The sequence below is a fragment of the Martelella lutilitoris genome, from assembly GCF_016598595.1.
Taxonomy (GTDB): domain Bacteria; phylum Pseudomonadota; class Alphaproteobacteria; order Rhizobiales; family Rhizobiaceae; genus Martelella; species Martelella lutilitoris_A.
This window is the reverse complement of record NZ_CP066786.1, coordinates 1064689-1295374: the sequence shown is the minus strand read 5'-3', so window position 1 is coordinate 1295374 and position 230686 is coordinate 1064689. Positions and strand designations below refer to the sequence as shown.

221 protein-coding genes and 1 pseudogene (2 of these 222 running past the window's edge) are annotated in these 230686 nt (G+C 62.0%); 85 read left to right on the top strand and 137 right to left on the bottom strand.

The window, feature by feature from the left end:
- Positions 1-523 carry the 5' portion of a transcription termination/antitermination NusG family protein gene (locus JET14_RS06000; RefSeq protein WP_200337240.1) on the bottom strand. It extends 35 nt beyond the left edge of the window, so the window shows 523 of its 558 coding nt (coding positions 1-523); it begins with the start codon at positions 521-523; its stop codon lies off the left edge, out of view.
- A gap of 65 nt (positions 524-588) precedes the next feature.
- Complete coding sequence (locus JET14_RS05995) at positions 589-1071, bottom strand: hypothetical protein (RefSeq protein ID WP_200337239.1); 483 nt, start codon at positions 1069-1071, stop codon at positions 589-591.
- An 852-nt stretch (positions 1072-1923) separates the two neighbouring features.
- On the opposite strand from JET14_RS05995, the gene JET14_RS05990 reads away from it, so the two are divergent.
- Genes JET14_RS05990 through JET14_RS05980 form a run of 3 tightly spaced genes read left to right on the top strand, consistent with a single transcriptional unit; the run spans position 1924 to position 5631 of the window.
- Positions 1924-3909 carry an AAA family ATPase gene (locus JET14_RS05990; protein WP_200337238.1) on the top strand — a complete coding sequence of 662 codons (1986 nt, stop codon included), beginning with the start codon at positions 1924-1926 and terminating at the stop codon, positions 3907-3909.
- Entirely contained in the window at positions 3906-4553 is a 648-nt protein-coding gene (locus tag JET14_RS05985) for a hypothetical protein (protein WP_200337237.1), read from the top strand. Before JET14_RS05990 ends, JET14_RS05985 begins: the two co-directional genes overlap by 4 nt.
- Complete coding sequence (locus JET14_RS05980; RefSeq protein WP_200337236.1) at positions 4546-5631, top strand: hypothetical protein; 1086 nt, start codon at positions 4546-4548, stop codon at positions 5629-5631. The genes JET14_RS05985 and JET14_RS05980 overlap by 8 nt, the downstream gene beginning before the upstream one ends.
- On the opposite strand, the gene JET14_RS05975 is transcribed toward JET14_RS05980, so the two are convergent.
- The 11 genes from JET14_RS05975 to JET14_RS05925 all read right to left on the bottom strand — a co-directional run bounded on the left by JET14_RS05975 (position 5612) and on the right by JET14_RS05925 (position 16009).
- Entirely contained in the window at positions 5612-6925 is a 1314-nt protein-coding gene (locus JET14_RS05975; protein ID WP_200337235.1) for a hypothetical protein, read from the bottom strand. The two genes, JET14_RS05980 and JET14_RS05975, sit on opposite strands and share 20 nt — an antisense overlap.
- Positions 6926-7225: 300 nt before the next feature.
- Positions 7226-9466: a bifunctional DNA primase/polymerase gene (locus tag JET14_RS05970; RefSeq protein ID WP_210342052.1), complete on the bottom strand. Its 2241-nt coding sequence runs from the start codon at positions 9464-9466 to the stop codon at positions 7226-7228.
- A gap of 2 nt (positions 9467-9468) precedes the next feature.
- Complete coding sequence (locus tag JET14_RS05965) at positions 9469-9669, bottom strand: hypothetical protein (RefSeq protein ID WP_200337233.1); 201 nt, start codon at positions 9667-9669, stop codon at positions 9469-9471.
- Positions 9670-9813: 144 nt separating this feature from the next.
- A complete protein-coding gene (locus tag JET14_RS05960) occupies positions 9814-11436 on the bottom strand; it encodes a DEAD/DEAH box helicase (protein ID WP_200337232.1) in 1623 nt (540 codons plus the stop codon).
- Complete coding sequence (locus JET14_RS05955) at positions 11433-12371, bottom strand: hypothetical protein (RefSeq protein ID WP_200337231.1); 939 nt, start codon at positions 12369-12371, stop codon at positions 11433-11435. The genes JET14_RS05960 and JET14_RS05955 overlap by 4 nt, the downstream gene beginning before the upstream one ends.
- Entirely contained in the window at positions 12371-13081 is a 711-nt protein-coding gene (locus JET14_RS05950) for a ribonuclease H-like domain-containing protein (RefSeq protein WP_200337230.1), read from the bottom strand. The genes JET14_RS05955 and JET14_RS05950 overlap by 1 nt, the downstream gene beginning before the upstream one ends.
- 95 nt (positions 13082-13176) lie before the next feature.
- Complete coding sequence (locus JET14_RS05945; protein WP_200337229.1) at positions 13177-13737, bottom strand: DUF669 domain-containing protein; 561 nt, start codon at positions 13735-13737, stop codon at positions 13177-13179.
- Entirely contained in the window at positions 13737-14564 is an 828-nt protein-coding gene (locus JET14_RS05940) for an ATP-binding protein (protein WP_200337228.1), read from the bottom strand. Before JET14_RS05940 ends, JET14_RS05945 begins: the two co-directional genes overlap by 1 nt.
- The gene (locus tag JET14_RS05935; protein ID WP_200337227.1) at positions 14524-15096 is read right to left on the bottom strand and encodes a RusA family crossover junction endodeoxyribonuclease; all 573 of its coding nucleotides are present in this window, start codon (positions 15094-15096) and stop codon (positions 14524-14526) included. Before JET14_RS05935 ends, JET14_RS05940 begins: the two co-directional genes overlap by 41 nt.
- Before the next feature lie 2 nt (positions 15097-15098).
- Positions 15099-15554, bottom strand: a complete 456-nt coding sequence (locus JET14_RS05930; RefSeq protein ID WP_200337226.1) for a hypothetical protein — start codon at positions 15552-15554, stop codon at positions 15099-15101.
- Positions 15555-15682: 128 nt separating this feature from the next.
- Positions 15683-16009, bottom strand: coding sequence for a helix-turn-helix domain-containing protein (locus JET14_RS05925; protein WP_200337225.1), 327 nt, complete (start codon positions 16007-16009; stop codon positions 15683-15685).
- Between JET14_RS05925 and JET14_RS05920 the strand changes: the two genes are divergently transcribed.
- From JET14_RS05920 to JET14_RS05905, 5 genes and pseudogenes are all read left to right on the top strand, one after another.
- The gene (locus JET14_RS05920; RefSeq protein WP_200337224.1) at positions 16003-16695 is read left to right on the top strand and encodes an XRE family transcriptional regulator; all 693 of its coding nucleotides are present in this window, start codon (positions 16003-16005) and stop codon (positions 16693-16695) included. The two genes, JET14_RS05925 and JET14_RS05920, sit on opposite strands and share 7 nt — an antisense overlap.
- Positions 16696-16772: 77 nt before the next feature.
- Positions 16773-17399 carry a type VI secretion system-associated protein TagO gene (locus JET14_RS05915; RefSeq protein WP_200337223.1) on the top strand — a complete coding sequence of 209 codons (627 nt, stop codon included), beginning with the start codon at positions 16773-16775 and terminating at the stop codon, positions 17397-17399.
- 207 nt (positions 17400-17606) lie between these two features.
- The gene (locus tag JET14_RS05910) at positions 17607-17840 is read left to right on the top strand and encodes a hypothetical protein (RefSeq protein ID WP_200337222.1); all 234 of its coding nucleotides are present in this window, start codon (positions 17607-17609) and stop codon (positions 17838-17840) included.
- Positions 17841-17954: 114 nt separating this feature from the next.
- Positions 17955-18107: pseudogene (locus JET14_RS23030) on the top strand (hypothetical protein); the annotation flags it as partial.
- A 68-nt stretch (positions 18108-18175) separates the two neighbouring features.
- A complete protein-coding gene (locus tag JET14_RS05905; protein ID WP_200337221.1) occupies positions 18176-19309 on the top strand; it encodes a tyrosine-type recombinase/integrase in 1134 nt (377 codons plus the stop codon).
- 210 nt (positions 19310-19519) lie between these two features.
- On the opposite strand, the gene JET14_RS05900 is transcribed toward JET14_RS05905, so the two are convergent.
- From JET14_RS05900 to JET14_RS05855, 10 genes are all read right to left on the bottom strand, one after another.
- Positions 19520-22114, bottom strand: a complete 2595-nt coding sequence (locus JET14_RS05900) for a cation:proton antiporter (protein ID WP_200337220.1) — start codon at positions 22112-22114, stop codon at positions 19520-19522.
- A gap of 158 nt (positions 22115-22272) precedes the next feature.
- Positions 22273-22581 (bottom strand): hypothetical protein, encoded by a 309-nt coding sequence (locus JET14_RS05895; RefSeq protein ID WP_210342051.1) that lies wholly within the window; start codon positions 22579-22581, stop codon positions 22273-22275.
- Positions 22582-22682: 101 nt separating this feature from the next.
- Positions 22683-23516 carry a polyphosphate kinase 2 family protein gene (locus JET14_RS05890; protein ID WP_200337218.1) on the bottom strand — a complete coding sequence of 278 codons (834 nt, stop codon included), beginning with the start codon at positions 23514-23516 and terminating at the stop codon, positions 22683-22685.
- 73 nt (positions 23517-23589) lie between these two features.
- Entirely contained in the window at positions 23590-26139 is a 2550-nt protein-coding gene (locus JET14_RS05885; protein ID WP_200337217.1) for a plasma-membrane proton-efflux P-type ATPase, read from the bottom strand.
- Positions 26140-26657: 518 nt separating this feature from the next.
- Positions 26658-27182, bottom strand: a complete 525-nt coding sequence (locus JET14_RS05880; protein ID WP_024709612.1) for a MerR family transcriptional regulator — start codon at positions 27180-27182, stop codon at positions 26658-26660.
- Between the two features lie 103 nt (positions 27183-27285).
- Positions 27286-27630, bottom strand: coding sequence for an integration host factor subunit alpha (locus JET14_RS05875; RefSeq protein ID WP_024709611.1), 345 nt, complete (start codon positions 27628-27630; stop codon positions 27286-27288).
- A 104-nt stretch (positions 27631-27734) separates the two neighbouring features.
- Entirely contained in the window at positions 27735-28703 is a 969-nt protein-coding gene (locus JET14_RS05870) for a beta-ketoacyl-ACP synthase III (RefSeq protein ID WP_200337216.1), read from the bottom strand.
- Between the two features lie 57 nt (positions 28704-28760).
- Entirely contained in the window at positions 28761-29807 is a 1047-nt protein-coding gene (gene plsX, locus JET14_RS05865; RefSeq protein WP_200337215.1) for a phosphate acyltransferase PlsX, read from the bottom strand.
- A 169-nt stretch (positions 29808-29976) separates the two neighbouring features.
- Positions 29977-30561, bottom strand: coding sequence for a YceD family protein (locus tag JET14_RS05860; RefSeq protein WP_246750535.1), 585 nt, complete (start codon positions 30559-30561; stop codon positions 29977-29979).
- Positions 30554-31108 carry a ubiquinol-cytochrome C chaperone family protein gene (locus JET14_RS05855; RefSeq protein WP_200337214.1) on the bottom strand — a complete coding sequence of 185 codons (555 nt, stop codon included), beginning with the start codon at positions 31106-31108 and terminating at the stop codon, positions 30554-30556. The genes JET14_RS05860 and JET14_RS05855 overlap by 8 nt, the downstream gene beginning before the upstream one ends.
- A 307-nt stretch (positions 31109-31415) precedes the next feature.
- Here JET14_RS05855 and JET14_RS05850 point away from each other — a divergent pair, with 307 nt between their 5' ends.
- Positions 31416-31931 carry an outer membrane protein assembly factor BamE gene (locus JET14_RS05850; protein WP_200337998.1) on the top strand — a complete coding sequence of 172 codons (516 nt, stop codon included), beginning with the start codon at positions 31416-31418 and terminating at the stop codon, positions 31929-31931.
- 103 nt (positions 31932-32034) lie between these two features.
- Here JET14_RS05850 and JET14_RS05845 read toward each other — a convergent pair whose 3' ends face one another.
- Entirely contained in the window at positions 32035-34170 is a 2136-nt protein-coding gene (locus JET14_RS05845) for a sodium-translocating pyrophosphatase (RefSeq protein ID WP_200337213.1), read from the bottom strand.
- Positions 34171-34614: 444 nt separating this feature from the next.
- Here JET14_RS05845 and JET14_RS05840 point away from each other — a divergent pair, with 444 nt between their 5' ends.
- On the top strand, positions 34615-35256 hold the full coding sequence (locus JET14_RS05840) for a TetR/AcrR family transcriptional regulator (protein WP_200337212.1): 642 nt from the start codon (positions 34615-34617) through the stop codon (positions 35254-35256).
- A 9-nt stretch (positions 35257-35265) separates the two neighbouring features.
- Positions 35266-36117 carry a DUF6920 family protein gene (locus JET14_RS05835; protein WP_200337211.1) on the top strand — a complete coding sequence of 284 codons (852 nt, stop codon included), beginning with the start codon at positions 35266-35268 and terminating at the stop codon, positions 36115-36117.
- Between the two features lie 34 nt (positions 36118-36151).
- Here JET14_RS05835 and nusB read toward each other — a convergent pair whose 3' ends face one another.
- The 5 genes from nusB to JET14_RS05810 all read right to left on the bottom strand — a co-directional run bounded on the left by nusB (position 36152) and on the right by JET14_RS05810 (position 40572).
- Positions 36152-36619, bottom strand: a complete 468-nt coding sequence (gene nusB, locus JET14_RS05830; RefSeq protein WP_200337210.1) for a transcription antitermination factor NusB — start codon at positions 36617-36619, stop codon at positions 36152-36154.
- A 150-nt stretch (positions 36620-36769) separates the two neighbouring features.
- Positions 36770-37252, bottom strand: coding sequence for a transcriptional regulator NrdR (gene nrdR / locus JET14_RS05825; RefSeq protein ID WP_024709601.1), 483 nt, complete (start codon positions 37250-37252; stop codon positions 36770-36772).
- Positions 37252-38556, bottom strand: coding sequence for a serine hydroxymethyltransferase (gene glyA / locus JET14_RS05820; protein ID WP_200337209.1), 1305 nt, complete (start codon positions 38554-38556; stop codon positions 37252-37254). Before glyA ends, nrdR begins: the two co-directional genes overlap by 1 nt.
- 183 nt (positions 38557-38739) lie before the next feature.
- Positions 38740-40035, bottom strand: coding sequence for a L,D-transpeptidase family protein (locus JET14_RS05815; RefSeq protein WP_200337208.1), 1296 nt, complete (start codon positions 40033-40035; stop codon positions 38740-38742).
- Positions 40036-40164: 129 nt separating this feature from the next.
- Positions 40165-40572 carry a DUF6163 family protein gene (locus tag JET14_RS05810; RefSeq protein WP_246750534.1) on the bottom strand — a complete coding sequence of 136 codons (408 nt, stop codon included), beginning with the start codon at positions 40570-40572 and terminating at the stop codon, positions 40165-40167.
- 143 nt (positions 40573-40715) lie between these two features.
- Between JET14_RS05810 and hemB the strand changes: the two genes are divergently transcribed.
- From hemB to JET14_RS05785, 5 genes are all read left to right on the top strand, one after another.
- A complete protein-coding gene (gene hemB, locus JET14_RS05805) occupies positions 40716-41738 on the top strand; it encodes a porphobilinogen synthase (protein ID WP_200337206.1) in 1023 nt (340 codons plus the stop codon).
- Between the two features lie 123 nt (positions 41739-41861).
- The gene (locus JET14_RS05800; RefSeq protein ID WP_200337205.1) at positions 41862-42326 is read left to right on the top strand and encodes an RDD family protein; all 465 of its coding nucleotides are present in this window, start codon (positions 41862-41864) and stop codon (positions 42324-42326) included.
- 77 nt (positions 42327-42403) lie between these two features.
- The gene (locus tag JET14_RS05795; RefSeq protein ID WP_200337204.1) at positions 42404-43156 is read left to right on the top strand and encodes an arginyltransferase; all 753 of its coding nucleotides are present in this window, start codon (positions 42404-42406) and stop codon (positions 43154-43156) included.
- Between the two features lie 104 nt (positions 43157-43260).
- Positions 43261-43713 (top strand): large conductance mechanosensitive channel protein MscL, encoded by a 453-nt coding sequence (gene mscL, locus JET14_RS05790; RefSeq protein WP_200337203.1) that lies wholly within the window; start codon positions 43261-43263, stop codon positions 43711-43713.
- A gap of 31 nt (positions 43714-43744) precedes the next feature.
- Complete coding sequence (locus JET14_RS05785) at positions 43745-44290, top strand: GFA family protein (RefSeq protein ID WP_200337202.1); 546 nt, start codon at positions 43745-43747, stop codon at positions 44288-44290.
- Between the two features lie 73 nt (positions 44291-44363).
- Here the strand turns inward: JET14_RS05785 and JET14_RS05780 are convergent, their stop codons facing one another.
- The 3 genes from JET14_RS05780 to JET14_RS05770 all read right to left on the bottom strand — a co-directional run bounded on the left by JET14_RS05780 (position 44364) and on the right by JET14_RS05770 (position 46549).
- Positions 44364-44681: a DMT family transporter gene (locus tag JET14_RS05780; RefSeq protein WP_024709095.1), complete on the bottom strand. Its 318-nt coding sequence runs from the start codon at positions 44679-44681 to the stop codon at positions 44364-44366.
- 154 nt (positions 44682-44835) lie between these two features.
- On the bottom strand, positions 44836-45744 hold the full coding sequence (locus JET14_RS05775; protein WP_200337201.1) for a sensor domain-containing diguanylate cyclase: 909 nt from the start codon (positions 45742-45744) through the stop codon (positions 44836-44838).
- A 130-nt stretch (positions 45745-45874) separates the two neighbouring features.
- Complete coding sequence (locus JET14_RS05770) at positions 45875-46549, bottom strand: spermidine synthase (protein ID WP_200337200.1); 675 nt, start codon at positions 46547-46549, stop codon at positions 45875-45877.
- A 294-nt stretch (positions 46550-46843) separates the two neighbouring features.
- Here JET14_RS05770 and rpmG point away from each other — a divergent pair, with 294 nt between their 5' ends.
- Positions 46844-47011: a 50S ribosomal protein L33 gene (gene rpmG / locus JET14_RS05765; RefSeq protein WP_018066542.1), complete on the top strand. Its 168-nt coding sequence runs from the start codon at positions 46844-46846 to the stop codon at positions 47009-47011.
- Positions 47012-47067: 56 nt separating this feature from the next.
- On the opposite strand, the gene JET14_RS05760 is transcribed toward rpmG, so the two are convergent.
- Entirely contained in the window at positions 47068-48288 is a 1221-nt protein-coding gene (locus tag JET14_RS05760; protein WP_200337199.1) for an MFS transporter, read from the bottom strand.
- Between the two features lie 144 nt (positions 48289-48432).
- Positions 48433-49890: a cation:proton antiporter gene (locus JET14_RS05755; protein ID WP_200337198.1), complete on the bottom strand. Its 1458-nt coding sequence runs from the start codon at positions 49888-49890 to the stop codon at positions 48433-48435.
- Between the two features lie 121 nt (positions 49891-50011).
- Here JET14_RS05755 and JET14_RS05750 point away from each other — a divergent pair, with 121 nt between their 5' ends.
- Together JET14_RS05750 and JET14_RS05745 are read left to right on the top strand one after the other, a co-directional pair.
- Complete coding sequence (locus tag JET14_RS05750) at positions 50012-50269, top strand: hypothetical protein (protein ID WP_200337197.1); 258 nt, start codon at positions 50012-50014, stop codon at positions 50267-50269.
- 195 nt (positions 50270-50464) lie between these two features.
- Positions 50465-50779: a hypothetical protein gene (locus JET14_RS05745; RefSeq protein ID WP_200337196.1), complete on the top strand. Its 315-nt coding sequence runs from the start codon at positions 50465-50467 to the stop codon at positions 50777-50779.
- 60 nt (positions 50780-50839) lie between these two features.
- Here the strand turns inward: JET14_RS05745 and JET14_RS05740 are convergent, their stop codons facing one another.
- Positions 50840-51571 (bottom strand): hypothetical protein, encoded by a 732-nt coding sequence (locus tag JET14_RS05740; protein ID WP_246750533.1) that lies wholly within the window; start codon positions 51569-51571, stop codon positions 50840-50842.
- A 370-nt stretch (positions 51572-51941) separates the two neighbouring features.
- On the opposite strand from JET14_RS05740, the gene JET14_RS05735 reads away from it, so the two are divergent.
- Complete coding sequence (locus JET14_RS05735; RefSeq protein ID WP_200337195.1) at positions 51942-53078, top strand: glycosyltransferase family 4 protein; 1137 nt, start codon at positions 51942-51944, stop codon at positions 53076-53078.
- Between the two features lie 7 nt (positions 53079-53085).
- Here JET14_RS05735 and JET14_RS05730 read toward each other — a convergent pair whose 3' ends face one another.
- Positions 53086-53550, bottom strand: coding sequence for an Lrp/AsnC family transcriptional regulator (locus tag JET14_RS05730; RefSeq protein ID WP_024709087.1), 465 nt, complete (start codon positions 53548-53550; stop codon positions 53086-53088).
- A gap of 208 nt (positions 53551-53758) precedes the next feature.
- Here JET14_RS05730 and trxB point away from each other — a divergent pair, with 208 nt between their 5' ends.
- The 4 genes from trxB to JET14_RS05710 all read left to right on the top strand — a co-directional run bounded on the left by trxB (position 53759) and on the right by JET14_RS05710 (position 58672).
- On the top strand, positions 53759-54736 hold the full coding sequence (trxB, locus tag JET14_RS05725) for a thioredoxin-disulfide reductase (protein WP_200337194.1): 978 nt from the start codon (positions 53759-53761) through the stop codon (positions 54734-54736).
- Between the two features lie 20 nt (positions 54737-54756).
- Entirely contained in the window at positions 54757-55653 is an 897-nt protein-coding gene (locus tag JET14_RS05720) for a LysR family transcriptional regulator VtlR (protein ID WP_024709085.1), read from the top strand.
- A 764-nt stretch (positions 55654-56417) separates the two neighbouring features.
- Positions 56418-57533, top strand: coding sequence for an alkene reductase (locus JET14_RS05715; protein ID WP_200337193.1), 1116 nt, complete (start codon positions 56418-56420; stop codon positions 57531-57533).
- Positions 57534-57577: 44 nt separating this feature from the next.
- Positions 57578-58672, top strand: coding sequence for a calcium:proton antiporter (locus JET14_RS05710; RefSeq protein WP_200337192.1), 1095 nt, complete (start codon positions 57578-57580; stop codon positions 58670-58672).
- Positions 58673-58676: 4 nt separating this feature from the next.
- Here JET14_RS05710 and JET14_RS05705 read toward each other — a convergent pair whose 3' ends face one another.
- On the bottom strand, positions 58677-59699 hold the full coding sequence (locus JET14_RS05705) for an NAD(P)H-binding protein (RefSeq protein ID WP_200337191.1): 1023 nt from the start codon (positions 59697-59699) through the stop codon (positions 58677-58679).
- Positions 59700-59798: 99 nt separating this feature from the next.
- Between JET14_RS05705 and JET14_RS05700 the strand changes: the two genes are divergently transcribed.
- The gene (locus JET14_RS05700; RefSeq protein WP_200337190.1) at positions 59799-60683 is read left to right on the top strand and encodes a LysR family transcriptional regulator; all 885 of its coding nucleotides are present in this window, start codon (positions 59799-59801) and stop codon (positions 60681-60683) included.
- A gap of 3 nt (positions 60684-60686) precedes the next feature.
- On the opposite strand, the gene JET14_RS05695 is transcribed toward JET14_RS05700, so the two are convergent.
- Positions 60687-61826: a transporter substrate-binding domain-containing protein gene (locus JET14_RS05695; RefSeq protein WP_200337189.1), complete on the bottom strand. Its 1140-nt coding sequence runs from the start codon at positions 61824-61826 to the stop codon at positions 60687-60689.
- A 126-nt stretch (positions 61827-61952) separates the two neighbouring features.
- Positions 61953-63155, bottom strand: a complete 1203-nt coding sequence (locus tag JET14_RS05690) for a pyridoxal phosphate-dependent aminotransferase (RefSeq protein ID WP_200337188.1) — start codon at positions 63153-63155, stop codon at positions 61953-61955.
- Between the two features lie 345 nt (positions 63156-63500).
- Between JET14_RS05690 and JET14_RS05685 the strand changes: the two genes are divergently transcribed.
- The 4 genes from JET14_RS05685 (at position 63501) to JET14_RS05670 (ending at position 69585) form a co-directional block, all read left to right on the top strand.
- Positions 63501-63869, top strand: a complete 369-nt coding sequence (locus tag JET14_RS05685) for a hypothetical protein (protein ID WP_200337187.1) — start codon at positions 63501-63503, stop codon at positions 63867-63869.
- 141 nt (positions 63870-64010) lie between these two features.
- Positions 64011-65372, top strand: coding sequence for an NAD(P)-dependent oxidoreductase (locus JET14_RS05680; RefSeq protein WP_200337186.1), 1362 nt, complete (start codon positions 64011-64013; stop codon positions 65370-65372).
- Positions 65373-65384: 12 nt separating this feature from the next.
- A complete protein-coding gene (preA, locus tag JET14_RS05675) occupies positions 65385-66698 on the top strand; it encodes an NAD-dependent dihydropyrimidine dehydrogenase subunit PreA (RefSeq protein ID WP_200337185.1) in 1314 nt (437 codons plus the stop codon).
- A 280-nt stretch (positions 66699-66978) separates the two neighbouring features.
- Positions 66979-69585: a bifunctional diguanylate cyclase/phosphodiesterase gene (locus JET14_RS05670; protein ID WP_200337184.1), complete on the top strand. Its 2607-nt coding sequence runs from the start codon at positions 66979-66981 to the stop codon at positions 69583-69585.
- A 4-nt stretch (positions 69586-69589) separates the two neighbouring features.
- On the opposite strand, the gene rutR is transcribed toward JET14_RS05670, so the two are convergent.
- On the bottom strand, positions 69590-70237 hold the full coding sequence (rutR, locus tag JET14_RS05665; protein ID WP_200337183.1) for an HTH-type transcriptional regulator RutR: 648 nt from the start codon (positions 70235-70237) through the stop codon (positions 69590-69592).
- A 257-nt stretch (positions 70238-70494) separates the two neighbouring features.
- Between rutR and JET14_RS05660 the strand changes: the two genes are divergently transcribed.
- From JET14_RS05660 to JET14_RS05600, 13 genes are all read left to right on the top strand, one after another.
- Entirely contained in the window at positions 70495-71748 is a 1254-nt protein-coding gene (locus tag JET14_RS05660) for a Zn-dependent hydrolase (RefSeq protein WP_200337182.1), read from the top strand.
- Between the two features lie 40 nt (positions 71749-71788).
- Positions 71789-71995: a hypothetical protein gene (locus tag JET14_RS05655; RefSeq protein WP_200337181.1), complete on the top strand. Its 207-nt coding sequence runs from the start codon at positions 71789-71791 to the stop codon at positions 71993-71995.
- Between the two features lie 33 nt (positions 71996-72028).
- Positions 72029-72241, top strand: a complete 213-nt coding sequence (locus JET14_RS05650) for a hypothetical protein (protein WP_200337180.1) — start codon at positions 72029-72031, stop codon at positions 72239-72241.
- A gap of 55 nt (positions 72242-72296) precedes the next feature.
- The gene (hydA, locus tag JET14_RS05645) at positions 72297-73751 is read left to right on the top strand and encodes a dihydropyrimidinase (protein WP_200337179.1); all 1455 of its coding nucleotides are present in this window, start codon (positions 72297-72299) and stop codon (positions 73749-73751) included.
- 3 nt (positions 73752-73754) lie between these two features.
- Positions 73755-74408, top strand: coding sequence for a LysE family translocator (locus tag JET14_RS05640; RefSeq protein WP_200337178.1), 654 nt, complete (start codon positions 73755-73757; stop codon positions 74406-74408).
- 4 nt (positions 74409-74412) lie between these two features.
- Entirely contained in the window at positions 74413-74841 is a 429-nt protein-coding gene (locus tag JET14_RS05635) for an NUDIX hydrolase (protein ID WP_200337177.1), read from the top strand.
- On the top strand, positions 74838-75629 hold the full coding sequence (locus tag JET14_RS05630; RefSeq protein ID WP_200337176.1) for an ABC transporter ATP-binding protein: 792 nt from the start codon (positions 74838-74840) through the stop codon (positions 75627-75629). Before JET14_RS05635 ends, JET14_RS05630 begins: the two co-directional genes overlap by 4 nt.
- 275 nt (positions 75630-75904) lie before the next feature.
- Positions 75905-76774: an ABC transporter permease gene (locus JET14_RS05625; protein WP_200337175.1), complete on the top strand. Its 870-nt coding sequence runs from the start codon at positions 75905-75907 to the stop codon at positions 76772-76774.
- The gene (locus JET14_RS05620) at positions 76771-77640 is read left to right on the top strand and encodes an ABC transporter permease (protein ID WP_200337174.1); all 870 of its coding nucleotides are present in this window, start codon (positions 76771-76773) and stop codon (positions 77638-77640) included. The genes JET14_RS05625 and JET14_RS05620 overlap by 4 nt, the downstream gene beginning before the upstream one ends.
- Before the next feature lie 32 nt (positions 77641-77672).
- Complete coding sequence (locus tag JET14_RS05615; protein WP_200337173.1) at positions 77673-78668, top strand: ABC transporter substrate-binding protein; 996 nt, start codon at positions 77673-77675, stop codon at positions 78666-78668.
- Between the two features lie 344 nt (positions 78669-79012).
- Positions 79013-80200, top strand: coding sequence for an efflux RND transporter periplasmic adaptor subunit (locus JET14_RS05610; RefSeq protein ID WP_432443066.1), 1188 nt, complete (start codon positions 79013-79015; stop codon positions 80198-80200).
- 10 nt (positions 80201-80210) lie between these two features.
- Positions 80211-83495, top strand: a complete 3285-nt coding sequence (locus JET14_RS05605; RefSeq protein WP_200337172.1) for an efflux RND transporter permease subunit — start codon at positions 80211-80213, stop codon at positions 83493-83495.
- A 445-nt stretch (positions 83496-83940) separates the two neighbouring features.
- Positions 83941-84627 (top strand): Crp/Fnr family transcriptional regulator, encoded by a 687-nt coding sequence (locus JET14_RS05600; RefSeq protein ID WP_246750532.1) that lies wholly within the window; start codon positions 83941-83943, stop codon positions 84625-84627.
- A gap of 75 nt (positions 84628-84702) precedes the next feature.
- Here JET14_RS05600 and ureG read toward each other — a convergent pair whose 3' ends face one another.
- The 6 genes from ureG to JET14_RS05570 form a co-directional block, all read right to left on the bottom strand.
- Positions 84703-85314, bottom strand: coding sequence for an urease accessory protein UreG (gene ureG / locus JET14_RS05595; RefSeq protein WP_200337171.1), 612 nt, complete (start codon positions 85312-85314; stop codon positions 84703-84705).
- Positions 85315-85338: 24 nt separating this feature from the next.
- Positions 85339-85971 (bottom strand): urease accessory protein UreF, encoded by a 633-nt coding sequence (locus tag JET14_RS05590; protein ID WP_246750609.1) that lies wholly within the window; start codon positions 85969-85971, stop codon positions 85339-85341.
- Between the two features lie 37 nt (positions 85972-86008).
- Positions 86009-86539: an urease accessory protein UreE gene (gene ureE / locus JET14_RS05585; RefSeq protein ID WP_200337169.1), complete on the bottom strand. Its 531-nt coding sequence runs from the start codon at positions 86537-86539 to the stop codon at positions 86009-86011.
- Positions 86540-86633: 94 nt separating this feature from the next.
- Positions 86634-87827: an osmoprotectant NAGGN system M42 family peptidase gene (locus JET14_RS05580; RefSeq protein ID WP_200337168.1), complete on the bottom strand. Its 1194-nt coding sequence runs from the start codon at positions 87825-87827 to the stop codon at positions 86634-86636.
- Positions 87828-87830: 3 nt separating this feature from the next.
- A complete protein-coding gene (gene ngg, locus JET14_RS05575) occupies positions 87831-89654 on the bottom strand; it encodes an N-acetylglutaminylglutamine synthetase (RefSeq protein ID WP_200337167.1) in 1824 nt (607 codons plus the stop codon).
- 10 nt (positions 89655-89664) lie between these two features.
- The gene (locus tag JET14_RS05570) at positions 89665-91440 is read right to left on the bottom strand and encodes an N-acetylglutaminylglutamine amidotransferase (RefSeq protein WP_200337166.1); all 1776 of its coding nucleotides are present in this window, start codon (positions 91438-91440) and stop codon (positions 89665-89667) included.
- 214 nt (positions 91441-91654) lie between these two features.
- Here JET14_RS05570 and JET14_RS05565 point away from each other — a divergent pair, with 214 nt between their 5' ends.
- Complete coding sequence (locus tag JET14_RS05565) at positions 91655-92137, top strand: MarR family winged helix-turn-helix transcriptional regulator (protein ID WP_200337165.1); 483 nt, start codon at positions 91655-91657, stop codon at positions 92135-92137.
- Positions 92138-92148: 11 nt separating this feature from the next.
- Here the strand turns inward: JET14_RS05565 and JET14_RS05560 are convergent, their stop codons facing one another.
- Entirely contained in the window at positions 92149-92421 is a 273-nt protein-coding gene (locus JET14_RS05560) for a DUF7218 family protein (protein ID WP_200337164.1), read from the bottom strand.
- Between the two features lie 87 nt (positions 92422-92508).
- Positions 92509-92763 carry a hypothetical protein gene (locus JET14_RS05555; RefSeq protein WP_024706403.1) on the bottom strand — a complete coding sequence of 85 codons (255 nt, stop codon included), beginning with the start codon at positions 92761-92763 and terminating at the stop codon, positions 92509-92511.
- Positions 92764-92912: 149 nt separating this feature from the next.
- On the opposite strand from JET14_RS05555, the gene JET14_RS05550 reads away from it, so the two are divergent.
- A complete protein-coding gene (locus JET14_RS05550) occupies positions 92913-93518 on the top strand; it encodes an exopolysaccharide biosynthesis protein (RefSeq protein WP_200337163.1) in 606 nt (201 codons plus the stop codon).
- Between the two features lie 18 nt (positions 93519-93536).
- Here the strand turns inward: JET14_RS05550 and JET14_RS05545 are convergent, their stop codons facing one another.
- Positions 93537-93995, bottom strand: a complete 459-nt coding sequence (locus JET14_RS05545; protein ID WP_200337162.1) for an Lrp/AsnC family transcriptional regulator — start codon at positions 93993-93995, stop codon at positions 93537-93539.
- A 112-nt stretch (positions 93996-94107) separates the two neighbouring features.
- Here JET14_RS05545 and putA point away from each other — a divergent pair, with 112 nt between their 5' ends.
- Positions 94108-97518, top strand: a complete 3411-nt coding sequence (putA, locus tag JET14_RS05540; RefSeq protein ID WP_246750531.1) for a bifunctional proline dehydrogenase/L-glutamate gamma-semialdehyde dehydrogenase PutA — start codon at positions 94108-94110, stop codon at positions 97516-97518.
- A gap of 270 nt (positions 97519-97788) precedes the next feature.
- Here putA and JET14_RS05535 read toward each other — a convergent pair whose 3' ends face one another.
- From JET14_RS05535 to JET14_RS05495, 9 genes are all read right to left on the bottom strand, one after another.
- Positions 97789-98610 carry a creatininase family protein gene (locus tag JET14_RS05535; RefSeq protein WP_200337160.1) on the bottom strand — a complete coding sequence of 274 codons (822 nt, stop codon included), beginning with the start codon at positions 98608-98610 and terminating at the stop codon, positions 97789-97791.
- A complete protein-coding gene (locus JET14_RS05530; protein ID WP_200337159.1) occupies positions 98607-99659 on the bottom strand; it encodes an ADP-ribosylglycohydrolase family protein in 1053 nt (350 codons plus the stop codon). The genes JET14_RS05535 and JET14_RS05530 overlap by 4 nt, the downstream gene beginning before the upstream one ends.
- A gap of 3 nt (positions 99660-99662) precedes the next feature.
- The gene (locus JET14_RS05525) at positions 99663-100598 is read right to left on the bottom strand and encodes a carbohydrate kinase family protein (RefSeq protein ID WP_200337158.1); all 936 of its coding nucleotides are present in this window, start codon (positions 100596-100598) and stop codon (positions 99663-99665) included.
- Positions 100595-101698 carry an ABC transporter ATP-binding protein gene (locus JET14_RS05520; RefSeq protein ID WP_200337157.1) on the bottom strand — a complete coding sequence of 368 codons (1104 nt, stop codon included), beginning with the start codon at positions 101696-101698 and terminating at the stop codon, positions 100595-100597. The genes JET14_RS05525 and JET14_RS05520 overlap by 4 nt, the downstream gene beginning before the upstream one ends.
- Positions 101691-102518: a nucleoside phosphorylase gene (locus JET14_RS05515; protein WP_200337156.1), complete on the bottom strand. Its 828-nt coding sequence runs from the start codon at positions 102516-102518 to the stop codon at positions 101691-101693. The genes JET14_RS05520 and JET14_RS05515 overlap by 8 nt, the downstream gene beginning before the upstream one ends.
- A 13-nt stretch (positions 102519-102531) precedes the next feature.
- Positions 102532-103326 carry an ABC transporter permease gene (locus JET14_RS05510; RefSeq protein ID WP_200337155.1) on the bottom strand — a complete coding sequence of 265 codons (795 nt, stop codon included), beginning with the start codon at positions 103324-103326 and terminating at the stop codon, positions 102532-102534.
- Entirely contained in the window at positions 103323-104171 is an 849-nt protein-coding gene (locus tag JET14_RS05505; protein ID WP_200337154.1) for an ABC transporter permease, read from the bottom strand. The genes JET14_RS05510 and JET14_RS05505 overlap by 4 nt, the downstream gene beginning before the upstream one ends.
- Before the next feature lie 72 nt (positions 104172-104243).
- Positions 104244-105275: an extracellular solute-binding protein gene (locus tag JET14_RS05500; protein ID WP_200337153.1), complete on the bottom strand. Its 1032-nt coding sequence runs from the start codon at positions 105273-105275 to the stop codon at positions 104244-104246.
- Positions 105276-105441: 166 nt separating this feature from the next.
- Positions 105442-106425: a LysR family transcriptional regulator gene (locus JET14_RS05495; protein ID WP_246750530.1), complete on the bottom strand. Its 984-nt coding sequence runs from the start codon at positions 106423-106425 to the stop codon at positions 105442-105444.
- A gap of 135 nt (positions 106426-106560) precedes the next feature.
- Between JET14_RS05495 and JET14_RS05490 the strand changes: the two genes are divergently transcribed.
- Both JET14_RS05490 and JET14_RS05485 read left to right on the top strand, forming a co-directional pair.
- A complete protein-coding gene (locus JET14_RS05490) occupies positions 106561-108066 on the top strand; it encodes an amidohydrolase family protein (RefSeq protein ID WP_200337152.1) in 1506 nt (501 codons plus the stop codon).
- Positions 108067-108080: 14 nt separating this feature from the next.
- Positions 108081-109043, top strand: a complete 963-nt coding sequence (locus JET14_RS05485) for an NAD-dependent epimerase/dehydratase family protein (RefSeq protein WP_200337151.1) — start codon at positions 108081-108083, stop codon at positions 109041-109043.
- A 6-nt stretch (positions 109044-109049) separates the two neighbouring features.
- Here JET14_RS05485 and JET14_RS05480 read toward each other — a convergent pair whose 3' ends face one another.
- From JET14_RS05480 to JET14_RS05460, 5 genes are all read right to left on the bottom strand, one after another.
- A complete protein-coding gene (locus JET14_RS05480; RefSeq protein ID WP_200337150.1) occupies positions 109050-110636 on the bottom strand; it encodes a gamma-glutamyltransferase family protein in 1587 nt (528 codons plus the stop codon).
- Positions 110637-110643: 7 nt separating this feature from the next.
- Complete coding sequence (locus JET14_RS05475; protein WP_200337149.1) at positions 110644-111801, bottom strand: amidase; 1158 nt, start codon at positions 111799-111801, stop codon at positions 110644-110646.
- Between the two features lie 112 nt (positions 111802-111913).
- The gene (gene hpxZ / locus JET14_RS05470) at positions 111914-112327 is read right to left on the bottom strand and encodes an oxalurate catabolism protein HpxZ (RefSeq protein ID WP_200337148.1); all 414 of its coding nucleotides are present in this window, start codon (positions 112325-112327) and stop codon (positions 111914-111916) included.
- Entirely contained in the window at positions 112324-113109 is a 786-nt protein-coding gene (locus JET14_RS05465) for a cysteine hydrolase family protein (RefSeq protein ID WP_200337147.1), read from the bottom strand. Before JET14_RS05465 ends, hpxZ begins: the two co-directional genes overlap by 4 nt.
- Complete coding sequence (locus JET14_RS05460; protein ID WP_200337146.1) at positions 113109-113537, bottom strand: cupin domain-containing protein; 429 nt, start codon at positions 113535-113537, stop codon at positions 113109-113111. The genes JET14_RS05465 and JET14_RS05460 overlap by 1 nt, the downstream gene beginning before the upstream one ends.
- Before the next feature lie 39 nt (positions 113538-113576).
- On the opposite strand from JET14_RS05460, the gene JET14_RS05455 reads away from it, so the two are divergent.
- Both JET14_RS05455 and JET14_RS05450 read left to right on the top strand, forming a co-directional pair.
- The gene (locus tag JET14_RS05455) at positions 113577-113741 is read left to right on the top strand and encodes a hypothetical protein (protein ID WP_200337145.1); all 165 of its coding nucleotides are present in this window, start codon (positions 113577-113579) and stop codon (positions 113739-113741) included.
- Positions 113742-113795: 54 nt separating this feature from the next.
- The gene (locus tag JET14_RS05450) at positions 113796-114698 is read left to right on the top strand and encodes a LysR family transcriptional regulator (protein ID WP_200337144.1); all 903 of its coding nucleotides are present in this window, start codon (positions 113796-113798) and stop codon (positions 114696-114698) included.
- Positions 114699-114995: 297 nt separating this feature from the next.
- Here the strand turns inward: JET14_RS05450 and JET14_RS05445 are convergent, their stop codons facing one another.
- From JET14_RS05445 to JET14_RS05400, 10 genes are all read right to left on the bottom strand, one after another.
- Complete coding sequence (locus JET14_RS05445) at positions 114996-116684, bottom strand: ABC transporter permease subunit (protein WP_200337143.1); 1689 nt, start codon at positions 116682-116684, stop codon at positions 114996-114998.
- Positions 116681-117733: an ABC transporter substrate-binding protein gene (locus JET14_RS05440; protein ID WP_200337142.1), complete on the bottom strand. Its 1053-nt coding sequence runs from the start codon at positions 117731-117733 to the stop codon at positions 116681-116683. Before JET14_RS05440 ends, JET14_RS05445 begins: the two co-directional genes overlap by 4 nt.
- Positions 117734-117763: 30 nt before the next feature.
- Complete coding sequence (locus JET14_RS05435; protein WP_200337141.1) at positions 117764-118789, bottom strand: ABC transporter ATP-binding protein; 1026 nt, start codon at positions 118787-118789, stop codon at positions 117764-117766.
- Positions 118779-120389, bottom strand: a complete 1611-nt coding sequence (locus tag JET14_RS05430) for a CocE/NonD family hydrolase (RefSeq protein WP_200337140.1) — start codon at positions 120387-120389, stop codon at positions 118779-118781. The genes JET14_RS05435 and JET14_RS05430 overlap by 11 nt, the downstream gene beginning before the upstream one ends.
- Before the next feature lie 4 nt (positions 120390-120393).
- Complete coding sequence (locus JET14_RS05425) at positions 120394-121209, bottom strand: creatininase family protein (RefSeq protein WP_200337139.1); 816 nt, start codon at positions 121207-121209, stop codon at positions 120394-120396.
- 179 nt (positions 121210-121388) lie between these two features.
- Entirely contained in the window at positions 121389-122387 is a 999-nt protein-coding gene (locus tag JET14_RS05420; protein ID WP_200337138.1) for a LysR substrate-binding domain-containing protein, read from the bottom strand.
- 84 nt (positions 122388-122471) lie between these two features.
- Entirely contained in the window at positions 122472-123710 is a 1239-nt protein-coding gene (locus JET14_RS05415) for an amidohydrolase family protein (RefSeq protein WP_200337137.1), read from the bottom strand.
- Positions 123711-123714: 4 nt separating this feature from the next.
- A complete protein-coding gene (locus JET14_RS05410) occupies positions 123715-124905 on the bottom strand; it encodes an amidohydrolase (protein WP_200337136.1) in 1191 nt (396 codons plus the stop codon).
- 9 nt (positions 124906-124914) lie between these two features.
- Positions 124915-125946 carry a questin oxidase family protein gene (locus JET14_RS05405; protein ID WP_200337135.1) on the bottom strand — a complete coding sequence of 344 codons (1032 nt, stop codon included), beginning with the start codon at positions 125944-125946 and terminating at the stop codon, positions 124915-124917.
- Positions 125947-125965: 19 nt separating this feature from the next.
- Positions 125966-127420 carry an NAD(P)-binding domain-containing protein gene (locus JET14_RS05400; protein ID WP_200337134.1) on the bottom strand — a complete coding sequence of 485 codons (1455 nt, stop codon included), beginning with the start codon at positions 127418-127420 and terminating at the stop codon, positions 125966-125968.
- Positions 127421-127627: 207 nt separating this feature from the next.
- On the opposite strand from JET14_RS05400, the gene JET14_RS05395 reads away from it, so the two are divergent.
- The 3 genes from JET14_RS05395 to JET14_RS05385 all read left to right on the top strand — a co-directional run bounded on the left by JET14_RS05395 (position 127628) and on the right by JET14_RS05385 (position 130751).
- On the top strand, positions 127628-128908 hold the full coding sequence (locus JET14_RS05395; protein WP_200337133.1) for an ABC transporter substrate-binding protein: 1281 nt from the start codon (positions 127628-127630) through the stop codon (positions 128906-128908).
- 134 nt (positions 128909-129042) lie between these two features.
- Positions 129043-129936 carry a carbohydrate ABC transporter permease gene (locus JET14_RS05390; protein ID WP_200337993.1) on the top strand — a complete coding sequence of 298 codons (894 nt, stop codon included), beginning with the start codon at positions 129043-129045 and terminating at the stop codon, positions 129934-129936.
- Positions 129933-130751 (top strand): carbohydrate ABC transporter permease, encoded by an 819-nt coding sequence (locus tag JET14_RS05385; protein WP_200337132.1) that lies wholly within the window; start codon positions 129933-129935, stop codon positions 130749-130751. The genes JET14_RS05390 and JET14_RS05385 overlap by 4 nt, the downstream gene beginning before the upstream one ends.
- Positions 130752-131076: 325 nt before the next feature.
- Here the strand turns inward: JET14_RS05385 and fba are convergent, their stop codons facing one another.
- Positions 131077-132141 (bottom strand): class II fructose-bisphosphate aldolase, encoded by a 1065-nt coding sequence (gene fba, locus JET14_RS05380; RefSeq protein WP_200337131.1) that lies wholly within the window; start codon positions 132139-132141, stop codon positions 131077-131079.
- 247 nt (positions 132142-132388) lie between these two features.
- Here fba and JET14_RS05375 point away from each other — a divergent pair, with 247 nt between their 5' ends.
- The 3 genes from JET14_RS05375 to JET14_RS05365 are packed head-to-tail and all read left to right on the top strand — an operon-like array spanning position 132389 to position 133964.
- On the top strand, positions 132389-133153 hold the full coding sequence (locus tag JET14_RS05375; protein WP_200337130.1) for a DeoR/GlpR family DNA-binding transcription regulator: 765 nt from the start codon (positions 132389-132391) through the stop codon (positions 133151-133153).
- A gap of 45 nt (positions 133154-133198) precedes the next feature.
- Complete coding sequence (locus tag JET14_RS05370; protein ID WP_200337129.1) at positions 133199-133591, top strand: group II truncated hemoglobin; 393 nt, start codon at positions 133199-133201, stop codon at positions 133589-133591.
- 4 nt (positions 133592-133595) lie between these two features.
- Positions 133596-133964: a DUF423 domain-containing protein gene (locus JET14_RS05365; RefSeq protein ID WP_200337128.1), complete on the top strand. Its 369-nt coding sequence runs from the start codon at positions 133596-133598 to the stop codon at positions 133962-133964.
- A 2-nt stretch (positions 133965-133966) separates the two neighbouring features.
- Here the strand turns inward: JET14_RS05365 and JET14_RS05360 are convergent, their stop codons facing one another.
- From JET14_RS05360 to JET14_RS05350, 3 genes are all read right to left on the bottom strand, one after another.
- The gene (locus JET14_RS05360; RefSeq protein WP_200337127.1) at positions 133967-134338 is read right to left on the bottom strand and encodes a bleomycin resistance protein; all 372 of its coding nucleotides are present in this window, start codon (positions 134336-134338) and stop codon (positions 133967-133969) included.
- A complete protein-coding gene (locus JET14_RS05355; protein WP_200337126.1) occupies positions 134339-134653 on the bottom strand; it encodes an antibiotic biosynthesis monooxygenase family protein in 315 nt (104 codons plus the stop codon).
- Between the two features lie 241 nt (positions 134654-134894).
- Positions 134895-135344, bottom strand: coding sequence for a DUF2325 domain-containing protein (locus JET14_RS05350; protein WP_432443078.1), 450 nt, complete (start codon positions 135342-135344; stop codon positions 134895-134897).
- 152 nt (positions 135345-135496) lie between these two features.
- On the opposite strand from JET14_RS05350, the gene JET14_RS05345 reads away from it, so the two are divergent.
- Entirely contained in the window at positions 135497-135859 is a 363-nt protein-coding gene (locus JET14_RS05345; RefSeq protein ID WP_024706606.1) for an STAS/SEC14 domain-containing protein, read from the top strand.
- A 3-nt stretch (positions 135860-135862) separates the two neighbouring features.
- Here JET14_RS05345 and JET14_RS05340 read toward each other — a convergent pair whose 3' ends face one another.
- From JET14_RS05340 to JET14_RS05320, 5 genes are all read right to left on the bottom strand, one after another.
- The gene (locus tag JET14_RS05340; protein ID WP_246750528.1) at positions 135863-136660 is read right to left on the bottom strand and encodes an extensin-like domain-containing protein; all 798 of its coding nucleotides are present in this window, start codon (positions 136658-136660) and stop codon (positions 135863-135865) included.
- A 137-nt stretch (positions 136661-136797) separates the two neighbouring features.
- On the bottom strand, positions 136798-138195 hold the full coding sequence (locus JET14_RS05335) for an NAD(P)(+) transhydrogenase (Re/Si-specific) subunit beta (protein WP_024706604.1): 1398 nt from the start codon (positions 138193-138195) through the stop codon (positions 136798-136800).
- A gap of 12 nt (positions 138196-138207) precedes the next feature.
- Positions 138208-138621 (bottom strand): proton-translocating transhydrogenase family protein, encoded by a 414-nt coding sequence (locus JET14_RS05330; RefSeq protein WP_024706603.1) that lies wholly within the window; start codon positions 138619-138621, stop codon positions 138208-138210.
- Entirely contained in the window at positions 138621-139772 is a 1152-nt protein-coding gene (locus JET14_RS05325; protein WP_200337124.1) for a Re/Si-specific NAD(P)(+) transhydrogenase subunit alpha, read from the bottom strand. The genes JET14_RS05330 and JET14_RS05325 overlap by 1 nt, the downstream gene beginning before the upstream one ends.
- Before the next feature lie 98 nt (positions 139773-139870).
- Positions 139871-140095: an aa3-type cytochrome c oxidase subunit IV gene (locus JET14_RS05320; protein WP_024706601.1), complete on the bottom strand. Its 225-nt coding sequence runs from the start codon at positions 140093-140095 to the stop codon at positions 139871-139873.
- Between the two features lie 287 nt (positions 140096-140382).
- Between JET14_RS05320 and JET14_RS05315 the strand changes: the two genes are divergently transcribed.
- Both JET14_RS05315 and JET14_RS05310 read left to right on the top strand, forming a co-directional pair.
- The gene (locus tag JET14_RS05315) at positions 140383-140961 is read left to right on the top strand and encodes a TRAP transporter small permease subunit (RefSeq protein WP_200337123.1); all 579 of its coding nucleotides are present in this window, start codon (positions 140383-140385) and stop codon (positions 140959-140961) included.
- Positions 140954-142732: a TRAP transporter large permease gene (locus JET14_RS05310; protein ID WP_200337122.1), complete on the top strand. Its 1779-nt coding sequence runs from the start codon at positions 140954-140956 to the stop codon at positions 142730-142732. Before JET14_RS05315 ends, JET14_RS05310 begins: the two co-directional genes overlap by 8 nt.
- 179 nt (positions 142733-142911) lie before the next feature.
- Here the strand turns inward: JET14_RS05310 and JET14_RS05305 are convergent, their stop codons facing one another.
- A complete protein-coding gene (locus JET14_RS05305; RefSeq protein WP_200337121.1) occupies positions 142912-144030 on the bottom strand; it encodes a TRAP transporter substrate-binding protein in 1119 nt (372 codons plus the stop codon).
- Positions 144031-144305: 275 nt separating this feature from the next.
- Here JET14_RS05305 and JET14_RS05300 point away from each other — a divergent pair, with 275 nt between their 5' ends.
- Positions 144306-145064, top strand: coding sequence for a gamma-glutamyl-gamma-aminobutyrate hydrolase family protein (locus JET14_RS05300; protein ID WP_200337120.1), 759 nt, complete (start codon positions 144306-144308; stop codon positions 145062-145064).
- 41 nt (positions 145065-145105) lie between these two features.
- On the opposite strand, the gene JET14_RS05295 is transcribed toward JET14_RS05300, so the two are convergent.
- Complete coding sequence (locus tag JET14_RS05295) at positions 145106-145540, bottom strand: hypothetical protein (RefSeq protein ID WP_200337119.1); 435 nt, start codon at positions 145538-145540, stop codon at positions 145106-145108.
- A gap of 75 nt (positions 145541-145615) precedes the next feature.
- On the opposite strand from JET14_RS05295, the gene JET14_RS05290 reads away from it, so the two are divergent.
- Positions 145616-146050 (top strand): MarR family winged helix-turn-helix transcriptional regulator, encoded by a 435-nt coding sequence (locus tag JET14_RS05290; protein ID WP_200337118.1) that lies wholly within the window; start codon positions 145616-145618, stop codon positions 146048-146050.
- Positions 146051-146052: 2 nt separating this feature from the next.
- Here JET14_RS05290 and JET14_RS05285 read toward each other — a convergent pair whose 3' ends face one another.
- Both JET14_RS05285 and JET14_RS05280 read right to left on the bottom strand, forming a co-directional pair.
- Complete coding sequence (locus JET14_RS05285; protein ID WP_200337117.1) at positions 146053-147012, bottom strand: 2-hydroxyacid dehydrogenase; 960 nt, start codon at positions 147010-147012, stop codon at positions 146053-146055.
- A 57-nt stretch (positions 147013-147069) separates the two neighbouring features.
- Positions 147070-148110 (bottom strand): LacI family DNA-binding transcriptional regulator, encoded by a 1041-nt coding sequence (locus JET14_RS05280; RefSeq protein ID WP_024706593.1) that lies wholly within the window; start codon positions 148108-148110, stop codon positions 147070-147072.
- 220 nt (positions 148111-148330) lie between these two features.
- On the opposite strand from JET14_RS05280, the gene JET14_RS05275 reads away from it, so the two are divergent.
- Together JET14_RS05275 and JET14_RS05270 are read left to right on the top strand one after the other, a co-directional pair.
- Positions 148331-149416 carry a CobW family GTP-binding protein gene (locus tag JET14_RS05275; protein WP_200337116.1) on the top strand — a complete coding sequence of 362 codons (1086 nt, stop codon included), beginning with the start codon at positions 148331-148333 and terminating at the stop codon, positions 149414-149416.
- The gene (locus tag JET14_RS05270) at positions 149416-150402 is read left to right on the top strand and encodes a WD40 repeat domain-containing protein (RefSeq protein ID WP_200337115.1); all 987 of its coding nucleotides are present in this window, start codon (positions 149416-149418) and stop codon (positions 150400-150402) included. Before JET14_RS05275 ends, JET14_RS05270 begins: the two co-directional genes overlap by 1 nt.
- A gap of 54 nt (positions 150403-150456) precedes the next feature.
- Here JET14_RS05270 and JET14_RS05265 read toward each other — a convergent pair whose 3' ends face one another.
- The 9 genes from JET14_RS05265 to JET14_RS05225 all read right to left on the bottom strand — a co-directional run bounded on the left by JET14_RS05265 (position 150457) and on the right by JET14_RS05225 (position 161040).
- Positions 150457-152013, bottom strand: coding sequence for a putative bifunctional diguanylate cyclase/phosphodiesterase (locus JET14_RS05265; RefSeq protein WP_200337114.1), 1557 nt, complete (start codon positions 152011-152013; stop codon positions 150457-150459).
- A 190-nt stretch (positions 152014-152203) separates the two neighbouring features.
- Positions 152204-152608, bottom strand: a complete 405-nt coding sequence (locus JET14_RS05260) for a F0F1 ATP synthase subunit epsilon (protein WP_138748672.1) — start codon at positions 152606-152608, stop codon at positions 152204-152206.
- 73 nt (positions 152609-152681) lie between these two features.
- On the bottom strand, positions 152682-154118 hold the full coding sequence (gene atpD, locus JET14_RS05255; RefSeq protein ID WP_024706589.1) for a F0F1 ATP synthase subunit beta: 1437 nt from the start codon (positions 154116-154118) through the stop codon (positions 152682-152684).
- Positions 154119-154141: 23 nt separating this feature from the next.
- On the bottom strand, positions 154142-155020 hold the full coding sequence (locus JET14_RS05250) for a F0F1 ATP synthase subunit gamma (protein WP_024706588.1): 879 nt from the start codon (positions 155018-155020) through the stop codon (positions 154142-154144).
- 30 nt (positions 155021-155050) lie between these two features.
- Positions 155051-156583: a F0F1 ATP synthase subunit alpha gene (gene atpA / locus JET14_RS05245; protein WP_200337113.1), complete on the bottom strand. Its 1533-nt coding sequence runs from the start codon at positions 156581-156583 to the stop codon at positions 155051-155053.
- Positions 156583-157149, bottom strand: coding sequence for a F0F1 ATP synthase subunit delta (locus JET14_RS05240; protein ID WP_200337112.1), 567 nt, complete (start codon positions 157147-157149; stop codon positions 156583-156585). The genes atpA and JET14_RS05240 overlap by 1 nt, the downstream gene beginning before the upstream one ends.
- Positions 157150-157394: 245 nt before the next feature.
- Positions 157395-157781, bottom strand: coding sequence for a hypothetical protein (locus tag JET14_RS05235; protein WP_200337111.1), 387 nt, complete (start codon positions 157779-157781; stop codon positions 157395-157397).
- Between the two features lie 60 nt (positions 157782-157841).
- A complete protein-coding gene (locus JET14_RS05230) occupies positions 157842-160055 on the bottom strand; it encodes a primosomal protein N' (protein ID WP_200337110.1) in 2214 nt (737 codons plus the stop codon).
- Between the two features lie 46 nt (positions 160056-160101).
- A complete protein-coding gene (locus tag JET14_RS05225) occupies positions 160102-161040 on the bottom strand; it encodes a GNAT family N-acetyltransferase (RefSeq protein ID WP_200337109.1) in 939 nt (312 codons plus the stop codon).
- A 142-nt stretch (positions 161041-161182) separates the two neighbouring features.
- Here JET14_RS05225 and JET14_RS05220 point away from each other — a divergent pair, with 142 nt between their 5' ends.
- Complete coding sequence (locus JET14_RS05220) at positions 161183-162118, top strand: tyrosine recombinase XerC (protein WP_200337108.1); 936 nt, start codon at positions 161183-161185, stop codon at positions 162116-162118.
- A gap of 46 nt (positions 162119-162164) precedes the next feature.
- Here JET14_RS05220 and JET14_RS05215 read toward each other — a convergent pair whose 3' ends face one another.
- From JET14_RS05215 to tsaD, 22 genes are all read right to left on the bottom strand, one after another.
- Positions 162165-162428 (bottom strand): hypothetical protein, encoded by a 264-nt coding sequence (locus JET14_RS05215; RefSeq protein WP_138748681.1) that lies wholly within the window; start codon positions 162426-162428, stop codon positions 162165-162167.
- Between the two features lie 171 nt (positions 162429-162599).
- A complete protein-coding gene (locus JET14_RS05210; RefSeq protein ID WP_200337107.1) occupies positions 162600-163520 on the bottom strand; it encodes a DMT family transporter in 921 nt (306 codons plus the stop codon).
- 150 nt (positions 163521-163670) lie between these two features.
- Positions 163671-165077 (bottom strand): dihydrolipoyl dehydrogenase, encoded by a 1407-nt coding sequence (gene lpdA, locus JET14_RS05205; RefSeq protein WP_200337106.1) that lies wholly within the window; start codon positions 165075-165077, stop codon positions 163671-163673.
- A 97-nt stretch (positions 165078-165174) separates the two neighbouring features.
- Entirely contained in the window at positions 165175-165813 is a 639-nt protein-coding gene (locus tag JET14_RS05200) for a LysE family transporter (RefSeq protein ID WP_200337105.1), read from the bottom strand.
- A gap of 15 nt (positions 165814-165828) precedes the next feature.
- Positions 165829-166443, bottom strand: coding sequence for a LysE family translocator (locus JET14_RS05195; RefSeq protein ID WP_200337104.1), 615 nt, complete (start codon positions 166441-166443; stop codon positions 165829-165831).
- Positions 166444-166471: 28 nt separating this feature from the next.
- Positions 166472-167713 (bottom strand): 2-oxoglutarate dehydrogenase complex dihydrolipoyllysine-residue succinyltransferase, encoded by a 1242-nt coding sequence (odhB, locus tag JET14_RS05190; RefSeq protein ID WP_183483730.1) that lies wholly within the window; start codon positions 167711-167713, stop codon positions 166472-166474.
- 97 nt (positions 167714-167810) lie between these two features.
- Positions 167811-170795 carry a 2-oxoglutarate dehydrogenase E1 component gene (locus JET14_RS05185; protein ID WP_200337103.1) on the bottom strand — a complete coding sequence of 995 codons (2985 nt, stop codon included), beginning with the start codon at positions 170793-170795 and terminating at the stop codon, positions 167811-167813.
- A 169-nt stretch (positions 170796-170964) separates the two neighbouring features.
- Positions 170965-171870, bottom strand: a complete 906-nt coding sequence (gene sucD / locus JET14_RS05180; protein ID WP_200337102.1) for a succinate--CoA ligase subunit alpha — start codon at positions 171868-171870, stop codon at positions 170965-170967.
- Positions 171871-171876: 6 nt separating this feature from the next.
- Positions 171877-173073 (bottom strand): ADP-forming succinate--CoA ligase subunit beta, encoded by a 1197-nt coding sequence (gene sucC, locus JET14_RS05175; RefSeq protein WP_200337101.1) that lies wholly within the window; start codon positions 173071-173073, stop codon positions 171877-171879.
- Between the two features lie 30 nt (positions 173074-173103).
- On the bottom strand, positions 173104-174066 hold the full coding sequence (gene mdh, locus JET14_RS05170; protein ID WP_200337100.1) for a malate dehydrogenase: 963 nt from the start codon (positions 174064-174066) through the stop codon (positions 173104-173106).
- 173 nt (positions 174067-174239) lie between these two features.
- The gene (gene zapE / locus JET14_RS05165) at positions 174240-175394 is read right to left on the bottom strand and encodes a cell division protein ZapE (protein ID WP_246750526.1); all 1155 of its coding nucleotides are present in this window, start codon (positions 175392-175394) and stop codon (positions 174240-174242) included.
- Between the two features lie 126 nt (positions 175395-175520).
- The gene (locus JET14_RS05160; RefSeq protein ID WP_200337098.1) at positions 175521-176123 is read right to left on the bottom strand and encodes an AprI/Inh family metalloprotease inhibitor; all 603 of its coding nucleotides are present in this window, start codon (positions 176121-176123) and stop codon (positions 175521-175523) included.
- 121 nt (positions 176124-176244) lie between these two features.
- The gene (locus JET14_RS05155; RefSeq protein ID WP_024706569.1) at positions 176245-177024 is read right to left on the bottom strand and encodes a succinate dehydrogenase iron-sulfur subunit; all 780 of its coding nucleotides are present in this window, start codon (positions 177022-177024) and stop codon (positions 176245-176247) included.
- 17 nt (positions 177025-177041) lie between these two features.
- On the bottom strand, positions 177042-178880 hold the full coding sequence (sdhA, locus tag JET14_RS05150; RefSeq protein ID WP_200337097.1) for a succinate dehydrogenase flavoprotein subunit: 1839 nt from the start codon (positions 178878-178880) through the stop codon (positions 177042-177044).
- 7 nt (positions 178881-178887) lie between these two features.
- Positions 178888-179268, bottom strand: a complete 381-nt coding sequence (sdhD, locus tag JET14_RS05145; protein ID WP_200337096.1) for a succinate dehydrogenase, hydrophobic membrane anchor protein — start codon at positions 179266-179268, stop codon at positions 178888-178890.
- Between the two features lie 12 nt (positions 179269-179280).
- Positions 179281-179673: a succinate dehydrogenase, cytochrome b556 subunit gene (sdhC, locus tag JET14_RS05140; RefSeq protein WP_200337095.1), complete on the bottom strand. Its 393-nt coding sequence runs from the start codon at positions 179671-179673 to the stop codon at positions 179281-179283.
- 304 nt (positions 179674-179977) lie between these two features.
- On the bottom strand, positions 179978-180619 hold the full coding sequence (locus JET14_RS05135) for a class I SAM-dependent methyltransferase (protein ID WP_200337094.1): 642 nt from the start codon (positions 180617-180619) through the stop codon (positions 179978-179980).
- 60 nt (positions 180620-180679) lie between these two features.
- The gene (locus JET14_RS05130) at positions 180680-180907 is read right to left on the bottom strand and encodes a hypothetical protein (protein WP_246750523.1); all 228 of its coding nucleotides are present in this window, start codon (positions 180905-180907) and stop codon (positions 180680-180682) included.
- A 45-nt stretch (positions 180908-180952) separates the two neighbouring features.
- Positions 180953-181381, bottom strand: coding sequence for an EVE domain-containing protein (locus JET14_RS05125; protein ID WP_200337093.1), 429 nt, complete (start codon positions 181379-181381; stop codon positions 180953-180955).
- A gap of 5 nt (positions 181382-181386) precedes the next feature.
- Complete coding sequence (locus JET14_RS05120; protein ID WP_200337092.1) at positions 181387-181680, bottom strand: YciI-like protein; 294 nt, start codon at positions 181678-181680, stop codon at positions 181387-181389.
- A 20-nt stretch (positions 181681-181700) separates the two neighbouring features.
- Positions 181701-182687: an NAD(P)H-dependent glycerol-3-phosphate dehydrogenase gene (locus JET14_RS05115; RefSeq protein ID WP_200337091.1), complete on the bottom strand. Its 987-nt coding sequence runs from the start codon at positions 182685-182687 to the stop codon at positions 181701-181703.
- The gene (gene tsaD, locus JET14_RS05110; RefSeq protein ID WP_200337090.1) at positions 182684-183781 is read right to left on the bottom strand and encodes a tRNA (adenosine(37)-N6)-threonylcarbamoyltransferase complex transferase subunit TsaD; all 1098 of its coding nucleotides are present in this window, start codon (positions 183779-183781) and stop codon (positions 182684-182686) included. Before tsaD ends, JET14_RS05115 begins: the two co-directional genes overlap by 4 nt.
- Positions 183782-183853: 72 nt before the next feature.
- On the opposite strand from tsaD, the gene hemC reads away from it, so the two are divergent.
- The 6 genes from hemC (at position 183854) to JET14_RS05080 (ending at position 190118) form a co-directional block, all read left to right on the top strand.
- Positions 183854-184783 carry a hydroxymethylbilane synthase gene (gene hemC, locus JET14_RS05105; RefSeq protein WP_200337089.1) on the top strand — a complete coding sequence of 310 codons (930 nt, stop codon included), beginning with the start codon at positions 183854-183856 and terminating at the stop codon, positions 184781-184783.
- 2 nt (positions 184784-184785) lie between these two features.
- Positions 184786-185499 (top strand): uroporphyrinogen-III synthase, encoded by a 714-nt coding sequence (locus JET14_RS05100; RefSeq protein WP_200337088.1) that lies wholly within the window; start codon positions 184786-184788, stop codon positions 185497-185499.
- 110 nt (positions 185500-185609) lie between these two features.
- The gene (locus JET14_RS05095; protein ID WP_200337087.1) at positions 185610-186908 is read left to right on the top strand and encodes a COG4223 family protein; all 1299 of its coding nucleotides are present in this window, start codon (positions 185610-185612) and stop codon (positions 186906-186908) included.
- A gap of 12 nt (positions 186909-186920) precedes the next feature.
- Positions 186921-188816 (top strand): heme biosynthesis HemY N-terminal domain-containing protein, encoded by a 1896-nt coding sequence (locus JET14_RS05090; protein ID WP_200337086.1) that lies wholly within the window; start codon positions 186921-186923, stop codon positions 188814-188816.
- A gap of 119 nt (positions 188817-188935) precedes the next feature.
- Positions 188936-189424, top strand: a complete 489-nt coding sequence (locus JET14_RS05085; protein WP_200337085.1) for a TerB family tellurite resistance protein — start codon at positions 188936-188938, stop codon at positions 189422-189424.
- Positions 189417-190118, top strand: a complete 702-nt coding sequence (locus JET14_RS05080; RefSeq protein WP_200337084.1) for a glutamine amidotransferase — start codon at positions 189417-189419, stop codon at positions 190116-190118. The genes JET14_RS05085 and JET14_RS05080 overlap by 8 nt, the downstream gene beginning before the upstream one ends.
- 7 nt (positions 190119-190125) lie before the next feature.
- On the opposite strand, the gene JET14_RS05075 is transcribed toward JET14_RS05080, so the two are convergent.
- Positions 190126-191373 (bottom strand): MFS transporter, encoded by a 1248-nt coding sequence (locus tag JET14_RS05075; protein ID WP_200337083.1) that lies wholly within the window; start codon positions 191371-191373, stop codon positions 190126-190128.
- Positions 191374-191511: 138 nt separating this feature from the next.
- On the opposite strand from JET14_RS05075, the gene JET14_RS05070 reads away from it, so the two are divergent.
- Positions 191512-191802, top strand: coding sequence for a YggT family protein (locus JET14_RS05070; RefSeq protein WP_024706552.1), 291 nt, complete (start codon positions 191512-191514; stop codon positions 191800-191802).
- Positions 191803-191950: 148 nt separating this feature from the next.
- On the opposite strand, the gene ppa is transcribed toward JET14_RS05070, so the two are convergent.
- The 7 genes from ppa to JET14_RS05035 all read right to left on the bottom strand — a co-directional run bounded on the left by ppa (position 191951) and on the right by JET14_RS05035 (position 198539).
- The gene (gene ppa / locus JET14_RS05065; protein WP_024706551.1) at positions 191951-192484 is read right to left on the bottom strand and encodes an inorganic diphosphatase; all 534 of its coding nucleotides are present in this window, start codon (positions 192482-192484) and stop codon (positions 191951-191953) included.
- A 118-nt stretch (positions 192485-192602) separates the two neighbouring features.
- Entirely contained in the window at positions 192603-193109 is a 507-nt protein-coding gene (locus JET14_RS05060) for a GNAT family N-acetyltransferase (RefSeq protein ID WP_024706550.1), read from the bottom strand.
- 111 nt (positions 193110-193220) lie between these two features.
- Positions 193221-194261 (bottom strand): tetraacyldisaccharide 4'-kinase, encoded by a 1041-nt coding sequence (gene lpxK / locus JET14_RS05055; protein WP_200337082.1) that lies wholly within the window; start codon positions 194259-194261, stop codon positions 193221-193223.
- Between the two features lie 47 nt (positions 194262-194308).
- The gene (locus JET14_RS05050) at positions 194309-195700 is read right to left on the bottom strand and encodes a 3-deoxy-D-manno-octulosonic acid transferase (protein ID WP_200337081.1); all 1392 of its coding nucleotides are present in this window, start codon (positions 195698-195700) and stop codon (positions 194309-194311) included.
- A gap of 255 nt (positions 195701-195955) precedes the next feature.
- Positions 195956-196189: a DUF4170 domain-containing protein gene (locus tag JET14_RS05045; protein WP_024706547.1), complete on the bottom strand. Its 234-nt coding sequence runs from the start codon at positions 196187-196189 to the stop codon at positions 195956-195958.
- 67 nt (positions 196190-196256) lie between these two features.
- Positions 196257-197087 (bottom strand): 3'(2'),5'-bisphosphate nucleotidase CysQ, encoded by an 831-nt coding sequence (locus JET14_RS05040; RefSeq protein WP_200337080.1) that lies wholly within the window; start codon positions 197085-197087, stop codon positions 196257-196259.
- A gap of 96 nt (positions 197088-197183) precedes the next feature.
- A complete protein-coding gene (locus tag JET14_RS05035) occupies positions 197184-198539 on the bottom strand; it encodes a TldD/PmbA family protein (RefSeq protein WP_200337079.1) in 1356 nt (451 codons plus the stop codon).
- Between the two features lie 103 nt (positions 198540-198642).
- Here JET14_RS05035 and JET14_RS05030 point away from each other — a divergent pair, with 103 nt between their 5' ends.
- Entirely contained in the window at positions 198643-200451 is a 1809-nt protein-coding gene (locus JET14_RS05030) for a monovalent cation:proton antiporter-2 (CPA2) family protein (protein ID WP_200337078.1), read from the top strand.
- 5 nt (positions 200452-200456) lie between these two features.
- Here the strand turns inward: JET14_RS05030 and grxB are convergent, their stop codons facing one another.
- The 4 genes from grxB to JET14_RS05010 form a co-directional block, all read right to left on the bottom strand.
- Positions 200457-201095: a glutaredoxin 2 gene (gene grxB / locus JET14_RS05025; protein ID WP_200337077.1), complete on the bottom strand. Its 639-nt coding sequence runs from the start codon at positions 201093-201095 to the stop codon at positions 200457-200459.
- Positions 201096-201145: 50 nt separating this feature from the next.
- Positions 201146-201799 (bottom strand): ThuA domain-containing protein, encoded by a 654-nt coding sequence (locus JET14_RS05020; protein WP_200337076.1) that lies wholly within the window; start codon positions 201797-201799, stop codon positions 201146-201148.
- A gap of 28 nt (positions 201800-201827) precedes the next feature.
- Positions 201828-203474 carry an acyltransferase gene (locus JET14_RS05015; RefSeq protein WP_200337075.1) on the bottom strand — a complete coding sequence of 549 codons (1647 nt, stop codon included), beginning with the start codon at positions 203472-203474 and terminating at the stop codon, positions 201828-201830.
- Positions 203475-203666: 192 nt separating this feature from the next.
- Complete coding sequence (locus tag JET14_RS05010; protein WP_036237249.1) at positions 203667-204053, bottom strand: DoxX family protein; 387 nt, start codon at positions 204051-204053, stop codon at positions 203667-203669.
- A 266-nt stretch (positions 204054-204319) separates the two neighbouring features.
- On the opposite strand from JET14_RS05010, the gene JET14_RS05005 reads away from it, so the two are divergent.
- Both JET14_RS05005 and JET14_RS22695 read left to right on the top strand, forming a co-directional pair.
- Positions 204320-206638 (top strand): NADP-dependent malic enzyme, encoded by a 2319-nt coding sequence (locus JET14_RS05005; RefSeq protein WP_200337074.1) that lies wholly within the window; start codon positions 204320-204322, stop codon positions 206636-206638.
- Positions 206639-207196: 558 nt separating this feature from the next.
- Positions 207197-207886: a helix-turn-helix transcriptional regulator gene (locus JET14_RS22695; protein ID WP_246750521.1), complete on the top strand. Its 690-nt coding sequence runs from the start codon at positions 207197-207199 to the stop codon at positions 207884-207886.
- 23 nt (positions 207887-207909) lie between these two features.
- Here JET14_RS22695 and JET14_RS04995 read toward each other — a convergent pair whose 3' ends face one another.
- Positions 207910-208491: a thymidine kinase gene (locus JET14_RS04995; RefSeq protein ID WP_200337073.1), complete on the bottom strand. Its 582-nt coding sequence runs from the start codon at positions 208489-208491 to the stop codon at positions 207910-207912.
- 198 nt (positions 208492-208689) lie between these two features.
- On the opposite strand from JET14_RS04995, the gene choV reads away from it, so the two are divergent.
- The 5 genes from choV (at position 208690) to JET14_RS04970 (ending at position 213392) form a co-directional block, all read left to right on the top strand.
- Entirely contained in the window at positions 208690-209760 is a 1071-nt protein-coding gene (gene choV, locus JET14_RS04990; RefSeq protein WP_200337989.1) for a choline ABC transporter ATP-binding protein, read from the top strand.
- Positions 209757-210473, top strand: coding sequence for a HugZ family protein (locus JET14_RS04985; RefSeq protein ID WP_200337072.1), 717 nt, complete (start codon positions 209757-209759; stop codon positions 210471-210473). Before choV ends, JET14_RS04985 begins: the two co-directional genes overlap by 4 nt.
- A gap of 143 nt (positions 210474-210616) precedes the next feature.
- Entirely contained in the window at positions 210617-210880 is a 264-nt protein-coding gene (locus JET14_RS04980; RefSeq protein ID WP_246750608.1) for an ArsR/SmtB family transcription factor, read from the top strand.
- A gap of 238 nt (positions 210881-211118) precedes the next feature.
- A complete protein-coding gene (locus JET14_RS04975) occupies positions 211119-212441 on the top strand; it encodes an aspartate aminotransferase family protein (RefSeq protein ID WP_200337070.1) in 1323 nt (440 codons plus the stop codon).
- 78 nt (positions 212442-212519) lie between these two features.
- On the top strand, positions 212520-213392 hold the full coding sequence (locus JET14_RS04970; RefSeq protein ID WP_200337069.1) for an aldose 1-epimerase family protein: 873 nt from the start codon (positions 212520-212522) through the stop codon (positions 213390-213392).
- 5 nt (positions 213393-213397) lie between these two features.
- Here the strand turns inward: JET14_RS04970 and JET14_RS04965 are convergent, their stop codons facing one another.
- Positions 213398-215047, bottom strand: coding sequence for an alpha-glucosidase family protein (locus tag JET14_RS04965; RefSeq protein WP_200337068.1), 1650 nt, complete (start codon positions 215045-215047; stop codon positions 213398-213400).
- A 196-nt stretch (positions 215048-215243) separates the two neighbouring features.
- Between JET14_RS04965 and JET14_RS04960 the strand changes: the two genes are divergently transcribed.
- Positions 215244-216278: a glycosyltransferase family 4 protein gene (locus JET14_RS04960; protein ID WP_200337067.1), complete on the top strand. Its 1035-nt coding sequence runs from the start codon at positions 215244-215246 to the stop codon at positions 216276-216278.
- Here JET14_RS04960 and der read toward each other — a convergent pair whose 3' ends face one another.
- The 6 genes from der to JET14_RS04930 all read right to left on the bottom strand — a co-directional run bounded on the left by der (position 216279) and on the right by JET14_RS04930 (position 222448).
- Positions 216279-217706, bottom strand: coding sequence for a ribosome biogenesis GTPase Der (der, locus tag JET14_RS04955; protein WP_200337066.1), 1428 nt, complete (start codon positions 217704-217706; stop codon positions 216279-216281).
- Between the two features lie 19 nt (positions 217707-217725).
- Positions 217726-218406: a tetratricopeptide repeat protein gene (locus JET14_RS04950; protein WP_200337065.1), complete on the bottom strand. Its 681-nt coding sequence runs from the start codon at positions 218404-218406 to the stop codon at positions 217726-217728.
- Positions 218407-218523: 117 nt separating this feature from the next.
- On the bottom strand, positions 218524-219111 hold the full coding sequence (locus tag JET14_RS04945; protein ID WP_200337064.1) for an NnrU family protein: 588 nt from the start codon (positions 219109-219111) through the stop codon (positions 218524-218526).
- A gap of 96 nt (positions 219112-219207) precedes the next feature.
- Positions 219208-220479: a peptide antibiotic transporter SbmA gene (gene sbmA / locus JET14_RS04940; RefSeq protein ID WP_200337063.1), complete on the bottom strand. Its 1272-nt coding sequence runs from the start codon at positions 220477-220479 to the stop codon at positions 219208-219210.
- Between the two features lie 136 nt (positions 220480-220615).
- Positions 220616-221374, bottom strand: a complete 759-nt coding sequence (gene map, locus JET14_RS04935; protein WP_200337062.1) for a type I methionyl aminopeptidase — start codon at positions 221372-221374, stop codon at positions 220616-220618.
- 27 nt (positions 221375-221401) lie between these two features.
- On the bottom strand, positions 221402-222448 hold the full coding sequence (locus JET14_RS04930; RefSeq protein WP_200337061.1) for an LLM class flavin-dependent oxidoreductase: 1047 nt from the start codon (positions 222446-222448) through the stop codon (positions 221402-221404).
- A 248-nt stretch (positions 222449-222696) separates the two neighbouring features.
- On the opposite strand from JET14_RS04930, the gene JET14_RS04925 reads away from it, so the two are divergent.
- The 6 genes from JET14_RS04925 to guaD form a co-directional block, all read left to right on the top strand.
- On the top strand, positions 222697-223473 hold the full coding sequence (locus JET14_RS04925; protein ID WP_138748739.1) for a 3-hydroxybutyrate dehydrogenase: 777 nt from the start codon (positions 222697-222699) through the stop codon (positions 223471-223473).
- Between the two features lie 33 nt (positions 223474-223506).
- Positions 223507-224970 carry a xanthine dehydrogenase small subunit gene (gene xdhA / locus JET14_RS04920; protein ID WP_432443065.1) on the top strand — a complete coding sequence of 488 codons (1464 nt, stop codon included), beginning with the start codon at positions 223507-223509 and terminating at the stop codon, positions 224968-224970.
- 1 nt (position 224971) lies between these two features.
- The gene (gene xdhB / locus JET14_RS04915; protein WP_200337060.1) at positions 224972-227317 is read left to right on the top strand and encodes a xanthine dehydrogenase molybdopterin binding subunit; all 2346 of its coding nucleotides are present in this window, start codon (positions 224972-224974) and stop codon (positions 227315-227317) included.
- A 3-nt stretch (positions 227318-227320) separates the two neighbouring features.
- On the top strand, positions 227321-228157 hold the full coding sequence (xdhC, locus tag JET14_RS04910) for a xanthine dehydrogenase accessory protein XdhC (protein ID WP_200337059.1): 837 nt from the start codon (positions 227321-227323) through the stop codon (positions 228155-228157).
- A 97-nt stretch (positions 228158-228254) separates the two neighbouring features.
- Positions 228255-229496 (top strand): urate hydroxylase PuuD, encoded by a 1242-nt coding sequence (locus JET14_RS04905; RefSeq protein WP_200337058.1) that lies wholly within the window; start codon positions 228255-228257, stop codon positions 229494-229496.
- Positions 229493-230686: the 5' portion of a guanine deaminase gene (guaD, locus tag JET14_RS04900; RefSeq protein WP_200337057.1), read on the top strand. Its footprint extends 117 nt past the window's final position; only the first 1194 of its 1311 coding nucleotides appear in the window; its start codon is at positions 229493-229495; the stop codon falls past the right edge of the window. The genes JET14_RS04905 and guaD overlap by 4 nt, the downstream gene beginning before the upstream one ends.

Genomic DNA, 230686 nt, shown 5'->3' with positions numbered 1-230686 from the left:
GTCGCATCTCCCCTCCGAACATCTCAACCGTAAAGAACGCGTGACCTTTGTCGATACTCTCGACCACCACATGACGGCCAGCGAGAGCGCTGTCGACGATCACAGCAGTGTCCCCGACGCCAAACTCGCGATGGGTTGGCATATGCCGGTCATGGTCAGGCCGGCGAAGCCCATTCCTGAAATTGCGGATAAATGCGTCCATGTTGTCGAAGCACCTGGGTTCACCGGCGACACCAACGACTGCGCTGACCAAGGGCATCTGAAACAGGCGATACCAGTCTACCTGCCCCGCAAATCCAGCGAAAAGATAGCGCGGCATAACGGGATAGTGCTTCAGCACCTTGTCCTTCGAATACCGGGACGGCTTTCGCCAGACGCTCTGAAACGGGCAGAACGTGGCGATATCACGCTTCGACAAAATCTCCTGAGCGGCGAACTCTTTCTGAGGCGGGACAAGCAGCGCATACCAATCAAGCTCAGATACGAGCTCAGGCAGACGACCGTTATTCAAACATTTCTTCATTCATCGGCTCCGGGTTTGCAGGGCAAGTTTGGACCGATGGTGTGCCGTGGCAGGGCAAGCGAAAACTAACTCATTTCCGGAACCGAACGCAAGAACACAACGGGATCATTCATGATCTCAACGCACATTTTGAACACCGCATCCGAACGCCAGGGCGATGCCATCCCGGTCGCACTTCCCCAGAACCATTCCTGGCTATCGTAGTGGATGCGCTCCGAGGTCAGACAGGTGGATACACTGCCCGAGGGGGAGATGCGCGCAAGCGGCTGGTAATCGCGATTGTGCAGGACCACAGATCCGTCCGGGCAATTGTACCGGCCATAGGGCAGCGTCTTGCGCATCGGGAACCACGCATGCGGCGCCAACCTGGAGCGGATAACCCTGAAGTCCTCGCGCACGGTCGCCACCTCTTTGCAGCCATCCGTCTCGATGTAGATCAGGCCGCCCTCATCGATCGAGGTGATGCGTCCGAACTTGCCAAGCAGGCCGCCACCCGATCGAAGCCGAACCCACTGACCCGGCGCCAACTTCCAAGCCGTTTTGCCCATTTGAAAACCTTGTTGTCCATATTGCGCATAATACAAAACCACCCCCAATATAGACTCAAATCTGGCATTAAATGAAGGAAAAACGCATTTAATATCGAGTTATAGAAACAAGGCAATATGACAACAAGATAAATTTTATTATATATATCAATATCTTAAGTCCTATATCTTGTTGCCGAAGTGTTGCAACATTGGCAACAAGCCCGCTGAAAGGCCGCCAAGTTAGCTGCCAATGTTGCAACGAGTTGAACAACAAGATTCCGGTTTCGCGACAACCCAAACTTAGCGGGTGCTGTTTGTCAGACCAGGCTGCAATATTCCACGTTCAGCGTGAGCGTAGGCCATTCGCTGTCGATCTTTTCAAAAAGCGTTGAGACAGCAGCATCTGCTGCGTATGCGCCAGGGACCTTATGGAACTTAGCCCCCTCTCCGCCAAGCGCCTTTGACATAAGGCTTCATGAATTTTGAGTCTTTTTTCACAGGCCGGCTTCAAATACCCTTCAAAGCCTCTCCAAAAACTCCCAAAGGATGCGAAGCGTGCCGTACTAGCGGGCGAAAATCAAAAGTCCGACATGGAACAGAGCCGCGCTTTCCGATAAATATATAAATATCAATTTGTTACAGCATAATCCGAGCGAAAAGAAGCCCAACACCGGTGCCCGTTTCTCAAGGACCTCATATAAAAATGAAATCAATTTATTGATTCAATCTTTCCATCGCGCAAAGATAGATGGAGAATTCCAAAGGGGGGGCGAATTGTTATTTTTTTCACAAAATCCACGATGGTCTCAATCGTGGTGCAGCCCGAAGAGTGGGTTGCGCAGTCGCCTTAGTATCTAGGGGCATTTTGCAATGGCGGTTTTGTTCCCGACTTTCCAAAGCTTAGATATTGAAAACTACCTTCTATATCCTGGGACTGAAAAAACTCCAGGCCTCAAGCTTAAATTTGGCGGCGGACCTTGGATCATCCTCGGGGTGAACGGCCTTGGAAAGAGCACGCTTTTGCTTGTGCTAAAGCATATTTTGCTCGGGGCGGTCAGTCTTCGCCCCCCCGGCTTCGGCGGAGAGCGCGCGGATATCGTCGCAGCTGACAAACGTATGTTCGCGGTTCGTGTTTCCGATGGGGCGAAAAACGCCACCGCGCAAGCCGAAATCCGTTTTGGCCCAAGGGTACTGCGCGTCAAGAGGAGTTTAAACGACCTAAGTTTGATCTCCGCCGAGATCATCAACGCGCAGAACGAGAGTATTGCTTCAGAACTCGATTATCAGACGATTGTCGCAACCCTAATGGGTGTGAGCCGGTTTGAAGACGCAGTCCGCATCTTGGAACGCGTCACGTTCTTCCTCGAGACAAGGGAGACTTTAGTCTGGAATTCAGCGGCCCAATTCGAAGTTTTTCGAGCGATCCTCACACCTGAGAATTCGGGACAACTCCGTGAGCTTGAGAAGGAAATTGTCTCCTCTGACAGTGCGGCCAGAAATATAAATGCCGCTCTAACTAGGCTTGTAAAGCGTCGTGAAAAAATTTCGCTTCAGCAAGCATCTGAAGTAGCGGTTAGAGCAGAGCTGAGTCGGGTGGCAGCAGATCTCGATCGAGCATCGAAGATAGAGATCACTCGTCAGCTTGAATTTGATGAATGCGAACAACGACGAACGGACGCACGGCTAGCGCTCAAAAGAATAGAGAGAGATGTCGATGATACAGCACTTAAATATGAGCGTCTAAAATTCGATCTTTTGCGTCACTCATTTGCCGAACTCCCTCCCAGCGATCAGTACGTATTGATGAAACTGGTCTCGGAACATAAATGCCTTGCCTGCGGTGAGGAGCATGCTGACGCTGCCGCTGCTGAGCTAGAGGAACGGCAAAAGGACGGCCAATGCTTGGTATGCGGGACAGCCAAAGATTTCGGAGAAAATGTCGTAGTTGCCGCTGATGCCCTAAAGGAAAAGGCGGATCACGTATTTGGAGAACTCGTGCGGCTGCGTGCAAAACTTGCCAACGCGGCCGATCAATTTTCTGCTGCGGAGGATGAATACAAAGAAATCGATAACGCTCTTGAGCTGTCACAACAAAAAAGCCAAACTTTACGGAACGAGTATCGTAGTCTCGTCAAGAAATTACCTAACAAAGAACAGTCTTCCCTATCTGAGGATGAGAAAAATATTGTCTATATGCGAAGGCAAGTTAGTGAATTCCGAAGAGAGAGGGAAAGAGCCGAGGAGAAAATCGAATTACTGTTAAGTTTCGTTGTAAATAAAACAGAGGAAATAAGAGTATCAATTGAAGACAAATTCAATATTACAGCGAAGGATTTTTTCGCTGAGAACGTACGACTTGTTTACGAACCTCGTCATGACAGAATTGGACAAGGTGGTCGGAGTTTCGAATTTCCTGCCTTTGAGGTAGAGCTAACCAGTACAGCCACTGAAGGGAATTTTATAAGACGAAAATTGTCCCAGGTTTCTTTGTCACAGAGAGAGTATTTAGACATAATATTCCGATTGACATTGATGGAGGTGCTTGGCTCGGGAGGAGGCACGCTTATTTTTGACGGACCGGAAGGTTCCGTCGATGCTGTTTTCGCCCAGAAAGCGGGTAACCTATTTTCGAAAACTCGCGATTCAGACGGTGAATATAATAACATTCTAGCCTGCAACATTGTCGAGGGTGGTTTAATACCAAATTCATTGAAGAACTTTCAGGGGATGGGAAGGAAGAGAGAGCGAATTGTCAATTTGGTGGAATTGGGCGCACCAACTGCAGCATTGAATGTTCTGCGAAGCGAATACAATAAAATTGTTGATGATCTCTTGAAGAATGATCCATCGACATGAACTTCTCTCATCAACATATGCTTCCGCTATTTATTCGCGCACGCCTTTTGCAAATGTTTCTTGCACTGGAAAAGACAGGCGGAACCCCAATTGATACAATATCGCTTCATTCTTTTGCTTTTTTTGCAAATGTCTTGAGCCCGCTGTGGGATCTTTATCCTCTAGAAGGATCTGTCCTGAAAGATGGCGAGAGCCCATATTTTCCCGCGCTGCAAAAGGAACTCGATAGGCTTGTGGGATTAGGTTTGGTCGAAGTGGTGGCACTTAAGAGTGGTGAGGAAAATCAATTGCACGCCGAATTTCGCCTGAGATACGAGAGTGCGGAAAAGGCATTGGACCTAATCCGTGTTCTACCAGATGAGGCTGAGGTCGAGGCGTTTTTGCTGGAGCTAGCTGACGCTTTCGTGGAAATTCGACCTGAGCTCCGCGACGATGCAGCTCGCTTGGATGCTGCATATTCTGATCCCGGTGTAGCCGAAGGACGAGTAGTTGATTTTGCAGAGTGGGTTTCCCCAACCCGTGGCAACGCTTCGTGGAACACTGCCCAGAAATTTCAGCAGTATGTGGAGGAAGGGGTAACTCTGAATCGTGCAGAGAAGCTCGTAATGTACATGCGCTTAATGCAACGGAGGGCTAATGGCTGAGGAGCGAGATACAGGGGGCGTTTCCTCGAGCGAAATCGAGAGCTTTATAACGAATTCTCGACTTCCAGAGTTGGCAGGAGCGGATGACACGATCAGATTTGGAGTCCGAGTAGCTAAGCTGATCAATTTGCGCCTGGCTCAACGTGAAACAGGGGATTTCTCTGCTTTTATTCTAGATCAGAGCTTAGCAAACCAAAGTCCTACAAAGTTCGATTTGAAGGAGTTTCCTCTATTAGCCAATGGTGCCGACGCCGTTTCGGGGAAGTTGTGGTTGACTAGTTGCACATTGCGAACGTCGCACGAGCTAGTTTTAACTTGGACAGATCAGGCGAGCTTATTTCAGACAATTCGGCATGCAGACCTGTCAGAAAAGCCTACAATGATAGTCGATTGGCGCCCGTCAACACCTGTGGTCCTTTTTTATAGGAAAGGCATAAAAAATCAGGAAGACGTAGTCGAAGTCTCACTTGAAGACGGGCCGATGAGTGAACATGAACTGGAGAAGGCATTGAACCTCTTCTATCATAGGTGTCTGCGTACGCCGGCATTGGCTGCTGAAGGGCATGCGAAAAAGATATGGAGGAAATCTGATAAAGGCATTCCAGATCCTCGTCCAGAAGAAGCCATCCAGGGACGACTAATGGACGGCCTTCGTGTGGCCTTTGTGAAATATAACTTTCGTGCGGAAACATTCACTGATGATGGCCGGGCAGATATTGAGATTTGGCGATACAGCAATTCTGAGGGACAAAAGGCAAGGGTAACGGACTGGATTCTCGAACTCAAAGCGCTTGCGGATAAAACCACAACTGGTAGCTCAGTCTCGGATTCAAAATGCAGAGAAGCCATCCGAAGTGGATTGGAACAGGCAGTTGCATACAAACAACGCCTAAATGCTGGTCGTGCGGCGCTATGCTGCTACGATATGAGACGCGAGGATATTGGGCACGAAAAGTGCTTTACAGAAATTGCGGAGAGCGCAGCCACCGCAGAAGTACCGCTGTGGCGATGGTTCTTGTTTCGAGGCACCGCAGACTCTCGAAAAGACCAAGATTATCTCAATCGCGCTGGAGGGTGACGAGAGTTTCCAGTAGCTCTTTTTTACCCCCTTGTTGCGGTGAGGCTCGCATTGAGCGGAATGGCTCTTCGGCGATTGCGGAAAATCCACATATGATTGCTATATCGCTAAGGATTGACGCGACAGGTATGGTGACGCCGGCATAGCGGCTATCTCCCACAACCATATATATACGGCCACCCGGAACGACAGATTTATGTAGACGCTGAAGCAGCATATACATATCGGCGAAATAGGCTCCGACCATCTCCGGAATGTTCCGATTCCACAGACTGCTGCGTAGATCTCTTAACTCTCTAACAACTTCGTCCAATTCCGGTGAGCTCGGAAGCTCGTGATAGGTGAATGTCTGGGCGATTTGAACATGGCTCCGAAGCGTTGAAAGCCTAAGACTTTTATTATCGAGCCCAGAATTCAAGTAGCCGCAGATCCAAAGCTCAATATTGTAAACGTCTGTGTAATCGAACGAATTCGGATAGGGCGGCGAAAAAACCGCCAGATCATACGGTCCTTTCTCAGGTGTAAGCTTTCGCGCATCACCACGGAGGATATTATAACCCCGGTAGCGTCGACCAGCGTAACGGCGGATTTCATAGATTGCCTTGATTACAGCCCCTGCAAAGAGCTTGTTGACTTCTCCAACCTGGAAGTGCCGCTCTTGCCATCCTCGACGATATCGTCTGCCTTTACCACTTATTACAACGTTGCTGACAGGAAGAGCAATTGATCCGAGAAGCACTCTGAACAAACGTCTGCTGCTGTCATTCTTCACCGCGTCGATCCGAGTTTTAAGAGATGCCAGCTCTTCAGCGATTGAATGGTTAAAGATATATTTTCCCTTTTGGCCTGGCTCCACAAACGTCGATGGCGCGGAACCAAACGGGCGGTCGCCGATAAAGCTCTCTTGGCTTTCAGCCACTTGTTTAAAGTCATCTATCAGAGAGCTTACATCATACGAGTACAGCTTTGCCTCGATTAGGTCGGCGAGATAGGGATTTACTTCAATCGTAGTCGGCGCCACGCCCAGAAATTGGCATGCAAGAGCTGTCGTGCCGGATCCCCCGAATGGATCGATACAGGATTTCACCGGACGGCCCAGCGACCTGGAGGTTTCCTCAACAGCCTGCCCTACGAGCTCAGGAGCGAAAGCCTCTTTGAAATTTTTCCAGCTTTGAAATGCAATCTCGTCGGATCCAGAATTGGTTGAAAGGTACCGTAGATAACGACCATCCAGCCATTCTGCAAAAGAGACAAACTCTTCACCGTTTGCCTTTTCTGCTTCGATTAGCGACATAACGGCTACCTCGATCGAGCGTGTTTATGTTGACGAGTTAATACTCCGTCTATGGTTAACTGAGTATTTAATTCGCAGATTGAATCAAGCATTAAAAACACTCAATGGTAGCAAAAATCCAAATGTTTATAATCACAACGGAACAGAACTTTGTTCCAGGCACCCGACAAAAGCACATCGCCCTGCCCAGCACACTCAGTGTGTTCGAGCGCGTTTGGTCTAGCAGTCCGCCTAAAAGGACCTTTGGTGGCGCAAAGAAGGCAGCCTTGGTCACAGCAGGAAACCCAGCCTATCGCGTCTTCACCCCCGCCAGACATAAGCATCCCCGCGGCTTCTTTCTTCCCTTTCGATCTTTCCAGCCAAAACCAAAGAGCTGAGGACGCTTTCGAGCACGCGGTTATCGAACGCGCCCCCGATGCGGCGGGCAATGACAGACTTCGGCATCCGCCCCTTGCTGCGTATGATCTTCTCAACACGGCGCACATGCTCCTGGAAATCCGATGCGACGATATATTCGTTTGCGCCCTGAACAGCATTCCTGACGCTCTCACGCACGACATTGATGGCCCATTCGACGCTCGCCATCATTATCACGCCATCCGGCCCCAAGCGACTGAGCGCATGGACACAGGCGAGTCGCAGCGCCATTTCGGCGGCGCGGCTGACAAAGGGTGCGGTCTCTTCGTTCTGATCAGCCAAGACCAGCATCTCGTCGCGAAAGGTGTTCCACGCTTCTCTTGCGGCCTCCTGCCCCCATGGCACCGGTCTGGTCTTCACGCCCTCCGGCACCCGGTATGCCTGAACACCGCCATTCAGCGAACCAAAGGCAGGCTTCAGGGCGTCAATCGCTTCGATAATATGCGTCGGTGGTGTGCGGGCCGCGCTGCCATCGATTGAACGCAAGGCGCTGCGCCTGTCAGCCTCAATGATCAGCAGACGGTTGATCATACCGTTATCGATCGCTGATCGGCCGAGGGAGGAATAGAAATCGCGATGCGTCGAGACGCCGAAGATGGAGACCGCCGGCCCCTCGATGACAGCCGCCTCTCCCGTGACGCGGCTGGTGGTGCGAAAGAAGGTGACGGGGCTGGATGACCACAGCTCGAGAAGCGTGTCGATCATCGCTGTCTCATAGGTCCCTGCCCTTTTGCTCCCGGCCTTGCCGAAGATCCGACGGCCGACTTCGTCGGCAACGATCAGTTGGGCAGCAACCTTCTCTACCTCTTTCTCGAGAGCAAGCGATGTCGTGATCTTGCCGGAGCGCACCAACTCTTTCAGACCGGCCTCTACTGCCAACCTGTCGATCGCCTTCATCGGCCAGTCTTTGCCGATGCCGGTCTGGCCGGTGCAAATGGTAAAGAGCTGCAGACCGCCGGAGAAACCCGGCGTTTCGCGATGCCTGGAGCAAACGAGCGAGACAAAGGATATTGCCGCGGCCAGGGCAAGCTTGCGATTAGGCAGTGGCGAGGTCTCGACAATCCAGTCGGCAATGTCCTCGATCAACCCGCCCGGATGGGACCAATCGCCGCCCTCTTGCAGCCCCGTTCCGTCATCTATCACTTCGCCGGTGTCGGCATCGGTCAGGGTGCCATCATGATGCTCGATCAGCCGTTGCGCTGCTTCGGCGTTCGCCCCGTCATCCGGTCGATCGATGTCCGCGATTTGCCGCGGAACCTTGGCGCCGGCTTTCAGGCCGGACAGGATTGTCTTTCGGCTCTCGGCCTGCCCCAGGCCGCAATCCATCGCGGCATTCATCAGGAGGGCGAAGATTTCAGCCTCACCAACGTGACCGGCTCCGACAAGCTGCCCCAGCGAGAAGGCAGCCTCGTTGAGCGTGTTGTTTCGGCCGCCCTTTCCAGCCGAGCGCACTCGCGCCGTCTCGGCCTCGATGGCCGCATCGACATAAGCCTTCACGCGGCTATCCATTATCTCCGAGCGCTGGACGGGCATCCGCTCCGCCTGTTTTTCATCAAGCTCTTTTTCAAGGATTGCGGCCAGCCAGGCGGGCAAGACGGGAATGTCTTCGAGGCTGCCCCACAGTTCATAGAAACTGCCATCCTTAAGGACCGTGCCAGGCGCGACGACGTAGCCGCCGGCGCCCCGGACATTGATACCCATATCGCGCAGCTTACGTTCGCGATAGAGTGCACTATCAGCGTTGCCGAACTCTTTGCTGGGCGGCTGGCGAAAGAAATGGTGATTGCCGCGCGAGGGCGTCGCGACCAATGGCGCGCTGTCCGGGTCGAAGCCGTGATCGCTCATGATCGCGCCGAAGGCCTCGACGCCATCCTTGTCGAGCTCGTGACGATCGGCATCGATGACGACCAGCCCGCATTTTGCGAGATCCATCCCGATCGCAGCATCCGGCCATCGCGACCACCAGCGGCGTATGACCGCCTCATCGATCGATGACTGTTTGCGCCAGAAAACCCCTGGCATCGGCTGCTTGACTTTCTCACCGCCTGAATGGCAGGGAAAGACATAGAAGCCGGCCGCGGCCAGTTCCAACGCCGTGTCCGCGTTTCGCGTTGCATCGGTCACAGTCACAGCCCTGCCTCACGCCTGAGATTGTTTTTGAGCGCCTTGCGATATCCGGCGACAACGCGGCGCTTGAATTCGCAAACCTCGTCGATGGTGAGCGTGGTCAGATCGGTTTTGCCGATCTCTTCCAGAAACCAAAGCCCCTCATTGCCGCCGTCCTGCGCCGCCAGGCTCTCGATATCGCTGAACCTGTCCTGCTTCATCACCGCTGTCCTTTTTGCAATCTCGAGGCAGTCCGGGTCATCGCAAAGCCAAATGGTCGATCGACCAACGCCAATGCCGTGACCAACTTCCCGGCGCGCGCAGCACCCGCACACGCCCTCTACAAATCTGTCGGCAGGCATGGGTTACTCCGCGGCTTCTCGCGTCTGAGGGAAGCTCCGGCCGACAATGTCGTAATACTTGCCTCGCGGCTTGATGCTGATGGTCTCCGGAATGGTCAGCTCTCCTGTCCGCGCGAGAGCCTCGTCCGTGCTTTTGGGAAAGGGTGTGCCGCCGCCATGCATCGACCACCATTGGCAAGCGCGCTCAAACGCGGACCGGCCATGATCGAACGCCACCCACTCTGGATACTCCATCAATCCGGCGATGAAGCCGACCCGGAGGCTATCTGGCGCGCCAAACTTTTCGTGCTTCTGGATACGCCAATCGACGACCGGCAACATGGTTGGGGCGACCTGTTCGCTCGATAGAATGCCGACCTGACTTTCGGCTTGCCCCTCATGCTTCGGTTTGTCCTCATGGGGCCACTCGTAGCCGCAAGCCTTGCAGGATCGCGCGTTGAGAGCCATCAGCTCTCGGCATTCCGGGCATTCCTTCGCGGCGACACGGTCAACACTGACCTTTCCCTCGCCACTTCCGCCGCCCGATTTCGGCAATACGGACACCTCGTCAACCGGGCCATGCCGACGGACGTTGCCCGCGAAGTCCAGGATAAGGCAGTTGTCCTTGCCCGGCGAAAGTCGCGTTCCGCGCCCGACAATCTGCACGTAGAGCGATGTCGAAAGCGTCGGCCGCAACATTGCAACCAGGTCAACCTGCGGCACGTCGAAACCGGTGGTCAGTACATTGGCGTTGGTGAGACACCGGATTTCACCGGCGCGAAACTTTCGGATGATGTTGTCACGTTCACCGGATGGCGTCTCGCCGCTGACAGTTTCGCATGAAAAACCTGAAGCGCGGATTGCGTCCCGAACATTCAACGCGTGTTTGACGCCAGCGCAGAACACAAGCCAAGACTTGCGGTTGGCGCCGAGGTCAGCGATCTCGGAGACCGCCTCCTGGGTTACCGCGTCGGCAGCACCCTCAAGTGAGGCCGGCACAAACTCACCGCCGCGCCGTTTGACCTCGGAAACGTCGATCCGAGCCGCAGTGGCCTTGGAGATCAATGGCGACAGAAAGCCGTCCTCGATACCTTTCGCAATCCCGTAGGAGTACACGACCTGATCGAAGAGACGTGTGTCGCCCTCGTCCAACCGACCGGTATCCAGGCGATAAGGCGTAGCAGTCAGACCCGCCACTCGAGCGTCACGATTGATCGCGTAGAGATCGTCGAGCAATCGTCGATACATGCCCTCACCTTTGAGCGGCACGAGATGCGCCTCATCAATCAAAATGAGGTCCCGGCGCCCGAGCTGACTGGCCTTGTTGTAGACTGACTGGATCGAGGCAAAGGTAATGCGGTGGTGCACGTCTCGCCTGTTCAATCCGGCCGAATAGATCCCCGCCGGTGCGTCCGGCCACACACGCAACAACGCCATGAAATTTTGCTGAACAAGCTCTTTGACGTGAGTGAGCATCAGAACGCGAAAGGTCGGATAATCGCGCAGCAAGTCCTGCACCATCGACGCAATAACCATGCTCTTGCCCGTGCCGGTGGCCAGATCGATCAACGGATTACCGCCGCCTTGGCCCCAGAAATTCATGACGGCCTGCTTTGCCTCGTCCTGATAGTAGCGAAGGCTGATCATGCTGCCCTCCTTTCCGCTCCATCAATCCAGGTCTGCCCGTTGCCAAGCTCGTAGGTCACGGTTTCAGCGGTCGTATCCGCGTCGACCTGCTCGCCCGGCACGAGATCCGGAACGAAAAGATGGTTCGGGCAACCGTTTAGCTGGTCATCGAACGACAACTCCTTTTCGTGCCGGTCGCAGTACCACTGGCCGTCATTGATGGGAGTAACGTGCAGGCAGGTCCTGCAATGCCGCGGCGGAAGCACACCGCCATGGCAGATGTCGGCGCGGCTGCACATATGCGCGCAGACGAAGAACTCGGGGCTTTCACTGATGCGCGCCGGCGCTCGGCGAGTATCGACAATCCACTCAGCCCGTACGGCCTGCGATCCGGCATGAGCTGCGTCATAACGAATACGTTCAGCGCCAAAGTCGCCCGTGTCGCGATTGCAGAAGGCAAAGAGTGTCCGCTCGAGACCGAGCAGATGCATGCCAAGCTGGGCACGCGCAACGATCTCGGGCCGGGTTTGCTCGGCACCTTGACGCTCAAGCTTTGCGAAGTCGGCAGCCTTAAGCGCCGCAACGATCAGCAGATGCCGCTTGGTTGGCGCCTCGGGCACGCCCGTGACGATCCCATCGATCGGCGAATATAGGTGACCATCGAGACCAGACGCGGCCAACATCTCACCAGTTGCTGCATTAATTGTCTCGACCGTCATACCGGCAGCGGTCAACCACCGAATGACAACCCCCTTCAATGCGATTGCGATATCACCTGATCGACTGTGGTCGGGACGCATGTCGCGTCCCTGCCCGAATAGAAGGAAGTCATACCACGCTCGACGATTGCACCCGGTGCAGGCCGAGAGCGAAAGCCGCTGTTTTGGCATTTCCTCGCGCGTCGTTGCCTTGACCTTGTCTGCGGTCAGGCTCTTCGGGATCGGAAGACTGACCATCACGCAGCCTCCGTTTCACCCAGCGCAACCATCATCTTGCGGTGCAGCGCCCGCGTCTTCTCCACATCGTCGCGGCAATAGGCAGCTATCGTCTCATGTTCACCGTCGCTCCAAAGCCCGGCAACCTGCGACCCATCTATGTCGCCCTTCCCCTCAAGCCCAAAGGCTCCGCAAAGTCGATCCATTGAGATCGAGTCCCGCGCCCCGGCAAAGGCCGTCATCGTGTCGAAGACATCGTCGCTCCAAGGCTTCGGATCACGCGGGAACCAGCCCGGAACCCGAACACCGAGGATAAGGCACCGCTGCCAGATAAACCGAAGGTCAAAGCCAATGACGTTGTGGCCGACAATCTGAACGGTTCCATAGCGCGGGATCTGGCTCGAGATCTCCTCGAAGAACGTGGTCAGCATCTCATGCTCGAGCGCGATGTCCGGGCCCAGAGAGAGACTGTCCAGGTGCTCGCCATCGAGCGCCCAACCAATGCAGCAAATGTGCCCGGCAGCGCCATCAAACGAGGTCTTGGCGATTGCATCAGTCACGGCCTGCGGCTTCTGTTCCTCCTCCCACTTCTTGATGGTTTCGGCCTTCTTCATGCTGGCCGGTGGCGAGATCCTACCGGCGATCTCAGCATAGGTTTTCGGATCCTGTGTCGGGATAGTCTCGATGTCGAGGTAGAGCCGCCTGTTGCGGGGCAAAGCGATATCGTTCATTGTCTCGGTCCTTTCGAGCAATGCTGAAAACGGATTGTTTGAAGGGGCTCCGGGCGGCGCGGTTTTCGAGGCCTTATCGCCGCCCGGCCGCATCATCAGAATGGAATATCGTCGTCCAGTCCGGCTGGAGCAGGCTGCCGCGACGGCCAAGGCGCCGAACGCTGACCAGCAGGGGCAGCTTGCCCGGTCGGCCCTGGTCGTTGCGGCGTCTGCCGAGCCGCCCCGCTCTGGCGCGCGCCTGCTGCTGGCTTGACCGCAGTGATTTCGTTGCGATCAGGGAATTGACCGTTTGGATCCTTCTGCACCTTCACCTTGATGGTGCACGTGATGAAATGCAGCTCCTCGCTGTCGCGAGGCGAAGTTTTGCCGGTCGCCTCGCGGATAGCGGCAAACTGCGAGTTGGCGATGTTGCGGACCTTGTCGAGGTTGTTCATGTTCTCGGCCCACATGTTCAGCCGCTGCCAGACCAGCCGGCCGTTATATTCGCCACCTTCGATCTGCCATGTCAGTTGCAAGCAGCGCCCCCGGTCGTTGTTGCGGGAGATGTCCTCAATGCCGCTTTCAATGATCTTGGCGCGATAGTCCCCGAAAGGGACCGGATCGAAACCTGTCGAGGCCTCGGCATGTTCGTCGTAATGTCCTGCGATCTGAACCATTATGCAGCCTCCTTCTGGCCTGACGGCGCAAGGCCAGCAAAGTCGGGGAAATAGGGTGCGAGAGCATCAAAGCCCGTGCCCTTGTCGTATCGGATTTCCGGCGGAATGCCGTAACGGTTCTTGGCCGTATAGGCTGGGCGGCCGACCGCATGCATCAGCGTCGTGCCACCGCCGCCGGCGCGCGCCCGCTCCTTATTGAAGCCCTGCTCTTCGGTCTTCACCGTCACCGGCTGCTTCAGAAGAATGATCGCATCCATCTCGCGTTCGAAGAGGCCACGAAGGTTTGAGTTGGCCTTATCGGACGAGCGGATTTCGATCTCGTAGCGGTCATAACTGACCGTCTCCGGATCATCGAACCGCTGGACCGATGAGTGAGCGATCAGCACCACGGCCATGTTTCGATCGGAGCGCAGGAAGTTGATACCGTCGATGAACTCCTGAGCGACGCGCATGGCGTAGACATAGCCCTTGCCATAACCGAAGTCCTCGATGTTGGCTTTCGCATTGCCCTTGTCGTCGCCGCGCGCGCATGTTTCGGCATAGATCAGCCGCTGCATCTCGGTGACGCTGTCGATCACGACGGTATTGAAACTGTGATCTTCCTGATAGAGCGCGCCAAGCGCATCCATCACGTCGCCGAAGCTGTCGAGCTTGCCAAAGCTGGTCAACTCGACATCACCCGGCGTGCCGTCTTCGATCTGCAGAAAGACAGCATTCGGAAACTCGCTCGCAAGCGTCGTCTTTCCAATACCCGGCGGGCCATAGATCAGAACGCGCGGGGCTTTGTCAGCCCTGACCGTCCTGAGATTGTTGAGGGAAATCGCCATTGATTTCATTCTCCTGTTCTGGCGCTCTGACAATCCACGCGCCGCTCGCGCCATCCTGCGACGGGTAGAAGTCCAGCGTCATTCGCTGGATCGGGTAGATCTGCACGTGGGCCATGCCGTTTGCCTTCGGCGCCCAGGTGATCGTGTGAGCTGTGACGAACCGGTCATCATCGATGATGCCGGACATGACGATGGCGTCCTCCGCGGCCTTGAGCCGGTTGGAGATATCAGCCTGCAGAGAGTTGCGCTCCACCGCCCAGACCATGGTGATGTAGCCGCCTATCTTCGCGACCTTCTGCCGGCGGATGGCAGCGACGGCCATCAGGCAGAAATCCTGGTAGGCCTTGGTCTTGACCCGCCCGACACCTTTGACGTTCTTGAAGAGATGGTTCGTGCTTGGAGGCATCGGGATCGAAAAACTGACTGGCGCCAGATGCTCCTCGTGCTCGCCTTCGGTAGACGGCCCTGCCACGGAACCATCGGAAAGAAAGCAGGCAGCGGTGGAGGCAATGTCTGGCGCTGGCGTTTTCATGACTACACCCGCCCCATGGTCGTGAAGAGCGTGCGCATAAACTTGTCGAAGTCCTTGAGTATCCTGCGACGTTCGGCCTCATCAACGCGGCCATCATCGGCCAGCGCCTCGTGCATGCGGGTGTGGAAGGAGGAGAAGGCCACGCTGATTTGAGAGATATCGGCAAAGCCGAGGCTGTGATCGTCAACCGGACTGGCATTGCGCACCAGCCGGAAGCCCTGAGCAGCGGCAAGCGCGGTGGCGATGATCGGCGACCCGGCCTCGACATCGGCCTCGAGAGCCACATCAACCGGTATGAATGCGTCCTGATGTTCGTCCGATGCCAGTCCGTATTTTGATAGCTGACTTTCGGAAACTCGGGTCACATGCGCAAAGCTGTCGCCGCCACCGGCAGATTTCACGGCGCGGCGGGTGGCAGCCTTCAGCTTTTGTCTGTCATCGTCGGAAATAGCGCGCACGAAATCCTCCCTGCATTTCAAGGAAATCTTTTTCGAAAAATCTTCGGTGAACGGCGAAAACCTCGCCGCTATGGTGACATCATTGAAACCCGGTCAAGGAGAGCGACATGAATGAGACAGCAAACCCATCATTCGGCAATTCCCTCGCCACTCGAGGCCCGAACGCACGCAGCGTCAGCCCAATCAGAAAAGGTCACCCGACCTTGGGTGGCGTTGAAGATCTTCAGAATTAGAGGCGTGCGCGGCATTCTTTCGCCCCGAATAATCCGACTGATCGTCGATGGGGCGACTCCGAGCTCGGCGGCAAAGACTGAGGGCTTCACACCCTTAAATTTGAGATATTCATCCAGCTTCATAACTGGCAATTTGCCATATGGCATAAGTTTGTCAATAGGCATATTGCCGTTTGGCGGTTGTATTTTTTCCCATTTGGCAAAATAGCTGAACCATGGCAAACAAAGTTCGTGAATTCCGCAAATCCAAAAACGTCACACTTGAGGAACTAGCCGACTTGACCGGCATCTCTCAAACGCATCTGTCGCGGATGGAGAGCGGTAAACGCGGCCTGTCGCTTGCGAACATAATTAAAATCGCGAAGGCTCTTGGTGTTGATGCCGTCGAGCTGACGGATGAATTCGACCATGAGGCGTTATCTTTAGCATCGGACATGCCAGAGATCGCAGCACCTCGGCCCAAAGGCGGCGATATAGAGAACCTTGATATAATCTCAGGCGCTGGAGGCGGCGGACTACTCAGCGTCGAATACCGCGATGACGGACAGATTTCGGACCCGGCCATGTCGAATGGCTACTGGTCATTCCCGGATAACATTAAGGCTGGCTGGCGCAATCTTGATGGTATTAAAGCGATGCCTGTCATCGGTGATAGTATGGAGCCAACGCTCGCGAAAGGTTCGACCGTGTTCGTGGACACTTCACACACCTATCCTAATCCTGAGGATATTTATGCGTGCGACTACGGCGACGGGCTTGTCGTTAAAAGACTTAAACTCGTTCCACGCAGCGAAAGCATCTTGGTGATTTCTGACAATCGAGAGCGCTATGGGGAGCCAGACGAATTGAACAGGCAAGACATTCGCGTATATGGCCGCGTCGTTGCATGGTTCCAGTGGCGCGGTTAATCCGCTCTTCATTTCAGAGAATCATCGCCAGTTCCTGCGGCTATCAGTTTCACTTGCAAATATTAAGGGAGGCAAATATGCGAGGCCTTTTTTATGCAACTGCCATCTCGCTTTTGACCCTGACCACTGTAGCAGCACAGGACGATCTTCCCGAAAAACCAGATGTGTCTTTGTGTATGGAGTATCCAGCCGATAGCGCGATATCTAAGAAGTGCTTGGCGCGCGCAATGGCAACTGATGGACAAATCGCAGACTACATCGGTGATTGGTACATTCAGATTGATACCTCCCCCATGGATGACACCAAAACTGTTGCGATGCTCGTTTCATCTAATGAGGAAATCCCAGGACGTTTCGGCCAAAGCGATACGGCATCCATGCTGATCAGATGCCTGGAAAACACAACTTCGATCCATATCAGCTTGAACGGCAATTTCCTCTCGGACATACAAGGCTACGGCAACGTTGAATACCGTCTCGACAAAGAGACGGCCCGCTCTCAAAATATGCATGTTTCTTCGGACAACAGTGCTCTCGGTCTCTGGAGTGGAAATCGATCCATCCCATTCATTCGAAGAATGTTCGACAACGATCAAATGCTGGTGCGTATTACTCCTTATAACGGCAACCCCATCATGGTGACCTTTCCGATAAAGGGACTAGAAAAAGCGATTCAGCCTTTGAGAGAAGCTTGTCACTGGTAAGCAGCATGGGCTGAACATAAACAACCAGAGTCAAATGTGCCGAGCGCTACAGCGGTTTTCTGTATTTGGACACAAAATTTGCCTTTCGGCACTTTGCCTCTTGTCATATTTTTTGCCACATGGCACATTCCTTCTCGTCAGACTACCTCGGTCTGAAATCTGCTGCGGCCGTTGGGCCTATAGCGGCAGTTCCAATGGGAAGGAAGCATGATGGAAGAAATCCCACTCGAACAGCTATGGCATTCGATAAACGCCATGGGTGGCACAGTCCGCCACGATGACATCGTCGGCAACGCGCGCATGGCCTTGCTCTATGATATCCTGCGAACCCTCGAAGCTGCTGGCATCAATGACGGCAAGGTAGACGCGCGGGCCGGCGGTATCCGTATCATTTGCCTGAAAGGCACATCGATCGCCGTTCCTGAAGAGGAGGCGGCTTGATGCATCCCCTGCCCTACTCGCTTCGCACCGCCTCTTGGCTTGGTTTCGTCATCGGCCTTTGCACAGGCATTGGCTTGACCGCGATACTCGCCGTTTCGATCATGGGAGGGTGAGATGGCCGCTGGAAGAACGGGCCCAGGAGCATCGGATCTGAATGAGGGGCTTTTGAGTGCGGACACGGCTGCACGTTACCTCGGCATCTCGAAAAAGCAACTCACACACTTGACGCAGAGCGGAAGCCTGCGCTGGATAAACATCGGCCTCGGCACGAAACGACCGACACGACGCTATACCAAGGCCGACCTCGATGATTTCATCGATATGAGGAGGCGCGAGTGTCAGTCTATAAGCGGCCAGGAGAAAGCGTATACTCCTACGACTTCGTCCTCAGGGGTCGTCGATTTTCGGGCAAAACTGGCGCAACTTCGAAGCGGGACGCAAAGCGCGTCGAAGACTCGATCAAAGAAACAATACGCGCCGAACTGATCGCGGCCGAGAACCGCCCTGCCGATCGCATGACGTTCGAAGAGGCCTCATCGCGATGGTGGACCGAGATCGGTCAGCACCATAAGAATGTCGAGACCACACTCCACGTCCTAGCCTGGCTGAACGACGCTGTCGGGCCGAAGACAGATCTTGCGAAAATTGATGACGCCAAGATTGCGGCCGTGGTCGCACGGCGACGCGGCGAGCACATCAAGGGTGACGAGAAGCGCCCGCTCGTTTCCGCCGCGACTGTCAACCGAACCTGCACCCAGCCGCTTCGCGAGATCATGCTGCGCGCCAGAAACGTCTGGAAGGTCAAGACAGCCGATTTTGACTTTGGGCAGCATATGCTTCGCGAGAGACAGGAGCGCGTACGCGAGGCAAGCACGGCCGAGGAAGAGGCCATCCTCGCAGAGTTGAGCCCAGGCTATGCGGAAGCTGTCCTCTTCGCATTCCTCACAGGCTGCCGGCGCATGGAGATCCTCGGCCTACGATGGCCGCATGTCGATTTCTTTGGGCGGCAATTTACTGTCTTCGGAAAGGGCGACAAGCGCCGCACGATCCCCATGTCGGACGCGATCTATGATCTGTTGTGGTCGCAGAAGGATCACCATCCGGACGTCGTCTTCACCTACGAGGCACGCCGCACGTTGAAAAAGCGTGGGCTAGTCCGCGGCAAGCGGTATCCATTGACAGAAGATGGCCTCAAGACCGCGGCGCGGCGCGCGATCGCGGCAACGGGCATCGAGGACTTTCACTTCCACGACATGCGCCACACGGCAGCAACGCGAGTGCTGAGAAAATCAAACCTACGTGTCGCTCAGCGCCTCCTCGGCCATGCCGATATCCAGACGACGACGAAGTACGCTCACGCACTGGACGATGATATCCGCGCTGCACTGGAGGCGACATCGAGTCCCACGAAAAATACCACGGCGACCGATGGCACCATGGATAACAATCTGAAAAAGCAGGAAAAATAAGAACGGGACCACCCGTCCCCCAGTCAAGTGCGCTACCGGGCTGCGCTACACCCCGACCAGCCATAACGGCCCGTCCCCATTAGACTTTCGATGCCGGGCGCGCAAGAGGCAATTTGACGATCCAAACCAAAAACCGGAAATTTGCGCCGGAAGCTCCGGAACACGTCAGCGAACTTCACGAAGTTTGTGCGGACCGCGGTATAGGCTCGGTCAAAATCCGCTTTGGTAGAATCGTCTCCGCGGCCGCGGCTTGAGCGAGCCGGATTTCACCAGGATCGCGCGGATCTCGGCTGTTTGTTCGTCCGCCGGACGATCGAAGGTTTCGGGCGGAATGATGACGCCGCGCTCGGCGGCGCTTCGAATGACGGCGGTGCGGAAAGCGCCTTCGCGCGCCATGAAGGTGCGGAAGGTGTGCTCGTCCAGCGTCAGCAGCGTGCAGTCCGTCACCGCCGTCACCTGGATCGGCCGGCGGCGCTTGGCCAGAACGGCAAACTGGCCGAAGAGGTCACCCTCCGTCAACCTGAGCTTCACCCCGTCGGTAACGACCGTGACCGTGCCGGCGGCGATAAACCAGACCTCGCGGGCGGAGCTTTCCTTCCTGAGGATATGCTGGCCCGGCGCGGCGTAGACGATGCGGATCTTCTTGCGCAGCAGCTTGCGTTCCCGCTCGCTGAAATCGGCGAAGGCGGCGAAGCCCTCCACCGTGACGCGCTTCTGCCGCTTCAGGTCGAGCACCGGCCGGCCCTTCAGCTGCGCTCGTCTTCTGTCGATATCCGCGCCAAGCGTCGCGCGCAGTTCCGGGCCGATCAGCCCGTCCTCCACCAGCGCCTCGTATTCGCCCTCTTCCAGCTGCAGCGTGGTGCGCCGGATCAGTCGCCGCTCCAGCTCCTCGGCATAGCCAGGAAACTGCAGCCTGAGGGTCTCGAGTTCCCGGCGCGCTTCCTCAAGGCGGCGGTTGAGCAATTCGTGCAGAAGTTCGGCCACGCGCCGGCCATGGATGCGGCGGATACGTTCGTCAATGAACAGTTCCAGACGCGGCAGCACCAGGCTGTAGGACACGAGGACATCGAACCGGTCTTCCAGCAGGCTGGCGAGCGGCCGGGCGATGCCGAGGTAGTTGTGCAGCAGCGTCGCCACGCGGAAGCGCAGGTTCGTTGCGTAGACCCGTCGCGAGGCCGCCCGGTAGCCCGCCCGCCCGCCGGTGCGCGTTGCCTCGATAATCATGTCGGCGCCGATCACCAGACGCTCGGCAAGGTCTGCGGAGATGATCTGGTCGCGGTATCCTTCAAGGATCGAATCGCGCTCGTGCGCAGCCAGCGCGACAAGGCCGAGCGTGATCCGGTCCCGGTCCTGCAGCCGCTCCGTCGCGTCGGTCTCCTCCACGGCCGCATCGACGCGCTCGGCGAAGCGCTTGGCCTCGTCGCGAACGATCTCGCGGGTCAGTCCGAGGTCGCGCGCGGTCTCGGAGACCCGCTCGCGCACGCTCTGCAAGGCGACGGCGATCACCTGGTTGCTGAGCGCGACATCGAGCGGGCTGAGCCTGTCGAGCTTGAGCCTGCGGATGATCCAGCGCAGCGTCGTGCCCTGGACGATCAGTGTGAAGAGGGTGAAGCCGGTTGCAATCAGGCCGACCTGGTGCTTGATGTCCTGCGGCACGTAGCGGTTCTCGGTGACCGCCAGCGCCAGCGCCAGCGTGACCGCGCCCCTGAGCCCGCCCCAGAGGATCGCCACGCTGTAGGGCCGCTCCATCTTCGGAGACAGCCTGAAATAGGCGAGCACCGGCAGAACGCCGAACAGGATGAGCGCCCGGGCGACAAGGGCCGCGATAACCACGACGGCGATCAGAAACAGGTCGTAGAGCACAAAATCCGACAGGAGTTTGGGTATGAGGATGGCGGCGAGAATGAAGATCAGCGAGCCGGCCCAGTGGGCGATCAGATCCCAGGTATCGCGCATCTGCAGGTTCAGCGCCGGGGTGAAGCGCGCCGTCATGTGCAGGTTGATGGTCAACCCGGCGGCAACCACCGCGATCACGCCGGATGCCGAAAACTGTTCGGCCAGCAGGTAAGTCAGCAGCGGCACGGCGACCGATACCGAGATCTGGCCGCGTGGAAAATCCGGCATGCGGGCGATAACCTCTACGGCGAAGCGTCCGGCGGCGATGCCGATCAGGCCGCCGACGCCGGCGATCCAGGGAAAGGTGACAAGCGCGGGGCCGATCTTCGGATTGGCGACATTGACGGTGACGAAGCCCAGGAACAGCGAGAACAAGGCGATCGCCGCCGCATCGTTCAGCAGGCTTTCGCCCTCCACGATGCGCGCCAACCGCTGGGGCGACGGCGTCGCCTTGAAGATCGAGACGACGGCGGAGGGATCGGTGGTGGAGACGATCGCGCCGACCAGAAGGCAGGCGGCAAGCGGCAGACCGGCGACCGGATAAAGCGCGAAGCCGACGGCAAGCATGGCGACGAAAACCGCAAGAACCGCCAACACAAGGATCGGCACCCAGTCATCCAGCATGCGCCGGATATCGATATTGAGCGCCACCTGAAACACGAGCAGCGGCAGGAACACGTTGAGAAAGAAGCTCGCCCTTATCGGCAGGTTCAGGATGCCCAGCGCCAGGGGATTGAGCGCATTGGTCAGGCTCGTCTGCCAGAAAAAGGTGGCGGCAATGCCAATGCCGATCCCCATGGCCGCAAGGATCACGGAGAAAGGCAGGCGGAGGCGCGCCGCGAGCGGCTCGCTCAGCCCGATGACCGCAAATATGCCCGCGGCAATTGCGACGAGGATCGCAAGCTCCACTCCACACATCCTTTCCCAAACGCCTGGCGCGACGAAGCCGTGGCTCTTCGTCGGCCGGGTTCCGTTACCCAAACCCTTGAAGACATTCAACTTAGCCGAAATCACGCGCGTAAGTCAGCAAGCGTGAACGTTTTTATTCTTGATTGAAGGAATTGTTCTCAGAACACCGCCAGAAAGAAGGCCGCGATCGCGGCAAGCATGACGGCCGCCACGAGCTTCACCCAGAACCGGGTCCGATTGGCAACCGGCGTCGGCATGCTGCAGGCGGAGCAAACGGCAGGCCCGAAGCGCAGATGATGGTCGCAATATTGGCAGTAGAAAACCCGCATATCTTTCGCGCCCTCCTGAAAGGCGTCGATGTCGAGTCGATCACGGCCCGCGCGCGGACCATTGTCAGGCAGTCTCCACTTCGAACAACCAAGAGATGCATAATGATGCAGCGCAATATAAGACTGCAGCACCATCACCCAGGGCCTCTTGGGGCATTATGACAGATAATAACTTACTTGCAAGGAGCGTTATCGCACCGCAGCACAACCTTTCGGCGTAATTGCCAAGGATACCGGCCTTAGCCGCTGCGCACCGCATGGTGATATTTGCGATAGATCTCGTCGAGATCGACCGTCGGCTGCGGCGTTTCGATCCGCATGTCGACAAGGGTCTTGTGGATGATCTCAGCCGTCGCCAGGTTGCGGAACCATTTCCGGTTGGCCGGCAGCACATACCAGGGTGCATGCTCGGTCGAGCATTTAGACAGCATGTCCTCATAGGCTGCGATATAGTCGTCCCAGCGCTCCCGCTCGGAATAGTCCGAGCCGGAAATCTTCCACTGGCGCTCCTTGTCCTCCAGCCGCTTCTCGAAGCGATCAAGCTGCTCGTCCTTGGAAATATAGAGGAAGAACTTGACGATGCTGACGCCGTTTTCGGAGAGAAACTCCTCGAAATGGTTGATTTGCCGGTAGCGCTTGGACCAGACGCTTTCGGGCACGAGATTGTGGACGCGGGCGACCAGAACGTCTTCGTAATGGGAACGGTTGAAGACGGCGACCTGGCCGAGCGCCGGCGTGCGCTGGTGCACGCGCCAGAGAAAGTCGTGGGCCTTTTCCGTTTCGGTCGGCTGTTTGAAGCTCGCGACATAGGTGCCCTGCGGGTTCATTGCCCGGATCACATGCCAGCACACGCCGTCCTTGCCGGCGGCGTCGATGCCCTGCAGCACGACGAGAAGCGCGTGCTTCTTCTCCGCATAGAGCTTTTCCTGCAGCGGCGTGATCTCGTCGAGCACCGCGTCAAGCGCGGCCTTGCCCTCTTCCTTGTCCTTGATATTGCCGTGAAAGGACGGGTCGATATCGGCAAGCCGGACCGCACTTGCGGGCTCGATCCTCAGTTTCTCGCGAAAATCCATCGGCAGGCCTCCTGTTGTTGACAGAGACTAACGCATCGATCCGAAAACCGAAATCGATTTTCGGGCCGATGCGCTAGCGGAACAGCCGTTCGTTGACCACGTCGATGGACATGGCCCGCCGGGCGCTGCGGTTTTCGAGAACGTGGTCGATGCCGATCCTGACCAGCCCGATGATGAACAACCAGACAATCAGGTAGATCCAGACGAAGCCGATCAGCCTCCACGGGATTTCGGGAACGATGATGCCGAAGCCGCACATCAGCACCGCGACGAGCTGCGTGGCGAAGATGGCGATCAGCAGCGGCCGGGCCGGATAGGGCTTCTTCATGAACCAGTTTTCCTTGCGGCTGACCAGCATCAGCAGATGACCGCCGGCGACCAGCTGCAGGAACATCATCGACTGGAGGTGGGACTGGTCGGTCAGCCCAAGCCCCGCCCAGCGTCCCGGTTCCGACAGCACTTCCATGCCCATCAGCAAAAGGCCGAAGGACTGGACGATCGAGGCAAAGCCGAGAACGGCGGAAACCGACAGAAGATGCGGCATGCGCCACCGGATCGGCTGTTCGGAGACGCTGGTATTGTCATAGGCCACCGTCATGATCGGGATATCGTCGAGAAGCGACATCAGCACGATCATGATCGGCGTCAGCGGCTGGAAGCCGAGGAAGATGGTCGAAAGCACCACCAGGAACATGATGTCCATGGTCAGCGCCACCCGATAGATCGTGTAGCTGGTGATCCGCCCGAAGATGCGCCGCGCCTCGTCGATCGCGTTCTGGATCACGGAAAGACCGGGCGCCGTCAGGATCAGCGCCGCAGCGCCCCGCGCCGCATCCGTCGCGCCGGAGACGGCGATGCCGCAATCGGCCTGTTTCAGCGCCGGCGCGTCATTGACGCCGTCGCCGGTCATGGCCACCAGATGCCCGTTTTTCTGGAAAGTCTTGACGATCGCGTATTTGTGCTCGGGAAACACCCGGGCAAAGCCGTCCGCCGTCAGGATCCGGTTGGCGATCGGGCCGGGCACATTGTCGGGGTCCATGTCCTTCGGGAAGACTTCGGCGGCCGGCAGGATATTGGTGCCGAGACCGAGCTGGCGCGCCGTCTCCTTGGCAATCGCGGTGTCGTCGCCAGTGATCATTTTCACGGCGACGCCCTTGGCGCGGACATTCTCGATCGTCTGCTTCGAATCATCGCGCGGCGGATCGAACATCGGCAGGATGCCGAGCAGCGTCCAGGTCTCGCCGCCGTCATCGGATCGGGCCACGGCGAGCGCGCGATAGCCCTTGGCGCCAAGTTCGGCGACATGAGCGTCGACTTCATCGGCAACCGCCTTTTCCGCATTGGCCAGGAGAACGATCGCATGCGGCGCGCCCTTGGATGTCAGGAACGCCTTGCCGTCCGCACCGGTGACGGTCGCCTCGGTGCGCTTCGACACCGGATCAAACGGCGTGAACTTGCCGATGGTGTACTGCTCGAGCACGGCCTTGTCGGCAAGGGCGCCGATCACCGCGCCGTCGATCGCATCGCCGTCCTCGGCGCGCGAGGCGAGCGCGCCGGCCAGCACGATGTCCTCAGGCGTGGCTCCGCCGACCGGGATCGGATCGCCGAGCGTCAGGATGTTCTTCGTCAGCGTTCCGGTCTTGTCGGAGCAGAGAATATCAGCGCCGGCCATTTCGTCGATCGATGACAGACGCGAGACGATCGCCTTCTCCTTCGACAACGCCAGCGCGCCGAGCGCCATGGTGATGGAAAACACCGCCGGCATCGCCACGGGAATGGAGGCGACCAAGAGCACCAGCACGAATTGCAGAATGCCGAGCGCATCGGCGAGACCCCAGTTGTCGGTCTTGACGATGTCGACATAGACCTGGACGGCGACCATGATCATCGCCAGCACGACCGCCACGACGATGAGAAAGTTGCCGATCTGGAACATCGCCTTCTGCGCCTGGCTGACGGCGCCGGCCCCGGCCACAAGCTTTGCCGTGCGGCCGAAGAAGGTTTCCGACCCCGTTCCGGTGACGACGGCCGCCATCTCGCCCTGTTTCACCACACTGCCCGAGTAGGCCGTGTCGCCGACCTTTTTGTTGACCGGAAGCGACTCGCCCGTCAGCGCCGCCTGGTCGATCGAGGCATAGTCGCCGGAGACCAGACGGACATCGGCGGGCACGATGCCGCCGAGCCTGATCTTGATGATGTCGCCCGGCACGAGCGTCGCAGCGTCGATGACGGCGAACTTGCCGTCGCGCAGCGCCGTTGCCTGCGGGGCGAGCGAGTTCTTGAGTGCCGCGAGCGCGCTCGTCGCCTTGCTGTCCTGGTAGAATTCGAGGCCGGCGTTGAAGAGCAGCAGGCCGAAGATGATGATGAAGTCGCCCGTATCCCCGAGGATCAAAGACACCAGCGCGGCGGCCTCGATCATGAAGGCGATCGGGCCGACGAAGTGCTGGGCAATCTTCTTGAAAAGGCTGGTCTTTTCCTCGGGCAATGCGTTGGGGCCATATTGCGCCAGCCGCTTTTGCGCCTCCGCCGCGCTCAGGCCCTTTTCGGGGTCGACGCCGAGCTTTTCCAGAACCGCCTCGACCGGCAGGCTCTCCAGGTCATTGGCCGCTGCATTCTCCGCCATCATCATTCTCCAAAATCATGGCGCATCGTGTCGGGCACCGCCGTCGCGATCCGCAAACTCACCCCCGAAACCGGCTTTCGTATTGAGACGATACGAAATTGCCACCATAAGTGGAAGCAGAATGGGGCGGTTTTGGCAATATGGGAGTCGCAATTCCGCCTCTGGCGGACACTATAGCGCAGCCGTGAAGACAGGAATTTGAAGACGATCAACACCGATGCGGGACCTGGCCGCAGACATGCCAAAGCCCCGTTGCCGGGGCTTCAGTTTGTTGACGAAGCGCGCGTCACCCTCATTCGACATGCTCGGGCCCGTCCCGAGCATCTAAACACGCATCGCCGCGACAAGCATCTCGGGCGAGGTTTTATTTAAATACAATACATTTCGAGACACCAGCGCTGCTCGTGCGGAAGGGTGGTTAGATCCTCGGCACAAGGCCGAGGATGACGTCCGTAAACAGGATGGCTTCGTCAGCAGTCTGAAGGCCCCATTGCCGGGGTTCTGGGATATGCAGACCGTCAGCGCACCTGATCGAGCAGACGCTTGCATTCCAGCAGGTCGTAGAGGACTTCCTGCAGCAGCGCGTCATCCGAACGCGCGAGGCCGGAAGCGGGGTCGATGGCCCCCTCCTCGTCCTTCTTGCGGCGGAAGAAGCCGGTCCCGCCCGCCTTCTTCGGTCGGCCGACCACCTGGTCATCATCGAAAATAGAAGGCTGGTCCTCGTGTTGCCGGGCCTCGGGAGGGACGGCCAGCGCCTCGACAAGCTCGGCGTCGCCGCTGCCGATCGCTGTGACGAAACGGTTGCCATTGCTCTTCAGCAGCTTCTGGACGCCCTTGATGGTGTAGCCGTGATCATAAAGGAGATGGCGGATACCCTTCAGAAGCTCGATGTCCTCGGGGCGATAGTAGCGCCTGCCGCCGCCCCGCTTCATCGGCTTGACCTGGGTGAAACGCGTTTCCCAGAAGCGCAGCACGTGTTGCGGCAGCTCCAGTTCTTCCGCCACTTCGGAAATGGTGCGAAATGCCTCGGGAGACTTGTCCATGGGTTCAGCCGTCCTCGCCTGCCACAATGATCGAATCAGACCTGTATTTCAGCGCGATAAGGCCGGCAAGGCAAGCCGGGCGAAAGCCGTTCCGGCAGGCGCCTCAGGAGGCCGATTTCTGCGCGGCCTTTTCGGCCTTGTGCTTGCGGTTGAGATGGGCCTTGAGAATCTTCTGCTTCAGCACGTTGGAGGCCTTGAAGGTCATGACCCGGCGCGGCGAGATCGGCACTTCCTCTCCGGTCTTCGGGTTCCGGCCGATGCGTTCGTTCTTGTCGCGCACCTGAAAGGTCGCGAAGGAGGAGAGCTTCACCGTCTCGCCCTTGACGATCGCATCGCAGATTTCATCGATGACGGTTTCGACCAGCTCGGCCGATTCCGTGCGGGAAAGTCCCACCTTGCGGAACACCGACTCGGCCAGATCCGCACGCGTCACAGTTTTGCCAGGCATCGCCGCATCCCAAATTCTGTCAAAATCCCCTTGAACATGACACTATTGCCGCGGGGCAAAGCGGTCAAGCGTGTGAAAGGACTGATTTCGTTGCCGGAAGCGCATTACCAGCGCAAAAGCACCGCACCCCAGGTAAATCCGCCGCCCATCGCCTCCAGCATCACCATGTCGCCGCGTTTGATCCGGCCATCGCCTGCAGCCGTTGCCAGCGCCAGCGGAATGGAGGCCGCCGAGGTATTGGCGTGCTGATCCACGGTCACGACAACCTTGTCCATCGGAATGCCGAGCTTCTTGGCCGAGCCTTCGATGATCCTGCGGTTCGCCTGGTGCGGCACCAGCCAATCGAGTTGGTCGATGTCGATTTTCGCTTCGGCGAAGGCCGACTCGATCACATCGGTGATCATGCCGACGGCATGCTTGAAGACCTCGCGGCCCTCCATGCGCAGGTGGCCGATATCGCCGGTGGTGGACACCCCGCCGTCGACATAGAGCTTTTTGCAATGGGAACCATCCGAGCGCAGGCTGGCGGCAATGATACCGCGGTTTCCGGCGTCGCCCTCCTCCTGTGCCTCCAGCACGAGCGCGCCGGCGCCATCGCCGAACAGCACGCAGGTCGTCCGGTCGGTCCAGTCGAGAAGCCGCGAAAACGTCTCCGCGCCGATCACCAGAACCCGGCGCGCACGCCCGGCGCGGATGAAATTGTCGGCCGTCGTCAGCGCAAAGACGAAGCCGGAACAGACCGCCTGCATATCGAAGGCAAAGCCGTGCTCCATGCCGAGCCGGTTCTGGATGTTCACCGCCGTTGCCGGAAAGGTGTTGTCCGGCGTCGAGGTCGCGACCACGATCAGGTCGATATCCGCCGGCGTAAGCCCCGCATTGTCCAGCGCCGCGCGCGCGGCCTGTTCGCCGAGCGATGCCGTGGTCTCGTCGGGACCGGCGATATAGCGCTGGCGAATGCCGGTGCGCTGCTGGATCCAGCTGTCGGAGGTGTCCACAAGCTGCCGCAGTTCGTCATTGGTCACCACGCGCTCCGGCAGCGCCGAACCGAAACCACAAACGACAGAACGGATCATACTGTTATTCCTTGTTGGCAGGCGCCATGGCCGGAGGGCCGATGACGCACTGCCGCTTCAGGCCGCTTCCGGCCCCATGGGTGATTCATTACGCGCATGGTACTCGCTCAGATCATGCTGGATCTTGGCCTGCAGACCGTTGTGCACCATGTCATAGGCAACCTCGATTGCCGAGGCATAGCCCTCGGCATCGGTGCTGCCGTGACTTTTGATGACGATGCCATTCAGGCCGAGAAAGACCCCGCCATTGACCTTGCGCGGATCAAGCTTCTCGCGCAGCATGCGGAACGCGCCGCGGGCAAGCAGATAGCCGATGCGCGACATCAGGGTCCGCGACATTGCCGAACGCAGGTATTCAGCAATCTGACGGGCCGTGCCCTCGGCCGTCTTCAGCGCGATATTGCCGGTAAAGCCCTCGACGACGAAGACGTCCACCGTGCCCCGGCCGAGATCGTCGCCCTCGACAAATCCGGCATAGTCGAGATTGTCGATGTCGGCCTCGCGGAGAAGCTTCCCCGCTTCCTTGACCTGCTCGACGCCCTTCACCTCCTCGACGCCGACATTGAGGAGGCCGACGGTCGGTTTCTTCAGCTCGAACAGCGCGCGCGCCATGGCCCCGCCCATCAGGGCGAAATCGAGGAGTTGCTTGGCGTCCGCGCCGATCGTCGCGCCAATGTCGAGAACGATGCTTTCGCCTTTCAGCGTCGGCCATATGCCGGCGATCGCGGGGCGGTCGATGTCGGGCATGGTCTTCAGACAGAACATCGCCATGGCCATCAGCGCGCCGGTATTGCCCGCCGAGACGGCCGCGTCGGATTCATTCTCCTTCACCGCCTCGATCGCGCGCCACATGCTGGAGACGTTGCGGCCGCGCCGCAAGGCCTGGCTAGGCTTCTCGTCCATGCCGACTGCAACCTCGCAATCGACAACGCGCGCCTGTTCCTTGAGTTTGGGATAGGACGCAAGCAGCGGTTCGATGGCTGATTGCCGGCCGTAGAGAATGTAGCTGATGTCGGGGTGGCGCGTCAGAGCCTCGGCCGCGCCGGCAACGGCGACCTCCGGTCCGACATCTCCCCCCATGGCATCAATGGAAATTCTAATCAAACGTTCGGGATCCCTGTTTGCACGCATCCGGAGAAGCCGGGCCAAAATACCGTTTTTGCTGCGGGAGACAACTGCCGCGCGGCAAAAACAGCAATTAACATGCGTTTTGTCGGAAAGCCCGGTCCGACAGCAGCAAAGGCCGTGCCGGAAGGGCTCTCTTCTCCGTCGCCTACTCTTCTCCTCCGCCCTTCCAGTCCTTCAGCGCGGCGAAAGGCGATTCCTTTTCTGCCGTCGCCTCTCCTTCGTCGTCCTCATCGCTGACGTCCGGCGGCAGTTCCGCATCGGGCTTGCGCGGATAGGGATCGATGGCAAGGCCGATCGCCTCTATGACGACAGCGGCGATATCGATCTCGCTGCCGGAAAAAGGCTCAGGGTCATCAGGCCCTTCGGGATCGACCAGAAGTTCGCCTTCCTCATTGACCTTGCGCCTGAACTGGCGGGACTGCTCGGGCAGATAAGTCGCATCCACCGGCTCTGCAAGATCCGACTCGATCGGCTCCAGCGTCACCACGCAGGACTGCACGATATGCGCCTTGACCTCGCCCCTCACCCGCACGCCCTCGCGCCGGAAAGGCGTGATCCTGAGATCGGCCGCAAGCGCGGTCACGGCATCGACATCGAGAAAGCCGGCCAGCCGCTCAAGCTCGTCTTCCTCCGCTTCAAGGCGCATCTCAAACGGCACCGCAGCCGCGCGCGCAACTGTAAAGGGGCGCGAGAACGGCAGGGGCTTCTCGTTTGCATTCCTGTCAGGCACGTCCCGTCTCCATGCTTTCGGGCACGAGGAAGCTCACCATCCCCGTTTCCACCACAATTTCATCGATCCTGCCGAGGTGATCGGCATTTTCCAGCATCCAGCGGGCGAGCTCCGCCATCTCGCCGTGATCGGCATCTGCCGCGTGAATATTCTGTGCAAGCGCGATCGCAAGCTGTTCCAGATCGCGATGCTGCAGACAGCGCACATAGCGTTCCAGGCGACCATAGAACATGCCCGCCAGCTTTTTCATCCGCTTGGGAACCGAATTGTCGCCGACGCCAAGCTCGCGAATCGAATAGTCGATATCCATGAAGAAGGCGTCGACGACCTCCTGGGCCATCTGCTTGCCGCTGTCCGAGGATTTCGAGGTGCGCTGCAGGAAAAGGATCATCACCACGGACAGCATCTCGAAACGGCCCATTACCGTATCCGGAACACCGTAATCCGTATAGAAACAGGGTTGCCGCGCCGTTGCCGTGATCACGCCATATTGGCGCTGCACGATCATGCGGTTGGCGCGGTTCTTGCCGAAAATCCTCAGGACCATTCCACTCTCTTTGACTTGGCTTTAGCCACCGGCCGCAAACCGCCCGAACAATTGCATCCCGGCACAAGCTGGTTTATCCAGTTGAGTTGGAAAACGCGAGGCTTCGGGTTCATCCGGCAGCAGGCGGTCTGTGCGCTCAAACGGAACCATGGTCAATGGTAGTTTGCGCGTCCCGCGCCCGCAACCGGGAATCGCGGCCAAAGCCGACCTTCGTTGAAGGCGACGCCTGCATAATATGAAACACGGCGGCCGGCCGGAAGGCTTCGCCGGCCTGATATGAAGTTTGCCAGGGAGTGGACGCTTGAAGATGCGCCGAGACTATTTTGATTTCAGACCGGTTCGTCCGGCTGCCGCGGGCGCGCTCGTCGCCGTCGCGCTCTTTACCGCAGGGTGCTCGACCTCCGACGTGATCGGCACCAAGGACGTCTTCTATCAGGGTTATGTGGTCGACGAAGAGCGGCTGCAGCTTGTGAAGGAAGGGTCGAGCCGCGAGCAGGTCGTGCTGACGCTCGGCCAGCCGTCAACGACGGCGACCTTCGACAACGAGGTCCTGTTCTACATCTCGCAGCGCAAGGAGCGCCGTTTCGAGTTCCAGAAGCCGCGCCTCGTCAATCAGGAAATCCTGGCGGTCTACTTCAACGGCAATGGCCGCGTTGACAAGATCGCCCGCTATACGCTCGAAGACGGCAAGGTCGTCGACATGGTCTCCGATACGACGCCGACCGGCGGCAAGGACATCACCTTCATCCAGCAGATCCTGCAGGGCACCGGCGCAAGCGCCGCCCGCGACTTCTTCGCCACCAACGGCGGAGCGATCCAGTAGGGCGCAGGGCGAAGCCGCAAACGACGAAGGCCCCGCCTGCAACACAAGGCGGGGCCTCTTTTGTTTTCCCGGCGGAGCGGTTCCGCCGGGTGATGTTCTTTGCTCAGGCGAGCACCGCCAGGAGCAGAAGCGCCACGATATTGGTGATCTTGATCGCCGGGTTGACGGCAGGACCGGCCGTATCCTTGTAGGGATCGCCGACCGTATCGCCGGTGACGGAGGCCTTGTGGGCATCCGAGCCCTTTTCGTGGGTGGCGCCGTCGGCATCGACGAAACCATCCTCGAAGCTCTTCTTGGCGTTGTCCCAGGCGCCGCCGCCGGACGTCATCGAGATGGCGACGAACAGGCCGTTGACGATCACGCCGAGAAGCGAGGCGCCGAGCGCCGCGAACGCCGAGGCTTTCGAGCCCGACATCAGCCAGACGCCGAAGAAGACCACGAGCGGGGCAAGGACCGGCAGCAGCGAGGGGATGATCATCTCGCGGATCGCGGCCTTGGTCAGCATGTCGACGGCGCGGCCGTAATCCGGCTTTTCCGTTCCGCTCATGATGCCGGGCTTTTCCCTGAACTGACGACGCACTTCGGCAACGACGGCGCTCGCCGCGCGACCGACCGCCGTCATCGCGATGCCGCCGAAGAGATAGGGAATCAGTCCGCCGAAGATCAGGCCGGCGACCACGTAAGGGTTCGACAGCGAGAACGAGATATCGCCCATGTTCGCGTAGAAGGGATAGGTATCCCCGTTCGCCGCGAAATAGGCAAGGTCGTTCGAATAGGCGGCGAACAGCACCAGCGCCCCGAGACCGGCCGAACCGATGGCATAGCCCTTGGTGACGGCCTTGGTGGTGTTGCCGACGGCATCGAGCGCATCGGTGGATTTACGAACCTCCGGATCGAGGCCGGCCATTTCGGCGATACCGCCCGCATTGTCGGTGACCGGCCCGAAGGCGTCGAGCGCCACGATCATGCCGGCAATGCCGAGCATGGCGGTGACCGCGATCCCCGTGCCGAACAGGCCGGCAAGCTGGTAGGTCGAGATGATGCCGCCGCAGATGACGATCGCGGGAAGCGCGGTCGCTTCGAGCGAGACAGCCAGGCCCTGGATCACATTGGTGCCATGGCCGGAAACCGAGGCCTGCGCGATCGAAACCACCGGGCGCTTGCCTGTTCCGGTATAATATTCGGTGATGACGACAATCAGCGCCGTGACGATCAGGCCGATGATGCCGCAGATGAAGAGGGCCCAGCCGGTGATGTTGCGTCCGGCGACCTCGCCGATGGAGCCGAAGCCGACGGTGAGCCAGGTGGCGATGCCGAGTCCGACGATCGACAGCAGTCCGGTAGCGATCAGACCGCGATAGAGCGCGCCCATGATCGAGCCGTTGGCGCCGAGCTTGACGAAGAAGGTGCCGACAATCGACGTCAGGATGCAGACCCCGCAGATGGCGAGCGGCAGCAGCATGACGTCGCCGAGAATAGCCGTTCCGCCGAAGAAAATGGCGCCGAGCACCATGGTGGCGACCACCGAGACCGCATAGGTCTCAAAAAGGTCGGCCGCCATACCGGCGCAGTCGCCGACATTGTCGCCGACATTATCGGCGATCGTCGCCGGGTTGCGCGGGTCGTCTTCCGGAATGCCCGCTTCAACCTTGCCGACGAGGTCGCCGCCGACATCGGCGCCCTTGGTGAAGATGCCGCCGCCGAGGCGGGCGAAGACCGAAATCAGCGACGCGCCGAACCCGAGTGCGACAAGCGCGTCGATAACCTCGCGCTCATCCGGCGCATGGCCGAGCCCTACGGTGAGGATGTAATAATAAACGGATACGCCGAGAAGGGCGAGACCGGCAACGAGCATGCCCGTGATCGCGCCGGATTTGAAGGCGATGTCAAGCCCGGCCGGCAGGCTGTAGGAGGCCGCCTGCGCGGTGCGGACATTGGCGCGCACGGAGACATGCATGCCGATGAAGCCCGCGGCTCCCGACAAGACCGCCCCGATGACGAAGCCGATGGCGGCGGTCAAGGACAGCAGCAGCCAGGCCAGAACGAAGACGACCACGCCGACGATCGCGATCGTCGTGTACTGGCGCGTCAGATAGGCCTGCGCCCCCTCCCGGATAAAGCCCGCGATTTCCTTCATGCGCGGGGTTCCCTGATCGGCGACCATCACCGAGCGCGTCGCCCAAAGGGCGTACACGATCGACAACAGGCCGCAGACAATCACGGCAAGCAATATCATCATTTCTCGCTTTCCTTCCCTCACCGACATGAACAGGATCAGGCCTTGGCCGCCCTGCCCTGCCGAAATTGTTCACCGGCCGCCCCTGCCTGCCCGCGCGGGTCATCCTCGCGAGAGCAGCAAAAGCCGCACCGTTCAATCCGCAGAACGCCTCATTCCCCTCCACGCCCTGCGGGCAGGCACGAGAGTGCGGTGGAGCGGGCGAAGCGTCAAGTGCTTCGTTCCGACAATAGGAGAGCGGAATGCGGCAAAGCTTTGCGCTATCGCAAAGGCGGAAGCGAAAATGAAACGATTTAACCCGCCCTTTGGCCAGAAAATTCGCTTGAGGTCAGCCCTTTTGCCAGGTTCGGACGCGCCGTACGGCAAAATTTAGGCGGAACGCCGTTGCACAATTAACTTAATTACGTTAAATTAATATCATTAAGTTAATTGCAGGAGAAGATGTCCATGGCGCGGCCCCGCAAGGAACAGCAGATCGAAATCGAGAAGGCGGCGATCACCGCGACCATCGATCTTTTGATGACATCGGCGGCCGAAGATATCTCGCTCGCCCGGATCGCGAAGGAAATCGGCTGCAGCGCGCCGGCGCTCTACACGCATTTTGCCAGCAAGAACGCGCTCCTGAAGGCGGTGCACGATGCGGGATTCGTGATGATGCTCGACCAGAAGCTCGCGACGGCCGCGCGCCACCGCAGCGACCCGATCGCCCGGTTATGGGAGGGTGGCCTGGCCTATCTGCAGTTCGCCTTTGAAAACCCGAACCTTTACCGTCTGATGTTCGATCCGCCGAAGGAAACCGGTCTTTCCGGCAGTCCTTTTGAGAGCGATGTCGGCGCGCGCTGCCTCGGCGTTCTGGTCCAGGCCGTAAGGGCCTGCCAGGCGGCCGGCTATCTGCCGGAGGCCGAGGCCGGAAAGACCGCCTTCCTGCTTTGGTCGACCGTCCACGGCGCGGCAATGCTCACCCTTCTGGATCGCGCACCGGTTCTTGCCGACGAAGATTCCCGCGACGCCGCAATCTCGGCTGTCGATTCCCTCATGCGTTTCCTGATTTCCACCGGCCATCAAACACCCCCGGCCGCCAACGCCTAGGAGAAAAAAGTGTACACGCGTATCCTGAAATATTCCGCAGCGGGACTCGCCGTCCTCGTCGCCGCGCTGATCGCATGGATCTGGATTTCACATGTCGTCACCGCGCGCGAGGTCGCCGGCCATGCGCAGAGCGTTCGGGCGATCGCCGCCAAAGCCCGTTTTCCCCAGCCATCCGATGCGCAGATGCAAGCCCTCCCCGCGCCGGTGAAACGCTATTTCGACTTTGCCATAAAGGATGTCGATCCGACCCTGACAGTCGTTTCCGTGGCCGAGGAAGGGATGTTTCGCAGGCCACTGACGGAGGGGTTTGGGCCTACCCAGGCAGAGCAGACGATTTCGCTGTCGAGCCCGGTCCTGCTTTTCACGGCGACCACCCCCATCGCTCCGGGGATCGACGCGCGCGTCTACGATTTCTTTGCCGACGGAGAGATGGAAATGCGCGCGAAACTCGCCTCGACACTGACCGTCGTCGACGAAAAGGCCTCGCCGGAACTCAACCGGATCTCGCTGAGGCGGTGGCTCCTGGAAAGCCCGCTCTTTCCCGTGGCGCTGCTGCCCGGAGGGCCGGTGCGCTGGGAGCCCATCGATGAAAACAGCGCGCTCGCAACGGTTTCCGGCTTCGGACTCGAAGCCAGCATGATCGCCGAATTTCGCGAGGATGGCAGCCTCGCAAGCTTCGATGCCACCGAGGACGGCGATCTGACGACCCCTTATCATGGGTCGGGCGAACATTCGGAGCGCGGCGACTACCGGCTTGTCGCGGGCATGATGATCCCGCACACATTCCTCATCGCCCGCGTCGGCGCGGGACGGACAGACCCGTTCTGGAAGGGCCGGGTCACGGAAATCAGTTTCGAGTGACCGCTTTCGCGAAAGGCCTGAGGGGTGTTGCCGCTCAGGCCTGGTTCGGCTGCCCCCGCTCCCGCCGGGCGATCCTGTCGAGCACGGCGTTGACGAGCTTGCCCTCGTCTCCCTCGAAGAAGGCGGTGGCAATCTCGACATATTCGGTGACGATGACGGCGGTCGGGACATCCGGCTTTTTCAGGATCTCGAAGACGCCGGCGCGCAGGATGGCACGCAGCGTCGAATCAAGTCGCGACAACGTCCAGCCTTCCGAAATTGCATCCGCGATCTTTGGATCGAGCGTCTTCTGGTCCTTCACGACGCCGCTGACGATCGCGCGGAACCACGCCGGGTCGGCCTTCAGATAGACGTCGCCGTCGATTTCCTTGCCCAGACGATAGACCTCGTATTCGGCGAGCACGTCGGCAAGCGCCGTGCCGGCGAGATCCATCTGGTAAAGCGCCTGAACGGCGGCAAGGCGGGCGGCGCCCCGCTGGTTTGCAGTCTTCTCGGTCGTCATGGGTCTCCTCGCATTCCGAAGGGATGCGGTCAGTGCTTGCGGCAGCGGCCTCGCGCCGGGTCATCATTACGAGCGGCTAAACCATGCCTGCCGAAGACTTGCAAGTGTTTTGCCGGTTGAATGCGCCGGCGAGGGCAGAATTGCGCCCGCTCAGATCTCGCTGGTCTCGGTATCGCGCGCGAGCTTGGCCGAGAACTCGGCGATGATCTCCTCGAAATCTTCCGTTGTCGAGAAGTCGCGATAGACCGAGGCGAAGCGCACGAAGGCGACGTCATCGAGATTTTTCAGCGCCTCGAGCACCAGAAGCCCGATCTCCTCGGACTGGATTTCGGGTTCGCCGGCACTTTCCAGCCGACGGACGATGCCGGACACGGCGCGTTCGATGCGCTCGCGCTCGACCGGCCGCTTCCTCAGCGCGATCTCGAAGGAACGCACCAGCTTGTCGCGGTCGAACGGCACCTTGCGGCCGTTCTTCTTGATGACGACGAGTTCGCGCAGCTGCACGCGTTCGAAGGTTGTGAAGCGCCCGCCGCAATCGGGACAGACGCGCCTGCGGCGAATGGACGTATTGTCCTCCGCCGGGCGCGAATCCTTGACCTGGGTATCAGGCGAATTGCAGAACGGGCAGCGCATCAGCCCATATAGCCATACATCGGGAAGCGTTCGGTCAGCGCGACGACCTTTCCGCGCACGGCCTTTTCGACCGCTGCATTGCCCTCGTCGGAATTGGCCTCCTTCAGACCGTCCAGAACCTCGACGATCAGCTTGCCGATCTCGGCGAATTCGGCCTCGGTGAAGCCGCGCGTGGTGCCGGCAGGCGTGCCGAGACGTACGCCCGAGGTCACGAAGGGCTTTTCCGGATCGAAGGGAATGCCGTTCTTGTTGCAGGTGATGTAGGCGCGGCCAAGGGCGGCTTCCGCGCGCTTGCCGGTGGCGTTCTTCGGCCGAAGGTCGACCAGCATGGAGTGGTTGTCGGTTCCGCCGGAAACCACATCAAGCCCGCCTTCCATCAGCGAGGCGGCGAGCGCGCGGGAATTCTTGACCACCTGCTCGGCATAGGCCTTGAACTCCGGCTGCAGCGCCTCGCCGAGGGCCACCGCCTTGGCGGCGATCACATGCATCAGCGGGCCGCCCTGAAGGCCGGGGAAGACGGCGGAATTGATCTTCTTGGCGATGTCGGGATCATTGGTCAGCACCATGCCGCCGCGCGGACCGCGCAGCGATTTGTGCGTCGTCGTGGTGACAACATGGGCATGCGGGCACGGCGAGGGATGCACCCCACCGGCAACGAGGCCCGCAATATGCGCCATGTCGACCATCAGATAGGCGCCGACGGAATCGGCGATCTCGCGGAAGCGCTTCCAATCCCATATGCGCGAATAGGCCGTGCCGCCGGCGATGATCAGCTTCGGCTTGTGCTCCTCGGCCTTCCTGGCGACCTCGTCCATATCGATCAGATTATCGTCGCGCGACACGCCGTAGGAAACCACATCGAACCACTTTCCCGACATGTTGACGGGCGACCCGTGGGTCAGGTGACCGCCGGAATTGAGGTCGAGGCCCATGAAGGTATCGCCGGGCTGCAGCAATGCGAGGAAGACGGCCTGGTTCATCTGGGAGCCGGAATTCGGCTGCACATTGGCGAATTCGACGCCGAACAGCTTCTTGGCGCGCTCGATCGCCAGTTCCTCGGCAATGTCAACGAACTGGCAGCCGCCATAATAGCGCTTGCCCGGATAGCCTTCGGCATATTTGTTGGTCATGATCGAACCCTGCGCCTCGAGCACAGCGCGCGAGACGATGTTTTCCGAGGCGATCAGCTCGATTTCATGACGCTGGCGACCGAGCTCCTTGCCGATCGCGTCGAAGATTTCCGGATCGGTGTCGGCGAGCGTGCGGTTGAAGAAGGTCTCGGTAAACACTGTCTGGCTAGTCATCGCGGGTTCCTCACTTGTGGCAGGCGGGCGGAAGCGTTCTATCCTCCGATCGATCATCGTGCAATAGACGAAAACCGCCGGCGAACATGGCCCGCCGGCGGCATTTTCGATCATGAATACGAAGGCCGCTGCCTCAATCATCGGGTTACCGAAAAACCGGCGCCCCGTTTTTCGCCCGACGCTCTATTCGATGCCGCTGGTCGTCTGCAGCGCCAGTTCCGGCGCGCCGTCGAGATTGTAGATATCATCGCGGAACTGAACGACCCCGTCCTTGGCCGACCACGCCGTGATGTAGACGAAATGGTTCGGCACTGGATCGGCAAGGTTCACCGGCGTGGAAATGCCGGCATGGATGGTCTGCTCGATATGCTGACGATCCCAGCCGGGCGTGTTCTTCAACAGCCAGACATCAAGGTCGCGGACGTTCTCGATACGGACGCAGCCCGACGATTCGAAGCGCACGATGTCGTTGAACAGCGACTGGCTCGGCGTGTCGTGCATGTAGACGGCATGCTTGTTGTGGAAGTTGATCTTGGTCGAGGCCATGGCGCTGTTGGGGCCGGGATCCTGTCGGAAGGTCAGGTTCGGCGCCTTCTCCGCGTTCCAGTCGATCGTCATCGGATCGACTTCGTTGCCCTTGTTGTCGTAGAGCCGGATCTTGTTGTCGACCAGGTAGTTCGGATCCTCGCGCATCAGCGGCATGATATCCTTCTGGATGATCGAGCGCGGCACGGTCCAGGGCGGATTGAAGATGATCTCGAAAATCTTGGAATTGAGAATCGGCGTCGGGCGCGAAGGCCGGCCGACAATGGCGACATTGCGCAGCGCCACGCTGTCCTGTTCCACGGCCTCGCAATAGGCGGCCGGGATATTGACCAGAACATAGCGCTCGCCGAGTTCGGAGCCGAGATCCTCCACGCGCGTCAGGTTCGTCTCCAGCTGCGCAAGGCGGACGCGGGCGCTGACATTGAGCGCCTTCAGCGTGTATTCATCGATATAGCCGGTCTCGGACAGGCCGTGACGCGCCTGAAAGCGGCGCACGGCGCCCTGGACGTAGGAATCGTAGGAGTCCGAAATGCCCGCCGAGCGCGGCAGGTCGCCGGAAACGATCAACCGCTGGCGCAGTTGCTGGACGGAAGGGTCGTAGACGCCGAACTGAAGCGGCACGTTGGGATGCACCTGCGGCCAGCCGCCGCTGGTGACGATCTGCTGATACTGGGCAATCGCCTGCATCAGGTTTGCCGGGGCGTTCGGTCCGAGGATCGGCTGGTTGGAACTGACGCTGGCCGGCGCGCGCGATGTGAAGGCGTCGAACTGGTCATCCCAGTTGCCGCGTCCGGGCGTATTGATCAGCGCGTCGACAGCCGATTGCGCGGAGGCCAGATGCGGCATCGCCAGCACACCGGCGGCGCCGGCGATGAAGCGACGGCGCGACACAGTTTTATTGGTAGGCGTTTTCCGGTCCAGTTTTTTTGTCATCAAATCCAAATCTCGTTCGGTCCCTCGGGCGGCAAGGCCGCGCCCGTCTCAAAGCCGATGCCCTCGCACAGCAATATGGCCAATTATTGTCGGTTTTCAAAGCCGGTCGGAAGGCTGCCGCCGTCGATCCTAGCGCCGTCGAATGAAAGCAAGGTAAACCCAGAAGGAGACGTAGAAACCAATCAACAGAATGTGAAGCGCGGACAGCCCCGGCGCATTGCCGAAAATGTGCGGATAGGCGCTGTGGGCGAATATCTGGACGGCGGCGCCAAGCACCCAAAGCACGAAGCCCCAGCCAACCCCGAACCACAGTCCGGCGGCCGCCACGGGATAGAGCACGGCAAGCACCGCCTCGACGAGACGCACATCGGCATGCACGAGGTCGAATCGACCGGCTCCGCCTTCGGTCAATCCGATCAGCGCCGCCCAGCTGGAAAGCGCCATAACGAAAAGAAACACGGCGACGCACCGCTTGAACACCAGGAAAGCGGTTTGCGAAAAACTGGGTCTGGGCGCTGCGCTCGACTCTGAAGACATGTCCGCCTTATACGCGGCAAACGGCCGCTGACAAACCCGCAAAAGCCGGCGGCGATGTGACAAATTGGGTTGTTTTTTCGTCGGGACCTGCGTGCTACAAGCCTGATGAACATCAAGGGTACTGAAATCGCCGGAGGATCAGGATGAACGACGCCAACGACAAGACCCATCTCGTCGACCGGATCACCGGCCATCGCCGCATGCGCCGCAACCGCAAGGCCGACTGGACGCGCCGGCTGGTGCGCGAGAACCGGTTGACGGTGGACGACCTGATCTGGCCGGTCTTCGTCATTCCGGGCGACAATATCGAGGAACCGATCCCGGCGATGCCCGGCGTGTCGCGCATGAGCGTCGACCGACTGGCGGAAGCGGCCCGCAAGGCCGAGGCGCTCGGCATTCCTGCGATCGCGACCTTTCCCAACATCGCGCTGGAAAAACGCGACATGAACGGATCGGAGATCCTCAACCCCGAAAACCTGATCAACCGCGCGACGCGCGCGATCAAGAAGGCCGCGCCCGGCGTGGGCGTGATCACCGACGTTGCCCTCGATCCCTTCACCAGCCATGGTCATGACGGCATCCTGATCGGTGACGAGATCGTCAACGATGCCACGGTCGATCACATCTGCGCGGCGGCCGTGCTGCAGGCCGAAGCGGGCGCCGATATCATCGCACCCTCCGAAATGATGGACGGGCGCATCGGCGCGATCCGCGAGCGGCTGGATGCAGCCGGCTTCCAGAATGTCGGCATCATGTCCTATGCGACCAAGTTCTCCTCCGGCTTCTACGGCCCCTATCGCGAGGCGATCGCCACCAAGGGCCTGTTGAAGGGCGACAAGGCGAGCTATTATGTTGACACGGCCAACGGAACCGAGGCGCTGCGCGATGCCGCCCTGGACGTCAAGGAAGGCGCGGACATGCTGATGGTGAAGCCCGGCCTGCCCTATCTCGACATCTGCTGGCGGATGAAGGAGGCCTTTGGCCTGCCTGTCTTTGCCTATCAGGTCTCCGGCGAATACGCGATGATCCGCATGGCCGCCGAGCGCGGCGCCATCGACGGCGAGCGGGTGATGATGGAAACGCTCCTGTCGTTCAAGCGCGCCGGCTGCGACGGCATCCTTACCTATTTCGCCATGGAAGCGGCGGAGAAGCTGGCGAAATCGTGACGGCGGCAATGTTTTGGCCGTTGCAATCGCTCCGCGGCAACCCACATTGTTGTTCCGACGGGTCCGAACGCTCGCGCCGGCGGCGCGGAGCCGCAACCCGACTGCAAGGAGCGAGCCAGAACCATGAGCCTTGAACGAGACATGTCCTACGCGCCGAATGCCGGCAGCCCAGCCTATACCGGCGTCCTGTCGCGCCGTGTTCTGGCCTTTCTGGTTGATTACCTGATCATCGCGATCCTCTGGGTGCCGGCGGCGGTTCTGCTGTTCTTCGTCGGCATCGCAACGCTCGGCCTCGCCTTTTTCCTCTATCCGGTGCTCTATTTCATCGTCGCCGTGTTCTATTTCGGCTTCACCATGGGCGGCATCTCCCAGGCATCCCTCGGCATGCGCTCGATGGGTCTCAGGATCGTACGGACCGACGGGCTGAGAATGGATTTCCTGACGGCCGCCGTGCATCTGGCGCTGTTCTGGCTGTTCAACTCGGTGCTGACGCCGCTCGTCCTGCTCGTCGGCCTTTTCACCGATCGCAAGCGCCTGCTGCATGATTTCCTCGTCGGCGCCGTGGTAGTGCGCGAGGAAGCGATGTGAAGCATACCGGGCACGGTTGACCTTTTTTCCGATTGCGCCATGCTAGGGCCAATTGTCCAACGCATGTTGTGCCGGTCATGAACACGCAAGCCACGCTTTCACCGCAATTTTACCTGACCGCGCCGGCGCAGTGCCCCTATCTGGAGGCCGAGCGCGAGCGCAAGGTCTTTACCCATCTCGTCGGACCTCGCGCCAGCGAGATGAACGACCTCCTCACCCAGGGCGGCTTCCGGCGCTCGCAGAACATCGCCTACCGGCCGGCCTGCGAGAACTGCCGCGCCTGCGTTTCCGTCAGGATCGTGGCCGGGGAGTTCGAGACGCCGCGCTCCCTGCGCAAGATATGTTCCCGCAACAGCGACCTCGTGACGACAGAACGTCCGGCGATCGCCACGGCCGAACAGTATGACCTGTTCCGCACCTATCTCGACAGCCGCCACCAGCGCGGCGGCATGGCCGACATGACGATCGACGATTACGCGGTGATGGTCGAGGAAACCCATGTGGAGACGCGGCTGTTCGAATACCGCGTTTCAACCGGCCGTTTCGGCGAAGAGGGCGAGCTCGTCGCCGTGGCGCTGTCCGATATCCTCGTTGACGGGCTGTCGATGGTCTATTCCTTCTTCAACCCGGCCTATGTGAAACGCTCCCTCGGCAGCTACATGATCGTCGATCATGTCTCGCGCGCCAAAAGGCTCAGCCTTCCCTACGTCTATCTCGGGTACTGGGTCAAAGGCTCGCGGAAAATGGACTACAAGAAGCGCTTCCGGCCGCAGGAACACCTGACGGGCAAGGGCTGGGAGCGGGCAGACGTCGAGGAGCCTGTGGAATAGGCGGCCCGAATTCCCCTTTCAACCCGGAGCGTATGGAACCTTCCCGTGCAATCGCCTAACCTTGTCCTCTCGCAGCGGACGAGATCGGCAAGGATGGAGGTTTCATGCTCAAGGAATTCAGGGATTTCATTGCGAGAGGCAATGTCGTGGACATGGCCGTCGGCATTATCGTCGGCGCGGCGTTCACCGCCATCGTCCGCTCGCTGGTGGCTGACATCATCGACCCGATTATCGGGCTGATCATCGGCGGCATCGATTTTTCAGACATGTATTTCGTGATGAACGGCACGGTTCCCGAAGGCGCGAGCCTCGCCGACGCGCGCGATTCGAGCGCGGCGATCTTCGCCTATGGCGCCTTCGTCACCTCCGTCATCAACTTCCTCATCATTGCCTTCGTCGTCTTCCTGCTGGTCAAGACCATCAACCGCGTGCGCGCCGCAGCCGAACGCAAGGCGAAGAAGCAGGCGGAAGCCGAAGCCGCAGCGGCCCCGCCGCCCGGACCGAGCGAACTGGACGTTCTGCTCGAAATCCGCGATGCGCTGAAGAACAGGCAGTAGCCCGGCATCCCGGCGGAAAGGAGGCATGCCGATGGCGAGAATAGCGAGGGTGCAATGCCGCTGTGGCGGCGTGGTCATGGAGGCGGAGGACGCACCGATCATGAGCGCCGAATGCCTGTGCAGCTCATGCCGGACAGCCGCCGAAATCATGGAAAGCCTTCCCGGGGCTCCGCGCCTGCGGGAAGCGTCGGGCGGCACGCGCATGGAAGTCTACCGCAAGGACCGGGTGCGCTGCATAAGGGGCGCAGAGAACCTGCGTGCGTTCCGGCTGAACGACAGGACAAGGACCCGGCGGGCCGTCGCGGTCTGCTGCAACACGCCGATCCTGCTCGACGTCACGGTCGGCCACTGGGTCGACCTCTACGGCGTCCTCTGGCCGGAGGGCGCCCTGCCCCCGCTGCAACTGAGAACAATGGCCGGCACGCTCGACGATCCGTCAACGCTGACGGACGACGTGCCGAACCTGAAGACCTATTCGGCGTCTTTCTTCTTTCGCCTCATGGCCGCCTGGGCGGCGATGGGTTTCCGCAGGCCGGCGCTCGACTATGTCGAAGGCGAGCTCGAAGTGAACCGCTGACGCGACGGCAGCCGAGCGAAAGAGCCGCGATCGCGGAAGCGGGCAAAGGAAACCGGCGACCTGCCGCGGTGGCCTAACCTTCCGACAGCTTCATCACCACAATTCCGGAAATGATCAACGCCGCCGCAATGAGCCTGCCCGGCGTCGCCGCTTCGCCGAGAACCGCAACCCCGACGGCGAACGCGCCGACGGCGCCGATGCCGGTCCAGATCGTATAAGCCGTGCCGAGCGGCAGCGCACGCATGGAAACCGACAGCAGCGCAAAGCTTGCGGCGGCCGCGACGACGGTGACGAGCGTGGGACCGGGAAGGGTGAAGCCTGCGGACTTTTTCATCGAGAACGCCCAGACGATTTCAAGAACGCCGGCGATTGCAAGCATGAACCAGGCCATGACACGGCCCTCCTTTTGATCAAGAGTGGCCGGGCCGTCCCGGATTGTGACAGAAGACGCGGGCCGTCCCGCGCGGGCTTTATGTAATCGCGATGCGCACGAAGGTCAATTTCCTTCGCCGCGGACGGACAGGCGACGCCCCTTCATAACGCCCTCAGTCGGAAAGGCAGACCCTGTTCTTACCGGCGCGCTTCGCCTTGTAGAGCGCCGCGTCGGCGCGGGCATAGAGATCGGCCTGATCCTCGCGGCAGTTTGCAGGCGCAATGCCGGCGGAAAAGGAATAGCTGAAATCCGGGTGTTCGGAAAACGGCCTGAGCGCCCTCACTGCCTCCAGCATCGCCTCGACCGCGCCTGCGGCCTCCGGCGGCGTCATGCGCGGCAGGACGAGACCGAACTCCTCGCCGCCAAGGCGGCCGAAACAGTCGATGCGCCGGACCAGCGTCGAGATCTTCTGGGCGAAGCCAACCAGCAGGCGGTCGCCGCAGGCGTGGCCAAAGCGATCATTGACCTGCTTGAAGTTGTCGACATCCAGGATAGCAAAACAGCCTGGCGGGCTCCTTGTCGCCTCCGCCTCGCGCTCGATCATGTCGACAAGCCGCTCCATCAGGAAACGACGATTGGCGATGCCCGTCAGATCGTCCGTCAGCGAAGATCTGAGCGCGATGTCGCGTTCCTGCCGCAGCGTCCGCCCCTGCGCGCGAAGCGGCGTGATGTCGCTTGCAAGGCACAACATCCACCCGTCCTCGTCCACCGTTTCCGTCATCCACAGCCAGGTGCCGTCATGCACGTCGGTCTCGAAGGCGCGGAACGGCACCTTGCCGCGCCTCGACAGCGTGCCCTTCAGCCACAGTTCGAAATCCGGGCTGGAGATCACCGTGCCGCGGCGTGCATGGAAATTGCGGCGCATCAGATCGGGCCAGTACGGATTTTCCTCCGCTTCGAGAAAGAAGGTTTCCCGGTACTTACGGTTGGCGAAAAGCAGCCTGTCTTCTTCATCGAATACCGCGAAAAACACGTCGGTCAATTCCATGAAGCGGAGAATGCGTCTCAGTTTGCCTTCCATGAAAGAGCAACGTCCCGTTTGGTCTCAGCGCACGCTGCGGACAATGGCATGCCTTCTACACTGTATGGTTAAGATCGGCGAGCGGGTCAACAGCCAGGCAGCGCTTTCTGCCCGCCGCGCGCCTTGCGAATTAGCGCGCGAGGCCAAGCCAGATCACATGCTTCAGTCCGCGTTTCTTGCGGTGGGCGCGTACCGTCTTCGCCTCGGTTTCGAAACCGCTCTTCCTCATGCGGGCGGTGAAGCGTTCATCGGGATGCGCGGACCAGACGGCGAGCACGCCGCCCTTTTTCAGCGCCCTTTTCGCGGCGGCAAGGCCCGCGAGACTGTAGAGCCGGTCGTTGTCGTCGCGGGTCAACCCGTCCGGCCCGTTGTCGACATCAAGAAGGATCGCATCGAAGCGGCCCTTCGAAGCGGTGATCAGCGCCGCCACATCGCCTTCGACAATCTCCACGCGGGAATCGTCGAGCGCCCCCGAGAACACGTCGGCCATCGGCCCGCGTGCCCAGGCGATGACCGCCGGCACCAGTTCGGCGATGATGATGCGGGCATCTTTCGGCAAAACCGCGAGCGCCGCGCGCAGCGTGAACCCCATGCCGAGGCCGCCGATCACCACCATCGGCCGTGCGCGGCCGGCAAGCTTCTCGGCCGACAGCTCCGCCAGCGCCTCCTCCGAGCCGGAAAGCCGGCTGTTCATCAGTTCGTTCGCGCCGAGCATGATTGAATATTCCGCGCCGCGCCGCTTCAGCCGGAGCGTGCCCGCCTCACCCGGGATTGCGGCCTCGTCCAGCTCTTCCCACGGTATCATGATCCGTTCCCCGTCTCGTTCACGCCTGTTGCGCCGTCGGCGTTTAAGAACAATATCGGCCTTGCGGCAACAAAAGTTTCGACTGAAGGCCAATGCTTTCGGTTTTGCGACAGCCCAGCCTTGACTTTTGCGTGGAGATTCGTAGTGTCCCGCCAGATTTTGCCGTGGCGAAGGCCCGGCGAGCCCAGCGAAGCGTCCGATGCGGGCGCTTCTTGATTTTTAGGTAACAGTCCGGGCGTACCGGTTCCGCATTCTCCGGAATGGAGAGCGGATTGCTCTTGAAGGCAGAAGAACATGGCAAAAGCAACAACGATCAAGATCAAGCTGCTGTCGACGGCAGACACCGGCTTTTTCTACGTCACCAAGAAGAACAGCCGCACGATGACGGAAAAGATGGTCAAGACCAAATATGATCCGATCGCGCGAAAGCACGTCGAGTTCAAGGAAGCCAAGATCAAGTAAGATCTTGTGCTGACTGGTTTCTTGGGAAAGCCCGGCTCGTTTTGAGCCGGGCTTTTTCATTCTGCGCCGGCTCGTTTCAGAAGGCGGCGGCGCAGGCCTGCCATCAGCATGGCGAGAGCGATGCTGACGATGCCCATCACGGCAATCTGCGCCGGATAGAAAACGCCGGCATCGATCAGATAGCCTGTCAGCCCCGGGCCGACGGCGGTGGAGAACACGATCGCCGCAATGACGACGGCGCGGATGCTGCCGAGATGGCGCGCGCCGTAAAGCTCCGGCCAGAGCGAGCCGTTGAGCGTGCCCGACGCCCCCATGGAAAAACCGATCAGCGGCATGAAGACAAAGGGCGTCCATGCAGCGCCCGAAAAGCCGATGATCAGGCAGGCGGCGGCAATCGGCAGCAGCATGAAGGGCATGACAGCCACCGAGGAAAACCGGTCGACCATGACACCGGTTGCCAGCATCGCCGCCAGGCTCGAAATCGACATCAGGAAGAACGAGCCCGCAAACATTTCCAGCGTCCAGCCGCGCAGCTCCACCATATAGACCTGGTGGAAGAAGATCGTGGTGCCGATGAAGGGCGGCGCCAGGAAGACGGCGAGGATTGCCCAGAACAAGGGGTCGCGCAGCACCTCGCCACGCGTCCAGTCGCGCGGCGCCGTCTGCACCTTGTGGCCCGTGGCTGCCGATTGCGGCGCTCGCTCCACCCGCATCAGGGCGACGATCAGCGGCAGGCCGACGGCGAGCGTCAGGGCGGCGGCGGCAACCCAACTTCCGCGCCAGCCGACCAGGCCGGACACCGCCACGAAGATCAGCGGAAAGCTGGCCTCCGCCGTCTGCAGGCCGAGCGAGGAGAAGGAAACGGCCCGCCCGCGCATGGCGTTGAACCAGCGGCCCATGGCGGTCACCGCGATATGGCTCATCATGCCCTGTCCGAAAAGCCGCAGCATGTAGAGCGCGATGAACAGCAGGAAGACCCACCGCGAAAGGGCCATCAGCAGGCAGGCGAGCGCCAGAAGCGGCATGACGAGAAGAACAACCTGCACCACGCTGCGATGGTCGACGATCCGGCCGAGACGCGTGAGCGTTGCCGCGCTCAAGAGCGTCGCGCCCATATAGACGAGGCCGAAATCGCCGTGGCTGAGGCCATATTCGGCGCGGATGTCGCCCGCCGAGAGCGAGATGAAATAGGTTTGCCCGAAGGCTGTGAAATAGTTCATCAAAAACGCGCCGCCCACCCAGCGGGCGTTTTCGCGCAGGAATGCAAGGACAGTCATCGGAAGATCCCGGTATGAAAGGGTCGGGCCGAACCGGAGGCTTGGCCTCCCTCCCGGCCTGGCATGCCGGGGCCCGCCGCCGGAAGGGCGGCAAGCTGAACGGGAGTCAGGTTAGCCGGGCTTGACGCCGAGGTAAAGCGGTCCTTACTCCGCGCCGCCGCCCTCGCCATTGGCAGCGCCCTTTGGCTTCTGCCCTGCCTTTGCATCGACCGCCTGCTCCTCCCGCGCCTTTTCCGCCTTGCGCTCGGCCTTCCTGCGGCGGCGCTCGCGTCTTGCATGGCTGAGCGCGACAAGCCTTGCCCTCGCGCCCGCCGCCATCCGCCCGACGAAGATGCGACCGCGATCGACCTCCCGCAGCTCCTGGGCATAGGCGACCGCCAGCGCGTTGCGATAGCTTTGCAGCCCGGCGCTGAAGCTCGCCTCGAGACGGCGCATCACCGAGACCCACACGGGCGACACCAGAAGCGAGATCGCCGTCATGGCGATGACAAGGCGATAGAGATCCTCGCCGAGCGCGCCGGCGGCAAGACCGGCGGCGGCCAGCACGAAAGAGAACTCGCCGACCTGGGCCATGGAAAGCCCGGCGACGAGCGCCGTCTGGGCGGAGGAGCCGGTCCAGCGCAGCAGCATCACGTTCAGCACGGATTTGGCGGCGATGACGCCGACGGCGGCGAGCAGCACGGTCCACAGATTCTGCCAGATGAAGCCGAGATCGATCAGCAGGCCGATCGAGAGGAAGAAGATCACCAGAAGCACGCTCTGGATCGGTTCAACGACGGGAATGACGCGGCTTCGTAGAGTCGAATTACCGACGCAGATGCCGGCAAGAAACGCGCCGTAGGCCGGCGACAGCCCGGCAACGCCCGAGAGGGCCGCCGCCGAAAAGCAGAGCGCCAGCGCGCCGAGCGCCAGAAGTTCGACCTTGTCCTCCACCTTCTCCGCGTAGGGGATCTTCAGCTTGCCGTAGCGGCCGAAATACCAGAGCAGGCCCGCCATGATGCCGACCGCGACAATCACGCGGATCGCAGTCGAGGTCACGTCGAAACCCGAGCCGCCGAAGCTCGACACGAAGATCAGCATCGGCACGACGGCGATATCCTGGGCGATCAGCACGCCGACGGCGATTCGCCCGGCATCGCCGCGCAAGACCCCCATCTCGTCCAGCATCTTCATCGCCACCACGGTCGACGACATGGCGATGACGAAGCTCAGGATCACGATTTCACGCGTCGTCGCCTCGAGCAGAAGACCGATGACAAGCGCCAGGACCGCCGCGCTCGCCAGCTGGCCGACCACCACCAGCAGCGCCTGACGGAGCGACACGACAAAGGCCTTGATCGACAGCTCCATGCCGATGAAGAACAGCAGGACGACCACGCCCATCTCGCCAAGAAACGCAACGCTGTCGCTGTTGGCGATCAGCCCCATCCCCGTCGGGCCGAGCAGGATGCCGGCGAGAATGAAGCCGACGAGCGGCGGTTGGCGCAGCCACAAGAAGCCGAGGCCGGCAAGTGCGGCAACCGCGATGACAAGCGCGACGGCGGCAAAACTGCCGCCGTGGGATGCGCCGTGCGTGACCGCCTCGTGTACGACCTGCTCCATCTTCAGCCTCTGCTTCATGGCCCGCGGGCCGTTATCTTCTCCTCAAGGATAGAAGGCATTGCACAGAATGCTCAAGCAATCCCTACCGCGGCGGTCGAAGGGACGGTCCGGAGAGCCCCTCATGAAGAAAATCCGAAGGCTTGACGTTGCGCATTTTAACCGCTGGAAATCGCTGCCAGACTGGATTTTCCGGAACAGGCGGCCCCGCAGGCGGGGGCAGACCTTTGCAGCGCAGCAACGAATTCGCTTTGCCAAGCATGAAAACCGTAATATATTCGTAACCATAAATGGAGGAGACAAAATGAGTTTATCACGGTCCCTGCATACGATCCTGATCGGAGCCGCATTCGTTTTCGTAACGGCGATGCTGTTCATCTAGAACGGATCAGGCGCTTATGCGCCTTCCCTGCCACGGTTGAGCCGGTCGGAACCGGCCGCCATAGTTTCGCGTTGATCTGGTCCTACATTCGGCGCGCGCTGTCGGTTCCCTTTGACGGGCATCGGCTCGCGCGGCCCGAAAATCGTTCCGTTGCCTTCCGGCGGCGGAGAAGAACCAGTTGGCACGGAGAAAAACATGTTTGAACAGAAGACGTCCTCGAGCGAACTGCTTGATCGGCTGCGCTTTTCGCAGAAAACGCCGGTGGAACGGGCCGGCTCGATGGTGCGCGGCGAGGTGGACGCGCTGGGCCGTACGGCCCGGGAGCATCCTGCCGCCAGCGGTTCCGCGCTTGCGCTTGTCGGGCTCGTGGCCTTCGGTCTCGGCTTTCTTGCCGGCAGCGCCGGCAGCGAAGCCTCGGTTCCGCGCAAGCGCCTTTTCCGGACAAAGCGTCGTGCCGGAAAGCCGCTCTATAACGGTCGCAACTCGTTTTTCTCCGGTCGCGGTCGCTGAGCCGCGGCCAACACTTCGGCGCGGCCCCTGCCGGAACGCTTCGGCAACAGGGCCGGCGCATCAGCGCCAGTGCTCGTCGATCCACGGCGTGGGACGGGCATATTTGTAGATGCGCTTCCACGGTTCCGAGAGCGGCCATTTGCCGATCGCCGCTTCATCGGGATCCGGCTTGCCCGTGAAGGCGACGATCTTCGTCCCTTCCGGAAGCGGTGGAGTGCGCAGAAAATTCAGCGGCCAGGTCGGCAGGAGCGTGTGCTTGAAGCTCACGCACCACGCGCGCGGCCAGAACACCATCCTGTCGACGACATCGGAAATATAGACCTGTTCGATCCCATATTTTTTCCGGATAGACGCGCCGCTTTCTTCGAAATCATTGAAAATGTGGGTATTTCTGCCGACATGCCAGCGAAACACGGAGGTATTGCCAATGCCCTGCCCCATCTGGGTCCAGTTTTCGCAGGCGCAGAATGTTCCGGGTTCGTAATCGAACATCGCGTCCAGCCCGCCGGTGATGACGATATCGAGATCGAGAAACAGCACGTCACCCGCAAGATCCGCAAGCGGCGCCTGCCAGAGGGAAAGCTTGCGCCAGGGCGTGTATGCGATGTCATCGGCGATGCGGATGTCGGGCAGCGGGAAGGTCGTCACGTCGGCGTCAATGCCCTCGGCATCATCGGTGAAGCAGACGAGCCGCGTCGGCCGTTTCGTATGCCGCTTGATCATCGACCAGAGCCGGTTGACGTAAAGCGCGGGGTATCGCGTTCCCCATTTCATGCATACGACAGTCTGCAACGGGCATCATCCTATGAATGTCGGCAACGCGCGATCCGCTCATCAGGCAAGCCTGTCCGGGTCTTTCGGCCGAAATCGGTTACGTCAGTTCAGGTTTCTGTATTTGAACAAAGCCGGAGCAAAGGCAACCGCTCCGATTCGCTCACCATGTGGAAAAGGCCGGCAATCGATCGGCCGCACAAACATCCCGTTATGAAAAAAAGCCCAGTTCGGTTAAGAAAGTATCCTTGCGGACGAGCCGATGCCCGCCGCGGTCCGTGCGGCGACCGTCTGTCTCCGCACGTGCCAAGGCTACACCGACGACCCGCTCGACGTCCAGAGGACGCCGGCCCATTCTTTCCCGACGCGCATGACCGAAAGACACCCGATGATGGACCGCCCGCCCCGCATCCTGCAGCTTCTTCCAGCCCTCGGCGACGGCGGCGTCGAACGCGGCACGGTCGAAATGGCGGCATACCTTGCCGAAAAGGGCATCGAGAACTGGGCGGCCTGCGACGGCGGACCGCTTCTGGCACCGCTTGAGGCAACCGGAACACATCACATCGACCTGAAGGTCGGGCGCAAATCGCCCTTCGCGATCCGCGCCAATGCAGTTCGGCTGGCCCGGCTGATCGACAAATACGAGATCGATATCGTTCACGCCCGCAGCCGCGCGCCGGCCTGGGTCGGCTGGCTCGCGACCGCGCGCGCCAAACGCCGGCCGCGCTTCATGACCACGTTTCACGGCGTCTACAGCCACGGCAACCGGTTCAAGCGCGCCTATGCCGGCGTGATGCTGAAAGGACCGCTAGTCGTTGCCAATTCAGCCTTCATCCGCGACCACATCATCTCTGTCTACGGCTACCCCGCAGAGCGAATCATCCTCGCCCCGCGGGGGGTGGACGCCGCCGTCTTCGACCCCGGCAGGCTGAGCAGTGCGGACATCGCCCTTGCGCGGGCGGAACTTGGCGCGGATGACAGAGCGCCCCTGATCGTGATTGTCGGCCGCATCACAGACTGGAAGGGCCACCGTTACCTGATCGAGTCGCTCGCCTTTGCCGAAAACAAGCGTTTCCGCCTCGCCATCGTCGGTTCGGGCAGCGCCGGCGTGATCGGCGAACTGGAAACGCTCGTCGCCGAACTCGACCTTGGCGACCGCGTGACGATTGCCGGCAGCCGGCGCGACATTCCAGCCGTCATGGCGGCCGCCGACATCGCGGTCTCGGCCTCCATCCGCCCCGAGGCGTTCGGACGCGTGGCGATCGAGGCCGAGGTCATGGGGACGCCGGTGATCGCCACCAACCACGGCGGAAGCCTCGAAACGGTGATCGACGGCAAGACCGGGTATCTGGTGCCGCCGGCCAATCCGAAAGCCCTTGCCGACGCCATCGATGCGGCGCTTTCCGATCCGGAAGGGCTGAAGGAAATGGGCCGCGCCGCCCGTGCTCACGTGCTCGCAAACTTCACCGTCGAAACCATGCTGGAGAAGGAATTCTCCGCCTATGAGCGGCTTATGTCGGAGGGTTGAGACAGGCTCAAAGCGCCACCAGGCCTTCCTTCTTCACCTGGCGGATGGTCAGCATGGTGCGCACCGTGTCGACATGCATGCTGGTGGTCAGCACCTCGATCACGAAATCCTGAAACTGCATCAGGTTCTCCGCGACACAGTGAAGCAGAAAGTCGGTCTCGCCCGAGGTCATCCATGCCTGCCGCACGATCGGCCAGTCGTCGGTCGCCCTCGAAAAGGCCTTCAGCTCCGCCTCCGACTGATGCTTCAGCCCCACCATGCAGAAGGCGACGAGATCGTAGCCGAGCCGCGGGGCATTGAGCATGGCATTGTAGCCCTCGATAATGCCCGCCTCCTCGAGCCTGCGCACCCTTCTCAGACAGGGCGGCGCCGAAATGCCCACCCGTTCGGCAAGCTCCACATTGGTCATCCGGCCGTCGCGCTGCAGCTCGCGCAGGATCTTCAGATCGACGGAATCGAGGTCGGCACGCATTGAACTCTCCTGAGGCGGATCCGGGGACGCATTTTGCGCGGAGCACGCAATAATATTACAATATCCCGCATGATTCTTTCAACCGGGCGAAATGGTCTGTTGGTAGGACTTCCATGGCCTTGAAACTGACGCCCGTCCAGCCATAAATGAGCCGAGACGCTGAATTGATCCGGCGCGCCACTTCAGGGTCGCGCTGAAAGGATGTGAGATGCCCGACCATCATACCAAGGTTCTGATCATCGGTTCCGGCCCGGCCGGCTATACAGCCGCAATCTACGCCGCGCGCGCAATGATGAAGCCGATCCTGATCGCCGGCCTCGAGCAAGGCGGCCAGTTGACGATCACCACCGATGTCGAAAACTACCCGGGTTTCGCCGACCCAATCCAGGGCCCCTGGCTGATGGAGCAGATGCTGGCCCAGGCGGAAAATGTCGGCACCGAAATCGTCAACGACGTGGTCTCGAATCTGGACCTCTCCAAACGCCCCTTCACCGCGACGACCGACAGCGGCGAGGTCTTCACCGCCGATACCATCATCCTCGCCACCGGCGCCAAGGCCAAGTGGCTCGGCCTCGAAAGCGAGCAGACATTCAACGGCGGCGGCGTTTCAGCCTGCGCCACCTGCGACGGCTTCTTCTACCGTGGCAAGGATGTGGTGGTCGTCGGCGGCGGCAATTCCGCCGTCGAGGAGGCGCTCTATCTGGCCAACATCGCCAGGACCGTGACGGTGGTGCACAGGCGCGACGAGTTCCGCGCCGAAAAGATCCTGCAGCAGCGCCTCTTCGCGCTGGAAAACGTCAAGGTGATCTGGAACCACGCGGTCGAGGAGATTGTCGGCACCACCGCTGTTCCGCCCCTGCCCCCGTCCGTCACCGGCGTCAGGCTGAAGGACGTGAAGAGCGGCGAGAAGACCACCGTCGATGCCGACGGCGTGTTCATCGCCATCGGCCATGCGCCGCAGGTCGACCTGATCCGCGACCAACTGAAGCTGAAGCCGAACGGCTATCTTTGGACAGAACCGGGCACGACGAGAACCAGCGTCGAGGGCGTCTATGCCGCCGGCGACGTTGCCGACGACAATTACCGTCAGGCCGTGACGGCAGCCGGCATGGGATGCATGGCAGCACTTGAAGCGGAGCGCTTCCTGACCGAGCAGAAAACCGGTACATTGGCGGCCGCGGAGTAGAATTCATGAAAAGCACGAGCATGCCTCTGGATTGGGACAAGCTGCGCATCTTCCATGCGGCAGCGGAGGCGGGCTCGTTCACCCACGCGGCCGACAAGCTGCATCTTTCCCAGTCGGCCATCAGCCGCCAGGTCAGCGCGCTTGAGCAGGATGTCGGCGTCAAGCTGTTCCACCGCCATGCCCGCGGCCTGATCCTCACGGAACAGGGCGAGCTTCTCTACCGCACCGCCCATGACGTGCTGCTGAAGCTCGAGGGCGTGCGCTCGCGGCTGACGGAAACCAAGGAGAAGCCGTCCGGCAAGCTGAGGGTGACGACCACGGTCGGACTCGGACAGGGGTGGCTTACGGACAAGGTGCAGGAATTCCTGCAGCTCTATCCCGACATGCAGATCCAGCTCATCCTCGACAACGAGGAGCTGGACGTGAACATGCGCCATGCCGATTGCGCGATCCGCCTTCGCCAGCCGCAGCAGCCGGACCTGATCCAGCGAAAGCTCTTCACCGTGCACATGCATGTCTATGCCTCGCCCTCCTATATCAACCGTCATGGCGAGCCGCAGTCGATCGAGGATCTCGACAACCACCGCATCATCACCTTCGGCGAGCCGGCGCCGGCCTATCTGCTTGACGTGAACTGGCTGGAAATCGCCGGGCGCTCGCCCGACAATCCGCGTCCGGCGCATCTGCAGATCAATTCGCTCACCTCGATCAAGCGCGCGGCGCTGCTCGGCATCGGCATCGTCATGTTGCCGGATTACATCGTCGGGCGCGACCCGGGCCTCCTGCAACTCGTCACCCATGCGGATGTGCCGAGCTTCGACACCTATTTCTGCTATCCGGACGAAATGAAGAATTCGGCCAAGCTGAAGGTGTTCCGCGATTTCATCGTCGCCAAATCGCGCAACTGGAGCTTCTGAGGAAGCGCCGCTTCCCGGTCATTTCTTTTTCACGCCTGCTCTCGGGCCCTCGGATCGCCTGCTTGTGCGAACTGATCAACGAAACGAGCGGGCGCCAGCGCCGATTTTCGGCCAAAACAAGCCTGTTTTTTAGGCATTTACCCAGTCTGCTTCTGATTGGTCAATTTTGGCTGCAAATTTCATTTCCTGCATGGCAGCCATGCAGAAAATCGCATTGCAGAATGCCTAATTCGGGGGCATATCGCACATAGCTGATGCAGTTGGTGCCCAACTTCTCCCTGGTGCACCGCAGCAGCTGTTCCCCTCTGGAGGTTTTGAGAGACCTTCTAACTCAAAGGGCCCCGTTTTTCGGTGGCCCTCTTTTTTTGCCCGCGATTCCCTGTTCTTTTTTTTCGCATTTCGAGATGAAAACTGTTGCAACGCGCACAAAAAAGAACCATATCCTGAGTTAGCTGATGCATACGGCGACGGCTTTTGAGTCTCGCTGCAGCAGCTGTTCCCCTCTGGAGGTTTTACCTTCACACCTAACAAGGGCCCCGTTTGGAGGCCCTTTTTTTTTGCCTTGCGTCGGGGTGTAAGACGCAAGGTTCCCCCGGTGATTCCGCGCGTATACGCTTTCTTGTCTTTTATGGTCTAGAAGAACGGGACCTTTGGGGGCGAACCGGCATTCGGGAGCCATTTCGGGGCGACAGCAAAATTGCGCATATGTCCGGCGTAGGCTACACATGACAGAGCTTCGGGGGCCCGAGACGGAAAGGAATTGAATGGCCAATCTTTTTGATCCCATCACGATCGGCGATGTCACTCTCGAAAACCGCATCATCATGGGCCCGCTGATGCGCAACCGCTCCCCCGATGCCGTCCCGAACGCGCTCAATGTCGAATACTACCGGCAACGCGCGACGGCCGGCCTTATCGTCTCCGAAGCAACCGCCATCACCGAACAGGGCCAGGGCTATTCCCATGCGCCGGGCATCTACAGCGACGCCTCTGTCGAGGGTTGGCAGAACGTGACGAAGGCCGTCCACGAGCAGGGCGGCAAGATCTTCTGCCAGCTGATGCATGTCGGCCGGATTTCGCACAAGTCGCTGCAGCCCTTCGGCGATCCGCCTGTCGCCCCCTCCGCCATCCAAGCCCGCGCCAAGACCTTCGTCGTCTATTCCGACGGCACCAGCGACTTCATCGAAACCTCGATGCCGCGCCAACTCAAGCCCTACGAAATCTCCGGCATCATCGAGGATTACCGCCGCGCCGCCGCCCGCGCCATGGAGGCCGGTTTCGACGGCGTCGAAATCCACGGCGCCAATGGCTATCTCGTCGACCAGTTCCTGCGTTCCGGCACAAACCAGCGCACCGATCTTTACGGCGGACCGCTGGAGAACCGCGCGCGCTTCATGTTCGACATCGTCGGCGCCATCTCGCGCGAGATCGGCCCTGGACGCACGGCCATCCGCCTTTCACCCGTTGCGCCGTCGAACGACATTTTCGACGAAAAGCCGCAGGCGCTGTTCAATTATCTGGCGAGCCAGCTGAGCGCCTACGATCTCGCCTATATCCATATCGTCGAGGGTGCTACCGGCGGCGATCGCGGCTACCAGCAGGGCCCGGAACCGTTCAATTACGAGGAGATGCGGGAAACCTACTACCGCACCGACGGATCCGGCGCATGGATGGTCAACAACGGCTATGACCGGCAGCTCGCCATAGACGCGCTGGAAAAGGAACGCGCAGATCTGATCTGCTTCGGTCGCCCGTTCGTCGCAAATCCCGATCTTGTGCGCCGGCTGCGGATCAATGCGCCGCTCAATGCGTTGGATCAGAGGACGCTGTTCGGCGGAGATGAGAAGGGCTATACCGACTATCCCGTGCTCGGCGGCTGAACATCTTGGGCCCTCCCGGGCGCGAAGACGGGGTCGTTTCGACAATGCTGAAATTCCTGCGCGGTGAAATCCTGCTTCTGCAGGCGGTTCCGGCCGCCCTTCTCGCCTATCTCTCCGAACACGCCGTCATGGAGGCGGGCCAGGTCTTTGCCCTGATGGCCGCCGCCGTGCTGATCGTCTCGATCGCGTCGGCCTCCATGCGCGTCGCCCACCATGCCGAGATCCTCGCCGCCAAGGCGGGCGAACCCTATGGCACGATGATCCTGACGCTGTCGGCCGTGCTGGTCGAGGTGCTGATCCTGGTGATCATGATGCAGCAGACCCAGCAGCCGACGCTGGTGCGCGACACGATCTATTCCGCCGTCATGCTCGACATCAACGGCATTCTCGGCCTTGCCGCACTCCTCGGCGGACTGAAGCACGGCGAACAGTCCTATAACGACGATTCCGGCCGCACCTATTCGGTGATGATTCTCACGGCCATGGGCATCTCCATGATCGTGCCCGACTTCGTGCCGAAGGAAAGCTGGCACTACTATTCGGCCTTCACCATCGTCGCGATGCTGGCGCTTTATGCCGTCTTCCTGAAGATGCAGGTTGGCCAGCACAGCTATTTCTTCTCCTACCGCTACCCGAAAATGCGCCAGGGCGCGGAGCAGAGCGCGGCAGACGAGGAGGAACACGGGCCCACGGCGCTTTCGGTCGGCGTGATTCTGGCCGGCGTGGCGCTGATCGGCCTCCTGGCGGAATTCATGTCCGCCTTCCTGACGGACGGGCTTGAGGGCACAGGCGCGCCGCTGGCTCTGACGGCCATTCTGGTGGCTGCGATCGCCGCCGGACCGGAGATCCTCACCGCGCTCCGGGCGGCGCTCAAGAACCGGATGCAGGCCGTCGTCAACATCGCGCTCGGCGCCTCGCTGTCAACGGTGATCCTGACCGTGCCGGTGGTCGAAGCCATCGCGCTTTTCACCGGCCAGCCCTTCACCATGGCCATGACCCCGGTTCAGATCACCATGGTCGCCATCACCCTGGTCGCCGCCGCCATCAACGTCAGTGACGGCGAGACCAACGCGATCGAGGGCATGACCCATTTCGTGCTGTTTGCCACCTTCATCATGCTCTCCTTCCTCGGGCTTTGACGGCTCAGGCAGCGCTTGGCTGCCCTGCGCCGTCTTCCGCCGGCAACGTTACCCCGAGATCTTCCAGGGCAATAGCGATCGCATCATCGAGCGGTGTATGCGGCTCCTGACCCAGAAAGGCCGCCAGCTTGTCGTTCTTCATGTGCAACGGCGTACGCCAAAGGTAACGGATTTCCAGGATTTCCCGCATCAGCGCGACGAAGGGCGCAAGCAGGGGCACCAGAAACCACGGAAACGGCCGCACGGGCAGATCCGCCCTTCCCGACACGCGCCGGATGGCCTCGGCCATGCGATTGCCGTCCTCGTCCCAATGCCCCTCGAAGTGAAAGTTGGCGTAGGACGGCAATTCTCGCGCGCGCGCATCAAGCGCTGCGAAGGTCTCGCCGAGGTCCGGGAGATAGGCCCATTGGTGGCCGATGCCGGGCGCGCTCAGCCGGGTCACCGAGCGGAGCGGCGTACCGGGCTTCACCATCTGGCCGAACCAGCTGTTGGCCCCGCTGTTCCCGCCGAAAAAGTCCCCTGCCCTGACGAGAATGACCTGCGTGCCGTTCCAGGCAGCCTCCCTGAGCCGCACCTCCACCTCGATACGGATGCGGCCCTTGCGGGTCGTCGCGTTCTGCGGGCTGTCTTCCGTCGGCTCAGGCAGGGCGTCCGGCCCGAAATTGTAGACCGTGCCCGGAAACAGGATGCGGGCGCGGTTGGCCTTGGCGGCGGTGATCGTGTTGTCCAGCATGGGCAGGACAAGCTTTTTCCAGTTGCGATAGCCCGGCGGATTGACTCCGTGGAAAATGAGTGTTGCGCCCTCGGCCGCCGCCATCACATCTGAAAGCGCCATGGCGTCACCGGCCACCCATTCATAGGCCGGGAATTTGCGCGCCTGTTTTTCGGGATTGCGGTTCATGGCGCGGATGCGATAGCCGCGCCGGCTGAGCGCTCCGGCGACCGCGCCGCCCACGCCGCCGCTGGCGCCGAGGATCAGGGCGAGCGGACGCGTCACAAGCGCATTGCGGGAGTTGGTCTCTGTCATCGGTTCATTCCTTTGCCGTTCCGTTCACTGAAGCCATGATCGGCGAAATCATCATGCAACGGAATTGTATAAAAATGTGTCCATGCTATACGTATTTGTATGGAAAAAACGAGTTGGGACCATTACCGCACCTTGCTGGCGGTGCTCGATACGGGCACGCTTTCGGGCGCCGCTCGCCGGCTTGGACTGACCCAGCCGACTGTCGGCCGCCATATCGAGGCGCTGGAGGCGGAAGCCGGGCAGCAATTGTTCACCCGCTCGCAGCGCGGGCTGGAACCGACGGATACGGCGCGCGCCATGCGCCACCTCGCCGAGGCCATGGCAGCCTCTGCCGACGCAATCCGCCGCACGGCATCGGAAAGCAGAAGCGCGGTTGCCGGCGCCGTCAGGATCAGCGCTTCCGATGTCATCGCCATCGAGGTTCTGCCCGAGATCCTGGCGCCCCTGATGGAGGCCCACCCCGCGCTCGACATCGAGGTTTCGGTCTCCGACGCGGTGGAGGATATTCTGGCGCGCAAGGCCGATATCGCGCTCAGGATGGTGGAGCCGAAGCAGGAGGCGCTGCTGGTGCGCCATATCGGCACGATCCCGATCGGCTGTTTTGCCCGCAAGGAGGTGATCGAGCGCCATGGCGCTCCCGGCACGCTCGAAGAGGTCGAAAAGCTTCCGACCATCGGCTTCGATCACGAGCTGGTCTATATCCGCGAGGCGTTGGACGCCTTCGGCGACCTGAAACTGCCGGCATTCGACTTCCGCTCGGACAGCAATCTCGCCCAGCTTGCGGCGATCCGTGCAGGCTGCGGCTTCGGTTTCTGCCAGGCCCCGATAGGCCGGCGCGATCCCCGCCTTGAAGAGGTGCTGGCGGGACAGGTGCCGCTCAGCCTGCCCCTTTGGGTGGTGATGCACGAGGACCTGCGCCGCTCTCCGCGCTGCCGGGTGACCTTCGATGCGCTGGTGACGGGTCTCAAGGCCTATATCGGATGACGGTCAGCGCCCGTCCGCCGGCAGGTAGCGATCGACGATCAGGTGCCATTGCTCGCTCTCCAGCGTCGACAGGATGGTGATATTGACCGCCTTGCGCGCCGGATCGTCCTGCGGGAGGATCAGCCCGTAGTTCTGCTGTGAGAAGGAAAGCCCGGCCAGATAGAGCCCGGAGTAGTCGCGAAGCCCCCATTGCAGAGCCGCCCGGTCATAGACGAAGGCGTCGATTTCGCCATGGCTCAGCGCGGCAAGCCCGGCCTCCAGATCCGGATAGTCATGCGGAGCGACATGGAGGATGTCGAGTTCGGAGGCCGCCGAAGACCCCGTGACCGTTCCGACCTTCAGGCCGCCGAGATCGCCGACGCTCTCGATCGCGCTGGTGCTGATCGAGGAGGTCAGTCCGGCGGCAAGTTGCGCCGTCGTGATCGCCGCCAGGATCAGGGCCGCAAACATCCAGAACATGGCCAGCAACCGGCCGAGAAAGGTTACCGGCGCCTTGTCGCCGTAACCGACCGTGGTCATCGTCACCGTCGCCCACCAGAAACCGGAAAAGACGCCGCGCGCGGGGCGCGGCTCGAACTGTTCGGGATTGGCTCGCCGCTCCAGAAGCCAGATCAACGCGCCGATGATGAAGACGGGGCCGGTCAGCAGGCCGAGCATGTAGAGAAAGGCCGGCGAGGTCAGGAGTTCCAGCATGAAGCGCGGCCCGAGCCGGTCGACGAGCCGGAGCGCAACGCCGATGCTGCCGCTGTAATAGGGCTGGGAGAAATCGATCACCGCCTCGTCGCGCGCATTGATCGGAACGGGGCCGATCGCCGCGCCAAGCGTTCCGTCCGCAACCCGCGCCACCATGTCGGCGGGATCGGTCTCGACGAAGCGATAGTCAGTGTTCAGATTGCGGCTGAGCGCATTCATCAGGTCGACGCCGAGCCCGTACCATGACCCATCCCGATCCTGCATCACGAAAGGCGGAACGGCGTGGACGCCGATCGCCACCGGCGCCTTTGCGGCGGCTGCGCCCGTCTCGTCCGCCGCTTGCTGCGCCCGGACGCCGCCGGCCAAGAAGACAAGGAACAGCAGGGCGACAAGGCGGAAAAGACCTTGGGCAACGGAAAGGCTCGATACGGAGAAGACGCGCAGTTTCATGACATCCGGGCTCAGTGGTGGACAACCACGGCTATAGCGCCAATGACATTGCCTGTTAAGCGCGACCGCCACGAAAAAGGGGCGCGCCGATGGCACGCCCCCATGACGCTCGTAAAGATCGCTTGCCTACCGGCAGGCGGCGCAGAAGCGCTGGATGCGGTTGCAGGCTTCTTCCAGCTCGGCTTCCGAGGTTGCGTAGGAGATGCGGAAGTTCGGGCCAAGGCCGAAGGCCGAGCCGTGCACGACGGCAACGCCTTCGGATTCCAGGAGCTCGGTGACGAAATCCTCGTCCGTCTCCATCACCTTGCCGGTCGGCGCGGTCTTGCCCATCAGGCCCGCGCAGGAGGGGTAGACGTAGAACGCGCCCTCGGGAACCGGGCACTCGATACCGGTTGCCTGGTTGAGCATGGAAACCACCAGATCGCGGCGCTTCTCGAAGGCGGCCTTGCGCTCGGGGATGAAGTCCTGCGTGCCGTTCAGCGCCTCGACGGAGGCCCATTGCGCGATCGAGCATGCGCCGGAGGTCTGCTGGCTCTGGATCGTCGTCATCGCCTTGATCAGCACTTCCGGACCTGCCGCATAGCCGATACGCCAGCCGGTCATCGCGTAGGCTTTCGAAACGCCGTTCATGGTGAGCGTGCGGTCGTAGAGGCCGGGCTCGATCTCCACCGGCGTGACGAATTTGAAATCGCCGTAGGTCAGGTGCTCATACATGTCGTCGGTCAGCACCCAGACGTTTTCGTGGCGCATCAGCACGTCGGTGAGCGCCTTCAGCTCGTCATGGGTATAGGCGGCGCCCGACGGGTTCGACGGCGAATTGAAGATGAACCACTTGGTGTTGGGCGTGATCGCCTTTTCCAGATCTTCGGCCTGAAGCTTGTAGTTATCTTCCTTTTTTGCGGAAACGAAGACCGGCGTGCCGCCGCAAAGCGCCACCATTTCCGGATAGGACACCCAGTAAGGGGCCGGGATGACGACTTCATCGCCGGGGTTCAGCGTCGCCATGAAGGCGTTGAACAGGATCTGCTTGCCGCCCGTGCCGACAATCGTCTGGGACGGCTTATAGTCGAGATTGTTCTCGCGCTTGAACTTGGCGACGATCGCCTCGCGCAGCGGCTGGATGCCGGGAACGGGCGTGTACTTCGTCTCGCCGCGATTGATCGCCTCGATGGCCGCCTGCTTGATGTTGTCCGGCGTGTCGAAATCGGGTTCGCCCGCGCCGAGGCTGATGACATCGCGCCCTTTCGCTTTGAGGTCGCGTGCTTTCTGCGCCACGGCGATGGTGGCAGAGGGCTTCACACGAGAAAGGGCGTCAGCAAGAAGGGCCATTTTCAATGTCCTGATGTCTAGATTGAACCTTGGAAAGCCGCCGGATCGCGGCATTTTTTCCAAGTGCATGGTCTAAGCCCAATTCACCCGCCGTTTCAAGCGCTATCCTCGGTTCCTGCCCGATTCCGGGCCGGTTGTGCCCTCCGAGAAACGCCGGCTGCCAGGGCAAGGCCAGGTTCCGCACACCGCGCCTCAGAACCCGCAGCGGTTAACCATGCCATGATTCCGCCTCAAAATGGGTCCGCTTCAACCAGCTTTGATCCAGAAGCCGTCGCAATTCCATGGCCTTGTGGCAGGCGTCAAACGACCGGATGAAGGAGAAGGCCAATGTGGGCGACAACGCAAATGTTGAAAGCGGTTCGGCAGGCAAGGTGGAAGGGCGGGCTTCTGGCCCTGGCGATGCTGGGCACGCCTGCGCTGATGGCCATGGCGCCGTTTCCGGCCGCCGCCCGCGCCGGCATCGACGCCGCGCCGCTTGCCGCCGCCGATCCGGCATCGTCGTTCTTTTCCGAATACCTGCCCTTCGCAGGCTCTTCCGGCAGCGCCTACCACGACATTATCGGCCATGCGCTTGCCCGTGATCTCCTGATCGGCGCAATGCTGGCGATCGCAATCGCCATGGTCGCCGGCGCATCCTTCCTGTGGCGGGAAAACGTCAATCACCTGCGCGAGGATGCGGACCGCAAGAAACGCGGCGCCCTCGATATTTTCTGATCGGCGCTTCGAGCAACCAAGCAGAACGCATTGGCCAATGCTCCTCTCCGGCGGTCATACGCGTTAAACTTTTACCGTTTGATAAAATTTTTATTTCGCGCTAGCATTCCCCCAATAACCTTAAAAACGGGGAACATTGCGATGCGAAATCCGGAACCTGCCTTGAAGGGCGGGCGCCTGGCGCCCGATATCTATCACAGGAATTTTGCCGACCTGCACCCGCCGCTCGACCGGCATGAGGCGGCGGTCGAGGCCGACCGCTGCTATTTCTGTTACGACGCGCCGTGCATGACGGCCTGTCCCACCGCCATCGATATCCCGCTGTTCATCCGCCAGATATCGACCGACAATCCGCTGGGCGCGGCCAAGACCATTCTCGATCAGAACATTTTCGGCGGCATGTGCGCCCGGGTCTGTCCCACCGAAACGCTGTGCGAGGAAGCCTGCGTGCGCAACACGGCGGAGGAAAAGCCGGTCGAGATCGGGCTCTTGCAGCGCTATGCCACCGATACGGCGATGGCCGAAAACCGGCAGTTCTACACCCGCGCCCATGAGACCGGCAAACGCGTCGCCGTGGTCGGCGCAGGACCCGCGGGTCTTGCCTGCGCCCATCGCCTCGCCATGGCCGGCCATGACGTGATCGTGCTCGAAGCGAAGCAGAAACCCGGCGGGCTCAACGAATACGGCCTTGCCGCCTACAAGACGGTCGATGATTTCGCCCGGAAGGAGATCGCCTATCTGCTTGAAATCGGCGGGATCGAGATCCGGGACGGCCAGATGCTCGGGCGCGATTTTACCCTCGAAGAGCTGCGTCGCGACTATGATGCGGTCTTCCTCGGCATGGGCCTCGGCGGCGTCAACGAACTCGGCATTCCCGGCGAAGACCTGGCGGCTTGCGAGAACGCCGTCGATTTCATCGCGGCGATCCGCCAGGCCGATGATCTCTCCGAGATCGCCGTCGGCAGCCATGTCGTGGTGCTTGGCGGCGGCATGACCGCGATCGACGCAGCCGTTCAGTCGAAGCTTCTCGGCGCGGACGAGGTGACGCTCTGCTACCGCCGCGGCGCGGATGCCATGGGCGCCTCGCAGTTCGAGCAGGACCTTGCCGCCTCGCGCGGCGTCTTCATCCGCCACTACCTCGCGCCGAAGGAAATCATCGGCGAGGACGGTCGCGTCTCCGGCGTGCTGTTCGAGCATACGGAAATCCGCGATGGTAAGCTTGTCGGCACTGGCGAGACCGGCGTGATTGCCGCCGACCACGTGCTGAAGGCGATCGGCCAGACCTTCGTCACCGAGCATCTTGACGGCCTGAAGCTGGAAAACGGCCGCATCGCCGTCGACGCAGAAGGCCGGACGTCGCTGGCCGATGTCTGGGCCGGCGGCGACTGCGTGAAGAAAGGCGAGGACCTGACGGTGACCTCGGTTGCGCAAGGCCGCGACGCCGCCATTTCCATCAATCTCGTTCTCGCCGGCGAAGCGCCGCTGGCCAGCGCCGTGGCTTAGGGAGACAGGGACATGGCTGATCTCAGAAACAATTTCGTCGGTATCAAGTCGCCCAACCCGTTCTGGCTCGCCTCCGCGCCGCCAACGGACAAGGCCTATAATGTCGAGCGCGCCTTCCGCGAAGGCTGGGGCGGCGTCGTGTGGAAGACGCTGGGCGAGGAAGGCCCGCCGATCGTCAACGTCAACGGCCCGCGTTACGGCGCGATCTGGGGCGCCGACCGCCGACTTCTCGGGCTCAATAATATCGAGCTGATCACCGACCGCGATCTCTATCTGAACCTGCGCGAGATCAAGGAAGTGAAGATGCGCTGGCCGGACCGCGCCATCGTCGTCTCGATCATGGTGCCCTGCGACGAGGAAAGCTGGAAGGCGATCCTGCCGCTGGTGGAGGAAACCGGCGCGGACGGGATCGAGCTCAATTTCGGCTGTCCCCACGGCATGTCCGAGCGCGGCATGGGGGCTGCCGTCGGCCAGGTGCCGGAATATGTCGAGATGGTGGTGCGCTGGTGCAAGCAGTATACGCGCATGCCGGTGATCACCAAGCTGACGCCGAACATCACCGATATCCGCCATTCCGCCCGCGCGGCGCACCGCGGCGGCACGGACGCCGTGTCGCTGATCAACACGATCAACTCCATCGTCTCGGTCGACCTCGACACTTTCGCGCCGATCCCGACGGTCGGCGGCAAGGGCACCCATGGCGGCTATTGCGGGCCGGCGGTGAAGCCGATCGCGCTCAACATGGTGGCTGAGATCGCCCGCGACCCGGAAACGGCGGGCCTGCCGATCTCCGGCATCGGCGGCATCACCACCTGGCGGGACGCGGCCGAATTCATGGTGCTCGGCGCCGGCAATGTGCAGGTCTGCACGGCGGCGATGACCTATGGCTTCAAGATCGTCAAGGAAATGATTTCCGGGCTTGAGGCATGGATGGACAGCAAGGGCTTCAGGACACTCGACGAGATCTCGGGCCGCGCCGTACCCAATGTCACCGATTGGCAGTACCTCAACCTCAATTCCATCACCAAGGCCCGCATCGACCAGGATGCCTGCATCAAGTGCGGCCGCTGCCACATCGCCTGCGAGGACACCTCGCACCAGGCGATCACGGCGATGGTCGACGGCGAGCGCCACTTCATGGTGAAGGAAGAGGATTGCGTCGGCTGCAATCTCTGCGTCAATGTCTGTCCCGTCGAGAACTGTATCGACATGGTGACGCTGGCGCCGGGTGAAACGGACCGGCGCACAGGCAAGACGGTTTCCGCCGACTACGCCAACTGGACGTCGCACCCGAACAACCCGATGGCAACGAAGGCGGCGGAGTAAGCAAACCAGGAAAACAATAACACGCGAGAAAGCCATGGGGCCGCGCCGGCCTCATGGCTTTTCTGGTCTCTACTAAATAGTTATTTTTAGAGATAGATCAAAAATAAAACTCTAAAATACTTACAATTTATTCCGAATATTAAGTATAAATACGGGATAAAAATCTTTTTACATTGATTTCGCCTTACAATTTCCTGCAGCATGCGAAGCACGACAGGAGACGGGAGCAGGCGAGAGAATGCTGAAGCCGGCAGCACGGCGAAGAAAAAGGCCTTACCGGTTGGCGCCGAGCGACATTCTCGCTCTGGCCGTCGTCGCGCTCGTGCTCGGCTCGATGATCGTCGCCAATCGCCAGGCCGAACGCAATTTCACCGAGAACCTGCGGCTGAAGACATCGGAGCGCATGGCGGTTTCCACGGCGCGCCTTGAGGCGGATCTGGAAGAGAACCTCCGGCTGGTGGAGGGGATGGGCGTTGCGCTCTCGCTCGAGCCCGAAATCGATGCCGACCGCTTTGCACGGCTGGCCGACAAGCTGGTCGAGGGCCACAACGCGATCGCGAGCATTGCGCTCGCCCGCGACCTCAAGATCACCATGGTCTATCCGCTCGAAGAAAACCGGGAGGCGATCGGGCTGGACTACCGCGACCGTCCGGAACAGCTTGCCGCCATCGACAAGGCGCTGCTCGCGCGCGGCCCGGTCGTCGACGGTCCGATCGTGCTGGTTCAGGGCGGCTCGGCGCTTCTTGCCTACTATCCGCTCTATGACGGCGAGGACAGCCAGACCTGGGGCCTTCTCTCGGCAATCGTCGCGCTCGAAGCGCTTTTCGCCGACCGGTCGATCACCGCGCGCCATCCCGATCTCGACCTCGCGCTCGCCAAGAACGGTCCCGACGGCGCGCCGGCCGATATCCTTTTCGGGCGAGCGGCGATCTTCGAGGCCGATCCGGTGACGCAGGCGATCGATCTTGCGAATACGCGATGGACGCTTGCCGCCGTGCCGAAGGCCGGCTGGGACGAACCGGTTTCCGCGGCGCTGCCGCGACAGATCATGATCGGCGCGATCGGCCTTGTCATCATAGCAGCCGTTGTCGGCATCGCCTGGCTGATGCGCCTGCGCCAGCGGAATCTCGCAAAGCTCGGCCGGCTTTCGCGACGCATGCAGCTTGCCCTCGACGCCTCGAAAATCGGCGTCTGGGAAATGGACCTGGAAAGCGGCGAGGCCATCTGGGACAAGCGGATGTACGCGCTTTACGGCAAGTCGCCCGATTGCGGGGAAAAGCCCATGCAGATCTGGTCCGGACGGCTCCATCCCGACGACCTCACCAAGGAAAAGGCGCGCATGGAGATCACCGTCGCCGAGGGAGAGGATTTCCGCGATACCTTCCGGATCGTACTGGATGATGGAGAGACGCACCATATGCGGGTCTTCGGCACATTCTACCGCGACCCGGCCGGCGCCGACAGGATGATCGGCGTCAACTGGGACATCACCGAGGATGTCAGGCTTCACGAAGAACTGAAACGGGCAAATGTCGAGGCGCGCCAGAAGAATGCGGCTCTTGAGAAGGCGCAGAAGATTCTGCGCCACAACGCGCTGCACGACGCACTGACGGGACTTGCCAACCGGCGCTATCTCGGCGAGGCCTTTGCCGGCGAGACCGGCGCGGCAACCGGCCCCGACGGCCCGCGCTACGCCGTACTGCACGTCGATCTCGACCGGTTCAAGGAGATCAATGATACGCTCGGCCATGCCGCCGGCGACGCCATGCTGCGCCACAGCGCCAACATGCTGCGTAGTATCGCCGGGCCCCACGATTTCCTCGCCCGTGTCGGCGGCGACGAGTTCACGCTTGTTACCGGCTGGGACGGGGATGTCGAGTGGCTGACGCGGCTGGCGCAGGAGATCATCCGCGCCCTTGGCAGGCCGCTCCAATATGGCGAGCACCATGTGCGCGTCAGCGCCAGCGTCGGCATTGCCTGGATCGACGGAGAGACCGCCACGATGCGGGATGCGCTCGTCAATGCCGGCATCGCCCTTTATGAAGCCAAGCGCATGGGCCGCAACCAGTTCGTGGTCTTCGACGCGACGCTTCGCAATATCGCGATCACCAACAAGAAGGTGGCCGACGAATTGCTGGCGGCCCTTGATGAAGACCAGTTCGAAGTGTTCTACCAGCCACAGATTTCCGCGCGCACGATGGAGATAAAGGGGGTGGAGGCGCTGGTGCGCTGGCACCACCCGACCCGCGGCACGCTCGCCCCGAGCCATTTCATCGGCACCGCCGAGACGACGGGATCGATCGCCCGCATCGACGCCGTCGTGCTCAACAAGGCGAGCCGCCAGTTCCAGACCTGGCAGCAGGACGGCCTCGGCATTCCGCATATTTCGGTCAACATCTCCGCCCAGCGACTGATCGACCCGGCGCTCTTGCAGGGGATCGCCGAAAGCCGGCTTTCGCCCGGCCAACTCTGCATCGAGCTTCTGGAGTCAATTTCCTTTGATGATCAGGACACCAGTCTGGAGAACGCCGTAGCGGCGATCAAGGCGCTCGGGGTCGATGTCGAGATCGACGATTTCGGCACCGGCTACGCCTCGATCCTCAGCCTGCTTTCCCTGTCGCCGAAACGGCTCAAGATCGACCGGCAACTGGTGCTGCCCATCACCACCGGCCAGAGCCAGCGCCGTCTTGTCGCCTCGATCGTCGAGATCGGCAAGGCGCTCGGCATCGAGGTGATCGCGGAAGGCGTCGAAACGGCCGAGCATGCGCGCATCCTGCGCGACCTCGGCGTTGATGCCTTTCAGGGCTATTTCTTTGCGCCGCCGCTTTCGGCCGACGCCCTGACGCGCTTTGCTCGCGAGAGGAACTGGCTCGCGCGCATCTCGTAAGGCCTCAGGCGCCCCCCTTGCCGGGGATAAGCCCGTTGATGAACAAGGTTTCAAGATAGCGCGCGGCATCCTCGAACCTGCCCTCGCCCGAAAGCCCCTCGCCCAGCACCGCGCGCACCTGCACGTCGAAGTCGGCATAGTGCTGCGTGGTGGCCCAGATCGAAAAGATCAGGTGGTAGGGATCGACCTTGCGCAGTTTTCCGGCAGCCTGCCAGGCGCGAATCACCTTGGCCTTCTCGTCGACAAGATCCTTCAGCTCGCCCTTGAGAAAGGCCTCGGTATTGGGCGCGCCCTGCAGCACCTCATTGGCGAACAGCCGGCTCTCGCGCGGATAGTCCCGCGCCATCTCCAGCTTGCGGCGAATATAGGAGCGGATCTCGGCGGCCGGGTCCTTCTCGACGTCGAAAACCCTGAGCGGGTCGAGCCAGATATCCATCACCCGGGCGACAAGGGCCGCGAACACGGCCTCTTTCGAGCGGAAATAATAGAGCACATTGGGTTTTGACATGCCGGCGGCCTCGGCGATCTGGTCGACGGTCGCCCCTCTGAAACCGTTCGCCGAGAACACGTCCAGCGCGGCCTCGAGGATCACCTCCTCCTTGGCCTCCTGTATGCGCGTCCGCCGCTGTGTCCGCCCCGCCCGTGGTGTCATTTCCACTTCCATCGCCCCTCATTCCATGCCGCAATTCGCAGCCACTTTTGCACAATTTCGGATCCCGCCTAAACTTTAGGCTATTTTTTGAAAAAATGACGAGTGATTTTGTTGTTGGTCACTTGAGCCTTGGCGCGGAAGTTGTAAAGTTTACCAAGCGGTCAAAAACGTGACCGATTGAGACAAGAAAGGCAATGCCCTCCTTATCCGGCAACAAGCCGGCGACGGCAAGGCCTCAGGCAGAACGGGGAAGAGTGATGGCAGCCCATGCAGGCGAAAACATGCGCGTCAACGGCGACCGCCTTTGGAGCGCGCTCATGGACATGGCCCGAATCGGTCCGGGAGTGGCCGGCGGCAACAACCGCCAGACCCTGACGGATGCGGATGCGGACGGTCGCGCGCTGTTTCAGAAATGGTGCGAGGACGCAGGCCTGACGATGGGCGTCGACAAGATGGGCACGATGTTCATGACCCGTGCGGGGACCGATCCTGACGCCCTGCCCGTCTATGTCGGCAGCCATCTCGACACCCAGCCGACCGGCGGCAAATATGACGGCGTTCTCGGCGTGCTCGCCGCGCTGGAACTGGTGCGCACGCTGAACGACCTCAACATCAAGACCAAGCACCCGATCGTGGTCACCAACTGGGCGAATGAGGAAGGCGCGCGGTTTGCGCCCGCCATGCTCGCCTCAGGCGTCTTCGCCGGCGTCCACACGCTCGACTATGCCTATGGCCGCAAGGATCCCGAGGGCAAGGCCTATGGCGACGAACTGAAGCGCATCGGCTGGCTGGGCGAGGAAGAGGTCGGCGCGCGCAAGATGCACGCCTATTACGAATACCACATCGAACAGGGCCCTATCCTGGAAGCGGAGAAGAAGGAAATCGGCGTCGTCACCCACTGTCAGGGACTGTGGTGGCTGGAATTCACCCTCACCGGCAAGGAAGCCCATACCGGCTCCACGCCCATGGCCATGCGCGTCAATGCAGGCCTTGCCATGGCCCGCATTCTGGAAATGGTGCAGAAGGTGACGATGGACGCCCAGCCGAACGCCGTGGGCGGCGTCGGCCAGGTGTTCTTCAAGCCTAACTCCCGCAACGTGCTTCCGGGGACCGTCACATTCACCGTCGACATCCGCACGGTCGATCAGGAGAAGCTCGACGGCATGCGCGCTGCGATCGAGAAACAGGCAGCCGAGATTAGCGAGGAACTGGGCGTCGGCTGTTCGGTCGAGCCGGTCGGTCATTTCGATCCGGTCACCTTCGACCCGGAACTGGTGGCAAATGTCCGCGATGCCGCCGTCGAACTTGGCTACAGTCACATGGATATCGTCTCCGGCGCCGGTCACGACGCCTGCTGGGCCGCCAAGGTCGCCCCCGCCACCATGGTCATGTGCCCCTGCGTCGACGGGCTGTCGCACAACGAGGCGGAGGACATTTCCAAGGAATGGGCCACCGCCGGGGCGGACGTGCTGCTCAGGGCAGTGTTGAAGACGGCGGAGATTGTGGAGTAGTGGCTTTCGCTCTATATTCTTGGGACGGAGGGATCATCCGATGTCCGACAAGGTCTCAAACGAGCTTATATTTGAAACGCTCAAACGTATGCAGGAAGCGCTTGCACTGCACACGCAGTACCACCTTGAGACCAAAGAGCGGCTCGGCTTCATCGAACAGCAATATGCCAGCATCTCACGACGCATCGATCGCATGGACGAGCGGATTGCACGCATCGAAAAGCGGCTCGATCTGGTCGATGGATAGCCAAGCGCCCTTTTTCACCACCGGCAACACAGAATGAAGAGCAAACCGAAGGACGCAACACCGGCTCTCCGATCGCGCGGCTTCATTGGCGCCAAACCGGCCTCGACCGTCAGCGGCGGCGCGGCGGTCGCGCAGGGGACCGGCACGGCGACAAAAAGCCGAGGCAGCATCAGCCCCAAGGTCGGCGCCGCACCTTCGGACATGAACCAGAACACCTACCCGCGGGGAAAATACCGGCTGAAATAGAACATCAAAACGAGAAGCGGAAAACCGCCCGTTTGAAACGCAAGGGAACAGCATAATGAGCACAGTTATCAAGGACGGCACAATTGTAACCGCCGACCTGACCTACAAATCCGATGTGAAGATCGAAGACGGCAGGATCATCGAGATCGGGCCCGATCTTTCCGGCGACGAGACGCTCGACGCGACCGGCTGTTTCGTCATGCCCGGCGGCATCGATCCGCATGTGCACCTGCAGATGCCCTTCATGGGCACCTATTCCTCGGATGATTTTGCCAGCGGAACGCGCGCGGCCGTTGCCGGCGGCACCACCATGGTCGTCGATTTCTGCCTGCCGGATCCCGGCCAGTCGCTGTTCGACGCGATCAAGCGCTGGGACAACAAGTCGACGAGTGCGACCTGCGACTATTCCTTCCATATGGCGATCACCTGGTGGGACAAACAGGTGTTTGACGAGATGGAAGCCGTGGTGAAAGAGCATGGCATCAACACCTTCAAGCACTTCATGGCCTATAAGGGCGCGCTGATGGTGAATGACGACGAGATGTTCGCCTCCTTCCAGCGCTGTGCCGCGCTTGGCGCCATGCCGCTGGTCCACGCCGAAAACGGCGATGTCGTTGCCAGCATGCAGGCAAAGCTGATGGCCGAGGGGAATAACGGCCCGGAAGGCCACGCCTATTCGCGCCCGCCGGAAGTGGAAGGCGAGGCCACCAACCGCGCCATCATGATTGCCGACATGGCGGGCGTGCCGCTTTACGTGGTCCACACCTCCTGCGAACAGAGCCATGAGGCGATCCGCCGCGCCAAGCAGAAGGGCATGCGGGTCTATGGCGAGCCGCTGATCCAGCATCTGATGCTCGACGAAAGCGAGTATTTCGACAAGGACTGGGACCATTCCGCCCGCCGGGTGATGTCGCCGCCCTTCCGCAACAAGCAGCATCAGGATTCGCTGTGGGCCGGCCTGCAATCGGGCACGCTGTCCTGCGTTGCGACAGACCACTGCGCCTTCACCACCGACCAGAAACGCTACGGCGTCAATGATTTCACCAAGATCCCGAACGGCACGGGCGGTCTGGAAGACCGTCTGCCGCTCCTGTGGACCTATGGCGTGACCACCGGTCGGCTGACGATGAACGAGTTCGTCGCCGTCACCTCCACAAACATTGCCAAGATCCTCAACATGTATCCGAAGAAGGGTGCCGTTCTGGTCGGCGCCGATGCCGACCTTATCGTCTGGGACCCGACGCTGGAAAAGACGATTACCGCCGACGCCCAGGTTTCCGCCATCGATTACAACGTGTTCGAAGGCAAGCATGTGAAGGGCCTGCCGCGCTTCACGCTGTCGCGCGGCAAGGTCGTGGTCGAGGAATCGACGCTGAAGACCGAGGAAGGCCACGGCAAATACGTCAAGCGCGAGCCCTACCCGGCCGTCAGCAAGGCGCTTTCCACCTGGAAGGACCTCGTTGCCCCGCGCAGAATAGAGCGCGCCGGCATTCCGCCTTCGGGAGTCTGACGCATGGACTGGTCAAGCGTGGCGGCCTTTGCCGCGACCGAATTTCTTCTGTGCCTGTCGCCGGGGCCTGCCGTGCTGCTGGTCGTGGGGCTTTCCATGCGGCAGGGCTTCTGGCGCTCGCAGGTGGCAGCGGCCGGCATTCTGGCGACCAATGCGCTTTATTTCGCGCTTTCGGCCGCCGGCGTCGCCTCGCTGATCCTGATGAGCGCGACGCTGTTCAATGTGGTGAAAATCGTCGGCGCCGTCTATCTCGCCTATCTCGGCATCAAGATGATCGCCCCGCTCTTGTCTCGCCGGAAAGGTGAAGGCGGTTCGGCATTGGCAGATGCGGCAAATCTCAAGCGCGTGGCACCCGAAGCGCCGTTCCGGCTGTTCTTCCGCGGCTTCAGCGTACAGGCGGCGAACCCGAAAAACCTCGCCTTCTTCGTCGCCATCCTGCCGCAATTCGTCAATCCGGCGGGCGATGTCGCCATGCAGATGCTCGTGTTCGGCGGCATTTCCGTCCTACTCGAACTGCCGATCCTGATCATCTATGCGCTCGCCTTTTCCGCCCTTGCCCGGGTGGTGACGGAACGCGTGGTTGCCTGGCTTGAAGCTTCGGCCGGCGGCATTCTGGTGATGTTGGGGGCAGCGCTTGCCCTGCAGAAGAAGGCGTGAGCCGATGAGCGACGACAACACCATCCGCATCGCCGTCGCGCTGATCATCAACGACAAGGGCGAGATGCTGACCGTGCGCAAGCGCGGCACGGAGGCCTTCATGCAGCCCGGCGGCAAGATCGATGCGGGCGAAACCCCGATCGCGGCGCTGCTGCGCGAACTGGACGAGGAACTGGCGCTGAAACTTGCGCCCGAAGCCTTTCGACCGGAGGGGCTCCACCGCGAAAAAGCGGCGAACGAGCCCGGCATGATCGTAACGGCCGAAGCCTTCTCGACCTTTGGCGCGCCGGACGTCGCCCCCCGGGCCGAGATCGCCGAATATCGCTGGCTGCCGCTCTTTGGCGACATCGACGTCAAGTGCGCGGCGCTCAGCGAACATCATCTCTTCCCCATAGCGCGCAAGCGATTTGCCGAACTGGAGAGCGCGGAATGAACGACAAGGCGCCCCTTTCCGTCGTCTCGGCGAAGGATCTCTGTCTCACCTTTCAGACCAATGACGGCCCGGTCCATGCCCTGAAAGACGTCAATCTGGAGGTCAGGAAGGGCGACTTCGTCTCCTTCATCGGCCCCTCCGGCTGCGGCAAGACAACGTTTTTGCGGGTGATCGCCGATCTGGAGAAGAAGACCGCCGGGGAAATCACCGTCAACGGCACGACGCCGGAAAATGCCCGTCTCGACCGCGCCTATGGCTATGTGTTTCAGGCAGCCGCCCTTTACCCCTGGCGCACGATCGAGAAGAACATCGCCCTGCCGCTGGAGATCATGGGCTACACCAGGGCCGACCAGCAGCGCCGCATCGAACGGGTGCTGGAGCTGGTGGACCTGGCAGGCTTCGGGAAGAAATTCCCGTGGCAGCTTTCCGGCGGAATGCAGCAGCGCGCCTCGATTGCCCGCGCGCTCGCCTTCGATGCCGATCTTCTGCTGATGGACGAACCCTTCGGCGCTCTCGACGAAATCGTCCGCGACCATCTGAACGAGCAGCTTCTGAAGCTCTGGGCGCGGACCGACAAGACCATCTGCTTCGTCACCCACTCCATTCCGGAAGCCGTCTATCTTTCGACCAAGATCGTGGTGATGAGCCCGCGCCCCGGCCGCGTGACCGACGTGATAGACAGTCCGCTGCCGAAGGAACGCCCGCTCGACATTCGCGAAAGCCCCGAGTTTCTGAAGATCGCCCATCGCGTGCGCGAGGGACTGAGAGCGGGGCATAGTTATGAGTGAGGCGGTCACAAATGTTGCTGGAGGCTACCTCGGAGAGGCACGCCTGGATCCTCGGGTCAAGCCCGAGGATGACGCCCGTGGAGGTGGGAAGGTCACGAAATCCGCTGGCGGAATTTCCGGTGAAGAGAGAGAGTGGCTCATCAGGCGTCCCCGATTGTGCCCCCTTCCCCGTCCTTTCTCTCAGGGGTCATCCTCGGGCTTGACCCGAGGATCCAGGCAGGCTGCTCCCAGAATCGAGGCTTCATTCGACCGCGCCCACTTCAAAGGACACCGCCATGCTGCGTGAGCGCGTCCTTCCCGTTGCCACCGTCGTCTTTGCCATACTGGCGATCTGGTGCGTGTTCGTAGTGGTCATGAACCGGCAGTTTGTCGAGGATCAGGCCCGGCGCGCGGGCCAGGAGATCACCTTCGGCGAGATCGTCTCGCAGGCCTATACGCTGGAGCGGCCCGTCCTGCCCTCCCCGCATCAGGTGGCCGCGGAACTCTGGAGCACGACGGTAAAGAAGAAGATCACCTCCAAGCGCAGCCTCGTCTATCACGCCTGGATCACGCTCTCCTCGACCCTGCTCGGCTTTGCCATCGGCTCCGGTTTCGGCATCATCCTCGCCATCGCCATCGTCCACAACCGCACGATGGAACGCTCGATGATGCCGTGGATCATCGCCAGCCAGACAATTCCGATAATCGCCATCGCGCCGATGCTGATCGTGGTGCTGAACGCGATCGGCATTACCGGGCTTTTGCCCAAGGCGCTGATTTCCACCTATCTCTCCTTCTTCCCCGTCGCCGTCGGCATGGTCTCCGGGCTGCGCTCGCCCGATCAGCTGCAACTCGACCTGATGCGCACCTACAACGCCAATGACCGGCAGATCCTGTGGAAGCTCAGACTGCCATCGGCCATGCCCTATCTCTTCACCTCCCTGAAGATCGCCATCGCGATCTCCCTGGTCGGCGCGATCATCGCTGAACTGCCGACGGGGGCTGTCGCCGGTCTTGGCGCGCGGCTTCTCTCCGGCTCCTATTACGGCCAGACGGTGCAGATCTGGTCGGCGCTGTTCATGGCCGCGATCCTCGCCTCCGTCCTGGTGGCCATTGTCGGACTTGCGCAGACGGCCGTCCTCAAGCGCATGGGGGCCAGGCCATGAATGACGGTTTCGTCTGGTTCGCAATCGCCTTCTGGCTCGGCGGCTGGGCCTTCAACGAGTGGCTGGTGCGGCAGAAATTCTCCAATCCCGCGCTCAATCGCCTCGCCTGGTTTGCCGTGCCCGTCATTTTCGGCGCCGCGATCATCATCATCTGGGAAGGCGTCGTCATCGCCTTCAACATCCCGCCTATCCTGCTGCCGGCGCCGAGCGATGTCTGGGTGCGTCTGATCAATTCGCTGCCGATCCTTTGGGCCGATTTCCGCCAGACCTTCCTGAAGGCGGTGCTGATCGGCTATGCCATCGGCTGCGGCTCCGGCTTCCTCGTCGCCATCCTGATCGACCGGTCGCCCTTCCTGAAAAACGGTCTTCTGCCCTTCGGCAATTTCGTCTCGGCGCTGCCGATCGTCGGCATCGCGCCGATCATGGTGATGTGGTTCGGCTTCGACTGGCCGTCGAAGGCTGCCGTTGTCGTGGTCGCGACCTTCTTTCCCATGCTGGTCAACACTATTCAGGGCCTGTCCGCCTCCTCCAGCATGGAGCGCGACCTGATGCGCACCTATGCCGCCACGTGGTCGCAAACGCTGATCAAGCTGCGCCTGCCGGCCGCATGGCCGTTCATATTCAACGCGTTAAAGATCAATTCCACGCTGGCGCTGATCGGCGCCATTGTGGCAGAGTTTTTCGGCACACCCACGGTCGGCATGGGTTTCCGGATTTCCACGGAAGTGGGCCGGGCCAATATCGACATGGTCTGGGCCGAAATAGCGGTGGCGGCACTTGCCGGCTCCGCCTTTTATGGCGTGGTGGCGCTCATCCAGCGCGTCGTCACGTTCTGGCATCCCTCCGTCCGGTCCGGGCGGTCGTGATGAACCAACCGAAAAACAAGGGGAACGACAACATGAAATCGACATTTCTCGCGGCACTCGCCGCCGGCGGTCTGGCGCTCGGTGCAGGTCAGGCCTTTTCGGCAGACGAAATCACGCTGCAGCTCAAATGGGTGACGCAGGCCCAGTTCGCGGGCTATTACGTGGCGCTCGAAAAGGGGTTTTACGAGGAAGAAGGCCTCGACGTCACCATCAAGCCCGGCGGCCCCGATATCGCGCCCGCCCAGGTTCTGGCCGGCGGCGGCGCAGACGTCATCGTCGACTGGATGCCGTCGGCGCTCGCCACCCGCGAAAAGGGCGTGCCGCTCGTCAACATCGCCCAGCCCTACAAGTCTTCGGGCATGATGCTGACCTGCCTGAAGGAAAACAACGTCATGAGCCCCGAGGATTTCCCCGGCAAGACGCTCGGCGTCTGGTTCTACGGCAATGAATATCCCTTCCTGTCGTGGATGGCCCATCTCGGCATCCCGACCGATGGCGGCGAGGACGGCGTGACCGTGCTGAAGCAGGGCTTCAACGTCGATCCGCTGTTGCAGAAACAGGCGGCCTGCATCTCCACCATGACCTATAACGAATACTGGCAGGTGATCGACGCCGGGATTTCCGAGGACCAGCTCAACACCTTCAAATATGAGGATGAGGGCGTCGCAACCCTCGAAGACGGCCTCTACGTGCTTGAGGACGACCTGAAGGATCCGAAGTTCAAGGACGACATGGTCAAATTCGTCCGCGCCTCGATGAAGGGCTGGAAATGGGCGGAGGAAAACCCGGACGAGGCCGCGGAAATCGTGCTCGACTATGACGACACCGGCGCCCAGACCGAAAAGCACCAGAAGCGGATGATGTCGGAAGTCGCCAAGCTGACGGCCGGCTCCAACGGCGCGCTTGATCCGGCCGACTATCAGCGCACCGTCGAGGTTCTGCTCGGCGGCGGCTCCGATCCGGTCATCACCAAGGAGCCGGAAGGCGCCTATACGCTGGAAATCACCGACGCGGCGCTCTCCAACTAGAGCGCGTCCAGGAAAAGTGGAGACCGGTTTTCCGTCCGGACATGCGCTAGAATCCAGACGTCAGATCGATTTTCCATGCGCGCGGCTCCGTTCGGGGCCGCGCGTATTGCATTTTTGCACCAGTTTGGCTAATAATCGAACCACCCGGTTCAATTTTGTGCCTTTTCTGCCCATGACCGACTTGAAATCGGGCCAAGTTGTGACGAACTGCCTCACGACGAAAAACCGGCGGTTGCCCGATCGCGTAAAGATGACCGGACACTGACCGGCGCGCCGAGACCCATGGCGCGTGGCGATCCTGCAGATTGTTGTGGCCTCCTCCCGGCCGATAGAGGAAAACTGACATGCCGAAAATGTACCGTGTCGCCGTCCTGTCCTCCGCCTTGCTCGCGCTGTCGCTTTCGCCCGCGCTCGCCGCAGAGGCCAGCGCCCCCGCCGAAACGGCATCGAGCCTTCCGTCCATCATCGTCACCGATGTGAAGGTGATGCCGCTGACAGCGATCGTGCGGGCGACGGGCACGATCGAGCCTGTCGAAGAGGTCTATGTCCAGCCTCTCGTCGAGGGGCTTTCGATCGAGACCATCAATGCGGAGATCGGCGATCGCGTCGAGGCCGGCGACGTGCTTGCGACCCTCAGAACCGATACGCTTCTCCTGCAGAAGAGCAGCCTTCAGGCGAACAAAGCCAAGGCCGAGGCAAACCTCGCCCAGCTCAACGCCCAGCTGACCGCGAGCCAGGCCGCGCAGACAGACGCCCGCCGGCAGTTCGAACGCACCAAGCGCCTTGCCGACAATGGCTCCGTCTCCACCTCGGCGCTGGAACAGGCCGAAACGACCGCGCTCAGGGCCGACGCATCGACAGCCGCCGCGCGCGAGGCCATCAGCGTGGCCGAAGCCGACATCAACGTGACGCAGGCCGAGATCGACGACATCGAACTTCGGCTGGAGCGCACCAACATCAAGGCGCCGGTCTCCGGCATCATCTCCGGCAAGAATGCCCGCATCGGCGCGATCGCCACGGGCGCCGCGACGCCGATGTTCACAATGATCCGCGACGGCGCGATCGAGCTCGTCGCCGAAGTGCCGGAAGACAACATGATGAAGATCACAGAAGGCCAGAAGGCCGAAATCTCGCTCGTCGGCGATGCGCCTGCCCTCAGCGGCGCCGTGCGCCTGGTCTCGCCCGTGGTCGACCCCGTCACCCGGCTCGGCGACGTGTTCATCTCCATCGACGCCCCCGGCCGCGCGCGTCCCGGCATGTATGCGAGTGCCGAAATCATTGTCGAGGAAGCCGAAAACCTCGCCCTGCCGATGACCGCCGTCAATATCGACCGCCAGGGCTCCACCGTGCGCCGGGTGAAGGACGGCACAGTCGAGATCGTGACCGTCAGGACCGGCATCCAGGACGGCGACACGATCGAGATCGTCGACGGTCTTGCCGAGGGCGACCAGGTGGTGGCCAAGGCCGGCGCCTATGTGCGCGCCGGCGACCGGATCAACCCCGTGCCGGCCGCCGAAGCGCCGCTCAACTGAGGTCTGAACCATGAATTTTTCAGCCTGGGCCATCCGCAATCCGGTCGCGCCGCTCCTGCTTCTCGGCCTGCTCCTTTTCATGGGCCTGCAGTCGTTCCGCGACATGCCGATCACCCGTTTCCCGAATATCGACGTGCCCGTCGTCGCCGTCACCGTGACCCAGAGCGGCGCGGCGCCGGCTGAACTGGAAATGCAGGTGACGAAGAAGATCGAGGACGCGATCGCCAGCGTCTCCGGCGTCGACGAACTGAACTCCACGGTCACCGACGGCGTTTCCACCACCTCGGTGCTGTTCCGCATGGAAGTGAAGCCCGACGATGCGCTGCGCGACGTCAAGGACGCGATCGACAATATCCGCTCCGATCTGCCCGCGAATGCCGACGAGCCTGTGGTGCGCAAGATCGACGTCGAAGGCCAGGCAATCCAGACCTTTGCCGTCTCGTCGCCCAATATGTCGCTGGAAGAGCTCTCCTGGTTCGTCGATGACACGATCGAGCGAGCGCTACAGGGCATTCGCGGCGTCGGCCGGGTTGACCGCTACGGCGGCGCCGACCGCGAAATTCAGGTCTCGCTCGATGAGAACAAGCTGGCGAGCTACGGCATAACCGCCTCCGCCGTCAACGCGCAGCTGCGCCAGACCAATGCCGATACCGGCTCGGGCCGCGGACAGGTAGCCGGCGCCGAACAGGCCATCCGCACGCTCGGCGACGCCCGCAGCGTCTCGGATCTCGCCAACACGATGATAGCGCTCGGCAATGGCCGCTTTGCCCGGCTTTCCGACCTCGGCACGGTGACCGACACCTATGAGGAGCCGCGCACCTTCGCCCGCCATGACGGCAACCCGGTCGTCTCCTTCGGCGTGTTCCGCTCCAAGGGCGCCAGCGAGGTCACCGTGGCCGACGCGGTGGCCGAGGCGCTGGACGAGGTCCGGGCCGAAAACCCGGATGTCTCCATCGACCTGATCGACGACGCCGTCTACTTCACCAAGGGCAATTACACCGCAGCCCTCGATACGCTCTATGAAGGCGCGATCCTTGCCATCATCGTCGTCTTCCTGTTCCTGCACAACTGGCGGGCGACGCTGATTGCCGCCGTGGCCTTGCCCTTCTCGGTAATCCCGACCTTCTGGATCATGGACCTGCTCGGCTTCTCGCTCAATCTCGTGAGCCTGATCTCGCTGACGCTGGCGACCGGTATTCTTGTCGACGACGCGATCGTGGAAGTGGAGAACATCGAGCGGCATATCGGCATGGGCAAGACGCCCTACCGCGCGGCGCTTGACGCCGCCGACGAAATCGGCCTTGCGGTGATCGCGACAAGCTTCACCATCATCGCCGTCTTCGCGCCGGTTTCCTTCATGCCCGGCATTCCGGGCCAGTACTTCATCCAGTTCGGCCTGACGGTGGCCTTCGCCGTATTCTTCTCGCTCGTTGTCGCCCGCCTGATCACCCCGGTGATGGCCGCCTACATGCTGAAGCCGGCGAAACACAAGGCCGAGGAAGACAACGAGAGCAATGACGGAAGGGCGATGCGCGGCTATACGGCGGCCGTGCGCTGGACCACGCGGTTCCGCTATGTGACGCTTCTGGCCGCGCTCGGTGTTCTTGCCGTCTCACTGTTTTTCATGTCGAAGATTCCCGGCAGTTTCATGCCGCCGGAGGATGCCTCGCGCATCGTGCTTTCCGTCGAACTGCCGCCAAACGCCCAGCTTTCCGATACCGAGGCGATGACCCAGCTGGTGGCCAAGCGGATCGAAGGCTTCGAGGGCGTGGAAAGCGTCACCGTGCTGGGCGGCTCCTCGCCGCTCGGCGATCTCGAATATCGCCGCGCGACCGTGACCGTGACGCTGGAAAACCTCGCCCATTCCCTGTCCGAGGCGATCGTCAATGATGTCATCGGCGGCATCCCGCTGATCGGGCAATATCTGCCGAAGCTCGAGCCGCAGGGACGCACCATCCCGCAATGGCAGATCGAGCAGGAAGTGCTGGCGGCACTGTCGGACATTCCCGACCTCCGCATTACCAAGCTGAACGACCGCGGGCAGCGCGACATCCAGTTCAACTTCCTCTCCGACAACGAGGAAGACCTGCAGCAGGCTGTCGCCATTCTGGAATCGAAGCTGCGCGCCGATCCGATGCTGGACAAGGTGTCCTCGGAAGGGGCGCTTCCGCGGCCCGAACTGCAGATCCACCCGAAAAAGGAGATTGCCGCACGGCTTGGCGTGACGCCGGCAGCGATCGCGGAGACCGTGCGGGTCTCGACCGTCGGCGACGTCGACGCCAACCTGCCGAAAATCTCGCTCGACAACCGGCTGATCCCGATCCGGGTGCGCACGGATCTCGAACTGCGTCGCGATCTTTCGGCGATCCGCAACCTCAAGGTTCAGACCGCGAGCGGCGAAATGGTGCCGCTGTCGGTGGTCGCGGACGTCAACTACACGGAGGGCGTCGCCACGGTCGACCGATATGACCGCCATCGCGTTGTCACCATCGGCGCCAACCTGCCGCAGGGCGTGGCGCTCGATCCGGCAACCGCGCGCTTCCGCGAAATCGTCGAGAATACCGAGATCCCGGAAACGGTGACGCTTGCCGAAAGCGGCGACGCCAAAATCCTTGCCGAGATGCAACAGAGCTTCATCAACGCGATGCTGCTCGGGCTTTTCCTGGTGCTGGCGGTGCTGATCCTGCTGTTCAAGGACGTGATCCAGCCCTTCACCATCCTGTTCTCGCTGCCGCTGGCGCTTGGCGGGGTGGCGATCGCGCTGATCCTGACGGATGAACCGGTCTCGATGCCGGTGATGATCGGCCTGCTGATGCTGATGGGCATCGTCACCAAGAACGCGATCCTGCTCGTCGACTTTGCCAAGGAGGCGATCTGGCACGGCATGGAACGGCGCGCCGCCCTGGTGGAGGCCGGCCGCAAGCGTGCCCGGCCGATCATCATGACCTCGATCGCCATGTCGGCGGGCATGCTGCCGGCCGCCCTTGGCGTCGGCGAAGGCTCCGCCTTCCGCGCACCGATGGCAACGGCGGTGATCGGCGGCATCATCGTCTCGACCGTGCTGAGCCTGCTCGTGGTGCCGGCCTTCTTCATGATCATGGACGATATCGCCGGATTGCTCAGATGGGCGTTCAGCCGCTTCATCGGCCGGCGCGATCCCGACGATCATGTCTACACCACCGAGGAAGCGGGGCGCCTCAGCGAAGCCAACCGCGCCAAAATTGCCAAACTCGAAGAGCGGCTCGACGAGATCGAGAACAACCGCGACGGCTACGGCAGACACGGCATGGCCTGACCATTCCGGATTGGCGAGCGGAAACATTCCGCTAGCGGAAAACCCGTTTCTCTTTAAATCGTTTCGCTCAGGGGCCGGGTTCAAACCGGCCCTTTTGCCATTTGCCACGCCTGTCTTCGGGCCGCGCCGCAAACGTCAAAATTTCCGGCTTTCAGTTGATTGAAATCAATACCCCGCGCTGCATCTGCTTCTAGGTTTCATTCCGGCAGAAGGCCTCCTCATCCCTCCCAAACCGATGAGACGGCCTGGCCGCAGGACAGGCGATGCGGATGGTCTGTATTGCCTGCGACAGTCAGAGACTTGACGCGAAGAACCGGTTTTGCCTGGGAAAAGGAAACGGGTTCTGGCGCGGGCAACCGGCGACATTGCGGCGTGCACCGGTCGTGTTGCAGATCTGGACAGGCAAAAAGCCCGGTCGCCGCGGGGCCGGGACAGGAGACGGACAGTGAACAGGACCCTCTTGCTGAACGAGCGCAAAAAAACGCTTTTTGTCGAAACCAAGCTGACGGCAAGCATGGATATGGCGACCATGAACAAGCTGATGGAATGCGCGACTTTCGCCAATTGCTACCCGCGCGACGTGGTATTCCGTCAGGGCGATCCGGCAACTCATTTCTACAGCGTGCTTTCCGGCTATGTTCGCCTCTTCCGGCAGAACAGCGAAGGCCGCGAGGCCGATATCCGCGTCTGCGGCCCGGGAGACAGCTTTGCCGACGAACTGATCTTCGGCGGCGACACCTACGAATATCACGCCCAGGCCGCCGACAAGGCGATGCTGGCGCGCTATGACATCAACCGCGTGCGCAACGCGGCCCAGGCCGATGATGGCATGCTGGCGCGCGCCATAGCCGGCTCGCTTGCGGGCCAGCTTCAGGAAACCATGGACTGCATCGCCAATGACCGGCTCAATACCGCCGTCCAGCGCGTTGCCCTTTACCTTCTGGAACAGGCCGAAGGCCAGGAATCGCCCGCATCCTTCCGCCTCGCCTTCCAGAAGAGCCTTCTTGCCGGAAAGCTGGGGCTTGCCCCGGAAGCGCTTTCCCGCGCCTTCGCGACGCTGAAAGGTCTCGGCGTCCACGTACACGGCCGCATCATCGAAATTGAGGATATGGACGCGCTGCGGGCTCTCTGATCTGCGCACCGGTCATGCGGCCGACCTGACAGCCGGCGGGGTAATGCCCGCCGGTTTCTTTCGTTTCAGAGCCCCTTACAGCCCGCCGGTATCCTTCAGGAAGGCAATGATCGCCTCGACCCCATCGCCCCGCTTGAGATCGGTAAAGACGGTCGGCGCGCCGGCGCGCATGCGTTCGGCATCCGACGCCATGACATCGAGGTCTACCTCGACGTAAGGAGCCAGATCCTTCTTGTTGATGATCAGGAGATCCGAGCGGGTGATGCCCGGTCCGCCCTTGCGCGGGATTTCCTCGCCCTGGGCGACCGAAATCACGTAGATGGTGATGTCGGCAAGGTCCGGCGAGAAGGTGGCAGCCAGATTATCGCCGCCCGATTCGATGAAGATGATGTCGAGATCGGGAATGCGGCTGTTGAGTTCGGCGATCGCCTGCAGGTTGATCGTCGCGTCCTCGCGGATGGCCGTATGCGGGCAGCCCCCGGTCTCCACGCCGACGATGCGGTCGGAAGAAAGCGCCTGCATGCGCACCAGAGCTTCCGCGTCCTCGCGCGTATAGATGTCGTTGGTCACCACGGCGACGGAGTAATCTCGACCCATCGCCTTGCAGAGCTTTTCCGTCAGCGCCGTTTTGCCGGAGCCCACCGGACCGCCGATGCCAACGCGCAGGGGACCGTTTTCAGACTTCATGTCGAACCTCGTCAAATCGAAAAATTAGCTGCGAAAAAGTCGCGAATGCTGGGTTTCATGGCGGAGCGCCGAGACATCGGCCCGGAACGTGCAGCCGCCAAGATCGTCAAGGCCGGAGACGGCCGCGCGCGCCGCCGTTTCAAGGATCGTCTCTTCCAGCCCCGCCAGCACTTCAAGCCCTGAGACCTGGCCGCAGAGCGACAGCCTGATGGCGGCGGAGACCGACTGGGCGATCTGGGCATGGAGATAGCCCTGGCAGGCCGCTTCCAGACCGATGCCGTGCGCTCCTGCGACGGCGCCAAAGGCTACCGGCAGCGCGATCTCGTCCGGCAGTTCGGCAAGCACGGGCGCAGGCCAGGCGGCGGCGGCCGTGACAAAGGCCGATCCGAGAGCCAGCGTCTCCTGATGGCGTTCGCGCGAGCCGGCAAGGGCGGCGGCAAGTGCCGCCGTCTCGCCAATGCGGGCGCTGTCACCCTCCGCGCGATGGCTTTCGCACAGAAGCACGGCGTCGTTCCAGAGAAAGCCCTGCGCAAGCCCCGAGGAAAGCCAGTCCTTCAGGCCCGCCGCGTCCCGCAGCAGACCGTCATGAGCGGCCCGTTCCAGCCCGCCGGAATAGGCAAAACCGCCGAGCGGAAAGGCCGGCGACAGCCAGGACATCAGCCTGAGCAGCGACGCGCCCGAAACGTTGGCCGCCTCAATCGTGGTGGTGGTGATGGCCGTGATGGTCGTGATCTCCGTGACCGTGATCGTGGTGATGGTCGTCGTGATCACCGTGATGGTGATCGTGACCGCCATGGCTGTGATAGGCGCCGCGCACCGGCTGGAACGGTTCGACGACTTCGCTCACCGTCGCGCCAAGACCATTGAGCATCTGCCGGATGACGTGGTCGCGCAGGATCAGGATCCGATCGGTCTCGATCTGCGCCGGCAGATGCCGGTTGCCGAGATGCCAGGCGAGTTCGATGATATGGAGGCCGTCGCGGGCGCGAATCTCGTAAAGCGCCTCGGGGGCTGCGACGATCTCGATCAGCGCACCGTCTTCCAGCACCAGCCGGTCGCCGCTGGCAAACAGCACGGCTTCCTTCAGATCGAGCATCACCGAACCGCCATCGGCAAGCTTCAGCGCCTTGCGCCGAAGATGGCGGGCGTCATGGGTCAGTTCGACGCGGCCGGAGACCGGACCGCTGGCCGCGCCTGCCGGAATATAAGTGGTCACACGTTGCATTCTATCCCCTTCAGCCAAGCCTGAAACGATCCAGGGTGATCAGCATTCATAGCAAGATTGCACCGCTTGGCAAGCGCGTGCACTGCAGCAATGCCTAGGCGTGCCCGGCGTGGTGAGGATGGTCCGGATCGTCGATCTTCTCCGTCTTGACATCGGCGGAGAGTTCCTGGCGGGCCTTGCCTGTCGGCTGACGGGTGAAGCCGGTCATCGGACCGGTCTGCTGGAAGTCGCGCTTGATTTCGACGTCGGAGGTCAGATAGGCGGTGATCAGTTCCGCGATCGACCGCAGCGCATGCATGTGGATGCGCTCATAGCCATGCGAGGCATCGACGCCGAAGGCGACAAGCGCGGTGCGCACATCCGCGCCGGCTTCCACCGCGCTGGCCGAATCCGAGCGGTAATAACGGAAAACGTCCTTCTGGTAGCGGATATCGTTGAACTTGCAGAGGTCCACCAGCTTCTTGGTCAGGTGCCAGTCGAAGGGCCCGGTCTGATCGGCCATGGCGATGGTGACGCCGAACTCGGAGGAATTCTGCCCCGGTGCAGACGTGCCGTTGTCGACCGAGACCATGGAGGCAACCTCCGGCGCGACGATCGACGAGGCGCCGACGCCGACTTCCTCGGCAATGGTGAACAGCCAATGGCTGGCAACCGGCGTTTCGACATTCGCATCCTGCATCGCCTTCAAGGCAGCAAGCATCAGCGCCACGCCGGCCTTGTTGTCGAGATGGCGGGAAACGATGAAGCCGTTGTCGAGAAATTCGGGCTGCGGATCGATGGCAACGATATCGCCGATCTCGATGCCCAGCCTGTCGAGATCTTCCTCGTCACGGCTCAAGGCATCGACGCGCAGCTCGACATAGTCCCAGCCGACCGGCATTTCGTCGATCTCGTCATTGTAGGTGTGGCCGGAGGCCTTGAGCGGCAGGATCGTGCCGCGATAGGCCCCCTTTTCGGTGAAAAGCGTCGCCCGCGCGCCTTCGGCAAAGCGCGCCGACCAGGTGCCGATCGGCACCAGTTCCAGCCGGCCATTGCCTTTCAGAAACTTCACCTGCGCGCCGAGCGTATCGACATGGGACACGACGGCGCGCGCGCCGCGGCTGTCAACGCCCCGGCGCACGGCCCGGATGGCGCCCCTGCGGGTCAATTCCACGGAGAGGCCAAGCTTCTCAAGCTCTCCTGTGACGAAGCGGACGATCGGATCGGTGTAGCCTGTCGGCGAGGGAATCGCGAGCAGCGATTTCAGCATGTCGGACAGGTACTCGGAATCAATCGTCAGTCGTTGCATCACTCACTCGTTTTTCTGCGCCTCGCGGGTAAAGGCCCTGGCCCCGGCCGGCATGGACAGGGGGAACAGCAGGTCGACGAACCGTTCGGCCGTCGGCTGCGGCTCATGGTTGGCAAGCCCCGGGCGCTCGTTGGCCTCGATAAATGCGTAGTCAGGGTTTTGGGGCGACTTGATCATCAAATCAATCCCCACGACCGGAATATTGATCGCTCGCGCCGCGGAAATCGCGGCATCCACCAGCTTCGGATGGACGATATCGGTCACGTCATGGATCGTGCCGCCGGTATGCAGATTGGCGGTTCGGCGGACGCGGATTTCCTCGCCCTCCTTCGGCACGTCGGCGAAGGTGTAGCCTGCGCCGCGGACCGTCCGCTCCGTTTCAGCATCAAGCGGGATGGAGGATTCGCCGCCGGTCGCCGCACTGCGGCGCGCGCTCTGGGCCGAGATCAACTGCTCGATGCTCGAGCGTCCATCGCCGACAATATGTGCCGGGCGACGCACGGCGGCCGCCACCAGCCGGTAGTTGATGACGATAAGGCGGAGGTCCTCACCCTCGACCATCTCCTCGATCAGCACCGTATCGCAATAGGCCCTGGCGGCCTCCACCGCCTCGCGCACTTCCTCGAGCGTGGTGACGCCGACGGAAATGCCCCGGCCCTGCTCGCCGCGCGCCGGCTTGACGACCAGCGGGCCGGCCTCTTCAAGAAAACCGGCGATCGCCTCCTCGCCGGCGTCGGCGGTCATCTGACGCGGCACGCGCACGCCGGCCTCCTCGACGAAGCGGCGCGTCACCGACTTGTCATCGCAAATCGACATCGCCACCGAAGTCGTCAATTCCGAAAGGCTCTCGCGACAGTGGATCGAACGGCCGCCATAGGACAGGCGGAAGAAGCCGCCCTTGGCATCGGTCACCTCCGCCGAAATGCCGCGTCGTCGCGCCTCGGCGACGATCAGCCGGGCATAGGGGTTCAGCGCCTCGTAATCCTCCTGTTCGGGTCCGGTGAACAGTTTCTCGTTGATCTGGTTCTTGCGCTTGACGGTGAAGAACGGCACCCGCTTGAAGCCGAGCTTTTCATAAAGCTTGATCGCCGGCACATTGTCATGCAGCACAGAGAGGTCGAGATGGGAAGCGCCGCGGGCGAGGAAATGCTCGGCCAGCCTGCGCACCAGCGCCTCGCCGATGCCGCGCTGACGCGCCTGCGGATCGCTTGCAAGACACCAGAGCGACGCGCCCTTTTCCGGATCGTTGAAGATCCGGCCATGGTCGATGCCGGTCACGGTGCCCAGAATATTTCCGGTATGCTCGTCCTCGGCGACGAAATAGACGATCGAACGGGCATCGCGCTGGCGCCAGAAGAAATCCGGCCGCACCACGACCATGCCGCGCGCGGCATAGATGCGGTTGATCGCCTGGGCATCGATTTCCGAGGTCAGCCGGCGGATGAAGAAGCCCTGCGGCGGCTTGGAGGGCGCGGCGCGATAGGTCGAAAGGTCGAGCCGGTAGGTGTGCGAGGGATCAAGGAACACCTCCTGCGGCGCGTTGGCCAGCACCACATGCGGATCGCGGACATAGATGGCGATGTCGCGATGGTCCGGCACCTCGGCGCGCAAGGTCTCGATCAGCAGCCTGGCATCGGAAAAGGTCTGGCCGAAGACGATCCGGCCCCAGCCGCAGTCGATGGAGACGTCCTGTTTCATCGCGCCGCTGTTATCACCGCCTTTGATCGGCGGCTTCATGCCCTGGGTCCGCATCTTCTTCAGGCGATGGGAATAGGCATCGCGGCCGCGGTGTTCCGGTTGATCCTTCGGCCCCTTTTCCGAACTCATCGGCTCTTCCTCAAATCTCGTGAGACTGCAACCACATTTCCAGAAGCGCAACCTGCCACAGTTCCGAGCCGCGCAGCGGCGTGATGTGGCCGATCGGATCGATGAACAGGTCGTCGAGATAGGACTTGTTGAACAGGCCGCGCTCGCTGGAGACCTGGCTCGTCAGCGTGTCACGCACCATGTCGAGATATTCGCCCGAAATGTATTTGAGCTGCGGCACCGGGAAATAGCCCTTCTTGCGGTCGATCACTTCATGCGGCACGACGAGACGCGCGGCGTCCTTCAGCACGCCCTTGCCGCCGTCATTGAGCTTGAATTCCGGCGGGATGGTGGCCGCCAGTTCGGCAAGCTCGTGATCGAGGAACGGCACGCGCGCCTCAAGCCCCCAGGCCATGGTCATGTTGTCGACGCGCTTGACCGGGTCGTCGACCAGCATCACCTGGCTGTCGAGCCTGAGCGCCCGGTCGACAGGCCCCTCGGCGCCCGGCGCCATCAGATGGCTCTCGACAAAGGCGCGGCTGACGTCTTCCTCGGCCAGCCATTCCGGCGAAAGGTGACGCGACAGCCTGACATGGTCACGGTCGAAGAAGCCCTTGGCATAATCGCCGACGACATCGTTGGAATTTTCAAGCGGCGGATACCAGTGGTAGCCGGCGAAGATCTCGTCCGCCCCCTGGCCCGACTGCACCACCTTGATGTGCTTGGAGACTTCGCGCGACAGCAGGAAGAAGCCGATATTGTCGTAGGAGACCATCGGTTCCGACATGGCGTTGATCGTGTCCGGCAGCGCGCTCATCAGTTCCGAGGAGGGCACGAAGATCTTGTGGTGATCCGTGCCGAAGCGTTCCGCGATCAGGTCGGAATAACCGAACTCATCTCCCTTCTCGCCATTGGCCTCCTCGAAGCCGATGGAAAAGGTCATCAAGTCCTTCTGCCCCTCCTCGGCCAGAAGCCCGGTGATGATCGAGGAGTCTACGCCGCCGGACAGCAGCACGCCGACCGGAACGTCGGCAACCATGCGGCGCTTCACGGCGGTGCGCAGCGCCTCCAGCACCCGGTCGCGCCATTCCTCGCGCGACAGGCCGGCGGTCGCAGGATCACGTTCATGCGGCGGCGCCCAGTAACGGACATCCTCGAACGAGCCATCCGGCTCGTAGCAGCGCGTCGTCGCCGGCGGCAGTTTGCGCACGCCCTTCAGGATCGTGTGCGGCGGCGGCACAACGGCGTGGAAACTCATGTAATGATGCAGCGCCACCGGATCGACGGACTTGTCGACGCCGCCGCCGCGCAAAAGTGCGGGAAGCGTGGAGGCGAAGCGGGTGTTCTTGCCGCTCGTGGTGTAGTAAAGCGGCTTGATGCCGAAACGGTCGCGCGCGAGCATGGCCCTGCCGCTGTCGCGCTCGATGACGGCAAAGGCGAACATCCCGTGGAAATGCTTGACGCAATCGCGGCCCCAGGCGTGATAAGCCTTGAGGATGACCTCGGTATCGCCGGTGGAAAAGAAGCGGTAGCCTTCCTCCTCGAGCGTCTTGCGCAGCTCCGGATAGTTGTAGATGCAGCCGTTGAAGACGATCGTCAGACCGAGTTCAGGGTCGGTCATCGGCTGTGCGGCCTTTTCGGAGAGATCGATGATCTTCAGGCGGCGATGACCGAAGGCATAATTGCCGCGCCCGACAATGCCGCTGCCATCCGGCCCGCGCGGAGCAAGCGCCTCGGTGATGCGGGCAACGGCCTCGGCGTCCGCAAGCGTTCCGTCAAATCTGATTTCTCCGGCAATACCACACATGTTCTGGTCGACTGCTCCTGTCCTTGGCGCCGGCCCGAGAAGGAAGGGAGGTCTCCACAGAGCCAGGCGCGGGTTCGATTGTCTCGTCGCCGTCTGCGTTCAGCCAGCGCGGCGAAATTGCGTTGCGGGCGAGAACCCGCGCTTCTGGGTTGCTTTTTGGTTACAACAAAAATCATTTGAGTTCAAATAATTTCTGTTGTAATTGACTGGTTCCATGAAGGACGAGGACCTGACATCGAAAAACGCCGAGGCCGTGATGAAGGCGATACGCCGGATCGCGCACGCCATCGACATCCGTTCGAAACGCATCGGGCGCAAGACGGGCCTCACGATCCCGCAGATCGTCGTGTTGCAGGCGGTAGCCGACCAGGGCGCGCTGACGACCGCGGCGATTTCCAGACAGGCCGACCTCAGCCCGGCGACGACCGTGACCATTCTCGACAAGCTCGAAGCAAAGGGACTGATCGAGCGCAAACGGTCTTCATCCGACCGGCGCAAGGTGCAGGCCGTGCTGACGGCCGCGGGGTCAACCACACTTGCGGGCACGCCGTCGCTCTTTGCCGACGGCTTCGCCGCGGAGTTCTCCGCCTTTGACCGGAACGAGCAGTTTTCCATCGTCACCTCGTTCCGGCGGGTCGCCGATCTCCTGGATGCGGAAGAGACGGCCAGGCCCGAAAGCGGGTTTTCGAAGCGCTGACGGGGTTTCCGTCAGTGGTTGCGCAGGGCCTCGATCAGTTCGCCCTTGTCCATCTTCGAGCGCCCCTCAATGCCGATCTTCTGCGCCTGATCGTAAAGATCATCGCGCGTCCATTCCTCGTAAGGGTCTGCCTCTCCGCCCTTTTTCGACGGCTTCATGCTGCTGTTAGCCTGGGCGTTGGCAATGCGCGCGGCCTTTTCCTTCGAGGCTCCGTCATCGCGCAGGGCCTGATAGGTCTCCTCGTCCTTGACGGACGGGCGCTGATCTCGCGTCGCTTTCGGCATTGGCCTGATCCTCCGTTTTAACCTTTTTTCCAACGCCGCAAACCGGCGAAAGGTTCCCGAAAATCAGGCGCATGCCCGCTTTCTCGCTCAGCGCTTCGAGCGCGCCTCGGCGCCTTCAACGATAGCGCGGATCGTATCAGCCACGCGGTACTGGAAGGCAAAGGAAGAATCGGGATCAAAGCCGGGATCCTCCTCCTGCCCCTTGACGGTCAGAAGCCCGTCGAGCGCAGCGCGGAACACCGCGCGGTTCTCGCCTTCGGGAAGGGCGGCGGCGAGCGCGATCAATACTTCCTGATGCGCGGCAATCTGCGCTTCGAGCCTTTCAAGACGTTCTTCCGACATAGGATCCTCTCAACATGGTTGTTTTCATCAACAGGGCACAGCCGGCATGATAAATCAATGGCGTCCACGCGGACGCTCCGAGCGGGAACCGGATGACCTCCCCCGGCGTTTGAACCGAAATCCATCTTTGATTACGGCAGGAGTCTTTCTTGGAACAAGCCGATACGGCCGATCATGAATTCCATTCCCTGACGGAAATCGTCGAGCGCACCGTCGAAGAGACCGGAGGCGGCACCGTCTCCGTCGAACAGCTGATGCGTTCCTTCGGCCATGCCTCCTTCATTCCGCTCCTCATCCTGCCGGCGCTGATCCTGATCACACCATTGAGCGGCGTGCCGGGGCTTTCCACCGTCTGCGGCCTCATCATCATGATGATCGCCGCGCAAAGACTTGTCGGCCACAAGCAGATCTGGCTTCCCGGATGGATCCGCCGCCGCACCGTCAAGACCCCGAGGCTCCATGCCGGACTCGAGAAAATCCTGCCGTTCACCCGCTTCGTCGACCGCGTCAGCCGCAAGCGGTTGACCTTTCTGTTCAAGCCGCCGCTGCTGCTGCTGCTGCCGCTTGCCTGCACGCTGTTCGGCGCAGTGATGCCGCTGATGGAGTTCGTGCCGTTCTCATCTTCGCTGATCGGCGTGGCGGTGACGCTGATCGCCTTTTCAATGCTGACCCGCGACGGACTTTTCGCGCTGCTGGCGCTCGCCCCGGTGGGCCTCGTGATCTGGGCGGTCACGAGCGTCCTGACATCGCTGTGACGCCCGGCGTGCGCGGCATCAGACCGCCACCCAGCTCTGGTCGACAACCGCCTCCATCGCCACATAGCTCGTCGTCCAGCTGACGAAGGGCAACTCGGAAATCTTCTCCGCCATGATACGCCGGAAATGCGCCATGTCGCGCGAGCGAACCTTGATCTGGTAATCGAAGCCCCCCGCGATCAGATAGCATTCCTCCACCTCGGGGATCTGCCGGACCGCCGCGTTGAACTGCTGCAGCGCCTTTTGCCGGGTGTCGCTGACCTTCACGGTGACATAGGTGACATGGGTAAGCCCGAGCTTGATCGGCGACAGCATGGCGCGGTAGCCCTTGATCAGCCCCATATCCTCCATCTGCCGGACCCTGAGCGCGACGGGGGTCTTCGACAGGCCGACCCTGCGCGCCAGATCCATCATGGAGATACGCGCGTCGACGACCAGTTCCTCGAGGATTTTACGGTTGATGGGATCGATTTCCATCGCCTGACCTGGTTTTCATTGTTTTTTGTTCCGAATGACTAAATAAATATCGAAAACAGGTCGCATCGTCCACGCAATTGACGTTAGTCTGATGAAAAACGAGGAGCAGACCTTGGCCGACACCCCCTTCCCAGCGCTCGGTTTCGAGCAGAAATTCGCCGCCGACGCCCCGCTTCTGGCAGCCCTCGCCCAAAGGGCGGACATCACGCCGGAAGAACGCCGGGCGATCAGCACACGCGCGGCCGATCTCGTCCGGCGCATCCGCTCGGAGAGCAAGCCGACGCTGATGGAGCATTTCCTGGCCGAATACGGGCTTTCGACGCGGGAAGGCGTGGCGCTGATGTGCCTGGCGGAAGCCATGCTGCGCGTGCCCGACAAGTTTACGATCGACGCCCTGATCGAGGACAAGATCGCGCCGTCGGAGTGGAACAATCATCTCGGCACGGCGGCCTCATCGCTCGTCAACGCGTCCACCTGGGCGCTGATGCTGACCGGCAAGGTGCTTGATGACCGCAACGACCCCGGCATTGCCAACACGTTGCACGGCCTTGTGCGGCGCATGGGCGAGCCCGTGATCCGCACCGCCGTCCTGCGCGCGATGAAGGAGATGGGCCGGCAGTTCGTTCTGGGCGAAACCATCGAAGAGGCGCTGAAGCGCGGTGACAGCCGGATGCAGCAGGGCTTCACCTATTCCTTCGACATGCTCGGCGAGGCGGCGATGACGGCCGATGACGCCGCGCGCTATGACCGGCACTACGCCGACGCCATCACGGCGATCGGCAAGGCGGCCGTTCACCGCAGGATCGTCGACAATCCCGGCATCTCGATCAAGCTCTCCGCCCTCCACCCGCGCTATGAGGTCGCCAAGGAAGAGCGCGTGATGGAAGAGCTGGTGCCGGTCGTCAAGCGCCTTGCCTTTCAGGCCAAACACGCCGGCATCGCGCTGCATATCGACGCGGAGGAACAGGCCCGCCTCGCGCTCTCCTTCAAGGTGATCGAAGCGGTGATGGCAGATGCCGCGATGGACGGGTGGGAGGGCTTCGGCGTCGTCGTCCAGGCTTATGGCAAGCGCGCCGATGCCGCCCTTGATGCGCTCTATGACATGGCGACGCGCTATGACCGCAAGATCAATGTGCGGCTGGTCAAGGGCGCCTACTGGGATACGGAGATGAAGCTCGCCCAGGTCAACGGCATGCCGGATTTTCCGCTCTACGCCACCAAGGCGGCCACCGATCTTGCCTATCTCTGCCTGGTCAGGAAGCTTTTTTCGCTTGGCGACCGCATCTTCCCGCAGTTTGCCTCGCACAATGCCCACACGATCGCCGCCGTGCTGGAGCTCGCCGATGGCCGGCCCTTCGAGCTGCAGCGGCTTCACGGCATGGGCGAGCGGCTGCATGACATCGTGAAGAAGGAAACCGGCGGTCACTGCCGTATCTACGCCCCGGTCGGCGCCCATCGCGATCTGCTCGCCTATCTGGTGCGCCGCCTCCTGGAAAACGGCGCGAATTCCTCTTTCGTGCACCAGATCGTCGACACCAATATTTCACCCGAGACCGTTGCCAGCGATCCGTTCGAGGCCGTCGAGACCGCTAAGCCGCCGGCGGCGCTGAAGAAGCCGGCCGATATCTTCGGCGAGGGCCGGGCGGCGGCGAAAGGTTGGGACACGACGGCAGACGATGTGCTGGCCGCAATCGAACAGGCGCGCGACGTCCCGCTTCCCGACGGCAAGCCGCTAACGGTTTCCGAACCGACCGGCACATCCAGAACCGTTGCCAACCCGGCAACGGGCGAGACAATCGGCACGGTGCTGGAGGCCGACGAGGCGACCGTTTCGCGCGCCTTCGATGACGCCGCCGTCTGGGATGCGCCGGCATCCGAGCGCGCCGCCGTGCTGCGCAAGGCCGCCGATCTCTATGAGGCAAATTACGGCGTGCTGTTCGCGCTTCTGGCGCGCGAAGCCGGCAAGACCATTGCCGATGCCATCGGCGAGGTGCGCGAGGCGGTCGACTTCCTGCGCTACTATGCCCGCGAGGGCGAGAACACGGTGCGGGCGCCGCGCGGCATCATTGCCGCCATCAGCCCGTGGAATTTTCCTTTGGCAATCTTCACCGGCCAGATTTCCGCCGCCCTGATGGCCGGCAATGGCGTGCTCTGCAAACCGGCGGAACAGACGCAGATGATCGCCCACAAGGCCGTCGAGCTCCTGCATGAGGCGGGCGTGCCGAAATCGGCGCTCCAGCTTCTGACCGGCGACGGCCCCACCGTTGGCGCGGCGCTGACAGCCGACAGCCGCGTTGCCGGCGCCGTCTTCACCGGCTCGATCGATACGGCCAAGCTGATCGAGAAATCGATTGCGGAGAACCTGAAGCCCGGCACGCCCCTGATCGCCGAAACCGGCGGGCTCAACGCCATGATCGTCGACAGTACGGCCCTTCCCGAACAGGCCGTGCGCGACATCGTCGCCTCCGCCTTCCAGTCGGCCGGCCAGCGTTGCTCGGCCCTGCGCTGCCTCTACATTCAGGAAGACACGGCCGACCATCTGATCGCGATGATCAAGGGCGCGATGGACGAGCTTGCCGTCGGCGACCCCTGGGCTTTCTCCACCGATGTCGGCCCGGTGATCGACGCCGAGGCGCGCGATGGCATCGCAGCCTACCTCAAGGAAAAATCCGGCAGTATCATCCATCAGCTGAAGGCGCCCGAAACCGGCACCTTCATCCCGCCGACCATGCTCAGGGTCAGCGGCATCGATGATCTGGAGCGCGAGATCTTCGGCCCGGTGCTGCATGTCGCCACCTACAAGGCGCGCGATCTGGAGAAGGTTGTCGAGAAGGTCAACGCCCGAGGTTACGGCCTGACCTTCGGCCTCCACACCCGCATCGACGACCGGGTGCAGGACGTGTCGGAAAGCATCCATGTCGGCAATATCTATGTGAACCGCAACCAGATCGGCGCGGTCGTCGGCTCGCAGCCGTTTGGCGGCGAAGGGCTCTCGGGCACGGGGCCGAAAGCAGGCGGCCCGCACTACCTGCCGCGATTCCTCGCGCCGGCTTCCGGTCAGTCGGGCGGCGAGGACTGGGCGGCGAATGCCGACATGAAATCGGTCGCGGCCATGCTGTCGGCGCTTGCCGAAGTCAAACTGGACGAGGAACTGATGCCCGGCGTCACCGGCGAACTCAACCGCCTCGCCTTCTACACCCGTCCCCCGCTTCTCTGCCTCGGTCCCGGCAAGGAGATCGCTGCAGCCCAGAAGGCTGCCGTCGAGGCGCTGGGCGGCCGCGCCGTTGCTGTCGATGGCCATGTCGAACCGGAAACGCTGACCACGCTTGAGGGCTTTTCCGGCGGCCTGTGGTGGGGGTATGAAGACGTGGCACGGGCCTTTGCCGCGGCGCTCGCCAAACGTTCAGGCCCCGTCCTGCCGCTGATCACCGCGATGCCGGACAAGGCCCACGTTGTGCATGAGCGCCATCTCTGCGTCGACACCACGGCATCGGGCGGCAATGCCAGCCTCCTGGCGGGGTGAGGGTTTAAAGGGCATGGGGAAGGCGCTAATCCAGTCAACCCCTCCTCACCCTCCGCGTCATCCTCGGGCTTGACCCGAGGATCCAGGCCGCTTTCCGCATGACAGCATGGGCCTTATGGCCTGCGGAGGCCGACAAGGGCATCTGCAGACGCCTCTCGCGACCAAGATGATTGGACCCTCGGATCAAGCCCGAGGGTGACGCGCGTGGAGAGGGGGGAGATCGACGAACAGCAGAGACCGCGGCAACACTTCCAATGGTAGGCCCTCGCTTCAAGCCCGGTACTTCTCCGGCGGCCAATTGTCCGACGGCATCGGGGTGTTCGCCAGATCGGTGATCAGTCTCGCGAGGCTTGCCGCCGTGTGTTCCAGCAGCGCCCTGCCCTTGTCTGCGGTTGCGCGGCTTGCATCGCCGGTCACGCCGTCAACATTGAGGTCCTGCGCCTTCCAGCCGATGCCGCCGACGCGGCCGCCGCCGGGATTGGCGGAGAGCTGCTGCGTACCCGCTTCGATTTCATCGACGGAAGACCGAAAATCGCCGAGATTTTCCATCACCACCAGGTCCGGATGCAGCGCCAGCATAAGCGATGTCTCGATATCGCCGCCGTGAAAGCCGGTGCGGATCTCGTCATCGGTGAAAAGCCCGTCCGGATAGCCGGCATCGAACCAGGTGGCATAGGCGCCGAGGATATTGTGACGCACGCGCTGGTCGAGCGCCACAGTGGTAAGCAGCCCCGCCTGGCCGCCATGGCTGTTAAAGATCAGGATGCGTTTCAGCCCGGTGGAGCGCACCGCGCAATCAAGCACCCGCGTCCAGGACTGCATCAGATCGGGCGCGGGATGGGCGAGCGATCCGGCATAATCGAGATGTTCCTGCGAGGCGCCGACCGGCTGTAACGGCAAGATGACGGCAGGAACATCGTCTCCAAGCTTGTCGAGCGCGGCCGAGACAATGCCGCTATTGATCAGACAATCCGTGCCGACCGGCAGGTGCGGTCCATGCTGCTCGGTCGCGCCGACGGGCAGAACCGCCACCGTGTTTTCCGGCAGCGCCGCATGGTCCGGCGATGTCATTTCCAGCCAATAACGCTTCATGCCCGCTCTCCCGCAATAACCTGTTCGTTGAACGTGGCAAGCCCCTCGGCAACGCCCGCAAGATCAAGCACATTCACCCGCGAAACCTCCTCGATCAGTTGAGCCGGAATGCCGGCCGCGCCATTCCAGGCGGCGGCAACCGAACCGGCGATCATCGCGATCGTGTCGCTGTCATTGCCGCCATTGACGGCAGCAAGGATCGCCGTCCACGGGTCGCCGTCGGCAGCGGCGACAAGGCCGAAAGCATGCGGCACGGCTTCCGACATGGCAACGCCATTGCCGATCACCTCGATCAGTTCGGCGCGCGCGGCCTCGATATCCGCCTTGTAGCGGATACCGATCTCGACCGCGATCTCGATGCGGCGGGCAACGCCTGCGCCGCCGACAATGCGGCCGCTCAAATGCGCTTCCACCTCGCCAAGCCGCGCGCCTTCAAGCGCCGCCTCGACAATCGTCATCGACCGCTCGGGCGAAAGCCCGACGGCGATGGCGCCGGCAACAGCGGAGGCGCCGGCATAGGCAATCTGGGTGTTGTGGGTGGGCGCCGACATCAGGCAGGCAATGCGCACGGCCTCGGAAAGATTGCCGGCGGCCGCACACCCCGCCGTCGGCGCGCGCATGGCCCCGCCATTGGAGGTGCCGAACATGCAGGAATAGGTCTCGGGCGTGGCGACGGCTTCGGCAGGCGCGCCGGCGCGCATGGCTTCGACTGCAATGCGGGTCGTCGGCCCGGCAAAGCGCTGGAACATTTCCTCGTCATGCGACCAGTCGATGAAACCGGCAATCGCGTCGGCGGAGACCGGTGCCCGCTCAAGCCCGATGATGCGCTTTGCCATGGCCAGCATCTGCGTGGCGTCATCCGTCAACCGGCCCGGCGCCAGCCCTTTGGCGAAGGGGGATTTCTCCGGCGGTGTGCGAAACGTCGTCACCGGTCCGCCAAAAATACGGACAATCTCGTCCGGGTGCATGCATTCTGTGGCAGCGCCCAGCGCATCGGCGACGCAGGCGGCCGAGAGCACGGCCTCGATGGCTTTCGATCTGGTGGCCATTGTCTACAGTCTTTCCTTCATCTTGTCTTTCATCAGCGCTTCCGCGGCTGCGGCGTCGCACCGTCCCGTTTCCAGGAAATGCGCGGCAGCGGCCGTGCCGAAGGCGAGCGCCTTTTCAAACCGGCGTCCGCGCCGTGTCGCCGTGGCAAGGCCTGCGAGAAATACATCGCCGGCCCCCGTGGTATTGCGCGGCGTGACCTTGAAGGCATCCAGGCGGAAAACCGTATCTCGGTCGATTGCGACCAGGCCCTCGGAGCCGAGCGTGACGACGGCCCTGCGGCTGCCATTGCCGGAGAGGAAACGGGCAAGCGCTTCGGCGGCTTCGGCAATCGGCCGGTCATTTCCGCTGCGCGCCATCCATGCCTCAAGCACCTGACGGTTGGTGACGACGACCGAGGCGAAGGGCAGGATGTTTTCCATCGCCTGCCAGCCCCAGCGTTCGATCTCCGGAAGCTCGAGATCAATCATCCGGTCGATGCCGGCTTTCGCTGCACGATCGAACATGCGCGCCACGGCTTCCGGATGGAAGAAATTCGAAATCACCGTATCGTCCGCCTGCAGCGAAACACGGTCGCCGATCACCGCCAGCGTCTCGACGGGAACGGGATCGATCAGGATCGCCTTCTCGCCGGTGCGATCGACGATGATGGTGGCGGAGGCCGTGACGCTGTCAGCCTTCACATCGACGGCTTCGGTGCTCATGTCGCGCTCGGCGAGCCACTGCATCAGGATCGCGCCCTCGCCGTCATCGCCGATCGTGGAGACCAGACGCGCATCCTCGCCGAGCCGGCTCAGCGCCCAGGCGCAATTGAGCGGCGGACCGCCGGCGCGTTCTTCCTTTTTCTTGATGAAGGCCTTCTCGTCGTGGCCCGGCAGGTCATCGACGGTCAGCACCCGGTCGAGCACAAGCGGCCCGAGGCAATAGACTGCGCCGCTCATGACTGCGCGACCCTGGCGCCGGTGTCGGGATCGAAGAGCAGCGGCTCGGCCTCGTCGATGCGGATATGGGCCACCTCGCCGAATTGCGGCGGGCGCTCGCGCGTCGGCACGGCGATGCGGTGTTCGCCGAGCGCCACATGCACCAGCCAGGAGCCGCCGATATATTCGCTGGAATGGACCTCGCCGGTGATCGTCAGCGGGCCTGGTTCATCGGCGAAGGAGAGCCGGTCGGAGCGGAGCCCCAGCAGCACCGGCTTGCCGTTTTGCATCGCGATAGCGGCGGCGAGTGAGCTCGATGGGGTGAAGGCCGTGCCGCCAATGCCGTAGCCCTCGCCTGTCTTTTCCACCGGCAACAGGATCGCCGGCGGGCTGCCGACGAAGGTCGCCACGAAAGCGGAGGCCGGGTGCTCGTGGATCGTCTCCGGCGTATCATGCTGAAGCACATAGCCATTGGCCATCACGGCGACACGGTCGGCCATGCTCATCGCCTCCTCCTGGTCATGGGTCACCATCACCGTCGTCAGACCGATGCGCTCGTGCAGCTCGCGAATATCGACGCGGACGCTTTTTCTGAGCACCGCATCGAGATTGGAAAGCGGCTCGTCGAGAAGCAGAAGCTTCGGCCGGATGACCAGCGCACGGGCGAGCGCCACGCGCTGCTGCTGACCGCCGGAAAGCGCGTTGGGCATGCGGGCGGCAAGTCCGTCGAGCTTGACCAGGTCGAGCGCTTCCTCCACGCGCCGGTCAGCCTCTTTCCCCTTGATGCCCCGCATGTCGAGGCCAAAGCGGATATTGGCGTCGACCGTCATGTGCGGAAACAGCGCATAGGACTGGAAGACGATGCCGATATCGCGCCTGTAGGTCGGGATGGCATCGAGCCCCTCGCCCGCCAGCGCCATCTGGCCCTCGGTCGCCTTCTCAAGCCCGGCGATGATCTTCAACAGCGTGGTCTTGCCGCAGCCGGATGGGCCGAGCAGAGCGAGAAACTCGCCCTTGCGCACATTGAGGGACACGCTTTTCAGCGCCGGCTCGCCACCGCCGCCGTAATGCTTCATCACCTTCTGGATCACCAGATGGTCGGGTGCGCGTTTCTCAGCCATTGGCGTCCTCCCGGAAAAGCCTTGCAAGCGCGGAAAGCCCGACCGTGATCGCCGCCGTCTGGCCGGAGCCGGATTTGTGCAACTCGCCGGTCACCACATTGTCGCCGACCGAGCAGACGGCCCCGCCGCGCCGGCCGTAAAGGCTGCAGAGCGTCAGGATCGCGGCCGCCTCGCGGTCCGTGTTGAGCACGCCGGCGCGGCTCCAGTAATCGATGATCTGCTTGTGGTCTTCCTGCAGATAGCCGCCCGGCCCCGGCTTGCCCCAGCCGCAATATTCGCTGTCGCCCGAACGGGTGATCCCGATGTGATAGGGATGGCCGACCTCATCGGCCACAGCCTTCATCGCGCCGACCACCTGCCAGTCGGCAACGGCCGGATATTCGGCACGCACATGGGCTTTCGTCATGCCCTCGTCGCGCACCGCGCCGGAGGAGATGACGATATCGCCGACGCCAACCTTCGGGCTCCACGCGCCGCAGCCGCCAATGCGGATGACGGTGGTGCAATCGGTGAAATTGAACAGGTCCATCAGCGCCAGTTCCGCCTCGGGCGAACCGGAGCCGCCGGAGACGATGGAGACCGGCGCGCCGTCATAAGTGCCCGTCACCGTGGTGAAGAGGCCGGTCTTTGCGGAGACCTCGGCATTGTCGAGGGCTGCGGCAAGGGAATCCTCCTCCGCGCCGTCGCCGACGACCAGCGGATCCTTGACGGCAAGCACTACGTAAGGAGCGATGCGGTCGCGTTTGAAGCCGGTCAGCAGCGGCACGCCGTCGCGCACGAAATGCGGCATGGTTTTGAGATAGCGGTATTCTTCGGACATTGTTCTTTCTTTCTCAAAGACGGCGTGACCATTTGAACATGAATTCACCGATCAGCGCGGCGACAAGGATGAAGGCGACGATCGCCGAACCGATGGCAAGCGTGATCGGATCGATGCCCTGGCTGCGGAGCTGGGCGTAGAGCCGCACCGGAAAGGTGATCCAGCGCGCGCCGGCAATCAGCGATGAGACGATCACGTCGTTGAAGGAGATCAGCACGGAGAAGGCGGCCGATGAGACAAGCCCCGGCATGGCAAGCGGCAGCGTGATGCGCCGGACAACACGGCCGGGGGAAGCGCCGAGCGTGGCGGCGGCCTGTTCCAGCAGCGGATCGAGATCGGCAAAAGTCGAGACCATGATGCGCACGGAGAACGGCATGGTGATCACCGCATGGGCGAGCACCAGCGCCGGCAGCGTGCCGGACATGCCAAGCCGCGAATAGATCTGCAGAAGTGCGATCGCCCAGACGATCAGCGGCAGCACCAGCGGCGTCATCAGGATCGCCTCGACGATCCGCCCGCCGGCGGGCCGGTAGCGCACCAGAGCAAAGGCCGCCATGGCGCCGAAGAGAACGGCGATGAAGCCCGCAAGCAGCGCAACCAGAAGCGAGACTGACAGCGCGCTTTTGTATTCCCGGCTTTCAAGGGCTGCGTCATACCAGCGCAAGGAATAGGCCTTTGGCGGAAAGCGGAAGAAGCTTGCATCGTCGAAGGAGGCGAAGACCAGAACCGCGATCGGCGCCAGGAGAAAGGCGAAGGCGAGAATGGTCCAGACAAAGCGGGCGGAAACGGCGAACCCATAGGTCTTCATGCGCGCCTCCGTGCGAGCAGTTTCGCGGCAAACGAGCCGATGGCAAGTCCGAGCGCGAGGATTAACAGCATGACCACTGCGATTGCCGAGGCAAACGGCCAGTCCAGCACAAGCGAGGCCTGCTGATAGGCCATGGTGCCGAAGGTGGCGATCTTGCCCTGGCCGAGGATCTGCGGCGTGACAAAGGAGGTGAGCGAGGCGCAGAACACCAGCACCGAACCGGCAATGATGCCCGGCGCAATCAGCGGCAGGATGACGCGCCGCCAGACGATGAATGTCGGCGCGCCCAGCGTTTCGGCAGCCGCTTCGACATCCTTCGGCAGGCGCGAAAGCGCGTTGACCAGTGGCAGCAGCATCAGCGGCAGGAAGGCCTGGACCAGGCCGATGATGACGCCCGGCACCGTGCCGAGGAACTTGACGCTGCGGGTAATCAGGCCGATGTCCTTGAGGATGGAGTTGATCACGCCGAGCGGGCCCAGAAGATGCAGCATGCCGAGGGTTGGCAAGAGCGCGCCGGAGACGAGCGGCACCAGAATGAGCGCGAGCAACAGGCCTTTGGCACGGCCGGCGCTGACGGCGATCTGGCGCGCCATCGGCAGCGCGATGACAAGGGAAATCGCGGTTGCCGCTGCGCTCATCCAGATGGTGCGGAAGAACACCTCGGCGAAGTATGTATCGGACACCAGCCTGGCGTAATTGGCCGCCGAAAAACCTTCCGCCATCAACAGCGAGCCTTCCCCCTGCACCCGGAAACTGGTGACGAACAGCCACAGGAAGGGAAGCAGAAAGACGATGCCCGACAGGATGAGTGCCGGCATCAGCAGCAAGAGCGCGCGTTTGTTCATGAAAATCACCGGGTTGCCGCGTCACCGAAATGCCGCCGCACCGGTTGCGGCGCGGCGGCAAGGGTCGTGGGCTTACTGCTCGAGCAGTTCCTTGTTCCAGCGCTGGGTCCAGTCGCTGCGCTGCTCGATCACATAGGGCCAGTCAAGCTGTACCAGGCTTTCGACCTCTTCCGGTGTGTCGATCACGTCGGCGGAGGCTTCCTCGGAGAGTTCGACCATGGAGTTGGTCGGACCGAAGAAGATCTGCTCGGCGTAGTCGGTCTGGTTTGCAACGCCGAGGGCCTTTTCGGCGAACATCTTTGCAAGCTCCGGCTCGGGGCTGTCCTTGACCAGGCACAGCATGTCGCGCACCAGAACCGGGCCGGGATCGCTCGGGAAGGAGAAGCCGATATCGGGGTGCTCCTTCAGCGCCGACAGAACGTAACCGGAAATCATCGGGGCCATGGCCACTTCGCCGGCATCCATCATGGCGAAGATCTCGTCGAGATTGGTGTAGGTCATGGCGATCGGCTTCAGTCCCTGGAGCTTCTCGAAAGCGGCATCGGGATCATGCTCGTCGGCACCCGCGAGACGCGCGGCAACGCCGATCAGGCCATCGCCTTCCGAGCCCGGATACTGGGCAACGGCAATCATGCCGTTATATTCCGGGTCCCACATGTCTTCCCATTCCGGCGCTTCGGAAACGATATTCTTGTTGTAGGCAATGCCGAGGCCGACCAGCGACATGGCGTAGCAGCCATTGTTCATGCCGTCCCAGATGGCCTTGTACATGTCGGTTTCCGGATCCGGCGGCAGCACGATGCCATCGGAAAGCGCCTGCGGAGCCTCGTACATGTTGAGGAAGGCGACATCCATGGTCGGATTGTCCTTTTCCGCATAGATGCGGGCCATGCGGTCGCCCGTGCCGCCAAGGACGAATTCGACGGACGCGCCGGTTTCCTCTTCGATCGGCTCGGCAACGTTTTCGCGCAGCAGGCGTTCGATATCGCCGCCCCAGACGCCGACAACGAGCGTGTGGCCGGAATAATCGTCAGCGGCAAAGGCGCCGGCGGCGGGCAGGCCGATAGCGCCGGCAAGAAGGGCTGTGGTCAGTTTCTTCAGCATGATGTTCCAATTCCCCTTGTTTGTCTGATTGGCTGAAACCCGGGTCGCGGACATGTCGGCCGCTTGCCGTGTGTCAAGAAGAGGTCCGCAGAAGACCGGCTCTCTCGAAACCAATTAAACGGCAGGAATTGACGTTTCATAAGACCCCTTGCCCCAATAGACTCTATTAGTTCCCACTAATGGCTTCGGGCGAAGTTTCACTTGATGGATGGGGTGTGAATTCGCTTATCTCTTTGGCAACCCGGCGCAACAATTTCCTGAACCACTGATTGCCGGGGGAGAGATGCGACCGTTCATGCCACAGCGTGTAAAAGCTCATCCGGGCCAGTTCCTCCGGCGCGCGGACAATCGAGAAGTCGCCCGACTCCGCCATCTGCTCGGCAAAGGGGCGGCTGCTGGTGAACACCAGATCGGTGCGCGCCAGCATGTGCGGCACCAGCGTGAATTCGGCGACCGACATGGCAATCTCGCGCTTGGCATCAAGCTGGGCAAGCTGTCCGTCGATGGGACTGATGGCCGGACTCGTATGCGGCGTCGGCGAAAGATGGTCGAGGTTCAGATATTCCTGAAGATCGATGCGCGAACGACCGGCGAGCGGATGTTCGTTGCGCATCACGAGAACGATATCGGTCTCAAGCAAGGGCGCAAAACGCAGGTAATCGCGCGGCAGCGGCCAGTTGCCGATCACCAGATCGAGCTTGCCCTCCTCAAGCTCGGTAAATATCCGGGATTCCTCAGGGATTGTGCAAAAATCGAGCGGCATGTTGGGCGCCTCGCGGCGCACCAGTTCGCCGATGCGCGGCATGAAGAAAGTGCCGAGGCAATTGGCGGCGTAAACGCGGAAGCGGCGATTGTAGCTCGCCGGATCGAACGTATCCTCGGAGACGGCGAGCGCATCGATCTCGCGCAGGATGTTGGACACCTGGGCGCGGATCGCGATGCCCTTTTCCGTCGGGATCAGCTTCACGCCCGAGCGCACCAGCAGCGGATCGCCGAGAATTTCACGCAACCGCTTGAGAGCAAGCGAAACGGAAGGCTGGCTCTGTCCAAGGATCGTAGCGGTCTTCGAAACGCTGCACTCGTCGAGCAGCACGTCGAGAATGCGCATCAGGCGCAGGTCAAGTCCGTGGTCTCCGGCTGGTGTGGCCAAAACATGGATTCCTTTCACAAGGCTCGCCGGTTCGCCCCCACCACAGGCGCCCCGGTCGGCTTAACGTCATCCCCGATAGACAATTATGCAATTTTCATGCCGCCCGAACAAAGCAGCGGCCAAACGGAGTAAGGCATGGCAATCCTGATCAAGAACGGCCTCGTCATCAAACAGAAAACCGCCGCGCACAGCTTTGCGCGCGGCGATGTGCTGATCGATGGTGACCGGATAATAGGCAAAGGCGGTGATCTTTCGGCACGCGCCGCCGGTTTTCAGGATCTGCAGGTGATCGATGCGTCCGACAAGCTGGTCATGCCGGGCTTCATCGATGCGCACATGCATTCCAACGAAGGCTTCGAGATGGGCCGCTATGATAACCTGCCGCTCGAAATCTGGCTGTCGGAGGTCTATCCGCCCTTCGGCTCGCCGGCGATGACATGGCGCGAGCATTATCTGCGCGCCATGCTGGTCGCGATCATCTCGCTGCGCTCGGGCGTCACCACGCTGCAGGACGATGTGATCAACATTTCCGGTACGCCGGAAGCCGTCGACGCCACGGCGAGTGCCTTCCGCGATGCGGGGCTGCGCGGCTGGATCACGGCCTCGATGTGGGACGAGAGCTATTGCAACAGCCTGCCCTTTGTCGGCGATCTTGTGCCGGCGGAAATGAAGGCGCGGCTCGATGCCATGCCCGCGCCCGACTGGAAGGCGCAGATCGAACTGTTCGAGGAATTGTCCGGCAAGTGGCACGGCAAGGACAATATCCGCATCATTCTCGGCCCCTGCGGCCCGCAGCGCTGCTCGAAGAAGCTGTTGCAGGAAGTGGCGAGCCTTTCCGAAGCGCGCGACCTGCCGGTCCATTGCCATGTGCTGGAAACCAAGACCCAGGCCGTGACCGGCGCGGAGAAATACGGCCGCACGCTGGTTCAGTTCCTGAAGGACATGGGCCTGATGACCCATCGCCTGACCATGAACCACGCGATCTGGCTGACCGATGACGACATCGCGATGATGGGCGAGGCCCGCTGCTCGACGACGCATAACCCGCTTGCCAACCTGAAGCTCGGCTCCGGCGTCTCGCCTGTGCGGCGGATGATGAATGCCGGCGTCAATGTCGCGCTCGGCTGCGACGGCGTGGCGTCGGCCGATACCGCCGATATCTTCGTGGCCTTCAAAGCGGCCGCCGGCCTGCACAAGATCGGCACATTCGACTACAATGACTGGATCTCGGCGCATGAGGTCTATGACATGGCAACCACGTCTGCCGCCCGATCCAGCCTTATGGAAAAAGAGGTCGGCACGCTGGAGGAAGGCATGCTCGCCGACGTCATCCTGATGGACAAGACCGACTGGGGCTTCATGCCGCTGCATGACCCGATCAAGAAGATCGCCTTCTCGGTCAATTCCGATGTCGTCACCCATTCGATCGTCGGCGGCAAGCTGGTGATGGAGGATCGCAAGCTCACGACCGTCAACGAGAACGATCTGCGCGGCGAGATCGCCGAGGCGGCTGCAAAGTTCGAACGTGACCACTGCCCGGAAATGAGCAAGGGTGCGGCCGAAGTCCGGCCCTATCTCGACCGGATGTACGACACGGCGACAACACGCGAAATCGGCCTTTATCCGCGTGTGAAAGTGTAGGAAGGGAATAGTCCATGGCCTCCGTCGCCATTATCGGCGCTTCCGGCATGATCGGCCGCGCGCTCGCCGAAACGCTGATTGCGCGCGGCGCGCTCGGCACTGAAAGCCTTGACGCGCTCATTCTCTCCGATATCCGCAAGAGCGAGATCGAAGGGGATGCCACGCAATGGGTGACGGGGGATGCGGCGGTTCTCGAGACGATCGGAGAGGTGATAGCCGCCCGTCCGGACGTGATCTTTCACGTGGCCGCCACCGCCATGGGCCAGGCCGACAGCAATTTTGCCATCGGCTACCACATCAATTTCGATACGGTGCGGGCAACCCTCGAGGCGATCCGTCTTGCGGGCGATGATTATCGCCCGCGCCTTGTCCATGCCTCGTCGATCGGCGTCTATGGCGCCCCCTTCCCGGCCCTCATCGATGATGCGGCTCAGCCCCGGCCGGACAGTTCCTACGGCACGCAGAAGCTGATGAGCGAGGCCATCATTGCCGATTATTCGCGCATGGGCTTTGTCGACGGCATCTGCCTGCGCCTGCCGACAATTGCGGTGAGGCCCGGCGAAGCCACCCATGGCAATTCCGGTTTCTTTTCCAACATCATCCGCGAACCGCTGGAAGGACGCCGCGCGCTTCTGCCTGCTTCCGACGATGTGCGCCATTGGCTGGCCTCGCCGGAAACGGCGGTCGCTCAGCTCATTTATGCGGCAAATATCGAGGGCCGGATCCTCGCGGATGCGCGGGCGCTGGCGATGCCCGGCGTCTCGCTGACGGTCGGGGGACTGCTTGCCGCGCTCGCGGACCGGGCGGGAGACGACATCTTGTCGCTGATCGACCGTACGGATCCGCCGGTTTACCGGCCGCAGGATTTTCCCGCCTGTTTTACAGCCGAGACAGCCCGAAACCTTGGATTTCCACTGCTGGAGGAAAAGCCCGCGGATTTCATCGATGGTTTTCTGCGCAAACGCTTTCCGGCCTGAGAGAGGTCAATCCACAAGAGCCAGACCATCGGCGCGCGGATCGGCGGCGGCTTCCATCAACCCGTTTTCGTGCAGCACGACGGCGCCTGCGTGACCGGCGGCATCGCTGTAGGCAGGCAGCATCTCGACATCGTGGCCGGCCTCTTTCAATGCGGCCACGAGTGCCGGATCAAACCGGTCCTCGAGCTTCAGCGTCGTGGTCTCCTCCCCCCAGGTGCGGCCGAGCAACCAGCGCGGCGCGGTAATGGCGGCCTGCAGATCCTGGCCGAACTGCACATGGCGGGAGAACACGGCGGCCTGTGTCTGCGGCTGGCCCTCGCCGCCCATCGTGCCATAGGCCATCACGCGGCCATCCTTCAGGTGCGCAAGCGCGGGGTTCAGCGTGTGGAAGGGGCGTTTTCCCGGCGCAAGCTGGTTGGGACGCGGAGACAGCGAGAAGCCCGCGCCGCGGTTCTGGAAGAACACGCCGGTTTCGGGGCAGGTCAGGCCCGAACCGAACTCCCAGTAGACGCTCTGGATGAAGGAGACGACATTGCCGAAACGGTCCGCTGCCCCCATCCAGATCGTGTCACCCTCTGCCGGCTCGTAAGGCCAGGGCAGCGCCGCTTTCATGTCGATCTTCGCGGCCAGCGCGTCGAGGCGGTCCTCGGCGAGCCAGGCTTGGGCGGGTTCGGCCATGAAATCCGGATCGCCCAGCCCTTCATTGCGTTGGATGAAGGCCTGCTTGGTGGATTCGATCAGACCGTGGAGATGATCGAACCCCTCGCCCTCGGCAATGCCCAGCCGATCGAACAGCGCCAGGATCATCAGCGAGGCGATACCTTGTGTGGGCGGGATCATGTTCATCAGCCGGCCATGCGATGTCTCGACATGGAGCGGGTCGATGATGCGCGCCTCGTAAGCGGCAAAGTCCTGAAGGCGCAGCGGCGATCCGGTCTCCTCCAGGAATGCAGCATGGGTGCGGGCGAGGTCGCCGGTATAATAGGACGATAATCCTTCCGCCACGAGCTTGCGCAACGTCGCGCCAAGCGGTTTCTGGCAGAGCCTGTCGCCCGCCTTGGGCGACGCGCCGTCCAGCAGGAAGGTCTCGGCAAAGCCGGGCACATCGCGCAATCCGTCAAGCTTCTCCGCCGTGCACGCGGCCTGGTTTCCGGTGACCGCGATGCCGTTTTCGGCATAGTGGATTGCGGATGAGAGCAGGTCTTCGAGCGGCAGGCGTTTTTCGTCCGCCACCAGCGACAGCGCCCTTTCCCAACCGCCGATCGTGCCCGGCACGGTGAGGGCTGCAAGGGCCCCGCGCGTCGGCATCGCCGTCTCGAAACCATGGCCCGCATACCATTCGGGCGTCGCGAGACCCGCGGCCTGCCCGCAGGCGGAAATGCCGGTGACGGCCTCCCCCGGCCTGTGGATCAGCCAGAAGCCATCGCCGCCGATCCCGTTCATATGCGGATAGGTGACGGCGATTGTCGCGGCGGCGGCAACCATCGCCTCCATCGCCGTGCCGCCGGCACGCAGGATGTCGCGGCCGGCAAGCGCCGCAGCGCGATGCGGCGCGGTGAAGGCTCCGTCGAAGCCCGTCGCGGAATGAAGCATGATACCCTCAGATAAAGCGTTTCGCCGTTTCGATCAGCAACAGGTCGCTGCCGGGTGCGGCAACCAGCGAAAGCCCGAGTGGCGAGCCCTGGCTTGCGGCGATCGGGATGGACAATTGCGGCAGGCCGCCATGGCCTGCGATTGCCAGCATGGCAAGCGCACGGTTGCGGAAGGTTTCGACAATGTCGTTGCCGGCGGTCAGAAGCGGCGCAGGCCCCGGCGAGGTCGGATAGACCATGATGGTGCCCGGCTGCAGCACGCGCGCCAGATGCGCGCGGAAGGCCTCGCGCTTGGCCCTGGCTTCCTCGAATTCCTCCGACGTGATCTTCGCCGCCATGGCGAAACGCTCGCGGATGCCGGGACCGAAGTCCGGCTCACGCTTTTCGATCCAGGCGCCGAAATGCTGCCAGATCTCGTAACCCTGGTGCGTGCGGAAGACCGGCAGCAGGGCCTTCAGGTCCCCGCCCGCCAGAAGCGCACTGTCATTGCGGTCGCCCCTCGGCAGCGCCGCCTTCAGCACCGCGGCCGCCTCATCCTCGCACAGGCGCCAGACATCGGTGGGGTAGACCAGCCGGACATCCGCATCGACTTCCTGCTCTCCCGCAAAGATCTCGCCAAGCGTCTCGAGCGTCTCGAGATCGCGGGTGAGGAAGCCCGGCACATCGTAGCTTTCGGCAAGCGGCAAAAGGCCGTCGCTCGGCACCAGCCCGTGGGTCGGCCGCCAGCCGAACAGCCCGCAGAATGAGGCAGGCAGGCGCACAGAACCGCCCGTGTCCGACCCGAGCCCGATATCGGCAAGGCCGGACGCGACGGCAGAGGCCGAGCCGGAAGAGGAACCGCCCGGGACGCGCGAGGGCGCCGCCGGGTTTTCCGGCGTGCCGAAACGGGCATTCATCCCCATCAGGCTATAGGCAAGCTCATCCATATGCACCTTGCCGGCAAGGGCGGCGCCATTGTCGAGAAGGGTCTGGACCGCTGCGGCATTGCTGGCTGCCGGGGCCTGATCTTCGGCCCATTCCGGATTGCCGCCGCCGGTGACCGTACCTTCGATGTCGAAATTGTCCTTCACCGCAACGGTGAGGCCCGAAAGCAGGTCGGAAACCGGCGCCTCGGCGGTGATCGGAGGTTCGAAACGTTCGACAAAGGGACCGATGGATTGCGTCATGGATCAGGCCTGAAAACTTGAGGATCGATAGCCGGAGCATGCACGCAGGTCGTTGAAAACGCAACGCGAAGCTGAACGACGACAGGGCGCGACGCAGGCCGGCTAATCGATTTTAATGTGAATTGCCCATCAGCGACACATGGGCGGCGGCGACCTTCCAGCCGTTGGCCGTGCGGATCCATGTCTGGCTCTGGCGTCCGCGAACGGCCGCCCCCGGCCGCTGGAACTCGAGGTCGCAGACCGCGCAATCCCGGCCGAAGGTGGTGATCTGGCGGCGGACGACGTCGCGCTGCGGCGAACCGCCCGAGCGGCCCTTGCGGAAATCGCGGATTTCGGAAATGCCGTAGAGGTTCTCGCCAACGCCGTAGCGCAGCGTGTTCTCGCTATCCCAGAACAGCGCGTCCAGCGTATCGAGATCGTTGTCCATCAGCGCCTTTTCGTAAAGGTCGCAAAGCCTGGTGACCTCTTCCAGAACGTCGGTAAGGTTGACGGGCTGAACGGCTTCGTCCTTGTCTTGCTGTGTCATGCGTCTGCTCGTGAAAGGCCGGCGACGATATCGTCTGCGGAACAGACGAAGCCGAAGCACTGGCGTGTGTTGTAGAGGGTGGCGTCCATGCAGAATTGCGGCGAGGTGGTTGCCGAGCAATCCTCGACCAGAATGCAGTCATAGCCGAGGAAGCTCGCATCCTGCAAAGTGCAGAGCACGCACTGGTCGGCATTGACGCCGGCAAAAAGCACGGTGGTGACGCCGAGACTGCGCAACACGCTGTCGAGTTCGGTATCCTGAAAGCCGGACATGCGGAACTTGTCGACGGAAATGTCGGTCTCCGCAATCTCCAGCTCATCGACGACGGTTGCGGCCCAGCTTCCCTTTTCCAGCACCTTGGCGCCATTGGGCAACGGATCGCCGATGCCGGTCTCCCGCCCCGTGGGCTTGTAAACGTGGAGGGTGGACGGTGGCAGGTTGGCCTTGTCCGGCCGGTTGCCCCAGTTGAGCCAGATCACCGGCACGTCGGCAGACCGCAGGTCCGGCAGCAGGCGCTGCAACGGCCTTATCGGCGCGCGGGCGGGCGTCACGTCAACACCGATGCCGGCAAGCCAGCCTTCGGGGTGGCAGAAGTCATTCTGCATGTCGACGACGATGATGGCGGTGCGGTTCAGGTCGAAGACGATCTCCCGGTCCCGGTCCTTCACGGCAAGCGGACGCGGTTCCGGCTGCGGCCGGATCATGTCGACCCGACCTTTTGAAACCTGCCACCGGTTCAGCCGCGAAGGGCCGAGCGGCAGGGTATCGGCGTCTTTCCGCATCAGGCCGCCTTCCCGGCGAGCACCTTCAAGTCTTCTGCGTCAAGCGACACGCGCTCGCCGGAGCGGATCAGCTCGGCAAAATCCTGGTTCGGCGTCATCACGGTCAGCGTGTAGAGCTTGGAAGAGCCGGTGTTCTTGACCACATGCTCAGAACCCGGGCGAAGCATCAGCGCGTCGCCTTTCCTGATCGGCATCTCTTCGCCGTCGCTGGAGGCGATGCCCTCGCCCTCGATCACGTAGAAGAATTCATGGGCGTGGCTGTGCTCGTTCGGCGGCGTGGCGCCGCCGACGGTAAAGATCTCGATGACGAAGATATTGTCGATCCCGTCCTTCTTCGGGTCGAAGAGGATCGCGAAATAATTGGTATCGGTCGGCGCAATCTTGAAGACCTCGGCCTTTTCGACCTGTTCGAATGCGTAGGTGAGCATGGGACCCTCTGGAAATCCTGTCTGACAATAAGAGCCGGCATGAGCGGCGCGGAGCATTTCAAGGTGGTGGGAGACCTCTGGAGAACCGCTCATGCCGGAACCGAAGGCCGAAACCGCCGCGACAGCTGGGGAAAAAAACGCTTTGCGGTGGCCGTGAACGCCTTCAGCACTGACGTGATGGTGATCCAGTTCTTGTCGCTTTAAAAGCATTTATTTTCGCATATGATGTTGCCTGAAAGGCAACAAAGGAAATGCCCCATGCTCCATGGCCGCCTGCTCAACTATCTCGACGAGGTCGCGCGCACCGGCTCGGTGCGCAAGACCGCCGAACGGCTGAATGTCTCGGCCTCCGCCATCTCCCGCCAGATCGCGGCGCTGGAGGAAGCGCTGGACACCCAGCTCTTCGACCGCAGCCGCAGGCGCCTGACGCTTACGGCGGCCGGCGAAATCCTCATCGGCCATGTGCGCGACACGCTGAAGGGCATGAACCGCGCCGAGGCGATGATGGAGGACCTGAAGGGTTTGCGCCGCGGCGTGGTGACGATCGCGCTGATGAGCGGACTGGCCGCCAACCTCCTGCCGCGCGCTGTCGGCCGTTTCCAGCGCGCCAATCCGGGCGTCAGCGTTCGGATGATGCTGATGACGACGGGCGACGATATCCGCAATGCGGTGCGCGCCGGCGAGGCCGATATGGGTCTGGGATTCGATTTCCCATCGGATACCGATATCAGCGTGCTCGAAATCGCGATCGGACGACTGGGCATCGCGGTCGCGCCGGATCATCCGCTGGCGCGTTCCACCAGCGTGCGCCTGTCCGAATGCGTCGGCTATCCGGTTGCCGGCGCCGACCCGTCCACGGCGATCCGCCCGCATATCGAACAGGTCTTCTCCCGCGCCAATCTGCAGATGTCGTTCGCCGTGGAGGCCAATTCGATCGAGATGATGCGGCATCTCGCCATGAGCGAGGGCTACCTCACCTTCCTCACGCCCTTCGATATTGCATTCGAAAGCCGCATGGGCCGGCTCGTCTATGTGCCGGTGCGAGAGTTCCAGTCCGATACCCAGCAATTGATGCTGATCGGCGGGCGGCGCAACATCTCCGCCATCGCCAGCGTGTTCGTGGAGAATATCCGGACCGTGATGCGGGAAATGGCGGATTGAGGTGCGGGCAGACTGTTCATGGCTCGCAGCCCACAATCTCCCCATCATGGGCAGGGCTATCGTATAAATTTCGTCGCATAGCCCCCTATCTTCTCGCCCCGGAGGGGAGAGATGTCGCGAAAGCGACAGTGAGGGGGGAATCCATCCCCGCGAACGCCTCGCATTTGGAAATGCTGCATCACCCTCACTGCCCCTTTCGGGGCATCTCTCCCGCAAGCGGGAGAGAGTATTGGGAGCAAGCGGCTGCGCCGTATGAGATACTCCCCTCAAGGGGGGAGATTACTCTTGGCCCGCCCGTTACCGCGCATAAAGCCTGTCCAGCCGGACGAAACGGCCGACGACGGCGAGCAGCACGATGGTGAGCAGGATCAGCACGGAGGAGAGCGCATGCGCGGTCGGCCTCAGTTCGAAGGAGGCTTCGGCATAGAGGCGCACCGGCAGTGTCGTCAGCCGCGCCGTGGTCAGGAAGCTCGTCACCGTCACCTCGTCGAAGCTTAGGAGGAAGCCGACGATCGAGGTGGCGAAGAGGCCGGGCATCAGCCCCGGCACGATCACCAGCAGGAAGCGTTTCCACGCATTCGCCCCGAGGCTTGCCGCCGCCTCTTCCTGCGCCTCGTCCAGGCCGATCACCGAGGCCGTCAGAAGCGTGATGGCAAAGGGCAGGATGACCACGACATGGATCGCCACAAGGCCGATGAAGGCAGGGACGGCCACATAGATCTGCAGCAGTTTCAGCATGCCGACGCCGAGCGCCACATGCGGCAACGTCAGCGGCAGAAGCCAGAAGGCGAGCAGCGCCGAGCGACCCCGGAAGGGAAAGCGCGCCAGCGCAAAGGCGGCCGGTACCGCAATGATCAGCGACACGGCAAGAGCCGCCAGCGCCACCTTGACCGAGACAATGAAGGAATCCGTGTAATAGCCGGAAACGAAGACCTCGTGATACCAGCGCAGCGTGAAGCCGCGGAAGCCGGCGGCGGTGGCCAGTTCCACATCGTTGAAGCTTTGGACGAAGACGAGGCCGAGCGGCAGCAGCAGCAGCACGACGGAGGCGGCAAACAGCAGCCAGGAGACGATGGGACCGGCGACATTGACGACCGGCTCGACAAAGCGCGGCAGCGCGATCGGCCGGCTCCTGCCGCCGTAACGCCAGGTCATCAGCCGGTTGAGCGCAAGCGTTGCCAGCACGGCAAACAGCAGGCCGGTGACGGTCATCACCAGCGCCAGCGCTGCGGCAAGCGACGTGTTGAGATTGTGCATGGCTTCCTGCAGCACCAGCATGCCGGTGGTCCAGACCTTCTTGCCGCCCAGCATGGTGGCGGAAACATAGGATGTCGAGGACATCAGAAAGACCACGATCATGCCGGATTTGAGCCCCGGCAGGGACAGCGGCAAATCAACCGTCAGAAAGCGGATTGCGGGCGAGGCGCCGAGGCTTTGAGCTGCCTCATGCACGCGCGGCGACGTGTTCTGCAGATTGTCGTAGAGCGCCAGCACCATGAAGGGCATGAACACCTGGGTGAGCGCCACGATCACCGCGCCGTGGTTGAACAGCATGGTCTTGACCGCCGGAATGCCGAACCAGCCGGTGACGATATTGATCAGCCCCTCCGGTGAAAGCAACAGGATAATGCCGAGCGAGCGCACGACCACATTGGTCAAAAGCGGAATGAGAACGATGGCAAAGGCAAAGGCGCGGTATTTGCCCGGCATGCGCGCCAGCCAGTAGGCCACAGGGTAGCCAAGGAGCGCCGAGACGATGGTGACCGCGACCGACAGCCAGATCGTCTCGAACACCACCCGATAGTAGAAACTGTCGGAGGCGATATCGATGAACTGCTGCAGCGAGGGCGACTGGATCAGCGGTCCGAAGGGATCGGAATATTCATGCAGGGACAGGAATACCACCGCGACGAGCGGCGCGGCAAAAGCGATCAGGAGCCAGATGGTGACCGGCGCTGAAAGCGCCGGTCCAAGCCATTTCCTCATCCGGCAATCTCCCGGTCGTAGATGGACTGCCATTTGTTGCGGTTGCCATTGATGTAATCCCAGTCGAAGTCGACGAGCGTGTCGATCTGGTCAGGCATGATCAGCTTGCTCTGGATGTCAGCCGGGATATCGGCATTGGTGACCGTCGGGGAGTAGTAGATCTCCTTGGCATAGGCCTGCATGACTTCCGGCGACAGGTGCAGGTTGACCCATTCTTCCGCCAGCTTCTGGTTACGCGTGCCCTCGGTGATGCAGGCAACGTTCATGGCAAGCGCCTTGCCTTCTTCCGGATCGGCGAGCGCGAAGTCGGGGTTCCGCTCCTCGATATACTTCTCGCAGAAGCTGCCGAACTCGACCGACAGATCGGCGATGTCCTGATCGAACATGTCGAAGAGTTGCGCCTGGCTGCCCTGGATGGCGGCGAAGGGCTTCAGTTCCTTGACCTTGTCGAAGCCTTCCGGCGCCATCTTGGTCTGGTCGCCGAACCAGGAAAGCGTCGACATCATCAGCGCGGAAATGCCCTCGGCGCCGAGACCGTTCGGCCAGGCGATGCGGCCCTGCCATTCCGGCTTCCACATGTCCTTCCAGGACGTGATCGGCGCGGAGGCCTTGGTCTTGTTATAGACGATGGTGCAGGGGTTGATGGCTACGCCGTAGCCGCCTTTGCGGGCGATCGGGTAGAGATACTGGGCGTTTTCGACCGCATCGGTTGCCGGCTGGGTGACGCCGTCCTTCACCGCCTGACGGCTTTCGAAGATGTTGAGGTAGAGGACGTCGAAGCTCGGACGGCCACGTTCGGCATAGGCGCGGGCGCGGCGCTCGACGGTGCCGCCGAGAACATAGGAGATTTTGCAGCCGTATTTGTCGACCAGAACCGGCTCGATATACTGCTTGACGATCTTTTCCTGGGTGCCGCCCCAGATGCCGACGACGAGTTCATCACCCGGCTTCGGGTCCGGCGTCTGCGCGCGGACGAAGGAATACGGAGCGGCAAGCGTGGCGGCCCCGCCCAGAATGAGTTTGTTGAAGGAACGTCTCTTGATGTTCATGACAGCTGTTCTCCTGGTTTTATGTTTTTGTCAGATAAAGGTGGTCCCGCCCGGTTCGGCGGTGACCTGGCATGCAGTGCCGACCGGCGGCGGCGGCGTGTCGGAGGGAACGACGAGCCGGATCATGCCGCAGGCAGCCTGGATATCGGCCTCATAGGTCTCGCCAAGATAGGCTGCATTGACGAGCGTTCCTGAAACCGAAAGCGGGGAACTTTCCTGGCCGAAGCGCAGCCGCGAGGCGCGCAGCACCAGTTTGGTGGCCTTTGCCGGCGCACCGGCGCAAGTGATGCCGGGGGCGGAAAACACGCCGTTTTCCACCTTGCCCTCGATCACCGTGCGGTGGCCGAGGAAAGTTGCGGTAAACGGGCTTTTGGGCTGGTCGCAAAGGGCAAGAGGCGTGCCGATCTCGCTCATCACGCCCTTGCTCATCACCGCCACGCGATCCGACATGGAAAGCGCCTCGGACTGGTCATGGGTGACGAAAATGGTGGTGATGCCGAGACGCTGCTGCAGCGAACGGATCTCGTTGCGCATATCGGCGCGCAAATTGGCGTCGAGGTTGGAGAGCGGTTCGTCCAGAAGCAGCACATCCGGCTCGATCACCAGCGCGCGGGCAAGGGCAACGCGCTGCTGCTGGCCGCCGGAAAGCTGGCCGGGATAGCGATCGGCATAAGGGCTGAGGCCGACGGTTTCCAGCGTCTTCGCCGCCCTTTCCCGCCACTCGGCGCGCGAGGCGTTGCGCATCCTGAGGCCGAATCCGACATTGTCGATCACGGTCAGATGCGGAAACAGCGCATAGGACTGGAAGACGACGCCGATATTGCGCTTGTGCACCGGCTTGTGGCTGATGTCCTTGTCATTGAGGATGATGCGGCCGCCCGACGGTTCAACGAAGCCCGCAATCATCCGGAGCGTCGTCGTCTTGCCGCAGCCCGACGGGCCGAGCAGCGAGAGGAGCTCGCCCTTGGGCACTTCGATGGTCAGGCCTGAAACGGCTGTGGTATCGCCATAGGTCGCCGAAACATTGTCGAGGGTGAGATAGGGCTTAGGCGCCATTTGCGGTGTCCTCATTCAGAACGGAAAGCACGAGACGGCTGGCCGCGTGACGGATCGCCAGCGTCAGCGGCTGAGCGTTCATCCCATCGGCAGATGCCGGGTCTTGTGCATGGAGAGAAAAGGCGGGCCAGGCGGCGGCCTGCAGCGACAGGCGGAGGCTGAAGCCCGCCGGCGCTGTGACATAGGCCGCGCGCAAACCGACGCTCACCGGCGCACCCGTGTTTTTCGTCCGGGCTATGCCGGTCTGGATCACATTTGCGCCTCCTGTGGGGGATACCAGAGAGAGCGTGGCAACGAGATCGAAGACCGGTGCTTCCGTCGATATGGTGATGTCGGCCCTGACAGGCCCGCAAACGGTGAAGGGTTGCGCAAAAGGCGCTGTGGTATAGACGGCGACATCGGAACGATCGTCGGCCGGAGCCCGGTCGACGAAGCCCGACGGTTCGCCGACATGGCCGCCGACAAGCGGCGCCGGGCGGAAGGGATCGCTGACGAGCACATCCTCGCCATCGCCGGGCTCATCGCCAAGCCTGCCGTCATTGGCAAGGGTGGCGGCAAGCCCGCCGGAGCAGAGCGCCATCGTCTTCTCGGTCGTGGCGGGCAACCGGCGAAACGTCCTCCAGGCGCGCTCGCCCAGATCGAACACTGTGAGAGCTGGCGGCGAGTCGCCCTTGCCTTTCAGATAGAAATCGAAAAACGCGACATTGGCCCGATCGACCGAAAAGGCCTCGGCCTCCGGCATCCGAACCGAACCGCTCGCCCCGTTCCACGGGATATGCGTCCAGGGTCCGATGGCAAGATGCGTGGTTTCGGACGAGGCATTGCGGAAGGCCCTGTCGGCGGCAAGCGTACCTTCCAGCATGAAATCGTACCAACCGCCGGTATGCAGCACCGGAATGTCGAGAGAGACCTCCCGCAGGAGACGTGCGGGTGAAACCTGATCCCAGTCCGCTGCGTCATTGTCCATCCAGCGTTTGAGATGGGAGAGGTCGGGCCGGTCCATCAGGTAGCGCGCGGTTTCATCAAGGCCGCCCAGCACTGAGAGCGCGGCATGGGTCTCGCGGTCGCCGTCATGGGCCGCCTTGAGAAGCGCCATCTGCTTCGCCCAGCCGACCATGCCGGCATAACGCGGCGCGCCGCCCTCATAGGCCCAGTCCTTCTCCGGTGCGAAGGACCCCATGGCCGGCGCCATGGCATCCACCCTGGCACCGCCGGCAAGCGCCAGATATTGCGTGATCGCCTGATAGGAAAAGCCGTAGAGCCCGATCTTGCCGTTGGCGCCCTCAAGGCCCCGCGCCCAGTCGACCGTTTCCGCGCCATCGCTCAATTCCTGGCGCAGACAATCGAAATCGCCTTCCGACGCGCCCATGCCTCGCACGTCCTGCACCACCACGAGGTAGCCGTGGCGGGCATACCAGGAGGGATGGGCGAGGACGACGGTGGAGGCGATTGCCTTACCATAGGGCTGGCGCATCAACAGCACTGGCCAGTCCCCCTCGCCCGCCGGACGATAGACATCCGCGGCAAGCACCACGCCGTCTTTCAGGGGGAGGTGCTCGACGCGCTTTGAAACAGCTGATGTCGGGTTTCGGGCGAGCAAAGGTTCAGTCCTTGAACATGGTCTTCTGGGTCAGCCGCTCCATCGGGAAGGCGAGAACCTCTTCTGCAAGCGCTACGAGGCTCTGAGCGGAGCGCTCGACATGGATCCTGCCGCGCTCAGCGTCGGCAGCTGCGGCGTTGCCGCAGGCGCCGGAGGGGTGCAGGTCCTGGGTCTGCCAGCCAAAGCCGATCCGGCCTTCCGCCGTCAGCACCTGATTGCCGCGTTCCATCTCCACCGACATGGGCTGGAAATCCTCGGCATATTGCATGTCGACCAGATCGGGATGGAGATGCAGCATGGTCGAGGTTTCGGATTCACCGCCATGGATGCCATGCCTCAGCTCGTGCTCGCTATAGAGATCAGCCTGGCTGGCACCTGCTGAAACCCATGAGGAGACGGCGAACATGCCGCATTTGATCCTGAGTTCGCGGCAGACGATTTCCATCACCTGCGGCTGGCCGCCATGGGAATTGGCGAAGATGATCTTCTTGCAGCCGGCGCGCGCCACGCTCTCGCCGATCTCGAACCAGAGGCGGGCGAGCGTCTCGTAGGACAGCGTCAGCGTGCCCGGATACTCCAGATGCTCGACCGACTTGCCAACCGCCTGCATCGGCAGGACCAGAACCTTCATGTCGTCCGGCATGATCTCGACGGCGCGATTGATGATCCCGGCATTGATGGCGCTGTCGACGCGAACGGGGAGGTGCGGGCCATGCTGCTCGACGGCTGCCACCGGCAGGATCGCCACGAATTCCGACATGTCCATATCGGTGAAGTCCTTGGTGGTGTGATCCCACCACCAGTGCGATTTGAGCGGCATTTGGCCTTCCTTCCATCCATCGTCTCGGCAAAGCTTCGCCGGCGGCGCGAGCGACGAGGCTCGGCACGGCAGATAAACCGGACTAAGTTTTATGCAATTTCGATTTGTGCCTACATTATGATCATGGCATTTGACGTTCGGCAATTCCGCTGGCGCTTATATGCGGTATAGGCCCCGGCTTATACCGCCGCGAGCTCGGCAAGACCGGCCATGGCGGCAGGCGTCGGCCGCGCTTCGAGATCAGCGCCGTAGCGCCTCGAAACGTCCCGGATAAGGTTGCGCACCCAGCGATTGGCCGGACTCTTGTGCGCGCGCTCATGCCAGAGAAGATAAAGCCGCATATTGCCGAACTCGGGCGGCGCGGGAACCACGCGGAGACCGTAGTCCGGGTAACGACTGACGACGAATTCCGCATAGGGCCGGGCCGTGGTGAAGATCAGGTCCGTGCGGGCGACGACCGGCGGCACCAGCGCGTATTCGGGCACGGAGAGCGCCACCCGGCGGTTGACGCCAAGCTGTTTCAACCGCCCGCCGATGGGACTGAAGGCCGGCCGGACGACGGAACCGAGCGAAAGATGCGGCTGCTCGAGATAGTCCTCCAGCGACAGGCTGCACCGCCCGGCCAAGGGATGGTCCGCCCGCATGATGCAGGCAGTCTCGCAATCGAAGATCGTGCTGGAGCGCAGGCTTTCATGCGGCGCCGGCCAGTTGGCAACGAGAAGATCGGAAGCGCCGGAACTCAGTTGCTCGGTCAGGTCGTCGCTTTCGGCAGGCGCGAAGAAATCGATCGAGGCCACCGGCGCTTCGTTGCGGAGCCTCTCGGCAATCGGCGGAATGAGAAAGCCGTTGAAACAGCTCATCGCCGAAATCCGCATGGCAAACGCGGTGGTGGCGGGATCGAAGACCTCTTCCGGACTGATGGTCTCGCTGAGTTCCGCCAGGATGCGGCCAAGCGAGGTCCGCACCGTCTCTCCCCGCTCCGTCACGGCCATGCCCTGCCCGCTCCTGACCAGAAGCGGATCATCGAAAACCTGGCGCGCGCGCTTCAGCACCGCGCTGACGGAAGGCTGACTCTGGCCGAGCCTGGCTGCGACGCGCGAGACATTCTGTTCGCTCAACAGAAGGAAGGTCGTGCGTAAAAATCGGACATCAATCGTGCCGTTCTGATCCGTGATCATGCAAATTGCCTTTCACATGCACAAAACGGTCTCCCAAGATGGCTTAATGCAATTTGCGTGCCGACACGGCCACACCGTCTTATTTCATCGGCCCGGCGAACATAAAATCCGGGCTGGCGGGCGCTCGAAGGTCCTTTTCCCATTTCGCCAGCCGCAAAGGGCCGGCGCCACCCTCGCCACGGCCTCGGCCGGGTTTTCCGCATCAAACAGCACCACCGTCGCCGGACCGCCTTCCACGATGGCGGCGGGCTCTCGTCCCAGCAGGCGCTCCGCCTGCCCGGACATCATGTCGTAGACGGTTGCAAGATCGTCCGGCGTGCCGAGCTGGGCGATGTTGGCGTAGAGGTTGGCCATGCGCATCAGCGAGGCATCGCCGAAAGGGGTGAACGGGTTCAGCACATTATTGGTGGAAAGCGTGGCGATGCCGCCTGCCGCAATCAGCCTGTGGCCGGGCGTCATGCCGCGCGGCACCAGATGCGTGAATTCGCGGCCATTGAGGTAAAGATCGGTCGCCGGCAGCACGGTCAGCGCGATGCCCGCTTCGGCAAGTGCCGCAAGCGCTTCGGCAAAGGCGTCCGGTTCAAGCGCGGACAACTTGGTGACGTGGCCGATGGAGACGCGCCCCTGATAGCCGCGCCGTTTCGTCTCGGCGATGATGGCGCCGAGATTGGAGCCTTCCGGCTTCAGGTCGAAATCGACGTGGAAATCGACGTTGACGCCGAAGCGCTCGGCAAGGTCGAAGATCTTCGTCACATGGACCGCCGGATCGGCATCGGTATAGGGGCAGCCGCCGACCTGACCGGCGCCGTTCGCCAGCGCCTCGGCCAGCATTTCCTCCGTGCCCGGGTCGTTCGTCAGCCCTTCCTGGGCGAAGGCGCAGATGATGATCTCGATCGCATCGGCATAATCGCGCCGGATCGCCTTGATCGCCTCGAAGGAGCGGAAACCCGCGCGCGGATCGATCTCGACGAAGGTGCGCATCAGGGTCGTGCCATGCGATATCGCCTGCTCGACGACCGTTGCCGCGCGGGCGTAGACATCCGCCTCGGTAAAGGCCGCCTTGGCCTTCGCGGTTTCGCGCACGGCTTCGGCAAGCGTGCCCTCGCAGAGCGCGCAACGGCCGATGATTCCGGCCTTGTCGAGGTGGATATGGGTCTCGGCGAGCCCCGGCGTGGCAAGCTTGCCGCCTGCATCGAAAGAGGGCGCATCGCAGGTGATGCCGTTTGCAACAGATGCGATGCGGTCACCGGCAAAGGCGATATCGACCGGCAGGTTCCGCCCAGAAAGTCGGGCGTTGCGGATAAGAAAGTCGATCTCAGCCATCAGATCACACCAGCCGCCCGGCTTCGGCAACCTTGCGCCCGGCCTTGAACACGGCGCGGCTCACGGGACGCTCGGCCAGCGTCTCGGCGATGCTGCCGCATTCGAGCAGAATGAAATCGGCAGGCGCGCCGGGGGAGAGCGGCTCTCCTCGACCGAGCACGGCGCCGGAGGCTTGCGTTACCAGCGCAAAGGCCCGCTCCAGGTCATCGTCGGCGCGGAAACCCTGCCGGTCGCAGATGATGCCGGCGCGTTCGATCAGATCGCCATTGCCGAAAGGTGACCAGGCATCGCGGATATTGTCGGAGCCGGCGAAGACCCGGACGCCTGCTTCGGCCAGTCGCCTGACCGGCGGCATCGGCACCGGGCCCGGCCCATTGGTCATGATCGAGATCTCGGCGCGCGCCAGAAGCGCCGCCGTCCTGCCGAAATCCGCATCATCCAGCTCACCAAGGCAGAAGGCATGACTGACGGCCACCCGGCCCTGAAGCGACAGCGCGATCGTGCGCTCGGCAATCCGGCGCAGTTCGAAAGCGCCAAGCGCGCCGCCATCATGAAGATGCAGGTCGACGCCGACATTGTGCCTCTCGGCAATGGCAAAGACGGCATTGAGATGACCCTCGATATCATTGTCGATGCCCGCCGGATCCAGCCCGCCGACAAGGTCAGCACCAGCCGCAACAGCCTCGTGCAGCAGCTCTGCCGTGCCCGGATCACGAATAATGCCGGATTGGGGAAAGGCGACGATCTCGATGTCGATCAGATAACCATGGCTTTCTCGCAGCGACAGCACCTGTTCGAGCCCTTTCAGCCCGGTCTCGGTGTCGATATCGACATGGCTTCTGACGGCGACCGTTCCCAGTGCGGCGATCTTCTCGATCAGCGCCCCGCCGCGCGCCGTCACCGGAAGCGCCACCGTGCGGCGCAGCTCGCGCTCGGCGGCAATACGCTTGGCGACCGTATCGCCGGGAATATGCGGAATGAAGGGCAATCCGATCAGCGTCTTGTCGAGATGGATATGCCCATCGACAAGCCCCGGCAGGATCATCTTCCCGCCGCCGTCGAAGCGCTCGGCCGCATCGGGAACGTCAACCGCCCCTTCCGGCGCAAATCCGGAAACAAGCCCCTCCCGGACCAGGAGCGTGACGCGCTCACCCCGGTGATTGCGGATATTCTCAACGACGACATGTGCAGGCAAGGGCTTTCCTCAGTCGATCAGGCGAAGTCGGCGGGCGGCGGCAACGCGGTAGAGCCGGTCGCCGCCCCATGCTTTCTGCTCTTCCGATGCCGAGAAGGTCAAGCTGACGTCGTGTTCGTCATAGGAGGCGATGGCAGCCGCCTTGATCTCCGGCCATTCGGGGGCATCGCGTTCGCGCATGGCCTGCACCTCATCGGCCGTGGGGAAGACCGGAAAGCCGATCTTCGGCACAAGCGCCGCGATCACCTGCCAGAAGGCGCGGTAGAGCGGCTCGACCTTGTCCTCATCCACATGCGGGGTGACAAGGCGCATCCAGTGCATGCCGGTGACGGCGTGGAGCGCGGAGAAATCCAGCGTGAAGGCGAAGGCAACAAGCGACACCTCGGTCATCCGCCGCACCGTGTTATCGTGAAATCGCAGCCGATCGATCACCGGGGCAAACCCCGGAAGCGCGCCAACGGCACGGATATTATGCCAGAGCAGATCGGTCTCCGTCTCGTAATCGCGGATGCCCTCGATCTCGGCGATCCCGGCCAACACCTCCGCCGGATCATCCGTGTCGGCTTCGAACCTGCCCGGCCCCGGCAGCGGCAGATAGGTCGCCGCCCAATAGCCGAGCGCGTGGCCGACCTCGCGCGCATCATTCTTCAACACGCCATAGGCAAGCCGCATCAGCGGATGCGTGGCGCTTCCGGCAACCCCCTGCGTCATCGCCGGCAGATAGGCACGGATTGCCTTGTCGATGCCGAGCCGCTGCACCTCGCCGACAAAGAAGCCGCGATAATCCGCCTCGCGGGCGCGTTCGCCGAGCGCTTCCTGCCAGTTTCCGGGATTGATCGGCGCGACGGGGGCGGCGATCGGCGGCACGGCATGGGCGTCGCGATAGGTCTCGTACCATTCATCGAGCCGCTCGGGCGTGGCGCCGAGCCGGTCGAGCGCGATCAGCACCATCGGCACGTGATTGGCGAGCATGTAGGGAAATTCGAAACTGCGCGTCTGGGCCTTGGCCAGCACGGCATCGAGTGTCAGCGGTGTCGTCATGTTGTCCTCCCCGGCCCTATCAGGCCGAGACCTTTCCGCGCGGATTGAAATGCTGTTCGCGATAGCCGGCAAGCTCTTCCCGGAAGCGCGCGGCGTCTTCCAGGAAAAAGGCCCGCGTCATGCCGTCGGCGATGCGGGCGATGCCGTATTTGACCCCGGTGATGCCGTTTGAAACGGGCCCGAGGCTCGGCACCGCGCCGCCATTGAACATGTGGATGCGCGAGATCCACCGGTCGCGCGCCGCATCCATCGGCGTCAGTTCGAATGTGCGCCCAAGATAGGGCGCCTGCAAGACCGGCGGGCAATCCTCGCCTTCAGGCGGTATGAAACGGTCGCGCCAATGGGCAAAACGCCCCTCAAGGGGGAGAAGCTCCGGCCGCATGGAAAAATCGACGCTGTAGCCAGTGCCCAGCAGAATATGATCGGCCATCAGCGTGCCATTCTTCGTCTCGGCGCGGATGCGACCATCCTCGACGGCAAGCGCATTTACGCCGCTGCCAAGCTCCATCGTGAAATTCGGATAGGACGTGGCGCGGTCATATTGGTCCTGCGTCGGCGGCACCTTCAGATCATAATAGTGCCGCGAGAAGCGCCATTTCTCATCATCCGGCAGTTCAGCGAAGGTGCCGAGATAGCCGGGGAAATTGGTCCATGCGAGCACCTCGGTGCAGGCAAGTTCCTTTGCGCGGGCGACCATGGTGACGCGGCGCGCGCCCGCCTCCAGCGCGGTCACGGCCCAGTCGAAGCTGGAGGTGGCCGAGCCGAGAACGATCACATCCTTGCCCTGAAGATGACTGTCATCGGCCTCTTCGCCGCTATGCGTCCAGAACACCTTGGGAAGTGCGGCAACATTCTCCGGCACGTAAGGCCCGCCGCAGCCATCCATGCCATTGGCCATGATCAGCCGGCGGCAGGTGATCTCGCCGGGAAGCCCCGCATTGCCCGAAATCGTCAGCCGCACGCCCTCTTCGGCTTCGGCCACGGCCTCAAGCCGGGTTTCGTTATGAACCGTCACGCCGCTCGCCTGGCGGAACCAGAGCATGTAGCGCATCCAGTCCTCGCGGCCGATCTTCTCGAGCCCGGCAAAGGTTTCGGCGCCGTAAACCGCTTCGTACCATGCGCGCGGACTGAGGCTCGGAATGCCGAAATCGGGACCGGCCAGCGTCTTCGGCGAGCGCAGCGTCTTCATCCGCGCGGACGTGACCCACGGCCCCTCGCGCCCGGCCTCGGCCTGATCGATGACGAGAATGCCCTCGATGCCGCGACGCCTCAGCGCGAAGGCGGCCGAGAGCCCGTTCAGCCCGGCCCCGACGATCACGGCATTGTAACGCGCCTCTTTCTCTGGCTTTTTCAGCCATACCGGCGCTACGGCCTCGATACAGTCCATCTCCCAGGCCGCGCGTGCGGCAAGCTGTTCGAGGCGTTGCTCAAGGTCGCCGGACAAGGGCGTCGAAAAGTCGGTCAGGCACTGCATTCTGGTTCCCGATCAGGCGTTTGCTCAATTTTCAGGCAAAACAGGCCGGATTTGTCTGATTTTTGGGCGATAATGTTCTTTTTTGTGATTTTTTACTTGAATTCTTTTTTTGTCAAGTGCGCTTGAGTGCGTTTTTGTTTGATGTATAGTGTTTATCGATCATGACATTCATTCCAACAACAGATGCATGACACAAAGGGGAACAATATGAAAAACGCAGACGCCGCAAAGCTTGCGACAGCGGGGCTTCTCGCCTGCCTGATGGGGTCCACCGCCCTTGCGCAGGACAAGCCCTTTTCGGGCATCACGCTCACCATCGCCTCGCAGAACGACCAGTTCGCGCCGGTGATCGCCGAACTGGCGCCGAAATTCGAGGAAGAGACCGGCGCCACCGTCAAGGTCGACATTCTCGACTACGGCTCGCTTCTGACCAAGACCACCGCCGATTATATCGGCGATACCGAAGGCTACGACCTCGTCACCATGGACATCGTCTGGGCCGGAGAATATGCCGAAAACGGCTATTCGGTCGAACTTTCCGACCTGATCGAACGCGATGCCGAGGAGATCGATGTCGATGATATCTATCCCAACCTGATGATGGGTCTCGGCAATTACGAAGGCCAGCAGGTCGCCTTCCCCTTCGCCGGTTATGCCAATGTGCTGGCCTATAACAAGACCCGCCTGGATGAGGCCGGCCTTGAAGCGCCGACGACCATGGAAGAATTCGTCGCCGCCGCCGAAAAGCTGACCGACCCGGATGCCGGCCTCTACGGCTTCGTTGCCAACGGCCAGAAGGGCCCGGCCAGCGCCCAGGACTGGATGCAGTATAACAGCGAAATGGGCGGCGCGATCATGGGCGGGGACGGCATGCCGACGCTCAATTCCGATGCCAATGTGGAAAGCCTCAAGGTCTATCGCGATCTGTTCCGCAAGGCGGCGCCGCCCGGCGCTGCCGGCTATGACTGGGGCGGCCGCGAGGAAAGCTTCCGCCAGGGCGTCGCGGCGCTGATGCAGACATGGTCTGTCGGCGCGCCCGGCTATTACAATCCGGAGATTTCCAAGGTCGTTGACGATGTCGCCATCACCACCGCGCCGCATTCGGGCGACATGGCGCCAAGCTACGGCATTGGCGGCTGGGGCATGGCGATCAATGCCGACGTTTCCCCGGAAGAACAGGAGGCCGCCTGGGCCTTCATCAAATGGCTGACAAGCCCTGAAATCCACAAGGAATTCAATCTCATGGGCGCCGGCAGCTTCCTGCGCAAGAGCGAGATGACTGATCCCGACCTGTTGGAAAAATTCCCGTTCCTGCCGGTGCTTGCCGAAACTTTCGAGAACGGCAATTATGATTACCGTCCGCGCATTCCGGAATATCCGCAGATCCAGGATTTCCTCGGCACGGCGGTCAATTCCGTGCTGGTCGGCGATGCCGATCCGAAGGAAGCGCTCGACGCCGCACAGGCGCAGGCCGAAGAGCTGTTCTGAGAACAGCGCTTGCATCAGCGGACCGCCCGTCAGCGTCCGGGCGGTCCGGCTCTCGCATGGATAGCAAAACCGAGGTTACGCGCGTGAGTGCGATCGCAGATCATCCGGGCATCGAACTGGTCGAACCCAAGGGCATGCCCTTTGCCGCGCGGCGAAAGCTGTTTCTCGTCATCATGGCCGTTCCCGTGGTCGCCTATGTGCTTGTGGTCGGCATCTGGCCGCTGGCGCAGGGCATCTGGTACAGCCTTTACGACTACAATCTGATCCGCCCGCAGCGGACGAAATTCGCCGGTCTCGACAATTATGTCGAGATCATCACCGATCCGGTAAGCCGGCAGGCGCTGATCAACACCGCGATCTTCACCCTCGGCGCGGTGTTCTTCGAACTCCTGCTCGGCTTCCTGCTGGCGCTGGCGCTCTGGCGCGATGACCGGTTCAACCGGCTCGCGCTGGCGCTGATCCTGATACCCGTCACCATCACGCCGCTGGTTGTCGGCCTGATTTTCAAGGGCCTGCTCGCCGCCGATTACGGCATGATCGGCTATTTTCTTGCCGAATGGGGCCTGACGGACCCGCGCGGGCTGCTCGCCGACCAGCATGCCGCGCTTGCGACACTGATCTTCATCGATGTGTGGGAATGGACACCGCTTGTAGCGCTGATCCTGCTCGCAGGCCTGAAGGCCCTGCCGTCCGACATCCTCGAGGCCGCCTCCGTTGACGGCGCCACGGGCGCGCAGAAGCTCAGGATCATCGTCATCCCGCTGATGCTGCCGGCCGTGCTGCTGGCGCTGATCTTGCGGACCGTCGATGCCTTCCGGGTGTTCGACACGGTCTATGTGGCAACCGGCGGCGGGCCGGGCAATGCCACCAACACGCTGATGCTGCACGCTGTGAAGCAGGGGCTTGAATTCTTCAACATCGGCCGCGCCTCGGCGATCGCCAACCTCACCCTCTTGATCATCGCTGTCATCGCAGCGGCTTTCGTGATGATGATCCGCCACGCGGACAGGAAGGCGAACGGAAAATGACGGCAAAATACTGGTTTCAGGCGGGTCGCCGCGCCTTTCTCGTCATCATGCTGGTATTCTTTCTGGCTCCCTTCCTGTGGCTTGCAACCACGGCCTACAAGCCCTCCAGCGCGATCTTCTCGATCCCGCCGACCTTCGGCTTCTCGCCGACGCTCGATCAGTTCCGGACAATCTTCCGGCTGTTCGATGTCTGGAGCCTCTTGCGTTCAAGCGTGCTGATCGCCGCCGGTTCGGTGATCCTGTCGCTGGCGCTCGGCGTGCCGGCGGGCTATGCGCTGGCGCGCTCGAAAAGCCGCTATGCCATGGGCATTGCCTATTTCCTGATGGCGATCCGGATGATCCCCTCGGTCGCGGCCCTCATTCCGTTTTATCTGATGATGCGCGATATCGGCCTGCTCGGAAGCTGGATGTCGGTGGTGCTGATCAACTCCATGCTCAACTCCGCCTTCGTCACCTGGCTGATGTTTTCCTATTTTCGAGGCCTGCCGCCGGAGCTGGAGGAAGCCGCGCTGACTGATGGCTGCAGCCAGTTCGGCGCCTTCTTCAAGGTGGCGCTGCCCGCCGTTCGCGCCGGCATCATCGCCTGCGTGCTGTTCTGCCTGATGTTTTCCTGGAATGATTTCCTCTACCCGATGTTCCTGACCCGGCTGGAATCAAAGCCGCTCTCGGTCGCGCTTCTGTCCGCCTACGGCACCAAGGACATCACCTGGGGCACGCTCGGCGCGCTGGCGCACTTCTCCACCATCCCGATCGTGATCGTGATTCTGTTTCTGAACCGCTATTTTGTGCAGGGGCTGACCAAGGGGATCCACTGAGGGCAAGTCTTGCCATGCCTGGGCTTGGAGACGACAGACCGTCGTGACGGGCGGCGGCGTCAGACTGGCGACAATCCCAACTCCCCGCATTGCCGTCATGCTCGGGCTTGTCCCGAGCATCTAAGCACGTTTCAGCGCGACAGGCGCATGCGATCAAAATGCGTTTTGAAAACAGAATGTCATCAACCATCCGCTCCGCTCGTAAGGAGGGTTGGTTAGATCCTCGGGACAAGCCCGAGGATGACGTCCGTATCGGTGGAAGGTTCGTCAACACACTGAAACCGCCGCCAAAGGCAGCGGCTTGTTGGCATTCTTCGACCTCTGATCAGCCGATCTTCGGCGCCAGCGAACCGTCGGCATAGCGCTTGGCCATGTCCGACAGCGGGATCGGCTTGATCTTTTCGGCGTGACCGGCCGTGCCGAAGGCCTCGAAGCGCTCGATGCAGAGCTTGGTCATCGCTTCCATGGCGGGTTTGAGATATTTGCGCGGGTCGAACTCCGACGGGTTTTCGGCAAAGACCTTGCGGATCGCGCCGGTCATGGCCATGCGGTTGTCGGTGTCGATATTGACCTTGCGCACCCCGTGCTTGATGCCGCGCTGGATCTCCTCCACCGGCACGCCCCAGGTCGGCTTCATCTCGCCGCCATATTTGTTGATGATTTCCTGCAGTTCTTCCGGCACGGAGGACGAGCCGTGCATGACGAGGTGCGTATCCGGCAGGCGGCGGTGGATCTCCTCGATCACGTTCATCGCCAGAACCTCGCCATCGGGCTTTCGGGTGAACTTGTAGGCGCCATGGCTGGTGCCCATGGCAACGGCAAGCGCATCGACCTGCGTATCCTTGACGAACTGGACGGCCTGGTCAGGATCGGTCAGAAGCTGGTCATGGCCAAGCTTGCCCTCGAAGCCGTGGCCGTCTTCCTTCTCGCCCTCGCCCGTTTCCAGCGAACCGAGAACGCCGATCTCGCCTTCCACCGACACGCCGGCCCAGTGCGAGAAGTCGCAGACGCGTCTCGTCACGCCGGCATTGTAGTCGTAGTCGGCCGGGGTCTTGCCGTCGGCCTTCAGCGATCCGTCCATCATCACCGAGGTGAAGCCATACTGGATCGCCGTCATGCAGGTCGGTTCGGAATTGCCGTGGTCGAGATGCATGACGAGCGGAATGTCGGGGTAGAGTTCGGCCAGCCCGTCAATCAACTTCGCCAGGATCAGGTCGTTGGCGTAGGCGCGCGCGCCGCGGCTTGCCTGAATGATCACCGGCGAGGACGTCTTCTGGGCGGCCGCCATGATCGCCAGCCCCTGCTCCATATTGTTGATATTATAGGCGGGCACGCCATAGCCGTGTTCGGCGGCATGATCGAGCAATTGTCTCAAGGTAACCCGGGCCATAACAAATTCTCCTGTTGCCTGACCAACGCCATAGCCGACGCAGGCTTGAATGTGATTGCCAAGCGTCAAGCCGCGCCATCGGCGCATGGCCTTATTGTGAGTCAATGATAATGCGGGAATGCGAAATCACAAGATTATTTTATAAATATCATTATATTTGTTATTTTAATCGTTTCTATATGTGATATATACCACCCATCTTGATGTTATATCAATTATTCGGACACATACGGCGAGGGAGAATGCCTTGAAGGCGGACGAAAGACGCGCGGCGATGATGGCGCTGCTGATGGAACGCGGCACGGCCAGCGTGGAGGAATTGAGCCAGCGCTTCCGGGTTTCCAAGATGACGGTGCACCGCGACCTCGATGAGCTGGAAGCGTCCGGTCAGCTGCGCAAGATGCGCGGCGGCGCTTCCGTCCAATCCTCGGCCATGTTCCAGGCCGATTTCCGCTATCGCCAGAAAATCGCCGCAGGCGAGAAAGCCCGGATCGCGGCGGCCGCCGCCGCATTCATTGAGCCGGGCATGACGCTGATGATCGACGATTCATCGACCGCGGCCAATCTCGCAGCCCACCTGTCCCAGCGCCTGCCGTTGACTGTGATATCTAACAATCTGAGTGTGATATCTGAACTGGCCGGCGTCGCGGGCATCGAGCTGATGGCGCTCGGCGGCCAGTACAGCCGAAAGTTCAACGGCTTTTTCGGCCTCCTGACCGAGGACGCGCTGCGCGGGCTTCGCGCCGATATAGGCTTCATCTCGGCCTCGGCCATCTATGAGGGCGAGGCCTTTCACCAGGATCCGGAAGTGGTCCAGACCAAGCGGCTGATCGTCAGGGGCGCGGAGCGGCGCGTGCTTCTGGCCGACCATACCAAATTCGGCCGCCCGGGCCTGCATTTCCTGACCGGTCTCGAGACCTTCTCGGCCGTGCTGACCGGCGACGAACTGGACGAGGCGCAGCGCGCGGTGCTGACGGAAAAAGGCGTTTCGCTGCATTGCATCCCTGCCTGAAATGGTTACATCGGAGAGACGAAGCAACGATCCGGGCATGAAGCGATGGACGCAAAGGAAACGATCAGCCTCTACGAGGCCATTGGCGGGGCCGACACGGTCGAGCGCCTGACGCACCGCTTCTATGAACTGATGGACACGCTCCCGGAAGCGGCCCATTGCCGGGCGATCCACCCCGAGGATCTTTCCGGCTCGGAGGCAAAGTTCCGCGACTATCTGACGGGCTATCTCGGCGGACCGCCGGTCTATGTGGAAAAACACGGCCACCCCCGGCTGAGGATGCGCCACATGCCGGCGCCGATCGGGCCGGAAGAGCGTGACGAGTGGCTCTTGTGCTTCCGCCGCGCGCTGGAAGAAACCGTGCCCGACATGAAGCTGAGGGCGATCATCCTGCCGCCGGTGGAAAAGCTCGCCTACCACATGCAGAACAAGGCCTGAGCCCATGACCGTCCTGACGCTCCCCGCCCGGATATTGCTGTTCTTCGCCGGCCTCACGGGCGCTGCCGGCATCATGCTCGCGGCAGCCTCCTATCATGGCGACAGCGCGGTGCTGCTTTCCGCAGCCCTCGTCTGCCTTGCCAACGGCCCGGCGCTGATCGGCCTTGCGCTGCTTTGCATGCGCACGGCAGCCGCTCTTGCCGCTGGTATTCTGATGGTTTTCGGGACGGTGATGTTTGCCGGAGACCTCGTGGCGCGCGCCTATCTGGGTTTCGGCTTCTTCCCCATGGCCGCCCCCATCGGCGGCACATCGGTGATTGCAAGCTGGCTGCTGGTCGCCCTTGCCGCCCTGATGCCCGCGCGCAAGGGCTGAAGCTATTCCGCTTCCTCGCCCGGAATGCGCCCGAACCGCAGCAGATTGCCGTGCGGATCGTAAACGTAGAATTCCTTCATGTTCCATTCGCGCACCTCATAGCCGCGCTCATGCACGATGCCGCGCATCGAGAACTCGGCGTAAAGCGCATCAATCCCGCCGCCGCGGATATAGATCGAGGTGTTTTCGCAAAGTCCGCGGTCGTCCGTCAGCCAGAAATGCAGCTCCATGCCCGGACGTCTCAGGATGAGATAGGTCCCATCCTCGTGCACGACTTCGGAGAGGCCGAGCTTTTCCGTGTAGAACGCCTTGGTCTCGGCGAGATCGAGCGACGGCAGGACCGGCAATACGGCAATGTCGGCAGGATCGGCCATTCACGCTCCCTCGACGCTGTTGAACCCCTCAAATTGCGGGTGGCCCAGATAATTCACCTTGCGTTCGCCCGCGTTCTTGTGGGCATCGCGGAACTGCTCGGACTTCGTCCACGCCGTAAAGGCTTCCTCATTCTCCCACAGAGTATGGGAAGCATAAAGCGTGTAGCCTTCATCCTCAAACGTCTTGCTCTTGAGAAGATGGAAGGAGATGAAACCAGGAAGCTCTGAAAGCCGCGAATCGCGCCCTTTCCATACGGCTTCGAATTCATCCTCGGATCCAATGGCAATCTTGAACCGGTTCATCGCGACATACATGGGGCACCTCAGGCGGTTTGTCGTACTGATAAGAAATGGTTGCGCCGGCAGGCGAGGTCAATCACCTCGGCCCGGCATTTCCCGCCGGAAAGCGGTCTTGTGGAGTCTCGAGGGGTGAATGGGAGAATGGCGGCTTCGCCGGGCACCGCAAGGCTTATGCCGCCGATCGTCGCACACCTGCAGCCAGGCCACGCATGCAGCCCGATCAGGCCGACCGCCCTGCCCTCATACATCCCGCCTATCATGAATTGCGCTCGCTCATGGTCTGCAGCGCGCGTTCCAGCGAGGACTTGGAGCCGTTGCGCAACGGGATGAAGGCCTTCTTGAATTTCTTGCAGCCGCTCTTGACGCGCACGCAGGCATCATGGCTGATACAGTCGATCGGACAGAAGACGCAGTCGACCGAGGGCAGCACCCTGTCGATACGCGAGACCGCCTCGCGCAGGCCGCCGTCATGATGGATCAGTTCGGCGCCGAAATCGTCCGCCACCGCGCGCAAATGGGCGACCTGACAGTCGCGCCCGCCGACATAGAGAAAGCTGCGGCCGTTGAGCCCCTCAGGCGCCTCGGCGACGCGGGTCACGTCCTGCACACCGCTGTTCGGCGGGTTTTTCGCCTGTTTACGCTTGTTCTTCTTCGCCAATTTCGCCCTCCCGGCCATGCCGTTCCGTTGATGACGGTGAAACCCTATAAAACCTGATTAAAAAGGTAAAGTATAAATATGACTAATCCACTCATGTTTTATGCCGCAATGGCCGAACGGTTCTTCGCCGGCGGTCACAGCTTCTTTCACTGGCCTTGCCGCGCCGACCGCGCTAAAAAGGCGCAAAATGGAGGCCTTATATGCTCGAGAAGATCGAAGACCTGCCGGAAAACATCATCGGCTTCACGATACACAATGCGCTGAGCGCGAGCGATTATCAAAATGTGCTGCTGCCGGCGCTTGAAGAACACAGTTCCAGCCATGACGGGCTGCGGCTGCTTCTGGTCACCGCCAGCGATTTCGCGGGCTCCGATATCGGGTCGGCGATGGGCGGCCAACCCTTCCGCCGCTCGGAACCGCTGGCCTTCAAGAGCATCGCCATCGTCAGCAGCAATCGCGGCTTCACGCAGGCCGTGCAGATGTTCGGCATGCTTTTCCACGCGGACGTGAAGGTATTCGAGCCCGAACAGCAAGACGCCGCCGTCACCTGGCTGGAACAGTAAGCGTCAGCGGCAATAGCGGTAGCCCCGGCTGCGCTCGATTACGTCGAGATGCATGTGGTCCTGATGGGTCGCGTCGCTGCCGGGGGACAGGACGGTCGAAAAGAACAGGCAGGCCGAGGCGCTTGCGGTGCGCTGGAACGCGCCGGTGAGGCTGCCATCCTTCCTGCGCGGCACCATGTCTATGGTCTTGCCGTTCGAAAAGGAGAGCGAGCGGATATCGACGGCGTTGCCCCTGGCGTGTTCGGAAATCTTGCCGTCCGACCGACTGTTGCGGTTGCGGCAGACATAGGTTGAAGCCTGGCGGACTTCCGTCAGTTTCGTGCCCGCGCCGAAGGCGATCTCGGCCGAGGGCGCGACATAGGCGGTAAGCCAGCTTGCCAGCGCCAGCGCGGTCTTGCAGCGCATTGTGCCGGCAGGCTGCAGCGGCACGCCGTCGGCCGCCATGGTGACGCTGAGCGGTCGCCCCACCCCGCACTGGCCGGGATCATCAATCGTCTCCAGAACCTCGTATTCGACGCCCAGCGCCGTGAGCGCCGCGGTGCAGCGGGCAAACTCACCGTCATCTTCAATCGGTGGCGCAGGGTCTTCGGGCGCGACCGTTTCCGAGACCTCGGCGTCCTCTCCGGTATTTTCCGATGCCGGTTTCGCGGGCTGCGCGCGCTCCTCCTGCCCCGCGGCCGGTTCGAGATCGTCCGGACGCTGCTCCGGAACCGGCGGGTTTTCAGGCATGTCCATGCTCATCGTCGAAAGGCCGGCGGCAACAATGAGCGGAAACACAAAGAGCGGGCGGACAAGCTTCACGGCAGTTTCCTCATGATCAATCGTCAGGGTTGAACGCCGGACAGCATGCGGAGGTTCCGCCAACAAGGCCGCCCACGAAAACGAAACGCCCCGGTCTTCTGCAAGATCGGGGCGTCAGGATGGATGCGCGGGAGCGATCAGTCCATCGCCTTGACGATGTCTTCGGTCATCTTCTTGGCGTCGCCGAGCAGCATCATCGTGCCGTCCTTGTAGAACAGCTCGTTGTCGATGCCGGCATAGCCGGAGCCGAGCGAGCGCTTGACGAAGAGGCAGGTCTTGGCCTTGTCGACGTCGAGGATAGGCATGCCGTAGATCGGCGAGGTCTTGTCGTCGCGGGCAGCCGGATTGGTGACATCGTTCGCGCCGATCACATAGGCGACATCGGCCTGGGCGAATTCGGAGTTGATGTCTTCCAGCTCGAACACCTCGTCATAGGGCACATTGGCCTCGGCGAGCAGCACGTTCATATGACCCGGCATGCGGCCGGCCACCGGATGAATGGCGTATTTGACCTCGACGCCCTTCTCCTTCAGCAGATCGGCCAGTTCCCTGAGCGCGTGCTGGGCCTGGGCAACCGCCATGCCGTAGCCGGGCACGATGATCACCTTGGAGGCGTTCTCCATCAGGAAGGCGGCATCGTCGGCGGAGCCGGTCTTCACATTGCGCTCGACCTGGTCGCCGCCGCCCGAAGACGCCGTCTCGCCGCCGAAGCCGCCGAGAATGACCGAGATGAACGAGCGGTTCATGCCCTTGCACATGATGTAAGAGAGGATCGCACCCGAGGAACCCACAAGCGCGCCGGTGACGATCAGCGCCATGTTGCCGAGCGTGAAGCCGATGCCGGCGGCCGCCCAGCCCGAATAGGAGTTCAACATCGAGACTACGACTGGCATGTCTGCGCCGCCGATGGGGACGATGATGAGAACGCCGAGCACCAGGGCAATGATGACGATCAGCCAGAAATGGATCGGGCTCGCCGTTGCCGAAAGCGAGACGACGAAGACGACGAGCGCCACCAGAAGCGCGATGTTGATCGCATGACGGCCGGGCAGCATGATCGGCTTGCCGGACATGCGGCCATCGAGCTTCAGGAACGCGATGATCGACCCGGTAAATGTGATCGCGCCGATCGCGGCGCCGATCGCCAACTCGATCAGGGCCCGAAGATGGATATCATCGGGAACGCCGATATTGAAGCTTTCCGGCGAATAGAGCGCGGCGGCGGCCACCAGAACGGCGGCAAGGCCGACGAGTGAGTGGAACCCGGCCACGAGCTGCGGCATTGCCGTCATCGGAATGGTGCGGGCGATATAGGCGCCGATGCCGCCGCCGATCGCCAGCGCCAGCACGATGAAGACCAGCGCCGAAAAGCCGGGCTTGGCCAGAAGCAGGGTCGTGCCAATGGCGATCGCCATACCGACCATGCCGTAGATATTGCCCTTGCGGCTGGTCGAGGGATGCGACAGACCGCGCAGCGCGAGAATGAAGAGAACCGCTGATACGAGGAACAGCAAGGCTGCAAAATTGACTGACATGTTTCGACCGCCTTACTTGTCCTTTTTCTTGTACATCGCCAGCATGCGCTGGGTGACAAGAAATCCGCCGAAAATATTGATGGCGACGAGAATGAGCGCCACGAAGCCGAAGCCGGTCGCAAGGCCGCTCGCCGAGAGGCCGACCGCCAGAAGCGCGCCGACGACGATGACCGAGGAAATGGCGTTGGTGACCGCCATCAGCGGCGTATGCAGCGCCGGCGTGACCGACCAGACGACGTAATAGCCGACAAAGACGGCGAGCACGAAGATCGCCAGCTGGAACACGAAGGGATCGATCGCCCCGCCCGTCGCGCCATGAGCAAGGGCTGCCAGCGAGCCGTCCTCGAAATTGCCGAGCGCGGTCTTGGCCTGCTCCAGCGAGGTGATCGCCTCGTTGATGGAGGTGGTGACATCTTCAAAAGCCATCAGGCCTCTCCCCCGGCGGCCGTGCCGCCGAATTTCGGATGAACGACCGCGCCTTCATGCGTCAGAAGCGTCGCGGCGACGAGCTCGTCCTCCCGGTTGATGTTGATTGCGCCGCTCTCCTTGTCGACCAGTGTCTGGAAGAAAGTGAGCAGGTTCTTGGCGTAAAGCAGCGAAGCGGATGCCGCGATCCGGCCGGGCAGATTGAGGAGGCCGATGACGGAAACGCCTTCGACCGTGGCGACCTTGCCGGCTTCCGCGCCCTCGATATTGCCGCCGCGCTCGACGGCGAGATCGACGGCGACCGAACCGAGCTTCATCGCCGACAGCATCTCGCGGGTGACGAGCCGCGGCGCGGGACGGCCGGGAATCAGCGCGGTGGTGATGACCACGTCCTGCTTGGCGATGTGGGCGGCGACGAGATCGGCCTGCTTGGCCTTGTATGCGTCCGACATTTCCTTGGCATAGCCGCCGGCGGTCTCTGCCGCCTTGAACTCGTCATCCTCGACGGCGATGAATTTCGCGCCGAGCGAGGCGACCTGCTCCTTGGCGGCGGGACGGACATCGGTTGCCGAAACCACGGCGCCAAGCCGGCGCGCGGTCGCGATGGCCTGGAGACCGGCAACGCCGGCACCCATGACGAAGACGCGCGCGGCCGGCACCGTGCCCGCCGCCGTCATCATCATCGGCATGGCGCGGTCGAACACGGCCGCCGCCTCGATGACGGCCTGATAACCGGCAAGGTTTGCCTGCGAGGACAGCACGTCCATCGACTGCGCGCGGGTGATGCGCGGCATCAGTTCCATGGCAATGGCGGAAATCCCCTTTCCGGCCATGGCGGCAAGCGCCTCTTCATTGCCGTAAGGGTCCATCATGGCGACGACGATCGCGCCGCTCTTATAGGTTTCGTATTCATGAGGCTCCGGCCGGCGGACCCTGAAGATTACATCGGCGTTGGCTGCGGCGTCGGAACCGGCGATTTCGGCGCCGGCTTCCCGGAAGGCATCGTCGTCGATGCCGGAAGCAAACCCCGCACCGGTTTCTATGACGATATCGAGGCCGAGCGCCTTCAGCTTCTTGACCGTGTCGGGCGAGGCCGCCACACGCGTCTCCGCGAGGGCCGTCTCTTTCGGCACAAATAGTGTCTTGCTCAAACTTGTCTCCCAAAGACAGATCGAAACGCGCAACAAGGGAGCGCAGCACTGCGTCTGTCATGCCGCGTTTCTAGGAACGGATACGCCCGGACGGACGCTCAGCGGAGAATATAGATGCCGATGGCGCTGATGAGAATGAAAATGATCAAGCTGCCGATGAAACCGAACGGGCCAAGCAGGCCGGCCGCCATCGCCACCAGAAGCGCCACGAGGTGAACCGTGCCGTATTTGGTTCCGTTGAGGAACAGCTTGTAGGTGTTGGCATGCTCCGCATAATCCACTTCGTCAGCGGGTTGCGTCGCGCCCGTTTCAACATTCTGCATCAATCCCTCCTGTCAGCCCGTCGCTGCCGGCCTTTCGGCAACAGTCCTGTTCCGGACAATGTCCCATAATCCGCTTCCCGATTACCACATCCGACGCGCCCGGGGCAACAATCGCGCGACGACAGCGCCGGGGCGGGGAACCGCCAGGCAAATATCATGTCCGCATCTCCGGCCGGGACGGACAAAAAATACAAAATGGCGGCGTTTTTCATCCCATATTGTACCAAAGGCATGTTGCGTGGCCTTGACAACTTCCATTAAGGAAGTCGGACGGTTTGGAGGCCCCAATGAAACCACTGATAACAATAAGCCGAACCATCGACAGGCTGAATGAATTCATCGGACATTCGGTGTCCTGGCTGCTCCTCGTGGCAGTCCTCGTCAGCGCCGGCAATGCGGTGAGCCGAAAGCTCTTCTCGCTTTCGTCCAACGCCATGCTGGAACTGCAATGGTATCTTTACGGCGCCGTCTTCATGCTGGCGGCCGCCTATGCGCTGTTGAAGAACGAGCACATCCGGATCGACATTCTCTCGTCTTCGTGGAGCAAGCGCACCCGCGACTGGATCGACCTCATCCTGCACACGATCTTCCTCGTGCCCTTTGCCGGGATGATGATCTATCTCGCCTGGCCGTGGTTCTGGCGCTCCTTCGAGAGCGGCGAGCATTCGACCAATGCCGGCGGGCTGATCCTCTGGCCCGCGAAGTCCTTTATCCTGATCGGCTTCATCCTGCTGCTGCTGCAGGCCTTTTCGGAAATCATCAAGCGCGCCGCGGTCATTTCCGGACATCTCAAGGAGAACGATCATCTCTATTCGGACGCCGGCAACGCCGCCCACATGATGACAGAGGACAGGCCGAATGACTGACCTGATCGCGCACAACCTCGCGCCCATCATGTTCATCTCCGTGATGGCGATGCTGCTTCTGGGCTATCCCGTCGCCTTCACGCTTGCCGCGGGCGGCCTGGCGTTTTTCGTGCTCGGGGTCGAATTCTCGTCGATCTCGCCCGAGATCACGCTGTTCTGGCCACTCCTTCAGTCCCATCCAGACCGTTTCTTCGGCGGCATCATGTCGAACGAGACGCTCCTGGCAGTGCCCTTCTTCACCTTCATGGGCATCATCCTCGAACGTTCGCGCATGGCCGAGGACCTGCTGGACACGATCGGCCAATTGTTCGGTCCCGTGCGCGGCGGCGTTGCCTATGCCGTCGTCCTCGTCGGCGCGCTGCTCGGGGCCACCACGGGCGTTGTCGCCGCATCGGTCATGGCCATGGGCCTGATCTCGCTGCCTGTCATGCTGCGCTACAGCTATGACCGATCGTTCGCCACCGGCACCATCGCCGCGTCGGGCACGCTGGCGCAGATCGTCCCGCCCTCGCTCGTCCTCATCGTCATGGCCGATCAGCTTGGCCGCTCGGTCGGCGACATGTATGTCGGCGCGCTCTATCCGTCGCTGCTGGTGATCGCCGCCTACTGTCTCTACGTGTTCGTGGTGACGATGATCCGCCCCAAGGCGGCCCCCGCTATGCCGGCCGCAGCCCGCACGCTGGGCAGCGGCGTGATTTCCCTGTTCGTCATGATCGCCGTCGCCGTCGCGCTCTATTTCCTCGGCTACCATGTCCTGTTCACCGGGCTCGGCGATGCCTGGCGGCTGGTGGCGGCCATGGTCTTCGGCGTCGTCGTCGTCTATCTGGTGGCGATCGCCAACGACCGGATGAAGCTCAATCTCCTGTCGCGGCTCAGCCAGCAGGTGATCATCGTCCTGGTTCCGCCGCTGGCGCTGATCTTTCTCGTGCTCGGCACGATCTTCCTCGGCATCGCAACGCCGACGGAAGGGGGCGCCATGGGCGCCACCGGCGCGCTCATCCTGGCGCTCGCCAAGGGGCGGCTTGATCTGAAATCGCTCAGGAAGGCGCTCGACAGCACGACCAAGCTCTCCGCCTTCGTGATGATGATCCTGATGGGCGCGCGCGTCTTCAGCCTCACCTTCTACGGCATCAACGGCAATGTCTGGATCGAGGAACTGCTGACGGGCCTGCCGGGTGGCGAATACGGCTTCCTGATCGTCGTCACCATCATCGTCTTCATCCTTGGCTGCTTCCTCGATTTCTTCGAAATCGCCTTCATCATGGTGCCGCTTCTGGTGGCGCCGGCCGAGGCGCTGGGCATCGACCTGATCTGGTTCGGCATCATTCTGGGTCTCAACCTTCAGACCTCGTTCCTGACGCCGCCCTTCGGCTTTTCGCTGTTCTACCTGCGCTCGGTGACGCCGGCCGGGGAATGGACCGACAAGGGCACGGGCAGGATCATGCAGGGCGTACGCACGCTGCAGATCTACAAGGGCATCATCCCCTATATCGTCATCCAGTTCCTCGCCATCCTGGCGGTGATCTTCTTCCCGAAGCTCGTCACCCACTATAAGGACGAGGTCGTGACCGTCGATCCCGATTCGGTGACGATCGAGATGCCCTCCTTCGGCGGCAGCGTCGACGATCCGTTCAACCTCGACTTCGGCGGCGGTGACGGCAACGGCGATGATCCCTTTGCCCTGCCGAACTTCGGGGACAGTCCCTCGGACGGCGGCTCGGGCGGCGATAGCCTCAATCTCGACGACCCGCCGAGCCTGAACTTCAACTGAGGTATCGGCGCAGGCAAAACAGCGAAAACCCCGAAAGCAGCCGCTTTCGGGGTTTTTCTTCTTGGCAAAGAAGGGGAAGGCCGATGGAGGCAGCAGCCTGCTCCCCTTTGGCTTTGTCAGCAAAAAACCCGGAAGCAGTCGCTTCCGGGTTGTCCCTTATACGCCAGGACCTGCCCGGATCAGGCGAGAGGCTTGATCTGGCCGGCGTTCTGCAGGGCCATCATGAACTGGTCATAACGGAACTCGCAGGTCTTCAGCCAGCCATAGGCGGCGTTCTTGTATTCGGTCTGATCGTTGTAGATCTTCTTGAAGGTCGGGTTCTCCGCGCCGAGCTCGGCATAGACTTCCATGGCCGCGTTGTAGCAGGCCTGCATGATTTCCGTGCTGTAGCCCTTCATGACCGCGCCGTCGCCGATCAGCTCGCGGATCGCGACCGGGTTCTTGACGTCGTATTTCGCCATCATGTTGGTGTTGGCGAAGGCGCAGGCGTCATCGAGCGCCGCCTGGTAGTGCTTCGGCAGTTCTTGGTATTTCGCCTTGTTGAAGAAGCCGTGGATGACCGGGCCTCCTTCCCACCAGCCGGGATAGTAGTAGTATTTGGCAACCTTGTAGAAGCCGAGCTTCTGGTCGTCATAGGGGCCGACGAACTCGGCGGCATCGATCGTGCCCTTTTCGAGAGCCGGATAGATATCGCCGCCGGCGATCTGCTGCGGCACGACGCCGACCTTCTCCATGACCCGGCCGGCAAGACCGGCGATGCGCATCTTCAGGCCCTTCAGGTCTTCGACGGTGTTCACTTCCTTGCGGAACCAGCCGCCCATCTGGGCCCCGGTATTGCCAGCCGGCAGGCCGTATACGCCGTAACCGTCATAGAACTCGTTCATCAGCGTGTTGCCGTTGCCCTCGTAGAACCAGGCATTGGAGAGCCGCTGGTTCAGGCCGAAGGGAATGGCCGTGCCGATGGCAAAGGTCGGGTCCTTGCCCCAGAAATAATAGGAGCAGGTATGGGCCGCCTCGACCGTGCCGCTCTGCACCGCATCAAGCGCCTGCAGGCCGGGAACGATTTCACCGGCAGCGTAGCACTGGATCTCGAAATTGCCGCCGGTGGCGGCCGAAACATGATTGGCGATGTCTTCTGCGCCGCCATAGATCGTGTCGAGCGACTTCGGAAAGGACGAGGTCAGACGCCAGGTCACTTTCGGGTTTTCCTGCGCGATCGCAGGCGCGGCAAGCGCGGTTGCCGCAGCGGCGCCAACGCCACCGGCGCCGACCTTTTTGATAAACGAACGACGGTCCATAGATACCTCCCAAAATGTGATGCGTCCGCACCCGTTCTCCTCCGGCGGACGTCTTCGAAAGCAAAGCACTTTGGTTGATTTGTTTCAACTCTCGCCTGCAGGCGAAGGAGACTTTTCTGCCCCGAATTCCGGCCCGATACGACCAATGTCTAATAGTCCGCGATCACGGGCCGTTATCGCCCGATCAGAATTTGCCATGGACGTGCAGCGCGGATTCGTTTGACAGACCTCCGACAAGGCGACATCACTTCGAAAAAACCGCCAGCGGAGCCACCATGTCAAAACCGATCGTCGCCGTTCCCGCCGATACCTGTTTTTTCCGCGAGACCACCTGGCATGCCGCGCAGCAGCAATATGTCGGCGCGGCGCTGGATGTCGCGGGCGCGATGAGCTTCATCATTCCCGCACTGGGCGACGCGCAGGATATCGACGCCATGCTCGACCGCGTCGACGGAGTGATGATCACCGGCTCCCGCTCCAATGTGGCGCCGGCGCTCTACGGCAAGACAGAAGAGGAACGCGACGGCCCCTTCGACCCCGGCCGGGATGCCACCACCCTTCCGATGATCCGCCGCGCGATCGAGCGCGGCATGCCGCTTCTGTGCATCTGCCGCGGCATCCAGGAGCTCAATGTCGCGCTTGGCGGCACGCTGGTGAGCGAGGTGCACGAGCTTGAAGGACGCATCGACCACCGCCAGCCGCCCGAAGGCGACCGCGATGCCCTCTTCGTCATCCGTCAGCCGGTGCATGTGAAGGAAGGCACCTGCCTTGCCGATATTCTTGGTCCCGGCGAGGTTCAGGTGAATTCGCTGCACCGCCAGGCGATCGGCGATGTCGCCCCTGGTCTTGCCGTCGAGGCCATCGCGCCCGACGGCACGGTGGAGGCCGTCTCGGTCATCGGCGCGAGGAATTTCGCCGTCGGCGTCCAGTGGCATCCGGAATACTGGGCGAAGACAGACGAGACGTCGCGCAGGCTGTTTGCGGCTTTCGGCGATGCCGTTCGGGCCTATGCCACCGCCGCCGGCCGGATCTGACGCTCGGCCCGGACGGCGACGGTCGATAATGCGGAGCGCGGTCAGCGACGCTTTGCCGTCATCCGCCGCCCGTCGCGCATGTTCATGCCCATCAGCGTGATGTTGATCGCGCCGAAGACGAGCTCGAGCGCCTGCACGACGTAGAAGGACGCGTCAAACGCGCCTGCCTGCGCCTTTGAGGCGAGGAACAGGGCGCACGGGATCAGCACGACAATGCCGTTGATGGCGATGATCGGCATGCGCCGGCGCTTTGCCGCCACAAGCGGCCCGCGCATTGGCCGCGCCAGGCGAAAGCCGGAAAACCCCGCGAGCGCCAGGAGCGGCACAAGCAACAGAAAGCCCCAGGGGATCGATGTCTTGACCAGCGTGACGAGCGCCGGCCCCGCGAGCATTTCCGCAAGAACGGTCGAAAGCCAGAATGCGATGATGAGCGCCAGCGCCAGAGCGCCGGCAACGGGATGCAGTGTCTTCAGCATGTCAGTGCTCCATTAATTATATATAGCAAGCTATATATAGTTGCATAGCAAGCTATGCAAGTGTTATCGAACATCATGACCTTTTCAAAAGACGATTCCGCCGGCTATCTCGCCAACCATATGGCGCGCCTTTTCGAGCGCGGGCTTGCGGCCCGCATCCGGCCGCTCGGGCTGACCACGGGCACCTTTCCCGCTCTTCTGGAACTTTGGGACCATGACGGGCTGACGCAGAAAGAACTGGTGGAGCGGCTTGATATCGAGCAGGCGACCATGGCCAACACGCTGTCGCGCATGGAGCGTGACGGATTGATCAAGCGGGAAAGGGACCTTGAGGACGGCCGCGTTCAGCGCATAAGGCTGACGGAACGCGCCCGCGCCCTGCGCGCGCCGGCCGTCGCCGCAGCCACGGCCGAGAACGAAGACGCCCTCTCCGGCCTTACGGCGGAAGAGGGCGCGCAATTTGTAGGCCTTATGCGAAAGGTCATCGAAACCAGAAGGCAGCGGTCCTGACGTCAGGCTTTCGGCGGAACCGGCGTCTCGGGCACGGGCGTGACCGGCCGCCCTTCGGCAAACCAGCCATTCAGGTTGTCGGCTACAAGCTGCGCCATACCCTGGCGCGTCGGCACGGAAGCGGAAGCCACATGCGGCAGCAGGCTGACATTGTCGAAACCCCGAAGCGTCTCGGGCACATGCGGCTCATCATAAAAGACATCGAGGCCCGCGCCGCCGAGCGTGCCGGCCTTGAGGGCGGCGATCAGCGCGTCCTCGTCGACGCTCCAGCCGCGCCCGACATTGACCAGAATGCCATCGGGGCCGAGCGCCGACAGGATTTCGGCATTGACCGCCTTGTGCGTCTCCGGCGTCTTCGGAACGATGCAGATCAGCGTGTCGACGGCTTCCGCAAGCGAGGCAAGCGTCGGATGATAGGCATAGTCGACGCCCTTTTTCGGGCTGCGGGTGTGATAGGAGATCTCGACCTTGAACGGTTCAAGCCGGCTTGCGATCTCGAGCCCGATCCGGCCGAGACCATAGAGCCCGACCTTGCGCCCCTTCACCGAAAATGGCGAGAGCGGGAAATTGCCCTCGCTCTCCCAGCGGCCCTCGCGCAAGAACCGTTCTGCCGCGTAGAGACGCCGGACGGCATTCAGAAGAAGCGCCACAGCGGTATCGGCAACCTCGTCATTCAGGACATTCGGCGTATGGGTGACAACGATTCCGCGTTCCGCGGCATGGGTCGTGTCGATGCCGTCATAGCCCACGCCCGGGCAGGCGATGATCTCGAGATTGGGCAGCGCATCCATCTGTTCGGCGGAGAACCCGCCAAAGGCGACGACGGCCCGGATGTCGGCGGCCTTTTCGCCCAGCGCGCCCGGCCCGCCCTCGGGCATGGTCACCAGTTCGTAATCGTCCTTCAGCACGCCCTGCACGAAGGGATTGAGGTTCTGCGACAGCATGACGGTTTCTTTGGGCATGGGGCCTCCCGAAAATGTTCTGGTTCTGAAATGGACATAGAAGCATGTAGCAGAGCGCTACAGCGCAAGATAGCTCTCGGCGGTTTCGCGGTAAGGGCCCGTCGACTGGCGGATGCGCATTTCCGGCTTGATAAGATGCATGCCGTTCGGCGCGTTGGAGCCGGCAAGCCTGTCGAGCAGCGCCCGCGCCGCCAGCCTGCCGACCTCGGCCTGACCGTTCCAGACGGTGGTGAGCGACGGCGTGGAGATCGAGGCCTCCTCGAGATCGTCATAACCGGTAACGGAAATATCGGCGCCCGGCGTCAACCCCGCGCGCGAAATGCCGTTCATCAGGCCGATCGCCACCAGATCGTTCCAGCAGACCGCCGCCGTCGGCTTTTGCGGCAGCGACAGAAAATGCACCGCCGCCTCGAACCCGCCCTGCTTGGTGCGCGGTCCCGGAATGCGCAGGCCCGGATCGACCGGGATATTGGCCTTCTTCAGCGCGTTGACGTAGCCCGCATAGCGGTCGCGTCCGGTCGAGGTCTGGTCCGTGCCGCCGATCATGGCGATGCAGCGGTGGCCGAGTCCGATCAGGTGGTTGGTGGCAAGCGCGATGCCGTAGCTGTCGTCGCCGCGATAGGTCGGCAGGTCCAGCTCCTCCATGGTGCGAGCGACGAAAATGGCCGGCATGCCGTTGTCCTCGGCCAGTTGCACATCGGCCGGCGGCGTGCCGATCGCCGGCGACATGATCACGCCGTCGCCGCCGAGCTGCAGCAGCGTCTCGATGAAATTGCGCTGCTTTTCGACCGAGTCGTAGTGGTTGGAGAGAATGAAGGTGTGCTGGTTGCGATCGAGCTCGCTTTCGATGGCCTTGAGGATCTCGCCGTAGAACGGGTTCATGATATCGTGAACGACGACGCCGATGATACCCGAACGCGATGTCCGGAGGCTGGCCGCCCGGCGATTGTAGATATAGCCGAGTGCACGCGCCTGTTCCTTGATCCGCTCGCGCGTGGCGGTGGCGACAAGCGGGCTGTCGCGGAGCGCCAGCGATACGGTGGCCGTCGAAATCCCCAGAGATTCGGCGATTGTGGAAAGTTTGACTTTCTGGGCCACGGCTTTTCTCCCGGTGAATGAAGGCCTCGCGCTGCGTGTCTTGATTTAAAAATTTAATTCAAAAACCGCGAAGAATTCAACATAAAAGCAAAAATCGGTTTAATTTTCCCGGAAAACCGCTGTGGAGCCTGACTTTTCGCAAGCAAGCCAGGCATCGCTCCGCCTTGCTGCCAGGCGCCATCACCCTTATATAGTCGGAAAATCCTTCAAAGGAACGATCATGACTGACACGCAAGCAGCTCCGCCCATTCCGGTGACCGTGCTGACGGGCTACCTGGGATCGGGCAAGACCACCCTGCTCAACCGGATTCTCTCCGAAAACCACGGCAAGCAATACGCGGTCATCGTCAACGAATTCGGCGAGATCGGCATTGACAATGACCTGATCGTGGAATCCGACGAGGAGATCTACGAAATGAACAATGGCTGCGTGTGCTGCACGGTGCGCGGCGACCTGATCCGGGTCGTCGAGGGCCTGATGCGGCGCCCGCGTTTCGATGGCATCATCGTCGAGACCACAGGCCTTGCCGATCCGGTTCCCGTCGCCCAAACCTTCTTCATGGACGACGACGTCCGGGCCAAGACGGCGCTCGATGCCGTCATCACCCTGGTCGACGCCAAGCACCTGCCGCTGCGCCTGAAGGACAGCCGCGAGGCCGAGGACCAGATCGCATTCGCCGATATCGTGCTCCTGAACAAGACCGACCTGGTCAGCGCGGAGGAACTGGCCGATGTCGAAGGCCTGGTGCGCGCCATCAATCCGGCCGCCAGGATCTTCAGGACGGAGCGTTCGGCCATCGAACTCGAACGCATCCTCAACCAGAACGCGTTCGATCTGAAACATGTTCTGGAGGACGACCCGCACTTCCTCGATCACGATCATGATGACCATGTCTGCGGTCCCGATTGCGACCACGACCATCATCACCACGATCATGATCATGATCATGATCATGATCATGATCACGAGCACCACCACCACCACGGGCTGTCCGACCATCACGACGTGACGGTGCAGTCGGTGTCATTGCGCGGTGGCGAGCTCGACCCGAACCGGTTCTTCCCATGGATCCAGTCCGTCACCCAGAACCAGGGACCGAACATCCTGCGCCTTAAGGGCATCCTCGCCTTCAACAAGGACGACGATCGCTATGTGGTCCAGGGCGTCCACATGATCATCGAGGGCGATCACCAGCGCGCCTGGAAGGATGGCGAAGCGCGCGAAAGCCGGCTCGTCTTCATCGGACGCGACCTTGACCGCGAAAAGCTCGAGAAGAGCTTCCGGGCCTGCGAGGTCCGCAGCTGATGCCGAGCGTTGCGCCCGTCGACATCGACGACCACGTCATCGCCGCCGCCTTTCTCGGCGGAATTCCATTTTTTGCCACGGCCGGAGGCCGGATTCACCGGCTCGACGACGGCGAGAAGGTGACGGAGGCCCATGACGGCCTCCTCACCTGCGTGCGCGATCCCTTCAGCCAGACGCTGATCACCGGCGGCGAGGATGGCCGCGTGCTCCGCCTTGCAAAAGACGGCTCCTTCGAGGAACTGGCAAGCGTGCCGCGCAAGTGGATTTCCGTCGTCGCCGGCGGCCCGCACGGCGCCGTCGCCTATGCCGTGGGCAAGGAGACGCGGGTGATTGCCAGCGGCGCGTCGCATCTCTTTCCCGAGGAGCGCAGCGTCGAGGCGGTCACGTTCGCCCCCAAGGGCCTCAGGATCGCGGCCGCACGTTATAACGGCGCCTCGCTGCACTGGGTTGCAGGCTCCGCCCCTCCGGTCGATCTGGAATGGAAGGGCGCCCATGTCGGCATCACCTTTTCGCCCGACGGGCGCTTTCTGGTCACCGCCATGCAGGAAAATGCGCTGCATGGATGGAAGCTGGACGGCAAGCTGTCGGCCGAAGCGCGCCACATGCGCATGAGCGGCTATCCGGCCAAGGTGAAATCCTGGTCCTGGTCGCCGAAAGGCAAGTGGCTTGCAACCTCCGGCGCGCCGGCCGCCATCGTCTGGCCGTTTTCCGGAAAGGACGGGCCGATGGGCAAGGCGCCGCTCGAACTCGGCACCCGCGCCAATATCCTGGTCACCCAGGTCGCCTTCCACCCTTCGGAGGAAATGCTCGCCATCGGCTTCATCGACGGCATGATCATGGCCGTGCGCCTTTCCGACCAGAAGGAAGCGCTCCTGCGCCGCCAGGGCAAGGGGGCGATCACGTCGCTCTCCTGGGACGAAGCGGGCGAGCGCCTGGCCTTTGCCTCAGAAGCCGGAGATTGCGGGATCGTCACGATTTCGGGCTAGTTCCCCGGAACGGTCGTCCGCAAGCCTCTCGGGAACGCCTACTTCTGAAACGCTCTAATATCGCGGCCGGCCGTCCGGATAGGTCTTCAGGACCTCCGGAAGTTCCTCAGCCGAGACCGGCATGGCGTTGAAATAGCCTTGCACGGCATCCGCACCGTGGTCGCAGATCCAGTCCATCTGCGCTTTGTCCTCGATCCCCTCAGCGACCGTCTTCAGGCCGAGCGCCCGACACAGCTTGATGGTCGAGGCGACAATCTCGTCGCTTTGCGGATCGGTTCCGACGCCGGAGATGAAGCTGCGATCGATCTTGATCCGGTCAAAGGGCAGTTCGCGAAGCTGGCGCAGGCTGGAATAGCCCGTACCGAAATCATCAAGCGCCACACGGATGCCTTCCGCCTTGAGACGCAGGATATTGTTGCGCGTGGTGTCGAGATCGACCACCAGCGCATCCTCGGTCACCTCCAGCTCCAGACGGGAGGGCGGGAATTGATTCCGGCTTAGGATGTCGAGAACGCCTTTGGCAAAGCCGGGATCGCATAGTTGCTGTGGCGTCACATTGACCGCGATCGCCGTTGAAGCCGGCCATTGGCGCGCATCCTTGCAGGCCTCAGTCAACACCGTCTCGAACAATTGCGGGATCAGCCCCGCTGCCTCGGCATGGGGAATGAAGTCGCCGGCGCTCAGCACTCCGAGCTTCGGGTGTTTCCAGCGCGCCAGCACCTCGACAAGAACGACATCGCCGGCATGGCAACTGCTGATCAGCTGGTAATAGGGCACGATCTGACCCGACGAAAGCGCATCGGCAAGATCGAGCTCGAGCATATACTCGGCCCCCGACCCGCGATCCATGTCGTCGCTGAAGGATACGATACGTCGACGCCCCTCCTCCTTGGCCCGGTACATCGCCGTATCGGCCCTCTTCAGCAAGGTGTCGCGGGTCGTACCGTCCTTCGGATAAGATGCAATACCGATACTGACCGAAGGCGTGATCTCGCGCCCGAGCAGCAGGACCGGACGAGACACCTCCGCCAGCAGCCGTATTGCCACGTGCTCGGCGGTATCCGCGCCGCCGCCGTCATGCATGAGGACAGCAAACTCGTCGCCGCCAAGTCGACCGAGAAAATCGTCAGGACGAACGGCCTTCTTCAGCCGGTCGGAGACGACCTGAAGCAATCGGTCTCCCGCGTCATGGCCAAGGTTATCGTTGATCTGCTTGAACCGGTCGAAATCGATGAACAGCAGGGCGAAGCGGTCGGACTGACGGCGTGCCCGCGTCAACCGCCGCTCGCACTCTTCCTCGAAATATCGGCGGTTGGCGATACCCGTCAACGGGTCCTGGCGGGCCAGGGCCAGCGCCAGACGCTCGGCCTCATGCCGGCTCGCAATCTCCTTGCGCAATGAGCGCGTGCGGCGGACCAGCAGGACTAGAAGCCCGATGCTTGAAACCATGAAGGCAGTAAAGAACTCGTCGAGTTCCCAACTCTCGTGCGAGCGGGAAAAATCGCTCAGCCGTTCGAATGAATCGATAGAGATCAGAAAGCCCATGACGGGTACGGCGATCAATAGAACGACGACTATATCACTGCGCAGCTTGTCTTTTACGTTTGACATTCACAATCCGCACCCTGGCGTCGCATTTAGCGAGGCTCTTCTTATGTTTTGCTTCACCGCCACACTACGATCTACACGCCGGATTTACGCTTTGGTGAACGCCCCCGATCAAGACAATAGCCAGAAAACGCGAAAAGCCGCAGCGAAAAAGCTGCGGCTCATACGATTTCACAAGGAATTCAGTGCGGGATCAGCCCGGGAACACCGTCTCGTTCAGGTGCGTCAACTCGTTCATCATCTGCTCGATCGCGCTCTTGTGCTCGCGATGGCTTGCATCGTCGAGTTCCTTGCGCAGCGACTTGATGCGATGCTCGATGGCATCCGACGCCTCGCCGATCGGCACGGCCGTTTCGGCCAGAAGCGTGCAGGCATTGCCCTGGATATCGGCGAAGCCGTGGAAGACCAGGAACTGGAATTCCTTTCCATCGTGATTCTTGAACTTCACCATGCCGGGACGAACCGTCGTCATGGTCGGCGCGTGATCCGGCATCACCGTCATCTCGCCTTCCGCGGCGGGAATGACGACGGCATCCGTTTCGGCGGAGGCCAGCAGCTTCTCAGGGGTCACCAGCTCGAAAATCATCGTGTCAGCCATGACGTTCCAATCTCTTGTCTTGCAAAATCACCGGGAACCGATGGGCGGCGCCTCGGCGCCGCCCGCCTGAGGATCAGGCAGCTTCGGCGAGTTTCTTGGCCTTGGCGACGGCGTCGTCGATCGTGCCGACCATGTAGAAGGCCGCTTCCGGCAGGTGGTCGTATTCGCCTTCGACCAGGCCCTTGAACGAGCGGATCGTGTCTTCCAGCGAGACCAGGATGCCCGGCGCGCCGGTGAAGACTTCGGCTACATGGAAGGGCTGCGACAGGAAGCGCTCGATCTTGCGGGCGCGGGCAACCGTGAGCTTGTCCTCTTCGGAAAGCTCGTCCATGCCGAGAATGGCGATGATGTCCTGAAGCGACTTGTAGCGCTGCAGGGTGGACTGAACCGCACGGGCAACCTGGTAGTGCTCTTCGCCGACGATCATCGGGTCGAGCATGCGCGAGGTGGAATCGAGCGGGTCGACGGCCGGGTAGATGCCCTTTTCGGCGATCGAGCGCGACAGCGTGGTCGTCGCGTCCAGATGGGCGAAGGAGGTGGCCGGCGCCGGGTCGGTCAGGTCGTCGGCGGGCACGTAAATGGCCTGAACCGAGGTAATCGAACCCTTGGTCGTGGTGGTGATGCGTTCCTGCAGGGCGCCCATGTCGGTCGCCAGGGTCGGCTGATAGCCCACGGCCGAGGGAATACGGCCGAGCAGAGCCGAGATTTCCGAACCGGCCTGGGTGAAGCGGAAGATGTTGTCCACGAAGAACAGCACGTCCTGGCCTTCGTCACGGAACGATTCGGCGATCGTCAGGCCGGAAAGCGCAACGCGGGCACGCGCGCCGGGCGGCTCGTTCATCTGGCCGTAGACCAGGGCGCACTTCGAACCTTCGGCCGAACCGTTGTTCTCTGCCGGATCGACGTTCACGTTGGATTCGATCATTTCGTGGTAAAGGTCGTTGCCTTCACGCGTGCGCTCGCCAACGCCGGCGAAGACGGAATAGCCGCCATGCGCCTTGGCGATGTTGTTGATCAGCTCCTGGATGAGAACCGTCTTGCCGACGCCGGCGCCGCCGAACAGGCCGATCTTGCCGCCCTTGGCGTAAGGCGCCAGAAGATCGACGACCTTGATGCCGGTCACGAGGATTTCCGCTTCGGTCGACTGATCGACATAGGGCGGAGCTTCCTGGTGGATGGCGCGCTTTTCCTTGGTCTTGATCGGCCCGACTTCATCCACCGGCTCGCCGATGACGTTCATGATGCGGCCCAGCGTTTCGACGCCCACCGGCACCTGGATCGGGGATCCGGTATTCTTGACTTCCTGACCGCGGACCAGACCTTCGGTCGCGTCCATGGCGATGGTGCGGACTTCATTTTCGCCGAGGTGCTGGGCCACCTCGAGAACAAGCCGGTTGCCGTGGTTGTCGGTTTCAAGCGCATTCATGATGGGGGGCAGTTCGCCGTCAAAGGCGACGTCCACAACGGCGCCGATAATCTGCGTCACTCTACCGGTAGAGGCCTCAGCCATGATAAAACCCTCTTCTCAAGCTCTTACAGCGCTTCCGCGCCGGAAATAATTTCAATCAGTTCCGTGGTGATCTTTTCCTGACGCTGACGGTTGTAGGAAAGCGTCAGCTTGTCGATCATCTCACCGGCGTTGCGCGTCGCATTGTCCATCGCGGTCATCTTCGCGCCCATTTCGCCGGCGGCATTTTCCAGCAGCGCGCGGAAAACCTGGACGCGGATGTTGAGCGGCACGATCTCGGACAGGATGGTTTCCGCATTCGGCTCGTAATCGTAAAGCGCGGACTCAGAGCGCTCTTCCGCGCCTTCCGGCGCCGAAGCCGGAATAAGCTGAAGGCCGGTCGGCACCTGCGAGATCACCGATTTGAATTCCGAATAAAACAGGGTGCAAACGTCGAAAGCGCCCTCGTCGAACATCTCCATCACGCGGTTGGCAACATCCTCGGCATTGTCGAAGCCGATCTTGCGGACATCGCGCAACTCTTTCCGCTCAACGATCAGGTCGGCGAATTCGCGGCGCAGCGCATCATAGCCCTTGCGGCCGACGCAGAATATCTTGACGGTCTTGCCCTTGGAAATCAGATCACGGGCGGCAAGGCGGGCGTGGCGCGCGATCTGAGCGTTGAAGCCGCCGCAAAGGCCGCGTTCAGCCGTGCAGACCACCAGGAGATGAACATCATCCTTGCCGGTCCCGCTCATCAGCTTCGGCACTTCCTCGCCCTCGCCGACGGCCGCCGTCAGGTCGGCCATGACGGTGGCCATGCGTTCGGAGTAAGGCCGCGCATTTTCGGCGGCCTCCTGCGCGCGACGCAGCTTCGCCGCGGCGACCATCTGCATCGCCTTGGTGATCTTCTGCGTCGCCTTCACCGAGGCAATGCGAAGCTTCAGATCTTTCAATGAAGCCATGGGTTATAAATCCCCGCTAAGATTACCTGGTTACTTGGAGAAGTTCTTCGCGAAAGCGTCGATTGCCGCCTTCAGCTTGCCCTTCAGATCGTCGCTCAGCGCCTTTTCCGTCCGGATGCCATCGAGAACGTCGCTCGCCTCGCCGCGCATGTAGGACAGCAGTCCCTGTTCGAACTTGCTGACATCGCTGACCGGCAGCTTGTCGAGATAGCCGTTCACGCCGGCAAAGATCACGACCACCTGCTCTTCCGTCTTCAGCGGCGAGAACTGCTGCTGCTTCAGGAGCTCGGTCAGACGCGCGCCACGGTTCAGAAGACGCTGGGTCGCAGCATCGAGGTCGGAACCGAACTGGGCGAAGGCAGCCATTTCACGATACTGGGCAAGCTCGCCCTTGATCGAGCCAGCAACCTGCTTCATCGCCTTGATCTGCGCCGACGAACCGACGCGCGACACCGACAGGCCGACGTTCACGGCCGGACGAATACCCTGGTAGAACAGGTCGGTTTCAAGGAAGATCTGGCCGTCGGTGATCGAGATCACATTGGTCGGGATGAACGCCGAAACGTCGTTGCCCTGGGTCTCGATGACCGGGAGCGCCGTCAGCGAGCCGGCGCCGCGCTCTTCCGAAAGCTTGGCGGCGCGCTCGAGAAGACGCGAGTGCAGGTAGAAAACGTCGCCCGGATAGGCTTCACGGCCCGGCGGGCGGCGCAGCAGCAGCGACATCTGACGATAGGCGACGGCCTGCTTGGAAAGGTCGTCATAGGCGATCAGGGCGTGCATGCCATTGTCGCGGAAATATTCGCCGATGGCGCAGCCGGCGAACGGCGCGATGTACTGCATCGGGGCCGGATCGGAGGCGGTGGCGGCGATGACGACCGAATATTCAAGCGCGCCGCGTTCTTCCAGCGTCTTCACGAACTGGGCAACGGTCGAACGCTTCTGGCCGACGGCGACGTAGACGCAGTAGAGCTTGTCGTTGTCCGGGCCGTTGTCGTGGATCGGCTTCTGGTTCAGGAAGGTGTCGAGGATGATCGCGGTCTTGCCGGTCTGGCGGTCGCCGATGACGAGCTCGCGCTGGCCGCGGCCGATCGGGATCAGGGCATCGATGGCCTTCAGGCCGGTCGACATCGGCTCGTGAACCGACTTGCGTGGAATGATGCCGGGCGCCTTGACGTCGACAACGGCGCGGTGGTCCGAAGCAATCGGACCCTTGCCGTCGATCGGGTTGCCGAGCGCGTCGACAACGCGGCCGAGAAGGCCGGGGCCGACCGGCACGTCAACGATGGCGCCGGTGCGCTTGACGACATCGCCTTCCTTGATCTCGCGGTCGGAGCCGAAGATAACGACGCCGACATTGTCGCTTTCCAGGTTGAGCGCCATGCCGCGCACGCCGCCGTTGAACTCGACCATTTCGCCGGCCTGGACATTGTCGAGGCCATAGACGCGGGCGATGCCGTCGCCGACCGAAAGCACCTGACCGACTTCAGAGACCTCAGCCTCGTCGCCGAAATTTTTGATCTGTTCTTTCAGAATTGCGGAAATTTCCGCGGCCCGGATATCCATCAGCCAACCTCTTTCAGTGAAAGCTTAAGTTTGGAGAGTTTCGTGCGCAGAGACGTATCGATCTGACGCGAACCGACCTTGACGATCATTCCGCCGAGGAGCGACGCATCTTCGGTGATCTGAAGGGACACATCCTTGCCCGTCACATCTTTCAGCGCAGTCTTCAATTCCTGTTGTTGTTCATCAGACAGGGCATGGGCCACTGTCACTTCAGCCGTCGCCTGACCACGATAGGCGGCAACCTCGCCGCGATAGGCCGAGATCATGCCGGGCAGGACGAAAAGACGGCGGTTTTTCGCAACCAGCTTGACGAAATTGGCGACATAGCCGCCGATTTCCGCCTTGGCGAGAATGGCGGTCACCGCCTTCAGCTGCTCGTCGGCGCTGAAGACCGGACTCATCACCAGACGCCGGAAATCGTCGCTTTCATTCAACAGCGTCTCGACACGGTCGATATGGGCGCCCACGGCGTCGATGCTGTCATCTTCCTTGGCAAGTTCGAACAGAGAAACAGCGTAGCGCTGCGCCACGTTCGACACAGATTGGGATAGGTCTGCCACAGGCACAAATTCCCCTTAAAAATCGGCGCGGGCCGTGTCGTCGCCGGCACTGCCCGAAGCCCTCAAAACCTCACAATATCCCCGGGAAACAGCAGGAAAAAACATGCTGGCCCTCCCAATAGTCGGGGTTCGTCTAGCACAGGTAAAAGCGACTCGCAACACGCGCAAAGCCCGTTTGGAGCATTGGCATGCGTTTCTCGTCACAAAGTCGCAAAACCCTGAAACGCAGTGCTTTTGAATGCCTTTGTCGTTTACGCCCAGCCAAGGCCGTAAAGCAGCATGAACATGCCCGCCACCGCCTGGCAGACGAGGAATATCCCTCCCTTGATCGACCGGCTCCCGGTCGTGCCCATCCACAACAACCTGGTGAGAAAGCCGAAGATCAGCGCCAGACCGAAGGTGCGATAGATCATCGGCTGATCAAACAGGAGCGCCATCAGCGACATGGCGGCATAGGTGCCGCCGATCATCGAACGGATGTGGATCGACTGCCCGCTCTCCTCCTTCAGTCCGGAAAACCCTGCAAGCCCCATCAGCTTCAGCGGCGCCAGCGCCACGACGAGCCCCCAGATCAGGATGACAACGGCCATGAACAGGGCGATCTGCCCGATGAAACTCTCCGGCCAGTAAAAACTCATCTGAACGCTCCCTTGCCTTATCCGGCGCGGGTTCCCCGCGCTTCTTGAAAATCAATCTATCTAGAGAAAGCTCTGCGGGTCAATGTCAAGCTGCACGCGGACGCTGCCACGTTGTCGCGGCCCGTTTTCGAGCATTTCCCTCAAAAAAGTCTGGATGTCGTCCGCCCGGCTGCCGTGCACCAGCAGGCGAAAGCGGTAGCGCCCCCGCACCAGTGCCAGCGGCGCCTCGGCCGGGCCAAGCACCGAGATCGAGCGCCCGGCGGGCGCTGCCGCTCTTAAGCCCCGCGCATGCGCCTCGGCATCGGCGCGATTGTCGGCGGAAATGATGACGGCCGCGAGCCGGCCGAAGGGGGGGAGCACGCTCTTTTCCCGCTCCGTGATCTCCCGGTCGTAAAACGCCTCGGCATCGCCGGAAACGATCGCCTGCATCACCGGGTGGGCCGGCTGGTAGGTCTGGATCAGGCCCTTGCTCGCAAGCCCCGTGCGCCCTGCCCGTCCCGTCACCTGGGCGAGAAGCTGGAAGGTGCGCTCGGCCGCGCGCGGATCGCCATTGGCAAGGCCGATATCGGCATCCACCACGCCAACGAGCGTCATAAGCGGAAAGTTATGTCCCTTGGCCACCAGTTGCGTGCCGATGATGATGTCGGCCTCGCCATTGGCGACCGCCTCCAGTTCCAGCCTCAGCCGCTTGACCCCTCCGGCCATGTCCGAAGACAGGATGATCGTGCGCTTTTCGGGAAAATGCTGCTCGACTTCCTCGGCGATGCGCTCAACCCCCGGCCCGCAGGCGACCAGATGATCAAGCGTGCCGCATTCCGGGCAGGCCTCGGGCACCGGCTCGCCGTGGCCGCAATGGTGACACATCAGCCGCCCGCGAAACCGGTGCTCGACCAGCCAGCTCGAACAGTTTGGGCACTGGAAGCGATGGCCGCAGACCCGGCAAAGCGTGAGCGGCGCATAGCCGCGCCGGTTCAGAAACAGCAACGCCTGTTCTCCGCGCCCGACCGTTTTGTCGATCTCCGAAAGCAGCGTTGGCGACAGGAAGCCGCCGCGTTTCGGCGGATCGCGCCGGAGGTCGACCGTCTTCAGGCTCGGCAATGCCGCCTCGGCAAAGCGGCCCGGCAGATGGATGCGCCGGTAGCGCCCGGCAAGCGCATTGACCTGGCTTTCGACCGAAGGCGTCGCGGAAGCCAGCACCGCCGGAAAACCACCGATGCGCGCCCGCACCACCGCCATGTCACGGGCATTGTAAAACACCCGATCTTCCTGCTTGTAGGCCGTGTCATGCTCCTCGTCGACGACGATCAGGCCGAGTTCCTCGAACGGGAGGAACAGCGCCGAGCGGGCCCCGGCAACCACGCGGATCGCCCCTTCCGCCGTCTGCCGCCAGACCTTTTCGCGCATGCGCGGCGCGAGGTCCGAATGCCATTCGCCGGGCCGCGCACCGAAGCGGCTCTCGAACCGGTCGAGGAAGCTTGCCGTCAGTGCGATTTCCGGCAAAAGAATCAGCACCTGCTTGCCCCTGGCCAGCGTTTCGGCCACGGCCTCGAAATAGACCTCCGTCTTGCCGGACCCGGTGACGCCATCGATCAGCGTCACGTTGAAACCGTCCGCCGCCACGGCAGCGCGCAGATCTTTGGCCGCCGCGTCCTGGTCGGGCGAAAGCGCGGGGCGTGCATAATCGGGATCGGGCGTGGCAAAGGCCGGCGGCGGCGGCAGGAAGACCGTGTCGAACACGCCCTGCTTCATCATCGTCTCGACGACACTGGTGCTCACACCCGCCGCGCGCGCGAGCCCGAGCCGCGTCCAGCCGGCGCCGTCTTGCGCCAGCTCCAGAACGCGCTTGCGCGCCGGCGTCATCCGCTCGGGAACGGTGCCCGTCAGCGTCAGCCCCTCGATCATCGGCTCCGGCTCGAGAGCAGCAGGCGCGCGGACGGCCATGCGCGCCACAAGCCCCGGCGGGGTCAGCGTGTAGGCGGCAACCCAGGAAATGAAACGACGCATCTCCTCCGCAACGGGCGGGCAATCGAACACATGCTCGATCGGCCTCAGCTTCTTCGGGTCAACCGCATCGCCCGCCTCGTCCCAGACGATGCCGATGACCTTGCGCGGGCCGACCGGAACCTGCACGACGGAACCGGGCATCACCGCCATGCCTTCCGGCACGGCATAGGAATAGGGACCGGCGACCGGCAGCGGCACCATCACGGGCACGCTGCGCACGACGGCGGGGTCCATGCGTTTTCCGAAAAGATCGAGCGAATCTGAGGTCATGGCTGGCAAGATTGCCCGCCGCATCCTTCAAAGTGAAGCGGAGAATTCAAGAGGCGTCCGAAACGACCGGCGCGGGCTTGGTCTTTTCCAGAACGAAGGTCGCATCCGGATTGGCAGCGAGCGCATGCACGGTATGGTGTTCCAGCGCGGCGGTCACATCGGCAGGCTCGCCCTGCAGCTCATGCGGCATGATCATGTTGCCGACCGTGAAGTCGAAGCGGTCGCCCTTCTTGTTGAGAAGCTCGTGGAAAACCGTCATGTCGCGCAGTTCCGTCGACCATTTGGCGAACCAGTAAAACAGGCCGGAATTGCGCGCCTTCAGATGCACGGGCAGGATCGGCAGGTCATATTTGCGGGCAAAGCCGATCGCCGAGGTCTTCCACGGGCGTTCGTTGAGCTTGCCGTCGGCCCAGTAGGCGATGCGGCCGGAGGGAAACAGCACCATCGCCTTTTCCTGCTTTATGGCGTTGTTGGTAACCTGCAGCGTCTCGCGCGCCTTCAGCTTGCTCTTGAACTCCTCGCGCCACTCGACCGGGATGATCATCTCCACCAGACGCGGATTGACGCGCACGGCGTCCCGGTTGGCGAAGAATGTCATGTCCGGGCGGCGCTCTTTCAGGAGATCGAAGACGGCCACCCCGTCGGCGATGCCGGTCGGATGGTTGGAAACCATCACGAAACCGCCCTTTTCCGGGATGCGCTCTCTGCCGACGCAATTGATGTCGAGGGTCAGCCGGTTGGAGATGTAATCGAAGACCTGGTAGCCATCCATGGACTCGATGTCATTGGCGAAATCGATCGCCTTGCCGTAGCCCAGAAGCAGGTGGAGAAACGGACGCATCACCGGCCAGAACGGATTGTGGACGATCTTCTGTCCGCGTTCGGCGATCAGCGTGTCGACGATATGTCCCGGTTGCCCCTGGGAGACAAGCGCCACAGCCTCGGCGAACTGCGCCAGGGCGGATGATGAATCACGACGCGCCATAAAACTTCCTGCTTTTGCTGAGGAGCCTATATCGCAATTCCGTGTGAAAAGACAATGACACCTCCCGGAACCCTTAGCGTTTTTGTAACCCAATTTACTGTAAAATCGCGCCGCGGCAAGAAGTTCCTGAGACGGTGACCCCATGGGCGAGATACTGGTGCCTGCTGATGATGCATTGCTTGGCTTGCGTCAAGAGTGGCTGCAAGCGCTTGCCGGCGAGCGCCGGCTTTCGGCAAAGACGACCGAGGCCTACGAGCGCGACACGCGGCAGTTTCTCGCCTTCCTGTGCCGCCATATCGCACGCCCCGTGCGGCTTGCCGACATTGCTTCGCTGAGGCCCGCGGATGTGCGCGCCTACCTCGCTTTCCGCCGTCGCGAGGGCGCCGGCGCGCGCACGCTCGGCCGCGATCTGGCGGGTATCCGGTCATTTCTGCGCTGGCTGGAAAAACGCGGCCTCGCCAATGCCGCCGGCGTACGCGCCATGCGGGCGCCGAAACAGCCGAAATCGCTGCCAAAGCCCCTGAGTGCCGAGGAGGCGCTCGCGGTTTCAACGGAACAGGGCCAGTTGGCGGAAGAGCCGTGGATTGCCGCGCGCAACGCCGCCGTCTTCTGCCTTCTCTATGGCTGCGGCCTGCGCATCTCCGAAGCGCTCGGGCTGACGCCGGATGACTTTGCGGGCAGCCCGACAAGCCTCCGGATCACCGGAAAGGGCAACAAGACCCGCATCGTGCCGCTCCTGCCGGCAGCGCTTGAGGCGGTGCGGCATTATGGCGCGCTCTGCCCGCATCACCTGGCCGGGGAGAAGCCGCTGTTCCGGGGACTGCGGGGCAAGGCATTGCAGCCGGCGATCATCCAGCGGGAGATGCAGGCCCTGCGCGGCGCGCTCGGCTTGTCCGACAAGGCCACGCCGCATGCGCTGCGGCACTCTTTCGCGACCCATCTTCTGGCCGCCGGCGGCGACCTCAGGACCATTCAGGAACTGCTCGGCCACGCCTCGCTTTCGACGACGCAGGTCTATACCGGCGTCGATACCGGGCGGCTTCTGGAAATTTACGACAAGGCGCATCCGCGCGCCTGAGAGATGGAAACGGCCCCGCCGTCAAAGCGGGGCCGCGTCGCTGTGCTCAGTTGTTCAGATCGTTGTAGCTGAAATCGATCAGCTTCGGCGTGCCGTCAGGCTGGACCTTGTAGGTCTTGACCGCATGCCAGTTGCCTTCATCCATCACCGAGGTCGAAAAGACATCGCCGGGCGCGGCGATGCGGGCGATATCCCTGTCGGCGGCGGTCACCTTGGGGCCATAGAAGGAGGGGTTGAGCGGTTGGGCGGCAAAGGCCGCGCCTGCGCCGACGATCAGCGTTGCAAGCGAAAGTGCGATAATCTTCTGCATTGAGTCTGTCCTTGGGCGTTTTCAGTGTTCTCGTTAACCGGAAAGGACCATCCTTTTCCTGCCTCACTACAGCCGATGACTGTGTTCGCTATTAGATTTCCTCCGCCATAAATCCATTAAATAACTGTAAATATTATATTTTTCTGATCCCTAATGCAAAGATGCAGCAGATCACCTGGATCGAGGCGGACGCGCCGCCATGACCGCTCCAACGCCGATCATCACGAGACCAACGATCTCGAGCGCTGAAGGGTGGTCAGCGAATATGACGACGCTCCACAATGCGGCAAAGACGAGATAGGCATTGTCGAACAGGCCGACGACCGGCGCCGGCGCGGCGCGGTATGCGGCTGCCACACCCGTTGTGATAGCAACAAGAAAGATGGCGAGCAGACCGATCACGGCCCAGTCGGACGCATCGAGCGGCCGCCAGGCGGCAAACACGAAACCATCGCCAGCCGGAAACAGCTGAAGCCCGGCAATGCCCGCCGCCCCCGAAGCAGCAAGCGCGACATTGAGATTGAGCGCCATGGCAAAGGGCGCTTCGTCCCGGCATTTGCTCCAGGTGATGATCGCCGCGAGCGCGTAGAAAAAGGCAGCGAGCAGCGGCAGCAGAACGAAGGGCGAGGCGGACCCGGCGGCAGGATTGACGCTGACGACAACCCCGGCAAGGGCGATCACGATGGCGCACCAACGGACAAGGCCCACGGGTTCTTTGAGAATGAAGCGCGCAAGCAGCGCCATCCATAAGGGCGCGGTATAATAGCAGGCAGCCGCCAGCGAAAACGGCAGTTCCGGCAAGGATGCGTAATAGCAGAACCACATGGAAACGAGGCAGAGACTGCGAGCCGTTACCCAGCCGAGGCGCTGCGGAACAAGCCGCGTGCCACGCGCAAACAGTTTCAGCCCGAGCGCCAGGAGCAGAGCCGCGAAGAAGGAGCGCAGGAAGATCAGTTGCACAAGCGCAAAGCGAACACCTGAAAGTTTGACCAGCGCATCGGAAAGCGACAGCAGAAAGACCGAAGCGGTGATCAGCGCGATTCCCCTTGCCGGACCGCCAGAGAAGATAGAACCGGGTATCTTGTAAGCCATGGCCTATGCAAACAGCATAGCGCGCGCCATGAACAATGAATTCTGCTGAAGTCTCGGATCAACGACGCGAATGAAGCCGCCGGAAAATTGAAAAACGGCCCCGCTGAGCGGGACCGTTATCAGCTGTGCAAACAGGACCGTTCCGCCGGATCACATGTGGATCGGTTTGAAGAAGGCGGCGAGCGCTGCTTCCTTCACCGCTTCCGACATGGTCGGATGCGCGTGGCAGGTGCGGCCGAGGTCTTCGGCAGAACCGCCGAACTCCATCAGCACCGCCGCCTCATGGATCATCTCGCCGGCGCCGAAGCCGACGATGTGAACGCCGAGCACACGGTCGGTTCCCTTGTCGGCGAGCACCTTGACGAAGCCGTCGGTCGCTTCCATAGCGCGGGCGCGGCCATTGGCCATGAAGGGGAACTTGCCGACAGTGTAGGCGACGCCGTCCTTCTTCAGCTCCTCTTCGGTCTTGCCGACCGAGGCGACTTCCGGCTGAGTGTAGACCACGCTCGGGATCACGTCGTAATTCACGTGGCCGGCCTGGCCGGCGAGGATTTCGGCGAGCGCCACGCCCTCGTCCTCGGCCTTGTGGGCGAGCATCAGGCCCTTGACCACATCGCCGATCGCATAGATGCCGTCGACATTGGTCTTGAAGTGGTTGTCGATTTCCACGCGGCCGCGCTCATCCAGCTTCACGCCGGCTTCTTCCAAGCCAAGGCCCTCGGTATAGGGCTTGCGGCCCGTCGAGATCAGCACGATGTCGGCTTCGATGGTTTCGGCATCGCCGCCCTTGACCGGCTCGAAGGTGACCTTCGCGCCGTTGTCGGCTTTCTCGACCGCTGTCACCTTGGCGGAAAGCTTGAAGTCGAGGCCCTGCTTGGCGAGCATCTTCTGGAACTGCTTGGACATCTCGCCATCCATCGGCCCGAGGATCTTGTCTAGGAACTCGACCACGGTGACCTTGGCGCCAAGGCGCGACCAGACCGAGCCGAGCTCGAGCCCGATGACGCCGCCGCCGACGACGACCATGTGTTCGGGAACCTTCTTCAGAGCGATCGCGCCGGTGGAGGAGACGATGGTTTCCTCGTCGATTGCGACATCGACGCCCGGAATGCCGGCAACGTCCGAACCGGTGGCGATCACGATGTTCTTGGCTTCAAGCTCCTCGGTGGAGCCGTCTTCCTTGGTCACCTGAACCTTGCCGGCGGACACGATCTTGCCGGTGCCCTGGAAGCCGTCGATCTTGTTCTTCTTGAACAGGAAGGCAACGCCTTCGACATTCGACTTCACCACGGCATCCTTGTGGCCCATCAGCTTGTCGTGATCGAGTTCGACGCCGGAAAGCTTTACGCCGAGGCTTTCCATGCCGTGTGCGGCGTGGGCATACTGCTCGGAGGCATGCAGCAGCGCCTTGGACGGGATGCAGCCGACATTGAGGCAGGTGCCGCCATAGGTGGCGCGCTTTTCAACCACGGCGACCTTCAAGCCGAGTTGCGAGGCCTTGACCGCGCAGACATAGCCGCCGGGGCCGGAACCGATTACGATAAGATCATAGGACATCAGATTTCCTTCTCTTTTTGCGGTCATGGCCGATTGCGAAGGATGGGCGCAAGTGACCGTGATTGTCTTGGCCGGAGGCCGGATTTCGAAACCTCGCTCAGCCCGCTTTTTCCGTTGCCAGCTTCAGCCCGAAGGCGATGAAGACCGCGCCGCTTGCGCGGTTGATCCAGACGCTGGCCCTTTCAAAGGCGATGCGCATGCGGGGCGTGGTCAGGAACAGCGACACGCCGACGAACCACGCAATCAGGCACATCGCCATGACGAGGCCATAGCCGAACTTCACCCCTGCCGGAGTTTCATGACTGACCACGGTCGAAAAGATCGACAGGAAGAACAAGACCGGCTTCGGATTCAGCGCATTAGCGAGAAAGCCGAGCGAAAACGCCTTCACCGCTCCCTGCCTTGCCTTTGGTTCGGTAACCGCGACGGGAGCGACCTCGGCCTTGCCGGCGCGGATCGATTGGACGCCTAGATAGATCAGATAGGCGGCGCCCGCCCATTTGATCACGTTGAACACCATGATCGACTGCGAAATGATCAGCCCCAGCCCCATGATCGTGTAACTCACATGGAACATCAGCGAGGTGCCGACGCCGAAGCTGCTGAGCACCGCAGAACGTCTTCCCTGAACCAGCGCCTGCCGGATGATCATCGCGGTATCCGCGCCGGGAGCGACGATGGCAAAAGAGAAGATCGCCATCAGCGACGCGAGCTCAATCAGGTATTGATGCTGCATGAAGGGCGTCCCGGTTTATTGCCTGCTGAGCGCCAGTTTAACGCCGAAACCAGCAAAGGCCAGCGCCACGCTTCGCCGCATCCACGCCATCGCCCGTTCGCTCGACAATACCCGGTCGCGCATCAGACCGGAAAACTGACCGTAAACCACGAACACCGCAAAGGTCATCGCCATGAACACCGCCGAAAGCATCAGCATTTCGAGAACGGGCGCGGCGGCATCCGGCGAGACGAATTGCGGCAGGAAGGCAAGGAAGAAAACGGAGAGTTTGGGGTTCAGGATATTGATCAGAAAGCCGTTGCGGACGATCGCGATCAGGCCTCGCCGAGGCGTCCCCTCTCCGGAAACCCTGAGCGTGCCGCGATCCCTCAGCGTCTGCCAGGCAAGGTAGAGGAGATAGGCAACGCCGGCGAACTTGACCGTCTGGAACAGAAGCGCGCTGGTGTGAAACAGCGCGGCGAGCCCGAAGACGGAGGCGAGGATTGCCGGAATGATGCCGAGCGTGCAGCCGAAGGCGGCGGCGACGCTCGCCATCCTGCCCTGCGCCAGGCCGGTGGCGAGCGTGTAGACCACGCCCGTGCCGGGAGCCAGAACAACGATCAGCGCCGTAATCAGAAATTCGATGCTCATGCTTTCGGGCCCCCTGGCATTTGCTTGATCAGAGATCGAGAACCAGCCGTTCCGGATCCTCAAGCGTCTCCTTGACGCGGACGAGGAAGGTCACGGCTTCCTGACCGTCGACCATGCGGTGGTCGTAGGACAGCGCCAGATACATCATCGGGCGGATGACGACCTGGCCGCCGATCGCCATCGGGCGCTCCTGGATCTTGTGCATGCCGAGAATGCCCGACTGCGGGGCGTTCAGGATCGGCGAGGACATCAGCGAGCCGTAGACACCGCCATTGGTGATGGTGAAGGTGCCGCCCTGCATGTCCGCCATGGAAAGCTGGCCGCTGCGGGCCGCCTTGGCAAGACGCGCGATCTCGGCCTCGATCTCGGCGATCGACATCTGGTCGGCATCGCGCACGACCGGAACCACAAGACCCTTGTCCGTGCCGACGGCCATGCCGATGTGGCAGAAGTTCTTGTAGATGATGTCCGTGCCGTCGATCTCGGCATTGACGGCCGGGATTTCCTTCAGGGCGTGACAGACAGCCTTGGTGAAGAAGCCCATGAAGCCGAGCTTCACGTCGTGCTTCTTCAGGAACAGGTCCTTGTACTTGGAGCGCATTTCCATCACGGCCGTCATGTCCACCTCGTTATAGGTGGTCAGCATGGCTGCGGTATTCTGCGCGTCCTTCAGGCGCTTGGCGATGGTCTGACGCAGGCGGGTCATCTTGACGCGTTCCTCGCGGTCGGCATCCTCGACCTTGGAGGGCGCGCGCTGCGGGGCCTTGGCCGGCTCTGCGGCCGGGGCGGAGGTGCCCTTGGCTGCTGCGGCGATCACGTCGCCCTTCAGCACCTGACCGCGCTTGCCCGAACCTTCTACCTGGTCGGCGGAGATGTTCTTTTCTTCCATCATCTTGGCAGCGGACGGCGCTGCCGGCATGTCGGAGCCGCCGGACTTCGGCTTGTCTTCGGCCTTGGCCTCTTCCTTCTTGGGCTCTTCCTTCGGCGCCTCGGCCTTCGGCTCTTCCTTTGCGCCGCCAGCGGCAGGCGCATCGCCCTCGGCGATCTGGCCGAGAAGGGCGTCGAGTTCGACGGTCTCGCCTTCGCCGGCAACGATCTCGGAAAGCGTGCCGGACGCGGGCGCCGGAACCTCGATGGTCACCTTGTCGGTTTCCAGCTCGACAATCGGCTCATCGGCGGCGATGGCGTCGCCGACCTTCTTGTACCAGGTGCCGACCGTTGCTTCGGTAACGGATTCACCCAAAGTGGGAACGCGGATTTCAGTGGCCATGTCAAAAGTCCCGATATTGATAAACGTGGTGTCCGGATCGCCTTGAAGCGGTCGTTCACGTGCCGGGCTTTGAAGGTCCGGCACGCTGTTGCTCGTGTTACTCGCCGAGCGCGTCGTCGAGGAAGGCCGCAAGCTGCGCCTGGTGGCGCGACATCAGGCCCGTCGCCGTCGAGGCGGCAGCCGCGCGTCCGGCATAGCGGACGCGGCTGTGCTTGGCGTCGATATGGGTCAAGACCCATTCCAGATAGGGCTCGATGAACGACCAGGCGCCCATATTCTTCGGCTCTTCCTGGCACCAGACCATTTCCGCGTTCTTGAAGCGCGAAAGCATGTTGATCAGCGCCTTGGCCGGGAACGGGTAAAGCTGTTCGACGCGCAGCAGGTAGACATCATCGATACCGCGCTTCTCGCGCTCCTCGAACAGGTCGTAATAGACCTTGCCCGAGCACAGCACGACGCGGCGGATCTTGGAGTCCTTGACCAGCTTGATCGGCGTATCCTGCTCGACCGCATCATCCCACAACAGTCGATGGAAGGCGGTCTCGCCGGCCATTTCCGAAAGCGTCGACTGGGCGCGCTTGTGGCGCAGCAGCGATTTCGGCGTCATCAGGATCAGCGGCTTGCGGAAATCACGCTTCAGCTGGCGGCGCAGAATGTGGAAATAATTCGCAGGCGTGGTGCAGTTGGCGACCTGCATGTTGTCTTCGGCGCACATCTGCAGCCAGCGCTCCAGACGGGCAGACGAGTGTTCCGGCCCCTGCCCCTCATAGCCGTGCGGCAGGAGGCAGACGAGACCGGACATGCGCAGCCACTTGCGTTCGCCGGACGAGATGAACTGATCGAAGATCACCTGGGCGCCGTTGGCAAAGTCGCCGAACTGGGCTTCCCACAGCGTCAGGGCGTTCGGACGGGCCAGCGAATAGCCATATTCGAAGCCGAGCACGGCCTCTTCGGAGAGCATCGAGTTGACGACTTCGTAGCGGCCCTGGCCGGAGCGGATGTTCTGCAGCGGCAGGTAGCGTTCCTCGGTCTCCTGATCATAGAGAACCGAATGGCGCTGCGAGAAGGTGCCACGCTCGCAATCCTGGCCGGACAGGCGGACCTTGAAGCCCTCGTAGCAGAGCGAACCGAAAGCCAGCGCTTCGGCCATGGCCCAGTCGATGCCCTCGCCGGTCTCGATCATCTTGGCGCGGTTGTCGAGGAAGCGCTGCACGGTGCGGTGGACGTTGAAGCCCTCCGGCACTTCGGTCAGCTTCTTGCCGATCTCCTTCAGCGTCTTCATCGGCACGGAGGTCTTGCCGCGCCGCAGCTCGTCGGCATTGTCGGCGGCGCGAAGCCCCGACCATTCACCGTCCAGCCAGTCGGCCTTGTTCGGCTTGTAGGAAGAGCCCGCCTCGAATTCCTGCTCGAGGAAGCTCTTCCAGTCGGCAAGCATGCCCTCGAACTCGTCCTTGGTGATCAGGCCTTCCTTGATCAGACGGTCGGCATAGAGCTTGGTGACCGTCTCGTGGCCGCGGATGACCTTGTACATCTTCGGCTGGGTGAATGCGGGCTCATCGCCCTCATTATGGCCGAAGCGACGGTAGCAGAACATGTCGATGACGACGGGCTTGTGGAACTTCATGCGGAATTCGGTCGCAACCTTGGCCGCATAGACCACGGCTTCCGGATCGTCGCCGTTCACGTGGAAGATCGGCGCCTCGATCATCTTCGCCACATCCGACGGATAGGGCGAGGAACGCGAGAAGGCCGGATTGGTGGTGAAGCCGATCTGGTTGTTGACGATGAAATGCACCGTGCCGGCCACGCGGTGGCCGCGCAGACCGGAAAGGCCGAGAATTTCAGCGACCACGCCCTGGCCGGCAAAGGCGGCATCGCCGTGCAGCAGAAGCGGCATGACCTTGGCGCGCTCCGACAGCGGCACGATCTCGCCCTCGCGACGCGTGGCGATGATGTCCTGCTTGGCGCGGGCCTTGCCCATGACGACCGGGTCGACGATTTCCAGATGCGAGGGGTTCGCCGTCAGCGACAGGTGGACGTTGTTGCCGTCGAACTCGCGGTCGGAGGAAGCGCCCAGATGGTACTTCACGTCGCCCGAGCCTTCGACATCGTCAGGCTTGAACGAACCGCCCTTGAATTCGTGGAAGATGGCGCGGTGGGTCTTGGCCATCACCTGGGACAGAACGTTGAGACGGCCGCGATGCGGCATGCCCAGCACGATTTCCTTCAGGCCCAGCGAACCGCCGCGCTTGATGATCTGTTCCAGCGCCGGGATCAGCGATTCCGCGCCATCAAGGCCGAAACGCTTGGTGCCCTTGTACTTGGTGTCGAGGAACTTCTCGAAGCCCTCCGCCTCGATCAGCTTCTGCAGGATCGCCTTCTTGCCGTTTTCGGTGAAGGTGATGCTCTTTTCCGGTCCCTCGATGCGCTCCTGGATCCAGGACTTTTCTTCCGGATTGGAAATGTGCATGAACTCGACGCCGAGCGTGGTGCAATAGGTGCGCGTCAGGATGTCGACCATTTCCGGGATGGTGGCGTATTCCAGGCCCAGAACATTGTCGAGGAAGATGCGGCGGTCGTAATCGGCTTCGGTGAAGCCATAGGCCTTCGGCGACAGTTCGTTGTAATCGTCATCCGCCATGCCGGCGAGGCCGAGCGGATCAAGCTTGGCGTGCAGATGGCCGCGCATGCGGAAGGCGCGGATCATCATCAGCGCGCGCACGGAATCGCGGGTGGAGCGCAGCACGTCCTCGTTGGAGACGGCGGTGCCTTCGGCCGCTGCCTTGCCGCGCAGCTTCTTCTCGACCACCTGCTCGACATCGGCCCAGTTGCCGTCAAGCGCCGCCGTCAGGTCGTCATTGGGCTTGACCGGCCAGTTGTCCTTTTTCCAGGACGCGCCTTCGGCCGCCTTGCGCACGGCATCCGGATCGTCGCCGAGCGCCTTGAAGAAGTCTCGCCACTCCTCCGAAACCGAGTTCGGATCATCTTCATAGGCCGCGTACAGATGCTCGATATAGGTCGCGTTGGCGCCATCGAGAAACGAGGTCAGAAGAAATTGTTCGTTGGCTTCTTGCCTTGACATATGCACCGCGCGGATCGAAATCCGCCTCCCGCTTGAAACGACGAAACCGGCTCTTGGCCGGACCATCCGATGAAACACCGATTGTGACGACCGTCAAATGGCCACAAAAACGGTAAATTCGTGACGGCCCATCCGAAAAAAGGCCGTCACGCATCTGTTCTTAGGTGGATCAGCCCTTCAGGACTTCAACCAGCGTCTTGCCGAGACGCGCCGGGGACGGCGACACCTTGATGCCGGCCGATTCCATCGCCTCGATCTTGTCTTCAGCGCCGCCCTTGCCGCCGGAGATCACGGCGCCGGCATGGCCCATGGTGCGGCCGGGAGGAGCGGTGCGGCCCGCGATGAAGCCGACCATCGGCTTCTTGCGGCCCTTCTTGGCCTCGTCCTTCAGGAACTGCGCGGCTTCTTCCTCGGCCGAACCGCCGATTTCACCGATCATGATGATGGACTCGGTCGCATCGTCCGCCAGGAACATTTCCAGCATGTCGATGAACTCGGTGCCCTTGACCGGGTCGCCGCCAATGCCGACGGCCGTGGTCTGGCCGAGGCCTTCATTGGTGGTCTGGAACACGGCTTCATAGGTGAGCGTGCCGGAGCGCGACAGCACGCCGACGGAGCCCTTCTTGAAGATCGAGCCCGGCATGATACCGATCTTGCATTCTTCCGGCGTCAGGACGCCGGGGCAGTTCGGCCCGATCAGGCGCGACTTCGACTTGTCGAGCTTCGCCTTGACCTTGACCATGTCGGCCACCGGAATGCCTTCCGTGATGCAGACGATCAGCGGGATCTCGGCTTCGATCGCTTCCAGGATCGCAGCGCCCGCGCCTGCCGGCGGAACGTAGATCACGGATGCATCGGCGCCCGTCTTTTCCTTGCCTTCGGCAACCGAGGCAAAGATCGGCAGATTGGTGCCGTCAACGCCGGACGACCACTCGGTGCCGCCCTTCTTCGGATGGATACCGCCGACCATCTTGGTGCCGTAATAGGCAAGCGCCTGCTCGGTATGGAAGGTGCCGGTCTTGCCGGTGAGGCCCTGAACCAGAACCTTGGTGTCTTTATTGACCAGAATTGACATGGGTACTCAGGCCTCCTTCACGGCCGAAACGATTTTCTGCGCCGCGTCGTCGAGATCGTCGGCGGAGATGACGTTCAGGCCGCTCTCGTCGATGATCTTCTTGCCGAGTTCGACATTGGTGCCCTCGAGACGGACGACCAGCGGAACCTTGAGGCCGACTTCCTTGACGGCCGCGATCACGCCTTCGGCGATGACGTCGCAGCGCATGATGCCGCCGAAGATGTTGACGAGAATGCCCTTCACGGCCGGGTCGGCGGTGATGATCTTGAAGGCCGCCGTGACCTTTTCCTTCGAAGCGCCGCCGCCGACGTCGAGGAAGTTGGCCGGTTCCGCGCCGTAGAGCTTGATGATGTCCATCGTCGCCATGGCAAGGCCCGCGCCATTGACCATGCAGCCGATATTGCCGTCGAGCGCCACATAGGCGAGGTCATACTTCGAAGCCTCGATCTCCTTGGCGTCCTCTTCCGTCGTGTCGCGCAGCGCACGAACGTCATCGTGGCGGAAGAGCGCATTGCCGTCGAAGGAGACCTTGGCGTCGAGAACGCGCAGATGGCCGTTTTCCATGACGATCAGCGGGTTGATCTCCAGAAGGCTCATGTCCTTTTCGACAAAGGCCTTGTAGAGGATCGGGAACAGACGCTCGGCGTCCTTGGCGGCCTCGCCCTCAAGCTTCAGCGCCTCGCTGAGCGTCTTGACATTGGAGGCGGTCACGCCGGTGTCGGGATCGATCGCGACGGTGACGATCTTGTCCGGGGTTTCTTCGGCGACGGTCTCGATGTCCATGCCGCCTTCGGTGGAAACGACGAAGGCCACCTGGCCGACGGTGCGGTCGACCAGCAGCGAGCAGTAGAGTTCGCGGTCGATATCGGCGCCGTCCTCGATATAGAGGCGGTTAACCTGCTTGCCGGCAGGACCCGTCTGCTTGGTCACCAGCGTGTTGCCGAGCATCTCGTTGACGAAAGTCTTGACCTCGTCAGCCGACTTGGCGAGGCGAACGCCGCCCTTGGCGTCAGCCGGCAGTTCCTTGAACTTGCCCTTGCCGCGGCCGCCGGCGTGGATCTGGCTCTTGACCACATAAAGCGGACCGGGAAGCTTGCCGACAGCGGCCTCGACCTCATCGGCGCTCAGGATGGCAACGCCATCGGCGACCGGCGCGCCATAGCCCTTCAGCAGAGCCTTGGCCTGGTATTCATGAATATTCATGCGGATATCCGTCCTTTTAGAGAAAGCGGCTTATTTCAGAGCGGGTGCGATTTCCTTGCAGGCGTTGCAGAGACCCTTGACGGCGTCCACCGACTTGTCGAAGCCCGCCTTGTCCTCGCCCGTAAGCTCGATTTCGACGATGCGCTCGACGCCGCCTTCACCGATGACGATCGGCACGCCGACATACATGCCGTCAACGCCGTACTGGCCGGTGAGGTGGGCAGCGGCAGGCATGACGCGCTTCTTGTCCTTCAGGTAGCTCTCGGCCATGGCGATGGCGGAGGCAGCCGGCGCGTAATAGGCCGAGCCGTTCTTCAGGAGAGCAACGATCTCGCCGCCGCCGCCACGGGTGCGGGTGATGATCGCGTCGAGCTTTTCCTGGGTGGTCCAGCCCATCTTGACCAGATCGGGCAGCGGAATGCCGGCGACGGTCGAATACTGCGCGACCGGCACCATGGTATCGCCATGGCCGCCGAGAACGAAGGCGGTGACGTCTTCAACGGAGACGTTGAATTCTTCGGCGAGGAAGTAGCGGAAGCGCGCCGAGTCCAGCACGCCGGCCATGCCGACGACCTTTTCCGCCGGAAGACCGGAGAACTTCTGCAGCGCCCAGACCATGGCGTCCAGCGGGTTGGTGATGCAGATGACGAAGGCGTTGGGCGCATACTGCTTGATGCCCGCGCCGACGGCTTCCATCACCTTCAGATTGATGCCGAGAAGGTCGTCGCGGCTCATGCCCGGCTTGCGCGGCACGCCGGCGGTGACGATGCAGACGTCCGCGCCTTCGATTGCCGAATAGTCCGAAGCGCCGGAAAGCTTCGCGTCAAATCCATCGACCGGCGAGGATTCCGCGATATCGAGCGCCTTGCCCTGCGGCAGGCCATCAGCGATATCGAACAGGACGACATCGCCCAGCTCCTTCAGCCCCGCCAGATGCGCGAGCGTTCCCCCGATCATGCCCGAACCGATCAATGCGATTTTATTGCGCGCCATGAATGTATCCTCTGAAAACTCATTTCTGGACGATGGTCAAAACCGTGCCCATGACGGGGTTGGGATATCGACAAACGGGGAATTTTTCAACCGGTTTTTACGAGACCAATATTTTCAATCGGTTATATATGTTTTATTTTACGTTTACGTCAAATAAATGCAGAAAGACGCCCTTATTTCGCCCATTTTTCCTTGTGCGCTGCGAGATAATCCGTGCTGCGCATCTCGAAAAGCCGCGAGGCCGTGCGCTCGAATTCGAACCCTTCCCGCCCCTTGCGATCAACCAGAAGTTCCTCCGGCATGGCTTCCGCCGAGATCACCGTGCGGATCGTCCGGTCGTAAAGCGTATCGACCAGAATGATGAAGCGCTTGATTTCATTGCGCTGATCGGCGGAAAGCTTCGGCACGTCATCGATGAAGACGGTCGAGAAGCGGTCGGTGATCGCCATATAGTCCGCCGCCCCCAGCGGCTTCCGGCACAGGTCGTCGAAGGTGAAGCGGGCAAAGGCGCCGCCTGCATTTGGCACATGCAGCACGCGCCCGCGCAACGCAATCTCGTCCGGCCCCGTTTCGGCCCCGCGCGTCGCCACATTCCAGGTTTCGTCCATTTTCCGCCGCGTCTCGTCGTCAAGCGGCGTCAGATAGACCGGCCGCCCCTCGAACTTCTCCATGCGGTAATCGGTATCCGAATCGAGTGTCGTTACCGTGACATTCTGCTTGAGGATCTTGATGAAAGGCAGGAACAGGCCGCGATTGAGGCCGTCCTTGTAGAGATCATCGGGCGCGACATTCGAGGTCGCCACGAGAATGCAGCCGCGCTCGAACAGGGCGGAGAAGAGCCGCGACAGGATCATCGCATCGGCAATATCGGTGACGGTGAACTCGTCGAAGCAGAGCAAACGGCTTTCGCCGATGATCTGGTCGGCGACCGGACCGATCGGATCGGCTTCCTTCACCTCGCCCGCCTTCAGCTTACGGCGGTGGATATTGATCCGCTCCTGAACATCGGCCATGAAGGCGTGGAAATGGGCGCGCCGCTTGTCGGCAATCGGCGCCGCCTCGAAGAACATGTCCATCAGCATCGTCTTGCCGCGCCCGACGCTGCCGTAAATGTAGAGCCCCTCCACCAGCGGCCCGCCCTTCTGGCGCGAAAGGCCGAAAAGGCGCGAAATCAGCCGCCCGCCCTTTTCCGCCGGTTTGACGGACGAGAGCCCTTCCAGAACACGGTCAAGCTCACCGGCGACGGCCAGCTGCGCGGGATCGGCCTTGAGCTGGCCCTTTTCGGTCATTGTCTCAAGTCGTCGGGTGACGGTCGTGGTTACGGCCATGAAAAATTCCGGAACAGAGATGAACATGCCGCGGGCAGCGCGGCGAGGGAGCCTGATACGGCTCTATCTGACAAATGCCCAACAAAAAAGGGCCCGCCTGAGCGAGCCCTTGTCATATTGCCGGAGCTAGCGGCTCAGGACGACCTGCTGGCCGGAGCTGCTCGTGCCTTCGAGGCGACTCTCAGCGGTCTTGTAGAGCCGGGCGATTGCATAGCCATTGGCGTCATTGAGAACGAGCTGATCGCCGTTGATGCCCCAGGATTTCATCGTCGAAAGCCCGCCGGTGCAGCCGCGCGTTCCGCCGCGCAGGCCCTCGCCGAGATTGGTCAGCGTCAGGAACATGTCGCACTGGACGCCGCCCTCATTGGCCTTCCAGCTGCCGACGAGCCCGGCATTGGAAAGCGCCATGGCGCCGGCCGGTGCGGCGACATTGCCCATGCCGCCATTGCCCGTCGGCGCGCCGGGCGCTGCCGGGAACTGGCCCGTATTGCCCGCCGTCGCTGTATCAACCTGAGACTGGCCGGCCTGATAGGTTCCGGAATTGTAAGTGCCCTGTTGCGCGCCGCCGGGCGGTGGCAGATTGCTGCTCTGCACCTGACCCGCCGGCGCAGGCGTGAGAGGCTGCGGCTGGGGCGCCACCGGCTGGGAATAATTATAGCTGGTCCGCTGGCAGGCGCTCAGCGCCAGGACCGAGGCAATCGCCGTTGCGATCAGAACCTTTTGAACCATTTATTCGAAACTCCCGCTCATGCTCAGCCACTCGTCAATGCCAGCAATCATATCGTGCGTTTTCATGGCCCTGCAAGAGGCCGACCCGAAAAGACCGGCCGCTTGTCCCGTTCCAACAGACTCAAACCGCCCGCTCGACCAGCATTTTCTTGATGCCGGCGATGGCTTTCGCGGGGTTCAGCCCCTTCGGACAGGCCTGGGTGCAGTTCATGATGGTGTGGCAGCGATAAAGCCGGAAGGGGTCTTCCAGATTATCGAGACGCTCGCCGGTTGCCTCATCGCGGCTGTCGATCAGCCAGCGATAGGCCTGCAGCAGCACGGCCGGGCCAAGATAACGGTCGCCGTTCCACCAGTAGGACGGGCACGAGGTCGAGCAGCAGGCGCAGAGAATGCACTCGTAAAGACCGTCGAGCTTCACGCGGTCCTCATGGCTCTGCTTCCATTCCTTCGCCGGCGGCGGGGAGACGGTCTGCAGCCAAGGCTCGATAGAGCGGTGCTGGGCGTAGAAATTGTTGAGATCCGGCACGAGGTCCTTCACCACCGGCATGTGCGGCAAGGGATAGATCTTCACCGCGCCTTTGATCTCGTCCATGCCCTTGGTGCAGGCAAGCGTGTTGGTGCCGTCGATATTCATCGCGCAGGAGCCGCAAATGCCCTCGCGACAGGAGCGACGCAGCGTCAGCGTCGGGTCGATGTTGTTCTTGATGTATAAAAGCGCATCGAGAACCATCGGCCCGCAATCGTCGAGATCGATGAAATAGGTATCGACCGACGGATTCTCGCCGGTATCCGGATTCCAGCGATAGATCTTGAACTCGCGCAGATTGGCAGCGCCCTCAGGCTTCGGCCAGGTCTTGCCCGTCTTGATCTTCGAGTTCTTGGGAAGCGTGAATTCAACCATTTCCTATTTCCTCTCGATCAGTAGACACGTGCCTTGGGCGCGATCTTCTTGATGTCGATGCCGTCTGCGATCAGATCCTGGTGAACCGGGCGATAGTCGAGTTTCACCTCGCCGGCCTCGCTGACCCAGGACAGCGTGTGCTTGCGCCAGTTCTCGTCGTCGCGACCGGCGAACGGGCCGTCGGCATAATCCTCGCGGGCATGCGCGCCGCGGCTTTCCTTGCGGGCTTCCGCGCCGTAGACCGTGGTGATGGCGCAGGCCATGAGGTTATGGAGCTCCAGCGTTTCGACAAGGTCCGAGTTCCAGATCATCGAACGATCGGTGACCTTGACGTCCGGCAGTTCGCCCCAGATTGCCGAAATCCGCTGGCAGCCCTGTTCAAGCGTTTCCTGCGTACGGAAGACGGCAGCGTCTTCCTGCATGGCGCGCTGCATCTTGTCGCGCAGCACCGCCGTCGGCTTGGAGCCGTCGGCGTGGCGGATGCGGTCGAAGCGTTCCATGATCCTGTCGCAGGCAGCGGTGTTCAGCGCCGGGATCGGGCTTTCGCGATCGATCACCTGACCGGCGCGGATCGCGGCGGCGCGGCCGAAGACCACGAGGTCGATCAGCGAGTTGGAGCCGAGACGGTTGGCGCCGTGTACCGAGGCGCAGCCGGCCTCGCCGACGGCCATCAGGCCGGGGGCGATGCGTTCCGGATTCTCGCTGTCGGCGTTCAGCACCTCGCCCCAGTAATTGGTCGGGATGCCGCCCATATTGTAGTGCACCGTCGGCAGAACCGGGATCGGTTCGCGGGTCACATCCACGCCGGCGAAGATGCGCGCGCTTTCGGAAATGCCCGGAAGACGCTCCGCCAGGATAGCCGGATCGAGATGGTCAAGATGCAGGAAGATATGGTCCTTGTTCTTGCCGACGCCGCGGCCTTCACGGATTTCCATGGTCATGCAGCGCGACACCACGTCGCGCGAGGCAAGGTCCTTCGCCGACGGCGCATAGCGCTCCATGAAGCGCTCGCCCTCGGAATTGGTGAGGTATCCGCCCTCGCCGCGCGCGCCCTCGGTAATCAGGCAGCCCGCGCCATAAATGCCGGTCGGGTGGAACTGCACGAACTCCATGTCCTGCAGCGGCAGGCCGGCGCGCGCGATCATGCCGGCGCCATCGCCTGTGCAGGTGTGGGCAGACGTTGCCGAGAAATAGGTGCGGCCGTAGCCGCCGGTCGCCAACACCACCATCTTGGCGGAGAAGCGGTGGATCGTGCCGTCATCGAGGTTCCAGGCAACGACGCCGGTGCAGACACCATCATCGCTCATGATCAGGTCAAGCGCGAAGAACTCGATGAAGAACTCGGCATTGTTCCTGAGCGACTGGCCATAAAGCGTGTGCAGGATGGCATGGCCGGTACGGTCCGCCGCAGCACAGGTGCGCTGCACCGGCGGGCCGTCGCCGAAATTCTGCATGTGGCCGCCGAAGGGGCGCTGGTAGATCTTGCCCTCTTCGTTACGGGAAAACGGCACGCCGTAATGCTCAAGCTCATAGACGGCCTTCGGCGCTTCCATGACCATGTACTGCATGGCGTCGACGTCGCCGAGCCAGTCGGAGCCCTTGACCGTGTCATAGAGGTGCCACTGCCAGCTGTCCGGCGTCATGTTCTGCAGCGAGGCGGCAATGCCGCCCTGGGCGGCAACCGTGTGCGAGCGTGTGGGGAAAACCTTGGTGATGCAGGCGGTCTTGAAACCCTGCTCGGCCATGCCGAGCGTTGCGCGCAGACCCGCGCCGCCGGCGCCGACGACGACCACGTCATAGGCATGATCGACATACTCGTAGGCTTTACCGTTCTTTTCGGGAGAGGAAGTTGCCATCTGCTCGTTACCCCACAAATGCGATTTTCAGGAGGGCGAAGAGACAGAAGCCGCCCACCAGGACTGTGAAAAAATTGTTCGCCATCAGGGCGGAGAGCTTGAGGAGCTCATTGTGAACATAGTCATCGATGACCTCCTGCATGCCGATGCGCATGTGGATCAGCCCGGCGATCACCATCATCCCCATCAACACGGCGACGAAGGGATTGGCGAGCGAGCCGACAACGGTCTCGTAGGACGCGCCCAGATGGGCGATGACGAACAGGATGAAGACGATGAAGAGCGGCACGAGGGCGACAGCCGTCATGCGCTGCATCCAGAAATGGTGGGTCCCCTCCTTGGAGGAGCCGAGGCCGCGAACCTTTTTCAGCGGTGTACGCATATCCATGTGCTTATCCTCCTACCAGGCGATCAGGCCGATGATCCAGAGCACCACGGTGATGCCGACGGAGACGAAGGGGAGCGCGATCGCCATCTTGGTGGTAAACTCCTTGCCGAGCCCGTGGCCGAAATCCCAGGCGAAATGACGAAGCCCGCCGAGCAGGTGGTGCACCAGCGCCCAAGTGTAGCCGAACATGATGAGAAGCCCGAGCCAGGAGCCGAGGAACCAGCTCACACAATCGAAAGCCTCTTTGCCCATGGCGGCGGACACCAGCCAGGCGGCCAGAAGAACGGTGCCGAAATACAAGGCCACCCCGGTGATGCGATGGATGATCGACATCGCCATGGTCGGGATGAACTTGTAGACTTGAAGATGCGGCGACAGGGGCCGGTTGCTGGTCGGTGTGGCCATCAAAACCTCGCGGGTGTTCAAAAGGCGCATAGCATGATGCGGGCAGCCGTCGCCTGAGCGGCGGACAAAGCCGTTGTTCCACGGTGGTTTACCCATGACAAGGCATCGCGACAAGCCGATTCACGTCCGCCCGCCCGATTTAATCGGTTTGACGAAACAGGGAATCGACAAAGCGCCCGCCCTCCATCGACCGTGTGGGCGGAAAGTCGCACGGCTTCGGCTTAGAGTCCACTTGATTCGTTTTATATCAATAACTTAACATGACTAAAAGTCATATTTAGTTGAGAAGACCGGAAATCGGCGATCAGCGAAACCGCCAGACCGTGGTCTTCTTCACTTCGCTGTCTTCCAGAACCCGCGTCACCGGAACCTGATATTCGGCCAATCTGTCCAAGCGGGAATGAGGGCAATAGGCACGGCCCGGGTCGCCGACGAGAACGGTGACGCCGGCATCGGTCAGCGCCTCGAACCACGGTATCAGCTCTGCCGCCCAGTCGGCGTCGTAAAAGACATCACCGGCCAGAAGCACGTCGCAATCAGGCGCTTCGCCCATAAGATTGTCGCCGTGATAGGGAACCTCTACGTCGTTCAGCGCTGCATTGAGGCAAACGGCGGCGCCCGACCAGTGGTCGATGTCGGCCGCCAGCACCGAGGTGGCGCCCGCCTTCGCCGCCGCGATCGCGACAAGTCCCGAGCCTGACGCAAAGTCCACGATCCGCTTTCCGGCAACGCATCCGGGATGATCCAGCACATAGCGCGCAAGCCCCTGGCCGCCGGCCCAGGCAAAGGCCCAGAACGGCGGCGGCAGGCCAATCCCCTCAAGCTCGGCCTCTGTCTTCATCCAGAGGTCATGCACCTCGCTTGCGAGCCGAAGTCGGATTTCAGGCACATGCGGCGGCGTCAGGATATCGGTGTTTTGGAGGATGAATGCTTCACGATCGTTCATCGCAGGAAGCCGGAGCCATATTCGTTCGGCGCGCCGCCTTGTTCCGACGGCGGCATCGCCTCATCCTTTTTCGGAGCCGGGCCAGCGCGTTGTCGCCAGAACCCACAACCCGATGATATTTCCGAGCGGCACAAAGCAGAGCAGCACCCAAAAACCGGAAAATCCCATCCGGCGCAGAATGCGCGCCACCGGCCAGCCGAAAATGAGCCACCAAATGAGCGCGGCAATGGCAAGCTGCCAGAGCCCCCAGTGGGCGCCCATCCAGAAGGAATACTCATGCCCGTTCATGGCAATCACTCCCGAGAAAATATGAAGGCGGCAGCGACGCTAGGCTTACCGCGGCGGATTGTCCAGCCCGCCCATACGGCAGACTTCCAGCCATTCATCTTCCTTCACCGGCTGCACCGAAAGCCGCATCGATGTCACCAGCGCCATGTCGGCAAGCTTCGGATTGGCCTTCACATCCTTCAGCGTCACCGGCTTCGGCATGTCGGTCACCGCGCGGATGTCGACGCATTCCCAGCGCGGGTCGTCGGTGGTGCTGTCGTGATGGGCAAGTGCGCAGACTTCGCAGATGCCGACGACTTCGAGACCCTCATTGGAGTGGTAGAAGAAGCCCTTGTCGCCGATTTCCATGGCCCGCATGTTGTTGCGGGCCTGATAGTTGCGCACCCCGTCCCATTCTTCCCCGGCCTCGCCCTTGGCCTTCAGCATGTCCCAGGAAAACTTGAACGGTTCGGATTTGAAAAGCCAGTAGGCCATGAAGCTCAGACCCCCGGATTGTTGTAGAGCCACTTATAGGGCTTGACCTCGACCTTTTCGAACAGGCCGGCCTTGCCGTAGGGGTCTTCGGCGGCAATCGCCTCCGCCGAGGCCTGATCCTTCGCCTCGATCAGCAGCATCGAGCCGCAGGGCTTTTCGTGATCGTCGAGAAACGGGCCGGCGATCTTCAGCGTGCCCTTTTCATTCAGCCCGTCGAGCCATTCGAGGTGGCGGGGCCGGTTTTCCATACGGATATGAATGTGGTCGGGCTTGTCCTTGCACAAAACGGCGAAAAGCATGGTCTATCTCCTCTCGTTTCTCATTCGGTCGTGATCGGCCGGGTCATCAGTTCTTCAAGCGCCTGCGGGATGCCGAGCTTGCCGTCCAGCACGCGGGCGACCGCGTTCGAGATCGGCATCTGCACGCCGTAACTTTCGGCAAGCTCGCTGGCGACGGAGGCAGAATAGACCCCTTCGACAAGCGCCGCATTGATGTTGTCGAAATTGCCCTCGGCAAGCGCCACGCCATAGCGGAAATTGCGCGACTGGCGCGAGGAGCCGGTCAGCACCAGGTCGCCGAGACCGGAGAGGCCGCGCACGGTCTCGGCCTCGCCGCCCATGGCGACGGCAAGCCGCGACATTTCGGCAAGGCCGCGCGCGATCAGCGCCGCGCGCGCCGATTCGCCGAGATCCGCGCCCTCGACAATGCCGCAGGCGATCGCCAGAACGTTCTTCAGCGCCCCGCCGATCTGCACGCCGACGGGATCGCCGGAGGCATAGATGCGGAAGGTCCGGCCGGAAAGGATCGTCGCCGTCTCGCGCGCAAGCGTGCGGTCGCGGAAGGCCAGCGCCATGGCAATCGGCTTCCCGCCCGCCAGATCAATGGCAAAACCGGGACCGGACAGCGCGCCGGCATGGTGGTGCGGCAGCGCCTCGTTCAGGACATCGGTGATCAGCCTGCCGCTTGCCCGCTCAATGCCCTTGGCGGCGGAAACGATGACGGCATCCTTGTTCAGATAGGGCGCATAATAAAGGGCGGCAGCCCGCTGCGCCTGTGCGGGAACGGCGAGCACCACCGTATCGGCCACGCCGAGGATAGACGGGTCGATCGTGTAATTCAGCGCCTCGGGCAGGGTAATGCCCGGCAGCACCGCCTCATGGCGGCGGCTTTCGCGCATCGCCTCGATCAGCCCGGCATTGCGGCCGAGCAGCGTTACCTCGTCCTCGCCCTCATGGGCAAAGACGGCGGCGAGCGCCGTACCGAACGCGCCCGAACCGATGACGACAGTCTTTTTCTTTTCGCTCATGCTTTCGCACCTTTCCTTCCGCTGCCGATCAGGGCGGTCGCCTTGGCATCCAGCGGCCAGCGCGAGCGCACGGGCACTTCGAACCCATCTGCGGAAAAGCCGGCGGCTGCCCGCTCGAGCCCGGCCCAGGCGATCATCACCGCATTATCCGTGCAGAGCCTGAAAGGCGGCGCCACGAAGGCGAAGCCCTGGCTCTCGCACAGGGATGTCAGGACCGCCCTGATGGCGCTGTTGGCGGCAACACCGCCGGCGACAACCAGCGCCGGTCGGTTTTCTGCCGCAAATCCCTCTGCCTTGAAGCGGGCAAGCGACCGGCCGACGCGATCGCGCAGCGTTTCGGCAACAGCCAACTGGAAGGCGGCGCAGAGATCGGCGACATCCTGCTCGCCCAGCGGCGCAAGGTTCTGCGCCGCCTGCCGCACGGCCGTCTTCAGGCCGGAAAAGGAGAAATCGAGCCGCGCCTCGCCCTTCATCGGGCGCGGCAGGGGAATGCGTTTCGGATCGCCGGCCTTCGCCGCCGCTTCCACCTGCGGGCCGCCGGGGTAACCGAGACCCAGGAGCTTCGCCGTCTTGTCGAAGGCCTCACCCAGCGCGTCGTCAATGGTCGTGCCCCAGCGCTCATACTGTCCGACGCCCTTCACGAGAACGATCTGCGTATGACCGCCGGAAACCAGCAACATCAGGAAAGGAAATTTCACGCCGTTTGTCAGCCGCGCCGTCAGCGCATGGCCTTCGAGGTGATTGACGCCGTAGAAGGGCTTGTTCGCCGCATAGGCCATCGCCTTGCCGCTCATGGCGCCGACGATCAGGCCGCCGATCAGCCCCGGCCCTATGGTCGCGGCAATGCCGTCCAGTTCGGAAAGCGAAACTCCGGACTGCTCAAGAGCCTCGGCAATCAGCCGGTCCGTCGCCTCCACATGGGCGCGGGCGGCAATTTCCGGCACCACGCCGCCGAAGGCCGCATGTTCTTCAAGCTGGCTCAGCACCACATCGGCGAGGATTTCGCCGCGCCCGTCCGCATCGCGCGCGACAATGGCGGCGGCGGTTTCATCACAGCTCGATTCAATACCGAGAAAGACAGACTTCTTGTTCATGGGCTCAGACGAACATTTGCGGCGGCGCGCAATCCAGTTTACGAAACACCCGGTAACAACGGTGGACGCAGGATGCAAACGAAACCTTTGAGGATCGGCACGCGCGGCAGCCCGCTGGCGCTCGCACAGGCCCATGAGGCGCGCGACCGGCTGATGGCGGCCCATGGCCTGCCGGAAGACATGTTCGAGATCGTGGTGCTTTCGACCAAAGGCGACCGGATCACCGACCGGCCGCTCTCGGCGATCGGCGGCAAGGGTCTTTTCACCGAAGAACTCGAGGCGCAGCTTCTCTCGGGCGAACTCGATTTCGCCGTGCATTCGTCGAAGGACATGCCGACCACACTGCCGGAAGGGCTTGAACTCTCCACCTTCCTGCCGCGCGCCGACCCGCGCGACGCCTTCATCGGCCGGGACGTGAAAAAACTGGCCGATCTGCCGCAGGGCGCGGTCGTCGGCTCCTCCTCGCTGCGTCGCCAGGCGCTGATTCGCCGCCTGAGACCGGATATCGAGGTGGTGCTGTTTCGCGGCTCCGTCCAGACGCGGCTGCGGAAGCTGGCCGACGGCGTGGTCGACGGCACGTTTCTCGCCAATGCCGGCCTCAAGCGCCTCGGCATGGACGATGTGGCGACCGAGGTTTTGAGCGTGCGCGATTTCCTGCCCGCCCCCGCCCAAGGCGCGATCTGCATCGAACAGCGCTCGGGCGACCGGCGCATCGGTGATCTGCTCGCGCCGGTCAACGACGCGGATACGGCCATCGCGGTCACCTGCGAGCGCGCCTTTCTCGCTGCCCTCGACGGTTCCTGCCGCACGCCGATCGCGGCCTATGCCCGCTGTTTCAACGAGCGCATTTCGTTTTCCGGCATGATCCTGACGCCGGACGGCGCGACGGCGCACGACATCGTCACCGACGGCATGCGCGGGGAAGCGCAGAAAATCGGGCGTTGGGCCGGCGAACAGCTGAAGAAACGCGCGGGGCCGGGCTTCTTCGAAGACTGGACCTGACCATGCGCGTTCTGGTGACCCGACCGCAAGAGAAGGCGGAACGCACCTGCGCACGCCTCGCCGCCATGGGTCACGAGGCCTTTTCCTTGCCGCTCTTCCGACCCGTGCATTTTGACGATGTCGTGAAAGCGGCCCTTGCAGCGAGACACTGGCGGGCGCTTGCCGTCACCAGCGCCGAGGCGCTTGAAAACGTTGAAGCGAGCCGCGATGCGCCCGGTTTCAGGGACCTGCCGGTTTTCGCCGTCGGCAGAAAAACCGCCGACGCCGCCCGCGCTGCGGGCTTTACCCAGGTCATCGATGGCGGCGGCGACGGAGAACGTCTGGCCGAGACCATAGCCGCTTTCCCGCCCTCAGGCGATGGCCCGCTGCTTTATCTCGCCGGCGACCCGCGGGCGCCCTTCTTCGAGGAGGCGCTTCGACGGCTCGACGTCGCCTTCGAAACTGTGACGGCCTATGCGATGCGCCCCGTTGCCGACCTGCCGGTCGACGCCGTTCTGGAGGAGGCGAGGCCCGAAGCCGTGCTGCTTTACTCGGCGGCCGCGGCCGCGCGCTTCTTTGCGCTGGTCCCGGCGCAATTGCTCGCGCGACACGGGCTCAACCCGCTTTTCCTCTGTCTCAGCGCCAAGGTGGCGGCATCGGTTCCCGCTTGCCTCTCCGCCTCGGTCAGGATTGCCGGGGCGCCAGACGAGGAAGGCCTGCTCGCGCTTCTGAATTGACGGCGTTTTGTCGCGTTCGACCTTTTGCCGGGAACAACAAGCCCACAAAGACCTTTTCTAAACAGCGCGCGCCCTCTAACTTAGCGGCATGAAGCGCAAAAGAGGTAACCATGGTTTCGGACACGCCGTCACAGCCCCCGAAGAACGATAAACGCGAGGAGAATACCGTGACGCCGGCGGAAGGCGACGCTCGCGAATCCGCAAACCCGCCCGTTGCGCACGAGAAGAATGATGATGCCGTCAAGACCGCGATGGCCGATGTCGCCGCCGCGATCAAGCGCCACGAGGCGCACGGCGCCGACGAGACGCCGGCCGAGACGGACGGGACGGACGTCGACGAAAAGAACGCCGAGACCGCTTCGGATGGCGGCGGCATGCCTCCGCCGCCCAAGAATGACGAACCGCCGGAAGACAACCGGCGCGGGCCCGGCGCAGGGACTCTGCTTGCGGCAGGGCTTGCCGGAGGCGTGATCGCCCTTGCCGGAGCCGCCGCGCTTTTCTATTCCGGCGTCCTGAGCCAGACCGGCCCTTCGGCAAAACTGCAGGACGAGCTTGCCGCGCTTCGCCAGGACGTTACGGCACTCAAATCCGGCGACCAGTCAAACGTGGTCAGCACGCTCCAGTCTGATCTCTCAGCCCTGAAGGAACGGGTCGAAAGCCTCTCCGGCGCCGGTGGCGACAGCCTTTCCGCCCTTCAAAGCCAGGTGGCCGAGCTGCAGAAGACGGTTCAGTCGGATGCCAGCCAACTGCAATCGCTTGCCCAGGAAAACGACAACCTGAAGAGCGCGATCAGTTCCGACCAGCAGGCCATGCAGCAGAAACTCGCCGCCCTCGAGCAGAAGGTGAACACGCCCGGCAAGGACCTTGCCGTTGCCCGCGCGATCGCGGCCGCCGGTCTGAAATCGGCCATTGACCGGGGCGATGATTTCGCCGCCGAACTCTCCACCTATGCCCAGGTCGCGCCTCAGAATGCCGACCTATCCGCGCTGCAATCGCTGGCGCAAGACGGCGTGCCGACGCGTGAGGCCCTGACCGAACAGTTTTCGTCTCTTGCCAACGACATCATCGAGGCCGCCGACCAGCCGCCGCCCGATACCGGTATCTTCAATCGTCTCGTCGACAGCGCCAAGGGCCTCGTCAATGTACGACCCGTCGGTAATGTCCAGGGCGACGGCGTGCCGGCGATCGTCGCGCGCATCGAGAACAACCTCAAAGCAGGCAAGCTGAAACAGGCCGAGCAGGAATGGCAATCGCTTCCCGAAGACGCCAGGGCCGTTTCCGCGGATTTCGAAAAATCGCTATCCGCCCGCATCAAGGCCGATGACCTGGTGTCGGAAGCGCTGTCCGGCGCGCTTTCCAGCACCGCCGGCGCGCCGGTTGCGGGCGCCGCGACGGCCCCAGCCAACTAAGGAAGGAACGACATGATCAGGCTGCTTATCTTCGCGCTCGTCGTTCTCGCCTTCGCGCTCGGTTTTTCCTGGTTCGCGGACCGTCCCGGCGAACTGACGCTGACCTGGCAGGGACAATTGTTCCAGACGCCGCTGACCACGGCGCTGGCGCTGCTGATCGCGCTGATTTTCGTCGTCATGGTGGTCTGGTGGCTGGTGAGCGCGCTCTGGACCTCGCCCAACAGCGTTCGCCGTTATTTCCGCGCCCGCAAGCGGGATCGCGGCTATCAGGCGATCTCCACGGGGCTGATTGCGGCCGGTTCCGGCAATCTGGTGATGGCGCGCAAGATGAGCACGCGCGCCCACGCGCTGCTCAGCGTCGACCAGGAACCGCTCATTCATGTGCTGGATGCGCAGGTGGCGCTGATCGAGGGCAATCACGACAAGGCCCGCCGGCTGTTCGAGACCATGGCCGAAGACCCGGAAACGCAGGAACTTGGCCTGCGCGGGCTTTACCTTGAGGCCAAGCGCGTCGGCGCGGAAGAAGCCGCCCAGCAATATGCCGAGCGCGCCGCCGACAAGGCGCCCTATCTTGCCTGGGCCGCCAAGGCGACGCTCGAGGCTCGCACCCGTCAGGGCCGCTGGGATGATGCCATCCGCCTGCTGGATCAGCAGCGTTCCGCCAGGGTGACCGACAAGCAGGATTCCGCCCGCCTGAAGTCCGTGCTTCTGACGGCGCGGGCGGAAAGCAAGCTCGACACCGACACCAAGGGCGCAGCCGCCGACGCGCTTCAGGCGCTGAAGCTGCGCGATGATTTTCATCCGGCGGCGATCATTGCCGCCAAGGCCTATCTGGCGCAGGGCAATCTGAGAAAGTCCGCCGGCGTGCTGGAAATGGTCTGGAAGAAGGAGCCGCACCCGCAGACCGGCGCGCTCTATGTGCGGGCGCGGGGCGGCGACACCGCGGTGGACCGACTGAAGCGGGCCGAGAAGCTGGAGGGTCTGAAGCCCAACAATCCGGTTTCGCTTATGGTGGTCGCCCGGGCAGCGCTCGATGCGCGCGAATTCGACAAGGCGCGCACCAAGGCAGAGGCCGCCGCCCGCATGCAGCCGCGCGAAAGCGCCTTCCTCCTGCTCGCCGATATCGAGGAAGCGGAGACCGGCGACCAGGGCCGCGTGCGCCACTGGATGGCGCAGGCGCTGCGCGCCGAGCGGGACCCGACCTGGGTGGCCGACGGCCTGGTGTCCGAATACTGGCGCCCCTTCTCGCCGGCGACCGGCAAGATCGACGCCTTCGAGTGGAAAGTGCCCTATGGCGCGATCGAGGGGCCGGTCGAGGAAGGCTCGGCGACACGTCTGGACGAGGCCCTGAAGAGCCTGCCGCCCGTCGGCGGCGCGAAGGCGGATGATGACAAGCCGGCCGACGACGCTCCGGTCTTCGATGACGCGGCAGAGGCGGAAGCCGAGGCCATGACAAGCGATGCCCCGAAGGGCCCGACCGGTGACAAACCGGAAGCCCCGACGGTGATCGATGCGGCTGCCGCCGCGCCGGCCGCCGTCGCCGAGGCCGCGCATATCGCCGAGACAGAAGAAAACGATGCTCGCTCCCCTGCCCGAAGCGAGGAGGAGGCACGCGAACAGCCTGAAGCCTCCGAGACGGCGAGGGAAGCGCCTGCCGATGGCATAGAGGCGAATGGCGAGCCGGTGGGCGACCGGAAGGCCGCGCATGCGGATCCTGTTTCCGCCGACAAGCCGGCCGAGGACGCGTACGCGCCGCCCCGCCCCGCCGAAAGCGGTCCGGAGGAGGAAGAGGAGGCCGACAGGAAAGCGGGTCTCTCGCCCTTCGGTGGACGCACGCCGGATGATCCGGGCATTGACGACGGTGAAGACGACGATCCGCCGCCGGCGAAAAAGCGCAGATTTTTCTGACCGGCCGTCCTGGCAATTGTCATAACCGTAATTTGACTGCTCGGGTGCTATTGGCCTATTGGCGGAAGAGCGTCAGCGCGCCATGATGTTTTCAGACTCACCAGCAAGGCACTTCCCGCATGTTCGAAAAAATCAGCCGGTTCCTCCAGGACATCACCAATGACGGCGCGGATGAAAGCGCCCGGCCGAATGATGCCCGCGTCGCCGTCGTTGCGCTCTGCTATCAGGTGATGGAAGCCGACGGCGTGGTGAGCGAAAGCGAGCAGAAGCGCCTGCGCGAACTGATGGAAAGCCAGTACGGCCTGCATGGCGCGGGGCTGGAGGATCTGATCACGGCCGGCGAAGAGGCCGGCAGCGAGGCCGTCGACTTCTACCGCTTCACCTCCGATGTGAAACGGCATCTCGATGAAGACCAGCGCATCCGGCTGATCGGGCTGCTCTGGGACATCGCCTATGCCGATGGCAACCGCACCGAGATGGAAGACAATGTGGTCTGGCGGATTGCCGAACTGGTCGGCGTTTCCGGACGCGACCGTGTGCTGGAACGACGAGCGGCGCTGAAACGGGCGAAGATTGCGGACGAGAAAGATAGCGAAAGCGATGAATGACAGAAAGAAACCGGTCCTGATCATCCTGCATCAGGAACGTTCGACGCCCGGGCGGGTCGGCCAGTTGCTCATGCAGAAGCGCTTCCCCCTTGACATTCGACGCCCTGCCCTCGGCGACACCCTGCCTTCAACGCTCGAAAACCACTCCGGCGCCGTCGTTTTCGGCGGCCCGATGAGCGCCAACGACAATGAGGACTATGTCCGCCGCGAGATCGACTGGCTTGATGTTCCGCTCAAGGAAGATCGCCCCTTCCTCGGCATCTGCCTCGGCGCGCAGATGCTGGCCCGACAACTGGGCGCGAAGGTCTACGGCAATCATGACGGCTCGGTGGAGATCGGCTGGTATCCGATCGAGGCCACCAACAATGGCCGGATGCTGATGAAATGGCCCTCCATGGTCTACCAGTTCCACCGAGAAGGATTCGAGCTGCCCCGCGGGGCCGAGTTGCTGGCGCGCGGCGACCTTTACCCCAACCAGGCCTATCGTTACGGCAAGAAGGCTTACGGCGTGCAGTTTCACGCCGAGCTAACGCGGATGATGATGCAGAGCTGGGTGGTGCGCGGCGCAAGCCGTTTCACCCTGCCGAAGGCGCAGCCGGGCAGCGCGCATCTGGAAGGCCGCATGCTGCACGACCGCGCCCTGAAAGCCTGGCTCGACAATTTCCTCGACATCGTCTTCGAGGAAGCCGGCTGAGCGGGTCCTATCGCCCGACGAGATGGTCGGGCGTCTCCAGACTGTCGACATTGCGCAGCTTGGTGAATTTCATCGCCCAGATGCCGGCGACCGCCAGCGACCCGACACCGCCGAAGATAACGGCGGGGACCGCCCCGATGACATGGGCCATGGTGCCGGCGCGGAACTCGCCGAGTTCGTTGGAGGCGCCGACGAACACCATGTTCACGGCATTGACCCGGCCGCGCAATTCGTCCGGCGTCCACAACGCGATCAGGGTTTCGCGCACATAGACCGAAATCATGTCCGCACCGCCCATTACCGCAAGCGCCGCAATCGAAATCCACGGGCTGGCGGAAACACCGAAGACAATCGTTGACAGGCCGAAAAGGGCGACGCCCACGAACATGTAGTAGCCGGCATGGTGGCGGATCGGCACGCTTGCCAGAACCAGCGCGACGAGCACCCCGCCAACGCCGGGCGCGGCGCGCAGAAGGCCGAGCCCCCAGGGACCGAGATCGAGAACATCGCGCGCAAAGACCGGCATCAGCGCCACGGCGCCGCCGAGAAGCACCACGAACAGGTCGAGCGAGATCGCGCCGAGCACGACCTTCTCGGTGGTGATGAAGCGGAAGCCGGCGAGGATGCTTTCAAACGAAACGGCGCTTTGCGGACGCCGGTTCGCAGGTTTCGGCACCATCAGCATCAGCACGGTCGCGCCGGCGAAAAGCGCAAGGGCGGTGGAATAGGCCAGCACCGCGCCGCCGCCGTAAAGCAAGCCGCCGGCGACCGGCCCGACGATGGAGGCGATCTGCCAGGACGAGGAATTCCATGCAATCGCGTTGGCAAGGTCCTTTTCCGGCACCAGGTTCGGCGCCAGAGACTGCAGCGCGGGCCCCGAAAAGGCTCGCTCCGTGCCGAAAACGGCCAGAAGCGCGAAGACCGGCCAGGGCGAGAAAAGCCCGAGCGCGGTGATCGTCAGCAGGGCGGCGGCGCACGCGGTGGCGACGGCAAAGCAGATCGCCGCAATCATCCGCCGGTTGTAACGGTCGGCGATCGTACCGGTCACCAGCGTCAGAAGCAGCGAGGGCAGGAACTGGAAAAGTCCGATCAGGCCGAGATAGAAGGCGTTTCCGGTTTCGTCATACATCTGCCAGCCAACGGCGACGGAGACGATCTGGACGGCAAAGGTGCCGAGGAAGCGCGAGAAGAAGTAAAGGGCGTAGCTTCGGTGTCGAAAGGCGTCGAAGCGGGCGCCGGTCTCCGAGTTTATCATCTGGACAAGGCTTTCCGGAAAACGAATAGCGAGACTGTTCCGGATTTTCGAACGATCTCAACCGCCGAAGACCAGAGGCCCCTTGCCCGTTTAGATTTGAATGTCTAAATGTTTGCAAGGAAAAAACGGGAGTTTTCAATGATCGCGCTACTCGAGACGGTTTATTACGCACTTGAAATCTATAAGTGGGTGATCATCGCCAGCGCCATATTCTCCTGGCTTTATGCGTTCAACATCATCAACGCGCGCAGCGAATTCATCAATTCGATCGGCCGCGCGCTCTACGCCATCACCGAGCCGGTCTATCGACCGATCCGAAATTTCCTGCCCAACCTCGGCGGAATCGACATTTCCCCGGTGATTGTCCTGTTGATCGTGTTCTTCCTGCAGCGCCTGATCGTGACCGGCCTGATCCCGCAGTTTTACTGAGCGCTCGGGAGCTTTGCAGCGGTTGCCGGTCGCCCGGTTTGCCCGCGCGAGCCGGTCGTCTGTCTTGATACAACTGAAAACGCCGGGCTCTCGAGACCCGGCGTCGTCGTTGCGCGCATCACACCGAAGGCGCGGAACGTGAAAAGCCTCAGCCCTTCTGTTTGGCGCGTTCGATCGCCTCGACGATCAGTTTCTTGGCTTCATTGACATCGTGCCAGCCGAAGATCTTGACCCATTTGCCGGGTTCCAGATCCTTGTAGTGCTCGAAGAAGTGCTCGACCTGTTTCAGCTGGATTTCCGGAATGTCGGTGAAATTCTGGACCTTGTCGAAACGGGCGCTGACGTCCTGCGACGGGACGGCGATGATCTTTTCGTCCTTGCCGGAATTGTCTTCCATCATCATCACGCCGATCGGGCGGACATTGATCACGCAACCGGGCATCAGCGGCCGGAAATTGCAGATCAGCACGTCGATCGGGTCGCCGTCATCGGAAAGCGTGTGGGGCACGAAGCCGTAATTGCCGGGATACATCATCGGCGTATAGAGGAAGCGGTCGACGACCAGCACGCCGGCATCCTTGTCCATCTCGTATTTGATCGGCTGGCCGCCCATCGGCACTTCGACAATAACGTTGATATCGTCCGGCGGGTTCTTGCCGATGGAAATCGCTTCAATACGCATAGGTGCCTCCAAACAGGGAAAATATCGCGACTTGGATAATCAAATTGGACGGACAAAGCAATAACGCGAAATGACTTCCGTTAATTTCCCGGTCGGCGTGTGCCGCAGGCCACCACAGTCAGTCCCAGGCGTAGGAAATCCTGCCGATCAGCCGGTCGCCATAGTGCTCCTCGGCGAAGGCGAGAGGCTTGCCGCCGAGCCCGCTGAAGAAGAGGGCGGCCTGGTCGAGCGTATCGATCGCCCAGCAGATCGTGCCTTTGCAGCCGAGCGAATTCAGCAGCCGGCGCGCCGCCTCGAACAGTTCGCGGCCAAAGCCGAGACCCTGATATTCGGGCAGAAGATAAATTTCGTAGATCTCGCCTTCCTGCGGCAGTGTCTTCACACGGTTGAGGCCGACGCTGGCATAGCCCACTGGCTCGCCCTCGACAGCGAGCACCAGAAGCGTTTCCTCGCTGGCTATCGCACGCCTCCACCAGGAAAGATTGCGCTCGGTGATCATCCTCTGCAGAACGGCATGGGGAATAATGCCCGCATAGGTATGCTGCCAGGCGCGCCAGTGCACGTTTGCGATCTTCTCCGCATCGTCCGCTTTCGCGGGGCGCACATCGCCAGACAATATCCTCATGGCACCCTACCGATATTCTTTCTCTCTCGGCACAGGCCGAGAATACGACAATCGACGTCATTTGCCCACACCAAATCGAACCGGAGGCCTGGCGGCATCGGCTCAGCTCGATCAGGCTGACCTGCCGTCCCGCCGCTTGAAAGCATCGGCAGCGGCCGATACCAGGCAATCGGCCATCATCGGATCGTCGAAAACAGCCATGATTTCCAAAACCGCGCTCGACGCGCCAAGAGCGGCAAGGTCTCGGTCCTTCGTCCCGGCCAGCCGGGCCATATCCTTCGCGGTCGTGACCGGCAGAAGCCCACCCGCGCCCGCCTGCGCGACAAGGTCGCGGGCGAGCGCGGGCGTGATCGCTTCGTGGTCGCCAAGCCGAACCCGTTCCGCGACGACGGCGCCTAGCCCTTCAAGGGTATCGAAGAACTTGTCGGGGTCGCCGATCCCGGCATAGGCGAGCACACGCCGGCCAGCGAGCCGGTCGGCCTCATCGCCCGCCGGCATCTGACTGAAACGCTCGATCGGCACATGCGCCTGCCGCGCAACAGCGGCGACATCCGCGGCGCCTGGTCCCTCGCCGTTGAGGAGAACGACATCGGTTTTCGGAAACTGGGCGGCAAGCGGCGCTCGCAAAGGCCCCGCCGGCAGGCAGAAGCCGTTGCCGAAGCCGCGCCTGGCATCCACCACGGCGACCGTGAAGTCGGGCCTCAGCCTGCCGCTCTGCAGCCCGTCATCCATGATGATGAAATCGACGCCCGCGCCGACCAGAAGTTCGGCCGCATCGACCCGTCCGGGCGAAACGGCCGCGGGCGCGGTGCGCGAGAGCATCAGCGCCTCGTCGCCCACATCGGCATGGGTATGCCGTTCAGGATCCACCAGACGCGCCGAGGTTACCCTCGCACCGTAGCCCCGCAACACGAAACCGGGCTTTCGACCCGCGGCAATGGCCGCCTTCGCCAGCGCTTCGGCGACCGGCGTCTTCCCGGTTCCGCCAACGGTGAAATTGCCCACGCACAGGACCGGAACGGAAACGCTTGCCCCTTTCGCCCGCCGCATGCGACGGCCGGCGATGGCCCCGTAAAGGCGCGAGAACGGCCAGAGAACGAAGCTCTGCACATGGCCCTTGCGCCACCAGAATGCATGGATTGTCGTCTTCATGCGAAAAAGGCCGCCCCCGTTTGACGACAAGAGGAAAGGGCGCGCCTTCAGCGAAGAGCCTTGCGCAGATCCTGGCTCGCAATCTTGTCCTTGATATTGACGGTGCGCTTCTTTTCAGGAACGGGCCGCGGCCGGGCGAAGAACCGGGCTTCCAGCCGCAGGGGCGCCAGAAAGCGCTCCATCCCTTTCATCGTCTTGATCAGCGCGCCGCGCATGTCCCGGACGCCGGCATAGCCGGCCGAAATCATCAGGCCGCGCGCATCCCGGTCGCTCAGGAGAAAATCGACCGACTGCATCAGCGCTTCCGGTCCTTCGACGGTGCGCACCGCGCCGCGCTGGCGAAGCTGCCTGTAGGTGTCGCGGAAATTGTCGATATAGGGGCCGGTGATCACCGCCGCGCCGAGCATGGCCGGCTCCAGCGGGTTCTGCCCGCCCTTGGCAACCAGCGAACGACCGACGAAAGCGATTTCGGTGAGGCGCAGGTAAAGGCCCATATCCCCCATCGTGTCGCCCAGAAGAATATCCGTCTCTTCCGCCGGTATTTCGCCGAGCGAACGACGGCAGACATTCAGCCCCTTCGCGGCAAAGAGCCCCGCCAGCACATCGCCGCGATCGGGATGGCGCGGCACGATCACGGTCAGGAGGCCGCGATGCTTGCCGCGTAGCGCCACATGCACGTCGGCGGCGATCTTCTCCTCGCCGTCAAAGGTCGAAATCGCGGCCCAGACGGGCCGCTCTCCGATCGCCTCGCGCAGGGTCCGGACAAGCTGGTCATCGGCCGGCGGCGCATCGCGATCAACCTTCAGGTTGCCGGTCACCGTGACATGCAGGGCGCCGAGATCGGAGAACCGTTCGGCGTCGAGGTCGGTCTGGGCCATGACCAGGGAAAAGCGCGAGAACAGGCTGCGCGCCAGTTCCCGGCGATGCATCCAGCGTTCGAAGGAGCGATCGGAAATCCGGCCGTTGACGATGATCTGCGCAATCTTGCGGCGGGCAAGCTCGCCGATCGTGACCGGCCAGACCTCCGTCTCCACATTGACGGCCAGATCCGGCCGCCAGTGGTCGAGAAACCGGGAGACGGCCGGGATCGCGTCGATCGGCACATATTGGTGGATCACGTCATCGCCGAAACGCTCCGCGGCGAGCCTGGCCGAAGTGACGGTTCCCGTCGTCAGGAGAATGGAAAGACCGCAGCCCTTGATCTCCTCGATCAGTTGCGTCACGGCAAGCGTTTCGCCGACGCTTGCGGCATGGACCCAGACCAGCGGCCCGTCCGGACGGATGCGCCCGGACCGCCCGAAACGTTCGCCGAGGCGACCGCGTTCTTCCTTGCCCTTGTGCTTGCGATACTGAAGTATCGCCCATAATAGAGGATAGCCGAGAACACCACCGAGCCGGTACCCGTTTTTGGCGAGCCAAACTGATGAACCAGTTTTCATACCTTCGTCCGCATCCCCGTTCATAACCTAAGGACAGGCAGCCGCACCGCTACCAAAACGCGAATCACCTGTTCCTAGAAATACCACCAAGCGGGAATCCGGACCAAGCCAACATTTTCCAAAAATGTCGTTTTGCCGATGCGTTCAACAAAAAAACGCAAAGTAACGCAGAAATCTACTTACATAGAATGCGCTAATCTGCAGAACTTCTAAAACATGTCCGTGCGGCGAAAAAAAGGAAGCCGCTCGCGAGGATCAGCTTTCGGGATCGAGAAGGCGGTGCAGATGAACAATGAAGTAACGCATATGGGCGTTGTCGACCGTCTGCTGGGCCTTTGATTTCCAGGCCGCATGGGCGCTCGCGTAATTCGGATAGATGCCCACGATGTCGAGCGCGTCGAGATCGGTGAATTTCATGCTTTTCAGGTTTTCCAGTTCGCCGCCGAAGACGAGATGCAGCAACTGCTTGTTTTCAACCGTATCAGCCATGGTGAGCCTCACTTTTTCGTTTACCTCAATTCCTCCGGCCAGTGTGTCGAAGGTTTGCACGGGCTTGTCAAGATTGTCCGGGCGGGCCGAATTGCCGCAACAGCGTGCCGACCAGCGCCCGGTTGCCGGCAAAAAGCGTACCGTGACGCACGCCCGGACGGTTATAGAAAAGCGCTTTGCCTCTGTCATCGAGAAGCGTCGCTCCGGCGCGCGAAAGGATGATGTCGGCCGCGGCCAGGTCCCAGTCGTGGGAGTTCGGCTTGACCAGCGTGCCGTCAAGCCGGCCCTCGGCCACGAGCGCAAGCCGGTAGGCGAGCGAAGGGATATAGGCCGCCCGCCTCATCCTTTCCCGAAAATGCGGCTGGAAGCGGTCTGCGAGGCTCGCGGGCAGGCAAAGCGCGAGTTCGCCATCGTCCGGCCCGCCCCGGCTTTCAGAAGCCCGGATCGCCACGCCGTTCAGCAGCGCCGGTCCGCCCTCCATCGCCGTGTAGACATCGCCGAGCGCAGGCGCCACGAGAACGCCGGCCACCGGTCGCTTGCGGCTGACCACGGCGACGCTGACCACCCAGTTCGTCTGCCCGCCCAGAAACCCGCGCGTGCCGTCGATCGGATCGACGACGAAGGCACGCTCGGTCTCAAGCCGGCGAAGATCGTCCCGGCTTTCCTCCGAAAGCCAGCCATAGTCCGGCCGCGCCCGGGTCAGGATCGCCTCGAGGCATGCGTTGGCGGCATAGTCGGCAGCGCTGACCGGCGACTGGCCGCCATTCTTCCACCACACTTCCGGGTCCTGGCCGAAATGCGACAACGCGACGGCGCCCGCCTCCCGCGCCGCTTCTTCAATCAGCGCGAGATCGGACGACCAGTCCTCGGCGGCGGTTTCATGATCAGTCAAACGCATCTGCCTTTCCGGGGGCGACCCGGTCGCTCGGCCTCAACGGCCGATTGGGAACGAGAGCAAGATATAGAGCCTTCCGGCGCTTTTGCGAGAGCGCATCTAGCGCCCGGCAAGCGTAAGCCCCTCGACAAGAATGCTGGGCGCGGCAATCGAGTAAAGGCGGTCAAGGTCATTTGCCGGCGTCATGGACAGGAACATGTCCTTCAGATTGCCGGCAATGGTGACCTGCGAGACCGGATAGGCGATCTCGCCGTTCTCGATCCAGAAGCCGCTGGCGCCGCGCGAATATTCGCCGGTCACCATGTTGACGCCCTGGCCGATCAGTTCGCTCACGTAGAGCCCGGTCCCGATCTCCCGCATCAGCTCTTCCGGGCTCTTGTCGCCGGGCTCGAGGGAAAGGTTTGTCGGCGACGCGGAAAGCGAATTGCCCGCGCGCGTGCCGCGTCCGTTGGTTTCAAAACCCAGTTCGCGCCCAAGCGCGGTGGACAGGAACCACTGCTGCAACACGCCGTCCTCGACCATCGCCAGCCTCCGGCTTTCCACGCCCTCGCCATCGAAGGGCTGGGAGCCCGCGCCGCGCCGGATCGACGGGTCGTCGATCACGTTCACCCCGGCCTTCACTATCTGCTTGCCGAGGCGATCACGCAGGAAACTGGTCTTGCGGGCAACGGCAGAGCCCGAGATCGCGCCGGCCAGATGGCCGAGGAGGCTGCGCGCCTGCCTCGCCTCGAACAGCACGGCCGCGCCCTTTCGGGTTTCAAGCTGGCGCGGGGAAAGGCGTGCGACCGCGCGCTCCCCGGCTTGCCGGCCGATCTCCTCTGCCGGGCGCAGATCGCCGTCGTGGGAGCGTGCGTCGCTGTCATGGTCGCGCTGCATGCTCGCGCCCTCGCCGGCGACGACCGAGACCGACGTGGATGAATAGGAACGGCGATAGCCGCCGGCAAAGCCGTGCGAGGTCACCAGCGCGAAGGAAACCGCACCGCGCGCCGCCCCGGCGCCCGAGCTTCTTGTGACGCCGTCGACCGAAAGCGCTGCCTCCTCTGCAGCAAGCGCGCGCGCCGCAAGCGTTTCGGTCGAAACGTCCGCCGGATCGTAAAGATCGAGATCCGGCACATCGCGCGCCAGCAGGTCGGGATCGGCGAGGCTTGCGAAAGGATCTTCCGGCGAAACCCGGGCCATGGCCAGCGCCCGGTCCACAAGGGTCTCGACATCGTCATCGGTATTGGTCGAGACGCTTGCGACCTTCGCGCCGGAAAAAACGCGCAGCGAAAAGCCCCGGTTTTCGGAGGCCTGCGCGTTCTCGCGCTTGCCCTCGCGCACCGATATGCTGCTGGAAGCCCCTTCGGAGACAACCACATCGGCGGCGTCGGCGCCTTTCTGTTTCGCAAGCGCGAGAATCCGCGCCGCGCGGTCGATCAGTTGGCCGGACTCTTTGTGGGATAGTTTCGATGACATGGGCATTGGCCTTTCCTTGGGCTTCCATTTATTGTTCACTTCCCATCGCATCAAGTATCGTGCGCCCCGACCGTTCTTTTTCTTTGCATTCAGGGACCAGCATATGGCGACGTCGCAGAGCCTCTTCACCGAAACCGTCTGGATGCTGGGGGCGGCCGCGATTGCGGCGCCGATCTTCAAGCGGCTGGGGCTCGGCACGGTTCTCGGCTACCTTGCCGGCGGCGTCATCATCGGCCCGGTTCTGCAGCGCATCTCGAATGGCGAGGAGGTTCTCCACGTCGCCGAACTCGGCATCGTCTTCCTGCTGTTCATGATCGGGCTGGAGCTGAAGCCGGCGCGGCTGTGGACCATGCGCAAGGATATTTTCGGCCTCGGCCTTGTCCAGGTCGCGGTCACCGGCGCAATCCTCGTGCCGCTCGCCTATCTCGGCGGCGTCGGCAACTGGAGCGCCGCCGTGATTGCCGGGTCCGGCCTTGCCCTGTCATCCACGGCCTTCGCCATGCAGATCCTCGACGACAATGGTGACGTGAACACCCGCTATGGCCAGCGCTCCTTCTCCATGCTGCTGTTCCAGGATATCGCCATCGTGCCGCTTCTGGCGCTTGTCAGCATCCTCGGCGGCGGCGTGGAGGAGGCAACAACCGCCGACATGCTGACGAGCGCGGCGCTTGCCCTTCTCGTGGTCGCGCTGATGGTCGCCGCCGGCCGCTATGTGCTGACGCCGGTGTTCCAGATCATCGCCGCCACCGGCGCGCGCGAGGTGATGATCGTCGCGGCGCTGTTCCTCGTCATCGGCTCGGCCATGGCCATGCAGATGGTGGGGCTCTCCATGGCCATGGGCGCCTTCCTCGCCGGGGTGATGCTCGCCGAATCATCCTACCGCCATGAGCTGGAGGCCGATATCGAGCCATTCCGGGGCGTGTTTCTGTCGATCTTCTTCATCGCCGTCGGGCTCTCTCTCGAGCTCCAGGTGGTCTATAACAACCTCCTGCTCATCGTCATCGCCGTGCCGGTGCTCCTTGCCGTCAAGGCAGCGGTGATCTACGGGCTCTGTCGCGTTTCAGGCTCGGGCCACGACGAGGCGATCCGCATTGCCGCACTTCTGCCCCAGGGCGGCGAATTCGGCTTCGTCATGTTCTCGACGGCGGCGGCGGCGGGCGTCCTGTCCAACGCCACCGCCTCGGTGCTGATTGCGGTGGTGACGCTTTCCATGGTCGCGACGCCGCTTTGCGTGCGGCTGGCCGAGCGGATCACGACGCGCCAGGAGGGCCACGAGGAGATGGAGGAGGATTTCGACGGCGCCGACGCCGACGTGCTGATGGTCGGCTTCTCCCGCTTCGGCCAGATCGCGGCGCAGATCCTGCTGGCGAGCGGACGCGACGTCACCATCATCGATTATTCGGCCGAACGTATCCGTCAGGCATCGGCTTTCGGCTTCCACATCTATTTCGGCGACGGCACCCGCAAGGAGGTGCTGGTCGCCGCCGGCATCGAAAAGGCCAAGATCGTTGCCGTGTGCACCCAGAAGCGCGAAATCACCGACCGGGTGATCGACGTGGTGCAGGAGAATTTCCCCCGCGCCCACATCTACGCCCGTTCCTACGACCGGGGCCATACGCTGGCGCTGCGCCAGCGCGGCGTTGAGTATGAGTTGCGCGAGACGCTCGAATCCGGCCTCGTCTTCGGCAAGGAAACGCTGATCGCGCTCGGCACCAGCGAGGACGAGGCGACCGCGATCACCGACGACATCCGCCGCCGCGACGCCAAGCGGCTGGAAATCCAGGCCGTCGAGGGCATCATGGCCGGCTCCGATATGCTCCACACCCACCCCGTCAGCCCGGAACCGCTGATGCGGCCGAAGCGCAACCGGATCGACCCGACCGTCAAGGTCACCGGCAAGGACATGGCCTGACGGCCTCAGGCCGCCTTGCGCAGTTCGCTCACCAGCGGCACGCCGCAGCGCTCCGCCATACGGGTGCGGTAGGCTTCGACCGGCTCCGGCACGGCAAGGTCCGGCACGATCGAAAGCGAGCGCAGCGTCGGAAACAGCATGATGTCGTCGATGGTCGAGGCTTCGGCGTCGGGCAGGAAGGACGACAGTGCCCCAAGGCCTTTCAGGATCTCGGCCTTATGGGTTTCGGTCTCGGCCAGAAGCCCGTCGAAGGCGCCGAACGTGGCCTCCTTCTTTTCTGTGAAGTAGGCCCGGGCCGAAGCGGTCCGGAACTCGGGAAAGACAGGATCCGGCGTGCGCGGGATCACCAGCGCGTTGACGGTGCCGCCCCAGGTCTTCAGCCAGTCGCTGATCTCCCGGCGCGGCGTGCCGCCAAACAGGCGCTCGCCCGAAAGACCGTCAACCTTGAGAACGATATCAAGGCTCTCGCCCATATGGCCGTCCTTGTCCTCGAGGATGGGCGCCATTTTCTTGCCGATCATCCGGATCGGCGTTTCCTCGTCGTCATTCGCCATGAAGGCAAGCTCGAACGGGATATTCTTCAACCCGAAGGGCATCCGGGCTCTCACGCAGAACGGGCAATGGTCATAAACATAGAGCTTCATCAGTATTTCCTTCCTGTTTGAGAGTGCGCCCCCCGAAACCACGCAGCCGATCAGAGCGCCCGGGCGGCCCACAGCAGTCCACGGGTCAATATGGCGCGCACATCGGGGATTTCGAGTTCAGCGGCCGTGTGACCGAGCGAGGAGTAGAAAACGCGGCCCTTGCCATGCTTCGTGGTGAAGACCACCGGCATGACCACATTCTTGCGCCAGGGATGGAACGCGCCGGAAAAGGTGGTGGACGCCAGCACCTCGACCGCCGGATCGTAATTCAGGTAGTATTGCTCGGACGTGTGTTCGAAGCTCTCGATGCCGTCCATGATCGGATGATCGGGGCGGGTCACATCGACCCGATAGGTGATGATGTCGCCGGGATGGGCAACCCAGTAGCAGCTTGCGGCATAGCGGAACGGCACGCTCGCGCGAAAGCTCGTGGCAAGGCCCATATGGTATCCGGCAAGTCCCGTGCCTGCCTGAACGGCGGCAATGAGCTTCGCCATCTTCTCCCTTGAAAGCTCGCCATCGGTGATCACCGGCACCACCAGGGCGTTGGCCCCGACATCCTCGGCGCCGAGCGCGTCATAGTCGTCGGTGACATCGACCGCGAAGTCATGGGCCTCAAGAATATCGCGGACCGTCTCCGCGCCTTCCTTCGGCGTGTGCAGCGCCATGCCGCCATAAACCACAAGCGCCTTTCGCCTAGTCATGGCCGTCTCCTTCCCTTCAATCGACGCGCTAAAGACCGAGGCCGACAGCCGCCGTGCGATGGACGCCCTTCGGCACATAGGACAGCGCATCCTCGCCCTTCAGCAGTTTCGCCGCCAGATGGATGACCGATAGCCACATTTCCGTGCCCTGCAGGCCCGCCTCCTGCCCGTCGGCAAAGGCAAACCCCGCATCAGCTTGCCAGCGTTCCGGCGCGCGAGCGATGATCACACGGGCCACCGCCTCGGCCTCGGAACGGCGGTGATCCGTCTGGGCAAGGCAGGTCAGAAGCGGATGGATCGTGTCGAGCAGGTTGCAGGCCGTATAGGCCGGCCCGGAAAAGCCGTCATGATTGCGGTAATTGGCAAGCACGGAATTGATCGCGGCTTCGGGATGCGGCACCGGCAGGCCGAACTGCGCATAAGTGCCCCGCGTCAGCCTGTAAAAGCCGTTGACCGGCTGAAGCAGGCCTTCTACCGCTGTCGGCGCGCCCCAAAGACCCGTCGCCCGGTCGACATGAAGCGCAAGCCAGCCGAACAGCGTTTCGCGCGCCCGGCCGGTTTCGAAATAGCGCGCGTTGAAATAAAGCGCCGTGCCGATCGCATCCACGGCAGCGCCCGCGCCCCAGGCGTTCTCCCGCCAGGGCAGGCTTTCCAGCCAAGCGCAAAGATCGGGCGCATCAAGCTCGACGGCTGCAATCCTGTGGTCCGGCCGGCTGCCGAGCACCTCCAGCGCATAACCGACAGAGAGCACGTTATAGAGCGCAATCCCGTCCTCGCGTAAGGGAAGATCCGGTTTCGGCGGCTGGCCGGGATCGGGAAAAAGGCCGGTAACGGGATCCTGCACCGCTTTCAGCGCGGCAATCGCGGTATCGACGTCCAATCCTTCCGGCCTTTCATCAAGCCCGGCGGCGATCTCGATCGCATCGCAGAGATGCCGCATGCTTGGACGCGCGGTTCCATCGGCCTCGCGGGAGACGTAGACGCCGTCACGCAGGTTTGCCGAAAGCACCACTCGCCATTCCGTCCCGATCTTTTCGCTGATATCCCGAAGCGCGCCATCGACGTCGCCGCCCGCCTTCGCGCGTTTCTCGCCGCGCTTTCGGATCGGCTTTGCGGGCACGCCGCCGGCGATCATATAGGGCGGAATATCGCGGGTCACGGTCGCGCCGGCGGCGATCACCGCGCCGCGCCCGATGCGCACGCCGTCAAGCACCACCACATTCGCGCCGATCCAGACATCGTCCTCGATGATGATGCCCCGGCTTTCATGCGGCTGGCGCGAGATCGGAATATCGGGATCCTCATAACCGTGGTTGAAGCCCATGATCTGCGCATGCGAGGCGATGCGCACATGATCGCCGCAGGTCACCTTTCCGGCAAGACAGGCATAGGCATTGACCGTGCAGTCGGCGCCAATCGCGATATCGCCGCGCACCACGGCATAGCCGGCAATGTAGGAGTCCGCACCGAGACGAAGCCTGTCGGTAAAGACCGCGGCCTTTTCCGCGACATAGGCCGTTTCGTCGATCACCGCCCCCGCGCGCCTTGCCAGGGCCACGCAGCGGGCCCGGTGGGCGGGGGCATCGATATCCTCCGGCCGGCGTTCCCATGTCAGGAACTGCAGCCGCGCCTCATGCAGGCGGGCATCGCTTTCGTTCTCAGGATCAGTGTTCATCCCGCCGCTCCGATCATCTTCAGGGCTTTCGACCGAGCCTGTTATGCGAGGCCGGCGCAGTGTCTTCAACCCATAACGCGCGACTGGCCGTTGCGATACCCCGCGCTGACATTGGAAAGGCGGACCGCCCCGCAAGAGGGGGCGGTTGATGATCATCGCGTCGCAATAAAGCCGGCCCGCAGGACGAGACGGTCAGCGCTTCCTCTTGCCGTCCAGGCTGAAGGCTCCGGGACCGGCAAAAACCATATACAGGAAGACAAAGCAGAACAGGATCGCCGCATCGCCGCCGTTGAGCGCCGGGAAGAAGCTGTTGGGCGCATGGAACATGAAATAGGCAACCGCCATCATGCCGGAAAGCACGAAGGCCGAAATGCGCGTGTAAAGCCCGACAATGATCAGAGCGCCGCCGACGATCTCCAGGATGCCGCCGAACCAGAGCAGCGAGAACATCGGCGGGTGCATGTCGGACACGGGAAAATGCAGGATCTTCTGGGTGCCGTGTTCAAGGAAGAGCAGGCCCGCAACGACCCTGAGCAGGGCCAGGAAGTAAGGCGCCATCGGCTGCAGCATTTTATTCATCTGTGACTCCATACGGTCTTTGGAAACAATCTGCGTCTTCGTGAGGCCGACTGGTCCTGACGCCAGAATACCTGAAAATGCGCTGAGTGAAACATCTGTCCCGGTAAACAGACAGTCGCCGGAAGGCGCTGGCCCGCAGCGCTTGAGGCCGGAGCCAAAACCGTGAGCCGTGCGACGGCGGTGGATTGAGTTTCGCCATTTCCGCCCATATAGTCGCCCGGCATTGAGGAGACCGGGCACCGGCGCCGGACAAGGAGACCAGGACGATGAGCGAACCCAAAGAAACCAAGGGCGCCGGAGAAGACCTGCAGCAGCAGGCGCTTTTCTACCACCGCTATCCGCGGGCCGGCAAACTCGAGATTCAGGCGATCAAGCCGCTCGGCAACCAGCGCGACCTGGCGCTTGCCTATTCTCCCGGCGTTGGCGCGCCCTGCATCGCCATCCACGACAACCCATCGGATGCGGCGAAATATACCTCGCGCAGCAACCTCGTCGCCGTCATCTCCAACGGCACGGCCGTTCTCGGACTTGGCAATATCGGCCCGCTCGCCTCCAAGCCGGTGATGGAAGGCAAGGCTGTGCTGTTCAAGAAATTCGCCGGCGTCGACGTTTTCGACATCGAGATCGACGCGCCGACCATCGATGAGATGGTCTCGACGATCTCAGCGCTCGAGCCGACCTTCGGCGGCGTCAACCTCGAGGACATCAAGGCGCCGGAATGTTTCGAGGTCGAGCGCATCCTGCGTGAGAAGATGCAGATCCCGGTCTTTCACGACGACCAGCATGGCACCGCCATCATCGTCGCTGCCGCGATCCTGAACGGACTTGAGCTTGCCGGCAAGTCGATCGAGAACGTCAAGATCGTGGCCTCGGGCGCGGGCGCCGCAGCGCTCGCCTGCCTTAACCTTCTGGTCTCGCTCGGTGCCAAACGGGAGAATATCTGGGTCTTCGATATCGACGGTCTCGTCTATCCGGGCCGCACCACCAATATGGACCGGTGGAAGGCGGTTTATGCCCAGGAAAGCGACGTCCACGCGCTGGCCGACCACATCGAGGGCGCCGACGTCTTCCTCGGCCTGTCGGTCGCGGGCGCGCTGAAGCCGGCGCTTCTGAAGCAGATGGCCGACAAGCCGATGATCATGGCGCTGGCCAATCCCGTGCCGGAGATCATGCCGGATCTCGCGCGCGCCGAACGCGAGGACGCGATGATCTGCACCGGCCGGTCGGATTTTCCCAACCAGGTCAACAACGTCCTCTGCTTCCCTTACATCTTCCGCGGCGCGCTCGATTGCGGCGCGCGCACCATCAACGAAGAGATGAAGATGGCCGCCGTCCGTGCAATCGCGGGGCTTGCCAAGGAGGAAGTCTGGGAGGTGCCGCATTCCTCCAGCGGCGAACCGCTGATCTTCGGGCCCGACTATCTGATCCCCTCCCCCTTCGATCCGCGCCTCATCCTGCGCATCGCGCCGGCCGTGGCGAAGGCTGCGGCCGAAAGCGGCGTCGCCGAGCGGCCGATCGGGGACTACGAAGCCTATTACGATCACCTCAACCGCTTCGCCTTCCGCTCCGGCCTTGTCATGAAGCCGGTCTTCGCCGCCGCCAAGGCGGCCGAGCCGAAGCGGGTGATCTTCTCCGACGGCGAGGACGAGCGGGTGATGCGCGCCGCCCAGGTGCTGGTCGAGGAAGGCATTTCCAGGCCCATTCTGATCGGACGGCCGAACGTGCTCGAGACCCGTATGAAACGCTACGGCCTCAGGATGCGGCCACAGGAGGATTACGACATCATCAACCCGGAAAGCGATTCGCGGTTTCGGGAATATGTCGAGGAATATCTCGGCTTCGTTGCCCGCAAGGGCGTGACGCCGGATCGCGCGCGCACCATCGTGCGCACCAATACCACGGTGATCGGCGCACTCGCCGTCAAGCGCGGCGATGCGGACGCGCTTCTGTGCGGCGTGGAAGGCCGTTTCGACCGGCATCTGCGCGATATCGGCAATATCATCGGCAAGCACGAGAATGTGCGCGATTTCTCCAGCCTGGGCCTGCTGATCTCCAACCGCGGCGCGACCTTCTTCGCCGATACCCACGTGACCTACTGCCCGACGCCCGAGGAGATCGCCGAAACCACGATCCAGTCGGCGCGCGCCGTCTCGCGTTTCGGCATGGTTGCCAAGGCAGCGCTCGTTTCCCATTCGAACTTCGGGTCACGCGATTCGGAAAGCGCCGCGCGCATGCGCGAGGCGCTCGCCATCATCCGCGAACGGATGCCGGACCTGGAAGTCGACGGCGAGATGCACGGCGACACCGCCATTTCCGATGTGCTTCGCAAGCGCGTCATGCCCAACAGCACGCTCGCCGGCGAGGCCAACCTCCTGGTCTTCCCCTCGCTCGATGCCGCGCATATCACCATGACGGTGGTCCAGGGCATGCTCGATGCGTTGCATGTGGGGCCGATTCTGCTCGGCAGCGCCCTTCCCGCACACATTCTTTCGCCCTCGGTCACCTCGCGCGGCATCGTCAACATGGCGACGCTTGCCGTGGTCGAAGCGGACCTGGCGCAGGAAGAGCATCGCCACGCGGGCTAGATTCGCGCTTTCAGCACGTTCTCCGTTCTGACGCATGCTCCCGCTTGCTGAACACCCTCAATATGCTTTCCGAAGACCGGTTCCGGTCTTCGGACCGATGCGCCAGGTCCGCTTCGTCCGAAGGGCGTTCCGAAGCGCCGGGTGAATGGCGCATCCGTTTTTCCCTGACCGGACGCGCCGGCAGGAAGAGCCGGTGCAGGCGAAACGCGCGCGCCCGAAAACGCGATCTCGCGACGGGCTGCTCCACCGTTCATGATTAGCATGGCTTTGCGCCGTCCACGCCCCTCCCGGACAGACCGGCGAATGCAGCAATCGATCTGGCGCGAAACTTACCCGTAAAAAGAGCATCTTTTATTTTAGCGCAACTCGACATTACCGGCGGTACATGTATATTGCCAGAAAAGGTTGCATGGCCGGTTGAGCGATCCGGCCACAACCGGGCTTGCCGGCAGATGCGCGGCAAACGGAGATCCTCATTGTTGCACTATGGAAAACAATAACAATACCAAGCGAGGCGAGGGCATGCGGCCTCCGGAAGAAGCCAAGACAGTTCAATTTATGCGCGATATCGACCTTGCCGCAGAGATCGAGATCCTTGCAAGGCTGCTCGCGTCGATTGCATCACATTTCGGCATGATCCATTTCACGCTGATGGATGTGCCGAAACCGCGGGCGGCAATCGCGCCTGTTCTCGTACACTGCACCACGCTGCCTCGTCCTTTCATCGAATCCCACGATCATGTCGGCCTCCTGCGCTCCATGCCCTTCGCGCCCGCCCACAGGCGCGCCGGCACGCCGCTGCAATGGTCTCTCGACGATATCCTCAAATGCGATGACCTGAGCCGGACCGATTTTGCCCAGCGGATGCGGGCCCTGGGGATCAATATGGGGGTCGTGTTCACTTTCGTCGCCGACATGGGCCGGCAGACGGCGCTCTTGTTTTTCGGCAATCGCGAGCCGCTCGGCAGCAAGGAAGAACTCGCCCTCACCCGCATCGCCCGGCGCGCCCTCAGGCGTCACGGCGAACTGCGCGATCCTCCCGGCCACCCCATGGGCAGCCTGTCGGCGCGCGAAACGGAGGTGATCCGCTGGACGGCAGAAGGCAAGACATCGCACGAGATCGGCGGCATTCTCGGGCTATCGGACCATACGGTCAACGCCTACCTGGCCAACGCCATCCGCAAGATGGATTGCGTCAACCGGGCGCAGCTAGTGGCCAAGGCGATCCGCCTCAATATCATCGACTGAGGCATTGCGCGGGCGCCTGGCGATTATCTCAACCCCGTCTTCTCCTTCCAGTGCTTGCGGCAATAGGAGACGTAGCGCTCATTGCCCCCTACTTCGATTTGCGGGCCGGCAAGCGCCACATTGCCCTCACCGTCAAGCCGGACCACCATGGTGGCCTTGCGTCCGCAATGGCAGATCGTCCGCACTTCGCGAATCTCGTCTGCCAAAACGAACAACTCCCGCGAGGCCGGGAACAGCTCGCCGCGAAAATCGGACCTGAGGCCGTAGGCCATCACCGGAAGGCCGAGTTCGTCCACAATCCGCGCAAGCTGCCAGACATGACCGGCTGTGGCGAAATGCGCCTCATCGACAAACAGGCAATCGATGGCCTTCTCGCCGTTCAGTCGACCGGCCAGTTCAAAGAGATCGGTCTCGGGCCCGAATGTCACGGCATCGGCCTTGAGCCCGATGCGGGACGAGACGACGCCCTTGCCGGCCCGATCATCGAACTCCGCCAGCAGGATCACGGCATGCATGCCGCGCTCGCGATAATTATAGGCCGCCTGCAGAAGCAGCGTCGATTTTCCCGCGTTCATCGTCGCGTAGTAATAGTGAAGCTTGGCCATTCCACCGATCCTTCCGGCTTTCTTTTGCCGAAAACGGCGGGCGCCGATAAGGCGCAAAATGCCGCAAATCACAGAAAAGACGCCGGGTCGGCCTTCGGCGACGGCAGTCAGCGCCCTTGTCGCGGCGGCCGGTTTGTGGAAAAGATCGCGCGGGCGCCCGCCGCCCGGTTCTCCGTCATCCGTTTCGAAAGCCCTTCGATGAACAAGGCCCTCGAACTGCGAAATATCGATATCGTGTTCGGCAAGCGTCCCAGGCGCGCCCTGCCGTTGATCGACGCCGGCCTTTCTCGCGATGACGTTCTGAAGAAGACGGGAAACCTTGTTGGCGTCAGCGATGCCTCGCTTGCGGTCGGCGAGGGCGAGATCGTCGTGCTGATGGGTCTTTCGGGTTCCGGAAAATCGACGCTGCTGCGCGCCGTGAATGGCCTGGCGCCGGTAACCCGCGGTACGGTGGAGGTTCAGACCGAGAACGGGCCGATCAACCCCTACGCCGGTGGCGGCCGCGCGCTGCGGGCGCTCAGGAACCGTTCGGTAGCCATGGTTTTCCAGCAGTTCGCCCTGTTGCCATGGCGCAGCGTTGCCGAAAACGTCGCGTTCGGACTTGAACTTGCAGGCACCCCCAAGAAGGAGAGACGCGATCGGGTCGAGGAACAGCTGGCCCTTGTCGGCCTCACGGATTGGGCCGATCAGCCGGTTCATGCCCTGTCCGGCGGAATGCAGCAAAGGGTGGGGCTGGCGCGCGCGCTTGCCACCGGCGCTCCGGTGTTGTTGATGGACGAGCCGTTCTCCGCGCTTGATCCGCTGATCCGCGCCCATCTTCAGGACGAGTTGCTGTCGCTTCAGGATCGATTGAGGAAGACCATTCTGTTCGTCAGCCATGACCTCGACGAGGCCATCAAGCTCGGCAACAGGATCGCGATCATGCAGGCGGGCAGGATCGTCCAGACCGGCACGCCGCGCGAGATCGTCAGCAGACCGGCGAGCGGCTACGTCGCCGATTTCGTCGCCCATGCCAACCGCTTTGCCTTTCTGACGGCAGAAGACATCATGCAGCCCGTGACCGACCGGGCACGGCTCGATGTCCGCATATCGGCGACGGTGAAGCCCGGCACGTCGGCGGCAGCGCTCCTGCGCGCGCTTTCCGAGCGTCCGGGCACGATCGGCGTCGTCGATCGCGGACGGATTGCCGGAACGATTACCGAGCAGGACATGATGATGCACCTTGCCGCCGCCCGCCCGACCGAGACCGGACAGGAGGAAACCCGATGAACAGAAATATCCTGCGCGAAACCGACGGGGCCGCAAGGGCGCTGGCCCGCAGGCTTGTCCGGGAAGCCCCTTACGCCGCGCTTGCCGTCAACGAAGAGGAAACCGGCTTCCCGCTCGCAAGCCGCGTTCTGCTGGCAACCGATATTGACGGCGCACCGGCGATCCTGGTCTCCGGGCTTTCCGTCCACACCCGCGCGATCGAGGCGGACGACCGCGTTTCAATCCTGACCGGAGAGCCGGCCAAGGGCGATCCGCTGGCCCACCCGCGCCTGACCACGCGCTGCCATGCACGCCTTGTTGATCGCGAAAGCGTGCACCACGCCTGGTTGCGCCGGCGCTTTCTCAGCCGGCACCCGAAAGCAAAAACTTACATTGACTTCCCCGATTTCAACCTGTTCCGCCTGGAGCCGGTTTCGGCCAATCTCAACGGCGGCTTCGGCAAGGCGTTCGTCCTGGAAGGGGCGGACCTTGTCCGGCCCGACGCATTGAAGTCCTATCGGTGGTTCGATTCCTCCTACGCTGCAAAGCATGCGGAAGGCATGTTCCTTCAAGTCGAAAACAAAGACTACGCATTTATAGATATCGACCCTGAAGGTATATATTTTAGAGAAAGACGAATTATAGCGCGGCATGATTTTGAAAAAGTCTCGACTAATCATGATGAATTGCTTGAACTTGTCCACGAATTCGCCTGCAAAATACCCAAAATTTAAGATTACTTTTTTATAAAAGCTTGTGTAAGTTTCTCTTGTTATACATGACTTGTGTAGCGTCGATGTCCAGCAAAGGAATCATCACCGTGAGAACAAACACACAAACGGACAAAACCGCTGTTGCAGCCTGTCTTCTTGCAGCCATGGCCAACCCGAAACGCCTCCAGATTCTCTGCGTTCTGATCGAGAATGAAATGCCCGTCGGCGCGCTTGCCAACAGGGTAGGGTTGAGTCAGTCGGCGCTCTCGCAACACCTCTCGAAGTTGCGGGCGCAGAACCTGGTTGAAACCCGTCGCGAGGCGCAGACGATCTATTACAGCACCCACGCGGAGCCGGTGAAGAAACTGCTCGACACGCTCGATGACATTTATGACCGCTCGGGCTGGCGCGACACGCTTGCGAGTTGACCTCGCAGGCTGAGCCCGTGCGGACCGCCGCTTCCGGTGCTGGCAATCGGAGCGGTTCGGCAGTCGGCGAAATCCCGCCGGGGTGCAGAAAGGACCAAGGCGCGAGCCGCCTCCATTTGCGTTCCTCGCGCACGCCTTCCAGCTTGACGGCGCTCCATCCGCTGATAACGTGCTCCACCGTATAATTCAAAAAAAGCACTGCCCGGCAAACGGGTCGCTTTCTTCTGTGGAGCAGCTTATGTCCGACCGCGTCGCCCCCAACAACCTCGAAGCCTTCTGGATGCCGTTCACCGCAAACCGGCAGTTCAAGAAGGCGCCGCGCATGTTCGCTTCGGCCAAGGACATGTATTACAAGACGGTCGACGGACGCACCGTGCTCGACGGCACGGCCGGGCTGTGGTGCGTCAATGCCGGCCATTGCCGACCGAAGATCACCGAAGCGATCCGCGCCCAGGCCGGCGAGCTCGACTATGCGCCCGCTTTTCAGCTTGGCCATCCGAAAGCCTTCGAACTCGCCAACCGTCTGGTGGACCTCGCGCCTGAGGGCATGGGCCACGTCTTCTATACCAATTCCGGCTCCGAATCCGTCGATACCGCGCTGAAGATCGCGCTGGCCTACCACCGGGTGAAGGGCCAGGGCGAGCGCTTCCGTCTGATCGGCCGCGAGCGCGCCTATCACGGCATCAATTTCGGCGGCACATCAGTCGGCGGCATCGTCTCGAACCGCAAGATGTTCGGCACGCTTTTGACCGGCGTCGACCACATTCCCCATACGCACCTGCCGGAGAAGAACGCCTTCACCAGGGGCCAGCCCGAACACGGCGCCGACCTTGCCGACACGCTGGAACGAATCGTCGCGCTGCATGACCCTTCCACGGTCGCCGCCGTCATCGTCGAGCCCGTGGCCGGCTCCACCGGCGTCCTCATTCCGCCAAAGGGCTATCTCCAGCGGCTGCGCGAAATCTGCGACAAGCACGGCATCCTGCTGATCTTCGACGAGGTGATCACCGGTTTCGGGCGCATCGGCGCCCCTTTCGCGGCCGAGTATTTCGGCGTGACGCCGGATATCATGACCACCGCCAAGGGACTGACCAACGGCGTCATCCCCATGGGCGCGGTATTCGTCAAGGACGAGATTCACGACGCCTTCATGAACGGCCCGGAGCACATGATCGAGTTCATGCACGGCTACACCTATTCCGGCAACCCGATCGCTTCCGCAGCCGGCCTTGCCACGCTCGAGACCTACCAGGACGAGGGATTGCTGACCCGGGCCAAGGAGCTTTCGCCCTATTGGGAAGAGCAGCTTCATAGCCTGAGGGACTGTCCGCATGTTATCGACATCCGCAATCTCGGCCTGATCGGCGCAATCGAGCTGGAGCCGATCGCCGGCGAGCCGACCAAGCGCGCCTTCTCCGCCTTCCTCAAGGCCTATGAAGACGGACTTCTGATCCGCACCACCGGAGACATCATCGCGCTGTCGCCGCCGCTGATCATCTCGAAGTCCGAAATCGACGAGTTGTTCGACAAGCTGCGCACGGTTCTGATGAACAATATCTGAGACCCAGGCGCCCGGCGCGGCAAAACCTCTGCCGGGCATTCCCTTCTTCTCGCAACGAGAGCGCCACGAGGCCCGACCATGACAGACGCCATCCGCATCGCCAACGAAGCTCTTGCCGTCACCGTCTCGCCGCTCGGCGCCGAGACGCAGTCGATCAGGACCGCCGGCGGAAGCGACTGGCTGTGGAACGGAGACCCTGAATTCTGGTCGGGACGCGCGCCAATCCTGTTTCCGATCGTCGGCAAAGCGCCTGACGACCGGGTGGAAATCGGCGGCGAGCCCTTCGCCATGAAGCAGCACGGCTTTGCCCGAAAGAGCCTGTTCACGCTCGAAGAACAGACGGAAACGCTCTGCCGCTTCGTCCTGGCGGACACGGCCGAAACACGGAAATCCTATCCCTTCGCCTTCCGCCTCGCGATCGAACATGCGCTGGAAGGCAAAACGCTCACCGTTTCGGCAACGGTCGAGAACAATGACGACAGGCCAATGCCCTTCGGCTTCGGCTTCCACCCGGCTTTCCGCTGGCCGATGCCCGGCATGAACAAGGGCCATGTCCACCACATCACCCTCGCAAACCGCGCGGAGCCGGAGATGATCCGCCTGCGCGACGGACTTCTGGATCTCTCTCGCCTGCCCTCTCCCTTTTCCGAGGGCATCCTCGCGCTGGACCATGACTATTTCGAGGACGACGCGATGATCTTCCCGGAAGGCGCCGGCGACCGCCTCATCTTTAGCGCCGAAGACGGCCCCGCCCTTCATTTCGTTTTCGAGGGCCTTCCCAATCTGGCGCTATGGACCAAGCCCGGCGCGCCCTATATCTGCGTCGAACCCTGGCACGGCATGGCCGCCGCCCATGGAAAGGGAGCCGCGCTCGAGGCGCGGCCGTTTACCAAGATCCTGCCGCCGGGCGAAAGCGCCCGTTTTGCCTTCAGCGTCACCATCGACGCCTGAAACCCTCACAGTTTCGCGCAAAAGCCGTCAAAGGCGCCCAGATCGACATGGGCGCCGTTCAGAACCCCGGTCATGCCCGGCAGGTCGAGACTGTCGACATGCTCGAGCGCGATCTGCAGCGGCACGGATTGCGGCGTGTCGGCGAAATTGTAGACGAAGAGCAGCGTCTTTCCGTCCTTTTCCCGCGTGAACATCAGCACGTCTTCATTGTCAGTCTCCATGAAGGCGATATCTCCATCGAAAAGCGCGTCGTGCTCGGCGCGGAAGGACAGCACGGCGCGGTAGTGGTTATAAACCGTGTCGGGCTCAGGCGCTTGCTCGAACACAGAAAGCGGCAGGTGCTCCCGCGGAACAGGAAGCCAGGGCCTGTCAGCCGTGGTGAAGCCGGCATGGGGCGCGACATTGCTCCACGGCATCGGCGTGCGGCAGCCATCGCGCCCCTTGAAGGAGGGCCAGAAGCGGATGCCGTAGGGGTCCTGCAGATCCTCGAAGGCAATCTCCGCCTGCGGCAGGCCGAGCTCCTCGCCCTGATAGAGGCAGATGGAGCCGCGCAGGGTCGCCAGCAGCGAAATAGCAAGTTTTGCCACCGGCTCGCGTTCGGCTTCGGTTCTGGCAAAGCGTGAAGCGTGGCGATCGACGTCATGGTTGGAAAACGCCCAGCACACCCAGCCGTCCTTGACCGTGGCAAAGAAATTTTCCACGCAGTTGCGGATATGCGCCGGCGAAAAATTCGGCCCGAGAAAGTCGAACGTGTAGCACATATGCAGCTTGTCATTGCCGGACGTATAGGCGGCAACCGTCTTCAACGAGCGCGCGCCGTCTCCGACCTCGCCCACAGATGTGCGATCGCCATATTCATCGAGAAGCGCCCGGAAGCGCTGCAGAAAGGCGATATTCTCCGGTCGCGTCTTGTCGTAGATATGCTGCTGGAAGCCGTAGGGGTTCACATCGGGCGCATCAAGGCCGGCCGGTCCAAGCTCGCCGTCGACCGCCGGATTGTCGCGCAGTTTCTCGTCGCAGAAATAATAGTTCACCGTGTCCAGGCGGAAGCCGTCGACGCCGAGCTCAAGCCAGAAGCGGACCGTTTCGAGCAGCGCGTCCTGAACCGCCGCGCAATGGAAATTGAGGTCCGGTTGGCTGGCCAGGAAATTATGCATGTAATACTGCTTGCGCGTGCCGTCCCACTCCCAGGCCGGACCGCCGAAGATCGACAGCCAGTTGTTGGGCGCGGTCCCGTCCGGCTTGGCATCGGCCCAGACGAACCAGTCCGCCTTGTCATTCACCTTGCTCTTGCGGCTTTCCTTGAACCAGGCATGCTGGTCGGAGGTGTGGGAAAGCACCTGGTCGATAATAACCTTGAGCCCCAGCCGGTGGGCCTCTGCCACGAGCGCCCTGAAATCATCGAGCGTGCCGAACATCGGGTCGACATCGAGATAGTCGGAAACATCATAGCCCATGTCCGCCATCGGCGAGGTGAAGAAGGGCGAAAGCCAGACCGCATCGACGCCGAGTTCGGCGACATAGGCAAGCCTGCGGGTAATCCCCGGCAGATTGCCGATCCCGTCGCCGGTCGTATCCTGAAACGAGCGCGGATAGATCTGGTAGATGACGCCGCCGCGCCACCATGCGCCGTTTTCGCTTTTCTCGTCGGTCATCGAAAATTCCTTGCTGAAATGGTCTGAGATCTCCGGCCGCCAGCCTATCGTCGCGCCGGCGTCAGGTAAATGGAGAAGGCGCGCGATCGGCCGCTGGCGTTTGCGGCGAAATCGCGGTGTAATAAGGCTGTAACATCACTTGGATAACAGGGCCGGACCGGCCGGACTGCGCCGGCGGAAGAATCGGTAGACCGACGTGAACGAAAGCGCGCCCAAGAGACTGACGCTTGTGTCCGATGCCTGGCATCCGCAGGTCAACGGCGTGGTTCGCTCGATCGAGAACACCAACCACGAACTGGAGAAGATGGGCCTCACGGTGACGATGATCACGCCCGATCTTTTTCGCAGCATGCCGATGCCGACCTATCCGGAAATCCGGCTGGCGCTCGCGACATACGGGCAGATTGCCCGAAAGATAGAGGAAAGCGCGCCGGAGTTCGTCCATATCGCCACCGAGGGGCCGCTCGGCTTCAAGGCGCGCCGCTATTGCCTGAAGAACGGAATGCGGTTTACCACCAGCTATCACACCCGCTTTCCCGAATATGTCGCCGCACGCCTGCCGATCCCGAAGGATATGCTCTACGGCATCGTCCGCCGGTTTCACAATTCCGGCAACGGCTGCATGGTGGCGACCGACAGTCTGGCGCGTGAACTGGAGACACGCGGCATCCACAACCTGATGCGCTGGAGCCGCGGCATCGACAATGCGCTGTTTCACCCCCGGCGGAAATCGGAAGCGCCATTCGGCGGCCTCAAGCGGCCGATCTTCCTCACCGTCGCCCGCGTCGCCGTGGAAAAGAACCTTCCCGCGCTGCTCGCGCTCGACCTGCCCGGCAGCATCGTCGTTGTCGGCGACGGGCCGGCGCGCAGGACGCTTGAGGAAAAATACCCCAATGTGCACTTTGCCGGCATGTTGCAGGACGAGGCGCTGGCGAAAGCCTATGCGGAAGCGGATGTTTTCGTCTTCACGTCGAAGACCGACACCTTCGGCAACACGATCATCGAGGCGCTTTCGAGCGGCGTGCCCGTCGCGGCCTTCCCCGTGACCGGCCCGAGCGACATCCTCGGCGGCCATGAGCAGGCCGGCGCGCTCGACGACGACCTGAGTGCCGCCTGCCTCAAGGCGCTGGAATGTTCGCCGGAAGCGGCGCGCGACCTGGCTCTGACCTATACGTGGGAGGCGGCTGCGCGGCAGTTCTACGACAACATGCTTGTCGCCCACGGGCCCTGATCAGCGCTTCTTCTTGCGCTTGTGCTCGAAAGGATTGTCGCCGGCGCGGAAATGAATGCGGATCGGCACGCCCGGCATATCGAAATCGGCGCGCAGACCATTGGTCAGATAGCGGATATAGCTTTCCGGCACGGCATCCGGCCTGGTGCAGGAGATCATGAAGCCGGGCGGACGGGTTTTCACCTGCGTCATGTATTTCATCCGAAGGCGCCGGCCGGAAACGGCGGGCGGCGGGTGGCTGACCGTCTGGCCGTCGAGCCAGCGATTGAGTCTGGCCGTCGAGATGCGACGGTTCCACACCTTGTCGGTATCGGCGACCGCCTGCATCAGCTTGTCGAGGCCGGTGCCCCGCTCGCCGGAAATCGGCACGGCGCGAATGCCGCGCGCCTGCGGCAAAAGCCGCTCTGTCTTCTCGCGCAAATCCGCCAGCACCTGCTGGCGGTCCTCGATCATGTCCCATTTGTTGAACGCGATCACGGCCGCCCTGCCCTCGCGCAGCACGAGATCGACAATCTGCAGGTCCTGCTTTTCAAACGGGATCGTGGCATCGAAGACGATCACCACGCATTCGGCAAAACGGATGGCGCGCAGCGCGTCGGAGACGGAAAGTTTTTCAAGTTTTTCGACCACCCGCGCCTTGCGGCGCATGCCGGCGGTGTCGAACAGCTTGATCGGCCGGCCGCGCCACTCCCACTCCACCGAAATGGAATCGCGGGTGATGCCGGCCTCCGGCCCGGTCAGAAGACGCTCTTCGCCGAGATAGCGGTTGATCAGCGTCGATTTTCCGGCGTTCGGACGGCCCACGATCGCGACCCGCAAGGGCTTGCTGTCGTCATAGGGGGCGGCCTCTTCCGGGTTGTCGGCCTCTTCCTTCGTCAGCATCACATCGGTGAGCGCCTCCTCGGCAGGCTCTTCCTTTGGAAAGGCGCGCTCCTCGCCGATCGCCTCGATGATCGCCTCGCGCAGATCGTTCATGCCCTGGCCATGTTCGGCGGAAATCGGACAGGGCTCGCCCAGGCCCAGCGTGAAGGCATCATAAAAGCCGGCATCCGAGCCGCGCGCCTCTGCCTTGTTGGCAACCAGCACGACGGGCTTGCCGCGGCGGCGCAGCAGTTCGGCAAGCGTTGCGTCGGCGGGCGTCAACCCGGCCTTGGCGTCGATGAGAAAGAGCGAAAGGTCGGCTTCGTCGATCGCCGCTTCCGTCTGCGCGCGCATGCGCCCCGGCAGCGTGTCGGCGGCAGCCTCTTCAAGGCCGGCCGTATCGATGATGGTGAAGCGGAGATCAAACAGCCGCGCATCGCCCGGCCGGCGGTCGCGGGTCACCCCCGGCGTGTCGTCGACGAGCGCCAGCTTCTGCCCGACCAGACGGTTGAACAGCGTGGACTTGCCGACATTCGGCCTTCCGACGATTGCGACCTTGAAACTCATCTATTCCTCTCGGGCCGGCTTAGCCGGCATCCTGGATTTCGCCGTTGGCGGTCATCACCTCGAGCAGAATCTGCGCGCGGTTCAGCACGTTGCGCGGCGCTTCCGGATCATTGGCGACGTCCTCGAACCATTCCTGGGCGCGGGCATAATCCTGATGGGCATAGGCGGAAAGACCGAGGATCTCGCGCGCGGAAAAACGGAACGGGTTGCCGTCATTGGCAAGTTCCTCCACTTCCGCCGACACCTGTTCATAGGTTCCGGTATCGACCAGCAGCCAGCCGGCGCGCAGCTTGGCAGCGTCGCGGATCGCTTCCGGCACGCTGCGATCCTTGCCGATCGAAGAGAAGGCGGAGACGGCTGCGGCCGTATCGCCCGCTTCGGAAAGAAGCGTCGCTGCGCGCAGTTCGGCAAGAACCGGATAGGCCCCATGGCCTTCGGACTCGAGCTTCGACAGCGTCTCTTCGGCGGCGGCAAGATTGCCGGCCTCGATCTGGTTCAGCGCGGTCAGGAAAACATCACCGGACTGGGCCGCTTCACGCGCCTGCCAGTATTCATAGCCGCGCCAGCCCGCGGTTCCGACGACGAGCAGGACGGCAAGGGCAATCAGATAACGCCCGAAGCGCCGCCACGCATCCTTCATCCTGTCGGAACGCAGCTCCTCGTTGACCTCGCGAATAAAACTGTCGTCCTGATTTGCCATTCCGTCACTCCGGCACGAATTTCATTCTCCAGTGCCGGGCCTTCTAGCCGTTTTTTCATCCCGTTGTAAGGGAAAAAGCCGCGGGGCAACGGTGATATTGCACCGGGCGGCCTGTTTTCACATGGCGAGCGGCACCGGAACGCCGATCAGCCAGATGTGAAGCTTCCAGATGAACAGTCCCCAGAGCACGACCCCGAGGACGAAAGCATAGGCGTCGTAGCGCGCGGAGACGAAGGGTTTGCGACTGCAATTGCCGGAGCGCTCGCGCCGTGCCAGCGAAATCCTGAGGATCACCGCCCAGACGAGAAGGCCGGCAAAGAGGATGACGGATGCCGCCTCGCCATTGGCCAGAAGATGGCCGAAAGCCCAGATCTTCACGGACAGCACCATCGGATGCTTGGCCATCGTCGTGATCCGACCCGGCGGAAAGAAGCTTGCGGCAAGACAGATCATCGCAAGAAGCATCAGAAGAAGGGTGACGTGCGCCATCCAGAAGGGCGGCGTGTAGAGCACGATGCCTTCCTGACGGGCCCGGCCGAAGGCCCAGATCATGAAGACGAGCGCTACCAGCGCCGCGAGCGAAAAGCCCCCCTTCCAACCGTTCTCGCCCAGACGATCGATCATCGAGCGGCGAAACCCCGGCGCGAAAGTGTTGATGAGATGAATGCCCGTGAAAACCAGCACCGCAACGATGAGCATGACCATGGCGCTATCCCCCTGAAGGCGCGAAATACCGCCAGCACAATAGGCGCGAAACACCGCCGTTTGAAGTCGCTTCAGACGGCGGCGGTTTCAATTTTCTCAGTCGGGATGCGTATCGGCCACCGCGCCGCCCGGCTCCTGATAGTCCTCGCGGTCGATCTCCGGCAGTTGCTGACCGAAGATCGCAGCCTCGAAGGCCTTCAGGCGCTTGTAGATCGAGATCAGCTCGATAATCGTCGACCAGGACATCACGAGATACTGGAACGAGGAGGCAACCTGGCCGAAAGCCGTCACGATCTGCTGTACGAGACCGTAGGTCACCGCGCCGGCGACAATTGCCGGGACCAGAATGAAATAGCCGAAGATATTGTCGGCCTGGAGGTAGAGACTGCGGGCGAGATTGAAATAGGTGTAGTGCAGATAGAGCCGGAAATAGTTGCGGCGCACATTGGTGAAGAGCTCCTGCAGCGTCACCGGATCGGCCCGGTCCTCATGGTCCTCGCCATAGACGAGTTCCTTACGGTAGGCGGCCTCGACGCGCTGATTGCGGAACTCCAGCCCCGGAAGCTTGATGCCCACAACAACCAGCAAGATCGTGCCGAACAGCGACCAGAAGATCGCCGCGGTGAAAAGCGGAGCGGGAATCGCGCCGACGATCGGCAGTTCGGTGACATATTGCGACAGCGAGAACAGCACCGGCAGAAAGGCGATCAGGGTCATCACCGAATCGATCATCGAAACGCCGAGCCCCTCCATGATCGAGGCGAAGCGCATCGTGTCTTCCTGAACGCGCTGGGATGCGCCTTCGATATGACGGACGCGTTCCCACATGCCGGTGTAGTAGTCATTCATCGCCGTGCGCCAGCGGAAGATATAGTGGCTGATGAAGAAGCGCGAAACGATGAAAAGGGTGACGCTCAGAAAGGCGATCTGCAGGAAGATCAGCATCAGCGTATAAAAGTCGCCGACCGTTATGCCGCCTTCGCCCTGAAGTGCCGCCTGCAACGTATCCCCGAAAGGACGGCGCCAGTTGTTGATGGCAACCGAGATCTGCACCGAAAAATAGGTGACGAAGATGATCAGCTGCGACCCCCACACCGACCAGGGCTGCCATTTGCGATTATCGCCGACGATCCACCAGAAAACGCCGAAGATCACCGAGAACACGGCATAATAGAGGTAGAACCACAGGAAGTCGGGCGTTACGAAATGGGCAAGCCCGATCGGCTGCTCGCCTTCCGGATAGGGCGCGAAGCCTACGGCGACGCCAAGCTCGCGCACCACGCCGTACCAGCCGGCGATCGCGACCAGCGCCCATATCAGGGCGGAGGCGAAAAACAGTTTCGGCTTCGGAAAAAACGACTGAAACAAGAGGCAGACCTTCCGCAAGAGCACGAGAACGAGAACGAAGGAGTTCGCTGCCCATCTATGGCAAAAAACGGCCGAAAGAGAAATTAAACATTGTTCAGGTCTTGCAGACGCCTTCGCGCCGCAAGCGGAGAGCAGGCTACTCGCCCCCGGGAAGCGTCAGGATCACCGGGCCGTTTCGGGTTGCCACCAGCGTGTGCTCGAACTGGACCGTCAGCGCCTTGGGAATCGAATAAAGCACCCAGTCGCGGTCCTCTTCCTCCTCGGCGAATTCGCCGCCGAGAGAGAGGAAAGGCTCGACCGTGAACACATGCCCCTCGGCAATGCGCCGCCGTTCGCTCGGGTCCGGCCAGGTGGAAAGCTCGGCGGGCTCCTCGTGCAGCGAGCGGCCGATGCCGTGGCTCGCGAGGTTGCGGATCAGCGAATAGCGGTTCTTGCGGGCAAAATCGCCGATGGCATTGCCGATATCGGCGAAATCGCCGCCGGGTTTCACCTGGTTGATGCCCGTCCACATCGCCCGCTTGCCGTCGCGGCAGAGGCGCTTGATCTTCGCTGTCACCGGCGGCACGGCGAATGATGCGCCGGTGTCGGAGAAAAAGCCGTTCTTCTCGGCCGAAACATCGATATTGACGAGGTCGCCGGCGGCAATCACCCGGTCGCCCGGAATGCCGTGGGCAACTTCCTCGTTGACGGAAATGCAGGTGGCTCCGGGAAATCGATAGGTCACTTCCGGCGCCGACTGCGCGCCGTTGTCCTCCAGGAACCTACGGCCGATATTGTCCAGTTCAAGCGTCGTAATGCCGGGCTCCAGCGCCTTCGACATGATGTCGACCGCGCCCGCGCAGATGCGACCGATCTCCTTCAGGGCCTGAAGCTCTTCTTCTGTCGTGACGATCATCCAGGCCCTCTTTTCACCATTCCAATTCTAAACCGGTTCGCCATCGGCGAGCATTTCGCGCACCATCGGCGCGACCCTTTTGCCGAACAGCTCGATGGCATGCAACACTTGCGCTTGCGGCACAAGCCCGACGGCGAACTGAATCATGAACCGGTCGAGACCGAAAATGCGCTGGTGGGCGACAATCTTGCGCGCAAGGTCCTCCGGCCCGCCGACGAAGAGCGCGCCTTCCGGTCCCATCGAGGCATCGAACTGCGCCCGGCTTTGCGGCCCCCAGCCGCGCTCGCGTCCGAGCCTGTCCATCACCGCCTTTTGCGGTTCGAAGAAGATGTCGGCGGCTTCCTCGGCCGTATCGGCGAGAAAACCGTGGACGGAAATGCCGCGCTTCAGCTTCGCCGGATCGTGGCCGGCCTGAAGCCCCGCCTGGCGGTGGATATCGAAGAGCGGCGCAAACCGGCGCGGCTGACCGCCGAGGATGGCGATGATCAGCGGCAGGCCGAGAAAGCCGGCACGCGCCATCGACTGCGGCGTGCCGCCGGCGGCGATCCAGACCGGCAGCGGATTCTGCACCGGACGCGGATAGACAGACTGATCGGCGAGCGGCGCGCGCGTATTGCCCGACCAGGTGACCTTCTCGTTTTCGCGGATATTCAACAGGAGATCGAGTTTTTCCGAAAACAGCTCGTCATAGGCTTCCAGCGGATAGCCGAAAAGCGGAAAGCTTTCGATGAAGGATCCACGCCCTGCCATGATTTCCGCCCGGCCCGAAGACAGCAAGTCGACGGAGGAAAACAGCTGGAACACGCGCACAGGATCATCCGACGACAGGATCGAGACCGCGCTCGTCAGCCGGATATTCTTGGTGACCGTGGCTGCACCCGCCAGAACCGTTGCCGGCGAGGAAACAAGATAGTCGACGCGGTGATGCTCGCCGACGCCGAAGACATCGAGCCCGACATCGTCGGCCAGCCTGATCTCCTCCATCAGGTCCTTCATTCGGCGTTCGGCCTCGCGCCCGCGATCAATGCCGTCAGACGGATCGACATCGGCAAATGTGAAGACACCCAGTTCCATCGGTTTGTCCTTTCAAGTCAGAACCTGAATTGCGTTGGCCCTGATATGGAGCATTGCCTGCCGCAAGTCACGGGATCGAGCGTCGCCGCGCCTGAAACGCTGTGTTCACACCCTGCTCCGCGCTCCGGCGCCGGACGCCCATTTCTTGGCCCCGCCCGGCATGCAAGCAATTGCATGGCCTCTGGTTTGCGCATAACCTTTCAGGCGAATAGCGAACAACAACAAGAATCGGGAATGGCAGACATATCATGGCGCGTACAGTAGTGGTGACCGGCTCGACCAGCGGCATAGGCCTCGGCATCGCCGAAGGCTTCGCGAAGGCCGGAGACAATCTCGTCATCAACGGTTTCGGATCGGAAGAGGCGATCAATCAGGCCGTCGATCGCATCGGCAGTCTCGGCGAGGGATCGGTGATCTACCACCCCGCCGACATGACCAAGCCAGACGAGATCGCGGATCTGATCGCGACTGCCGACAAGACCTTCGGCGGGCTCGACGTGCTGGTCAACAACGCCGGCGTGCAGCATGTCAGCCCGATCGAGGATTTTCCGCCGGAAAAATGGGACCAGATCATCGCCATCAATCTGACAAGTTCCTTTCACACCATCCATCATGCGGTTCCGCTGATGAAGAAGGCGGGCCACGGCCGGATCATCAATCTGGTCTCCGCCCACGGGCTGGTCGCCTCGCCTTTCAAGTCCGCCTATGTGGCGGCGAAACACGGCATGATGGGGCTGACGAAGACGGTCGCGCTGGAACTGGCCCGTCACAGCATCACCGTCAACGCCATCTGCCCCGGTTATGTGCTGACGCCGCTCGTGGAAAAGCAGATCCCGGATACGGCGAAGGCGCGCGGGATGACGGAGGAACAGGTGAAAACCGACGTTCTTCTGGCCGCCCAGCCGACCAAGCAGTTCGTGACCGTCGAGCAGATCGCCGCCGCGGCGCTTTATCTAGCGAGCGACGCCGCCTGCCAGGTCACCGGCACGCATATTTCGATTGACGGCGGCTGGACCGCGCAATAACGCCGGCCTCCGGATCTTTCTGAAGGAATTTTGATGACGATACGGTTCATCCTCAACGACAGGGACGTGACGCGCGACAGGTTTTCGCCGTCGGAAACCCTGCTTGACTATCTGCGCATCGAGCGCCGCCTGACGGGCTCCAAGGAAGGCTGCGCGGAGGGCGATTGCGGCGCCTGCACCGTGCTCGTCGGCAGGCTGACGCGCGGCAGGCTCGTCTACGAGACGGTCAATGCCTGCATCCGCTTCACCGCCTCGCTGAACGCCACCCATGTCGTCACCGTCGAGCATCTGGCGGCGAAGGACGGCAAGCTGCATCCGGTCCAGCAGGCCATGGTCGACATGAACGGCTCGCAATGCGGCTTCTGCACGCCGGGCTTCGTCATGTCGCTTTACGCGCTGTGGATGGAAAACGAGAAACCTTCGCGTCAGGCCATCGAAAAGGCGTTGCAGGGCAATCTCTGTCGCTGCACCGGCTACGAGCCGATCGTCAAGGCGGCGGAGAAGGCCTCCGCCATTCGACCGGATGCGGCCTTCGATGCGCTGGCGCGCGAGCGCGAGACCATCCTGGCGAAGCTCGCGGCGATGAAGACCGGCGAGACCATAACCGTTGGAAACGAGAGCAAGCGCGGGATCATTCCCGGCTCCGCCGAGGCCCTTGCCGAGGTGCTCGCCGAATACCGCGATGCGACCATCGTTGCCGGTTCCACCGATGTGGGTCTCTGGGTCACCAAACAGATGCGCGATCTGAATCCAATGGTGTTCATCAACCATCTGGAAGAACTGCAGACGATCACCGAGACGGAGAAGAGCTTCATCATCGGCGCAGGCGTCACCTATACGGAAGCGTTCCCGGCGCTGGCAGGCAAGATCCCGGCGCTCTCCCGGCTGATCGACCGGATCGGCGGCGAGCAGGTGCGCAATATGGGCACGATCGGCGGCAATGTCGCCAACGGCTCGCCGATCGGCGATACGCCGCCCGCCCTGATCGCCCTCGGGGCGACGCTGACGCTGCAATCGAAGGACGGCACGCGCTCCATCGCGCTTGAGGATTTTTTCCGCGACTACGGCAAGCAGGACAAACGGCCGGGCGAATTCGTGCTGTCGCTCACCGTTCCGAAGCCGGCCAAGGGCGCGCACTACGCCGTCTACAAGGTTTCCAAACGCCGCGAAGAGGATATTTCCGCCCTGTGCGGCGCGTTCTATCTGGAACTTGCGCGCGATGGCACGGTCGACAAAATCCGCATCGCCTATGGCGGCATGGCCGGCATTCCGAAACGCGCTGCCCATGTGGAGGCCGCCCTTTCCGGCAAGCCCTGGACGTCCGAGACCGTGGAAGCGGTGCGGCCGGCCTTTGAGAGCGATTACCAGCCGATGACCGATATGCGCGCCACGGCGGAATATCGCATGCTGGCGGCCAAGAACCTGCTCTCCCGCCTGCTGCTCGAAACCGGGGGCAGCCCGCAGGAACTCTCACGCTTCGAACGCGAGGAGGCCTGAGATGGACAAGCAGACCAATGAAGCGCTGACGCTGAAGACCGAGATTTCCGGCGGCATGCACAAGCCCCGCGTTCACGATTCCGCCCACAAGCATGTGGCCGGCACAGCCGAATATATCGATGATATTCCCGAACCCGCAGGCCTTCTGCATGTCGGCCTTGGCCTCTCCGAACGCCCGCATGCGCGCGTTGCCGCGATGGACCTGTCGTCCGTGGAAGAAGCCCCCGGCGTCGTTGCCGTGCTCTCGGCGAAGGATGTGCCCGGCACCAATGATATTTCCTCGGGCGGCAATCACGACGAACCGCTCTTTGCCAATGAAGAGGTCGAGTATCACGGCCAGATCATGTTCGCGGTGATCGCCGAGACAAGGCATCAGGCCCGCGCCGCAGCGCGGCTTGCGAAGATCACCTATGAAGACCTGCCCTTCTGGACCAATGTGCGCGACGCGATTGCCAATGACGCGCCCAATGTCATCACGCCGATGACGCTTCAGCGCGGCGATGCGAAGGCCGCGCTCGACAGGGCGCCGCGCAGGATCACCGGCGAGATGGAGATCGGCGGACAGGAACATTTCTACCTCGAAAGCCAGATCGCGCTCGCCATACCCGGTGAGGATGACGAGGTGGCCGTCTGGTCGTCCACCCAGCATCCAAGCGAGATCCAGCACATCGTCGGCCATGTGCTCGACATTCCGTCGAACGCCGTCACCGTCTATCAGCGGCGCATGGGCGGCGGCTTCGGCGGCAAGGAGACGCAGGGCAACAGCTTTGCCGCAATCGCGGCCCTTGCGGCCAAGAAACTCAACCGTGCGATCAAGGTCCGCCCCGACCGCGACGAGGACATGGCAATCACCGGCAAGCGCCACGATTTCGTCGCCTTCTACGATATCGGCTTTGACGATGACGGCGTGATCGAAGGCGTGGATGCGACCTTTGCCGCGCGCTGCGGCTTTTCTTCCGACCTGTCCGGGCCGGTGACCGACCGCACGCTGTTTCACGCCGACAGTTCCTATTATTATCCGAACGTGCACATGGTCTCGCGGCCGTTGAAGACGCATACTTGCTCGAACACCGCCTATCGCGGTTTCGGCGGGCCGCAGGGGATGCTTGCCGGCGAGCGCTTCATCGAGGAAATCGCCTATGCGCTCGGCAAGGACCCGCTCGATATCCGCAAGGCGAATTTCTACGGCCCCAACGGCTCCGGGCGCGACGTGACGCCCTACCACCAGACGGTGGAGGACAACATCATCCTGCGCGTGGTCGAGGAACTGGAACAGACCTCCGACTACCGCGCCCGCCGCCAGGCGATCATCGACTTCAACAGGACCAGTCCGGTGATCAGGAGGGGCATCGCGCTGACCCCGGTGAAATTCGGCATTTCCTTCACCATGACCGCCTTCAATCAGGCGGGCGCGCTCGTCCATGTCTATCAGGACGGCTCGGTGCAGCTCAATCACGGCGGCACGGAGATGGGCCAGGGGCTTTACATCAAGGTCGCGCAGGTGGTCGCCGACGTCTTCCAGATCGATCTCGAACGGGTGAAGATCACCGCGACGACGACCGGCAAGGTGCCGAACACCTCGGCGACGGCCGCCTCCTCCGGCTCCGACCTCAACGGCATGGCAGCCTGGAATGGCGCGATGCAGATTCGCGACCGGCTGGTTGCCTTTGCGGCGGAGAACTGGAAGGTCGCGCCTGAAGAGGTGGAATTCCTGCCAAATCGCGTTCGCGTCGGTCAGGAAGAAATTCCTTTCCCCGATCTGATCAAGGCCGCCTATTTCGCCCGTATCCAGCTTTCGGCTGCAGGCTTCTACAAGACGCCGAAGATCCACTGGGACCGCGCGGCGGGCAAGGGCCGCCCCTTCTACTATTTCGCCTATGGCGCGGCCTGCACCGAGGTCTCGATCGATACGCTCACCGGCGAATATCTGTTCGACCGAACCGATATTCTCCACGATGTCGGGCGCTCCTTGAACCCGGCCGTCGATATCGGCCAGATCGAGGGCGGTTTCGTGCAGGGTCTCGGCTGGCTGACGACGGAGGAGTTGTGGTGGGACGACAAGGGGCGGCTCAGAACCCATGCGCCGTCGACCTACAAGATCCCGCTTGCCTCCGACCGGCCGAAGATCTTCAACGTCAAGCTCGCCGATTTTTCCGAAAACCGCGAACCGACCATCGGCCGTTCGAAGGCCGTCGGCGAACCGCCCTTCATGCTGGCGATTTCGGCGCTGGAGGCGATCTCCATGGCCGTTGCCAGCGTCGCCGACTACCGCGTCTGCCCGAAGCTCGACGCGCCGGCAACGCCCGAACGCGTGCTGATGGCGGTGGAGCGGATGAAGAAGGCGTGAGGCATGAGCGAGGACGCGACATTCCGGCGTTTTTTCGAAGATCATCCGGCCTCCGTCATTGTCACGGTGGCCGAGATCAGGGGCTCGACGCCGCGCGAGGCAGGCGCGATGATGGCCGTGTCCAACGACGCCACATGCGGAACGATCGGCGGCGGCCAGCTCGAATATCTCGCGATCGATCATGCCCGGCGACTGCTGAAGGGGCATGACGCGCCGCTGCGGCTCGACATTCCCCTCGGCCCCGAGATCGGCCAATGCTGCGGCGGGCGGACGGTTCTCGGCTTTGAGGTCGCGGATGCCGGCACAGTCGACCGCCTTCTGAACGCGCTTGCGGAGAAGGCGGCGTCAAACCCTTCGGTCTATATTTTCGGCGGCGGCCATGTCGGCGCGGCCTTGGCGCAGGCGCTTGCTCCCCTGCCCTTCAACACGACCGTGATCGAGACCCGCCCTGAGATGGACGGTCCGCTTCCCGAAACCGTGGAACTCCGCCTGTCGCCAATGCCGGAGGCCGAGGTCGCGCGCATGCCGGCCGGCAGCGCCGCCGTCATCCTCACCCATGACCATGCGCTCGATTTCCTGATCGCCACGGAGGCGCTGAAACGGAATGATCTCGCCTATTGCGGCATGATCGGCTCGAAAACCAAGCGCGCGACCTTTCTGAGCTACGCCCGGAAGGAGGGCCTGAGCCCGAACGCGCTTTCCCGGCTCACCATGCCGATCGGCGCCGGGGTCGCCGACAAGCGGCCGTCCGTGATTGCCGCCTTGGTTGCAAGCGAACTTATCCACGTCATTTCTGCCACAAAAGCGGGCACGCTGCCCGCGGAACGGGCAAAGACCTGAAAAGCCTTAACTAATTTCTTTTCTTTGCATGACGGCTCTTTTTTTCCGCGCCGAAATTTCGCATCATTCCGACATCTGACTATCGGGGGCACAATTTATGTTTGAACTCGCCATCATCTGGGAATGGGCGCAATTCGCCGTGCGCTGGCTGCATGTCATCACCGCCATCGCCTGGATCGGCTCTTCCTTCTACTTCATCGCGCTCGATCTCGGCCTCGTCTCCCGTCCCGGGCTGCCGGAAGGCGTTTCCGGCGAGGAATGGCAGGTCCATGGCGGCGGGTTCTACAATATACAGAAATACATGGTCGCGCCGGCGCATATGCCGGAGCACCTGATCTGGTTCAAGTGGGAATCCTATTTCACCTGGATGACCGGCTTCCTGATGCTGGCGCTGGTCTATTACGGCGGCGCGGACCTGTTCCTGGTCAATCGCAGCGTGCTCGACGTCTCCGCCCCCGTCGCGATCCTGATCTCGTTGGCATCGCTGTCGATCGGCTGGCTGTTCTACCACTATCTCTGCAAGTCCCCGCTCGGCAAGCACACGATCGGGCTGATGCTGCTGCTCTACGTGTTGCTGGTCTTCATGGCCTGGGGCTACTCGCACCTCTTCACCGGCCGCGCCGCCTTCCTGCATATGGGCGCGTTCACGGCGACGATCATGACCGCCAATGTGTTCTTCGTGATCATCCCCAACCAGAAGATCGTGGTGGCCGACCTGAAGGCCGGCAAGACGCCCGATCCGAAGCTCGGCAAGGAGGCCAAGCAGCGCTCGCTCCACAACAACTACCTGACGCTGCCGGTCATCTTCTTCATGCTCTCGAACCACTATCCGCTGGCGTTCGCGACCACATACAGCTGGATCATCGCCTCGCTGGTGTTCCTGATGGGCGTGACCATAAGGCACTATTTCAACACCGTGCATGCCCGCAAGGGCGAGCCGAACTGGACCTGGCTGCTGACGGCGATCATCTTCATCGTGATCATGTGGCTCTCCACCTCGCCGCAATTCTTCAAGTCGGAAAATCCCGACATGGCGGTCGCCCCCGCTTTCGAGAAATTTGCACAGGACCCGCATTTCGCCGCCGCCAAGCAGGTGGTCTCGACGCGCTGTTCGATGTGCCACATGGCAGAACCCGTCTATGACGGCATTCACCGCCCGCCGCTCAATGTCCGCTTCGAGACCGACGCCGAAATCGCATCGCGCGCAAGCCAGATTTACTTGCAGGCCGGCCGCAGCCATGCCATGCCTCCGGGGAATGTAACCGGCATGACGGATGACGAGCGGGCAAAACTGGTGGCCTGGTACAGATCCAGCACCAGCGGAAAGAAGGCTGAATGACACCACCACGCATCCTGAGGGGCCGGCTTTTGAGCTTCAGCCGCCGGCCTCTGTCCCTCTCGGACACCGAAAGCTATGTGTATGAGGACGATGGCGGCCTGCTGATTTCAGAGGGCCGCATTTTGGCGTTCGGGCCGTTCGAAACCATCCTGCTCGATGCGCCGGAGGGCGCGGAAATCGTCGACCACCGTCCGAACCTGATCCTGCCGGGCCTGATCGACACGCATCTTCACTTTCCGCAGATGCAGGTGGTCGGTTCCTATGCCTCCAATCTTCTGGAATGGCTCAACACCTACACCTTCGTCGAGGAGCAGCGCTTCGCCGATCCCGCCCATGGCGCGCGCATCGCCGTTTCCTTTTTCGACGAAATGATCCGCCAGGGCACGACGACGGCGGTTGCCTATTGCTCGGTGCACAAGGCCTCGGCAGACGCCTATTTCGCGGAAGCGTCAAAGCGCAACATGCTGATGCTCGGCGGCAAGGTTCTGATGGATTGCAATGCGCCGGAAGCGCTGACCGACACGCCGCAATCGGCCTATGACGACACCAAGGCTGTCATTGCGGAATGGCACGGCAAGGCGCGCAACCACGTGGTGATCTCGCCGCGTTTCGCGCTGACCTCCTCGCACGCGCAGATGGAAGTGACCGGAGCGCTGGCGCGGGAATTTCCCGACCTGCATATCCAGACGCATCTTTCCGAAAACACGGCGGAAATCGAACGCGCGCTGGAGCTTTATCCGGAAGCGCAGGACTATACGGACATCTACGCCCGCTATGACCTTCTGGGCGCGAAGACCCTGCTCGGCCACGCGATCCACCTGTCCGAGCGCGAACGCGACCTGCTTCACGAGACCGGCGCGGTCGCCGTCCACTGCCCAACATCCAACCTCTTCCTCGGCTCGGGACTGTTCCCGTTCAGGGATTACGAGACCCGCGAGAAGCCCGTGCGCATTGCCGTTGCCACCGATATCGGCGGCGGCACCAGCTATTCCATGCTGAAGACCATGGACGAGGCCTACAAGATCCAGCAATTGCGCGGCGAACGCCTCAATCCGCTGGTAAGCTTTTATGCGATGACGCTGGGCAATGCCGAAGCGCTTTCGCTTTCGGATCGGATCGGCACGCTCGCCCCCGGCAGCGATGCCGATCTCGTGGTGCTCGACGCCCGAGCAACACCCGCCATGGCGCTG

Coding starts and splice junctions, on each gene's coding strand:
- JET14_RS04945 (WP_200337064.1), bottom strand. CDS start 219,111: ATGGTCATGCTCATCGTTGCGGTGCTGGTTTTCACGGGCATTCATCTC.
- JET14_RS05910 (WP_200337222.1), top strand. CDS start 17,607: ATGATGGAAGAAATCCCACTCGAACAGCTATGGCATTCGATAAACGCC.
- JET14_RS05235 (WP_200337111.1), bottom strand. CDS start 157,781: ATGAGTTTTTACTGGCCGGAGAGTTTCATCGGGCAGATCGCCCTGTTC.
- JET14_RS05620 (WP_200337174.1), top strand. CDS start 76,771: ATGAATGACGGTTTCGTCTGGTTCGCAATCGCCTTCTGGCTCGGCGGC.
- JET14_RS05455 (WP_200337145.1), top strand. CDS start 113,577: ATGAGCGGCGCGGAGCATTTCAAGGTGGTGGGAGACCTCTGGAGAACC.
- JET14_RS05975 (WP_200337235.1), bottom strand. CDS start 6,925: ATGTCGCTAATCGAAGCAGAAAAGGCAAACGGTGAAGAGTTTGTCTCT.
- JET14_RS05945 (WP_200337229.1), bottom strand. CDS start 13,737: ATGGTTCAGATCGCAGGACATTACGACGAACATGCCGAGGCCTCGACA.
- hpxZ (WP_200337148.1), bottom strand. CDS start 112,327: ATGACACAGCAAGACAAGGACGAAGCCGTTCAGCCCGTCAACCTTACC.
- JET14_RS05120 (WP_200337092.1), bottom strand. CDS start 181,680: ATGCTTTTCGCCGTTTTGTGCAAGGACAAGCCCGACCACATTCATATC.
- JET14_RS05965 (WP_200337233.1), bottom strand. CDS start 9,669: ATGAAGCAGGACAGGTTCAGCGATATCGAGAGCCTGGCGGCGCAGGAC.
- JET14_RS05610 (WP_432443066.1), top strand. CDS start 79,013: ATGCCGAAAATGTACCGTGTCGCCGTCCTGTCCTCCGCCTTGCTCGCG.
- JET14_RS05850 (WP_200337998.1), top strand. CDS start 31,416: ATGCGCCGAGACTATTTTGATTTCAGACCGGTTCGTCCGGCTGCCGCG.
- JET14_RS05060 (WP_024706550.1), bottom strand. CDS start 193,109: ATGAGGATATTGTCTGGCGATGTGCGCCCCGCGAAAGCGGACGATGCG.
- JET14_RS05660 (WP_200337182.1), top strand. CDS start 70,495: ATGGCAGCCCATGCAGGCGAAAACATGCGCGTCAACGGCGACCGCCTT.
- JET14_RS05440 (WP_200337142.1), bottom strand. CDS start 117,733: ATGAACATCAAGAGACGTTCCTTCAACAAACTCATTCTGGGCGGGGCC.
- JET14_RS05755 (WP_200337198.1), bottom strand. CDS start 49,890: ATGGAGCAGGTCGTACACGAGGCGGTCACGCACGGCGCATCCCACGGC.
- JET14_RS05655 (WP_200337181.1), top strand. CDS start 71,789: ATGTCCGACAAGGTCTCAAACGAGCTTATATTTGAAACGCTCAAACGT.
- JET14_RS05990 (WP_200337238.1), top strand. CDS start 1,924: ATGGCGGTTTTGTTCCCGACTTTCCAAAGCTTAGATATTGAAAACTAC.
- JET14_RS05935 (WP_200337227.1), bottom strand. CDS start 15,096: ATGAAAACGCCAGCGCCAGACATTGCCTCCACCGCTGCCTGCTTTCTT.
- JET14_RS05855 (WP_200337214.1), bottom strand. CDS start 31,108: ATGGTCCTGAGGATTTTCGGCAAGAACCGCGCCAACCGCATGATCGTG.
- hemC (WP_200337089.1), top strand. CDS start 183,854: ATGCAAACGAAACCTTTGAGGATCGGCACGCGCGGCAGCCCGCTGGCG.
- JET14_RS05685 (WP_200337187.1), top strand. CDS start 63,501: ATGTTGAAAGCGGTTCGGCAGGCAAGGTGGAAGGGCGGGCTTCTGGCC.
- JET14_RS05800 (WP_200337205.1), top strand. CDS start 41,862: ATGAGCCTTGAACGAGACATGTCCTACGCGCCGAATGCCGGCAGCCCA.
- JET14_RS05840 (WP_200337212.1), top strand. CDS start 34,615: ATGGCGCGGCCCCGCAAGGAACAGCAGATCGAAATCGAGAAGGCGGCG.
- JET14_RS05420 (WP_200337138.1), bottom strand. CDS start 122,387: ATGATCACGGATCAGAACGGCACGATTGATGTCCGATTTTTACGCACG.
- JET14_RS05215 (WP_138748681.1), bottom strand. CDS start 162,428: ATGCAGAAGATTATCGCACTTTCGCTTGCAACGCTGATCGTCGGCGCA.
- sucC (WP_200337101.1), bottom strand. CDS start 173,073: ATGAATATTCATGAATACCAGGCCAAGGCTCTGCTGAAGGGCTATGGC.
- zapE (WP_246750526.1), bottom strand. CDS start 175,394: ATGGCCGTAACCACGACCGTCACCCGACGACTTGAGACAATGACCGAA.
- map (WP_200337062.1), bottom strand. CDS start 221,374: ATGATCGTCACGACAGAAGAAGAGCTTCAGGCCCTGAAGGAGATCGGT.
- JET14_RS22695 (WP_246750521.1), top strand. CDS start 207,197: ATGCGCGATATCGACCTTGCCGCAGAGATCGAGATCCTTGCAAGGCTG.
- JET14_RS05035 (WP_200337079.1), bottom strand. CDS start 198,539: ATGTCATCGAAACTATCCCACAAAGAGTCCGGCCAACTGATCGACCGC.
- JET14_RS05210 (WP_200337107.1), bottom strand. CDS start 163,520: ATGGCTTACAAGATACCCGGTTCTATCTTCTCTGGCGGTCCGGCAAGG.
- JET14_RS05730 (WP_024709087.1), bottom strand. CDS start 53,550: ATGCGTGCCGACCTCGATTCCGTCGATCTGAAGATCCTGCGCGAGCTG.
- JET14_RS05545 (WP_200337162.1), bottom strand. CDS start 93,995: ATGGAAATCGATCCCATCAACCGTAAAATCCTCGAGGAACTGGTCGTC.
- hemB (WP_200337206.1), top strand. CDS start 40,716: ATGAACGACGCCAACGACAAGACCCATCTCGTCGACCGGATCACCGGC.
- JET14_RS05695 (WP_200337189.1), bottom strand. CDS start 61,826: ATGAAACTGCGCGTCTTCTCCGTATCGAGCCTTTCCGTTGCCCAAGGT.
- JET14_RS04985 (WP_200337072.1), top strand. CDS start 209,757: ATGAACAGAAATATCCTGCGCGAAACCGACGGGGCCGCAAGGGCGCTG.
- JET14_RS05020 (WP_200337076.1), bottom strand. CDS start 201,799: ATGACTAGGCGAAAGGCGCTTGTGGTTTATGGCGGCATGGCGCTGCAC.
- JET14_RS05500 (WP_200337153.1), bottom strand. CDS start 105,275: ATGCTGAAGAAACTGACCACAGCCCTTCTTGCCGGCGCTATCGGCCTG.
- JET14_RS05750 (WP_200337197.1), top strand. CDS start 50,012: ATGAAGAAAATCCGAAGGCTTGACGTTGCGCATTTTAACCGCTGGAAA.
- JET14_RS04930 (WP_200337061.1), bottom strand. CDS start 222,448: ATGGAACTGGGTGTCTTCACATTTGCCGATGTCGATCCGTCTGACGGC.
- xdhA (WP_432443065.1), top strand. CDS start 223,507: ATGACGATACGGTTCATCCTCAACGACAGGGACGTGACGCGCGACAGG.
- JET14_RS05100 (WP_200337088.1), top strand. CDS start 184,786: ATGCGCGTTCTGGTGACCCGACCGCAAGAGAAGGCGGAACGCACCTGC.
- xdhC (WP_200337059.1), top strand. CDS start 227,321: ATGAGCGAGGACGCGACATTCCGGCGTTTTTTCGAAGATCATCCGGCC.
- JET14_RS05230 (WP_200337110.1), bottom strand. CDS start 160,055: ATGACCTCAGATTCGCTCGATCTTTTCGGAAAACGCATGGACCCCGCC.
- JET14_RS05490 (WP_200337152.1), top strand. CDS start 106,561: ATGGCAATCCTGATCAAGAACGGCCTCGTCATCAAACAGAAAACCGCC.
- JET14_RS05480 (WP_200337150.1), bottom strand. CDS start 110,636: ATGCTTCATTCCGCGACGGGCTTCGACGGAGCCTTCACCGCGCCGCAT.
- JET14_RS05225 (WP_200337109.1), bottom strand. CDS start 161,040: ATGGCGCGTCGTGATTCATCATCCGCCCTGGCGCAGTTCGCCGAGGCT.
- JET14_RS05985 (WP_200337237.1), top strand. CDS start 3,906: ATGAACTTCTCTCATCAACATATGCTTCCGCTATTTATTCGCGCACGC.
- JET14_RS05155 (WP_024706569.1), bottom strand. CDS start 177,024: ATGGTTGAATTCACGCTTCCCAAGAACTCGAAGATCAAGACGGGCAAG.
- JET14_RS05130 (WP_246750523.1), bottom strand. CDS start 180,907: ATGAACGGGCATGAGTATTCCTTCTGGATGGGCGCCCACTGGGGGCTC.
- JET14_RS05760 (WP_200337199.1), bottom strand. CDS start 48,288: ATGACTGTCCTTGCATTCCTGCGCGAAAACGCCCGCTGGGTGGGCGGC.
- JET14_RS05295 (WP_200337119.1), bottom strand. CDS start 145,540: ATGCTGAAGACACTGCATCCCGTTGCCGGCGCTCTGGCGCTGGCGCTC.
- JET14_RS05275 (WP_200337116.1), top strand. CDS start 148,331: ATGACTGACACGCAAGCAGCTCCGCCCATTCCGGTGACCGTGCTGACG.
- JET14_RS05010 (WP_036237249.1), bottom strand. CDS start 204,053: ATGAATAAAATGCTGCAGCCGATGGCGCCTTACTTCCTGGCCCTGCTC.
- grxB (WP_200337077.1), bottom strand. CDS start 201,095: ATGAAGCTCTATGTTTATGACCATTGCCCGTTCTGCGTGAGAGCCCGG.
- JET14_RS05715 (WP_200337193.1), top strand. CDS start 56,418: ATGGCCAATCTTTTTGATCCCATCACGATCGGCGATGTCACTCTCGAA.
- JET14_RS05775 (WP_200337201.1), bottom strand. CDS start 45,744: ATGGAAGGCAAACTGAGACGCATTCTCCGCTTCATGGAATTGACCGAC.
- JET14_RS05885 (WP_200337217.1), bottom strand. CDS start 26,139: ATGGCGGAGAATGCAGCGGCCAATGACCTGGAGAGCCTGCCGGTCGAG.
- JET14_RS05310 (WP_200337122.1), top strand. CDS start 140,954: ATGACTGACCTGATCGCGCACAACCTCGCGCCCATCATGTTCATCTCC.
- JET14_RS05955 (WP_200337231.1), bottom strand. CDS start 12,371: ATGGTCAGTCTTCCGATCCCGAAGAGCCTGACCGCAGACAAGGTCAAG.
- JET14_RS04905 (WP_200337058.1), top strand. CDS start 228,255: ATGTTTGAACTCGCCATCATCTGGGAATGGGCGCAATTCGCCGTGCGC.
- JET14_RS05090 (WP_200337086.1), top strand. CDS start 186,921: ATGATCAGGCTGCTTATCTTCGCGCTCGTCGTTCTCGCCTTCGCGCTC.
- JET14_RS05810 (WP_246750534.1), bottom strand. CDS start 40,572: ATGTCTTCAGAGTCGAGCGCAGCGCCCAGACCCAGTTTTTCGCAAACC.
- JET14_RS05640 (WP_200337178.1), top strand. CDS start 73,755: ATGGACTGGTCAAGCGTGGCGGCCTTTGCCGCGACCGAATTTCTTCTG.
- hydA (WP_200337179.1), top strand. CDS start 72,297: ATGAGCACAGTTATCAAGGACGGCACAATTGTAACCGCCGACCTGACC.
- JET14_RS05045 (WP_024706547.1), bottom strand. CDS start 196,189: ATGGCTGATACGGTTGAAAACAAGCAGTTGCTGCATCTCGTCTTCGGC.
- sucD (WP_200337102.1), bottom strand. CDS start 171,870: ATGTCAATTCTGGTCAATAAAGACACCAAGGTTCTGGTTCAGGGCCTC.
- JET14_RS05530 (WP_200337159.1), bottom strand. CDS start 99,659: ATGGCCACCAGATCGAAAGCCATCGAGGCCGTGCTCTCGGCCGCCTGC.
- xdhB (WP_200337060.1), top strand. CDS start 224,972: ATGGACAAGCAGACCAATGAAGCGCTGACGCTGAAGACCGAGATTTCC.
- JET14_RS05615 (WP_200337173.1), top strand. CDS start 77,673: ATGAAATCGACATTTCTCGCGGCACTCGCCGCCGGCGGTCTGGCGCTC.
- JET14_RS05435 (WP_200337141.1), bottom strand. CDS start 118,789: ATGGCGCCTAAGCCCTATCTCACCCTCGACAATGTTTCGGCGACCTAT.
- JET14_RS05330 (WP_024706603.1), bottom strand. CDS start 138,621: ATGGCTTTTGAAGATGTCACCACCTCCATCAACGAGGCGATCACCTCG.
- lpxK (WP_200337082.1), bottom strand. CDS start 194,261: ATGAAGACGACAATCCATGCATTCTGGTGGCGCAAGGGCCATGTGCAG.
- der (WP_200337066.1), bottom strand. CDS start 217,706: ATGAGTTTCAAGGTCGCAATCGTCGGAAGGCCGAATGTCGGCAAGTCC.
- JET14_RS05005 (WP_200337074.1), top strand. CDS start 204,320: ATGAGCGAACCCAAAGAAACCAAGGGCGCCGGAGAAGACCTGCAGCAG.
- nusB (WP_200337210.1), bottom strand. CDS start 36,619: ATGACGACCGAGAAGACTGCAAACCAGCGGGGCGCCGCCCGCCTTGCC.
- ngg (WP_200337167.1), bottom strand. CDS start 89,654: ATGAGTTCGGAAAAGGGGCCGAAGGATCAACCGGAACACCGCGGCCGC.
- sdhD (WP_200337096.1), bottom strand. CDS start 179,268: ATGGATATGCGTACACCGCTGAAAAAGGTTCGCGGCCTCGGCTCCTCC.
- JET14_RS05535 (WP_200337160.1), bottom strand. CDS start 98,610: ATGAAGCGTTATTGGCTGGAAATGACATCGCCGGACCATGCGGCGCTG.
- JET14_RS05465 (WP_200337147.1), bottom strand. CDS start 113,109: ATGCGGAAAGACGCCGATACCCTGCCGCTCGGCCCTTCGCGGCTGAAC.
- sdhA (WP_200337097.1), bottom strand. CDS start 178,880: ATGGCAACTTCCTCTCCCGAAAAGAACGGTAAAGCCTACGAGTATGTC.
- choV (WP_200337989.1), top strand. CDS start 208,690: ATGAACAAGGCCCTCGAACTGCGAAATATCGATATCGTGTTCGGCAAG.
- JET14_RS05075 (WP_200337083.1), bottom strand. CDS start 191,373: ATGATAAACTCGGAGACCGGCGCCCGCTTCGACGCCTTTCGACACCGA.
- ureE (WP_200337169.1), bottom strand. CDS start 86,539: ATGCAACGTGTGACCACTTATATTCCGGCAGGCGCGGCCAGCGGTCCG.
- JET14_RS05845 (WP_200337213.1), bottom strand. CDS start 34,170: ATGATGATATTGCTTGCCGTGATTGTCTGCGGCCTGTTGTCGATCGTG.
- JET14_RS05315 (WP_200337123.1), top strand. CDS start 140,383: ATGAAACCACTGATAACAATAAGCCGAACCATCGACAGGCTGAATGAA.
- JET14_RS05370 (WP_200337129.1), top strand. CDS start 133,199: ATGGACGCAAAGGAAACGATCAGCCTCTACGAGGCCATTGGCGGGGCC.
- rpmG (WP_018066542.1), top strand. CDS start 46,844: ATGGCAAAAGCAACAACGATCAAGATCAAGCTGCTGTCGACGGCAGAC.
- JET14_RS05390 (WP_200337993.1), top strand. CDS start 129,043: ATGCCCTTTGCCGCGCGGCGAAAGCTGTTTCTCGTCATCATGGCCGTT.
- JET14_RS05780 (WP_024709095.1), bottom strand. CDS start 44,681: ATGGCCTGGTTCATGCTTGCAATCGCCGGCGTTCTTGAAATCGTCTGG.
- JET14_RS05365 (WP_200337128.1), top strand. CDS start 133,596: ATGACCGTCCTGACGCTCCCCGCCCGGATATTGCTGTTCTTCGCCGGC.
- JET14_RS05250 (WP_024706588.1), bottom strand. CDS start 155,020: ATGGCTTCATTGAAAGATCTGAAGCTTCGCATTGCCTCGGTGAAGGCG.
- JET14_RS05220 (WP_200337108.1), top strand. CDS start 161,183: ATGGGCGAGATACTGGTGCCTGCTGATGATGCATTGCTTGGCTTGCGT.
- JET14_RS05040 (WP_200337080.1), bottom strand. CDS start 197,087: ATGCGTTTGACTGATCATGAAACCGCCGCCGAGGACTGGTCGTCCGAT.
- JET14_RS05505 (WP_200337154.1), bottom strand. CDS start 104,171: ATGAACAAACGCGCGCTCTTGCTGCTGATGCCGGCACTCATCCTGTCG.
- JET14_RS05880 (WP_024709612.1), bottom strand. CDS start 27,182: ATGGACAAGTCTCCCGAGGCATTTCGCACCATTTCCGAAGTGGCGGAA.
- JET14_RS05415 (WP_200337137.1), bottom strand. CDS start 123,710: ATGGCTGAGATCGACTTTCTTATCCGCAACGCCCGACTTTCTGGGCGG.
- JET14_RS05995 (WP_200337239.1), bottom strand. CDS start 1,071: ATGGGCAAAACGGCTTGGAAGTTGGCGCCGGGTCAGTGGGTTCGGCTT.
- JET14_RS04950 (WP_200337065.1), bottom strand. CDS start 218,406: ATGGCAAATCAGGACGACAGTTTTATTCGCGAGGTCAACGAGGAGCTG.
- JET14_RS05030 (WP_200337078.1), top strand. CDS start 198,643: ATGGCGACGTCGCAGAGCCTCTTCACCGAAACCGTCTGGATGCTGGGG.
- JET14_RS05160 (WP_200337098.1), bottom strand. CDS start 176,123: ATGGTTCAAAAGGTTCTGATCGCAACGGCGATTGCCTCGGTCCTGGCG.
- JET14_RS05080 (WP_200337084.1), top strand. CDS start 189,417: ATGAATGACAGAAAGAAACCGGTCCTGATCATCCTGCATCAGGAACGT.
- preA (WP_200337185.1), top strand. CDS start 65,385: ATGGCTGATCTCAGAAACAATTTCGTCGGTATCAAGTCGCCCAACCCG.
- JET14_RS05560 (WP_200337164.1), bottom strand. CDS start 92,421: ATGCCGAAAGCGACGCGAGATCAGCGCCCGTCCGTCAAGGACGAGGAG.
- atpA (WP_200337113.1), bottom strand. CDS start 156,583: ATGGATATCCGGGCCGCGGAAATTTCCGCAATTCTGAAAGAACAGATC.
- JET14_RS05605 (WP_200337172.1), top strand. CDS start 80,211: ATGAATTTTTCAGCCTGGGCCATCCGCAATCCGGTCGCGCCGCTCCTG.
- JET14_RS05785 (WP_200337202.1), top strand. CDS start 43,745: ATGGCGAGAATAGCGAGGGTGCAATGCCGCTGTGGCGGCGTGGTCATG.
- ureG (WP_200337171.1), bottom strand. CDS start 85,314: ATGAAGTCTGAAAACGGTCCCCTGCGCGTTGGCATCGGCGGTCCGGTG.
- JET14_RS05355 (WP_200337126.1), bottom strand. CDS start 134,653: ATGTATGTCGCGATGAACCGGTTCAAGATTGCCATTGGATCCGAGGAT.
- JET14_RS04965 (WP_200337068.1), bottom strand. CDS start 215,047: ATGACCGACGAGAAAAGCGAAAACGGCGCATGGTGGCGCGGCGGCGTC.
- trxB (WP_200337194.1), top strand. CDS start 53,759: ATGCCCGACCATCATACCAAGGTTCTGATCATCGGTTCCGGCCCGGCC.
- JET14_RS05515 (WP_200337156.1), bottom strand. CDS start 102,518: ATGTCCGAAGAATACCGCTATCTCAAAACCATGCCGCATTTCGTGCGC.
- JET14_RS05125 (WP_200337093.1), bottom strand. CDS start 181,381: ATGGCCTACTGGCTTTTCAAATCCGAACCGTTCAAGTTTTCCTGGGAC.
- mdh (WP_200337100.1), bottom strand. CDS start 174,066: ATGGCGCGCAATAAAATCGCATTGATCGGTTCGGGCATGATCGGGGGA.
- JET14_RS05320 (WP_024706601.1), bottom strand. CDS start 140,095: ATGCAGAATGTTGAAACGGGCGCGACGCAACCCGCTGACGAAGTGGAT.
- JET14_RS05565 (WP_200337165.1), top strand. CDS start 91,655: ATGAAGGACGAGGACCTGACATCGAAAAACGCCGAGGCCGTGATGAAG.
- odhB (WP_183483730.1), bottom strand. CDS start 167,713: ATGGCCACTGAAATCCGCGTTCCCACTTTGGGTGAATCCGTTACCGAA.
- JET14_RS05485 (WP_200337151.1), top strand. CDS start 108,081: ATGGCCTCCGTCGCCATTATCGGCGCTTCCGGCATGATCGGCCGCGCG.
- JET14_RS05085 (WP_200337085.1), top strand. CDS start 188,936: ATGTTCGAAAAAATCAGCCGGTTCCTCCAGGACATCACCAATGACGGC.
- JET14_RS05335 (WP_024706604.1), bottom strand. CDS start 138,195: ATGTCAGTCAATTTTGCAGCCTTGCTGTTCCTCGTATCAGCGGTTCTC.
- JET14_RS05520 (WP_200337157.1), bottom strand. CDS start 101,698: ATGGCTGAGAAACGCGCACCCGACCATCTGGTGATCCAGAAGGTGATG.
- JET14_RS05590 (WP_246750609.1), bottom strand. CDS start 85,971: ATGTCCTGGCTGTCGCCGGCCTTTCCGCTCGGCGGTTTTGCCTATTCC.
- JET14_RS05290 (WP_200337118.1), top strand. CDS start 145,616: ATGACCTTTTCAAAAGACGATTCCGCCGGCTATCTCGCCAACCATATG.
- JET14_RS05650 (WP_200337180.1), top strand. CDS start 72,029: ATGAAGAGCAAACCGAAGGACGCAACACCGGCTCTCCGATCGCGCGGC.
- JET14_RS05980 (WP_200337236.1), top strand. CDS start 4,546: ATGGCTGAGGAGCGAGATACAGGGGGCGTTTCCTCGAGCGAAATCGAG.
- JET14_RS05385 (WP_200337132.1), top strand. CDS start 129,933: ATGACGGCAAAATACTGGTTTCAGGCGGGTCGCCGCGCCTTTCTCGTC.
- JET14_RS05870 (WP_200337216.1), bottom strand. CDS start 28,703: ATGATCCGTTCTGTCGTTTGTGGTTTCGGTTCGGCGCTGCCGGAGCGC.
- JET14_RS05625 (WP_200337175.1), top strand. CDS start 75,905: ATGCTGCGTGAGCGCGTCCTTCCCGTTGCCACCGTCGTCTTTGCCATA.
- JET14_RS05050 (WP_200337081.1), bottom strand. CDS start 195,700: ATGAAAACTGGTTCATCAGTTTGGCTCGCCAAAAACGGGTACCGGCTC.
- tsaD (WP_200337090.1), bottom strand. CDS start 183,781: ATGAACAAGAAGTCTGTCTTTCTCGGTATTGAATCGAGCTGTGATGAA.
- JET14_RS05795 (WP_200337204.1), top strand. CDS start 42,404: ATGAACACGCAAGCCACGCTTTCACCGCAATTTTACCTGACCGCGCCG.
- JET14_RS04970 (WP_200337069.1), top strand. CDS start 212,520: ATGACAGACGCCATCCGCATCGCCAACGAAGCTCTTGCCGTCACCGTC.
- rutR (WP_200337183.1), bottom strand. CDS start 70,237: ATGACACCACGGGCGGGGCGGACACAGCGGCGGACGCGCATACAGGAG.
- JET14_RS05195 (WP_200337104.1), bottom strand. CDS start 166,443: ATGAGCATCGAATTTCTGATTACGGCGCTGATCGTTGTTCTGGCTCCC.
- JET14_RS05815 (WP_200337208.1), bottom strand. CDS start 40,035: ATGACAAAAAAACTGGACCGGAAAACGCCTACCAATAAAACTGTGTCG.
- JET14_RS05700 (WP_200337190.1), top strand. CDS start 59,799: ATGGAAAAAACGAGTTGGGACCATTACCGCACCTTGCTGGCGGTGCTC.
- fba (WP_200337131.1), bottom strand. CDS start 132,141: ATGGCCCGGGTTACCTTGAGACAATTGCTCGATCATGCCGCCGAACAC.
- JET14_RS05450 (WP_200337144.1), top strand. CDS start 113,796: ATGCTCCATGGCCGCCTGCTCAACTATCTCGACGAGGTCGCGCGCACC.
- JET14_RS05400 (WP_200337134.1), bottom strand. CDS start 127,420: ATGCAGTGCCTGACCGACTTTTCGACGCCCTTGTCCGGCGACCTTGAG.
- JET14_RS05720 (WP_024709085.1), top strand. CDS start 54,757: ATGCCTCTGGATTGGGACAAGCTGCGCATCTTCCATGCGGCAGCGGAG.
- JET14_RS05890 (WP_200337218.1), bottom strand. CDS start 23,516: ATGGATTTTCGCGAGAAACTGAGGATCGAGCCCGCAAGTGCGGTCCGG.
- JET14_RS05570 (WP_200337166.1), bottom strand. CDS start 91,440: ATGTGTGGTATTGCCGGAGAAATCAGATTTGACGGAACGCTTGCGGAC.
- JET14_RS05425 (WP_200337139.1), bottom strand. CDS start 121,209: ATGCCGCTCAAATCGCACTGGTGGTGGGATCACACCACCAAGGACTTC.
- atpD (WP_024706589.1), bottom strand. CDS start 154,118: ATGGCTGAGGCCTCTACCGGTAGAGTGACGCAGATTATCGGCGCCGTT.
- JET14_RS05200 (WP_200337105.1), bottom strand. CDS start 165,813: ATGCAGCATCAATACCTGATTGAGCTCGCGTCGCTGATGGCGATCTTC.
- glyA (WP_200337209.1), bottom strand. CDS start 38,556: ATGACTAGCCAGACAGTGTTTACCGAGACCTTCTTCAACCGCACGCTC.
- JET14_RS05260 (WP_138748672.1), bottom strand. CDS start 152,608: ATGGCTGACACGATGATTTTCGAGCTGGTGACCCCTGAGAAGCTGCTG.
- JET14_RS05580 (WP_200337168.1), bottom strand. CDS start 87,827: ATGCAACGACTGACGATTGATTCCGAGTACCTGTCCGACATGCTGAAA.
- JET14_RS05015 (WP_200337075.1), bottom strand. CDS start 203,474: ATGAACACTGATCCTGAGAACGAAAGCGATGCCCGCCTGCATGAGGCG.
- JET14_RS05115 (WP_200337091.1), bottom strand. CDS start 182,687: ATGAGCGAAAAGAAAAAGACTGTCGTCATCGGTTCGGGCGCGTTCGGT.
- JET14_RS04995 (WP_200337073.1), bottom strand. CDS start 208,491: ATGGCCAAGCTTCACTATTACTACGCGACGATGAACGCGGGAAAATCG.
- mscL (WP_200337203.1), top strand. CDS start 43,261: ATGCTCAAGGAATTCAGGGATTTCATTGCGAGAGGCAATGTCGTGGAC.
- JET14_RS05710 (WP_200337192.1), top strand. CDS start 57,578: ATGCTGAAATTCCTGCGCGGTGAAATCCTGCTTCTGCAGGCGGTTCCG.
- JET14_RS05950 (WP_200337230.1), bottom strand. CDS start 13,081: ATGAACGATATCGCTTTGCCCCGCAACAGGCGGCTCTACCTCGACATC.
- JET14_RS05770 (WP_200337200.1), bottom strand. CDS start 46,549: ATGATACCGTGGGAAGAGCTGGACGAGGCCGCAATCCCGGGTGAGGCG.
- sdhC (WP_200337095.1), bottom strand. CDS start 179,673: ATGGCCACACCGACCAGCAACCGGCCCCTGTCGCCGCATCTTCAAGTC.
- nrdR (WP_024709601.1), bottom strand. CDS start 37,252: ATGCGCTGCCCGTTCTGCAATTCGCCTGATACCCAGGTCAAGGATTCG.
- JET14_RS05300 (WP_200337120.1), top strand. CDS start 144,306: ATGTCAAAACCGATCGTCGCCGTTCCCGCCGATACCTGTTTTTTCCGC.
- JET14_RS05735 (WP_200337195.1), top strand. CDS start 51,942: ATGGACCGCCCGCCCCGCATCCTGCAGCTTCTTCCAGCCCTCGGCGAC.
- JET14_RS05285 (WP_200337117.1), bottom strand. CDS start 147,012: ATGCCCAAAGAAACCGTCATGCTGTCGCAGAACCTCAATCCCTTCGTG.
- JET14_RS05185 (WP_200337103.1), bottom strand. CDS start 170,795: ATGTCAAGGCAAGAAGCCAACGAACAATTTCTTCTGACCTCGTTTCTC.
- JET14_RS04925 (WP_138748739.1), top strand. CDS start 222,697: ATGGCGCGTACAGTAGTGGTGACCGGCTCGACCAGCGGCATAGGCCTC.
- lpdA (WP_200337106.1), bottom strand. CDS start 165,077: ATGTCCTATGATCTTATCGTAATCGGTTCCGGCCCCGGCGGCTATGTC.
- ppa (WP_024706551.1), bottom strand. CDS start 192,484: ATGCGTATTGAAGCGATTTCCATCGGCAAGAACCCGCCGGACGATATC.
- JET14_RS05345 (WP_024706606.1), top strand. CDS start 135,497: ATGCTCGAGAAGATCGAAGACCTGCCGGAAAACATCATCGGCTTCACG.
- JET14_RS05510 (WP_200337155.1), bottom strand. CDS start 103,326: ATGAAGACCTATGGGTTCGCCGTTTCCGCCCGCTTTGTCTGGACCATT.
- JET14_RS05460 (WP_200337146.1), bottom strand. CDS start 113,537: ATGCTCACCTACGCATTCGAACAGGTCGAAAAGGCCGAGGTCTTCAAG.
- JET14_RS05095 (WP_200337087.1), top strand. CDS start 185,610: ATGGTTTCGGACACGCCGTCACAGCCCCCGAAGAACGATAAACGCGAG.
- JET14_RS05940 (WP_200337228.1), bottom strand. CDS start 14,564: ATGGCGATTTCCCTCAACAATCTCAGGACGGTCAGGGCTGACAAAGCC.
- JET14_RS05135 (WP_200337094.1), bottom strand. CDS start 180,619: ATGAACGATCGTGAAGCATTCATCCTCCAAAACACCGATATCCTGACG.
- JET14_RS05705 (WP_200337191.1), bottom strand. CDS start 59,699: ATGACAGAGACCAACTCCCGCAATGCGCTTGTGACGCGTCCGCTCGCC.
- JET14_RS05915 (WP_200337223.1), top strand. CDS start 16,773: ATGCGAGGCCTTTTTTATGCAACTGCCATCTCGCTTTTGACCCTGACC.
- JET14_RS05680 (WP_200337186.1), top strand. CDS start 64,011: ATGCGAAATCCGGAACCTGCCTTGAAGGGCGGGCGCCTGGCGCCCGAT.
- JET14_RS05555 (WP_024706403.1), bottom strand. CDS start 92,763: ATGTCGGAAGAACGTCTTGAAAGGCTCGAAGCGCAGATTGCCGCGCAT.
- JET14_RS05960 (WP_200337232.1), bottom strand. CDS start 11,436: ATGATCAGCCTTCGCTACTATCAGGACGAGGCAAAGCAGGCCGTCATG.
- JET14_RS04980 (WP_246750608.1), top strand. CDS start 210,617: ATGGCCAACCCGAAACGCCTCCAGATTCTCTGCGTTCTGATCGAGAAT.
- JET14_RS05445 (WP_200337143.1), bottom strand. CDS start 116,684: ATGAGGAAATGGCTTGGACCGGCGCTTTCAGCGCCGGTCACCATCTGG.
- JET14_RS05635 (WP_200337177.1), top strand. CDS start 74,413: ATGAGCGACGACAACACCATCCGCATCGCCGTCGCGCTGATCATCAAC.
- JET14_RS05395 (WP_200337133.1), top strand. CDS start 127,628: ATGAAAAACGCAGACGCCGCAAAGCTTGCGACAGCGGGGCTTCTCGCC.
- JET14_RS05690 (WP_200337188.1), bottom strand. CDS start 63,155: ATGGCCCTTCTTGCTGACGCCCTTTCTCGTGTGAAGCCCTCTGCCACC.
- JET14_RS04975 (WP_200337070.1), top strand. CDS start 211,119: ATGTCCGACCGCGTCGCCCCCAACAACCTCGAAGCCTTCTGGATGCCG.
- JET14_RS05525 (WP_200337158.1), bottom strand. CDS start 100,598: ATGAGCGGCGCAGTCTATTGCCTCGGGCCGCTTGTGCTCGACCGGGTG.
- JET14_RS05265 (WP_200337114.1), bottom strand. CDS start 152,013: ATGTCAAACGTAAAAGACAAGCTGCGCAGTGATATAGTCGTCGTTCTA.
- JET14_RS05305 (WP_200337121.1), bottom strand. CDS start 144,030: ATGGACCGTCGTTCGTTTATCAAAAAGGTCGGCGCCGGTGGCGTTGGC.
- JET14_RS05360 (WP_200337127.1), bottom strand. CDS start 134,338: ATGGCCGATCCTGCCGACATTGCCGTATTGCCGGTCCTGCCGTCGCTC.
- JET14_RS05630 (WP_200337176.1), top strand. CDS start 74,838: ATGAACGACAAGGCGCCCCTTTCCGTCGTCTCGGCGAAGGATCTCTGT.
- JET14_RS05405 (WP_200337135.1), bottom strand. CDS start 125,946: ATGACGACACCGCTGACACTCGATGCCGTGCTGGCCAAGGCCCAGACG.
- JET14_RS05475 (WP_200337149.1), bottom strand. CDS start 111,801: ATGACGCAATCCATCGGTCCCTTTGTCGAACGTTTCGAACCTCCGATC.
- JET14_RS05745 (WP_200337196.1), top strand. CDS start 50,465: ATGTTTGAACAGAAGACGTCCTCGAGCGAACTGCTTGATCGGCTGCGC.
- JET14_RS05920 (WP_200337224.1), top strand. CDS start 16,003: ATGGCAAACAAAGTTCGTGAATTCCGCAAATCCAAAAACGTCACACTT.
- JET14_RS05875 (WP_024709611.1), bottom strand. CDS start 27,630: ATGCCTGGCAAAACTGTGACGCGTGCGGATCTGGCCGAGTCGGTGTTC.
- JET14_RS05270 (WP_200337115.1), top strand. CDS start 149,416: ATGCCGAGCGTTGCGCCCGTCGACATCGACGACCACGTCATCGCCGCC.
- JET14_RS05070 (WP_024706552.1), top strand. CDS start 191,512: ATGATCGCGCTACTCGAGACGGTTTATTACGCACTTGAAATCTATAAG.